Annotated in this window: 205 protein-coding genes, 22 tRNA genes, 2 rRNA genes, 5 pseudogenes and 3 riboswitches (2 of these 237 cut by a window edge); of the genes and pseudogenes, 60 read left to right on the plus strand and 174 right to left on the minus strand. The window is 45.2% G+C overall.

What is annotated here, in order from left to right; all coding sequences use genetic code 11:
• From BV455_RS05015 to BV455_RS05045, 7 genes are all read right to left on the minus strand, one after another.
• Nucleotides 1-1,366: the start of a nitrate reductase subunit alpha gene (locus tag BV455_RS05015; protein ID WP_218687798.1), read on the minus strand. The gene continues 2,318 nt to the left of window position 1, outside the view; only the first 1,366 of its 3,684 coding nucleotides appear in the window; the start codon lies at nt 1,364-1,366; its stop codon lies off the left edge, out of view.
• Between the two features lie 33 nt (nt 1,367-1,399).
• Nucleotides 1,400-1,807, minus strand: coding sequence for a hemerythrin domain-containing protein (locus tag BV455_RS05020; protein WP_218687799.1), 408 nt, complete (start codon nt 1,805-1,807; stop codon nt 1,400-1,402).
• Between the two features lie 231 nt (nt 1,808-2,038).
• Entirely contained in the window at nt 2,039-3,100 is a 1,062-nt protein-coding gene (locus BV455_RS05025; protein WP_218687800.1) for a multicopper oxidase domain-containing protein, read from the minus strand.
• A 296-nt stretch (nt 3,101-3,396) separates the two neighbouring features.
• Entirely contained in the window at nt 3,397-4,572 is a 1,176-nt protein-coding gene (locus tag BV455_RS05030; RefSeq protein WP_218687801.1) for an MFS transporter, read from the minus strand.
• Between the two features lie 248 nt (nt 4,573-4,820).
• Complete coding sequence (locus BV455_RS05035) at nt 4,821-5,939, minus strand: TIGR04053 family radical SAM/SPASM domain-containing protein (RefSeq protein ID WP_017436355.1); 1,119 nt, start codon at nt 5,937-5,939, stop codon at nt 4,821-4,823.
• Nucleotides 5,940-6,010: 71 nt separating this feature from the next.
• Nucleotides 6,011-6,598, minus strand: coding sequence for a molybdenum cofactor guanylyltransferase (locus BV455_RS05040; protein ID WP_017436356.1), 588 nt, complete (start codon nt 6,596-6,598; stop codon nt 6,011-6,013).
• Between the two features lie 101 nt (nt 6,599-6,699).
• Nucleotides 6,700-6,933 (minus strand): DUF2249 domain-containing protein, encoded by a 234-nt coding sequence (locus BV455_RS05045; protein ID WP_013401470.1) that lies wholly within the window; start codon nt 6,931-6,933, stop codon nt 6,700-6,702.
• 122 nt (nt 6,934-7,055) lie between these two features.
• Between BV455_RS05045 and BV455_RS05050 the strand changes: the two genes are divergently transcribed.
• Nucleotides 7,056-7,208 (plus strand): hypothetical protein, encoded by a 153-nt coding sequence (locus BV455_RS05050; RefSeq protein WP_155835555.1) that lies wholly within the window; start codon nt 7,056-7,058, stop codon nt 7,206-7,208.
• A gap of 76 nt (nt 7,209-7,284) precedes the next feature.
• Here BV455_RS05050 and BV455_RS05055 read toward each other — a convergent pair whose 3' ends face one another.
• A complete protein-coding gene (locus tag BV455_RS05055) occupies nt 7,285-9,648 on the minus strand; it encodes a nitric-oxide reductase large subunit (protein ID WP_218687802.1) in 2,364 nt (787 codons plus the stop codon).
• A 234-nt stretch (nt 9,649-9,882) separates the two neighbouring features.
• On the opposite strand from BV455_RS05055, the gene BV455_RS05060 reads away from it, so the two are divergent.
• The 5 genes from BV455_RS05060 to BV455_RS05080 all read left to right on the plus strand — a co-directional run bounded on the left by BV455_RS05060 (nt 9,883) and on the right by BV455_RS05080 (nt 12,652).
• Nucleotides 9,883-10,575 (plus strand): Crp/Fnr family transcriptional regulator, encoded by a 693-nt coding sequence (locus tag BV455_RS05060; RefSeq protein WP_017436359.1) that lies wholly within the window; start codon nt 9,883-9,885, stop codon nt 10,573-10,575.
• 65 nt (nt 10,576-10,640) lie between these two features.
• Nucleotides 10,641-10,874, plus strand: a complete 234-nt coding sequence (locus tag BV455_RS05065) for a DUF2249 domain-containing protein (protein WP_033313901.1) — start codon at nt 10,641-10,643, stop codon at nt 10,872-10,874.
• Between the two features lie 5 nt (nt 10,875-10,879).
• Nucleotides 10,880-11,089: a DUF2249 domain-containing protein gene (locus tag BV455_RS05070; RefSeq protein ID WP_017436361.1), complete on the plus strand. Its 210-nt coding sequence runs from the start codon at nt 10,880-10,882 to the stop codon at nt 11,087-11,089.
• A 5-nt stretch (nt 11,090-11,094) separates the two neighbouring features.
• A complete protein-coding gene (locus BV455_RS05075) occupies nt 11,095-12,336 on the plus strand; it encodes a hypothetical protein (RefSeq protein WP_042408750.1) in 1,242 nt (413 codons plus the stop codon).
• A gap of 16 nt (nt 12,337-12,352) precedes the next feature.
• Nucleotides 12,353-12,652, plus strand: a complete 300-nt coding sequence (locus tag BV455_RS05080; RefSeq protein WP_017436363.1) for a metal-sulfur cluster assembly factor — start codon at nt 12,353-12,355, stop codon at nt 12,650-12,652.
• 106 nt (nt 12,653-12,758) lie between these two features.
• Here the strand turns inward: BV455_RS05080 and yjfP are convergent, their stop codons facing one another.
• Entirely contained in the window at nt 12,759-13,526 is a 768-nt protein-coding gene (gene yjfP / locus BV455_RS05085; RefSeq protein WP_218687803.1) for an esterase, read from the minus strand.
• A gap of 162 nt (nt 13,527-13,688) precedes the next feature.
• On the opposite strand from yjfP, the gene BV455_RS05090 reads away from it, so the two are divergent.
• The 5 genes from BV455_RS05090 (at nt 13,689) to BV455_RS05110 (ending at nt 16,376) form a co-directional block, all read left to right on the plus strand.
• Entirely contained in the window at nt 13,689-14,495 is an 807-nt protein-coding gene (locus BV455_RS05090) for a Cof-type HAD-IIB family hydrolase (RefSeq protein WP_042408742.1), read from the plus strand.
• Nucleotides 14,496-14,583: 88 nt separating this feature from the next.
• On the plus strand, nt 14,584-14,736 hold the full coding sequence (locus BV455_RS05095; RefSeq protein ID WP_017436366.1) for a hypothetical protein: 153 nt from the start codon (nt 14,584-14,586) through the stop codon (nt 14,734-14,736).
• 2 nt (nt 14,737-14,738) lie between these two features.
• The gene (locus tag BV455_RS05100) at nt 14,739-14,939 is read left to right on the plus strand and encodes a DUF3813 domain-containing protein (protein ID WP_017436367.1); all 201 of its coding nucleotides are present in this window, start codon (nt 14,739-14,741) and stop codon (nt 14,937-14,939) included.
• A 112-nt stretch (nt 14,940-15,051) separates the two neighbouring features.
• Nucleotides 15,052-15,915, plus strand: coding sequence for a DegV family protein (locus BV455_RS05105; RefSeq protein WP_218687804.1), 864 nt, complete (start codon nt 15,052-15,054; stop codon nt 15,913-15,915).
• Between the two features lie 329 nt (nt 15,916-16,244).
• Nucleotides 16,245-16,376 (plus strand): DUF3941 domain-containing protein, encoded by a 132-nt coding sequence (locus BV455_RS05110; RefSeq protein WP_017436369.1) that lies wholly within the window; start codon nt 16,245-16,247, stop codon nt 16,374-16,376.
• Between the two features lie 38 nt (nt 16,377-16,414).
• Here the strand turns inward: BV455_RS05110 and BV455_RS05115 are convergent, their stop codons facing one another.
• From BV455_RS05115 to BV455_RS05125, 3 genes are all read right to left on the minus strand, one after another.
• Nucleotides 16,415-18,067 (minus strand): methyl-accepting chemotaxis protein, encoded by a 1,653-nt coding sequence (locus BV455_RS05115; RefSeq protein WP_218687805.1) that lies wholly within the window; start codon nt 18,065-18,067, stop codon nt 16,415-16,417.
• A gap of 19 nt (nt 18,068-18,086) precedes the next feature.
• Nucleotides 18,087-19,073, minus strand: a complete 987-nt coding sequence (locus tag BV455_RS05120) for a BMP family lipoprotein (RefSeq protein WP_218687806.1) — start codon at nt 19,071-19,073, stop codon at nt 18,087-18,089.
• Between the two features lie 108 nt (nt 19,074-19,181).
• On the minus strand, nt 19,182-20,039 hold the full coding sequence (locus BV455_RS05125; protein WP_201028863.1) for a CvfB family protein: 858 nt from the start codon (nt 20,037-20,039) through the stop codon (nt 19,182-19,184).
• A 197-nt stretch (nt 20,040-20,236) separates the two neighbouring features.
• Between BV455_RS05125 and BV455_RS05130 the strand changes: the two genes are divergently transcribed.
• From BV455_RS05130 to BV455_RS05145, 4 genes are all read left to right on the plus strand, one after another.
• On the plus strand, nt 20,237-20,728 hold the full coding sequence (locus BV455_RS05130; RefSeq protein ID WP_042408734.1) for a YajQ family cyclic di-GMP-binding protein: 492 nt from the start codon (nt 20,237-20,239) through the stop codon (nt 20,726-20,728).
• A 269-nt stretch (nt 20,729-20,997) separates the two neighbouring features.
• Nucleotides 20,998-21,101, plus strand: a riboswitch (SAM riboswitch).
• A gap of 76 nt (nt 21,102-21,177) precedes the next feature.
• A complete protein-coding gene (locus BV455_RS05135) occupies nt 21,178-23,031 on the plus strand; it encodes a bifunctional homocysteine S-methyltransferase/methylenetetrahydrofolate reductase (RefSeq protein WP_218687807.1) in 1,854 nt (617 codons plus the stop codon).
• On the plus strand, nt 23,024-26,434 hold the full coding sequence (metH, locus tag BV455_RS05140; RefSeq protein ID WP_218687808.1) for a methionine synthase: 3,411 nt from the start codon (nt 23,024-23,026) through the stop codon (nt 26,432-26,434). Before BV455_RS05135 ends, metH begins: the two co-directional genes overlap by 8 nt.
• 131 nt (nt 26,435-26,565) lie before the next feature.
• Nucleotides 26,566-27,429, plus strand: a complete 864-nt coding sequence (locus BV455_RS05145; RefSeq protein ID WP_218687809.1) for an SDR family oxidoreductase — start codon at nt 26,566-26,568, stop codon at nt 27,427-27,429.
• 337 nt (nt 27,430-27,766) lie between these two features.
• On the opposite strand, the pseudogene BV455_RS05150 reads toward BV455_RS05145, so the two are convergent.
• The 9 genes and pseudogenes from BV455_RS05150 to BV455_RS05190 all read right to left on the minus strand — a co-directional run.
• A pseudogene (locus BV455_RS05150) lies at nt 27,767-27,904 on the minus strand (LacI family transcriptional regulator); the annotation flags it as partial.
• Between the two features lie 66 nt (nt 27,905-27,970).
• Entirely contained in the window at nt 27,971-30,283 is a 2,313-nt protein-coding gene (locus BV455_RS05155) for a glycoside hydrolase family 31 protein (protein ID WP_218687810.1), read from the minus strand.
• Nucleotides 30,284-30,388: 105 nt separating this feature from the next.
• Nucleotides 30,389-31,258: a sugar ABC transporter permease gene (locus BV455_RS05160; RefSeq protein WP_218687811.1), complete on the minus strand. Its 870-nt coding sequence runs from the start codon at nt 31,256-31,258 to the stop codon at nt 30,389-30,391.
• Nucleotides 31,259-31,260: 2 nt separating this feature from the next.
• Nucleotides 31,261-32,604, minus strand: a complete 1,344-nt coding sequence (locus BV455_RS05165) for a sugar ABC transporter permease (RefSeq protein WP_218687812.1) — start codon at nt 32,602-32,604, stop codon at nt 31,261-31,263.
• An 86-nt stretch (nt 32,605-32,690) separates the two neighbouring features.
• Nucleotides 32,691-33,989, minus strand: a complete 1,299-nt coding sequence (locus BV455_RS05170; RefSeq protein WP_042408694.1) for a sugar ABC transporter substrate-binding protein — start codon at nt 33,987-33,989, stop codon at nt 32,691-32,693.
• A gap of 346 nt (nt 33,990-34,335) precedes the next feature.
• Nucleotides 34,336-36,639: an alpha-amylase family glycosyl hydrolase gene (locus tag BV455_RS05175; RefSeq protein WP_218687813.1), complete on the minus strand. Its 2,304-nt coding sequence runs from the start codon at nt 36,637-36,639 to the stop codon at nt 34,336-34,338.
• A gap of 936 nt (nt 36,640-37,575) precedes the next feature.
• The gene (locus tag BV455_RS05180; protein WP_218687814.1) at nt 37,576-38,601 is read right to left on the minus strand and encodes a LacI family DNA-binding transcriptional regulator; all 1,026 of its coding nucleotides are present in this window, start codon (nt 38,599-38,601) and stop codon (nt 37,576-37,578) included.
• A gap of 93 nt (nt 38,602-38,694) precedes the next feature.
• Complete coding sequence (locus tag BV455_RS05185) at nt 38,695-40,227, minus strand: alpha-amylase family glycosyl hydrolase (RefSeq protein WP_218687815.1); 1,533 nt, start codon at nt 40,225-40,227, stop codon at nt 38,695-38,697.
• Between the two features lie 76 nt (nt 40,228-40,303).
• Nucleotides 40,304-40,396, minus strand: a pseudogene (locus BV455_RS05190) (sugar ABC transporter permease); the annotation flags it as partial.
• A gap of 175 nt (nt 40,397-40,571) precedes the next feature.
• On the opposite strand from BV455_RS05190, the gene BV455_RS05195 reads away from it, so the two are divergent.
• On the plus strand, nt 40,572-42,338 hold the full coding sequence (locus BV455_RS05195) for an alpha-glycosidase (protein ID WP_042408683.1): 1,767 nt from the start codon (nt 40,572-40,574) through the stop codon (nt 42,336-42,338).
• Between the two features lie 28 nt (nt 42,339-42,366).
• Here the strand turns inward: BV455_RS05195 and asnB are convergent, their stop codons facing one another.
• Nucleotides 42,367-44,214 carry an asparagine synthase (glutamine-hydrolyzing) gene (gene asnB / locus BV455_RS05200; RefSeq protein WP_042408679.1) on the minus strand — a complete coding sequence of 616 codons (1,848 nt, stop codon included), beginning with the start codon at nt 44,212-44,214 and terminating at the stop codon, nt 42,367-42,369.
• A gap of 297 nt (nt 44,215-44,511) precedes the next feature.
• On the opposite strand from asnB, the gene BV455_RS05205 reads away from it, so the two are divergent.
• Nucleotides 44,512-45,060 carry a DUF2777 domain-containing protein gene (locus BV455_RS05205; RefSeq protein ID WP_218687816.1) on the plus strand — a complete coding sequence of 183 codons (549 nt, stop codon included), beginning with the start codon at nt 44,512-44,514 and terminating at the stop codon, nt 45,058-45,060.
• A gap of 188 nt (nt 45,061-45,248) precedes the next feature.
• On the opposite strand, the gene BV455_RS05210 is transcribed toward BV455_RS05205, so the two are convergent.
• Nucleotides 45,249-45,602 carry a YisL family protein gene (locus BV455_RS05210; protein ID WP_042408672.1) on the minus strand — a complete coding sequence of 118 codons (354 nt, stop codon included), beginning with the start codon at nt 45,600-45,602 and terminating at the stop codon, nt 45,249-45,251.
• A gap of 246 nt (nt 45,603-45,848) precedes the next feature.
• Between BV455_RS05210 and BV455_RS05215 the strand changes: the two genes are divergently transcribed.
• A complete protein-coding gene (locus tag BV455_RS05215) occupies nt 45,849-47,045 on the plus strand; it encodes an ornithine--oxo-acid transaminase (RefSeq protein ID WP_061579031.1) in 1,197 nt (398 codons plus the stop codon).
• A 40-nt stretch (nt 47,046-47,085) separates the two neighbouring features.
• Here BV455_RS05215 and BV455_RS05220 read toward each other — a convergent pair whose 3' ends face one another.
• Nucleotides 47,086-47,991 (minus strand): fumarylacetoacetate hydrolase family protein, encoded by a 906-nt coding sequence (locus tag BV455_RS05220; RefSeq protein ID WP_061579030.1) that lies wholly within the window; start codon nt 47,989-47,991, stop codon nt 47,086-47,088.
• A 308-nt stretch (nt 47,992-48,299) separates the two neighbouring features.
• Here BV455_RS05220 and BV455_RS05225 point away from each other — a divergent pair, with 308 nt between their 5' ends.
• The gene (locus tag BV455_RS05225; protein WP_042408765.1) at nt 48,300-48,473 is read left to right on the plus strand and encodes an aspartyl-phosphate phosphatase Spo0E family protein; all 174 of its coding nucleotides are present in this window, start codon (nt 48,300-48,302) and stop codon (nt 48,471-48,473) included.
• Nucleotides 48,474-48,498: 25 nt separating this feature from the next.
• Here BV455_RS05225 and BV455_RS05230 read toward each other — a convergent pair whose 3' ends face one another.
• The 3 genes from BV455_RS05230 to BV455_RS05240 form a co-directional block, all read right to left on the minus strand.
• Nucleotides 48,499-49,665 (minus strand): DUF418 domain-containing protein, encoded by a 1,167-nt coding sequence (locus tag BV455_RS05230; protein WP_218687817.1) that lies wholly within the window; start codon nt 49,663-49,665, stop codon nt 48,499-48,501.
• Nucleotides 49,666-49,730: 65 nt separating this feature from the next.
• A complete protein-coding gene (locus BV455_RS05235) occupies nt 49,731-51,323 on the minus strand; it encodes a long-chain-fatty-acid--CoA ligase (protein WP_218687818.1) in 1,593 nt (530 codons plus the stop codon).
• A gap of 95 nt (nt 51,324-51,418) precedes the next feature.
• Nucleotides 51,419-51,643, minus strand: a complete 225-nt coding sequence (locus BV455_RS05240) for a spore germination protein (RefSeq protein WP_017436504.1) — start codon at nt 51,641-51,643, stop codon at nt 51,419-51,421.
• A 173-nt stretch (nt 51,644-51,816) separates the two neighbouring features.
• Between BV455_RS05240 and BV455_RS05245 the strand changes: the two genes are divergently transcribed.
• The 7 genes from BV455_RS05245 to BV455_RS05275 all read left to right on the plus strand — a co-directional run bounded on the left by BV455_RS05245 (nt 51,817) and on the right by BV455_RS05275 (nt 54,084).
• Nucleotides 51,817-52,041 (plus strand): spore germination protein, encoded by a 225-nt coding sequence (locus BV455_RS05245; protein ID WP_017436503.1) that lies wholly within the window; start codon nt 51,817-51,819, stop codon nt 52,039-52,041.
• A gap of 67 nt (nt 52,042-52,108) precedes the next feature.
• Nucleotides 52,109-52,330, plus strand: coding sequence for a spore germination protein (locus BV455_RS05250; protein WP_017436502.1), 222 nt, complete (start codon nt 52,109-52,111; stop codon nt 52,328-52,330).
• A gap of 14 nt (nt 52,331-52,344) precedes the next feature.
• Nucleotides 52,345-52,569: a spore germination protein GerPB gene (locus BV455_RS05255; RefSeq protein WP_061579028.1), complete on the plus strand. Its 225-nt coding sequence runs from the start codon at nt 52,345-52,347 to the stop codon at nt 52,567-52,569.
• Nucleotides 52,570-52,653: 84 nt separating this feature from the next.
• Nucleotides 52,654-53,253: a spore germination protein GerPC gene (gerPC, locus tag BV455_RS05260; RefSeq protein WP_026078583.1), complete on the plus strand. Its 600-nt coding sequence runs from the start codon at nt 52,654-52,656 to the stop codon at nt 53,251-53,253.
• Complete coding sequence (locus BV455_RS05265; RefSeq protein WP_017436499.1) at nt 53,253-53,438, plus strand: hypothetical protein; 186 nt, start codon at nt 53,253-53,255, stop codon at nt 53,436-53,438. Before gerPC ends, BV455_RS05265 begins: the two co-directional genes overlap by 1 nt.
• On the plus strand, nt 53,438-53,863 hold the full coding sequence (locus BV455_RS05270; RefSeq protein ID WP_026078582.1) for a spore germination protein GerPE: 426 nt from the start codon (nt 53,438-53,440) through the stop codon (nt 53,861-53,863). The genes BV455_RS05265 and BV455_RS05270 overlap by 1 nt, the downstream gene beginning before the upstream one ends.
• A complete protein-coding gene (locus tag BV455_RS05275) occupies nt 53,863-54,084 on the plus strand; it encodes a spore germination protein (RefSeq protein WP_017436497.1) in 222 nt (73 codons plus the stop codon). The genes BV455_RS05270 and BV455_RS05275 overlap by 1 nt, the downstream gene beginning before the upstream one ends.
• A 50-nt stretch (nt 54,085-54,134) precedes the next feature.
• Here BV455_RS05275 and BV455_RS05280 read toward each other — a convergent pair whose 3' ends face one another.
• From BV455_RS05280 to BV455_RS05325, 10 genes are all read right to left on the minus strand, one after another.
• Nucleotides 54,135-57,482 carry an AAA family ATPase gene (locus BV455_RS05280; RefSeq protein ID WP_218687819.1) on the minus strand — a complete coding sequence of 1,116 codons (3,348 nt, stop codon included), beginning with the start codon at nt 57,480-57,482 and terminating at the stop codon, nt 54,135-54,137.
• The gene (locus BV455_RS05285) at nt 57,479-58,660 is read right to left on the minus strand and encodes an exonuclease SbcCD subunit D (protein ID WP_061579026.1); all 1,182 of its coding nucleotides are present in this window, start codon (nt 58,658-58,660) and stop codon (nt 57,479-57,481) included. Before BV455_RS05285 ends, BV455_RS05280 begins: the two co-directional genes overlap by 4 nt.
• 26 nt (nt 58,661-58,686) lie before the next feature.
• Complete coding sequence (gene addA / locus BV455_RS05290) at nt 58,687-62,421, minus strand: helicase-exonuclease AddAB subunit AddA (protein WP_218687820.1); 3,735 nt, start codon at nt 62,419-62,421, stop codon at nt 58,687-58,689.
• Nucleotide 62,422: 1 nt separating this feature from the next.
• A complete protein-coding gene (addB, locus tag BV455_RS05295) occupies nt 62,423-65,923 on the minus strand; it encodes a helicase-exonuclease AddAB subunit AddB (protein WP_280638365.1) in 3,501 nt (1,166 codons plus the stop codon).
• 296 nt (nt 65,924-66,219) lie between these two features.
• A complete protein-coding gene (gene lepB, locus BV455_RS05300; RefSeq protein WP_409993674.1) occupies nt 66,220-66,783 on the minus strand; it encodes a signal peptidase I in 564 nt (187 codons plus the stop codon).
• Nucleotides 66,780-67,403 (minus strand): TVP38/TMEM64 family protein, encoded by a 624-nt coding sequence (locus BV455_RS05305; RefSeq protein WP_061579022.1) that lies wholly within the window; start codon nt 67,401-67,403, stop codon nt 66,780-66,782. Before BV455_RS05305 ends, lepB begins: the two co-directional genes overlap by 4 nt.
• 185 nt (nt 67,404-67,588) lie before the next feature.
• Nucleotides 67,589-68,131: a competence protein ComK gene (locus BV455_RS05310; protein WP_017436490.1), complete on the minus strand. Its 543-nt coding sequence runs from the start codon at nt 68,129-68,131 to the stop codon at nt 67,589-67,591.
• A 148-nt stretch (nt 68,132-68,279) separates the two neighbouring features.
• Complete coding sequence (locus tag BV455_RS05315) at nt 68,280-68,486, minus strand: hypothetical protein (RefSeq protein WP_218687822.1); 207 nt, start codon at nt 68,484-68,486, stop codon at nt 68,280-68,282.
• A gap of 118 nt (nt 68,487-68,604) precedes the next feature.
• On the minus strand, nt 68,605-69,891 hold the full coding sequence (aceA, locus tag BV455_RS05320; protein ID WP_042408640.1) for an isocitrate lyase: 1,287 nt from the start codon (nt 69,889-69,891) through the stop codon (nt 68,605-68,607).
• Nucleotides 69,892-70,033: 142 nt separating this feature from the next.
• Complete coding sequence (locus BV455_RS05325) at nt 70,034-71,302, minus strand: M48 family metallopeptidase (RefSeq protein WP_042408638.1); 1,269 nt, start codon at nt 71,300-71,302, stop codon at nt 70,034-70,036.
• A 138-nt stretch (nt 71,303-71,440) separates the two neighbouring features.
• Between BV455_RS05325 and BV455_RS05330 the strand changes: the two genes are divergently transcribed.
• Entirely contained in the window at nt 71,441-72,031 is a 591-nt protein-coding gene (locus BV455_RS05330) for an SCO family protein (protein ID WP_017436486.1), read from the plus strand.
• A 149-nt stretch (nt 72,032-72,180) separates the two neighbouring features.
• Here the strand turns inward: BV455_RS05330 and BV455_RS05335 are convergent, their stop codons facing one another.
• Nucleotides 72,181-72,486 carry an AzlD domain-containing protein gene (locus BV455_RS05335; protein WP_017436485.1) on the minus strand — a complete coding sequence of 102 codons (306 nt, stop codon included), beginning with the start codon at nt 72,484-72,486 and terminating at the stop codon, nt 72,181-72,183.
• On the minus strand, nt 72,479-73,198 hold the full coding sequence (locus BV455_RS05340; RefSeq protein WP_017436484.1) for an AzlC family ABC transporter permease: 720 nt from the start codon (nt 73,196-73,198) through the stop codon (nt 72,479-72,481). Before BV455_RS05340 ends, BV455_RS05335 begins: the two co-directional genes overlap by 8 nt.
• 160 nt (nt 73,199-73,358) lie before the next feature.
• Between BV455_RS05340 and dat the strand changes: the two genes are divergently transcribed.
• Entirely contained in the window at nt 73,359-74,225 is an 867-nt protein-coding gene (gene dat / locus BV455_RS05345; protein WP_218687823.1) for a D-amino-acid transaminase, read from the plus strand.
• Nucleotides 74,226-74,255: 30 nt separating this feature from the next.
• On the opposite strand, the gene BV455_RS05350 is transcribed toward dat, so the two are convergent.
• The 5 genes from BV455_RS05350 to BV455_RS05370 form a co-directional block, all read right to left on the minus strand.
• The gene (locus BV455_RS05350; protein WP_218687824.1) at nt 74,256-75,050 is read right to left on the minus strand and encodes an ABC transporter ATP-binding protein; all 795 of its coding nucleotides are present in this window, start codon (nt 75,048-75,050) and stop codon (nt 74,256-74,258) included.
• On the minus strand, nt 75,016-76,020 hold the full coding sequence (locus BV455_RS05355; protein WP_017436481.1) for an ABC transporter permease: 1,005 nt from the start codon (nt 76,018-76,020) through the stop codon (nt 75,016-75,018). Before BV455_RS05355 ends, BV455_RS05350 begins: the two co-directional genes overlap by 35 nt.
• Nucleotides 76,021-76,077: 57 nt before the next feature.
• Nucleotides 76,078-77,073 (minus strand): ABC transporter substrate-binding protein, encoded by a 996-nt coding sequence (locus BV455_RS05360; protein WP_042408629.1) that lies wholly within the window; start codon nt 77,071-77,073, stop codon nt 76,078-76,080.
• A gap of 134 nt (nt 77,074-77,207) precedes the next feature.
• On the minus strand, nt 77,208-78,752 hold the full coding sequence (locus BV455_RS05365) for a fatty acid--CoA ligase family protein (RefSeq protein ID WP_218687825.1): 1,545 nt from the start codon (nt 78,750-78,752) through the stop codon (nt 77,208-77,210).
• Between the two features lie 160 nt (nt 78,753-78,912).
• On the minus strand, nt 78,913-79,656 hold the full coding sequence (locus BV455_RS05370) for an MBL fold metallo-hydrolase (protein ID WP_042408626.1): 744 nt from the start codon (nt 79,654-79,656) through the stop codon (nt 78,913-78,915).
• Nucleotides 79,657-79,806: 150 nt separating this feature from the next.
• Between BV455_RS05370 and yhfH the strand changes: the two genes are divergently transcribed.
• Nucleotides 79,807-79,944, plus strand: coding sequence for a protein YhfH (gene yhfH, locus BV455_RS05375; RefSeq protein WP_017436738.1), 138 nt, complete (start codon nt 79,807-79,809; stop codon nt 79,942-79,944).
• Between the two features lie 168 nt (nt 79,945-80,112).
• Here yhfH and BV455_RS05380 read toward each other — a convergent pair whose 3' ends face one another.
• The 9 genes from BV455_RS05380 to BV455_RS05420 form a co-directional block, all read right to left on the minus strand.
• Complete coding sequence (locus tag BV455_RS05380; protein WP_218687826.1) at nt 80,113-82,515, minus strand: YhgE/Pip domain-containing protein; 2,403 nt, start codon at nt 82,513-82,515, stop codon at nt 80,113-80,115.
• A gap of 70 nt (nt 82,516-82,585) precedes the next feature.
• A complete protein-coding gene (locus BV455_RS05385; RefSeq protein ID WP_017436740.1) occupies nt 82,586-83,158 on the minus strand; it encodes a TetR/AcrR family transcriptional regulator in 573 nt (190 codons plus the stop codon).
• Between the two features lie 98 nt (nt 83,159-83,256).
• Nucleotides 83,257-84,681, minus strand: a complete 1,425-nt coding sequence (hemY, locus tag BV455_RS05390) for a protoporphyrinogen oxidase (RefSeq protein WP_218687827.1) — start codon at nt 84,679-84,681, stop codon at nt 83,257-83,259.
• Between the two features lie 18 nt (nt 84,682-84,699).
• The gene (gene hemH / locus BV455_RS05395) at nt 84,700-85,632 is read right to left on the minus strand and encodes a ferrochelatase (RefSeq protein ID WP_218687828.1); all 933 of its coding nucleotides are present in this window, start codon (nt 85,630-85,632) and stop codon (nt 84,700-84,702) included.
• 14 nt (nt 85,633-85,646) lie between these two features.
• On the minus strand, nt 85,647-86,684 hold the full coding sequence (hemE, locus tag BV455_RS05400; RefSeq protein ID WP_026078598.1) for a uroporphyrinogen decarboxylase: 1,038 nt from the start codon (nt 86,682-86,684) through the stop codon (nt 85,647-85,649).
• 300 nt (nt 86,685-86,984) lie between these two features.
• Nucleotides 86,985-88,385 (minus strand): hypothetical protein, encoded by a 1,401-nt coding sequence (locus tag BV455_RS05405; protein ID WP_218687829.1) that lies wholly within the window; start codon nt 88,383-88,385, stop codon nt 86,985-86,987.
• A 231-nt stretch (nt 88,386-88,616) separates the two neighbouring features.
• Nucleotides 88,617-89,123 (minus strand): antibiotic biosynthesis monooxygenase family protein, encoded by a 507-nt coding sequence (locus BV455_RS05410; protein ID WP_218687830.1) that lies wholly within the window; start codon nt 89,121-89,123, stop codon nt 88,617-88,619.
• Nucleotides 89,120-90,334, minus strand: coding sequence for an ABC transporter permease (locus BV455_RS05415; protein WP_042408605.1), 1,215 nt, complete (start codon nt 90,332-90,334; stop codon nt 89,120-89,122). Before BV455_RS05415 ends, BV455_RS05410 begins: the two co-directional genes overlap by 4 nt.
• The gene (locus BV455_RS05420; protein WP_042408603.1) at nt 90,331-91,068 is read right to left on the minus strand and encodes an ABC transporter ATP-binding protein; all 738 of its coding nucleotides are present in this window, start codon (nt 91,066-91,068) and stop codon (nt 90,331-90,333) included. The genes BV455_RS05415 and BV455_RS05420 overlap by 4 nt, the downstream gene beginning before the upstream one ends.
• A gap of 522 nt (nt 91,069-91,590) precedes the next feature.
• Here BV455_RS05420 and BV455_RS05425 point away from each other — a divergent pair.
• On the plus strand, nt 91,591-92,013 hold the full coding sequence (locus tag BV455_RS05425; RefSeq protein WP_042408600.1) for an HIT family protein: 423 nt from the start codon (nt 91,591-91,593) through the stop codon (nt 92,011-92,013).
• Nucleotides 92,014-92,060: 47 nt separating this feature from the next.
• Here the strand turns inward: BV455_RS05425 and BV455_RS05430 are convergent, their stop codons facing one another.
• A complete protein-coding gene (locus BV455_RS05430) occupies nt 92,061-92,891 on the minus strand; it encodes a peptidylprolyl isomerase (protein ID WP_042408599.1) in 831 nt (276 codons plus the stop codon).
• 185 nt (nt 92,892-93,076) lie between these two features.
• Between BV455_RS05430 and BV455_RS05435 the strand changes: the two genes are divergently transcribed.
• The gene (locus BV455_RS05435; protein WP_099458908.1) at nt 93,077-93,163 is read left to right on the plus strand and encodes a YjcZ family sporulation protein; all 87 of its coding nucleotides are present in this window, start codon (nt 93,077-93,079) and stop codon (nt 93,161-93,163) included.
• 53 nt (nt 93,164-93,216) lie between these two features.
• Here BV455_RS05435 and BV455_RS20260 read toward each other — a convergent pair whose 3' ends face one another.
• A complete protein-coding gene (locus tag BV455_RS20260) occupies nt 93,217-93,396 on the minus strand; it encodes a hypothetical protein (protein WP_245005337.1) in 180 nt (59 codons plus the stop codon).
• A 192-nt stretch (nt 93,397-93,588) separates the two neighbouring features.
• On the opposite strand from BV455_RS20260, the gene BV455_RS05440 reads away from it, so the two are divergent.
• On the plus strand, nt 93,589-93,930 hold the full coding sequence (locus BV455_RS05440) for a YhaI family protein (RefSeq protein WP_017436752.1): 342 nt from the start codon (nt 93,589-93,591) through the stop codon (nt 93,928-93,930).
• Here the strand turns inward: BV455_RS05440 and BV455_RS05445 are convergent.
• The 7 genes from BV455_RS05445 to BV455_RS05475 all read right to left on the minus strand — a co-directional run bounded on the left by BV455_RS05445 (nt 93,923) and on the right by BV455_RS05475 (nt 100,439).
• Nucleotides 93,923-94,528, minus strand: a complete 606-nt coding sequence (locus BV455_RS05445; RefSeq protein WP_017436753.1) for an HTH-type transcriptional regulator Hpr — start codon at nt 94,526-94,528, stop codon at nt 93,923-93,925. The genes BV455_RS05440 and BV455_RS05445 overlap by 8 nt on opposite strands.
• Before the next feature lie 402 nt (nt 94,529-94,930).
• A complete protein-coding gene (locus tag BV455_RS05450) occupies nt 94,931-95,455 on the minus strand; it encodes a tryptophan transporter (RefSeq protein ID WP_218687831.1) in 525 nt (174 codons plus the stop codon).
• Between the two features lie 113 nt (nt 95,456-95,568).
• Complete coding sequence (gene serC / locus BV455_RS05455; protein ID WP_017436756.1) at nt 95,569-96,651, minus strand: 3-phosphoserine/phosphohydroxythreonine transaminase; 1,083 nt, start codon at nt 96,649-96,651, stop codon at nt 95,569-95,571.
• Between the two features lie 112 nt (nt 96,652-96,763).
• Entirely contained in the window at nt 96,764-96,952 is a 189-nt protein-coding gene (locus BV455_RS05460) for a sporulation YhaL family protein (RefSeq protein ID WP_017436757.1), read from the minus strand.
• 289 nt (nt 96,953-97,241) lie between these two features.
• Nucleotides 97,242-98,219 carry a 3'-5' exoribonuclease YhaM gene (yhaM, locus tag BV455_RS05465; protein ID WP_017436758.1) on the minus strand — a complete coding sequence of 326 codons (978 nt, stop codon included), beginning with the start codon at nt 98,217-98,219 and terminating at the stop codon, nt 97,242-97,244.
• Between the two features lie 89 nt (nt 98,220-98,308).
• The gene (locus tag BV455_RS05470; RefSeq protein WP_218687832.1) at nt 98,309-99,547 is read right to left on the minus strand and encodes an ABC transporter permease; all 1,239 of its coding nucleotides are present in this window, start codon (nt 99,545-99,547) and stop codon (nt 98,309-98,311) included.
• Nucleotides 99,540-100,439 (minus strand): ABC transporter ATP-binding protein, encoded by a 900-nt coding sequence (locus BV455_RS05475; RefSeq protein ID WP_218687833.1) that lies wholly within the window; start codon nt 100,437-100,439, stop codon nt 99,540-99,542. The genes BV455_RS05470 and BV455_RS05475 overlap by 8 nt, the downstream gene beginning before the upstream one ends.
• Before the next feature lie 142 nt (nt 100,440-100,581).
• Here BV455_RS05475 and BV455_RS05480 point away from each other — a divergent pair, with 142 nt between their 5' ends.
• Nucleotides 100,582-100,767: a YhzD family protein gene (locus BV455_RS05480; RefSeq protein WP_042408584.1), complete on the plus strand. Its 186-nt coding sequence runs from the start codon at nt 100,582-100,584 to the stop codon at nt 100,765-100,767.
• 370 nt (nt 100,768-101,137) lie between these two features.
• Entirely contained in the window at nt 101,138-102,706 is a 1,569-nt protein-coding gene (locus BV455_RS05485; protein WP_218687834.1) for an IS200/IS605 family accessory protein TnpB-related protein, read from the plus strand.
• 447 nt (nt 102,707-103,153) lie between these two features.
• Here BV455_RS05485 and BV455_RS05490 read toward each other — a convergent pair whose 3' ends face one another.
• The 4 genes from BV455_RS05490 to BV455_RS05505 all read right to left on the minus strand — a co-directional run bounded on the left by BV455_RS05490 (nt 103,154) and on the right by BV455_RS05505 (nt 107,598).
• Nucleotides 103,154-104,659 carry a coproporphyrinogen III oxidase gene (locus BV455_RS05490; protein ID WP_033313800.1) on the minus strand — a complete coding sequence of 502 codons (1,506 nt, stop codon included), beginning with the start codon at nt 104,657-104,659 and terminating at the stop codon, nt 103,154-103,156.
• Nucleotides 104,660-104,762: 103 nt separating this feature from the next.
• Entirely contained in the window at nt 104,763-105,629 is an 867-nt protein-coding gene (locus BV455_RS05495; protein ID WP_017435831.1) for a Cof-type HAD-IIB family hydrolase, read from the minus strand.
• 385 nt (nt 105,630-106,014) lie between these two features.
• Entirely contained in the window at nt 106,015-106,374 is a 360-nt protein-coding gene (locus tag BV455_RS05500; protein WP_218687835.1) for a YlbF/YmcA family competence regulator, read from the minus strand.
• 90 nt (nt 106,375-106,464) lie between these two features.
• The gene (locus BV455_RS05505) at nt 106,465-107,598 is read right to left on the minus strand and encodes a DUF445 domain-containing protein (RefSeq protein WP_218687836.1); all 1,134 of its coding nucleotides are present in this window, start codon (nt 107,596-107,598) and stop codon (nt 106,465-106,467) included.
• 127 nt (nt 107,599-107,725) lie between these two features.
• Between BV455_RS05505 and BV455_RS05510 the strand changes: the two genes are divergently transcribed.
• From BV455_RS05510 to BV455_RS05525, 4 genes are read left to right on the plus strand one after another with little or no spacing between them, the layout of a single operon-like run.
• Nucleotides 107,726-108,814, plus strand: coding sequence for a YheC/YheD family endospore coat-associated protein (locus BV455_RS05510; protein WP_218687837.1), 1,089 nt, complete (start codon nt 107,726-107,728; stop codon nt 108,812-108,814).
• 6 nt (nt 108,815-108,820) lie between these two features.
• The gene (locus BV455_RS05515; protein ID WP_081160627.1) at nt 108,821-109,888 is read left to right on the plus strand and encodes a YheC/YheD family endospore coat-associated protein; all 1,068 of its coding nucleotides are present in this window, start codon (nt 108,821-108,823) and stop codon (nt 109,886-109,888) included.
• Complete coding sequence (locus tag BV455_RS05520) at nt 109,885-111,234, plus strand: YheC/YheD family endospore coat-associated protein (protein ID WP_061580285.1); 1,350 nt, start codon at nt 109,885-109,887, stop codon at nt 111,232-111,234. The genes BV455_RS05515 and BV455_RS05520 overlap by 4 nt, the downstream gene beginning before the upstream one ends.
• Nucleotides 111,231-112,406 carry a YheC/YheD family endospore coat-associated protein gene (locus tag BV455_RS05525; protein WP_061580286.1) on the plus strand — a complete coding sequence of 392 codons (1,176 nt, stop codon included), beginning with the start codon at nt 111,231-111,233 and terminating at the stop codon, nt 112,404-112,406. The genes BV455_RS05520 and BV455_RS05525 overlap by 4 nt, the downstream gene beginning before the upstream one ends.
• Here the strand turns inward: BV455_RS05525 and BV455_RS05530 are convergent.
• Complete coding sequence (locus BV455_RS05530; protein WP_061580287.1) at nt 112,363-112,767, minus strand: hypothetical protein; 405 nt, start codon at nt 112,765-112,767, stop codon at nt 112,363-112,365. The two genes, BV455_RS05525 and BV455_RS05530, sit on opposite strands and share 44 nt — an antisense overlap.
• Before the next feature lie 104 nt (nt 112,768-112,871).
• Between BV455_RS05530 and BV455_RS05535 the strand changes: the two genes are divergently transcribed.
• The 3 genes from BV455_RS05535 to BV455_RS05545 all read left to right on the plus strand — a co-directional run bounded on the left by BV455_RS05535 (nt 112,872) and on the right by BV455_RS05545 (nt 115,476).
• Nucleotides 112,872-113,057, plus strand: a complete 186-nt coding sequence (locus tag BV455_RS05535; protein ID WP_026078511.1) for a hypothetical protein — start codon at nt 112,872-112,874, stop codon at nt 113,055-113,057.
• Between the two features lie 91 nt (nt 113,058-113,148).
• Nucleotides 113,149-114,051 (plus strand): helix-turn-helix domain-containing protein, encoded by a 903-nt coding sequence (locus tag BV455_RS05540; RefSeq protein WP_081160624.1) that lies wholly within the window; start codon nt 113,149-113,151, stop codon nt 114,049-114,051.
• A 312-nt stretch (nt 114,052-114,363) separates the two neighbouring features.
• Entirely contained in the window at nt 114,364-115,476 is a 1,113-nt protein-coding gene (locus BV455_RS05545; protein ID WP_017435821.1) for an ABC transporter ATP-binding protein, read from the plus strand.
• A 62-nt stretch (nt 115,477-115,538) separates the two neighbouring features.
• On the opposite strand, the gene BV455_RS05550 is transcribed toward BV455_RS05545, so the two are convergent.
• On the minus strand, nt 115,539-115,781 hold the full coding sequence (locus BV455_RS05550) for a hypothetical protein (RefSeq protein ID WP_042410705.1): 243 nt from the start codon (nt 115,779-115,781) through the stop codon (nt 115,539-115,541).
• Nucleotides 115,782-116,023: 242 nt separating this feature from the next.
• Between BV455_RS05550 and BV455_RS05555 the strand changes: the two genes are divergently transcribed.
• On the plus strand, nt 116,024-116,236 hold the full coding sequence (locus BV455_RS05555) for an alpha/beta-type small acid-soluble spore protein (RefSeq protein WP_017435819.1): 213 nt from the start codon (nt 116,024-116,026) through the stop codon (nt 116,234-116,236).
• Between the two features lie 58 nt (nt 116,237-116,294).
• Here BV455_RS05555 and BV455_RS05560 read toward each other — a convergent pair whose 3' ends face one another.
• The 13 genes from BV455_RS05560 to tenA form a co-directional block, all read right to left on the minus strand.
• Nucleotides 116,295-117,029, minus strand: coding sequence for an amino acid ABC transporter ATP-binding protein (locus tag BV455_RS05560; protein WP_061580290.1), 735 nt, complete (start codon nt 117,027-117,029; stop codon nt 116,295-116,297).
• A 19-nt stretch (nt 117,030-117,048) separates the two neighbouring features.
• The gene (locus BV455_RS05565; protein ID WP_026078510.1) at nt 117,049-117,750 is read right to left on the minus strand and encodes an amino acid ABC transporter permease; all 702 of its coding nucleotides are present in this window, start codon (nt 117,748-117,750) and stop codon (nt 117,049-117,051) included.
• On the minus strand, nt 117,737-118,549 hold the full coding sequence (locus BV455_RS05570) for an amino acid ABC transporter substrate-binding protein (RefSeq protein WP_017435816.1): 813 nt from the start codon (nt 118,547-118,549) through the stop codon (nt 117,737-117,739). The genes BV455_RS05565 and BV455_RS05570 overlap by 14 nt, the downstream gene beginning before the upstream one ends.
• A gap of 133 nt (nt 118,550-118,682) precedes the next feature.
• Nucleotides 118,683-119,948 carry a hemolysin family protein gene (locus tag BV455_RS05575; protein ID WP_026078509.1) on the minus strand — a complete coding sequence of 422 codons (1,266 nt, stop codon included), beginning with the start codon at nt 119,946-119,948 and terminating at the stop codon, nt 118,683-118,685.
• A 413-nt stretch (nt 119,949-120,361) separates the two neighbouring features.
• Nucleotides 120,362-121,387: a thiazole biosynthesis adenylyltransferase ThiF gene (locus tag BV455_RS05580; protein WP_042410700.1), complete on the minus strand. Its 1,026-nt coding sequence runs from the start codon at nt 121,385-121,387 to the stop codon at nt 120,362-120,364.
• Entirely contained in the window at nt 121,384-122,151 is a 768-nt protein-coding gene (locus tag BV455_RS05585) for a thiazole synthase (RefSeq protein WP_042410698.1), read from the minus strand. The genes BV455_RS05580 and BV455_RS05585 overlap by 4 nt, the downstream gene beginning before the upstream one ends.
• Nucleotide 122,152: 1 nt before the next feature.
• Complete coding sequence (gene thiS / locus BV455_RS05590) at nt 122,153-122,356, minus strand: sulfur carrier protein ThiS (protein WP_017435812.1); 204 nt, start codon at nt 122,354-122,356, stop codon at nt 122,153-122,155.
• A complete protein-coding gene (thiO, locus tag BV455_RS05595) occupies nt 122,353-123,486 on the minus strand; it encodes a glycine oxidase ThiO (RefSeq protein WP_042410732.1) in 1,134 nt (377 codons plus the stop codon). Before thiO ends, thiS begins: the two co-directional genes overlap by 4 nt.
• A 26-nt stretch (nt 123,487-123,512) precedes the next feature.
• Nucleotides 123,513-124,118 carry a thiazole tautomerase TenI gene (gene tenI / locus BV455_RS05600; protein WP_042410697.1) on the minus strand — a complete coding sequence of 202 codons (606 nt, stop codon included), beginning with the start codon at nt 124,116-124,118 and terminating at the stop codon, nt 123,513-123,515.
• Nucleotides 124,119-124,134: 16 nt separating this feature from the next.
• Nucleotides 124,135-124,917, minus strand: coding sequence for an energy-coupling factor transporter transmembrane component T family protein (locus BV455_RS05605; protein ID WP_218687838.1), 783 nt, complete (start codon nt 124,915-124,917; stop codon nt 124,135-124,137).
• 12 nt (nt 124,918-124,929) lie between these two features.
• Nucleotides 124,930-126,381, minus strand: coding sequence for an ABC transporter ATP-binding protein (locus tag BV455_RS05610; RefSeq protein WP_218688016.1), 1,452 nt, complete (start codon nt 126,379-126,381; stop codon nt 124,930-124,932).
• A gap of 19 nt (nt 126,382-126,400) precedes the next feature.
• On the minus strand, nt 126,401-126,991 hold the full coding sequence (locus tag BV455_RS05615) for an ECF transporter S component (protein ID WP_017435807.1): 591 nt from the start codon (nt 126,989-126,991) through the stop codon (nt 126,401-126,403).
• Nucleotides 126,975-127,673, minus strand: coding sequence for a thiaminase II (tenA, locus tag BV455_RS05620; RefSeq protein ID WP_042410694.1), 699 nt, complete (start codon nt 127,671-127,673; stop codon nt 126,975-126,977). Before tenA ends, BV455_RS05615 begins: the two co-directional genes overlap by 17 nt.
• A 109-nt stretch (nt 127,674-127,782) precedes the next feature.
• Nucleotides 127,783-127,890: riboswitch (TPP riboswitch) on the minus strand.
• Nucleotides 127,891-128,097: 207 nt separating this feature from the next.
• On the opposite strand from tenA, the gene BV455_RS05625 reads away from it, so the two are divergent.
• A complete protein-coding gene (locus BV455_RS05625; RefSeq protein ID WP_061580294.1) occupies nt 128,098-129,282 on the plus strand; it encodes a class I SAM-dependent rRNA methyltransferase in 1,185 nt (394 codons plus the stop codon).
• A gap of 38 nt (nt 129,283-129,320) precedes the next feature.
• On the opposite strand, the gene BV455_RS05630 is transcribed toward BV455_RS05625, so the two are convergent.
• From BV455_RS05630 to BV455_RS05685, 11 genes and pseudogenes are all read right to left on the minus strand, one after another.
• A complete protein-coding gene (locus BV455_RS05630) occupies nt 129,321-130,508 on the minus strand; it encodes an MFS transporter (RefSeq protein ID WP_061580295.1) in 1,188 nt (395 codons plus the stop codon).
• Between the two features lie 263 nt (nt 130,509-130,771).
• Nucleotides 130,772-132,589, minus strand: a complete 1,818-nt coding sequence (locus tag BV455_RS05635) for an ABC transporter ATP-binding protein (RefSeq protein WP_218687839.1) — start codon at nt 132,587-132,589, stop codon at nt 130,772-130,774.
• A gap of 9 nt (nt 132,590-132,598) precedes the next feature.
• Nucleotides 132,599-134,353 (minus strand): ABC transporter ATP-binding protein, encoded by a 1,755-nt coding sequence (locus tag BV455_RS05640; RefSeq protein WP_218687840.1) that lies wholly within the window; start codon nt 134,351-134,353, stop codon nt 132,599-132,601.
• A 188-nt stretch (nt 134,354-134,541) separates the two neighbouring features.
• The gene (locus BV455_RS05645; RefSeq protein WP_052510047.1) at nt 134,542-135,426 is read right to left on the minus strand and encodes a helix-turn-helix transcriptional regulator; all 885 of its coding nucleotides are present in this window, start codon (nt 135,424-135,426) and stop codon (nt 134,542-134,544) included.
• A 66-nt stretch (nt 135,427-135,492) separates the two neighbouring features.
• The gene (locus BV455_RS05650; RefSeq protein WP_061580297.1) at nt 135,493-136,023 is read right to left on the minus strand and encodes a YfiT family bacillithiol transferase; all 531 of its coding nucleotides are present in this window, start codon (nt 136,021-136,023) and stop codon (nt 135,493-135,495) included.
• Nucleotides 136,024-136,193: 170 nt separating this feature from the next.
• Complete coding sequence (locus BV455_RS05655) at nt 136,194-137,858, minus strand: glycoside hydrolase family 13 protein (RefSeq protein ID WP_218687841.1); 1,665 nt, start codon at nt 137,856-137,858, stop codon at nt 136,194-136,196.
• Nucleotides 137,859-138,094: 236 nt separating this feature from the next.
• Nucleotides 138,095-139,222, minus strand: a pseudogene (gene tnpB / locus BV455_RS05660) (IS200/IS605 family element RNA-guided endonuclease TnpB).
• Nucleotides 139,223-139,410: 188 nt separating this feature from the next.
• Nucleotides 139,411-140,325 carry a 2-dehydropantoate 2-reductase gene (gene panE / locus BV455_RS05670; protein WP_061580299.1) on the minus strand — a complete coding sequence of 305 codons (915 nt, stop codon included), beginning with the start codon at nt 140,323-140,325 and terminating at the stop codon, nt 139,411-139,413.
• 222 nt (nt 140,326-140,547) lie between these two features.
• Complete coding sequence (locus tag BV455_RS05675; RefSeq protein ID WP_218687842.1) at nt 140,548-142,116, minus strand: IS200/IS605 family accessory protein TnpB-related protein; 1,569 nt, start codon at nt 142,114-142,116, stop codon at nt 140,548-140,550.
• A gap of 338 nt (nt 142,117-142,454) precedes the next feature.
• A complete protein-coding gene (locus tag BV455_RS05680; RefSeq protein WP_017435755.1) occupies nt 142,455-142,658 on the minus strand; it encodes a YbdD/YjiX family protein in 204 nt (67 codons plus the stop codon).
• A complete protein-coding gene (locus BV455_RS05685; RefSeq protein WP_017435754.1) occupies nt 142,651-144,729 on the minus strand; it encodes a carbon starvation CstA family protein in 2,079 nt (692 codons plus the stop codon). The genes BV455_RS05680 and BV455_RS05685 overlap by 8 nt, the downstream gene beginning before the upstream one ends.
• Before the next feature lie 309 nt (nt 144,730-145,038).
• On the opposite strand from BV455_RS05685, the gene BV455_RS05690 reads away from it, so the two are divergent.
• The 3 genes from BV455_RS05690 (at nt 145,039) to BV455_RS05700 (ending at nt 149,308) form a co-directional block, all read left to right on the plus strand.
• On the plus strand, nt 145,039-145,500 hold the full coding sequence (locus BV455_RS05690; RefSeq protein ID WP_017435753.1) for a DUF5683 domain-containing protein: 462 nt from the start codon (nt 145,039-145,041) through the stop codon (nt 145,498-145,500).
• Between the two features lie 144 nt (nt 145,501-145,644).
• A riboswitch (cobalamin riboswitch) is annotated at nt 145,645-145,842 on the plus strand.
• A gap of 128 nt (nt 145,843-145,970) precedes the next feature.
• On the plus strand, nt 145,971-148,256 hold the full coding sequence (locus BV455_RS05695) for a ribonucleoside-diphosphate reductase subunit alpha (RefSeq protein ID WP_061580302.1): 2,286 nt from the start codon (nt 145,971-145,973) through the stop codon (nt 148,254-148,256).
• 11 nt (nt 148,257-148,267) lie between these two features.
• The gene (locus BV455_RS05700) at nt 148,268-149,308 is read left to right on the plus strand and encodes a ribonucleotide-diphosphate reductase subunit beta (RefSeq protein WP_017435751.1); all 1,041 of its coding nucleotides are present in this window, start codon (nt 148,268-148,270) and stop codon (nt 149,306-149,308) included.
• 14 nt (nt 149,309-149,322) lie between these two features.
• Here the strand turns inward: BV455_RS05700 and BV455_RS05705 are convergent, their stop codons facing one another.
• On the minus strand, nt 149,323-149,997 hold the full coding sequence (locus BV455_RS05705) for a TerC family protein (protein ID WP_061580303.1): 675 nt from the start codon (nt 149,995-149,997) through the stop codon (nt 149,323-149,325).
• A 14-nt stretch (nt 149,998-150,011) separates the two neighbouring features.
• Complete coding sequence (locus tag BV455_RS05710; RefSeq protein ID WP_017435749.1) at nt 150,012-150,284, minus strand: YkvA family protein; 273 nt, start codon at nt 150,282-150,284, stop codon at nt 150,012-150,014.
• A gap of 462 nt (nt 150,285-150,746) precedes the next feature.
• Here BV455_RS05710 and BV455_RS05715 point away from each other — a divergent pair, with 462 nt between their 5' ends.
• The 3 genes and pseudogenes from BV455_RS05715 to BV455_RS05720 all read left to right on the plus strand — a co-directional run bounded on the left by BV455_RS05715 (nt 150,747) and on the right by BV455_RS05720 (nt 153,250).
• The gene (locus BV455_RS05715) at nt 150,747-151,637 is read left to right on the plus strand and encodes a DMT family transporter (RefSeq protein WP_061580304.1); all 891 of its coding nucleotides are present in this window, start codon (nt 150,747-150,749) and stop codon (nt 151,635-151,637) included.
• An 11-nt stretch (nt 151,638-151,648) separates the two neighbouring features.
• Nucleotides 151,649-151,762 (plus strand): annotated as a pseudogene (locus BV455_RS20760) (antibiotic biosynthesis monooxygenase); the annotation flags it as partial.
• A gap of 3 nt (nt 151,763-151,765) precedes the next feature.
• Nucleotides 151,766-153,250 carry a DUF4179 domain-containing protein gene (locus tag BV455_RS05720; RefSeq protein WP_321164462.1) on the plus strand — a complete coding sequence of 495 codons (1,485 nt, stop codon included), beginning with the start codon at nt 151,766-151,768 and terminating at the stop codon, nt 153,248-153,250.
• Nucleotides 153,251-153,278: 28 nt separating this feature from the next.
• Here BV455_RS05720 and sugE read toward each other — a convergent pair whose 3' ends face one another.
• The 3 genes from sugE to BV455_RS20270 all read right to left on the minus strand — a co-directional run bounded on the left by sugE (nt 153,279) and on the right by BV455_RS20270 (nt 155,457).
• Entirely contained in the window at nt 153,279-153,599 is a 321-nt protein-coding gene (gene sugE / locus BV455_RS05725) for a quaternary ammonium compound efflux SMR transporter SugE (protein ID WP_017435744.1), read from the minus strand.
• A 361-nt stretch (nt 153,600-153,960) separates the two neighbouring features.
• A complete protein-coding gene (locus tag BV455_RS20265) occupies nt 153,961-154,569 on the minus strand; it encodes an IS200/IS605 family accessory protein TnpB-related protein (RefSeq protein ID WP_223845320.1) in 609 nt (202 codons plus the stop codon).
• Between the two features lie 102 nt (nt 154,570-154,671).
• Nucleotides 154,672-155,457, minus strand: a complete 786-nt coding sequence (locus BV455_RS20270) for a transposase (protein ID WP_223845321.1) — start codon at nt 155,455-155,457, stop codon at nt 154,672-154,674.
• Nucleotides 155,458-155,859: 402 nt separating this feature from the next.
• Between BV455_RS20270 and BV455_RS05735 the strand changes: the two genes are divergently transcribed.
• Nucleotides 155,860-156,339 carry a DUF6141 family protein gene (locus BV455_RS05735; protein WP_061580305.1) on the plus strand — a complete coding sequence of 160 codons (480 nt, stop codon included), beginning with the start codon at nt 155,860-155,862 and terminating at the stop codon, nt 156,337-156,339.
• A 59-nt stretch (nt 156,340-156,398) separates the two neighbouring features.
• On the opposite strand, the gene BV455_RS05740 is transcribed toward BV455_RS05735, so the two are convergent.
• The 30 genes and pseudogenes from BV455_RS05740 to BV455_RS05875 form a co-directional block, all read right to left on the minus strand.
• Entirely contained in the window at nt 156,399-157,259 is an 861-nt protein-coding gene (locus BV455_RS05740) for a VOC family protein (protein WP_017436653.1), read from the minus strand.
• 17 nt (nt 157,260-157,276) lie between these two features.
• Nucleotides 157,277-157,441: a hypothetical protein gene (locus BV455_RS20765; RefSeq protein ID WP_321164461.1), complete on the minus strand. Its 165-nt coding sequence runs from the start codon at nt 157,439-157,441 to the stop codon at nt 157,277-157,279.
• A gap of 181 nt (nt 157,442-157,622) precedes the next feature.
• Nucleotides 157,623-158,063 carry an Rrf2 family transcriptional regulator gene (locus BV455_RS05750; RefSeq protein ID WP_042412101.1) on the minus strand — a complete coding sequence of 147 codons (441 nt, stop codon included), beginning with the start codon at nt 158,061-158,063 and terminating at the stop codon, nt 157,623-157,625.
• A 193-nt stretch (nt 158,064-158,256) separates the two neighbouring features.
• A complete protein-coding gene (locus tag BV455_RS05755) occupies nt 158,257-158,619 on the minus strand; it encodes a VOC family protein (RefSeq protein WP_061580306.1) in 363 nt (120 codons plus the stop codon).
• Nucleotides 158,620-158,712: 93 nt separating this feature from the next.
• Nucleotides 158,713-158,832: an AraC family transcriptional regulator gene (locus tag BV455_RS20900; protein WP_161939262.1), complete on the minus strand. Its 120-nt coding sequence runs from the start codon at nt 158,830-158,832 to the stop codon at nt 158,713-158,715.
• 22 nt (nt 158,833-158,854) lie between these two features.
• Entirely contained in the window at nt 158,855-159,331 is a 477-nt protein-coding gene (gene ybaK / locus BV455_RS05765; RefSeq protein ID WP_061580307.1) for a Cys-tRNA(Pro) deacylase, read from the minus strand.
• A 367-nt stretch (nt 159,332-159,698) separates the two neighbouring features.
• Nucleotides 159,699-160,652, minus strand: a complete 954-nt coding sequence (locus BV455_RS05770) for an LLM class oxidoreductase (RefSeq protein WP_061580308.1) — start codon at nt 160,650-160,652, stop codon at nt 159,699-159,701.
• A gap of 288 nt (nt 160,653-160,940) precedes the next feature.
• On the minus strand, nt 160,941-161,243 hold the full coding sequence (locus tag BV455_RS05775) for an ArsR/SmtB family transcription factor (RefSeq protein ID WP_017436646.1): 303 nt from the start codon (nt 161,241-161,243) through the stop codon (nt 160,941-160,943).
• A 296-nt stretch (nt 161,244-161,539) separates the two neighbouring features.
• The gene (locus BV455_RS05780) at nt 161,540-162,580 is read right to left on the minus strand and encodes a zinc-dependent alcohol dehydrogenase family protein (RefSeq protein WP_042412094.1); all 1,041 of its coding nucleotides are present in this window, start codon (nt 162,578-162,580) and stop codon (nt 161,540-161,542) included.
• Nucleotides 162,581-162,794: 214 nt separating this feature from the next.
• On the minus strand, nt 162,795-163,085 hold the full coding sequence (locus BV455_RS05785) for a hypothetical protein (protein ID WP_017436644.1): 291 nt from the start codon (nt 163,083-163,085) through the stop codon (nt 162,795-162,797).
• 111 nt (nt 163,086-163,196) lie between these two features.
• Entirely contained in the window at nt 163,197-163,979 is a 783-nt protein-coding gene (locus BV455_RS05790) for a sulfite exporter TauE/SafE family protein (RefSeq protein ID WP_218687843.1), read from the minus strand.
• Between the two features lie 63 nt (nt 163,980-164,042).
• The gene (locus BV455_RS05795; protein WP_218687844.1) at nt 164,043-164,270 is read right to left on the minus strand and encodes a sulfurtransferase TusA family protein; all 228 of its coding nucleotides are present in this window, start codon (nt 164,268-164,270) and stop codon (nt 164,043-164,045) included.
• 19 nt (nt 164,271-164,289) lie between these two features.
• A complete protein-coding gene (locus tag BV455_RS05800) occupies nt 164,290-165,426 on the minus strand; it encodes an MBL fold metallo-hydrolase (protein WP_218687845.1) in 1,137 nt (378 codons plus the stop codon).
• 47 nt (nt 165,427-165,473) lie between these two features.
• The gene (locus tag BV455_RS05805) at nt 165,474-166,043 is read right to left on the minus strand and encodes a sulfurtransferase TusA family protein (protein WP_061580311.1); all 570 of its coding nucleotides are present in this window, start codon (nt 166,041-166,043) and stop codon (nt 165,474-165,476) included.
• A 27-nt stretch (nt 166,044-166,070) separates the two neighbouring features.
• Entirely contained in the window at nt 166,071-166,367 is a 297-nt protein-coding gene (locus BV455_RS05810; RefSeq protein ID WP_061580312.1) for a rhodanese-like domain-containing protein, read from the minus strand.
• A gap of 25 nt (nt 166,368-166,392) precedes the next feature.
• Entirely contained in the window at nt 166,393-166,758 is a 366-nt protein-coding gene (locus BV455_RS05815) for a rhodanese-like domain-containing protein (RefSeq protein WP_218687846.1), read from the minus strand.
• A gap of 12 nt (nt 166,759-166,770) precedes the next feature.
• On the minus strand, nt 166,771-167,253 hold the full coding sequence (locus BV455_RS05820; protein WP_061580313.1) for a DsrE/DsrF/DrsH-like family protein: 483 nt from the start codon (nt 167,251-167,253) through the stop codon (nt 166,771-166,773).
• 56 nt (nt 167,254-167,309) lie between these two features.
• Nucleotides 167,310-167,537 carry a sulfurtransferase TusA family protein gene (locus tag BV455_RS05825; protein WP_061580314.1) on the minus strand — a complete coding sequence of 76 codons (228 nt, stop codon included), beginning with the start codon at nt 167,535-167,537 and terminating at the stop codon, nt 167,310-167,312.
• A 90-nt stretch (nt 167,538-167,627) separates the two neighbouring features.
• A complete protein-coding gene (locus BV455_RS05830; protein ID WP_012749266.1) occupies nt 167,628-167,888 on the minus strand; it encodes a metal-sensitive transcriptional regulator in 261 nt (86 codons plus the stop codon).
• Nucleotides 167,855-168,265 carry a rhodanese-like domain-containing protein gene (locus BV455_RS05835; protein WP_017436634.1) on the minus strand — a complete coding sequence of 137 codons (411 nt, stop codon included), beginning with the start codon at nt 168,263-168,265 and terminating at the stop codon, nt 167,855-167,857. The genes BV455_RS05830 and BV455_RS05835 overlap by 34 nt, the downstream gene beginning before the upstream one ends.
• Nucleotides 168,266-168,389: 124 nt before the next feature.
• Nucleotides 168,390-168,956, minus strand: coding sequence for a class I SAM-dependent methyltransferase (locus BV455_RS05840; RefSeq protein ID WP_061580315.1), 567 nt, complete (start codon nt 168,954-168,956; stop codon nt 168,390-168,392).
• A gap of 92 nt (nt 168,957-169,048) precedes the next feature.
• Nucleotides 169,049-169,171, minus strand: coding sequence for a hypothetical protein (locus tag BV455_RS20655; RefSeq protein WP_017436632.1), 123 nt, complete (start codon nt 169,169-169,171; stop codon nt 169,049-169,051).
• Between the two features lie 94 nt (nt 169,172-169,265).
• On the minus strand, nt 169,266-169,499 hold the full coding sequence (locus BV455_RS05845; RefSeq protein WP_017436631.1) for a glutaredoxin family protein: 234 nt from the start codon (nt 169,497-169,499) through the stop codon (nt 169,266-169,268).
• Between the two features lie 13 nt (nt 169,500-169,512).
• On the minus strand, nt 169,513-169,902 hold the full coding sequence (locus BV455_RS05850) for a DsrE/DsrF/DrsH-like family protein (protein WP_017436630.1): 390 nt from the start codon (nt 169,900-169,902) through the stop codon (nt 169,513-169,515).
• A gap of 155 nt (nt 169,903-170,057) precedes the next feature.
• Nucleotides 170,058-170,156 (minus strand): cytochrome bd oxidase small subunit CydS family protein, encoded by a 99-nt coding sequence (cydS, locus tag BV455_RS20905; protein ID WP_017436629.1) that lies wholly within the window; start codon nt 170,154-170,156, stop codon nt 170,058-170,060.
• A gap of 12 nt (nt 170,157-170,168) precedes the next feature.
• Nucleotides 170,169-171,182 carry a cytochrome d ubiquinol oxidase subunit II gene (locus BV455_RS05855; RefSeq protein ID WP_017436628.1) on the minus strand — a complete coding sequence of 338 codons (1,014 nt, stop codon included), beginning with the start codon at nt 171,180-171,182 and terminating at the stop codon, nt 170,169-170,171.
• A complete protein-coding gene (locus BV455_RS05860) occupies nt 171,179-172,528 on the minus strand; it encodes a cytochrome ubiquinol oxidase subunit I (RefSeq protein ID WP_218687847.1) in 1,350 nt (449 codons plus the stop codon). Before BV455_RS05860 ends, BV455_RS05855 begins: the two co-directional genes overlap by 4 nt.
• 315 nt (nt 172,529-172,843) lie before the next feature.
• Complete coding sequence (locus BV455_RS05865; protein WP_175243051.1) at nt 172,844-173,221, minus strand: YidH family protein; 378 nt, start codon at nt 173,219-173,221, stop codon at nt 172,844-172,846.
• An 82-nt stretch (nt 173,222-173,303) separates the two neighbouring features.
• Nucleotides 173,304-173,656 (minus strand): annotated as a pseudogene (locus BV455_RS05870) (DUF302 domain-containing protein).
• 162 nt (nt 173,657-173,818) lie between these two features.
• Nucleotides 173,819-175,240: a SpoVR family protein gene (locus BV455_RS05875; protein ID WP_017436624.1), complete on the minus strand. Its 1,422-nt coding sequence runs from the start codon at nt 175,238-175,240 to the stop codon at nt 173,819-173,821.
• A 408-nt stretch (nt 175,241-175,648) separates the two neighbouring features.
• Between BV455_RS05875 and BV455_RS05880 the strand changes: the two genes are divergently transcribed.
• Entirely contained in the window at nt 175,649-176,245 is a 597-nt protein-coding gene (locus tag BV455_RS05880) for a DedA family protein (protein WP_218687848.1), read from the plus strand.
• Nucleotides 176,246-176,272: 27 nt separating this feature from the next.
• On the opposite strand, the gene BV455_RS05885 is transcribed toward BV455_RS05880, so the two are convergent.
• The gene (locus BV455_RS05885) at nt 176,273-176,512 is read right to left on the minus strand and encodes a hypothetical protein (protein WP_017436622.1); all 240 of its coding nucleotides are present in this window, start codon (nt 176,510-176,512) and stop codon (nt 176,273-176,275) included.
• A 183-nt stretch (nt 176,513-176,695) separates the two neighbouring features.
• Between BV455_RS05885 and BV455_RS05890 the strand changes: the two genes are divergently transcribed.
• Entirely contained in the window at nt 176,696-176,953 is a 258-nt protein-coding gene (locus tag BV455_RS05890) for a YhdB family protein (protein WP_017436621.1), read from the plus strand.
• An 80-nt stretch (nt 176,954-177,033) separates the two neighbouring features.
• On the opposite strand, the gene BV455_RS05895 is transcribed toward BV455_RS05890, so the two are convergent.
• From BV455_RS05895 to BV455_RS05930, 8 genes are all read right to left on the minus strand, one after another.
• Nucleotides 177,034-178,257 carry an MFS transporter gene (locus BV455_RS05895; RefSeq protein WP_218687849.1) on the minus strand — a complete coding sequence of 408 codons (1,224 nt, stop codon included), beginning with the start codon at nt 178,255-178,257 and terminating at the stop codon, nt 177,034-177,036.
• Nucleotides 178,254-178,781 (minus strand): NADPH-dependent FMN reductase, encoded by a 528-nt coding sequence (locus BV455_RS05900; RefSeq protein ID WP_042410893.1) that lies wholly within the window; start codon nt 178,779-178,781, stop codon nt 178,254-178,256. The genes BV455_RS05895 and BV455_RS05900 overlap by 4 nt, the downstream gene beginning before the upstream one ends.
• 118 nt (nt 178,782-178,899) lie before the next feature.
• Nucleotides 178,900-179,538 carry a response regulator gene (locus tag BV455_RS05905; RefSeq protein WP_042410895.1) on the minus strand — a complete coding sequence of 213 codons (639 nt, stop codon included), beginning with the start codon at nt 179,536-179,538 and terminating at the stop codon, nt 178,900-178,902.
• Nucleotides 179,538-180,671 (minus strand): GAF domain-containing sensor histidine kinase, encoded by a 1,134-nt coding sequence (locus BV455_RS05910; RefSeq protein WP_218687850.1) that lies wholly within the window; start codon nt 180,669-180,671, stop codon nt 179,538-179,540. The genes BV455_RS05905 and BV455_RS05910 overlap by 1 nt, the downstream gene beginning before the upstream one ends.
• A gap of 69 nt (nt 180,672-180,740) precedes the next feature.
• Nucleotides 180,741-181,463 carry an SDR family oxidoreductase gene (locus tag BV455_RS05915; RefSeq protein ID WP_042410899.1) on the minus strand — a complete coding sequence of 241 codons (723 nt, stop codon included), beginning with the start codon at nt 181,461-181,463 and terminating at the stop codon, nt 180,741-180,743.
• A 39-nt stretch (nt 181,464-181,502) separates the two neighbouring features.
• Nucleotides 181,503-183,251, minus strand: coding sequence for a phospho-sugar mutase (locus BV455_RS05920; RefSeq protein WP_218687851.1), 1,749 nt, complete (start codon nt 183,249-183,251; stop codon nt 181,503-181,505).
• Nucleotides 183,252-183,363: 112 nt separating this feature from the next.
• Nucleotides 183,364-183,774, minus strand: coding sequence for a CBS domain-containing protein (locus BV455_RS05925; protein WP_051018352.1), 411 nt, complete (start codon nt 183,772-183,774; stop codon nt 183,364-183,366).
• 145 nt (nt 183,775-183,919) lie between these two features.
• Nucleotides 183,920-185,608, minus strand: a complete 1,689-nt coding sequence (locus tag BV455_RS05930; protein ID WP_061580321.1) for a glycoside hydrolase family 13 protein — start codon at nt 185,606-185,608, stop codon at nt 183,920-183,922.
• Nucleotides 185,609-185,764: 156 nt separating this feature from the next.
• On the opposite strand from BV455_RS05930, the gene BV455_RS05935 reads away from it, so the two are divergent.
• Together BV455_RS05935 and BV455_RS05940 are read left to right on the plus strand one after the other, a co-directional pair.
• Complete coding sequence (locus tag BV455_RS05935; RefSeq protein ID WP_017436612.1) at nt 185,765-186,202, plus strand: disulfide oxidoreductase; 438 nt, start codon at nt 185,765-185,767, stop codon at nt 186,200-186,202.
• The gene (locus tag BV455_RS05940; protein WP_017436611.1) at nt 186,199-186,675 is read left to right on the plus strand and encodes a thioredoxin family protein; all 477 of its coding nucleotides are present in this window, start codon (nt 186,199-186,201) and stop codon (nt 186,673-186,675) included. The genes BV455_RS05935 and BV455_RS05940 overlap by 4 nt, the downstream gene beginning before the upstream one ends.
• A 36-nt stretch (nt 186,676-186,711) precedes the next feature.
• Here the strand turns inward: BV455_RS05940 and BV455_RS05945 are convergent, their stop codons facing one another.
• Nucleotides 186,712-187,110 carry a YhcU family protein gene (locus BV455_RS05945; RefSeq protein WP_017436610.1) on the minus strand — a complete coding sequence of 133 codons (399 nt, stop codon included), beginning with the start codon at nt 187,108-187,110 and terminating at the stop codon, nt 186,712-186,714.
• A 136-nt stretch (nt 187,111-187,246) separates the two neighbouring features.
• Between BV455_RS05945 and BV455_RS05950 the strand changes: the two genes are divergently transcribed.
• A complete protein-coding gene (locus BV455_RS05950; protein ID WP_017436609.1) occupies nt 187,247-188,155 on the plus strand; it encodes an RluA family pseudouridine synthase in 909 nt (302 codons plus the stop codon).
• A 35-nt stretch (nt 188,156-188,190) separates the two neighbouring features.
• On the opposite strand, the gene BV455_RS05955 is transcribed toward BV455_RS05950, so the two are convergent.
• From BV455_RS05955 to BV455_RS05980, 6 genes are all read right to left on the minus strand, one after another.
• Nucleotides 188,191-189,537, minus strand: a complete 1,347-nt coding sequence (locus BV455_RS05955; RefSeq protein WP_017436608.1) for a hemolysin family protein — start codon at nt 189,535-189,537, stop codon at nt 188,191-188,193.
• Between the two features lie 66 nt (nt 189,538-189,603).
• Entirely contained in the window at nt 189,604-190,290 is a 687-nt protein-coding gene (locus BV455_RS05960; protein WP_026078591.1) for a zinc metallopeptidase, read from the minus strand.
• Nucleotides 190,291-190,530: 240 nt separating this feature from the next.
• Nucleotides 190,531-191,358, minus strand: a complete 828-nt coding sequence (locus BV455_RS05965) for an aldo/keto reductase (RefSeq protein ID WP_042410905.1) — start codon at nt 191,356-191,358, stop codon at nt 190,531-190,533.
• Nucleotides 191,359-191,459: 101 nt separating this feature from the next.
• A complete protein-coding gene (wrbA, locus tag BV455_RS05970) occupies nt 191,460-192,074 on the minus strand; it encodes an NAD(P)H:quinone oxidoreductase (RefSeq protein WP_017436605.1) in 615 nt (204 codons plus the stop codon).
• A 303-nt stretch (nt 192,075-192,377) separates the two neighbouring features.
• Complete coding sequence (locus BV455_RS05975; RefSeq protein WP_042410907.1) at nt 192,378-193,643, minus strand: dicarboxylate/amino acid:cation symporter; 1,266 nt, start codon at nt 193,641-193,643, stop codon at nt 192,378-192,380.
• A gap of 152 nt (nt 193,644-193,795) precedes the next feature.
• Nucleotides 193,796-194,836 carry a TRAP transporter substrate-binding protein gene (locus BV455_RS05980; RefSeq protein ID WP_017436602.1) on the minus strand — a complete coding sequence of 347 codons (1,041 nt, stop codon included), beginning with the start codon at nt 194,834-194,836 and terminating at the stop codon, nt 193,796-193,798.
• A 114-nt stretch (nt 194,837-194,950) separates the two neighbouring features.
• Between BV455_RS05980 and BV455_RS05985 the strand changes: the two genes are divergently transcribed.
• A complete protein-coding gene (locus tag BV455_RS05985; RefSeq protein WP_218688017.1) occupies nt 194,951-196,528 on the plus strand; it encodes an ATP-binding protein in 1,578 nt (525 codons plus the stop codon).
• A gap of 12 nt (nt 196,529-196,540) precedes the next feature.
• A complete protein-coding gene (locus BV455_RS05990; protein WP_042410909.1) occupies nt 196,541-197,221 on the plus strand; it encodes a response regulator in 681 nt (226 codons plus the stop codon).
• 20 nt (nt 197,222-197,241) lie between these two features.
• On the opposite strand, the gene BV455_RS05995 is transcribed toward BV455_RS05990, so the two are convergent.
• Nucleotides 197,242-198,219, minus strand: a complete 978-nt coding sequence (locus BV455_RS05995) for a LacI family DNA-binding transcriptional regulator (RefSeq protein WP_061580325.1) — start codon at nt 198,217-198,219, stop codon at nt 197,242-197,244.
• An 88-nt stretch (nt 198,220-198,307) separates the two neighbouring features.
• Here BV455_RS05995 and BV455_RS06000 point away from each other — a divergent pair, with 88 nt between their 5' ends.
• Nucleotides 198,308-198,475, plus strand: coding sequence for a hypothetical protein (locus BV455_RS06000; protein WP_169735614.1), 168 nt, complete (start codon nt 198,308-198,310; stop codon nt 198,473-198,475).
• 178 nt (nt 198,476-198,653) lie between these two features.
• The gene (locus BV455_RS06005; protein WP_042410913.1) at nt 198,654-199,400 is read left to right on the plus strand and encodes a hypothetical protein; all 747 of its coding nucleotides are present in this window, start codon (nt 198,654-198,656) and stop codon (nt 199,398-199,400) included.
• 115 nt (nt 199,401-199,515) lie between these two features.
• Here BV455_RS06005 and yhbH read toward each other — a convergent pair whose 3' ends face one another.
• The 5 genes from yhbH to queG form a co-directional block, all read right to left on the minus strand.
• The gene (gene yhbH / locus BV455_RS06010; protein ID WP_042410914.1) at nt 199,516-200,673 is read right to left on the minus strand and encodes a sporulation protein YhbH; all 1,158 of its coding nucleotides are present in this window, start codon (nt 200,671-200,673) and stop codon (nt 199,516-199,518) included.
• Nucleotides 200,674-200,915: 242 nt separating this feature from the next.
• Nucleotides 200,916-202,811, minus strand: coding sequence for a PrkA family serine protein kinase (locus BV455_RS06015; protein WP_017436595.1), 1,896 nt, complete (start codon nt 202,809-202,811; stop codon nt 200,916-200,918).
• A gap of 317 nt (nt 202,812-203,128) precedes the next feature.
• Entirely contained in the window at nt 203,129-203,602 is a 474-nt protein-coding gene (gene trmL, locus BV455_RS06020; protein ID WP_081160310.1) for a tRNA (uridine(34)/cytosine(34)/5-carboxymethylaminomethyluridine(34)-2'-O)-methyltransferase TrmL, read from the minus strand.
• A 25-nt stretch (nt 203,603-203,627) separates the two neighbouring features.
• Nucleotides 203,628-204,494, minus strand: a complete 867-nt coding sequence (locus BV455_RS06025; protein WP_218687852.1) for an amidase domain-containing protein — start codon at nt 204,492-204,494, stop codon at nt 203,628-203,630.
• A gap of 57 nt (nt 204,495-204,551) precedes the next feature.
• Nucleotides 204,552-205,694, minus strand: coding sequence for a tRNA epoxyqueuosine(34) reductase QueG (gene queG, locus BV455_RS06030; RefSeq protein ID WP_017436591.1), 1,143 nt, complete (start codon nt 205,692-205,694; stop codon nt 204,552-204,554).
• A 71-nt stretch (nt 205,695-205,765) separates the two neighbouring features.
• On the opposite strand from queG, the gene BV455_RS06035 reads away from it, so the two are divergent.
• On the plus strand, nt 205,766-206,431 hold the full coding sequence (locus tag BV455_RS06035) for a B3/B4 domain-containing protein (protein WP_042410917.1): 666 nt from the start codon (nt 205,766-205,768) through the stop codon (nt 206,429-206,431).
• Between the two features lie 275 nt (nt 206,432-206,706).
• Here BV455_RS06035 and BV455_RS06040 read toward each other — a convergent pair.
• The 25 genes from BV455_RS06040 to BV455_RS06155 form a co-directional block, all read right to left on the minus strand.
• A tRNA-Glu gene (locus BV455_RS06040) sits at nt 206,707-206,778 on the minus strand.
• Nucleotides 206,779-206,786: 8 nt separating this feature from the next.
• A tRNA-Ser gene (locus BV455_RS06045) sits at nt 206,787-206,879 on the minus strand.
• Between the two features lie 3 nt (nt 206,880-206,882).
• Nucleotides 206,883-206,957 (minus strand) — tRNA-Asn (locus BV455_RS06050).
• A 189-nt stretch (nt 206,958-207,146) separates the two neighbouring features.
• Nucleotides 207,147-207,223, minus strand: a tRNA-Ile gene (locus BV455_RS06055).
• A gap of 4 nt (nt 207,224-207,227) precedes the next feature.
• Nucleotides 207,228-207,298 (minus strand) — tRNA-Gly (locus BV455_RS06060).
• Between the two features lie 6 nt (nt 207,299-207,304).
• Nucleotides 207,305-207,380: transfer RNA gene (locus BV455_RS06065), tRNA-His, on the minus strand.
• Nucleotides 207,381-207,392: 12 nt separating this feature from the next.
• Nucleotides 207,393-207,468 (minus strand) — tRNA-Thr (locus BV455_RS06070).
• Nucleotides 207,469-207,659: 191 nt separating this feature from the next.
• Nucleotides 207,660-207,735 (minus strand) — tRNA-Asp (locus BV455_RS06075).
• Nucleotides 207,736-207,743: 8 nt separating this feature from the next.
• Nucleotides 207,744-207,817: transfer RNA gene (locus tag BV455_RS06080), tRNA-Met, on the minus strand.
• A gap of 30 nt (nt 207,818-207,847) precedes the next feature.
• Nucleotides 207,848-207,940, minus strand: a tRNA-Ser gene (locus tag BV455_RS06085).
• A gap of 15 nt (nt 207,941-207,955) precedes the next feature.
• A tRNA-Ile gene (locus BV455_RS06090) sits at nt 207,956-208,032 on the minus strand.
• A 7-nt stretch (nt 208,033-208,039) separates the two neighbouring features.
• A tRNA-Met gene (locus tag BV455_RS06095) sits at nt 208,040-208,113 on the minus strand.
• 26 nt (nt 208,114-208,139) lie between these two features.
• A tRNA-Ala gene (locus BV455_RS06100) sits at nt 208,140-208,215 on the minus strand.
• Nucleotides 208,216-208,227: 12 nt separating this feature from the next.
• Nucleotides 208,228-208,301 (minus strand) — tRNA-Pro (locus BV455_RS06105).
• A 3-nt stretch (nt 208,302-208,304) separates the two neighbouring features.
• Nucleotides 208,305-208,381, minus strand: a tRNA-Arg gene (locus BV455_RS06110).
• A gap of 3 nt (nt 208,382-208,384) precedes the next feature.
• Nucleotides 208,385-208,470, minus strand: a tRNA-Leu gene (locus BV455_RS06115).
• Nucleotides 208,471-208,476: 6 nt separating this feature from the next.
• Nucleotides 208,477-208,551, minus strand: a tRNA-Gly gene (locus BV455_RS06120).
• A gap of 13 nt (nt 208,552-208,564) precedes the next feature.
• A tRNA-Leu gene (locus BV455_RS06125) sits at nt 208,565-208,646 on the minus strand.
• Nucleotides 208,647-208,650: 4 nt separating this feature from the next.
• Nucleotides 208,651-208,726, minus strand: a tRNA-Lys gene (locus tag BV455_RS06130).
• A gap of 156 nt (nt 208,727-208,882) precedes the next feature.
• A tRNA-Thr gene (locus tag BV455_RS06135) sits at nt 208,883-208,955 on the minus strand.
• Between the two features lie 154 nt (nt 208,956-209,109).
• Nucleotides 209,110-209,185: transfer RNA gene (locus BV455_RS06140), tRNA-Phe, on the minus strand.
• 254 nt (nt 209,186-209,439) lie between these two features.
• Nucleotides 209,440-209,515 (minus strand) — tRNA-Val (locus BV455_RS06145).
• A gap of 11 nt (nt 209,516-209,526) precedes the next feature.
• Nucleotides 209,527-209,643 (minus strand): 5S ribosomal RNA (gene rrf, locus BV455_RS06150).
• Between the two features lie 43 nt (nt 209,644-209,686).
• Nucleotides 209,687-209,818 (minus strand): hypothetical protein, encoded by a 132-nt coding sequence (locus BV455_RS20660; protein WP_280638366.1) that lies wholly within the window; start codon nt 209,816-209,818, stop codon nt 209,687-209,689.
• 59 nt (nt 209,819-209,877) lie between these two features.
• A 23S ribosomal RNA gene (locus BV455_RS06155) occupies nt 209,878-212,475 on the minus strand; it runs 331 nt beyond the window's last position.

Genomic DNA, 212,475 nt, shown 5'->3' on the forward strand with positions numbered 1-212,475 from the left:
TTTTCTTGATTGCTTTTACAGGAACGCCGCGTTCCAGCACCATCTTTTTCTCTACTTCAAAATGCGGAATCTTAATCGTAACAATATCATCTTCTTTTCCTAAAAACGTTAATGCCGGGGCGATGCCGATACGTTTATTGTCCGTGTCGTTTAGCTGCAAATTCCAATTCCCGTTATTTTCCCACCGATGTCCAATCGTTCCGTTTGGCACGGCGAAAGTCTTTGACTTTTCATCCCATACGACCGTTTTCCATTCCGCGTAACGCAGCGGCATGCCGATATCGCTTGCCCGTAAAAAGCGGTCTGCCGCATAATGATCTCCATGTTTTTTAAGCGTGACTAAAAACGGCAAATCCGTATATCTTTTTACATAATTTATAAAGTAATCCGTTTGCCGATCGACATAAAATTCTTTTAAAATAACGTGCGTCATGGCCATCGCCAGCGCCCCGTCCATTCCAGGCTGAATAGGAAGCCAGTTGTCGGCAAATTTGACAAACTCCGCATAATCTGGGCTCACAGCGACAACTTTCGTTCCCCGGTAGCGCGCCTCTACATAAAAATGGGCATCCGGAGTACGCGTCTGCGGCAAGTTCGATCCCCACACAAGCATATAGCTAGAGTTAAACCAATCGGAGCTCTCAGGAACATCCGTCTGTTCTCCCCATATTTGCGGGGAAGCAGGCGGAAGGTCGGCATACCAATCATAAAAACTAAGCATCGCCCCGCCGATTAAATTCAAAAATCTCGCACCGGCTGCATAACTCACCATCGACATCGCTGGGATAGGAGAAAAGCCGAAAATGCGGTCCGGGCCGTGCTTTTGAATGGTGTAAATCAGCGAAGCGGCGATCATCGTGTTGACTTCATCCCAATTTGCGCGGATAAATCCTCCTTTCCCGCGTGCGCTTTTATACCGTTTTGCCTTCTCGCGATCTTCCACGATCGATTTCCATGCAGAAACAGGGTCGCCTTCTTGCTTTAACGCTTCCCTCCATAGCTTTAAAAGCGGTCCGCGCACATAAGGATAGCGAACTCTTAGCGGGCTATATGTATACCAAGAAAAACTTGCTCCTCTTGGACAGCCTCGCGGTTCATATTCCGGCATATCCGGACCTGTTGTCGGATAGTCTGTTTGTTGTGTTTCCCAAGCAATAATGCCGTCTTTCACATGCACCCTCCAGCTGCAGGAACCGGTGCAATTCACTCCATGGGTTGTACGAACTACTTTGTCATGCTGCCAACGACGGCGGTACACTTTTTCCGAATCGCGTCCATACGGCGATACCTCGGCATGACCAGCGGTTTTTTCGGATTTGCCAAAATACTTTAGCTTTCTTAACAGCGGTGAAGGTTTCTTATTCATGTCAGCATGAAGCTCCTTCCTTTGCTTTATTAGCTAAAATAAAAATTTTTCTTCGTCGTCACTATGCATACGGTTAATATGCAAAAGCGCATGAAATCGGGTGAGTACCTCTTTGTCGATTCGTTGCGCTAATAATTGTTTCACTTCTTCAATCAAATATCTCATCAAGTCATGGTCACGCTTTAACATCGCCACTTTTTCAAACAAATTATGGTCTTCCTCTACTTTTTCTTGATAAAATCCTTCTTCCTCTGCTTGCGCATGGGCAATGATTCTCTTTTCCCAATGTTCCACAAGCGCGTCGGCAACCTCGCCAAGATGCTCCTCTCGTCCATCGTTATATAGCTTCTCAAGCAACTCAGTCAGATGTTTTGCCTCGATAAATGCGCCGTTATGAATGGAACGGTGCGCCTCTAATTTCTTTAAGGAAGGGCCACTCATTTAATCACCTCTTTTTTCCTAATACAGTACCATTTATTCTTATTCATATATTTTTTCTATAATTTTCTAGTATTATGCAAAAAAAACAAAAAAGGAGAGTGATTTCTCTCCTTTGTCCATCTAAAACTATGCCTATGATGCACATCACTTACGTTTTTTATAATAATTATTTATAGAAAAGAGGAAATTTTGGTGGACGGCATATCATTTCTTTGTCTGACAGTACAATGATTAATGTCCATTTGTTTCTGCGCCGTCATCTTCACCTGTTTCCGTTACTTTTAATATCGCTACCGCTCCTTTTTGCGCTTGGTTGAACTGGTGAGAGACGATCGAGTAGCTGCCTGGACGTGTAACGGTAAACTCGACGACTGCGCCGCCGCTCGCCGGAAGCATCACTGTCTGCAAGCCTTTTAGATGGTTGTTTGGATTGCCGTCGATATAGACATCATCCAAAACGGTTCCAACGACGTGGAACGAGCTGACTTCGTTCGGTCCAACATTTTCGATATAAATTCTGACTTTTTCGCCAGCTTTGGCAACGAGCGGCTTCTCTTTTAGCGTAAACGTATCTCCGTTCGTATTTCGATCGCCTGCTTTTAACGCTTTTGTCGAAAAAACAACATAGCTTGGTACCCCGTTTTGGAAATCATCCATGTCATTATACTTGTACCACTCGTTTTGGATTAAGACAAATTCGCGGTCCACTTCTTTATCGGTCGGATAGCCGTTTTTCGGTTTGACGATAATCATGCCGTGCATGCCATTGGCGATGTGGGCGAGCACCGGCTTCGTGCCGCAATGGTACATAAATACGCCCGGGTTATTCGCTGGGTACGTAAACGTTCCCGATTTATTCGGCATGACGTCGACAAAATCTTTCGACGGCGAAGCGTGGACAGCGTGGAAATCCATGCTATGGGGCATCGCTGGGTCCATATTTTTTAACGTAAAATGGAGCGTATCTCCTTCATTGACGACAATGAGTGGTCCAGGTGCTTGACCGTTGAACGTCCATGCTTTATAGTCTTTCCCTTTATCAATTTCGATGTCAGTTACTTGTGCAGTCATCTCGATTTTGACATCATGCGGACCGATGCGTTCCATTTTCAACGGAACCGGTTTTTGGTTAAGACCTTCGTGAGCAGCAATGACATCCGAACTTGCGTGATGTCTTTCTATCTTCACCGTTTCCTTGGCAGTTTCTTTCTCTCCTGGCCTAGCATTTCCACAGGCGGCTAAAAGAGAAATAGCCGCGGCTATCGACATAAGCGTATAAAACTTACGCCCCATTTTTTCTCCCCCCGTATTTATTGATTTATTACACTTTTAGAGTACCGAGTGCATTCGTTCTCCCTAGTGATTTGTATCACGAATCATCACCAATGTTTGAATTGTTTGTGAAATAGTGAGCAATATTACTTATATTTACGGTAACAATTATTTCCGTAGAGAAAATGATAAATGGAGTCACAGCCTGGTTTCGTTCCGTAACATCGGAAAAACATTTCACAATGCTGAATTAGGAAGGAAATGCTTCTCAAAAACAAAAAGCGGACCGCTGCAAACGATCCGCTGTTTCATCACTGTTACGATATATATGGATTTGCCGGTTCGCCCACTTTTTTGCCAAAAACCGTACGGTTAAGCAGGAAACAAATAAGGGCAAATAAGCTAAGAAGAATAAATCCAAGCACATAAGAGCCTGTGATGTCTTTCACAATCCCCATTAAAATCGGTGGGAAAAAGCCGCCAAGCCCGCCCCATGCGCCAACGATACCGGTGACGGCACCTGTTTCCGCCGGGAACAACTGCGGGACAAGCTTAAAGACAGCGCCGTTCCCTAATCCAGCCATAATTGCGATAAACAAACATGCCGCTGTCATCACGATGATATTTTCCATTCCAAATGCAATGGCAAGCGCTCCAATCGTAATTCCGGCATAGACGAAATTCAATACCCGTTCGGCGCCGATTTTATCGCCAAGGTTTCCGCCAATTGGTCTTGCGAGTGTCGCAATAACAGTGAAACCAGCAGCGCGAAGCCCGGCATCCACCGGAGTTAAACCATATAAATCAATGAGCAGCGATGGCAAATAAATGCCGAATGCGACGAATGCACCAAATGTAACGAAATAAAAGAGAGATAACGTCCACGTATGTTTATACTTCAACACCGATAACGAATCAAGCATCGTTTTTTGCTGCTTAGGCTTTGGCATATCCGGAGTAAAGAACCAAACAAGAAGGAGCATGATGACAACTGGGATAATCATTCCCCAAAACGCCCATTTCACTCCAAACGCTGCCGCGATCGAAGGAACCGAAAAGCTTGCCACCGCTGTTCCAATATTGCCCATCGCGTTAATGCCGAGCGCTGTTCCTTGCTTTTCTGACGGTGTTAAGCGCGATACGAACGTAACAGAAATGGCAAACGACGTCCCTGCCATTCCGATGAAGAACGCCCAAAACATTAACATGGCAAACGAATTAGCAAAACCCGCTCCAATTAGCGGAATAATCAAAAATAATAGCAGCAGCGAAAACAATCGTCTACCGCCAATCCGATCCGTCCAAATTCCAAGCGGAATGCGCATGATAGAACCAAGCAGCACCGGGATCGCCACTAAAATGCTTTTTTGTGTCGATGTTAGTCCGTACATTTCTTGGAATGTATTCGCCAACGGAGAAAATACAGCCCATACGGCAAACGCAAACGTCATCGCCAACGTTGTGATCGGTAAAAGTGCTTTTTGCTTATTCATTACGAAAATCCTCCTTTTTGATCACAGCCATATAATTAAATTTATCTGCTTTTGTGTCCATCATACGGAAATGAAAAAAGAATGTTTGTGAATTTCATCACATTTTTTGGTAGTGTCACATAATTGTAAAAAGTGGATTTCCATCTTTATCATTTCCTGTTTATTTATAAACATGCCTAGAAAACCATTTCTGTGAACGCGTAAATAAAAAACTGGCTCCCATAAAAGAGAGCCAGTGAACATGGTGATTAAGATAAACGCTTGCCTTTTTGCCGCAATGCTTTTGGAATGTATACGCAATACGGTTCACTTTCTAAGTAATCGCCGGTAACAGCATACGCCCGCGAGCGCGAGCCGCCGCAAACGTAGCGGAATTCGCATACGCCGCATTTTCCTTTATATTTATCAGGGCTGCGCAAGTCTTGGAAAATCGGCGAATTCCGGTAAATTTCCGCGAGCGGCGTTTCCCGGACGTTTCCGGCTTTTACCGGAAGCAGTCCGCTCGGATAGACATCACCAATATGAGAAATAAAAACAAATCCGTTGCCGTCGTTGACTCCTTTTGGCGCACGGCCAAGACCGTCGACTTGACCGGTCAGCCCTTTGGCCAGCACGTCTTCATAGCGGATTCCGTCGCTGGCTATTTGATTTTCCCGCATTTTCGCTTGCAAAACAACACGGCGGTAATGCTGTCCTGCCGTTGTTTTTATGTCAAACGGGACGCGCTTGCTCGTTTCATAAAGCCAGCGAAACACTTTTTCATGCTCTACCGGGGAAATCATGTCCGATTCTTTTCCCCGCCCGGTCGGTACAAGGAAAAAGACGCTCCAAAGCACACATTTTAGTTTTTCAACCAACTCTGCCATTTCATCAAGGGCATGAACATTGTAACGGGAAATAACGGTGTTAATTTGCACCGGGATATCAAGCTCATGCAAATATTCAATCGCTTTGATCGTTAAATCAAAGGAACCAGGCGTTCCGCGGAAATGGTCATGAATTTCCGCGTTTGGCCCGTCCAAACTAAACGCCCAACGGGAAAGCCCAACTTCCTTCGCTTTTCGAATTGCTTCTTTTGTCACGTTCGGTGTCGCGCTCGGCGTCATTGAAACATGAAGGCCTTTGTCAATCGCATATTTCGCAAGATCATATACATCCGGACGCATGAGCGGATCCCCGCCGGTAAACACGAGAAGCGGCTGATCCATCTCATATATATCATCAATTAACTTTTTCCCTTCTTCAAATGTCAATTCGCGCGGATCGCGATGGTATTGCGCCTCGGCCCGGCAATGAAGACATTTTAATTGACATGCCCTTGTTAATTCCCAAATCACAATAAACGGATTTTCGTTAAAGTCCCTCACTATGTTCCCCTCCTTGCTTTCATTGTACTGCATAGGGGGAAACACTCATGTGACATATATCACAAAGCGATTTATGTCACAATATCGTCAAACTCATTCGGTTTATTTACATTGCGAAATACGATCTCATTTTCCCAAAAATCTTGCTCCGTCACATAGCGAACATGACAACGATGAAGCAACGACTTCATTCTGTTATCCTTTGCTTGCAGCAGCTTTTCGATTTGCTCGAATGTCCGTCGATGATACATGCCAACTAACGGCTGAATTCGGCCGAAATGCGCGCATATAATCGCATCAAACTTCTCGTTCGCATATTTAGCAAGTTTTTCCGCAACTTCCGGCCGCATATACGGCATATCGCACGGAAGCACAAATATCCATTCCGCTTCGCTTTTTTTCATAACCGTATAGATTCCCGCCAGCGGCCCTTGCCCACGATACCGTTCATCGTCCATGATCACTTTTTCCACTGTCTTTTGCCGAAAACAGTCTACTAGTGAAGGATGACTAACAATATAAATATCCTCTGCCACTGTGCGTAATGTTTCTACAGCAATTTCAAAAAAATATTTTCCTTTAAACTTGGCAAACGCTTTCGGGCTGCCAAAACGCCGCGACTGACCCCCTGCAAGAACAACCCCTGTCATTCCTTTCACCGTCTGTCCCCTTTCTCCAACTCTTTGTTTCACTGTATCATGAAGGCAGCGAAAAGAAAAGATTCCCGTAATTTTTCGGGAATCTTTTCTAAAAATCTGATTTATTTTTTGCCGATGGCAACTCGCCAAATTTCCGGTCCTTCTTCTAAGTACTCCCAAGTAAATTGATCTGGACGTTCCATCATAAACTGATAATGCAGCGGACGCGGATCATGATCGTTTGTTAATTCCATCACTTCACCTGGCTTCAGGCTATCGAATAAACGAAAGATCGCAGGATGTCTTTCGCGCGGTTCATAATCAGGCGCATGAATTTTTGCAGCAAATTGACTCATAATTGTTGCCTCCTTTATAGTATAATGAATTATATACACATCATAATCGCTTTTGTCGTTTGTCGTAGTGATGAACATCACAACTTACGAATGATAATTTTCAATCGTTTATGAAAGGAGAAATGATGTTGGAAGAGCTTGTTGGCTTTTGTTCGCAGTGCGGCAAACCGATACATTGTTTGCATGGGTTTTTAAACGGCATCATTAGCGATGAAAAAGAAACGTTGTATTGTTTTCAATGTTACGAAGAAAAAGAAGAAGCGAAGAAGAGTTAACAACGAACAAGATAGAAAGCGCTATCATACGAAGATAAAAAGAATCACAGCGATTTGTGCTGTGATTCTTTTTTATTTATTCTTCTTTGGTTAAATCGACCACCGGAAGCGCTTCTTCCTCACCGTGTGTCGGTTTGCGCAAATGGAATAGCGATTTGACGCTGAACACCATCATCACAATGACACCAATTAAGAAAATCGTATCTGGAACGGCACGGATCGTAAGCAAGGTTTGTACAAGATCCTGTTGTAAAAACGCTGGAGAACGCGATGCCCAATAGCCATGTTCAAACGCTTCTTTTATTTGCAGAATACCAATTGGCAATAGCGTCACTGCAATCATCCCTGCAAGCCCGATATTGAGCATCCAGCATGCGAATTTTAACCATTTATCGTTCCATGCTTCCGGCTTGACGATATTGCGCAGCGAATACAGCAACACCGCAATGGCGAACATGCCGTATACTCCCATCATCGCCCCATGGCCGTGAGTCGGCGTTAAAAATTGTCCGTGTTCGAAATAACTTACGGCTGGCAAATTGATGAGGAATCCAAGAACACCGGCGCCGACTAGGTTCCAAATCGCTGTAGAAATCAAAAACCAGAACGTCGACTTATAAGGGAAGTTGACGCCGCCGTCGCGCATCATTTTGTATTGCTCATATGCTTCTAAAATAAGCAATGTAAGCGGAATGACTTCGAGCGCCGAGAAGACGGCACCAAGCGCAATCCATATTTCCGCCGAACCGTTGTAATAATAGTGGTGGCCAATTCCAATGACCCCGCTGCCAAGCAAGATCGTAAATTGGAAATATAACGCTCTTACTGTAGAGCTTTTTGTGACAAGTTTCATTTGCACCAACAAAAAGCCGATTACAACAACCGCAAACACTTCAAAAATTCCTTCCACCCACAAGTGGATAATCCACCAGCGCCAGTAATCGGCCATCGTAAAGTTTGTGTCCGGTTTCATAAAGAACGCAAAGATGTAAAAGAACGGCACCGCAATCGCCGAGTAGAACAATAAGTGAATTAATCCGCCTTTATCGCTCTCCCGTTTTAAGCCGCTCTTAATGCCGCGAAAGACGATAAACAGCCAAATGAGCATGCCCACTACCAAGATGATTTGCCAAATGCGGCCAAGCTCAATGTACTCCCATCCTTGATGGCCAAGCAAGAACCAGCTGTTTCCTAAATATCCGTTCACACCGAGCCATTGGCCGATCATGCTGCCGCCGACAAGAACAACGAGGGCCCAGAACAAAATATCAACGAGAATCCCTTGTTTTTTCGGTTCATGTCCGCCGACAAGCGGCGCGATAAAAATCCCCATGCCCAGCCATGATGTCGCAATCCAGAAAATCGCTAACTGTAAATGGTAGCCTTTCGCAATGTTAAACGGCAATAAATCATGAATCCATTTGATGCCGAAAAAGCTGTCTGGCTCTACATAATAATGGGCAAGCAACGCACCAAACATCGATTGAACGAAAAACAGCACAGCAACAATCGCAAAGTATTTTCCTGATTTCACTTGCGAAGAAGTCAAAGGCTGCTTACGCAAATCGATAACCGGGAATTGCCCTTCTTTATATGCTTCCTGCATGCTTAATTGATAGCGGTAGAAGAAGAACAAAATAATCCCGACGAATAAAATTAAGATGGTCACGCTTGCTCCGCTCCACCACATGGCGGAAAACGACATCGTATTCCCTGCATCTTCATAATATGGCCAGTTGTTTGTATACGTAATGTGGTCCCCAATTCTTGGAGTGCTTGATAACCAAGCTGTCCAGAAGAAGAAGTCGGCGATTTGCTGAATTTGGTCGCTGTCCGCTACCCAGGCGCGATGTGCTTTTGGCATGTCTGATTCTTTAATTAACCCTTTTTTCAATCCCCAGCCGTCACCGTTGGTGAATACATCGCGATAATAATCGCGGACTTTTTCCAGTCCATACACTTGCGCATCGGTTAGCACAAGCACATCAGTAACAGGGTTGTAGCGGTTTTTCCGCATTTCTTTAATTACTTTATCACGAATGATCGTTTTTTCATCTTTGGATAGTTGCGAGAATGGTTTATTATAAAGTTCTTTTGCTTTATACTCTTGCATCCCTTCCGTGTAAATCTTCAACGCCTCTGCCGTATAATCCGGACCCATGTAAGATCCGTGCCCAAGTACGGTACCGTAATCCATCAAGCCATACTTTTGAAATACTGCCTGTCCGCCGATAATCGTTTCTTTTGTCATCAACACTTTGCCGCTTTCGCTCCGCACTTCTTTCGGCCGCGGCGCCATTTCTTTAAAAATCCAATATCCGCCGACAAGCAGGACGGTAAAACTGATTAAAATCGTAAAAATTAATATTGATTTAAGGAAACTATTTTGTGTCCGCCGTTCGGGACGTAAAGACGGACGGACTGATGGGTTCACTTCCATCTATCCTCAACCTCCTATCTTTGATTCATCCTCATTGTAACGCTGCAAAAATAAAAAAAATGTGAGTCATGACAAACGCATACTATGATTTATGTCACAGCTTGCATATGAAGAAACTCATAAAATGGTAGTATAGAAATAACGGAAAGCCTTACAGTTTCTTTATCCTTGTCAAAAGGAACTCCACTTGGTGAAAGACACATTTTCGCAAAATTTATGTAAGGAGATGGAATAATGACAAATGATTGGATGAAAGAGAGACTAAAAAATGTTCCGCTTTTTCGCGAGTTATCCGATCATGAACTGGAATCACTCGTATCGATTTCCCATGTACGCGTCTATAAACCGCGGACATTTGTTTTTATGCAAGGAGATCCGTTAGAACGCGTCTATTTCATCCATTCCGGAACGGTAAAAATTTATAAAACCGATATGAGCGGAAAAGAACAAATTGTTTCGATTTTGCAGACAGGTGAAATGTTTCCGCATACCGGTTTTTTCTTAAAAGGTACGTATCCTGCGCACGCGGAAGTCATTGACGAAGCGACGTTAATTGCGATTCCAATCGCGGACTTCGAACAAACGTTAATTTGCTATCCAGAGTTATGCATTAAATTATTTCGCGTCATGGGCGAAAAAATCGTTGACTTGCAAAATCGTTTAGAAGAACAAATTCTCCATAACACGTATGAACAAATTATTATGCTTCTGCTGCGCTTAACGAAAACAAATGCAGTGCGTCAAGGAAAGCTTTACCGTTTGACTGCGCATGTGACGAACCGAGAGCTCGCCAATATGATCGGCACCTCGCGGGAAACAGTAAGCCGAACGCTCAGTCAATTAAAACGAAAAGGATTGATCGATATTAATGAAGATGGATTTTACCTTATTGATAAAGAAGGATTAGAAAAAGAAATCTTTTTCTAACCAATGTGACGCAAATCACAACATATGAAAATGAAAATTACTATCATAGCAGTAAAGGAGGGATGATGGTGGGAACGATCGTAGAGTTGGATGTCCGTGAGGATTTACAAAAGAAAATCGAACCGTTTGAAAAAATTATGAATGCCGTTAAGCCGCTGCAGCCCGGAGACATCTTTATTTTGCATGCGCCATTTAAACCGATCCCGCTGTTTCCGATTATGAAGGCAAAAGGCTTTACGTATGAAACGGAACAGATCGAGAAAAAACATTGGAAGGTTACGTTCGTCAAACAGGGGTGAGAATGATGATTCTTGATAATCGCGGACTAGAGCCGCCGCAGCCGATGATGCGGACATTAACCGCGCTTTCGAAACTCCAGCCTGGAGAAACATTGACGATTATTAACGACCGCCGCCCGATGTTTTTATACGAACAGCTTGACGAACTTGGCTATAAATATGAAACAGTAGAGCGGCAAGACGGCAGCTTTCAAATTACGATTACAAAAGGATGACAGCAATGATCCCAACCAATACGGCATATGAAACGAATATTCGTCTTCCCCTTTTGTTCATCGTGTTTGGTGTCGTTGCCTTTGTTGCGGCACAGGCGATATTGCTTGCCGCCGGACCCGCGGCAGCAAGCGGCGTGTTTCGCCTGCCGAGCATCTGGGCGGCAGCTCATTTGGCAGTGCTCGGCTTTGCCTTAATGATCGCGATGGGAGCAATGTACCAGCTCGTCCCAGTCGCGTTTTTGACGCCGATTTGGAGCGAGCAGCTAGGATTTGTGCAGTTTTTTATCACAGCAGCCGGAATCATCGCATTTTCCATGAGCTTGGCATTTTATGCCCATGTGGCATTGTTCCCGGGGGTACTGCTTGTACTCGGCATTATTCTTTTCCTTTTCCAAATGGGGATGACGCTGCGGAAACAGGCGAAAAAAAATATCATGACATTGTTCGTCGGTTCCGCGCTTTTGTTTTTACTATTGACCATCCTGTTTGGACTGACGCTTGCCCTTCATTTTTGGAGCGGCAACGAAGCGGCCGATCACCTTTTCATCCTGAAAACACACATTTTATTTGGGATGTGTGGCTGGTTTTCCCTGCTGATTATGGGATTTTCGTATAAAATGGTGCCAATGTTCTCTCTCGCGCACGGATTTTCGATGAAGCTGGCGCGATATGTATATGTCTTCTATGTAACGGGACTGATCGTCACCTTCATCAGCTTTTTCCAGGATGGGCGCGGCCCATTTGCCGCTGGTGCCGGCCTTTTATTGACCGGATTTGCCTTATTTGCTTACCATATATGGACGATCCTGCAGAAACGGGTAAAGAAAAAACTGGACCGGCCGTTTCAATTCGCTTTACTGGCGATCGGCATTGCCTTAATCTTGCACACGGCGGCATTCCTCTTGCCGCTTTCCGGCAACGATCACGGCATGGCGATCGTCATTTACGCTTATGTGTTCGGATGGATTATGTTCAGCATTATCGGCTATCTATATAAAATCGTCCCGTTTTTATGGTGGACACACCGCTACAGCAAAAAAATCGGACAAGAAAATGTGCCGACGCTGAAGCAAATGATCAATGAAAAATGGACGATCGTCCAATGCATATTATTTACCGTTAGTCTCGTCGGAGTGGTCATAGCGCTAACGGTTTCCAGTCTGCCGCTCTTTTACGCTGCCCAAAGCGCCATGACATTATTTTCTCTTTTCTTTGCGAGTACAATGATTTCTGTTTTATGGAAATGATAAGGGGGCTATGGCGATGGATATTCGCGAATTAGTACTTGAGCAACTGCGAACGGTGATTGACCCTGAATTAGGGATCAATATCGTTGATTTAGGATTAATTTATGATTTGCAAATTAACGATGGCAACATATATATTTTAATGACGCTTACGACACCAGGATGTCCGCTTCACGACTCGATCGTCGGCGGTGTGAAGCGGGCACTGGAACATATCGACGGAATCCGCGATGTACAAGTGCAAATTACATGGAACCCGCCTTGGACACCGGAACGAATGAGTGAAGAAGCGCTGCGGCAATTAGGATATTTTTGATCAAAATGAAGGCCGTTCCTCTTCCGCTTTTCTCCTTCCCAAAACGTGCAATGAGGCTGATGCAAAAGGCTCGCTAAACAAGCCTTTGCACAACAGCCTCACTTTTTTATACATGCTTTGTAAACCATTTTACCGTTTCCAAAAACGCTTCCCTCGTCACTTTATGCCCGGCTATATCGTCAGAAATAAATTTTAAGTTTTCTTCTTTCCCTTGATAAAGAGGTTTTATCTGCTCATAAAACTCATATGTATAAGAATAAGGCACAACTTGGTCGCACTTTCCGTGCCAAATAAGAAGCGGGCGGCCCGCTAATTTTTCCGGCTGTTTGGAAAGGTCATATTTCATTAACCGCGCCTTTTCCCGTTCCAGTTGTTCATCGGAAAGCGGTATCGTCACTCCCATTTTTTTGCCTGCTTCCATTAAGGCGTCAAAAAAGGCTTCATACATTGGACTTCCCATCAACGAAACGGCCGCTTTAATCCATGGATACACGGCAAGCGCCCCAAATGTGACAATTCCGCCCATCGAGGTACCGGCAAGCCCGACTCGGTCCGGCTGAATGAGCTTGCGAAGTTCCAATTCTTCTTTAATTTGTCTAATTTCCGCAATCGTACGCGTCACAATCTTCCAAAACGCCAATTGCCGCTGAATCTCGGTCAATGCTTGTTCTCTTTCGCCATGATGCAGCGCATCCGGCAAAATCACGCGGTACCCGGCCTCGGCAAGCAAATATCCAAAATGCAAATTATGTTCTTTTGCGCTTGTAAATCCATGAATAAACAAAATGAACGGCAATCGTTCTTCTCTCTTTTCTTTTTTTACGACATGCAATACAGGCACTTGGGCAATGTTTTCTTTTTCAATAATGACCATAATCGGCAAAACTCCTTTTTTCTTTTTCTCATCATGTATAGTAACATGTAGACAAAAATTTTGGAAAAGAGTTACACTATAATGTAACAAAAACTAAAATTACCGCAGCAATCTCATTAATCATATGTCCATTCACTAAAAAATGAAAGTAAAGGAGCCATTATGGAACGATATTTAATTGCCTTAGATTTAGACGGTACATTGCTAAAAGATGACAAAACGATTTCCCCATTTACAAAGGAAATGATTTTGCGCGCCAAAGAAGAAGGGCACCTTGTCGTGATCGCCACGGGAAGACCGTACCGCGCCAGCAAAATGTATTACGAAGAGCTTGGGCTGGCAACACCGATCGTCAACTTTAACGGTGCATTCGTGCACCATCCCCGCAACCATTCGTGGGGAATCCGCCATTTTCCGCTCCCGCTCCCAACGGTGAAAGACATTATCGAAGCCAGCGAAACGTACGCGATTAAAAATATTTTAGCCGAAGTGATGGATGACGTATACTTTCATGAACATGATGAAGTGCTGCTTGACATTGTCCGGCTTGGCAACCCAACCATCGAAATCGGCGACTTGCGCTATGCATTAAAAGATGATCCAACGAGCATCCTTATTCATACGGACAAACAACATATCGAACAAATTCAATCATATTTATCGGACGTGCATGCGAACGTATTGCACCATAGACGTTGGAATGAGCCGTGGCATATCATTGAAATTATCCGCAATGGCGTCCATAAAGCGTTTGGTCTGAAACAAATCGCTGATTATTTTCACATTCCAAAGGAGCGGGTCATTGCGTTTGGCGACGAAGATAACGATTTAGAGATGATCGAATGGGCAGGCCATGGCATCGCGATGGGCAACGCCATTGAGCCGTTGAAACAAATCGCTGACGATGTAACGGCCACCAATGAAGAAGACGGCATCGGCGTGTACTTAAAATCGATGTTAAAGCTGTAACGAATTGCCTTACTACAATCCCCCCTATCCGGTTACACTATCAATGACGCAACGCTGCGTCTTTACTTTTCCAAAGGGGGAATACGTCTTGGGCAAACGAAACAAATCGAAACGCTTCATCCAGCAAAGCGTGGATGCGGTAGAAAAGCATGATGAACGGATCCCTTATCATATGACGTACGCCGAAGCGGAAGAGCGCAAGGCGCAAAAAGCGTTCGAAACATCGCTTGGAGGCGAATAGCGATGGCGAACCGATTGTTTCAAGAAGCGCGCAAAGCGGTAATGCAGGCGAAACAAGCGGCAAGCGGCCAGGCCGATATAGACCTAGACCGTGCGATTGCTATCGCCAAAAACGCCTTATCGTCGGCCTACGCGCATTCCAATACGGCGGAAAAAGCGCAGTTGCGTCAATTTCAAGAAGAACTCGATCAACTCACTCCATAACGGTTGCGGTGCTCGTCCGCAACCTTTTTCGTGAAAGAAAAATTGTCTTTTTTCCTCATCATCGCTACACTAAAAATATGTTGTTATCTTAACTTTGCAAGAGGTGGATACAGTGTTCATTCAAATTATTACAGACAGTGGCTGTGATCTTCCATATTCTTATTTGCAGGAGCGCGGCATCGCGTTTTTGCCGCTTCTTGTCCATTTCAATGGCGAAGAATATGAAGACTTTATCACCATCGAACCAAAACAAGTATATGACGCGATGCGAAACGGCCAAATCGTGAAAACCGCGCAAGCGAATCCGCTGAAAATGAAAGAGTTGTTTACGCAATATGCGAAAGAAAACCGCCCTTGCCTATATATCGCGTTTTCCTCGCAATTGTCGGGTACATATCAAACCGCGATGGCGATTCGCAATGAATTGCTCGAGGAATATCCTGAATTTCAGCTAACGATTATCGATTCGAAATGCGCGTCGCTCGGACAAGGACTGGCGGTGATAAAAGCGGCGGAGCTTGCCGAAAAAGGCATGCCTTACAATTTGCTATGTGAAACGATTGCCTCCTATTGCCATCATATGGAACATATTTTTACGGTTGATAATCTTGAGTACCTGGCGCGCGGCGGGCGCATCAGCAAAGCATCGGCAATGGTCGGAGGCCTTTTGAACATTAAGCCGCTTCTCCATGTCGAAGACGGCAAACTGATTCCGCTTGAGAAATTACGCGGCCGCAAAAAAGTGTTAAAGCGCATGGTCGAAATCATGGGCGAACGCGGCGATGATCTGCAAAAACAAATGATCGGCATCAGCCATGGCGATGATGAAGAAGCCGCCTTGGAATTAAAGCAGCTTATTGAAAAAACATATGGCTGCACGCGCTTTTTCATTACCGAAATCGGCGGTGCGATCGGCGCCCACGCCGGTCCGGGCACATTGGCGCTCTTTTTCCTAAACAAGTATATCGAAGTTTGACCAATCCCCATGCCTAAAGGCATGGGGATTCTTGGGTAATCCCTTCTACCGAAGGGAAATTGAGAAGTTAGTCAAAGAGTATTTACAAAAAACGGCGGACTTGTGGGAGGGTTCATCCCCTCCCTCGTCCGACGCTCACTCTCATCTCCTTCGCTGAAAGCTAGGAGTTTTCCCGCTCGCATTCTATAAATGCTGTTTATCTTTTCCAGGAAAACAATGACTGATCTGGCAACATTGATTCATCCAAACTCCTTCTATCGAAGCATAAAATCGCTTCGTTTCGAAAACACTATTAGTGTACATCTTATATAAAAGGAGTGCACACCGCTATGTCCCGTACGAGCGACAACGATAAAAAAGCGCGCGACAACAACGCGAAACGCCATGAAAAAAACATGCTTCGCGAAAAAAACCGCCAGGCGGGGAAATTTGCGTACTCGAAGGAGACGGATCATCTGTAAAAAACGGGCTGTCCTTTTATGCTGGACAGCCTTTATTTTCATTCCATCCGAAACTTTGCCATCACCTCATGCAGCTCATCAGTCAATTGTCTTAGTTTCGTCACCTTCTCTACCATTTTTTCAAATGCCGTCAGCTGTTCGGCCATCGATGCGGCGATTTCTTCGCTGCCGGCCGCCGATTGTTCGACGACAGCACTGATGCTTTCCACATTTTGCAATACTTTTTCTTCCAATTGTTTTGACATGCTGACACTATCGACAAGCGCTTGAATATCGGCGGAAATACCGGCGACTTTGCCCTCGATTTCAGCAAATGCCCTCGTTGTCGTTTCAATCGTTTGCGATTGCTGCTCGGCGATTTTCACTCCTTGGGCGACAGCTGCGGAAACCGAGGAAATGCCCTGCTTAATCAGCGAAACTGTTTCAAAAATTTGCTTTGTCGCCTGTGCGGATTGCTCGGCAAGCTTACGCACTTCATCAGCGACAACGGCAAATCCTTTTCCCGCTTCTCCCGCTCTTGCGGCTTCGATGGCCGCGTTTAACGCCAGCAAATTCGTTTGTTCCGCAATATCGGATACCGCCTTTGCCATTTGTTCAATGTTGACGGCATAGCTCGTAAATTCATTCGTCGCTTTTTCAATCAACAATGTCGCTTCATTGCTTTCACAGATGAAGTGCATTTGTTGTTCCATCGCTTTTTGGCCATGTTGAATCGCTTCGACCGCTGCCTCGCTGTAATGCGCTGTCTGCTTGGTTCGCTCCGCTGTTTTGGCAAACGTGTCATCCATTTTTTCAATCTGCTGTACCGCTTGCTGCAATTCTTCAGAGATGCTTTGCGCTCCGGCGGACAGCTCATTGGTGGATAGCGCAACTTGCTGGTTAATCTCTGTAAGCATTTGGTTGTCTGCTTCAATTTCTTTGGCAAATGTTTCGACTTTTTGACTAACCACCTCTACCGAGCGAAGCAGCCGCTTCAGCTCCTCGACCATTGTATGAAATGCTACATTTAATGCGCCTAGCTCATCGTTTTGTTTATAGTCAATGCGCTCGACAAGCAAATTGCCCCCTGCAATTTCGGCCGCGTTGTTGGCAAGACGCTTGAGCGGATTCGTAATCGAGCGCGTCAGGCGCAAGCTTATCGCTCCCGACAGCACGATGAGGGCAATGCTGCCGATGACCGCCGTCCAAATGACAAAATGAATTTGCCCCTGCAAATCGCGCTGAAGCTCTTTGTAATAATCGTTTGCATATAATTGCAGCGTGTAAACGTCATTGACCGCCCCTTCGATTCGCATTGCCTGCCGTCTCGCTTCCGATGCATCGCGATGCTCAAGAGCGGCAATCGACTTGGTGTGTACATCGGCAAATTTTTGTTTCGCTTTCGCTAATAGAGAGCGGAATTCCTTTTGTTTCAACGATTTTTCCAATTTGCCAATCAGCTTTTCTGTCGCTTCGATTTGCGTCAAAACTTCTTGTTTATTTCCTTCTGTCATACTATAAGCGGCATTGTTTAAGCTTTGCTTTGCCGATTTCATGCTTGCCTCGAGCTTTTCTACCGTCAGCAAAACCGGAACGATATCTTTATTCGTTGCCTGAATCGACAACATATTGGCGATAATGAACCCCATCAATATGATCGATGCAATAAGCGAAAGAAACGAATGAAGCCATAATTTTCTGCGAATTGTCATTCTAATCCCCTTTTCTGTGCTACTTGGTTGTCACTTTGCCGTCCACAATGTTTTGTTTCCACTGTTCAAGCAGCTGTTGTTTTTGCTCATCCCATGGCACAACGCGAATCGGCGCGAGCCCGACTCCATTTTCCGCCAACCCCAGCTGAACGGTACCGGTTGGCAATTCCCCTTTTTCCACGTATTGTTTTAACACGCGAAACAAAGCGACATCGACATTTTTGACCATCGACGTCACCACTGCTTTTTCCGCGTAAAAATATTGGTCGCTGTCTACACCAATGGCATACACACCGCGCGCCTCCGCTTCCCGAAGCGCGCCGACTCCGGTAAACCCAGCCGCCGTATACACGACGTCGCACTGTTTGGCAAACATATCTTTGGCGATATTAGCGCCGAGCTTGTCATTGCCAAAATCGCCGGCATAGACAATTTGAACAGAAGCGGATGGCTTTACGGCGTTAACCCCCTTTTCGAATCCCGTTGCAAATTTATGAATCAACGGCACATCCGCCCCGCCGATAAACCCGAGGCGGTTTGTTTTCGTCGTCAGCGCCGCCACCACTCCGGCAAGAAAGCTTCCTTCATCTTCTTTAAACGCAATAGATGTCACGTTTGGCAAATCAGAAACAGCGTCAACTAAAATAAAACGCTGTTTCGGATGTTGTTTCGCCACTTTTTCCAATTCTTCTTGCACCATGAAGCCAAGGCCGATGATGATATCATTGCCATCTGCAACAAGCTCTTTTAACCCTTGTTCATACGTTTTCGTATCTTTCAATTCACGGTAATCAAAAATAATGCCTAGTTCATCTCGTGCTTTCATTAATCCGCGAAACGCGGAGTCGCTAAACGATTGATCCCCAAGTCCGACGTCCGACAGCATAATCCCGACTTTGATCCTGTCTTTCTTTGCCACTGTCTCTTCCGGCGAACAGCCGGACATCATCACAAACATAGCCAATAACGCGATAACAAGATGCCATATACGTCTTTGTTGTTTCATGTATTCGTCCCCTTCTTTTCATAGTGTCCATTATTGTTTATCGGCATGGTTCGACATTTATTAAGTTTTTGGAACGAAAAAAGCAAAGCCGGACTGGCTCTGCCCCCTTTATTCCTTCTTATACGTCCAACCATTTTCTTGATATACTTTTCCTTCCTTCATTAAGCGGCCTAAAGCACGTTTAAAGGCGGCCTTGCTCATATGAAAGCGCGCTTGAATATCAGTGGGATCGCTTTTGTCATGATATGGCATCGCCCCTCCACGGCTTTCTAAATAGGCATAAATGGCCGCCGCGTCTTCGTCGATGCTTTCATGCTTGCGCGGCAACAGTGATACGTTCACCGTCCCGTCCTCTTTGACGGCGATAATCCGTCCTTCCACTGCTTCCCCAAGCCTCGGTGCGTTTCGCCACTGGGATTCATGAACAAAACCGAGATAGCCGACATCGGAGATAAGAAACGCTCCTACTTTAATCACGCGGTAGACACGCCCGCGAATATTCTGGTTAAATGCTGATTCCGGCGCGCTCACAGCGATTTGTTTCATCGTTTCCTCATCAGCAAGCCTAGCAAGAAGGCGGCCGCGTTTATCCGTTTTTAACGAACAATATAATTGATCCCCTCGCTTTGGCCATAACGAGCGAAGCGGCGGCAAATCATCGATGGACACGAGCAAATCTTTAGAAATGCCAATATCGACAAAAACGCCCAATCTTGGAACGACGTCCACCACTTCAACCCAGTCGTAGCGGTTGTTCGTGATTTTCGGCATTTTCATAGTGGCGCATAGCCGCCCGTCGTGGTCATGATATAAAAATACGGTTGCCTCATCGTCCACCGCAAGCGTTGTATTCGCTTCGCTTTTGTGCAGCAGCACTTCCTCCATGCCGTTCGTTAAAACGTAGCCAAACGGCATTTCCCGTTTTACCGTTAATGTCATGATTTCTCCAGGAATGAATCGTTTCATTGCAGCCTCTTCCTTTGTCTATATTTTCACTCTTATTATTCCCCACTCCAATTGACAGTTCCGCGCAAAACGTCGTTTTTCCCTGCATCACAAGAACGCTGCTATCCGTGTTTGGTCCCCCACTCCTTTTCTTGTTGTGTCCCTTGCCACATTTTACTATAATGAAAATTAAATAACGAAAGTGCTGGAGGTTGTGTATGTCGAAAGAAAGTTCCTTTGATATTGTATCCAAAATCGACTTATCCGAAGTCACCAATGCGATCAACATCGCACTGAAAGAAATTAAAAACCGCTATGACTTTAAAGGCAGCAAAAGCGACATTTCCTTAGAAAAAGACGAACTCGTTCTCATTTCCGACGATGAATTTAAATTGGAACAGCTTAAAGACGTGCTGATCGGCAAGCTCATTAGACGAGGCGTGCCGACGAAAAACATTCAATACGGCAAAATTGAGCCGGCATCAGGCGGTACGGTGCGCCAGCGCGCCAAACTCGTACAAGGCATCGACAAGGAAAACGCGAAAAAAATCAACACGATCATTAAAAACACCGGCCTAAAAGTGAAAAGCCAAGTACAGGATGATCAAATCCGCGTCAGCGGCAAAAGCAAAGACGATTTGCAAAAGGTCATCGCCGCAATTCGCGAAGCTGATCTGCCAATTGATGTGCAATTTGTCAACTATCGATAAAAAAGATGTTACGGCACTAAGTGCCCGTAACATTTTTTTATGCTCTTCCCCACTATTTCCACATTTATAAATTCCAATCATTCACGTTCACTATAGTGAATGACACTGTTTTCATTAAATATCAAGCACTAATGCTTTTTCCATGTAAGGATGGGATATTTTCTTGAAAACGATTTCATTATATTGAATATTTTCAGAAAATGCTTTACATTATATATTAATATCAAAACTATATCGTTGAAACGTTTGGCTACAACTTCATAGCGAATTTCTTATCAAGAGAGGGGGAGGGACTGGCCCAGTGAACCCTCAGCAACCTGGCGGAAGCCAAGGTGCTAAATCCAGACAGGCGAAAGCGCCTGGAAGATAAGAAGAGACGATACATAAAAAGTCTTCTTCTTATAGAAGGCTTTTTTCTTTTACCATTTTCATAGAACGGGGGAATGAGCGTGGGACTTTTGCAAGACTTAAAAGAACGCATCCTCATCGCCGATGGCGCGATGGGAACGCTATTATACTCGCACGGCGTCGACCGATGTTTTGAAGAACTAAATTTATCGAAGCCGGAAGAGATCATTCATATTCATGAAGCATATATCGCCGCAGGCGCCGAGGTCATTCAAACGAATACATATGGCGCCAACTACGTCAAACTCGCCCGCTATGGACTCGAAGACGAGGTGCCGGCGATTAACCGCGCGGCGGTAAGGCTCGCCAAACAGGCGGCGGCGGGAAATAAAGCCTACGTGCTTGGAACGATCGGCGGGTTGCGCAGTATCAATAAAAGCGCCGTTTCCATCGAAGAGGTAAAGCGGACGTTTCGCGAGCAATTGTTTGTGCTGTTAAATGAGGATGTCGACGGCTTGTTGCTCGAAACGTATTACGATTTAGAAGAATTAGAGACAGTGCTTGCGATCGCGCGCAAAGAAACGGATAAGCCGATTATCGCGCACGTCTCCCTCCATGAAGTCGGCGTCTTGCAAGATGGCACTCCGCTTGCCGAAGCATTGGCGCGCCTGGAACAGTTGGGAGCCGATGTCGTCGGTCTAAACTGCCGTCTCGGCCCGTACCATATGATCCGCTCGCTGGAGGAAGTGCCGCTGCCAAACAGAGCGTTTCTTTCCGCGTATCCGAACGCAAGCCTGCCGGATTATCGCGACGGACGGCTTGTCTATGAAACAAACACGGATTATTTTAAAGAAACAGCGCTTGCCTTCCGTGAGCAAGGCGTGCGCCTGATTGGCGGGTGCTGCGGCACGACGCCGAAACATATCGAAGCGATGGCAAACGCCTTAACCGATCGGACGCCGGTGCAAACGAAAACAGTCAAACAGCGCCATATTTCCGTTTCCATATCATCAAACGAGCCAAACGCGGCGCCGCCGCTGCAAGACATCGTCCGCGAGCGCCGTTCGGTGATCGTCGAGCTCGATCCGCCAAAAAAATTAGGGATCGCCAAATTTTTAGAAGGCGCCAAAGCGCTGAAAGAGGCAAACATTGATGCCCTGACACTGGCTGACAACTCGCTGGCTACCCCACGAATCAGCAACATGGCGCTCGGCTCCATCGTCAAACAACAGCTCGGCATCCGTCCGCTTATTCATATCACCTGCCGCGACCGCAATTTGATCGGGCTGCAGTCGCATCTGATGGGCTTGCATACGCTCGGCATCACCGATGTGCTCGCCATTACCGGCGATCCATCGAAAATCGGCGATTTTCCTGGGGCGACATCGGTCTACGACTTATCGTCTTTCGACTTGATTCGGCTCATTCGCCAATTTAACGAAGGACTGTCGTATTCGGGAAAACCGCTCGGACAAAAAACGAATTTTTCGATCGCCGCGGCCTTTAATCCGAACGTCCGCCATTTGGATAAGGCCGTAGAGCGCCTGGAGAAAAAAATTCAATGCGGCGCCCACTATTTTATTACCCAGCCGCTTTATTCCGAACGGCAAATCGAGGAAGTGTACGAAGCGACGAAACATCTCGAAACGCCGATTTACATCGGCATTATGCCGCTTGTGAGCGCGCGCAACGCCGATTTCCTTCACCATGAAGTGCCGGGCATTACGCTGTCGGAAGAAATCCGCTCGCGCATGGCGGCATGCGCCAACAACCCAGTGCAAGCGGCGCGCGAAGGGATCGCGATTGCCAAATCGCTCATTGACGCCGCTTTTGACTTATTTAACGGCATCTACCTCATTACGCCGTTTTTACGCTATGAAATGACAGCCGAACTCGTCCGCTATATTCACGAAAAAGAAAAAGCCGCACAAGAAAGGAAGGTACTCCATGGCTAACGCAACACTCGAACAACAGCTTGCCAAAAAGATTCTCGTCATTGACGGCGCAATGGGAACGATGATTCAAAGCGCAAAGCTCTCGGCCGACGATTTCGGCGGCGAGCAATACGAAGGATGCAACGAATATTTGACGCTCACTGCCCCGCATGTGATCAAACACATTCATGATGCGTATTTGCAGGCGGGCGCGGATATTATTGAAACGAACACGTTTGGCGCGACAAGCATCGTGTTAGAGGAATATCAGCTCGGCCATTTAGCGCTCGAATTAAACATCGAAGCGGCCAAGCTTGCGCGCAAAGCCGCCGACGCCTACTCGACTTCCGATTGGCCGCGCTTTGTCGCCGGTTCAATGGGACCGACGACAAAAACGCTGTCCGTCACGGGCGGCGTGACGTTTGACCAATTAGTCGCCGCCTACGAAGAACAAGCGCGCGGGTTATTGCTTGGCGGCGTCGACTTGCTGCTTTTGGAAACGTGCCAGGACACCTTAAACGTTAAAGCCGGCTTTATCGGCATTTCCAAGGCGTTTGAAGCGGTCGGCAAACGGGTGCCGATCATGATTTCCGGCACGATTGAACCGATGGGCACGACGCTGGCCGGGCAGACGATCGAGTCGTTTTTCATCTCCGTTCAGCATATGAAACCGTTTGCCGTCGGTTTAAACTGCGCGACCGGCCCGGAGTTTATGACCGACCATTTGCGCACGCTCGCTTCCCTCGCCAATACGGCGGTCAGCTGCTACCCAAACGCCGGTCTTCCCGATGAGGAAGGACATTACCATGAGACGCCGGAAATGCTGGCGAAAAAAGTTCAGCGTTTCGCCGAAAAAGGCTGGATCAACATCGTCGGCGGCTGCTGCGGAACGACGCCGGAACATATCCGCGCCATCGCCGAAGCGGTCCGCGATATTCCGCCGCGGCCGATTCCGAAGTCTTTTGCCATTCATGCCGTCTCCGGCATCGATCCGCTTATTTACGATGAAACGATGCGGCCATTGTTTGTCGGCGAGCGGACGAACGTGATCGGTTCTCGCAAATTTAAACGACTCATCGCTGAAGGAAAATACGAAGAAGCGGCGGAAATCGCCCGCGCGCAAGTGAAAAACGGCGCCCACGTCATCGACATCTGCCTGGCCGACCCGGACCGCAATGAACAAGAGGATATGGAAAAATTTATTCAGCAAGTTGTCAAAAAAGTCAAAGTACCGCTTGTCATCGATTCAACCGATGAACAGGTCATTGAGCGCGCCCTCACCTATTCGCAAGGAAAAGCGATCATTAACTCGATCAATCTGGAAGATGGCGAAGAACGGTTTGCCAAAGTCGTACCCCTTATTCACAAATACGGCGCCGCCGTTGTTGTCGGCACGATTGACGAACAAGGAATGGCGGTGAAGGCCGAGCGGAAGCTGGAAATCGCTTTGCGCTCGTATGACCTGCTTGTCAACAAATACGGGGTATCCCCGCATGACATTATTTTCGACCCGCTTGTGTTCCCGGTCGGCACCGGCGATGAACAATACATCGGCTCCGCTAAAGAAACGATCGAAGGCATCCGCCTTATTAAAGAGCGGCTGCCCCACTGTTTAACGATGCTCGGCATCAGCAACGTCTCGTTCGGGCTTCCGCCGGTCGGACGGGAAATTTTAAACTCCGTCTTTTTATATCATTGCACGCAGGCCGGTCTTGATTACGCGATCGTCAACACGGAAAAATTGCAACGCTTCGCCTCGATTCCGGAAGAAGAAGTGCGGTTAGCGGAAGAATTGCTGTTTAACACAAACGATGAAACATTAAATACGTTTATCCAATTTTACCGCGACAAAACAAAAGAGCCGAAAAAAGCGAAAATAGAACTTAGCTTAGAAGAGCGGCTCGCGGGCTATGTCGTCGAAGGCACGAAAGAAGGGCTGTTTGCCGATTTAAAACAGGCTCTGCAAGTTTATCCTGACCCGCTTGCCATTATTAACGGCCCGCTGATGGCCGGGATGGACGAAGTCGGCCGGCTCTTTAACAACAACCAGCTCATTGTCGCCGAAGTATTGCAAAGCGCGGAAGTGATGAAAGCGGCGGTCGCCTTTTTAGAGCCATACATGGAGAAAAAAGAAGACAGCGCAAAAGGAAAGGTCATTCTCGCCACTGTGAAAGGCGATGTGCACGACATCGGCAAAAACTTGGTCGACATTATTTTAAGCAACAACGGCTTTCATGTCATTGACTTAGGCATTAAAGTGGCGCCGCAGCAGCTCATCGAAGCTGTTCAGGCGGAAAAGCCGGATATCATCGGCTTATCCGGCCTGCTTGTCAAATCGGCGCAGCAAATGGTCGTCACCGCGCAAGATTTGCGGCAGGCGGGCATTTCGACGCCGATTTTAGTCGGCGGCGCCGCGCTGACGCGTAAATTTACAGAAAACAAAATCGCTCCGGAATACGATGGAATTGTCCTATACGCCAAAGACGCCATGGAAGGGCTGGCGCTGGCAAACCAATTGCAGCAAAACGAAATCGAATATACAAAAACGGAAAAACGGGAAGTAGCACGGGAACAAGCCGCACCTGCCGTCATGACAGCGAAATCCAATGTTTCTACGGACGTGCCGGTATTTGTCCCAACCGATTTGGAGCGCCACATATTAAAAGAGATTCCGCTGTCCCATATTATTCCGTATGTCAACTGGCAAATGGTGCTCGGACACCATCTCGGATTAAAAGGAAAAGTGAAGCGGCTTTTGGAAGAAAAAGATGAAAAGGCTCTGATGCTAAAAGGAGTCGTGGATGAACTGCTTGAAGAAGCCAAGCAGCACGGCTGGATTACGCCAGCGGCGGTATATCAATTTTTCCCGGCGCAAAGTGATGGAAACCGCATTTACATTTATTCTCCAGAAGACAAGAAGACGGTGATCGAAACGTTTGAATTTCCAAGACAGCCGCGGGCCCCGTATCTTTGCCTCGCTGATTATTTAAAATCAATAGACAGCGGGCAAATCGACTACGTCGGCTTTTTTGCCGTCACCGCTGGCAAAGGCATCCGCGAACTGGCACAGCAGTGGAAAGAAAGCGGCGAGTTTTTAAAAAGCCATGCGATTCAGGCATTGGCGCTCGAAATCGCGGAAGGATTTGCGGAACGCATTCACCAAATTATGCGCGACCGCTGGGGCTTTCCAGATGACCCGGATTTTACGATGGAAGAGCGCTTTGCCGCCAAATACCAGGGGCAGCGCTACTCGTTCGGCTACCCGGCCTGTCCAAACTTAGAGGATCAAGAAAAACTGTTCCGCCTTCTGCATCCAGAAGAAATCGGCATTCATTTAACAGACGGATATATGATGGAGCCGGAAGCATCCGTCTCCGCGATCGTCTTCGCCCATCCGGAAGCGCGCTATTTCAACGTGTTGTAAAAAAGCTGGCCAAAATCGGCCAGCTTTTTTATGCAATATGGTCAGCAATGATTATTTGCCAACATTACATTATTTCCCTTTCCTTATTCCATACTAACGATGACAAATGATAACATAGGGAGGAATGGAAAATGGTCACGAAACAACAGGCAACGCTGCCGCCGCAGCACCAAAACCGACAGCCCGGACTGCAAACGGAGATGAACCCGCAGCCGGTCTCGATCAGCGAAACGTATAAAGGAAGCGGGAAGCTGCAGAACAAAGTCGCTATCATTAGCGGCGGCGACAGCGGCATCGGCCGGGCGGTCGCGATTCATTTCGCCAAAGAAGGCGCCGATGTCGCGATTATTTATTTAAACGAACATAAAGATGCCGAAGAGACAAAACGGCTTGTCGAGCAGGAAGGAAAAACATGCTTGCTGATCGCTGGCGATGTCGGCGATGAAAACTTTTGCAAGCAAGCGGTCAAACAAACGATCGACCAATTTGGCAAACTTGACATCGTCGTCAACAACGCCGCCGAGCAGCATCCGCAAAACAGCTTGCTCCATATCACTGCGCAACAGCTAGAAAAAACGTTCCGCACGAACGTCTTCGGCTATTTTTATTTGACAAAAGCAGCGCTTCCATACTTGCAAAAAGGCAGCGCCATTATTAATACGGCGTCGATTACCGCTTATGAAGGCAACGAGCAATTGATTGACTATTCGGCCACAAAAGGCGCGATCGTCGCCTTTACGCGTTCGCTGGCAAAATCACTCGCCGGGCAAGGCATCCGCGTCAACGGCGTCGCGCCGGGACCGATTTGGACGCCGCTTATTCCATCGACATTCACAAGCGACCAAGTCGCCACCTTCGGCTCCAACACCCCACTGAAACGGCCGGGCCAGCCGAGCGAAGTCGCCCCGAGCTATGTCTTTTTGGCAAGCGAGGAGTCATCCTATATTACGGGGCAAATGATACATGTAAATGGCGGGAAGATTGTCAATGGGTAGAAAGCAGCGGAAACGGAATATTCTTCATCGCCATGTAAATTTTATGTAATATTTTCTGACATGTTTGTTGAGCGGTCTGTATATAGCAGCTATGATAAAAATACATGCTGCTTCTGATCCAAGTTCCTCAAGCCTTTTGCACGTATAGCAAAAGGCACCCTCTCTTCCTTGACTTGCAACAATTTGTTGCAAGTTTTTTTGTGTATGGCAATGGCTCCAATAGCGGCAACCTTAGTTATGCGATTAATGAGTAATCTGTCTACGGCCATGTATTTCTAGATAGGAAAAACAAAGCTGACTCCAAACGATCGATTGTTGCGATCGTTTGGGCCAGCTTTTATTTCTTTCGATAATAACCACACGAAAACCGTTTGACAATGCGGTGCGGGATAATAATGCGCTTGACCGGTTCGTTTGGGTTGTCAATCTTTTCGATTAGACTTTTCGTCGCTTCATAGCCGAGCTGGAAAATTCTTAACATAATGTCAACAATACAGGAGAAATTGATGACATTTGGAATTTCATATTTATCGAAAGTTCCTTACTTATTTATCACTATCTCTACATTAATCTCGCATTTTACGGGCTGATCCTCCAAAGTAAACGCCAAACAACCTTCTTCTTGCTTGATAGAATGTACAGATTTCCCGTTCATTCTTACCTCGGAAGCGGTGACACCTGGTATCAGAATGTGGTAGGTCCGTTGTTCAACCGACTCAGGATAGGAACCAGTTCCTGCTCCAATATTTACAATTATCTTGCCGTCCAAGTTCTTCTGACTGAACGACATAGTGCGGTATTCTCCCCGTTTATAAGCTGTTGTCTTTCCATCATCTTCATATAGCAGGAACTCACCATTCCGACCGGGATAGACGATAATGGTCATCTTATCCCATGATCGTTCCTCTGCATGTTGCATTACAGGCAATGTAGGGATGATCGACCCCGCTTTGGCATAGATAGGAATACGATCCAGAGGCGCATCAGCTTCGATCGTTCTCCCCCCCTCAACCGACTGCCACGTCCAAACATCATACCAAAGACCTTCTGGCAGGTAAACCTTGCGGGATGTTGCTCCTTCTTCCAAAACGGGAGCCACCAGCAAATTGGATCCAATGAAGAATTGATCACAGATCTCGGTACAATTGAGATCCTCCGGCACCTCCATAACCATTGGACGCATGTAAGGTATCCCGGTGCGATAGGTTTCAAATGCACAGGAATAGATGTAAGGCAGAAAGCGGTAACGCCACTCGATGAAATTCTTTACGATTTTTTCCGTTTCTTCACCAAAAGCCCAAGGCTCACGATTTTGATGAGCACCATGGGGGCGCATGATAGGGGTAAAGGCTCCAAATTGTATCCAGCGCACATAGAGTTCAGGTGACGGTTCATTCCCTTTAAATCCACCGATGTCGCTGTTCCAGAGTGGGAGGCCGACAAGGCTCATGCTTAAAGCTACAGACAGTTGCTTCTTCAAGTCGGTCCAAGTGCTCTCCACATCGCCGGACCAGACCCCCACGCCATAACGCTGACTGCCTGCCCATCCCGAGCGACTCATGATAAACAGTCGGCGCTCTGGACAGTTTTGTTCATGCGCCAAGGCCAATGATTTATGCATTTCCAAGGCAAAAATGTTATGGACCTTTTGAGCAGGGCCGTCATGATGGACCATATCCGGGGAGTGAACCTCCGGCTCGTTCAAGTCGGTCCACCAACCCTCTATACCCATCTCAATCAATTCCTTGTGTTGGTCGGCCCACCACTGTTTGGCAAACGGATCTGTGAAATCAACCAACGCCGATTCTCCTGCCCAAAATGGGAATAGATAGGTTTCTCCATTTTGCTTTTTGGCAAATACTTTAATCCTGTCTCCTTCTGGGAACAAACGGCTTTCTTTTGTCACATAAGGCTCTTCAATTACGATGGGATGAAACCCTTTGCCGCGCAATCCCGCAATCATCTTTTCCGGCTGCGGGAAGGCGATACGGTCAAAGCACATATCCCCCATCTTCTTAAACCAGTAGAGATCTAGAATGATTGAATCGCACGGAATCCGTTTTTGACGGAAAGTTTCTGCCAATTCCTCCACTTCCTGACGACTCTTGTATCCAAATTTAGACTGCAAATAACCAAAAGTCCAGAGTGGAGGAATCTCCGGGCGACCCGTCAATTCCACATACTGACTGACCAAATCTTTCAGCTCTTGCCCCAAGAATAGATAATAGGTGATCGTCCCACCCTCGGCTTCATAGAACCAGATATCTTCCTTCTCCACACCGAAATCAAAACGGGCGACCCAAGGATTATCAACGAAGAGACCGTACCCCTCTGAACTGTAGATAACTGGTATCATCAATCGTGAAGGCGAAGGCAGATGTTTGTTCCAGATCGGTCGGATTGTACCACGGTGATTGAGGCGAACATCATCCTGATTGAGATCTGATTCCCCCAACCCGTAGATGCGTTCGTCACCGGAAAATTGAAAGGAAATGCGGCTCTTCCAACCGTCAAACTGATACGCCGCAGTATCAGCGCTTCTCGTTACCTCCCGGCCTGTTTCATTAAAAAAGCGAATTCCGAAGGGCACTTTGGAAATTACCGCTCTCCCCTTCGGGATGGAAACAGTAATCTCATTTTCTCTCTCTTCCGTCTGAAGCGGAAGAAACTCTTTTAGCAGAACCGAATAGGAAGGTTCCGGAACCTCTTCGCTCCAATCGGTCACTTTCAGGAACTGGACCTGGACGGTTCCTTCCTGTGGGGAGCGAATCAGAACCTTGGCTTGAAATGCATAGTACAGTTCAACTGCTGTTTCCGTAATGGTAACTTCTCTTAAATCGGTTAATGTATGCATGATGACGACTCCTTTTTTAAACTAAAATCACATCCTCATAAGCATCCAGCTGGATCAGATATTATTCTTTTACTCAATGCTCTGCACCTCATCTCCGTACTTCGATTACCCCTTGTTTGCACCTGCGCTTAAGCCTGCAATAATGTATTTTTGCAGTAACAAGAACAGAATAGTGGTCGGGATCGCTACAATAATGGCCCCTGCCGCAAAAGTTGTAAATTCAGTATTTCCGCGACCGGTAACCATCTCAAACAACCCAATTGCTAGAGTTTTATTTTCGTTGGAGCGTAGAACCAATCGGGCGAAAATAAAATCCATCCATGGCCCGATAAAATTGTTAATCGCAATAAAGGTTAAAATAGGCACTGACAGAGGCATCATCACTTTGAAAAAGATGGTGGTGTGGGATGCACCGTCGATTTTAGCTGCTTCCTCCAAGCTTCTTGGCAATCCATCAAAATATCCTTTGACCAGCCATGCTCCAAATGGTATAGAACCGCCTGCATATACAAGAATCAATCCCCACAAATTGTCCAATAGGCCAATCTGGAGAAGAAGAATATATATAGCAATCATTCCCATAAAGCTAGGAAACATCTGCAGAATCAGCATCGCCATCAAACCTTGGCGGCGGCCAGGAAATCGAAAACGTGAGAAAGCATAAGCCGATGACACGATTAAAAACGTGGACAAGATCATATTCATCGTTGCAACGAATAAAGTATTTTTAAACCATTTGACATAATCAGTTTCATACCATAGATGTGTGTAATGCTTCATTGTAATTTTCTCAGGCATAAGAGTTGAACTATACAATGTGTCTCCTGGATTTAACGCCCCAATGAAAATCCAGACGATTGGATACAAAACCAAAATAGCTGAAATGATCAGAAAAGCATAGATTAGAACGGTAACCACAGCTTCCTTGAACTTTGCACCGGACAATTTTTTTGTACGTAATGGTTTTGCACTCATCTTTACATCATTTCCTCTTCTTTAAATGCTTTTGTTTGTCGGAAGTTCCAAATTGAAAATACTGCTACTACAATAAAAATCAGAATGGAAAGTACGGAAGCCATATAAAATTGGCTATGGTTCAAAGTCAGCTTATAGATCCAAGATATTAACAAATCAGTTGAACCTGCATAAGTATATTTGCCATCGGCAGGTCCCCCTTGGGTAAAGAGGTAGATGACGTTAAAGTTATTGATGTTTCCAGCAAAGCTCATGATTAAAAGTGGAGAAGTATAGTACATTAATAAAGGAAAAGTAATTGAGCGAAATTTTTGAAATGTGCTTGCTCCGTCTACTTCTGCCGCTTCGTATAATTCCTTGTCAATATTCGTCAACACACCTGCAATTAATGCCATCCAGAACGGGAATCCCAACCAAATATTTATGGTCACTAGAGCTACTTTTGCCCAAAATGGATCGGACAGCCAAGGAATAGGATCAATTCCTAAAGTGGATAAATACTGGTTCAAAGGACCGAATTGACCGTTGAAAATATTTCGAAAAACAAGGATAGAAATAAATTGGGGAACAGCCCAGGGCAATATGAATATTGTTCTCCACATTCGTTTCAGGCGAACTTTATTATGATTAATAATTAAAGCAAAGAACATCCCCACAAAAAACGTGGTGAAAGTAGCTAGAATAGCCCATATGATGTTCCAAGTCGCTATCCCATAAAATGTCTTGCTCCATGCTTGTAATCTAAATAAATCAATAAAATTCTGGAACCCCACCCAATCCACTAGGTTTTTTGGAGGCAAATGATTGGGGGAGGAAAAGTTAGTAAATGCAATCAGAATACCAAAAGTCAATGGTAGAACGGAAAGAAAGAGAGTAAAGATTGCAGCAGGAGTCAAAAGAATGTAAGCATATCCATACTCCCATGATTTTTTCAATGATTCTATAAAACTGTTTACTTTTTCTCCGGTCTCGTGAAGTTTGCCTGTTTTATAGGCATCATGAATATTATAGATATAAAATAACAGGAAAATAACAAGGACTATAACAATTATCAATCCCTCTATCATCAAGAAGATGGAATGATCTCCTTCTATGACTACCCTTCCCCTTCTTCGAACCTGAGCTTGCTCACCTAAGGTGATCAAGCCCCATAAACCGTTCACAATCGGGTTTGTCAAAAAAACAATTACATATATTTCTACCAGAGCATATAAAATTCCTTTGATGTACTGCCGATTATAAATTTGTCCCAGACCCATAAAAAGGAAGGATAATACCGCGGCTGTACTTGCTTTCTTGGTTTGGCGGCGTTCTGGTTCTGCAACTAAATTGGGTGTTGGAGACATGCAAAGACCCCCTTTCCGTTTTTTTCACAATTAAGAATCAATGCCCTCCGAAACAGAGAGCATTGATTCAATTTTCTATCTCGTTGCTACTGACCCTGAGTGGCAATTCCCGCTTTAATCTGGTCAACCGCCGCATCCAGAGCTTCTTTTGGATCTTTTCCATCATTCCAAATCGTAGTGAGAGCAGATGCCATAGGTTCCCAGACCATTGGCATTTGTGGAATGTTTGGCATTGGCACTGCATATTTTGCTTGCTCCAAGAATGCCGATGCAATTTCATCATTTTTTATAGTTTCATTGTCTAGAAGAGATTGAACCGGTGGCAATTGCCCAGTCATTTCAAAACGTTTTAGTAGCATTTCTTCGCTCGTTGCAAATTTGGCGAATAAGGAGGCTGCGTTCGGATACTTTGTATAAGCATTTACATAAAATGCGCGAATACCGGAAAAACTTGTAGGTGTTTGACCGTTCTCCAATTTAGGCAACGGTATGACACCGAAGTTCACGCCAGCATCGCGATGGCCCGCTACAGCCCAAGGCCCATCAATATTGAAAGCTAGTTTTCCTTCGTTAAATAAAGATTGTTTCACATCATAAGTAATATCTTCCACCTTCAAAGGCAAGATTTCTTTATGAATACGTTGCATTAACTTTCCTGCTTTTACAGCTCCTTCGTTATTCAAACCAATGTCTTTCGGATTGGTATTGTTATCACCGAATACATAACCACCGTATCCGCCGATAAATGAGTATACAAAATACAAGTTCGCTACTTCCATCATGAATCCATATTTATTGTTTCTAATATCAGTCAATTCTTTAGCTTGTGTAATCAGTTCATCCATGGTTTTAGGTAATTTCTTTACCAGATCTTTGTTGTAGAATAAAGCATATGTTTCAATAGACGTAGGATAGCCGTAAAGAGTTCCATCAACTGTCGTCCCCTCAATAGCAGATTTCATAAACTTATCTTGATACTCTTCTGGGAAAAAGTTTTCTAAAACCAATCCTGCTGATACCATAGATCCTAGATGATCGTGTGGAGCAGCAAACACATCTGCCGCAAGTCCAGCCGGACCATCCGTTTTGAGCTTTTCAGGCGCATCAGTATGTCCTACTTCTTCAAAAGTTACCGGCACCCCATACTTTTTGGTAAATTCTTCAGCCACATATTTGGTCCATTCACCAATTGCTCCGCCAGATTCCCAGACCTTCAGTTTAGCACCTTTTTCTGGTTTAATTTCTTTACTGTCTCCTTCATTTGTACTTGCCGGTTCATTCTTCCCGACACTTTTGTGGGATGATGTTGGTCCGCAGGCCGCCAGCAAACTGAATACCAGCACCATCACTGCCAAAATTGAGATACCCCTTCTCTTTTTCTTCATTTTCCCTCTCCTTCCATATGGCTAAATCATTCATACCATTAAAACCCATAAACAAATACTTTTGTGCAATCGTTTGCATATATATTTAAAAAAATAATACGTATATGTAAGGGGTTTCAATGGTATTTTACCTTAATTATAAAAGCCTAGAAACAAAAAAGCAATAATTTTTTGTATAATCAATAAAGTGCAAACGTTTGATAAATTCAAAAAAATTAAATTCTAATCTACAAATCAATATTACATAACAGTTTTTGTAGCTATGCTGATTGCTAATTAAATTTTATGTCACAAAAAAAGGAGCCGACAACTATGCCAGATCCAATATATTACCTTAATTCAGCTTTTAGTTATCCCAAAAATATAAAGGGGTGTCAATAGTACCGGTCGAACTGTTCGGTGCGGTAAATACTCTGTTGCTCCTGCTTTCCCAAATGACATTTCCATTGTTATCTTTTTTGATAAACTTGAATTCAAAAGTAGCTCCCTTGGGCACACTCACTGGCAAGAACCATTCTGGATAGTTCGGATTTAACATCGCCTCAGACGATTGGTTCGGATCCCAGCTTCCCAACTCTGGAATGTTTCCGACAACATAAATGTTTCCCCCCCAATTCGTTGTGGCATTCACATGAAAAATTACTTGCACCTGATCGCCGGATAGGACCTCATATCGGAAAGGATTACTGGTTACAGATCCTTTTGTAACTGTAATATTTTGAATTCCAGGATTAGTGTTTGGAACTATAGCCTCAATCATTTGATCGCTGTTTGACACCACAGTAGCAACAGTAGAACCGAATTTGACTGTTACGCTTCCTCCTAATCCAGTACCGTAAATATAAACGGTATTACCGGGACGTCCCATGGTGGAAATAACGTCGCCAATCCTTGGAGTTGAAGTCCCCAATGATGGGTTATACGACCAGACATTGACCTCTCCTCCAGACAAGGTAAAGCTAGAAATTTTGTTCTGACCGTTGACATTATTTACGCTTATTGAACTCCCATATAACAGTCCGCCCAGTACATCACTATAGGTTCCTACTGGAAGAGTCGTATCTAATTCCGGAATGGTAAACGTTTGATCCGGTTGTCGGTTTACCGCTACAATTACTTGTTTATCATAGAACTGTCTTTTAAAGACCAGTATATCATTTGTGCTGTATAAAATTTCTGTGGTTCCATAGGCAATAGCTTCATTATTTTTTCTTAAGTTTGAAAGCTTTTGAATGACTTTATATGCAGTGGTATTTTCATCGAAGTTAGTAGAAGTCTGCATAAACATCCGACCCGCAATGTCACTTGAGTCTAACGGCATCAGGTATTGCTCTGTTCCGTAATAAATGTTAGGAATCCCACGTGATGTCATCAAGACAGCGAGAGCTGCATGATAAGGTTTATCGTTTGGTTGAATATAGCGAAATCTTGTTACATCATGATTATCCAAGAAAGTAACTGTTTGGTTTTCATAAATGTAATCATTACTTGTCTTGATCATCATATCACCAAAGGAACTCATCGTTTCAGAAAAGTTCCCAAATGCGTTTGTGGCCGTACGGAAATATTCAAAATCCAAGTTGTTGACTCCTGTTCGTTCAGGAAATGTCCGGTACTCATCATACTTGGGATCCGGTCTTCCAATGAAAAATTCACCAAAATGGGTAACCGGGCCACCTGCATCTGAATCAATTGCATCTTTAAATCCCTTCACAAATGCAGGATTCATATGCAAAGTGGCATCATGTCGAAAACCATCGATCCCTTTTGATTTCCAAAATTTAGCTGCTTTCTCCAAATGTTCAACCACTAGTGCATTTTCCTGAGAATAATCAGCCAAAGAGCCTAGATCTTTGTAACGGTAGTCAAAACGAGAAGTATCGTTGCCCCGGTCGCCCAGACCATGGAAAAAACCATTCACGTCGTTATGTGGATCCGCCAGAAGATTCTCAACTTTTCCATCACCGTTGTAATCCGCAGGCTCTCCATTAGCATCAAATACGTAATTGCCATTCGCATCCTTGTCAGGTTCATATAATTTACCATCTTCAGGCGCAAAATTCAATGTCGGGTTTTGCCAACGACTTGAATGATTGGATACAAAATCTATCACTAGTTTAATTCCATTTTGATGCAAAGCATCGCGTAGTCTAATAAAATCTTTCATAGTACCAAAATGTTTGTTGGTTGCAAAATAATTTCTTGCATGGTAACCGTGGAAACTGGTCCAACGATTAATACTTCCATCTGATTGATAATCTTCTATCACAGTGTCCCTATTTTCATAAGGAGCGGAAATCCAAACGGCAGTTATCCCCATATTTTTTAAATAAGGAATTTTATCTATGATTCCTTGGAAATCACCGCCTTGATATAACTTTAAATCTTTCCCGTTCCCCTGGTTATTGCCGTCCGGATCATCAAACAAGGTAGGATCAAAACCAAGAGGCTTGTTATTTGATGGGTCGCCATCAAAAAAACGGTCCGTCACGATCTGATATATTGTGTCTTTCGGGGTAACTGGTCCTAAAGTTCCTGTAGATGTAGTCGCCTCAGTCCTGGAAAACGAAAAACCAAATGAAGAATAGAGCAATAGAGCAAGAAGAAAAACGAGATATGATTGTTTAATGAATTTTGGAACCTTCCACATGCCATTTCTTCCTTTCTTTTAAAATAATATGACGTAAAAAACTACCTTCTTACTGATATACTTTTTCCTATGACATTTCTATGGGTAACACCACCTCCTATTCATTGAGCATCTCATTTTGATCTATTTAAGAAGTCAATAAACTAGCCGTCACTCGTTAATTTATCATAATATTCTGACTAAAAATTATAAAGGCAGGAATCATGCATTGACTCGATGACAATCCATCAAAGCCAATCACTTAGATATCACTAATAATCGATATACCCATGATCTCTACATTCAAACAAGCAGATACGGCTGAAAATCCATTTAAATTTTCGGTTGCCATTTGGACTCTCTTGCAAAGAAGGCGGGATTTCAATCACGAGATTCCGTCATAAGGAACCCGTGTTCACATCAAAGACTTTTGTCAACCTGGCTAATGTTGATGATTCATTTCAAATGGTGTTCATGTACCAAGGGAAAAGGGAGTTCTTATCAACACCTATGAGGAGCGCATGCGAATCATTGTTTATGGCACCAGACTCTATAGTGGGAACCAATTACCAATAAAAAGGATTGTTTTGCAGATTGACCTTTAAAATATAAGAATCAAAACGATTTTTTCATTTTTCGATTTTGTACGTAACCAACTAAATTTCTCCAATGACTTAAAACCTTATCTATTTTATTGGTCCATCTTTTCTGTATTCCAATAAAGAGGGAGCGATAAGCTTCTTAAGTTATAGAGATACACGTGATGAAGTACGTCCAATCGCTATATCTTGTGAGTGAAGAAACGATCGACAATTTACTTTATCTAGTAAGTATCGAAATCGATTTTTTTGCTAAGGGCAGCCACCCGCTAACCCCGTTCAAGATTTTTACCTTATAGGTAACTCCCGTTTTGAGCATATTATCCCCCTAACCGCCTTTTCGCGGCTAGGGGAAACTTTATTTCCTGCCATCGTTGCACGAAAAACGCTCAACAATGCGATGCGGAATAATAATGCGCTTGACCGGTTCGTTTGGGTTGTCAATCTTTTCGATTAGACTTTTCGTTGCTTCATAGCCGAGCTGGAAAATGTGGATGTCGACCGATGTCAGCGGCGGACTTGACATTTCCGCCAGCAGCGTGTTGTTGAAGCTGACGATCGAAATGTCATCGGGAACGCGCAGGTTCATTTCATCCAACGTCTTCAGCACGCCTAAGGCCATTAAGTCGTCGGCGACGACAAGCGCGGTCGGCGGGTCTGCGAGCGAAAGCAGCTCTTTCATCGCCTCTTGGCCGCCTTCCTGCAGAAATTCTTCATGCATGATATAGTCTTCACGATAAGGAAGGCCAGCTTCTTTCAACGCCGCCTCATACCCGCTCAGACGGTCAACGGTGACCAAATATTGCTTATTGCCGCCGACAAAAGCGATTCGTTCATGGCCGCGCGCAATCAAATACTCGGTCGCCTCTTTGCCCGCCAGGTAATTGTCATTATCGACATGAGTGATCTGTTCCGCCTTTTGATGCGGCTTCCCAATCACGACAAATGGGAATTTGTTTTTTTGCAAATATTTCATCAGTTTATCATCGATGCGCGAGTATAATAAAATCACCCCGTCTACGCGGCGGCCTTGCAGCATGTCGACGACCCCTTCATAAATTTCCACTTCTTTTTCGCCCGTGGACATTTGCAGCGCGTATTTTTTTTCATGCGCCGCCTTGCTGATGCCGCGGATGACTTCTGGAAAGAACGGGTTTTGCAGCGCCTGTTCCGCCGCGCTCGGCATGACGATGCCGATGACTTGCGTCGCTTGGTTTGCCAAGCTGCGCGCAATAAAATTTGGGTGATATCCAAGTTCTTTCATCGCCTCGCGCACTTTCCGCTTCGTTTTCTCGCTGATGCGCGGACTGTCGGCGATAACACGGGAAACCGTGGAGGGAGCCACGTTTGCGCGTTTCGCGACATCTTTGATCGTGACAGTCATCTTCACTCCCCCATTCACTTTTTATCCATAGTATAATTTTTATCACGTTACGTTGCACATAGTCATTCATTTTTACTGTTTTGGAACGCCAGCTTACGTCGCCTGTTTCGACCGCCTTTTAACAAGGTACAAAAATAGGATAAATAATACGTAAACAGCGACAATCGCCATGATAAAAGGAATATTGATCCCTGTTTTATCGGCAAGCGCGTAAATTTCCGCCGTTTCGCGATTGATAATAATATCATAGCCATCGCGGTCGCTCCGCACTAAATCGCCGGCAAGCAGCCCGCGCAGCTCTTTTCCCGGCGTCAGTTGGTCATTCGTGATATGCACCTTTTGTGTTTTTCCTGTATTATTAATGGCGATCACCGTTGTTTCGTCTTTGTAATGGCGCTTAAATACGGCCATGCCGTCTTTTTCATACAGCAACGTAAAATCACCGCGCCGCAAGGAAGGAAGTTTTTGCCGCAATTCGCCAAGTTTTTTAATGTAATCAATGATTTCCCGGTCGGCGCGAAAATCCATTAAACGGCGGTTATCCGGGTCTTCTCCCCCATTCATCGCGATTTCCGTTCCGTAATACATAATCGGAATGCCAGGAGCGGAGAACAAATATGACATAGCAAGCTTGATTCGTGAAATCGGATTTTGCCGATTGTCAATCGCCAGCTTCGTAAACCGGACCGTATCATGGTTGTCCAAAAACGTGCCAAGCAAGTACGGACGGTCATAAAACGTTTTGTTATATTCCCATACGTCGTAAAGCGAACGCAACGATTGATCGCGCTTCGTCAGTGTTTTCGTTACCGCGTTATAAAGCGGGTAATCGATAAATCCGTCAATGCCATATTTGCCGTAATCAGCGATATAGCGCGGGTCCTCGCTCCATACTTCACCAATAAGGAAGAAATCTTTTTTTACGGACTTCACTTCTTTGGAAAATTCCTGCCAAAATGACTTTGGCACATGGCGAACCGTATCTAAGCGGTAGCCGTCGATGTCAGTTTGTTTAATCCACCATTTCGCCGCATCAATCAAATAGCGCTTCACTTCCGGATTTTCCTGCGCCAAATCCGGGAGGCCGTACACCCAGCCGTTTTCTACTTGCTTTTGGTTATTCCAATCGAAAATTTCTTTTTTCTCATGGAACCAATCCTTTTTTGCCGGGTCATTCAGCCATGGATGATGATACCCCGTATGATTGGCGACAAAGTCTAAAATGACCTTCATCCCGCGTTTATGCGCTTCCTTGACTAATGTTTTTAAATCTTCCATCGTGCCAAAGTGCGGATCGACTTTGTAAAAATCTTGAATCCAATAGCCATGGTACCCGCCCGGTTCGTTTTTGAAAATCGGCGTGAGCCAAATCGCCGTAAACCCCATCTCTTTAATGTAGTCCAGTTTGGCAGTCACTCCTTTTAAATCACCGCCGAAATAGCCTTTCGGGTCATTGACGTTGACATTGTAATCATTGCTTGGGTCCATGTTGTTAAAGCGGTCAACCATGATGAAATAAATTGCTTCATCCTGCCAGGTTCGTTCTTCTTTTTCAGCGGCTTGTACCGGAAACGCATAAAAAAGAAGACACGGAAGTATAAACAGAGCGAATACTCGATTCCCCATTTCCGTTTCCCCCCTTTAATCGTAATATCGTTTGTTTTTTCGGAAAGGGGCAATACCATTTTTATCATAACGGTTATTACCCTTTTGTTCCACCCGCTGTTAAGCCGGAAATGAAATAGCGCTGCAAACATAAAAGCACGATCGTGATCGGCGTAGCAATTAAAATCGCATCGTACTCTTATAGGAAAACGGTTGCATTATTTATCCCCATTATATCGCCTATTTTTTATTTTACAAGTTTTTTTCAGTAAAATTTGACTTTTTTATTCAATTACTCTACTCTTTAAATAAAAAAGTTATCAAAGTGCAAACGATTGCGTTTATTTAAAGGGAGTGTTAAGAACATGTTTAAAGAAGCGATTTATCATCGTCCCAAAGATAACTTTGCTTACGCATACGACGAAAAAACATTACATATTCGCCTGCGCACGAAAAAGGATGATGTGGAAGCCGTTCATCTTCTTTACGCCGATCCATATGAATGGAAAGATGGCGTCTGGCAGCTAAATCGTGCACCTATGGTAAAAAGCGGATTTGACGATTTATTTGACTATTGGTTTATCGAAGTAATTCCCCCATATCGCCGCCTTCGCTACGGATTTGAGTTAACGTCCGGAAATGAAAAAATAGTATATACAGAAAAAGGGTTTTATCATGAGGCACCGACAGACGATACGGCTTATTATTTTTGCTTTCCGTTTTTAAATAAAATAGATGTATTTCATGCACCGGAATGGGTGAAAGACACCGTTTGGTATCAGATTTTCCCTGAACGCTTCGCTAATGGAAATCCAGCTATTGATCCAGAAGGAACACTGCCATGGGCAAGTGAAGACCCGACACCAACGAGCTTTTTCGGCGGCGATTTAGAAGGGATTATCCAGCATCTCGACTATCTTGTCGACCTTGGCGTTAATGGCATTTATTTAACGCCTATTTTCCACGCACCTTCTAACCATAAATATGACACAACCAATTATTTCGAAATTGATCCTCACTTTGGCGATAAACAAACATTCAAAAAACTAGTTGATCTTTGTCATGAAAAAGGGATACGTGTCATGTTAGACGCGGTGTTTAATCATTGCGGCTACTATTTTGCACCGTTTCAAGATGTGCTGAAAAACGGGGAAGCATCTAAATATAAAGATTGGTTCCATATTCATGAATTCCCACTCCAGACAACACCGAGGCCAAACTATGACGCGTTTGCATTTGTCGCACAAATGCCAAAGCTAAATACGGAAAACCCCGAAGTGAAAAAATATTTGTTAGACGTAGCGGCCTATTGGATTCAGGAATTTGACATCGACGGTTGGCGGCTCGATGTAGCCAATGAAATAGACCATCAATTTTGGCGCGAATTCCGTCAGGTAGTAAAGTCTATGAAACCGGACGTTTATATTCTCGGAGAAATTTGGCATGATGCGATGCCATGGCTGCGCGGCGATCAGTTTGATGCCGTCATGAACTACCCATTTACCAATGGAGCAATCCGCTTTTTTGCGAAAAATGAAATTGGCGCCAAACAATTTGCGAATATCATTACTAATGTTCTTCACTCGTACCCGGAAAACGTCAACGAAGTGGCGTTTCATTTGCTTGGCAGCCATGATACACCGAGAATTTTAACAGTGTGCGACAATGATGTTCGGAAGGTCAAACTGTTGTTTTTATTTCAGCTCTCTTTTACCGGTTCGCCATGCATATACTATGGCGATGAAATTGGCATGACCGGCGGGCAAGATCCAGGATGTCGGAAATGTATGGTTTGGGAGGAAGAAAAACAAAATAGGGATATATTGGAGCATGTAAAAAAACTGATTGCGCTTCGCAAAGCCCATCCCGCTTTCAGGCGGGGAAAAATTACATTTATGGATGCAAGCGATGAATCAAACCATTTAATATATACGAAAACCTATCTAGATGAAACGATTTTAGTCATGATCAACAATAGCAGTAAGGAGATTGACATCACCGTTCCTTTGTCCTTAAAAGGAAAATGGCTTGTCAATTTATGGACAAATGAACAGTTTGCTGCAGAAGCCGAAACATTGCGTGCTGCTATTCCTCCATATAGCTTTCTCCTTTATCAAATAAAAAACTGGTAAAAAGAGCTGCGACAAGCGCAGCTCTTCTCTATTCCTTTATCGTAATGCCATAGTGTTGGAACCATACGTGCACTTGGCCAAGGTACGCCAACAGCTGCGGTCCTGTCATTAGCTGCCCAAACCAAGGCACATGGAACGATTTCCCTTCTGTTTCCACTAACTCTTCCAATTTTTTAGTATCGAAAAATTCATAAAGCACCGACGAGCGATCGTTCAACAGCTCTTTTAGCCAATTTTTCACTAGTTTCGTATAAAGCGGATGATGTGTTTTCGGATACGGGCTTTTTTTGCGATAGAGTACTTCTTCCGGCAAAATCTCCTCGAGCGCCTTGCGCAAAATGCCTTTTTCACGGTTGCCATACATTTTCATTTCCCATGGAATGTTCCACACATATTCGACTAGACGATGATCGGCAAACGGCACGCGGACTTCAAGACTGGCGCCCATGCTCATGCGGTCTTTCCGGTCAAGGAGGGTCGTCATAAACCAAATCATGTTTAAGTAAAATAGCTCGCGCCGCTTTGCTTCCTCAGCGCTTTCCCCTTCGAGCCTTGGGACCTCAGCAATCGTTTCGTAAAAGCGCGTTTGTACATATTCGTCCAGCCGCAATTTCTTTCTCCAGTCTTTCTTTAACAAATCGATGCGTGCTTCTGTCGAACGCATCCATGGAAATCCGTTCCTCGCCAAATCGTCTGGACGATGAAACCATGGGTAGCCGCCAAAAATTTCATCGGCACACTCTCCAGATAAACTAACGACAAAATCTTTGCGGATTTGTTTGCAAAACCATAGTAAAGAAGAGTCCACATCGGCCATGCCTGGAACGTCCCGGACAATCACTGCCTCCCGTAAGTGGTCAAACAAGTCTTCCTGACTAATGACACAGCGGTGATGGACGGTTTGAAACGTTTCCGATATCAGGTCAATAAAAGGAGCGTCCGCATTGGGCTGAAAATCATTCGCTTTAAAATATTGGTCATTGCCTTCGTAATCAATGGAATACGTATGCAGCTGCCCTTTTCCTTCTTCGGCAAACACCGTCGCCGCAATGGCGGTAATGGAACTCGAGTCGATCCCACCGGATAAAAAGGTGCAGACAGGCACATCGGAAACAAGCTGGCGCGTTACCGCATCGGTAAGGAGGAAACGCAGTTTTTCCACCGTTTCCGCCAACGAATCTCGATGGACATCGCTTTGCACATTCCAATAGCGCCATACTCTTACCCCTTCACGGGAAAACGTTAACGCGTGCGCCGGACGCAATTCTTTAATCCCGCAAAACACCCCGTGTCCTGGCGTCCGTGACGGCCCCAATCCGAACACTTCCGCCAACCCTTCATAATCGACTTCCGCCTTTACATTCGGGTGTGCCAAGATAGCCTTGATTTCCGAACCAAACAAGAAACCGTCATCGTCGTGACGATAAAAAAGCGGCTTGACACCAAGGCGATCCCGCGCCAAAAATAATTGCTCCCGCTGTTCATCCCAAATCGCAAAGGCAAAAATTCCGTTAAACAGCTCGACGCAGCGTTCTTTCCATTCGATATAGGCGTTTAATAATACCTCTGTATCCGAATGCCCTTGGAATGTATATCCTTTTTTTAATAGCTCTTTACGAATATCCTCCGTATTGTACAATTCCCCGTTATAAACAACGGTATAGCTGTAGCCGTTTTTTTGTCTTGTCATCGGCTGTTTTCCGCCTTTCGGGTCCACGACGACAAGCCGCTTATGTCCAAACGCAGCGTGTTGGTCAAACCATGTATTTGTGTCATCAGGTCCGCGTTTTGCCAGTGTCTCGGTCATATTTAAGATAATCTCTTTTTCTATTCGCAAATCACGCTGAAAATCCACCCAACCAGTGATGCCGCACATACGAACCAACCCTTTCTTTTAAATACAAAAAAGTTATTTGCTGGACATCCTATACTCCGGACTATTTCCCTTTCCTTTTCCATCAACAAGGCTCACTATATTTTATTACATCCTCTTGTTCGAACGTTCACGACCAACACTTGCCCTTTCCTGTTAGCAACATGCTCCTTCTCTGTATTGGCATGATTCCATTTTATGCAATCCCTCGCATTTCGATGAATTGTCCGATGGCAACAACAGCACGAATAAATGGAAGATAATCTGGAAAAACAAGAAATATAAGGAGGAGGAGAAAACTTGAATATCGAACAGCGCCTACAATGCATCACTGAACAACAGCGGGCCTATATACAAGGAACCGTTGAATTTGTAAACGACGAATGGGTTTTTTTTGATGAGGAAGAGGAAGAAGCATCATTGTTAGAGGAAATGACTGAAGGGAAAATAGAATTGTTCCGTTACGGCCAATGGCTGCACGGCTATTTGCGTAAAAACGGAACCGTCGATACAGGCATCGGCATATTGCCGCTTCAGACCGGTGACCGCGTCCGTTTTCACAAACGCTTTTCCTATGCTTATCAAGAGTGGCTGGCAGCGCTTCCGGACCATACATTTTTTCAGTTCGTGCAATGGCTAAATAATCTTGGCTTTTCGTTATATGATTGTTTATACTGCTACAATGGATTGTTGTTTGCAAAATATACAGGCGTGAATTTCATTATTTACGACAACACCCAACTAATCAGCAATGTTCAGCACTACTACGAACGAGGGAATACATATAAAGATCACTTTGAAATCACGTTTAATAACGGGGAGCGGTTTATTTGCACCCAGTTTGGATAAACGGGGGAAAGAGGAATTTCTTCCCCCGCTTTTTATTTTTTTCGCGCCGCCATATACCCTGCTAACTCCTCTGCCGCCAGCGGCGGATATAGCACATACCCTTGGGCGTAGCGGCAATATTTCTGCTAACCATACCACATTTTATATATACGAAAAAGCGGCAACCCCATCCGGAATTGCCTCCTGTTTTAAAAGAGATCGATTCCTAGTGGCAACATCAAGCCTAAAAATAGAACAAGGGCGAGCGCGACAACCCACTGCACCCATGCAACGGCTGTACTTTTTCCTTTTTTCATCGCCATTAAAACCATTTCCATCGCTCCGATTACCCATAAACCAGCAAGCGTCTTAATCACATATAATATGGACAACGAAGCAAGGCTATGTAATAAAAGCACACCCGTTATGATCGTAATGATATAAAACAATCGCAGCACCATTTGTACCATTTTCGCTTTCGCAGATCCAGACCGCTGCAACGACACAGCGATCAAAAACAATATGATCGCAATCAACCAGCTTGTAATATGCGCGTGTGTCATATGATCCCTCCATTTCCATATATTCATCTTCATCATAGCATGGAAAAATAAAAAAAAACAAACTCAACAGTTGTTTTTCACGCAAAGAAATTTTATCGGACTCGTGCCGTTTTATCCTGATATTTCCAACAATAGATCCTATGCATATCAATCAAGCCACCACAATTTTCTGACAAAGGGATTTCTTTTTTGCTATAATAAGAAATAGCGCGAAATCCAATTTCATTATTATTAGGAGGAACGCTCATGAGCAAAACAACCGAAATCATTCGTTTAACCGAGCAATACGGCGCCAACAACTATCACCCGCTTCCAGTCGTCCTCAGCAAAGGGGAAGGGGTATGGGTAGAAGATCCGGAAGGCAATCGCTACATGGATATGTTAAGCGCTTACTCAGCCGTCAACCAAGGGCATCGTCATCCGAAAATCATTCAGGCATTAAAAGAACAGGCAAACCGCATCACCTTAACTTCGCGCGCCTTCCATAACGACCAGCTTGGTCCCTGGTATGAAAAAGTAGCAAAGCTGACCGGCAAAGATATGGTGCTGCCGATGAATACCGGCGCAGAAGCGGTGGAAACGGCGTTTAAAGCAGCACGGCGCTGGGCGTACGACGTAAAAGGGGTAGAAAAAGATCAAGCGGAAATCATCGTTTGTGAAAACAATTTTCACGGCCGGACAATGACTGCAGTATCGATGTCTTCGAGCGAAGAATATAAGCGCGGATTCGGCCCGATGCTTCCAGGCATTACAATCATTCCATACGGCGATGTGGAAGCATTAAAGAAAGCGATTACACCGAATACGGCAGCTTTTATTTTTGAGCCGATTCAAGGCGAAGCAGGAATTAATATCCCGCCGGAAGGCTACTTAAAAGAGGCATATGAAGTATGTAAACAACATAACGTTCTTTATATCGCCGATGAAATTCAATCCGGTCTCGGCCGTTCCGGAAAAATGTTCGCCTGCGATTGGGAAAACGTCGTTCCCGATATGTACATTCTCGGCAAGGCATTAGGTGGCGGTGTATTCCCAATTTCTTGTGTTGCAGCCAACCGTGACATACTCGGTGTCTTCAATCCTGGCTCACACGGCTCCACCTTTGGCGGAAACCCGCTTGCATGCGCGGTATCGATAGCAGCACTCGATGTCATTATCGAAGAAAAGCTGCCGGAACGTTCCTTGGAATTAGGTAACTACTTTATTGAAAAACTGCGGGAAATTCAACATCCGGACATTAAAGAAGTGCGCGGCAGAGGATTGTTTATTGGCGTAGAACTCCATACTTCCGCCCGCCCATATTGTGAAAAACTAAAAGAAGAGGGATTGTTGTGTAAAGAAACGCACGATACGGTTATCCGCTTCGCTCCTCCGCTTGTCATTACAAAAGAAGAATTGGATTGGGCGATCGAGCGGGTGAAAAAAGTATTTACTGAATCGTAAAAAAGAAGAACGGGGCGAGCACGGAAAACGCCCCGTTTTTCTATTCCCCAACGGTATTTCGCAACGTTCCAATTCCTTCGACAGTAATTTCTACGACATCGCCGGCTTGCAAAAAGCGCGGCGGCTTCATTCCTTTGCCGACCCCTGCCGGTGTTCCGGTTGCGATAATATCCCCTGGTTCTAGCGTAATGCCGCGGGAGATGGTTTCAATGATCGTCTCGATATTAAAAATGAATTGCTCCGTATTTGCTTTTTGACGAACTTCTCCGTTTACTCTCGTCTCAATTTGCAACTTATTTGGATTTTCAATGAGCGACCGATGCACAATCCACGGTCCCATTGGACAGAATGTATCTAAACTTTTTCCAAGAAAATATTGTTCATGGCGTTCTTGCAAATCGCGCGCCGTTACGTCATTAATGATCGTATAGCCGAACACGTAATCGAGCGCCTCTTCTTTGCGGATCGCTCGTCCCTGTTTGCCGATGACAACGGCAAGCTCTCCTTCATAATCGACTTCATCGGTTACCCCGGCATGCCGCAAGATCGTTTCTTCATGCCCAATAACCGTAGTCGGAACTTTGGAGAAAACAATAAGATGTTCTGGAATATGGGACTTTCCACCCAGTTCCATCGCATGATCGGCATAGTTTTTGCCGATACAAAAAATATTTTTCGCCGGACGCGGAATCGGGGCAAGCAGGCGCACGTCAGCTAAATCATAGACGTATTGCGCGCCTCGGTTTTCTTTTGCCCAGGCAACAATTTCTTCGGTCCGCCGTAGAAACGAATCCCCTTGCTTAATGCACTCGAGCAGCGATGAAGGGATCGTCGCGCGCTGGTCCATCGCCTGTTCAGCAAGACGCAAGTGAATGATTTTTCCTCCATCTTGTTCGGCGACGCCGACAAACGTCTCGCCATGATGCTCCGCTGTCACAAACTTCATTGCCCACTCTCTCCTTTCATATTGAAAATTTATGCATACTCGTTTATATTCGCGTTTTTACATAAAAGTCCTACTATTTGTTGAATTTTGTCTAAATTAGAAAATTTATCGCTTATTTTAGCGAATGCCTTTCTTTTTTCGTCGCTATATGTATAATAATGTTTAGTTCTTTTCTTCATCGATAGTCATGACTTTGGAATCATACCAAAAGTATGATGGCATTGCGTGGACAGGGTTTATTCTCAAGGGCTTCTATAATGAAAGAAAGAGAATTCCTTCAGAATAAAAAAGGATTGATGGTGAATACAATGGTTCTTGTTTTAATTGAAGAAAAACGGCAACAGATGATCGAATTAGCATTGACGTACGGATTTACTGCAAAAGAAACGATTCAATGCAGTCAGGAACTAGATGAACTGATCAATCGCTATTTACAGCAAACGGTGCTAACCGAATCTCCTTTCCTGTCCGTCCCTCAGTAATACAACTCCATTGCGAGGGGCTTTTTTATTTATACAGAGGCGGTTTTTTTCCATACGTCACCCAGCGCCATACCCACTCGGCCGGGCCATAGTGGAAATGCATAAGCCACTTGCGGCTGATCACTAACTGCGCGCTATAGAGAAAAAGCGCAAGCAGCGCGCCGGCAAACACGCCCATTTTGCCATACCAGCCAAATCCATAATGATAAAACAGCAACGTGCAGAAGAGCGATTGCAACAAATAATTGGTCAGCGACATTTTCCCAATATATTGAAAAACCATTAGTTTTTGTTTCCATTGCTTTTTTTGAAACAATAAAACAATAGCCGTTCCGTAAAAACACGCTAATGACGTTCCGCCGAATATATTTTGGATATACATTGTAAAACCATTGTTTACGGTAAAGTATGGAAATGTTTTTAAAAATAGCCCTGCTATCAGCGAGAGAAGCGCTACATGACGAAGCACCGCCGTATGGCGTTCCGCCTCCTCGATCCATCGTTTTTGCGCGACATATCCACCAATCAGGCAAAGCGGCAGCACGGTCACCACCGTAAACAGCAGCCCTCCTGAACCGTTGACATACATCCAATCATTCCACCGCTGCCAGAAAATATCGGATAGCGATCCGTTTTGATAATGATCGATTGCTTCTGCTGCCAGCTGAACATCTTGATCTTCACTGCTTCCTTCCTTTCCGGAAAAGACCGTCATTCCAAGCAACAGCAGCATCAACAGATGGGGAGTAAAAAAGCAAATCAGCGCCCCGATAAGCCATACGCGCGGCCGGACTTTGAAAAACAAAAGCAATATTGCTCCGGCAAGGGCATATGGAATTAAAATATCGCCAAACCAAATGCCAAAAGCGTGGACCACCCCAATCGCCAATAAAGCAATGAGCCGCCGCACCAAAATGAATTCAAACGGGAGATGTCTTTGCTGCAGCCGATGGCGAAATAAAACCATGCTAAAACCAAATAAAAAGGCGAACAACGGGTAAAAGCTTGCTTCGCAAACAACGTCAATGGCCGCCATCGTTCCGCGGTCAAGCCAGCTTCCTTCCTTTACGCTTCCGTCGTACATGGCTGGCGAGGAGAAGTGGGGCATGTTTGCCAGCAAAATTCCTAATAGAGCAAAACCGCGCAGCACGTCAATCACTATAATTCGCTGTGCATTGGATTGTTGGCTCATTTTTTCTCCTTTCTTTCTGCATGCTTTAATAGAAAAAGGCGCCGCATAATGCGGGCCCCCATTTTTTAGTTCACATAACGGCCTGTTTTCCCAACGGAATCCCAATATTGTTTGCGCAACTGCACTTTTTGAATTTTCCCGGACGCCGTTTTTGGCAATTCTTCCACAAAAGTAACGCCGGTAATCGCTTTAAAATGGGCGAGCTTTTCGCGTGAAAACGCGATTAATTCCTGCTCTGTCACTTCATGCCCCGGACGCACGACCACAAATGCATGCGGCGTTTCTCCCCATTTTTCGTGCGGCACCGCGATCACCGCTGCTTCCAGAACCGCTGGATGTTCGTACAGCACCCCTTCTACTTCAATCGAAGAAATATTTTCCCCGCCGCTAATAATAATATCCTTTTTCCGGTCGACAATATCAATATTTCCATATTCATCTACTGTTGCCATATCACCAGTATATAACCAGCCATTGCGAATGGTCTCCATCGTTGCCTCTGGATTTTTCCAATACCCTTTCATGACATTGTTACTTCTTATAATGACTTCACCGATCGTTTTTCCATCATGAGGCACTTCATCACCGTATTCATCTACCACCTTTACTTCACAACCGATCATCGGATACCCCGCTTTTGCTTTTATACGATATTGTTCTTCCAGCGGCAAATGGCGCAAATGCGGGCGGATCGTTGAGATCGTGTTAAGCGGAGAAGACTCCGTCATGCCGTATACTTGAATAAACTCCCAGCCAAGCTCTTGTTCGACGCGCGTGACAAACGCTGGCGGCGGCGCCGAACCGGCAATCACGACACGGACTGGATGGTCAATCGCCGGCTTATGTTCATCATAGTACTGCAAAAGCATATTTAATACCGTCGGCGCCATATGCATGACGCTAACCTGATACGTTTGAATATAATCAAAAATCACTTTTGGATCGACTTTACGCAAGCCGATTTGCGTCGCTCCGTTTGCCGTATAATAAAACGGCGCCCCCCAGCCGTTGACGTGAAACATCGGCAATACGTGCAAATGCGTATCTTGATCGGAAACACGGAGATGATGCATCGCAATCAACGCATGAAGGTAATTGTTGCGGTGCGTCAGCATGACTCCTTTTGGATTTCCCGTCGTTCCGCTTGTATATAAAAGGCTGCATACATCGTTCTCATCGATATCCGGACGTCCAACGGGCACAGCTGGATATTGCCCGAGCCATTCGTCGTAATCGATTTCATTTGTTTCTTTATTTTTTTGATGAACGATAATCGTCTTTACGGTTTGCAGCTGATCTTTAATCGGCGCAATTAAGTGGTACAAGTCTTGATCGACAAACAACACTTTGCTTTCGCTATGATTTAAAATAAACAAATAATCGGCGGGCTTGAGGCGCGTATTCAACGGCACTATAATCGCACCGAGCTGAAAGACGCCGTAAAATCCTTCTAGCATTTCGAGCGTGTTTGGCGCTAAATATGCCACGCGATCCCCTTTTTCTACCCCTAACTGTTTTAGACCGTGAGAAAGTTGATTTACGCGCTCGCCTAGCTGTCTGTATGTAACTGTTCGTCCGGAACAAATCATGGCCGTTTTGTCTCCATACAGGGAAACAGCCCGATCTAAAAACTGTGTCAACACTAATGGCACATTCATTCTCCCATCTCCTAACTATGTTTTAGAAAATTCATAATTATAGTATATATAACTTTTCGCAAAAGAAAAAGATGGTCTTTGTCCATCACGACCACCTAATTATTGCCTTTCACCCCTGAGTCTACCGCATCAGGGTCTAATAGATTTACAACACTGCAAAACGTATTCGTCTGCAGAAAATCGCCTGAATTTCCTCCTCCTGCCCCTGAATTTGATTTTGTTGTGCTTTTCGGAGCGATTTGCAGCACATCTCCCATATTGACCGTGCCATTTCCGCTCACGTTCGTCACTTTAATTCCGCCAATAATCATTGCCGGCATCACTCATTCTCCTTCTCATTTTTTCTTAAAATACAGGGAAGTAAAAGCGAGGGTAGTTCAATGATTAGCATATGATCAAAAAATAGATTCGCTTGGACACCCATCCTATCTTGAACCGTTTTCCTTCCCCATTCATACACTGACAGTAAGCAATGAGAAAAAGGGGGAGCCCTATGCCTTCGTTTGTTAGCGGTCCAATTAAAATTACGCATGTGAGCGGAGATGGCACCGTAAATTTTGGAGATGTATTGCAAATTGCCCCGAAAAGCACGCTAAAATCTAACACTGGCTCCGGCGGAAGCAATAATGGCGATTTTTTACAAACCAACACGTTTGTCAGTTTTACAAACACAGGAGATCCTGACGTCTCCGACTCTAACAATGTGGCAAACAATTAGAACGCTCACCTTTTTGCTGCTGCGCCCATACACTAAATGTAAGACATAAAAGAAAGGTGCATGCCTTATGCCAGCATTTGTCGGAGTTGTCAAATTAAATAGCATTTCAAGCAGCGGCGTGTTTCATATTGGAGACGTGTTTGCGATTTCGCCCCAAAGCGTTGCCAAAACCTTTGCCGGCGCCGGTTCGTTTAACACGGGGGATGGTCTGCATATTTACAACTATTATAGCAATACAAATACCAATGACGCGGATGTCGCCGATGAAAATGTGGTAGCCAACGCTTAAAGGAGGAGAAGAAATTGAATTTTTACATTAATCAAAGTATATGTATTTACCAATTGAAAATTGGCTCTGTCACGAACTCATCCGTACTGCAAATCGGCAGCGCAGGCAGTATCCAAGCGCTTTCTACGCAAATGAACACAGGAGGATACACAGAACCCGCTCCAGAGGCGATCACTACCGCTCCGCTCGTAGGAGAAGTAGTCGGTCCTCTCGTCCCGCTTCATTCAGCAGGCCGTTAGAAAATCATGAAAATGGTGATGACAACAACTGGCCGTCCATATATTGAAATAAGAAGGGACTTTGGAGAGGATGAGTTCACGATTATGCTCCTATATGATTATTTGGTAAAGCTACGGCGCTATTTGTCATGGCAAACAAAAAAAATACAGACGTTAGAACAGCGGCTTCTCCTCCTAGAAAATCAGCTAAAAGAACTGGAACAGCAACCTCGCACCACTATTGAACGAATCGAATATAAATTTGATCAACTAAAAGTGGAAACATTGGAAGGAACGTTAAATATCGGCATTACTCCTAACGGGGTTGGCAACGTTATCGAAGATTTTGCCGTTCAACCAGAAAAAACGGTTGTTCCGAAGCCGGAACCCGTCTTATTCCGTAACATTCAAGAAAAAGTTCATGCTTATTTAGGAAAGGAAGCAAAGGAAACGATAAAAAGATTCGAAAAACAGTACGCACATCGTCTTGATGACACGTATCGACATTTTATTTTGCAAGACATTGCCCGGCAAGTAGACGAACGAATTCGTTTTTATTTGCATCAAAAAATGAATAACGGGTACGTTCCTAAATCAGACAATGATGAGACCGTCGTAAACGAAATTTTTCAAAAAGTAAAGATGGATATTGAGCAATCGATTGACCTTTTTCTAAAACATTTGCCAAAGCAAGGAGGAGAATGATGAATTATACTGTGATCAACCGTGATGTTCATGTTGGAGATATTCATTTAATAGCTGTAACAAGCTCCGCCGTTTTTTTAATCGGCGATGCGGATGTCATTAATCTCGCGTCCGCTTTTGACACTCCTCCAGAATCATTAATCATCGGGCCGTTCGTTCCGCTCATCCCAGGAGGAGGGCGATGATGAAACGAACATCGATCGTCCAATTATTTCATGGGGAAACGGTCCTTTTTAGTTCCGTTTTACAGATTGGAGATTCACAAAAAATTAATTCCCGTGCTCGTGTTTTAGCTGTCCAGCGACAATATGAGCTGTTTTTTGGAAACGAAGGGGAAAACATCTTTCCAGTTTTTACAAAACCGATTCCAAAAATTCAATCGGACTGCCGCAACATTTCGCTGCAAACACTCCATCAATCTCCCGTTATCTCCGTCCGTTCCATTCGTGTAATAGCGGTTTCCACTGCCGGTGTGGTGCATATCGGTTCAACATCTACCGTTGATGCGGAAGCAAGAATTAAACATATCCGCCAGCTTGCGCCGAATTCTTCAGAACCTTCTATGGGAAATACACAAACAACCCCACCAATGGTAAAGGATGAGAAATAATGCCTTCTGTCGTCGGACCAATTAAAATTAATAATGTCAGCAGCGGAGCGGTTGTCCAAATGGGGGATTGCCTGTATATCGCTCCAAAAGTCGCAACAAAAACGCAAGCTGGTTCGGGAGGATTTAATACCGGAGATTTTGTCATTACCAATAATGGCATCAGTTTGACCAACTCGTTTGACCCTGACACGTTTGACAGCAATGTCGCCGCCAATAACTAGCAAAGCCGCCGTTTCAAAAAGAAACAGGCGGCTTTGCATGTATACGGTAGTTACATTACTTCTAATCTCACTCGCGTTCCGCGTCCCCCCGGCTCTGCCGGCTCGACAATCAGCCGTTTCGGCAACCGGGAGCGAATTTCCTGCACATGGCTAATGACTCCAACGGACAGCCTCTGTGTATGAAGTTTCTCGAGCGCGGAAATCACGGTGTCAAGAAGCTCAGCATCAAGCGTGCCAAACCCTTCATCCAAAAAGAAAAACCGCAGCGGATATTCTCCGCGTAACTGAATTTGCGCCGATAACGCCAAAGCAAGCGATAATGATGTTAAAAACGTTTCCCCTCCTGATAGAGTGGTCACCGGCCGCTTGACGCCGCCGTTGGCGTCATCGCGGATCAAGAACCCTCCTTGTGAATCGATTTCAAGCGAATAGCGCTGTCTAGTTAACGAGTGCAGCCGTTCCGACGCCATTCTCGTGACTTGAATGAGCTGTTCTTCTGCCATAAACTCCACAAAGCTGTTTCCCTTTAAAATGGATTGCAAATGTTTATAACGATCGAGCAGGGCAGTTAGTTGCTCCTGCTTTTTCTCCAACTCGATAAACCGCTGATGTTTTTTAGTTAACTCTTCTACTTTCGTTTGTGCGGCGCCTAATTGCTGGATCGCCTCATCTACCTGCTGCTTGATCTCTCTGTATACCGCCTGCAGCTCTTCCCATTGCTCCTTATCGATCGTTTCCCCTTGCATCGCTTCCGCCAGCTGTTCAAGACGATGCTGTACTTGCTGCTTTTTCCGCCAATAGTCATCGATTTGTTGCTTCCACCCGAAATATACTTCCTCTGCAACCTTTGCTTCTATTGCTTCTTTTTCATCAGCAAATATCGTTTTTTGCAGTTCTTGAAGCCAGCGTGATTTCGCCTCTTCATACCGTGCTTTTCCTTCCTCTAGCGACTGCCCAGCCGCTTTTTCCTCAGCTTCTAGCGTTTGATATTGTTTCTGCATGTGCAGCCATGTTTGATAGGTTTGTTCTTCTTCTGCTTGCAGCTTTTGCAGTTGTTCTTCTACTTGACGAAGCTGCGGTTCGATTCTTTCTGTCCCTGCCTTTTCTATTAATTGTTGCCGATATTCTTCCACTAACTTTTGTTTCGTTTGGCATAAAGAAGCGAGACGCACTTTTTCTGTTTCCAGCCTCCGCTCTTCTTCTGCCAGCCGTTCTTTTTCCCGCCATTTATTTTCAAGATATGAAACGCTGTCGTCAATCCGTTTTTGCAAATGGCGAACCATCTCTTCCTGCTTGCGCATTTGTTGGCGCAGTTCATCGATCTCTGTCAGGGAAAAATCAGGATATTTTTCCCGCCAGTCTGTCTCTAGTTGATTATATTCGTCCACACGGCGCTGCCATTCGTTCTGCAGCTGTTGTATATCTTTTTCCAGCAGTTGGATTTCCTGCTCCGTTGCCTGCTGCGCCGATTCCGCATTGCGCCATTGCTGTAATGCTTGATGGACAGCTTCCTTTAACTGCAGACAGTCCTGTTGCAGCGCCTTCGCTTCCACGGTAATATTGACGTCCTCTTCCACCTTCCATTGGCTAACATCCAAACGCGCAAAGGTCCATTCATTGCCGACAAACTGCGCGAGCTGCTCCAGCTGAGCTTTGAGAGAAAGCAGCTGTTGCATATCGAGCTGTCCTTGTTTGATATGCTTCTCGATTATTAAGATCATCTGAGCATCGGCCGGGTCAACGTGTACATGGGGATGAGGGTGTTCGCGCGAACCGCAGACAGGGCATGGTTCTCCGTGGCGGAGCTGTTTGGCCAAAATGGCGGCCAGTTCTGCCGTTTTCGCCTCTTCTGCTTTTTTCCGCTCTTTCTCGAGCTGTTGTTCGTACCGGTATAGGAGCTTCTCCAACTGCCATTGCCGCTCGCAAACCGAATGATATGTTTTTTCAATGCGCTGAAATAAAATATGTAATTTCTCTTTTGCTGTTTCTGCATACCGCTTTCTTTTTTCCCATTCTCTGTTTGCCTGCTCCCGTGTCTGCTCCTTTTGCGCCAGCAGTTGCTGCGCATGGCGGAGTGCGTCTGCCGCTCTTTCGATTTGCAGTTTTTCATCATGCGCCTGCTCGATCCGCTCTTTTTGTTCTAGTGAACGAACATGCTTTTGCAGCTCTTCTTTCAGCATTTGCTGTTTCGCTAAGCCGCGCTCATACCATCTTTCTGCTTCCCCGCGCTGCTCCGCCGCTTTTTGTTTCTCTAATTCGATTGAATGTTTTTGTTTTTTAAGCTCGTGAACTTCCGCTTCCAGCGCGCGGATTTGCATTGCCAATTGTTTTGCCTGCGCCAGCTGCTCTTTTTTAGCCAACAGGCGCGGCTCCTGGGAAGCCTTTTCTTCGCGAATTTGTTCATAACGGCGCATCGCTTGTCCGTAAAGCACCTTTGCCTGTGCAAGCTTATGCTGCAACTCCTTTTGTTTGGCGAAAGCAGCTTCCATAAAACGAAGCGCTTTTTCATACTGTTCCCAGTACGGCCATATCCGCTCGGCCTGCTCCGCCCGTTCTTTTTTTGTTTCCAATAGACGAATATGTCGTTCTTTCTCGGCAAAACGCGCCAGCTCCGCTTCAAGCTCTTCTTTTTCCTTTTGCCACGTCCATAACTGTCTGGCCCGTTCTACCGTTCTCTCCATATCATGCAACTCTTTTTTCCGCTTTTGCAATAATCCCTGCAAGGTGTTGAATTGCTGTTTTGCCTGTTCCAATGCTTCTTTGGAAGCATCGCCCAAACCGGCTTTTTCAGCAGCCACCTCGTTCCACTCGTTCGAAACACTGGCCAATTTTTCTTTTAACTTTTTATTTAGCTGGTCGCCATACGGTTCCAAATGGAAAAGACGCTGCAACATTTGCCGCCGTTCAGCGCCTTTTAGTGATAAAAACTCGGCAAATTTCCCCTGCGGCAGCACGACGGCGCGCGTAAAATCTTTCATCGTCAACCCGAGCAGCTGCTCGATCTCCTTATTGACTTCCGTCAATTTATCAGCAAGCACCACCGGCTCCTCGCCGTGCTCGATCAAGCGGCAGACGGAGCTTTTTATCCGCCATTCGTCCCCTCTTTTAAAGCTGCGCTCTACCGTATATCGCTTTGCACAAGACGCATTTTCCAATTCGAAGGTAAAAGAAACAAACAGCTCGTTTTCCGCGTGGTTCATGATCCCCTGTGTGTGGTTTGGCGCCCGTTCGACACTGCCGAACAAGGCGAGCGTCATCGCATCTAAAATCGTCGATTTGCCGCTTCCCGTCGGGCCGAAAATACCGAAAACGCCGCCTTCGCATAAAGATTGAAAATCGATCGTCTGCTTCTCGCGGAAGCTATGCAGCCCCGCGATCGTCAACGAAACTGGCTTCATTCTTCCGTCTCCCCCTCTTCTTCCCCGTCCGCCACCAGCTCTAAAAAGAGGCGGACAAGCTCGTCATCCGGTTTATGCCCGCCCGTTTGGCGTTCATAAAAGCGGCGGAACATTTCCTCTAATGACAATTGCTCTTGTTTTACACCGGTGTCATGCTCTTCTTTATCTGGGAAAACTGGACGAATATGTACAAAACCGGGATGCAGCTTGCGCAGACGGTAAATTTCTTCCATTGTCAGCGGCTCGGAAAGGTGGATCTCTAAATCAATCCAACTCGACGCGTCTTTTCCTTCCTCACACCAGCGGTACACTTGCATAAGCCCGTCCGTCGCCTTCCATCTCACAAGCGGCTTGCCGGAAGAGAGAGGAATTTCCGAAACGGCCGCTTTTGCTCCCGGCTTTACATCGACGATCGTCACCGATTTAGCATATCCCGATTCGGAAAAGCTATAGGCAAGCGGGGATCCCGAGTAGCGGGCCGCCGTTTCTGCGCGTTTGACATCCTGCGGCCGGTGCAAATGGCCGAGCGCAACATACTGCGCTTGTTTTGGCAGGCTTGTCGCAGCTACTGTATAAGCGCCTCCGACCTCGATCGGCCGCTCCGAATCCGAGGTGCTTCCTCCCGCCACATAAAGGTGGCTCATGGCGATATTAACCGTCTTTTCCGTAAAAGAAGCGGCCATGACGGCAAATAACTGGCGGATTCGCTCATCATACCGATCGCGTAGTGCCGCCTCGGAATGTTCTTTTGACAGCAGTTGCGCCAAGCGCGATTCGGACGGATAGGCAAGCGGGGCAAGTAGCATCGTTTCGTTGCACGCCGGCACATCAATACGATAGACGGACGTATCCGGCCAACCGAGCAAAAAGATGTTGTAATCATCGAGTAAAGCGCGCGCCGCGCTAATGCGCTCCGGGTGATCGTGGTTGCCGGCGATCACCGCGATCGGCCGTTTTCCTTTGTCGGAAAGGCGAGCAAGGCTTTCGTAAAACAACTGTTCCGCCGCTGCCGGAGGATTTACCGAATCAAACACATCGCCTGCCATTAATATGACATCAATGTTTTCTTGCTCAACGATGTCCGCTAGTTCATCTAAAAACTGCTCCTGCTCCGGCAGCCGGCTTCTTCCTTCCAGCGTTCTCCCCAAATGCCAGTCCGCGGTATGCAAAATGCGCATCACTGCCCTCCCCCTTTTACCATTTTTTAAACGGAAAGAAGATGCGATCCATCAAATAAATATAAATAGCATTCATCAACACGGGTGCGCCAAATTTGTTCGACAGCGCGACGGTATAAACGCATTTGTGTTTCATATCGGGATATAATCACCTGCTTCGCTTCACTCCATCCGCCGTCAAACCGATTGGTGACCGTATCCGTTTTAAAATCGATTAAGACAAGCCCTTTTTCGTCGGCAAACAGGCAGTCAATCACCCCTTGCACCAACACTTGTCTTTCTTCACCAATGCCTTCGCCGTATACTTCTTTGGCCGAAAGCGCGAAGCTAAACGGAACTTCGCGGTACACTTCGGCAGCGGCACACAAGCGCTGACCAATGTCTGTTGCGAAAAACGCGACAACGCTGGAAACATCGATCGCTTCCGCCTGTTCATGGGTCAGCAGCTCCCGTTGCACGAGCTTTGCGATTTGCTCGCGAACAGACGATTCAGTAACCGGTGCGGTTATGTCTACATGCTGCATAATGATATGCATTGCCGTCCCTTTTTCCGCCGGTGTCAATTTTTTCTCCTGCATAAACAGCGGACGTTCAAAAATCGGCGCGAAAGTGTGCTGAAGCAGCAGCCGGTCCGCGTTTTCCCCGAAAATGTCACGCTGCCGCTTTAACTCCGATACCGTTTGCTTGGCACGCACCATCGTTTCTTTTTCATACGCGTACCGCCACGAAAGAAGGCGCTCTATTTCCTCTTTCCGTTCCCCTATGTTCGGGACCGGATCTCCCTTTTTTAGCGCAGACATTATTTGTTCATTTGCCTGGTCCGCTTCCGCATTTTCATCGTTTAACTGACTCGCCGGAATGACTTCCATATGCCAGGTGGACGGGTGGGAAGCGATTTTTTCGCACACACCGGGCACATCCGCCAGCCGCTTTCCATCGCGATGGCGGATAAGCGCTCTTCCGATCCAATCTAAATAACAGCGGGCGGAAGCGCGGACATCATCAGGCAAGAGCCATCCTTCTTCCGTTGCGGCGCTTTTCCATTTGGCTATTTCTTTTTCCGCATCTTTTACGGCAGCGACTAAATACAATTTTTCTTTCGCTCTTGTTAACGCCACATATAAAATCCGCATTTCTTCCGCCAAAAAGTCAAGCCGTTTTTTCTCCCGGATCGCCATTTGCGGCAATGTCGGATAACTGATGCGAAGCTTCGGATCCACAAAGCGCGAAGCAAAGCCGAGTTCTTTATCAAGCAAATATGGGCCGTGTAAATCGCGCATATGAAACGGGCGGGCTAATCCGGCTACAAACACGATCGGAAATTCGAGCCCTTTGCTGCCGTGGATCGTCATCATCCGCACAACATCTTCTTGCTCGCCAAGGGTGCGTGCCGCGCCCAAATCATCCCCCCGTTCTTGCAGGCGCTCGATAAACCGCAAAAAACGGAACAATCCGCGGAACGACGTTGTCTCATATTGGCGGGCTCGGTCATAAAGAGCGCGCAAATTCGCCTGCCGCTGTTTTCCTCCAGGCAGGGCGCCGACAAAATCGTAAAACTGCGTATCCCGATACAGCTGCCAAATCACATCGGCCAGTGAACGCTGCCGCGCCATCGACCGCCATTGTTGTAATTGTTCGACAAACGAACGCAATTTTTCCTGCAGCCTTTCTTCTTCTGTACTCTCTGCCGGTTTCTGTAAAAAGGCCATCATTGCCTCATAAAATGTCCCTTTTTTATCGCTAATGCGAATCAGCGCTAACTCATTTTCGTTTAAGCCGACGATCGGCGAACGCAACACGGCGGCAAGCGGTATATCTTGATACGGATTGTCGACCACTTTTAACAGAGACAGCATAATCGATATTTCCGTCGCCTGAAAATAGCCGGAAGATAAGTCCGCATACACCGGAATGCCATGCGCGCGAAATTCTTCAATGATCTGCGGCGCGTTTGTCATCGACCGCAGCAAAATGACAATATCCCGATACATCGCGCGGCGCATTTGTTTTATGTTGCGGTCATACACATAAAACGGCTTGGAAACGATTTCCTTTATTTTTTTCGCCATCACGCGCGCTTCAAGTTCCGACAGCGCCAAGTCGCCGGCATTCCATTCTTCCGTTTCTTCCCCATCCTTGCTGCTTCGGTCTACGATGATGAATTCCGGAACAGCCTGCTCGTAATCAGGATAGTCAGTGGCTCCATATTTTAATTGTGCCGCTTCATCATAATCCATCTCGCCGACGTTCTCGTCCATGATTTGCTGAAAGATAAAGTTGGTCCCATGCAGCACTTCGGAGCGGCTGCGAAAGTTGCACGCTAAATCAATTTTCATTCCTGATTGGCTTCCGTCTGGTGTGAACCGTTTATATTTGCTTAAAAACAACAGCGGTTCTGCCAAACGGAAACGGTAAATCGACTGTTTGACGTCGCCGACCATAAATAAATTTCCCGTGTGTTCATTTCCTTTTTTCACCAGCTGCAAGATGGCCTCCTGCACCATATTCGTATCTTGATACTCATCAACAAGCACTTCGGCAAACTGTGCACGGTAATCTAAAGCCGCATCGGAAGGAAGCCACTGTCCATCTGGGGAGTCTGGATGGCGTAAAATTTGCAAACAATAATGCTCCAAATCGGAAAAATCGACAATCCCCTTTTCCCGCTTATATGCCTGAAACATTTCCGCAAAGCGCTTGACCAAGCGCACAATCGTTTCGACAACCGGCTTCATCTCGCGCATATGCCGAAGCCATGTGGCTGGACGAAGGGAAAAGACGTTATCGCGCAGCAATTCCAGCTTCTTTTTCGCCTGTTCGCGCAATGATTTCGCTTCTTCGATCAATTGCGGGTCGTACTCATTGCCGCGGCACGAATTCAACCGCGATAGCGACAAAGCCTGCAGCGCTTCATACAGCTCGTCCCATGACTGCTCTAACAACGTTTCTAAATGATGAATAAACTGCAAATCACTGCGATAATTTTCCGCGTACGGCAGCGGTCCTCCCGGCAAGTTCGTCAAATGAAGCGCCCTTGTAATGAACCGTTTTGCCGCAGACAGCTCCATCGTTACGTATTTTTTCAAATAAGAATAATATGGAAGCTCTGCCACCGATGCATTTTCCTCGATGTCATACATGGCGGCCAACTGATCGAGCCATTGCTGCGGTTCTGGATGCGAGCGGGAAAATTCATAGATTGCTAAAATCATCTTCTGCAGTTCGGCATCGCTCCGGTCCCCTGTATAGCGGTCTACCACATCGAAAAACAGCTCATTATCGGTCTTGCCGTACTCCTCCTCGAGCAGCTCTTCCATCACTTCCTCTTTCAGCAATTCGATTTCTGTATCATCGGCGATGCGAAATACAGGATCCAAGTCAATGAAATAATAATATTTGCGAATCACATCCAAACAGAAAGAGTGGATCGTCGAAATCGAAGCGCGGTTTAATAAGCTGAGCTGCCGCCGCAAATGGAGCGAGTTTGGCTGCTTCTCCAGCTCACGTTCAAGCGCTTCAGCAATTCTTGCTTTCATTTCTGCCGCCGCCGCGTTCGTAAATGTAACAACAAGCAGCCGGTCTACATCGATAGGATCTTCTTCCGCCGTTATTTTTTGGATAATCCGTTCGACAAGCACAGCGGTCTTTCCGGATCCCGCCGCTGCCGCGACAAGAATGTCCTGTCCGCCGGCGGCAATCGCTTTCCACTGTTCATTGGTCCAACGGCTTTCTGCCGGCTTCGGGCGAAACGTGACGTTCATTTCAGTCCTTCCCTTCCGATAATTTTTTCATGATCGCCTGATTGTCCTGCGGCGTTAACAGCCGGTAACGATTGCCTAGGAATGATTCGTCAAACTGGCAAACTGGCTTAAACGGGCAGAATTCGCAAGGAGTTTGTTCCTTTAGCTTGTACGGAGCGATATCAACGGCCCCGTCCACAATTTGTATGCCAATCATTTGGAACAGCTGGCGAATATGCTGGCGCAGATAGGCGAAATCTGTTTCGCTGACAACAGAAGATTTCGAATGAATCGCACCTTTTTTTGTAATTTGTGCGGGAACGACGAGCGACCATTTGCCTTCTTCGATGTGCATATCCATCAAGCGGATGGCCTCCGCGTCTTCTAGCAGCAGACCTCGCATTTTAAACTGCTCGAGCAGCTTTTTCTCGATTTCTTTTTCATCTTGCAGGAATTGATTGCTTTTTATCATCGGATTGTGCACATGGAAATAAAGGATGCCGGCAGGGAAAGCTTCTTGGCCGACCAGCTGTTCGGCATACGTCAGCACAATATCCAAGTACGTAAGCATCTGCAAGGCGAGACCATAGTATACTTCCGTTAAATCTAGCGTTTTGGCGCTAGATTTATAGTCAATTACGCGCAATAAAACCCCTCTTGAACTCTCCGCTTTATCGACGCGGTCAATTCGTCCGACCAGTTCCATCACGGTGCCATCGGGAAGACGGAACGATAGTGGCGGAAGCACGCCGTTAGGGCCGAACTCCAGCTCCAAACCGACCGGCACAAAGCCGCTTGCCCGTGCGTGCTCGCTTAGCACATGCGCCGTTCTGGCGATGACGTTTTGCAGTTTCCGCTTCATATAGTAGTAGCGATTCGAGCTGAATAATACCTTTTGCTGAATGAGTGGTGCGACCTGCTCCACCGCTTCGATGGACAGCCGCTCGCATTGCTGTTTGGATAAATGGCGCCAATCGGTGTTTGCTTCGCGCAGGCGGTCGGATATCATTTTCAGCGCAGAATGGAACAGCTGGCCGATGTCCGGAGCTTCAAGCCGGAAGACGGTTCGCTCCTTTAGGCGTAAACCGTGGGAAGCAAAATGGGAAAACGGGCATTTTTGAAATTGTTCCATGCGCGATACGCTAGCTTGGATTTTTTTCCCATACAGCCGCTTGCTGATTTCTTTTTTCAACGGCGCTGTTTCATTTGTATAAAATAGCCCGGAGATTGCTTTTTGCACCTGTTTTCTCCAATTTGAGTCTCTGATGAAAAAGTTGTATACATCCCACCATAGCGGGGCAATGGAATAATTGCGCTTCCATGCCTGAAGCTGTGCGACGAGATAAGTTTGCGTCGCGCGTGGTGCGGTCACAAACGATGCTTGTTCCGCAGGCGCTGCATCGAGCGGATCGTTTCCGCATACACGCTTTTGCAAATACGGAAATAAATCAGCCAGATGCTTGATGACGATCGAAGGCGGCAGTGCTTTTCCTTCTTCATTGGCAAGCGGATAAGTGACATATAGGCGTTCGCTTGGACACGTTAATGCCAAATAGATGAAAAAAGGTTCATAAAATAATTGCTCTCTCCCGCCCGGAGCTACTCGCGCGCCCAGCTCGTGCAATAGCTGCCGCTCCGCCTCGGCGATCAACCCGTCTTCTTTTGCTTTGGCCGGAATCACCCCGTCATTGACTCCGATCACAAATGCACATTTGATATCGATGAGGCGCGAGCGATCCAGCTGCGCGATAATCACTTGATCCATTGCCGGCGGGACAAGCGCAAATTCAAGACGGTCGAGACCCGTTTCAATAATGTTCGCAAACTCCGTAACAGGGAGCGTTTCATCCCCTAGCATTTCCACGTACTGGTTGAGCAAATCGATCACCGCGTTCCATACTTGTTCATGATGTCTTGCTTCGACGAGTTTTCCCTGCTCTTGTGCCTCTTTGCTCATGTTCTCCAGCTTTTTAGGAATTTGCAATTCTTCTAAAAATAGATAAACCGCTTCGCAAAGGCCTCGTCCGTCTTTTGCCCGCCGCATGCGGCGCTCGAGCCGTAGAAGCGGAGATGCCACCATCTCGCGCCATTGATTCAGCTTTTCTTCATATTGCTTCTCTTCGTCCGTCTGCGGAATCGCCAACCCTTCTAATGCCTGATAGCGACGGTATGTCCAACGTTCGCCGTTCGTCCATTTGTCCCCTTTCACGCCGTACGCGAGCACGTAATTTTCCAGCTTGTCCATCGCTTCGCGCAGCGCGGCTACATCTTCGCCAACCGGAAACAGCAAATCGGTCTTAATCGCGCGGAACACTGCTTCATAACGCCACCGCGACGCCACAACTTCCATGCTTGCCCGTAACAATTCAATGAGCGGATGATGGCGCATCGGCTCTTTTTCGTCCATAAAATATGGAATATGAAAATCGGAAAAAATCGTTTTAATGAAATCGCGATATGCTTCCGTATTGCGGACGATGACGGCGATATCACGATAGCAGTAGCCTTTGTCGCGGACAAGGTGAACGATTTCCCGCGCGATCGCCTCGACTTCTGCCCGGCGGTTTGACGCTTCATACACGCAAATCGCATCGTTCTTTTCCGAATAGACAACGGCGGGGCGATCATGATAATGCGCTTCAAGATGGGCGAGTTCTGTTTCTTGGTGGCGTCTATTTCCTTCTAGCACTACCGGATCTTCGATCGAAATCCCATTTAACAGCGCTATTTCGCGAATGTCATGGTATGTTTTTGCCGTTAAATAAAAGAGATGCAATTCGTTTGGCAGCCGTTCGTCATAAGGCGCATCCACCGTCAATGAAACAGTGACGCGACGGCAATGAATCAACAGCTGCTCAAGCACCATATACTCCTGCGGAGTAAATTGATGAAAGCCGTCCACATAAATCTCGGCGTCGCGCAAGTAGCGCGATTGCGGAATTTTTTCCGCAAGCAGCCGCAAATAGTCTTCCGAATCGATATAGTGATTGGCTAAACTTTTTTCCAGTTCCTCATAAATCATCGATATATCATTTAACTTATCTGCCAGCACTTTTTCAGCGGGCTTTTTTCGATGTTCCTCCAACTCTTGTGCGTGTTGGCGGAGCTGCTGTGGGGTAAGGCAATACCGTTTACACTCCGTAATCATGTCGTAAAGCTGTTGAATAAAACCGGTTTTATCAACCGCACGCCCAAATAATTGCAGTTGCTGCTTGCGATGTTCCACAATTTTGCGGATCATCATCTGCATGCCAACATCGTTAATATGATATCGGTTCATTCCACCCGTTTCCTGCAAGACCCGCCACGCCAGCCGTGTAAAACTAAATACTTGTGCGCGGATCATTCCGCCAATTCCAGGTGTATGTATCAACGCATATTCGGATTGAAACGTCATTTGTTCCGGGACAAGATAAATAATCGGTTTTCCTTTCGGCTCTTTTTGTAATTTGCGGCGAATTTCATTTAAGCACGTTGCCGTTTTTCCGCTTCCTGATCTTCCTAGCAGAAATCGAAGCGACATGGATATCACCTTCATTTTCCATTATTTCCTTCATTTTAGCACATATGTTCGTGTTTTGGAAGAAAAAAGTGCGCTTCCCTTTCCATTCCTACGTAACCAGTGTAAAAGGAAAGCACTGCTATCGCAACACGTTTTATTTTCCATTCGGTGAAAGAAGAAAAGGCATCCACGCGCAATTTGCATCGCTGAATACCTTTTCTAGTTCTTTTGAAAATGATATTGCAAACGGCACGCATGACGAGACAACCTGCCAAACATCCCATTCATTGACGATTTTTATGTTCCCCGCTTTTTCATTAAAACTGGACTGCGAACTGCCGCACAGGCCAGTAGCGCAAATCTACTTTCCCTACTACCTGACTGATTTTCACGAATCCAAAATGGCGGCTGTCCCAGCTGCTTAGCCGGTTATCACCAAGGACAAAAATGTATCCTTCCGGCACCCTTTTTTTCCCTGTCAGTTCCTCTAACGTAAAATCTCCTGTCAGCTTTCCGTCAATCAATTTTTGCTTATATGGCTGCAAATAGGGTTCATTGACTTTTCTTCCATTAATGTACAGCACATCGTTTTTATAGGCGATTTGATCGCCTGGAAGCCCGATGACGCGTTTGACGTAATCTTCTTTTTTATTGGCATGAAAAACAATGACATCAAACCGCTGAATATGCCCGATATGATAACTTAGCTTGTTGACGATGAGCAAATTTCCTTCCTGTAATGTCGGCATCATCGATTTTCCTTCCACCATATAATTGGTGAAGCAAAAAAGCCGAATGAAAATCACCGCAAGCACCCCAGCAAAAAGAGCCAGCCTGCGCCACCATCTTTCGTTTTTCTTCATTTTCCCATCACCTGTCATTCTGCGCCTCCCTCATTGCTCTGTTTCTCAGTAAGCGAAAATCTCGCTTCCACCCTTTTTCCCGTGTACCATAACAATATAATGACAACTGCAATCGCGATCGTGCGCAACGGTTGCTTCACAAGCGCCGCAATGTCATAACCGATAAAACTAATGGTAAAAATCATAACCATTTTCCCTAATAATACCGCTAAAACAAACTGCTGCCGGCTGATCCGTGACAATCCCGCGACAATGTTTACCACCGCTGATGGGGTGAAGGGAAAACAATATAACAAAAACACGGGGCCAAAACCATGTCTTTCAATCCAATACATAAACTGTCTAACTTTCCGGTGGCGGCTGACAAAACGAAAAAAGCGTTTCTGTCCGATTTTTCGCGTCAGCCAAAAAACGAGAATTGAACCGAGGCAGGCACCAATCCAAGAAATCAAAAATCCCTTCCATAAGCCAAATGCAGCCGCATTAGCCATCACAAATATAAACATTGGCAAGATGGGAAAAAATGATTCCAACAATGTTGCCACAATTCCTGGAAGCACTCCAAAAGAGCGGTATTGTTCCAGAACCAATAGTACGTTTTCGAGAGTAAACCATTGTTTTATTGTTTCGATGTCCATGTATACTCCCCATTCAAATTCCTTATGTTTATATATTTATTTTACACACTTCTACGGGGAATTTGAACTAATCTTTACAATGCTAATGATTGAAATATTTTCATTATTAGAGATGCGGCACGTTCATGGCTTTCTGTTTCAAGTGCGGGAAAAGTCGATTGATGTAATTATCGTTTAGCGAGGATTCATTGCTGCTGCCAGTCTTTCGATCGATTCATGCGAAAGACATATTGCAATTTGCGCTCCCTTGCTTCCATCCGCTCCGAGAGCTTCGTTCTAAGCTGTGCTGTTCGGTACAGTTGATTGACAAAAGAATGATAGGAAACATCCAGTAAAATACTTTTTTCATTTGTGAAATAAACGATTGTCTGATCATTTTTGGTAGGCTCATATTTATATACGTGAATGTGTGACAGCCATACACAGCGGGAATCACTTGGGGAAATTGTCGGGAAAACGTAAATTTCGTTGAGCGGCTCAATGGCGATTGGAGCTTTATGGGTAATGCCGATAACTGCTCTCGTTCCCTCTTTTCGGCCGCGAAAACTAGCTCCATAATAGTCGCAGCTTCGTTTAATAATATCGATCGGTCTCATTTTCACGATACACTCTCCGTCTTCCTCAATCACTTTCGCATAGGAATCGCCGTGAAAGTGATGGGGCAAGACCGCCATCGTGTAGCGACTGATAATAAATTTATCGAGGACGACAAATTCATTTACCTTCATTCTATTTTCTCTCCTCTCTTATTGCGACATTGTATCTAATTCTATCATACCATTGATAGTTATATTTTTCTATATTTTCAAAAAAACATTAAATCATTTTTTACTATAAATCACACAGAAAACCCATAACAAAAGTCATGGGTTTTGTTCAAGAATTATGAAATATTTGATGAACTTCTTTTGCCGCTAAGTATTCATTCGCCTGTTCGAGCGCCGTATGCTCGCCGACCGAATCTCCCGCATATGCTTCCTCGTTCATAAACGCCTGCTGAAAATGGAAATCTGTGCTCATGCGGAACTCCGAATGCAACGCCGGTTCGAACGGCATTTCTCTTTTCTCCTGTCCTTTTTCCATATGATCGCCTCCTATGCTTAGGATGCGTTATTTTTTCCAAATGATACAATCCTAAAAGGAAAAAGGGCACGCTTATGTGAAGCATGCCCTTCTTTATATAAAACTCCCCCATTTCCCCTTATGCCGTCGTAAATTGCTCTTCTTCCGTCGAACCTTTTAGCGCAATCGTCGATGATTGACCGCCAGAAATCACTTGCGCCACTTCGTCGAAGTAGCCGGTACCGACTTCGCGCTGATGTTTTGTAGCTGTGTAACCATATTTTTCTGCAGCAAATTCCGCCTGTTGCAATTCTGCATATGCTGCCATGCCGCGCTCTTTGTATCCGCGCGCCAATTCGAACATGCTGTAGTTTAGCGTATGGAAACCAGCGAGTGTAACGAATTGGAATTTGTAACCCATTTTTGCGAGTTCTTTTTGGAAGTTGGCAATCGTTTCATCATCCAATTTTTTCTTCCAGTTAAATGATGGAGAGCAGTTGTAAGCAAGCAATTTGCCTGGGAATTTTTCATGAATCGCTTCTGCAAAGCGGCGCGCTTCTTCCAAGTTTGGCTCGCTTGTTTCGCACCAGATTAAATCTGCATACGGCGCATACGCTAAGCCTCGGGCGATCGCTTGGTCAAGCCCTGCTCTTGTGCGGTAAAAGCCTTCTGTCGTCCGCTCGCCAGTAATAAATTCTTGGTCGTACGGGTCAATATCACTCGTAATTAAATTCGCCGCATTTGCATCCGTACGAGCGATTAACACGGTCGGTACACCCATGACATCTGCTGCAAGACGCGCCGCAATTAAATTACGTACCGCTGTTTGCGTTGGAAGTAGCACTTTTCCGCCTAAGTGACCGCATTTTTTCTCCGAAGAAAGCTGATCTTCAAAGTGGACGCCGGCTGCTCCCGCCTCAATCATCGCCTTCATTAATTCAAACACGTTCAGCTGGCCGCCGAATCCAGCCTCAGCGTCGGCGACAATCGGCACGAAATAATCGATATCGCCGCTTCCTTCCAAATATTGAATTTGATCTGCGCGCTGCAGCGCTTGATTAATCCGCTTCACCACATGTGGTACGCTATTTGCCGGATATAAGCTTTGGTCCGGATACATTTGTCCGGCAAGGTTTGCATCTGCCGCCACCTGCCAACCGCTCAAGTAAATCGCTTTTAGCCCTGCTTTAACTTGCTGAACAGCTTGGTTTCCAGTTAACGCTCCTAACGCGTTAATATAATCTTCGCTATTCAACAATTTCCATAGTTTTTCTGCTCCGCGCCGGGCCAATGTATATTCGATGTCAATCGAACCGCGCAATTTAATGACATCTTCGGCGCTGTACGGGCGGACAATTCCTTTCCAGCGCTCTTCATTTTTCCAGCTTTCTTCTAATTGTTTGACACGTTCTGTAAAACTCGCCATTTTCCTTCCCCCATCTCTATATTGTTATAATACATTATTGATTTGTACGTAGTTATTATATAACAGAAAAACAAAAAAGAAAACAGTTTTTTTAAAATTTTTGAAAAAAATACGCAGAAAGGAATTCCTTTCTGCTTTGTCATCATTCTTCCTGCAAAGGGGGCGCATACTCTTTTAAAAAGACGATCCGTTCTAACATCGTTGGGTGCGTATAACGGAATATTTTTACAACAAGCGGTGGATTGACTTCGCTTAACCCTGCTTTTGTCAGCTTTTGAAACGAAGAAATCGCCGCCTCTTTATTCCCCGTCAGCTCGATCGCATATCGATCCGCCGCGTGCTCTTCATAGCGCGACACCGTATTCACAAGCGGACTGGCGGCAAAGTTAAGCAATGAAACTAGAAGCAACAGCAACGGAAAAGAAGCGATATCACTCAACCGGCGAATTCCGATACACCTTCCCCATCGGGCGAGACTCCATCCTATCAGCTTGCCGACGAGCCACAGTCCAAAAAACGCTAAAACAATATAACCGGCAAGCCCCCAGTAAATATGTTTCATCACGTAATGCCCCATTTCATGGGCCATAACAAACAGCACTTCATCTTCATTTAGCCGCTGCAATGTCGTGTCCCACAGCACGATGCGCGCGTGGGAACCAATTCCGGTGACATAGGCGTTTAATGCATTTGTTTTCTCTGACATATTTACCTCAAATACATGCTCGGCAGGAATATTTGCTTTGCTTGCCAGCGCTAAAATTTTTGTTTCCAGCTTTTTATCTTTCAGTGGATAAAACTCGTTATATAACGGATCAATGATAACTGGCTGAATGAACATAAAAAAAATCATAAACGGCACACACAGCATCCACGCATACAGCCACCAGCGCCGCTCAAAACGGCGGATCAGCCAATACAATACCGTCGCAGTCAAGACAAGCAGTACGGTATGGATGAAAAAATCGGTCATCCTGTCGCGAAACCAGCTGGCCAGCGATTGAGTGCTGACGCCATAGGTGCGGGAAAGGTGATAGACGGCAAATTGAATGGGAAGCAAAAGCGCTGTGGTGATCAAAGACAGCCAAAACGCATAAAGCGCCGATTGTATAGGAACCCATTTCGCCGCCCGCTTTACCCATGTTCGCAGCGCCTGAGCGACGCCAAACGCCAATAGGCCAAAATAAATTAGCCATTCGTACGGAATAGAAAGAAAAAACAACAAATCTTTCCACCGCGAATATTCCCCGCTTAACTCTAGCTCTTTCGGCGTTAGAAATGTGGCGGGATCCGCGCTTGTCCCTTTCCACTGCGGCGGGATTGATATATCGGCGACACCGAGCAAATACCATGCCATGCCGATCCCGTACAGCACATAAATGGCGAGCGTCCAATAGAGTAATTTTTTCATGCTATGCCCTCCCTTAACAACATTAGTATTTCTATTGTAATCACTTCTTCTTTCATTAAGAACGTCAAAGAAGTGTCATAAATATCTTTCGTATCTGTTATCATTATCTTGTATGATAAGCATAGGAGAGTGATCATCGTGAAAAAATTGTATTTATCGTTGATCAGCTTGTTTATTATTTGCGTCGGTGCCGGCATCTTTTATTTCACTGTATACAAACAGGCAAAGATGAGGCTGCCTGATGATGTAGTGATGGAAACAGCTTGGGGAAATGAGTATCATTTCAACGAGATGAAGCCAAAGATCCGCTTGCTGGAATTTATGTATACCAACTGTCCGGATATTTGCCCAAATACAACCTTTCAAATGACGAAATTGCGTTCAAAACTGGAACAAGCGCATGTTTTTGGCAAAAAGGTCGAGTTTATCACAATTACCATCGACCCGAAGCGCGATACTCCTGAAAAACTGCGGACGTACGCAAAAGCCTTCGGCGTGGACAACGCCCAGCAAGGCTGGATGTTTTTGCGCGGAAGCGAAGCCGATACGAAAAAAGTGGCCGATGCTTTCGACTTTCAATATCGCGATCCCGGCAACGGTATGCTGATTCATACGACACTCACTTATTTGCTAGACGAAAATGGACGCGTCATCGAACAGTTTGGCATGGGCAAAAAGCGGTTTCACGTAGAGGAAGTGTATGAGGCGATTATGGACGAGCTTCAATAACGGCAAAAACAGAACGGTGCCCGCTGTCTCCTTCCTTAAATCTTTTGTTTTTTTCATCTATAAACAGAAAAAAGGCAGGCTGGCCTATTCCGGATTCGAACAGGTGCCTGCCGTTTTTTTATTCTGAAATGTATGATTCTGCCCCATTATTACCAAATCAGTGCATACACGCTTAATACGGCGACAGATATGAGAACAACGATAATGACGTTTGCCCCGAGCCAAGCGGCGACTAGTGCACTCACAAATCCGAGAACACCAAACCAAATATCGTCCTGAATGAAAAAAATGCCGGGTACAATGAGAGCTCCTAACGCCGCATACGGAACATTTTTCAATACGCCTTGCCAAAACGGCGGCAGCTTGACGTGTTGAAACACGACAAGCGGAAGCATGCGCGGAATGTATGTCACAAGCCCCATCCCAATAATCATCCAAACGATCGTGCTATTCATTTTGTGCTTCCTCACTTTCTTTCACGAAGCATTGCCCGATCATTGCCGCCACTAATGTCGCAATGACAACCGACCACCCTTTGGAAACATGTAAAAAAAGCGTGCATATGGAATTAATCACCGCCGCCATCCCCGCAAGCAAAATCGTTTTCCGCTGCTTTTTCAACGCCGGAACAAGCAAGCCAATAAACATTGCATATAACGCCACCGACATGCTTTCTTGCAAGCTTTGCGGCAAGCTTGCCCCAACAACATATCCGATCGCCGAATTAATAACCCAGCTTCCGTACGCCGTCAAACCGAGGCCGAACATGTATGGGGAGTTGACCGTTCCTTCTTTCATTGCCGCTACGGAGAACGTTTCATCCGTAATTCCGAACGCATAGAGCGCTTTTTTCCAAAGCACGTCCGGTTCCGCTTTTTCGTTTAGCGAAGCGGACATAAGAAAATGACGAATGTTTAAAATAAACGTCGTCAGTACAATTTCAAACGCTCCCGTACCGATGGTAAGCAAATTTAACGCGATATATTGTGAAGCACCTGCGTACACGATCGCGCTCATCATAATCGTTTCTGCAAGCGTCAGCCCCGTTGTTTTCGCAAGCAAGCCAAACGTAAGCGCAATCGGCATATAGCCAATGGCAATGGTTACTCCTGCTTGCACTCCTTGGCGAAACTGCGATGATTTGCCCGCTGCTAATGTTGTTTCCACGATGAATCCCCCCGTTTCTGTCTAGCTTTATGTAATATTATCTAAAAATTGTTTATTTTTCGCAATGACCAATTCATCGTGCTTCGACCGGAATATTTTTATTCGTGATATACTGAAAATAAATAAAATTTTATACCGATGAAAAAAGGAGCTGAAACCGATGACCTTAAAACCATATGTACTAACCGAAAAACAATTTCTCCCCTACCACGAAGTAACCTATCCAATGGAAGAGCGGGGATTGCAGTTTGGTGATGGTATTTACGAAGTCACACGCATCTATCAAGGAATGTACTTTTTGCTCGAGGAGCATATCGACCGCCTATATCGTTCCGCCGCGTCGATTCGCCTTTCTGTTCCTTTTGACAAAGATGTGCTGATGGAAAAACTCGAACAGCTGCGGGAAATAAACGACGTCAAAGAAGATGCGATTCTCTATCTTCAGGTGACAAGGGGGAGCTTCCCGCGCAACCACGCGTTTCCGACCGAGAATCGTTCGAATTTGTACGCCTATATTCGGGAAATGCCAAGAAAAATCAATGAAATCGAACAAGGCGTGCGGGCGATTTTGACAAAAGATGTCCGCTGGGAATATTGCTACATCAAAAGTTTAAACTTGCTGCCAAACGTGCTTGCCAAACAGGAAGCCGTGGAGCGAAAAGCGTTTGAAGCCATCTTTCACCGCGACGGCATCATTACCGAAGGCAGCTCTTCGAACATTTTTCTAGTCAAAGATGGAAACATATACACCCATCCGGCGACAGAGCGCATTTTAAACGGCATTGTCCGCATGAAAGTAAAGCAATTTTGCAGCGCGCTTGGCATTCCGTTTGTAGAAAAAGCGTTTTCTATTAACGATATCGCTGAAGCAGAAGAAATGTTTCTCACCAGCACCACGTCATCTATTATTCCGATTATTCAAGTGGAAGATCAAATAATTGGTGATGGCAAGCCGGGAGAGCTGACGAGAAAGCTGCAGGCCGCCTATGAAAAAGCGGCGGGGCTTGCCGTTAAAAGCGGAAAATAATAAAGCGGGGGCAATTCCCCGCTTTATCTATTATCCTAGCACGGCGCGGTCGCTGGCGAATTGGCTGCCGCGGATGCGCTGAAACTCCTGCAGCAGCCGCTCAACCGTCAATGCTTGTTTTTCCTTGCCGCTTGCTTCGAAAATAATTTGTCCGCGGTCCATCATAATGAGACGATTGCCGAGGCGGAGTGCCTGCTCCATATTATGCGTTACCATCAGCGTCGTCAGCTGATATTTTTCAACAATTTCTTTCGTCAGCTCGGTAACGAGCGCGGCGCGCGCCGGGTCCAGCGCGGCAGTATGCTCATCCAAAAGCAGCAAATCCGGCTTCGTAAACGTCGCCATTAACAGCGACAGCGCCTGCCGCTCCCCGCCGGACAGCATCCCGACTTTGGCATTCAACCGATTTTCCAGCCCCAAGTGGAGTGTCTTTAATGTCTCGCGGAAAAAGTTACGCTTTTGTTTTGTGACGCCGAATTTTAACGTGCGCCGCTTCGTGCGATTGTAAGCAAGCGCCAAGTTTTCCTCGATGGTCATATGCGGCGCTGTGCCGGCAAGCGGGTCTTGAAATACGCGGCCGATATAGCGGGCGCGTTCATGCTCCTTCATGGCTGTGACATCTTTGCCATTGATCCGCACCACACCCGTATCAGGAAACAGTCGTCCGGAAATAATGTTCATCATCGTTGATTTTCCGGCGCCGTTGCTGCCGATAATCGTAACGAAATCTCCGGGGGCAAGCGTTAAATTAATCGTTTGCAGCGCTACTTTCTCATCTACAGTTCCCTCATTAAATACTTTCGTAATCTGTTTGAGCTCCAGCAACGTGCTCCCCCCTCGCTTGTTCTTCCATTTTCCGCTTTTTCCGCCGTTTTTCTTTGTGCATAGCAGCAATGTTTGGAACGATCAAAGCAATCATGACAATAACAGCAGTGATGAGCTTCACATCTCCCGTTTCCAAAAACTGCACCCGCAGTGCAAGCGCCAAAATGATGCGGTAGACGATCGCGCCGCCGATGACCGCCAATGTAGCGCGCACAATCGAGCGCGTGCCAAACAGCGCTTCCCCAATAATGACCGAGGCTAGTCCGATGACGATCATCCCGATTCCCATGCCGACGTCGCTAAATCCGCCATATTGGGCGACAAGCGCCCCGGAAAAGGCGACGAGCGCGTTCGATAACCCGAGACCAAAAATGATGAGCCAATCGGTATTGGCTGAAAAGCTCGATACCATCGGCTGATTGTCTCCGGTCGCGCGCAGCGCCAGCCCGATTTCCGTTTTCAATAACAGGTCAAGCAGCAGCTTGACGACGACAGCAAGCAGCGCCATCGTGATGAATATCGCCCATGTTCGCGGCTGAAATCCCGAAAAAGCAATGACGCTGTTCAACACATTGTCTATCCCTGTTTTTTTCCACGCCTCCGTGATGATCGTCATGACCGTTTCCTGCTGTAAAAGCGGTACGTTCGAGCGTCCCATAATGCGCAGATTAATAGAATAAAGAGCAATCATCATTAATATGCCCGATAATAATGGATTAATTTTTCCCTTTGTATGCAACAACCCGGTAACCGCCCCGGCGATAAATCCCGCGCCCAATGCGGCGGCGGAAGCAAAAAATGGATTCGTTCCGTTAATAATGAGTACAGCAGCGACAGCCGCTCCTGTGACAAAGCTGCCATCCACCGTTAAATCAGGAAAATCTAAAATTCGAAATGATAAATAGACGCCAAGCGCCATAATCGCATAGATGAATCCTGCTTCCATAGCACTAAAAATCGCTGTTAACATGCATATCCCCACCTTTTTGAAACATATCCCTCCTTGATGCCAAGGAGGGATATGTGTTTATTCCGTATATTCGGCAATCGAATCCCATTCCGGGTTCAGTTCGATGCCCATGTCTTTCGCCGCCTTTTTGTTAATCAACAGCTTTAATTTTTTTGGATATTGTACTGGCAAATCAGCCGGTTTTTTGCCGTCTTTTAAAATCTTTACGGCCATTTCCCCAGCTTGATAGCCAATGTCGTAATAATCAAACCCGTAAGCGGCAAAGCCGCCGCGCTTCACCGAATCCAATTCGCCAACAAACAATGGAATATCGTGATCGCTCGCCACTTGAATGATCGACTCGAGCGCAGAGACAACCGTATTATCGGTAATGATATAAATACAGTCTACTTTTCCGACAAGCGATTCGGCTGCCTGTTTTACTTCCGCAGACGTCGATACAGAAACGGGAACAATTTGCAAATCCGTGCCTTTGATCGCTTTTTTGACGACATCAACTTGAGCGACGGAGTTTTGCTCCCCAGCGTTATAAACCATGCCAATGCGATTGCCGTTTATATACTTATCGATGAATTGCACCGTTTTTGGAATCGCATCCGGATGCGTATCGGTCGTCCCCGTTACATTGCCGCCCGGCTTTTCCATCGATTGCACGAGCTGTGCTCCGATTGGATCGGTAACCGAAGTGAACACGATCGGAATATCTTTCGTTGCATTGAGTGCGGCTTGGGCACTTGGCGTTGAATTGGCAAAAATTAAATCCACGCCATCCGATACGAAGTTATTCGCAATCGTCTGATTGTTATTCATGTCTCCCTGCGCGATTTGCACATCATAGGAAACGGACAACCCTTTGTCTTTCAGCGCTTGTTTAAAACCTTTGAAAGCCGCATCCAGCGAAGGATGCTCAACGATTTGCGTCACGCCGATATGGTACGTTTTCTTTTCTGCTCTCCCTTTGTTTTCACTCGTTTCTTTTGCTCCGCAGCCACTCAGAAGCAAAAAGCTTGCCGAGCATAACATCGCCAAACGCTGAATCCTTTTTTTCATCATCCCATCCCCTTGTCGCTTTATTGCTTTTTAGCTTTTATACTTTTTGGCTTTTATGCATTAAATTATATAAATTTATGATTCTATTTTCAATAATATTATTTAAAAAAAAAGAAAGTACTGAAAACTCGGTAATTTCACGAATGGGATGAAATTAACCGTTCTTTTAGAACGCGTCGCAAAATTTTTCCAGTCGCATTTTTCGGAAGCTCGTCTAAAAACTCGATTGAACTAGGAACTTTATATTTGGCAAGATGCTGATGGCAATACTCGATCAATGCCGTTTCCGTTAATTGCGGGTTTTTCGAAACGACAAACCCTTTTACCGCTTCGCCGTAATCGGGATCCGGCACGCCAACGACCGCTGCTTCGACCACATCCGGATGGCTGTACAGCACTTCTTCTACTTCCCGGGGATAAACGTTATAGCCACCGACAATAATCATTTCTTTTTTGCGATCAACAATATAAAAATATCCTTCCTCATCCATTCTCGCTAAATCCCCGGTGTGGAGCCAGCCGTCGCGGAGCGCATTGGCAGTTTCTTCCGGCATTTTATAGTAGCCTTTCATCACGTTTGGACCACGGACAACCAGTTCGCCGACTTCCCCTACCGGCACTTCCTCGCCAAATTCGTTGACCACTTTGCTTTCCACGTTCATAATGCTTGTCCCAATCGAACCTGGTTTGCGCGGACGATCGAGCGGATTAAAGCATGCAACCGGCGATGCTTCCGATAGGCCGTAGCCTTCCGAGACAATGACTTTGAATTTTTGCTCGAAATTTTTTAACAGCGCGACCGGCATCGATGAGCCGCCGGAAATGCAGAGGCGCAATGTGCGGAAATCTTCCGCGCTTCCTCCCTGATATTGATATAGAAAATTATACATTGTCGGCACGCCGACAAAAATGGTCGCTTGTTGTTCGCGGGCAATTTGAAAAATTTTCGCCGGACTAAATTTTGGAACGATGAGGACGGTTCCGCCGTTCATCAGCGGCGCATTCAAGGCCACCGTCAAACAAAATACATGGAACATCGGCAAAGTCGCAATCACGCGGTCGTTTTCATTAATTTTTAAGTAATTGGCAATATCCTGGGCATTGCTATATAAATTTTTATGCGTCAGCATCGCTCCTTTTGGCTTTCCGGTCGTTCCCGACGTGTACAAAATCACGGCGACATCGTCATCTTGCAGCTCCGGACCTTGAAAATGCACATCGCCGGATTGCAGGATGTCTGTAAACGATTTCATTTGTTCCGGCAACGAAATCCCTTTTTCCTTTCCTTGTGGCGTCCTGCAAATGATCACATGTTTGAGAAGCGGCAGGCGTTCTTGCGCTTGGGCGAACAGCGGAACGAGCAAGTCGAGCGCGATGACCGCTTTAACATCCCCATTCAGTAAAATATATCCGATTTCATCCGGCGTATAAATCGGATTGATCGGAATGACCGTCGCCCCCAACCGCAACGCTCCGTAAAAACTGATGACGAACTGCGGCGAATTTCCAAGCAGCAGCGCAATATGGTCGCCTTGGCGGATCCCCATGTTATATAATCCGCTGGCGAATTTAGAAATGGCGGCATTCAGTTCCCCGTATGTACTGCGTTCCCCTTCAAATACATACGCTGGTTTGTCAGACAGCTTCTGTGCTACTTCTGCCAATCGTGACGATAAATTCATAAATCGCCCTCCCCCAAAATAATGAATGAATTATCATTCATTTTATAATTAAAAAAATTCTAACTAGACTAATTATAAAAAAAATAAAAAGGGAGAGCAAGAAAAAGCTTGCTCTCCTGCAAAAGCTCCAAATGGCATCGTTAAACCGAGAATAGAATTGTCAACTCAATTCGTGTTCCCACACAAGACCTGTTTTCGCCAGCTGTATTTTTCCAGAAAATTGCTGTCTGGCTTCTTCGACAAGCTGCGCATGATCGCCAAAATGCGGCAAATGAGTGAGCCACAGTTCCGCTACACCGGCATCGCAGGCAATGGAGGCCGCCTCCTCGCTTGTCATATGGCCAGCGGGTGCGGCGTTTTGTCCGGCGTAAAAGTTGCATTCGCAAATAAGCAAATCAGCATTTTTTGCAAACGGCGCAAATTCCGGCAAATAGCTGGAGTCCGCTGTATACACGACCGTTTCTTCTCCTGCTGTAATCCGCATCGCATAACAAGTCACCGGGTGCACGGTTTTCATAAACGTGATATGAAACGGTCCCACTTGAAGCGGCTCTTCCGGATGATAAGCGATTCCTTTCGTTATCCCTTCGTGTGTTAAACGGGCAAATTCTCCTTGATCATATGGATGGCCGTAAATCGGCAGCACAGGCAAATCCATGCCGAGATTTTTCTTAATGAGGCGCCCATATTGCAACGGGCCGATATCGGCAACATGATCATGATGATAGTGAGAGACGACGACGGCATCCAGTTTTTCTACCGGCACGTAATTTTGCAGTTTGGACAAGACGCCGCTTCCACAGTCAACGAGCAACCGAAAATCGTCGTGTTCAAACAAATAACCGGATGTTGCTTCATTGGCTGCCGGAAATCCTCCCCAATAGCCGATGACGGTAACTTTCATACCTCTCCTCCTTTATGTATTCCTTTTTTCCCATCATACACCAATTTCATTCGTTTTGCATCTTTGTTGAAATTTGTTTTAAAACAGTTATTGACAAAGTGTTTTCTGTTATAATACAATACAAGTAACAAAACAACGGAGGCGATCAAAATGTTGGTGAAAGTGTTAGAATTTTTCAAAAATCTACCACCAAAAAAATGCGTGCAATGCGGTAAAGAAATTGAAGAGCAACATGAGTGCTATGGAAACACATGCCCTGATTGTCTTAATGTCACTTGCCATCAATAAATAATGAAAGCTGTCATCAACCCTTTCGTCACGGATGCCAATAAACTGTACTTCCAACATATCGATCCCCAACTGCAGGAAGATTATTCTTTCTGCCAGCTGCTTGAAAAGATGCTTCTAACCAAAGAGGCATCTTTATTTTTTTTTGCAAAAAAGGCTCCTAAAGCATTAAGCTTCAGGAGCTTCCGTTCTGTTCTGTGACAAGGCATAAAACTGGCGTTGATGCTGAACGGTAAAGTATACCATCGTTCCGATGACAGAAATGGCGATAAATAAAGCCAAAATCGCTGCATTGCGCCACATAAAGGCGAAATCGCCAGTAGAGATGACCGCTTTAAATCCGAGTATGGAGTACGTCATCGGCAGCCAATCGTTAAAATGCTGCAGCGTTTTCGGAATGAGTTCAAGCGGGAACGTGCCTGCGCTTGTTGTCAGTTGCAAAATCAGGATCACAACCGCAATCAATCGTCCCGGATCACCAAGCAATGTCACAAGGAGTTGGACTATAGAAATAAACGTAATGCTTGTGATGATCGTAAATAGAATAAATTTGGCAACGCTTTGTACATGGATACCGAGCGCACCAAGCAATACCGCATCCGCTAACAGCGACTGAAGGATGCCGATGACGACTAAAATGCCGAACTTGCTGAAAAACCAGCTGATTCCCGATTTTGGCACAGCGGCCGGTTCGCGCAACGGAAATACGATCGATAAAAAAAGCGCGCCGACATACAATCCTAAAGATAGGAAATATGGCGTAATGCCTGTTCCATAGTTTGGCACATGATGGATTTTTTCCTTTTCTTTTTTCACCGGATCGGCAAACATGTTATATACATCATCATTAGCTTTTACACTGTTCGCTTTTTTCGCACCGTCTTTTAACTTGTCAGCCAATTCCTTCGAACCATGGTCCAACTTGTTCATGCCGTTCACCAGTTGGTCGGAACCGTTGGACAGTTTATCGATTCCTGCCGACAAGGCTGAAGCGCCGTTGTCGAGTTCAGTCATGCCGCTTGCCAGCTGTCCCGAGCCAGCGGCAAGCTGATTCGTGCCATCTGTCAATTTCCCGGACCCCTTCGCAAGCTGATGCAGGCCGGACGACAATTCGCTGCTTCCAGCGGCAAGCTGATCTACCCCTGTTTTTCCTTCCGCTAATTTTTCACCAAACGTCGTCAATCCTTGCACTACTTTTGCCTGTCCGGCCACAAGCGCATCGGCGCCGCTTGCCAATTGCTGCTGGCCGGCCAAAAGTTTTCCTACTCCCGCATTCAACGCCAGCTGTCCCTGATGAAGCCCAGCGGCCCCATCGGCAAGCCGGTCCGCGCCAGTTTTTAATGCAATGGCGCTATTGGTAAGTTCATTTATTCCACCGGCAACTTGCTTGCTACCTTCCACAAGCGGCAGCAAATTCTGTTTCACCGTTTGCAATAACGCTTTTTCTTTCGGGTCTGTCGTTTTGGAGATCAACCCATCTAGTTGTGCCACTGCTTCTTCTAGCCCTTGGCTTACTTGCGCTGCTCCTGCTTTTGTTTGATCCGCTCCTTGCTTCCATTGTTCCATGGACGATGCAAGCTGGGCGGCTCCTTCATGTAATTTCTGTGACCCATCCGTTAATTGCGGCATTTTTTCTTTCATTTGTTTCATTCCATTCAGCGATTGATGTAAACCGCCGGATAACTGTTGCGCTCCCGTTTCGACTTGTTTCGCTCCCGCCAGCAATCGCGAATGGCCGTCTTGCATTTTCGCAAATCCGCCTTGCAATTGCTGAAGCCCGGCGTTAAGCCGATCGGCGCCGGCGCTCGCCGATTGCAGCCCGTTTTCAAACGTCAGCGAATTTTCTGCAAGCAGTTTTAAGTTTTTATATAGTTCTGCAGCGCCGTTTTTCGCTGTATGCGCACCTTCCTTTAATTTACTGCTCCCGTCTTTGGCAGAGTGAAGACCGGTTTGCAGCGCTGCTCCCCCGTCTTTTGCCTGCTTCACGCCATCATGCAGCTGATTGGCGCCACCGCTCGCTTGCTCGATCCCTTTCGCCATTGCTTTCATGCTGTCCAACATTGTTTCCGCATATGTTTTCGTAACGTTTTTAGCGACTTCTTCTTTAATTTTTTCTATCGCTGAATCGCCAATTTGCGCTGCTAAAAAGTTAAATCCTTCGTTTGGCATATAAATAAGCTTCATCGGTTTCGGCTGTTTGTCTTGCAATGTCGTTGCATTTTCGGAGAAGTTTTCCGGTATGATGACTGCCATGTAATATTTTTGGTCGTTCAAGCCTTTTTTTGCTTCTTTCTCGGACACAAACCGCCAGCCGAATTTTTTATTTGCTTTTAAATTGTTCACTAACTCGTCTCCAAGTTTTAGTGTTTTACCATTGAATTCTGCACCCTTGTCATTGTTGACAACGGCCACTGGCAATCGGTCCAAATGACCGTATGGATCCCAAAATGCCCATAGAAACATGCCGCTGTATAAGAGCGGGATGAACAAAATGGCGATGATAGGAATGAGCATTTTTCGATTGCGGACGATAGCCTGTACTTCTTGCCATAATAACGAAATGCCCCTCATTGTTCTCCTCCTTTGTACAAATGACCATTTTGTTCATTTAGTCATTTTTGATAAAAAAGAGAAGGATTATCTAATTGGACAATCCTTTCAGAAAATAAAGTTCAAATAATTCCGCGATTTTTTCCTTTGACAGCGGCTCATGATCTTTTTCCCAGTCGACAATCAGGGCGATATACGCTTTTAACATTAAAAACGCGGTAATTTCTGAATCGCATTGACGGATTTCACCCTTGCGGATCGCCATATCGATTTTTTCACGAATAAAGTCAATAATCGCCCGGTCTAGTTTTTTCAACACTTCTTGGACTGCGGACGTCCCAATGCTCCGCACTTCTTGCAGCAGCTTGGCTGTTAATTGGTGCTGCTGGCGAAACTCCAAAATGCGGTATAAAGCGCGGTGGACGTTTTCCGAAAAAGGAAGATGAGGATCCATCGCCTGCTTCGCCGATTCTTTTATTTCAACAATCAACGAAGAAATAATTTCATCCAACAAATCTTCCTTGTTTTTAAAAAACGTGTAAATCGTTCCTTTCCCAACATTGGCGAGCTTGGCGATCTGTTCCATCGTTGTCGCCTTGTAGCCAAACTGGGAAAACGATTGTGCCGCCGCTTCGATAATTTGCCGTTTTCGATCGATTGTCATCTTCCTCATCCTTCGGAAATTGACTAAATGGACGATTTGGTCATTTCGTATTAATTCTAGCATATGAGCCGTAAAAAAGAAAGAGGTTAACGCTATTTTTAGTTAACCTCGGCAAATTTTTTCTTATCGATGCGCAAATAATCCAGCACGTCTTGAACGGCTTTTTCTCCTTGATTGATGCAGTCCGGCAACCCTAATCCTTCGTAGGAGCTTCCCGCTAAAAACACGCCAGGAAGTTCTGCAGCCATCTGTTCTTTTATTTTCGCCAGCCGTTCTTTATGGCCGACCGTATACTGCGGCATCGCATGTTTCCAGCGGGAAATGACAAAAAACTCCGGATGCCCGCTAATGCGCATAACTTTATTTAAATCATCCATCACAACGCGTATAATTTCATCATCGGATTGCTCGACGATTTCCTCATCGCCCGGACGGCCGACATAACAGCGCAGCAACGCTTTCCCTGGCGGTGCGGTATGCGGCCATTTTTTATGCGTCCACGTGCAGGCGGTAATCGTATAATCGTTGCGGCGGGAAACGACAAAGCCTGTTCCATCAATATCTTGTTTAATGACGTTTTCCGAAAAGGCGAGCGCGACGGTCGCCACCGATGTGGATGGCACCGACCGGAATGGCGCAAAAAAGGAGTAATCGGCAAATATTTCTGGCACAAATGAATGCGGTATTGCAACGATGACGCTGTCCGCTTTCCATTCCTCGCCAGTGCTTAAACGCAGCCGGTATTCCGCTCCGTCCCGCTTCACCTGTTCTACCCGCACTCCTTTTGCCACACTGCCTGTTTCCAACCGTTTCTCTACTTCGTCCACCAATGATTGCAATCCGGTTTTTAACGTTTGAAACGCACCTTTCCGCTCTTTTTGCACTTTTGGGGTAGTTCGTTTCGCACCGAGCACCAGGCTGCCATGCTGCTGCTCTACTTGAAAGAACTGCGGAAATGTCGACATTAAGCTCATTTGGTCAATATCACCGGCATAAATGCCGGACAGCAGCGGCTCGATTAAATTATCCACGACTTCATCGCCAAGACGACGGCGGAAAAATTGGCCTAACGATAAATCTCCTTCCGCTTTCGTTGGCGGCAAAATAAAATCGAAGGCGGCACGCAGTTTCCCTAGCGGCGAGAACAGTCTCGTCGTAATAAATGGACCGATCCGGGTTGGAATTCCCATGACGGAACCGCCCGGTATCGGATATAATTTGCCGTTTGCTAAAATGTATGATTTTCCCGTCGCATTATGGACGATTTCGTCTTCTAGACCGACCTCATGTACAAGTCGGGAAACGCTTGTTTTTCGCGCCAAAAAGGAATCGGGGCCACGCTCAATAACAAACCCATCACGGATCACCGTTTGCACTTTTCCGCCTAAGCGATGCGTCGCCTCAATCAGTTTGCATTCTATCGGAAGCTGCTGCTCTTTCACCGCTTTTTGCAAATAATAAGCAGCAGCAATGCCTGTAATGCCCCCTCCGATAATCACTACCGTACGTTTTTCGTCACTCACTGTCCATCGCCTTCTTTATCAAAATTTGATCCGTTTTAATACAACAGTCGCTAACGCGTCGATAAATTTCGGATTCGCATTTGGCATTTCCGGCCGATAGTATTTCGCGCCGATTTCCTCTGTCACCTGCTTACATTCGATATCATTATCATACAGCACTTCTAAATGATCGGCGACAAAACCGACCGGAGCATAGACAAACGAGGTGTACCCTTTTTCTTTATGCAGCTGTCTCGTCAAATCTTGCACATCCGGCCCCAGCCAAGGTTCCGGTGTATTGCCGGCGCTTTGCCAGCCGACTGCATAGTGCTTCACACCTGCTTTTTCGGCGATCTGTCTCGCTGTTTCTTCCAGCTGTTTTGGATACGGATCGCCGGCGGCGATAATTTTTTCCGGAAGGCTGTGCGCCGATACAATGAGCACCGCTTTTTCCCGTTCTTCTTCCGGCATCGAGGCAAACACTTTTTTTACGTTTTCCGCCCAATAGTCAATAAATTTCGGCTCATCATACCAGCTGTCAATCGGATAAATGACCGGTCCTCCTAACTTTTCCGCCTCCGCTTTTGCCCTCTCGTTGTACGATTGAATGCTGAAGGTGGAAAAATGCGGAGCAAGGACGATGCTTACCGCTTCCTTGATTCCGTCTTCGTACATCTTTCTTACTGCATCCTCTACAAACGGTTCGATATGCTTTAATCCTAAGTACATGCGGAACTCCACATCGTCTTGCATTTCATTGAGCCGACGTTCCAGCTGTTTTGCTTGTTCGAGCGTAATTTTGGCCAACGGCGAAATGCCGCCAATCGCTTTATAGCGCTGCTTTAAATCTTCAAGCAGCTCATCGGAAGGTTTTCTCCCATGGCGAATGTGCGTATAGTACCGCTCAATATCCTCTTCTTTGTACGGAGTTCCGTATGCCATTACTAATAATCCCATTTGTTTTCTTGCCATACTTTCTCACCTCTTTATTTCCCAGCTGTATAGTCGTGAATAAACTCCGTTAGCCGCTTTAGCGTTTCCGGCTGAATATCCGGGAAAATGCCATGGCCTAAATTAAAAATATATCCTGGCCGCTCCATGCCTTCGTCTAGAATTTGCTTCACCCGCTTTTCAATGACTTCCCAAGGGGCAAGCAGCACAGCCGGATCTAAATTGCCTTGCAGCGCTTTTGTCACTCCTTTTTGACGCGCTTCACGAATCGACAGACGCCAATCGAGCCCAATCACATCGAGCGGCAGATCATTCCATTCGAGCGCTAAATGGCTGGCGCCCACGCCAAACATAATGAGCGGCACGTTTTCTTTACGCAGCGCAGCAAAAATCCGCGCCATCGCTGGCTTAATAAAAGTGCGGTAATCCTCGACATTAACCGCTCCGACCCACGAGTCAAAAATTTGAATCGCACTCGCCCCAGCATGAATTTGCGCCTTTATATAGCGAATCGTCATATCGGCCAGCTTGTCCATGAGCGCGAACCAAGCTTTTGGCTCCGCATACATAAACGCCTTTGTTTTATAATAATTTTTCGACGGTCCTCCCTCGATCATGTAGCTTGCTAGCGTAAACGGCGCGCCCGCAAAACCGATCAGCGGCACGCTTAACTGCTCTGTCGTCAGCAGTTTAATCGTTTCCAATACATACGGCACATCTTCTTCCGGATGGATTTCCCCAAGCTTTTCTACATCGGCGAGCGAACGAATCGGATTAGCAATGACCGGCCCGATCCCTCCTTTAATTTCCACCTCCACGCCAATCGCCGGCAGCGGAGACATAATATCTTTATATAAAATGGCCGCATCCACACCATATTGTTCGACCGGAAGCCTTGTTACATAAGCGCAAAGCTCCGGCTGATGCGTAATTTCAAACAATGAATATTTTTCCTTCAGCGCCCGGTATTCCGGCTGTGAGCGTCCCGCCTGCCTCATGTACCAAACAGGAACATACTCCGTTTTTTCGCCGCGGCAGGCGCGCAAAAATGTATCTTTCATTGGTTTTGCCATTTTCATCCGCCTTTCTTCACTTCCACGATCGATCCTTACCGTTTTCATTACAAACTGGTTAAAAAACTTAATTAACAGCAAAACTACAATTACAACTATACAAGTTTCTTTTCCTAATGTATAGCTAACAAGGGAAACTGTCAAAAAATTGACCATTTATCTACACTGTTCTTTTACCGAAATATATTGCCTGCTCCAAGCTTTTGGCTATGCGCTCCTCCACGTATTATCAAATTTTCTCTTTATTAATTATAACAAAAAAGCTGCCCCCCTCCTACGGGGACAGCTTTTGCATTTGTGTCAAATAAGAAACATCGCCACGATCGTCGTAACAACAAGCCCGACGGCGACCGGTATCAAATTGCGCCGCGCCAGCTCAAATGGATCGACGCCGCAAATGGCAGCAGCCGGAATCAGCGCCCAAGGAACTAAAGTGCCGCCGCCAACCCAAATCGCAGCAATTTGGCCAAGCGCGGTTAATGTTGCGGCGCCGCCGCCAATGGCGGTCGCAAATAAATGAGCGACAGATCCTGCCAAGGAAATGCCGGAAAACCCTGAACCATCTAAACCGGTTATCGCACCGACAATCGTTAATGTCACCGCGCCGATTTCATTGTTCAGCGGCACAACATGGGCAAGCGCGACGCCTAAATCATTGACAATTCCTTGCGACATCTTTGGCAAATATTCCCCAATAATTTTAACAAATCCCGCGTCACCAAGATAAAAAAATGCGGCGATTGGAATCACGGGTCCGAATACTTTAAAGCCAAACTGGAACCCTTCGATAAAGTAATTGGTAATCTCTTCAAAACTTTCTTGGCGGTGGGCGAAAATAGAAATGAGAATTAAAATAAAAATCGCTGTCCCGCCAATGAGAGCGGTCGCTTCTCCGCCTTGCAAGCGCAGATAAAACATCGCAACAACATCAAGGACAAATAAAACTGGAATGATGATCGCCAACATTTTTTTCACTTGCCCGGATAACAGTTGTCTTGTTTTTTCTAAAGCAGAATCGGCCGTGACGGCAATTTCATGTTCCTCATTGGCGAAAAGTCCCTTTTTCATATCGCGGCGCAGCAAGATAAAGGCGGTAATCGTCGTGGCAACTCCCATGACAAATACGAGCGGGATACTGGCAGAAATAACATCAGCAACCGGCAGACCCGCCGCATCGGCGGTCAGCTTTGGCGCTCCTTGAATGACAAAGTCCCCTGATAAAGCGATGCCATGGCCAAATAGATTCATGGCCATCGCTGCTCCTAATGCCGGCAACCCGACGCGAATGGCGACAGGCAGCAGCACCGCCCCCATCAGCGCCACCGCGGGAGATGGCCAGAAAAACCAGGAAATGACCATCATCAATATTCCGATCGTCCAATACGCCCACCCCGGGGTGCGAATAAATCGGGTAAACGGCGAAATCATTACATCATTGATTCCTGTTGACGTCAGCACTTTGCTCATAGCCACAATGATCGAAATAACTAAAATCGTCGGCAGCAGCTCCGTAATCGCGTAAATAAAGCTGTTAAACACTCCGCTGATCGCCGCGCTCAGCGAATGGGTTGCTGTCACCGCCAATAAAAAGATTCCGATGATGCAGACAAGCGATGTATCTTTTCGGGCTATCATGAACCCAATAATAAGCACGATAAACGCCAAGTAAATCCAATGCAGCACTGTCAACTCGACACCCATGGACATTCCCCTTTCTGCTGTATTCCCCAACTTGGTAAATGGGACATTTACCTAACTTGGTGTACTACAGCATATGAAAAGGGACGAAAGGTGTGAAACATGTGAGGTATTCTGCCGTAAAAAAAGAAAAAGGAGAGAAAATTAGCACGAATGGAAACAAACAGCTAAACTGAACGTATATAAACAAATAGAAAAAAGTGCCCCCAAGCAAAATGCGAGGGCACCAATCCATTATGATCCTTCTTTTGCCACTACGTATGTCGTTATATAAGACGGACGCGGAAATAGCCGCAAACCCGCCGGCTTGGTTTCTTTTCCTTGCTGATGCGCCTTGGCAAACGCTTGCGAGTGCTGCCAACGTTCAAAATGTTCTTTTCCATCCCACAGCGTCATGATAATATACGTATCATTGGAGAGCGGTCGAAGCACGCGTATGGCGGCAAAGCCCGGTTCTTGTTCAATCAGCCTTGCCCGCTGTTGAAAACGGTACTCAAAAAGCGGGCGGCCTTCATCGGTCACCGGAATGTTATTGCATACAACAAACGCACCAACCAACGGACCCACGGCATCGATCACTTCATACGCGCGCGGTTCCTGAAACACGGTTTCCCCCGCCGTTTCATGAAGCAACATCGCATCCTCTTCTCCCTCAAGCAGCAGCATCGTTTCACCTGGATGGCTATTTTTCAGCTGTTGCAAATAGCCTTTCGTTCCCGTCGTGATATACATTTTGTTCATCGTTTTCCCTCCCGATGATGGCGTTTCGCAAAATAATGAAATATGAGCCAATAACTGAACATATTTCCCGCTATCCATGATGCAATCCAAAGCGGGCGGATGGCCATCCAAGTTAAAAACAAATGGAATGCGCCGTTTTGCACCATCAATAGCAAAAAGAGAAGTCGGCACACCGCTTGAACTCGCAGCGACTTCGCAAGCGGGTACAGCCGCATCCATAAGATGGCCCGATGATGATCAAGCAAGGCGAATAATTGAAAGCCAGTTATGTAAAGGAAAAAGAACGCCGCCGCCATTTTTCCGTATTCGTTTGGAATAATGTAAAGCAATAGGCAGCCAATGATGGTTAAGCGGATATACAGACCCAAATATCCACCGGTACGGATCCATGTTCTCACATACAAATAAAGAAACGTATTTTGTTGCCCATATGGAATCATCTTGACGATAAAATCCAGCCAGCGCCGCCGTTTCGCTTCTTCTTTCCATTGCGGAACATCGGTAAACCAATTGGCGATACGGTAAAATGTGCGCACCGCTTTTGCTTCCTGCGCGATAATTCGCTCCCATTTCCAGCCTCTTCGCTTTGTTGCCTGTTGCAAATAAACGGTAACGCTAATGGCGAGCACCGTTAGAGCGATCAAAAACAAAACAGGAGAGCTGACAAGCAAAAAGTAAAGAAAAAGGACATTTATGCCAAAACGGACTGTCATGCTGAGGTAATGAAAGGACGGTTCAATAAAATAATTTCCTTTCCAGCTGATCCATAAATTCCATCCTTTTAAAATAAGCAATACGAGAAAAAACAGCCATAAAGAAACGGGGGAAAAGCGAAGATGGAGCGGCGCTGCCACCAATAAAAGCAAAAGCAGGCCATATCCCTGCAAAACAAAATTCATGACAAAAGCCCGCTGTATATAGGGACGAAGCTTTATTTCCGCCGGCAGCAAAAACACGATATCCGCTTCCCGAAATAACGTACGTATCGAACCAAAAGTCAAGGCAAAGGAAAAGACGACTGCCGCCACCATGGCGTAAGGAAATGTCGGCGGCAGTGTTTGCACCCAACGATGGTAGGCAAGCGCTCCTCCGCCTAGAGCGATCAACAATACGAACAATAAATGGTCATTCAGCATATAGCGCAAATACCGCCGCATGTTTCGCATTTCCTGTCCAAGCCGGTCTCTCCACAACTGCTTTCCGTCCATCATACGCTTTCTTCCTTTGTTAATTCAATATATAACTCATCCAACGTTCCCGCTTTCGAACCAAATTGATCACGCATTTCCTCGAGCGTCCCTTTTGCTTTGATTTTTCCATTATGCAAAATGACAAATGAGTCGCAATATCTTTCCGCCGTTGCTAAAATGTGTGTTGACATCAAAATGCCTGCTCCTTTCTCCTTCATTCGCTGCATTTGCTCGAGCAATGCATGAATGGCGAGCGGATCTAGGCCAAGAAACGGCTCATCAATAATGTAAAGGGGCGGCTCCACCAAAAACGCGCACATGATCATCACTTTTTGTTTCATCCCTTTGGAAAAATGGGCGGGAAACCATTTCAGCTTTTTTTCCATACGAAACTCTTTCAACAGCGCAGGCAGACGCCGTTCATATTCCGCCTTGTCGAGCCCGTAAGCCATGGCGGTCAGGCGCAAATGTTCTTCAAGCGTCAATTCCTCATATAAAACCGGTGTTTCCGGAATATAGGTAAATTGAGAGCGGTATGTTTCCGGATGTTCGGAAAACGTTTGGCCGTTAATCGTAATCATCCCTTTTCGCGGTTCCATCAGTCCGATAATGTGCTTAATCGTCGTGCTTTTCCCCGCGCCGTTTAAGCCGATTAAGCCGACGATCTCACCGCGGTCGACGGTAAACGACACGTCTTCGAGCACGTTTTGCTTTGTATATCCTCCATATAAATGCTGCACTTCTAAAAGCGCCATCGTCCGCTTCCTTTCCATCCTGAATTGTCCGTTCCGCTTTCATTGTACCAAAGCGGTTCGTGTTTTTCCAAAAATTATCTATCCTCTCTTTCGCATATATTGTCCCGCCCTGGGCACGATAGATAGCGAAGAGGGGATGAGGAAAAAACCAAAAAGGATTTGGTGAATCATCCACTTTGAAATGAGGTGTTCGCGAAAGACACATTTGTCCAAGTAACACCGTTGTAAAAAGTGAAGCTGCGCAAAACTCCTTTAATAATAAATGGGGTGTTTGCGAAAGACAGGACCATCTTGCCATTGCTGTGAAGCAACGAACCTCTATGCAACCAACAAGGGGATGGTCATCTTGAACAAAGGAAAGCTCACCCTTTAACCAATTTCTTGCAAATGGGGTGTTCATCAAACGCCATTTTGATTAATGCAAATCCTCGCCCCTTTTCACAGTCGGGATGTAATCTTGCGATTACATCCCGCTTTTTTTATGGTAAAATGGAAGAAAAAACAGGAAAGGTGGCTTTTCCAGTGAGCGATTGCATTTTCTGCAAAATTGTAAACGGTGACATCCCTGCGGCAAAAGTATATGAAGATGAACATGTGCTGGCGTTTCTCGATATCAGCCAAGTAACAAAAGGTCATACGCTTGTTATTCCAAAAGTACATAAAGAAAATATTTTTGAACTCACTCCAGACGTAGCAAGCCACGTTTTTACCGTCGTTCCGAAAATCGCCAATGCGATTAAGAAACAATTCGCCCCGATTGGCCTCAATTTGCTGAACAACAATGGGGAACAAGCAGGGCAGACAGTCTTTCACTACCATGTCCATCTCATCCCGCGCTACGGCAAAGGCGACGGTTTTGGCGCTGTATGGAAATCCCATGCCAGCGACTATACGTTTGACGATTTGCAAATGATTGCGTCAACCATTCAAAAAGGATTGTCCTAAACAAAAGGAAGCGGTCTACCTCCCGCTTCCTTCGTTGTTTTTGGCCGTTATTTTAACACATCTTGCAAATCTTTATCTTCAATCTCCACTTTTGCATCTTTTACCAGCTTTTCTACTTTTGATTGTACTTTCGTCGGATCCAATTTTCTTTGCTTTACTTCAAATTCAATGTCATCTTTCATTTCGTTAAACGGCTTTTTCTTCTCTTTGGCGGTTACTTTAATAATGTGATAGCCGTAGTCTGTTTTCACCGGATCGCTCACTTGCCCTACTTTTAGCTTATAAGCCGCATCTTCAAATTCTTTCACCATTTTCCCTGGCCCAAACCATCCTAAATCGCCGCCATTTGCGGCCGAACCAGGATCTTGCGAATATTGTTTCGCCAGCTTCGCAAAGTCCTCCCCTTTATCGAGCTTTGCTTTAATTTCTTTTGCCGTTTTTTCGTCTTTCACTAAAATATGGCTGGCGCGAATTTTCGGTTTATAGCTATTATAATATTCCTTTAATTCTTTCTCCGTCACTTTAATATCTTCCATTGCCGCTTTTTGCCGCAGCAAATCCAGTTTTACCATCTCTCGAATCGCTTTTTCACCATTTTGCTGGACGGCTAAATCGTATTGCGTTCCGTATGCTTCTTTTAAGTTTTCGATTTGTTTGTCGATTTCTTTGTCCGTGACTTTGTATTTTTTGCTTAACACTTTTTCATCGATAAGATCGCGAATCACTTCTTTGCCAACGCGAGCCTTCATCTCATTGTAAAATTCTTCTTTCGTAATATTGCCATCCTTCGTTTTTACAATCACTTCCGAGCCACCGTTATTGCACGCCGATAGGGCAAAAACGGAGGCGGCAGCTGCCGCAACCATCCATTTTCTCATTTGTTTCACAACCCCTACACCATTTTTTTTACAAAAAAAATTACAACAATAACTATAACATATTTTCAGGAAAGAAAAAAACCTTTTTCCTTTTAGTCATCCGCCCATACATGTGTGTTTGTCTGTCATATGATGATGGTGAAGCATCCAGGCGGAACCGCTCCTTTTTGAAAGGAGGTGTTATGATGAGCGCACCTTATGCAGGAGGCTTTGCGTTAATTGTTGTGTTGTTTATTTTATTGATTATCGTTGGATGCGCATGTTTATTCTAATGCCGAGCAACATCCACAAAAAAGCTGGCAGCGACGCAGGCTGTCAGCTTTTTTTATGTAAATAGCACCTCAAAATAAGAAGAAATTAGTAAAATAGTAATAAGGACATTAATCGTTCGAAAGATACTCGGCTGTTTTTCCTCCGGGATCTGCCTTTGCGTACAAAGATTTGATGTTAGTTGGTTAATAAGAAACAAAATAATTACGGCAAGGGGTATAAAGTAAAGCGCCAAACCATGTCCCCTCCTTATTCATAGCAAACATATTCATGTTTTTTACTTTACAACGTTTCATACTATAAATCAATATGCTTTTCTACGGTAAAATCCTTCTGACATAAAAAACTTTTTGATTGGTTGATTTTCGTAAATTCGGTAAAATATACGTAACAACTTGCCATTATGTGAAACAAAAGGGGTACATATATGGGAACGCTGGAGGAACGGATCGCCAAACTGGAATTTCATCGCTCATTGTTAATGGAAATGGTCGATGAAACAAAAAAACCGTTTTATTATCTTGTTATCAAAGCCAATTTAACAAAAGAAGAAGTAGATGAGGTGCTTGCCCTTTGCGAACAGTTAAGCAAGGAATATGAAAAACAAAAAGCGGAAGGGCTGATGGTGTTCACCCCGCTTCTTGTTCAATTTGCCGGGATGCTCCATCCAAGCCTTCCGCTTGAGCAGACTGTGGACGCTCTTCTTGAGCAGCAAATGTTCGTTCCGCTAATGACCGAATTTAAAAAATTAATGAAAACAATTAGTTAGATTGGCCTGTCAGCTCTTTTTCTTTCTCTTCCGCTTTTGCATTTCGTTTTACCAGCTTTCCGTCCTGCTCAATAAAGTCTTTTTTAATATTTTCAAATGCTCTTTCAAAAATTTCCATAAAATCATCGCCGTAAATGTTGCGAATAATACACATCATTTCTAAAATTTCTGGAAACTTTCCATACAGTTCGCGCAGCGGCAAGGCTCCATTAAACACGGCATTTTTCGTCGGGTCATACGTTTCCATTAACTTTAGCAACACTTCTTCCCCTTTTTTCGTCAGCTCAATATACGTATTGCGCTTGTCGTCCTGCTTTTTTGAAAAGGAAAGCAAGCCTCTCTCTTCTAACTTTTTCGAAAAATTAAACGCTGTGGAAACATGCATGACGCCAAATTTAGCGATTTCTGAAATCGATGCCCCTTTAAAATGATAGGCGATCCATAAAATATGATGCTCATTAATGTTTAAATCAAACGGTTTAATCCATTGCTGCCAGTCCTTTTCGATCGATTTCCAAAGCGCCTTGCTTAACTGTGCAATCCGTTGGCTAAATAGCATCGCCTCTTTTATGGAATAATGTTGCTCTGTCGCTTTCATCGTTCCACCCACTCTTCCCTCACCGTATTTTTTACTTTCCATTATATCAGTAAAATAAAAAGTAATAAAGATAAAAATGTTTATTTTTTTACTTTTATGATAATTTATGCATGTTCATAGTCACAAAAGCTTGAGCATATAGTGAATATAGGAGGAGAATGCAATGATATATGTGCAGTCATTTTTTTTTATCATGAGCTTCCTATTTTTCTGCCTTTTCATAAATACTCTTCTTTCATTAGCAAAAACAAAAATGTACCCGCCGAAAAATCTCCTAAAACAGCGCGCCTTCATTTATATTGGAATAGCGTTTTTTTTCTTTATCACCGCTTGGCTTCTCCGATACGTATAAGGTGTGATAGCAAAAAACCCGACCAAGATGATGATCGGGTTTTTTACCATTTACACGTGCGCTGTTATGTTCATCCGTTTGAGAATCGACGACGCAATTGGGTAGATAATCACCATCACAATCGTATTAATCACGGCCGCCGGCAGAACAACGGCGAGGAATAAAGCGGAAAACGTGGCGCCACCCGGCAACCCGACCAATAGCAGCGCGGCCGTCAGAAAAACAGTGCCGGAAACCACCGTTCCCATCGCCGTCAGCACCGCCGCGGAAACAACGGTTTGACTATATTTTTTCACCGCTAAGGCAATGACGAACACGACAAAGGCGGTAATAATCTTATCGACGATATTTGGAATTTGTCCCCCTGGAAAATTGGTGGTCAACGCAGAAATAATTCCAGTCACGATTCCGACAAGCCCCACCGCTTTCACATCCGGGAACAATAAAATCGCCAAAAACATCATCGTTAACATCATATCCGGCTTCATTCCGAAGAAAATTCCCGGAATGACGGCATGCAATACTGCCCCGATTCCCACTAACAGCGCCAAAGAAACTAATATTCTTGTATTCATGCTCATCTCTCCTCATCTCTTCTTTTCTAGGCTCCTCTTTCTCGTGCCTTTTGCACATATGAGAATTTTCTATTATTATATCACTTTGCAGTGTAAAAGTTAAGTGGAAATTTTCAGGCAAAACGGCGGCGGAAATCATCCATAAATGCTGCCAATGCCTCGCACGCTTCCAACGGAACGGCGTTGTAAATCGAAGCGCGGCAGCCGCCGACCGAGCGGTGTCCCGCCAGTCCAACAAACCCTTTTTCTTTCGCTTCCTCCAAAAACTTCTTCGTCAATTCTTCATTCGGCAATGTAAACGTCACATTCATGAGCGAGCGGCTTTCCTTCTCGGCATGCGGCGCGTAAAAGCCATTGCTGGCATCTATCGCCGCATATACAATGGCCGCTTTTTCTTGATTGCGCGCTTCAATCGCTTTCACGCCTCCCTCTGCTTCGACCCATTCGAGCACGAGCGAAAGCATGTAAATCGCAAACGTCGGCGGTGTATTGTACAATGAATTGCTTTGGCTGTAAGTGCGGTAATCAAGCATCGTCGGCAAGTTGTCTGGAATGCGCTCTAATAAGTCATTGCGGATAATGACGACCGTTACGCCGGACGGACCAAGATTTTTTTGCGCTCCGGCATAAATTAAAGCAAACTGTCCGACGTTGATCTCGCGGCTTAAAATATCACTCGACATATCGGCGACAAGGTCGACCGGCACATTTGGAAATTCACGCCACTGCGTGCCGAAAATCGTATTGTTCGAGGTAATATGTAAATACGCCGCATCTTCGGAAAGCTGAATGTCTTCAAACTTCGGAATATACGTGTAATTCGCTTCTTTGCTCGAAGCGGCGATATGCGTTGGTCCGACTTTTTTCGCTTCTTTGAGCGCCTTTTCCGACCATGATCCAGTCAATACGTAATTGCCGATTTTCCCTTTGGACAGGAAATTCATCGGCACCATCGAAAACTGCAGGCTCGCTCCACCTTGCAAAAACAAGACGTCATGGGTATCCGGAATGTTCATCAGCCGTTTCAGCCGCTCTTTCGCGCTATTGTGCACCGCATCATATTCTTTGCTGCGGTGGCTCAGCTCCATCACCGACATTCCCGTATTTTGGAAGTTAAGAAGCTCGGACTGCGCCCGCTCTAACACCGGAAGCGGCAGTGCGGAAGGTCCGGCGTTGAAATTATAGGCTCGCTTCATGTCTTATCCCCCGCTTTATCTCTTTAGTGTGTAATAGTTATTATTATATTATCCTAGCACGAAATTGAAAAAAATAAAGGGAATTTTGAAAAAAAATAAAAGTCCTTGCTTATTACAAGGACTTCGCCTGCTGGCGCCGCTCCCGCTCCTTGCGGATGCGCTCCATATAAATTTCTCCTTCTTTTTCGATAAACGCTTGATCGATTTCGCGCTCTTGCGCTGCCGTTCTTACCGTCATATAGCCGCTAAAAATGATGCCGGCCACAACTAAATAAATCCACCATGGCAAGCTGCTAAGCATATATCCCCCTCCTTGCCTGCTTTAAAGCGTTCCATCGTTCCGTGTTTTGCTTGTCTTACTAAACTATACGCAAGGAAAAAGCGGGATATGCATAAAGAAAGAGACGGAGTTTTCCGCCTCTTTCCCTTTGGGACAACGCAGTGGCTATTTATCTTTTTGCTTTTCTCTATTTTTCTTTGCCTGCTGTTCTTTCCGCAACTGCTTCAATTCCTCTTTTTACCTTCATATTCTGCCTCTTTCATCAATTCGATAATCGGCTCCATCATAAGCAATCCTTCTTTGTTCGGGACTACTTATCATTACCCTTTTTTTCCTCGTTTGAAACAGAAGAAAAGACCGGTTTATAAAACGAACGGTTATCAAGAGCAAAAATGCGTTCCGTAAACTCGCCAGGCTTCACTTTTTCCAGAGCGCGGTCAATCATGTTCATTTTCGCATCCAAATTGTCGATGTAATGCAAAATTTCCGCTTCCTTTACCATCGGCGGCTTCGGGCTGCCCCATTCCGCTTTTCCGTGATGGGAAAGCACCATATGCTGCAGCACGACAACTTCTTCGCCGCGAATGTCAAGATGCTCAGCCGCTTTGCTAATTTCGCTTACCATAATCGAAATATGGCCAAGCAAATTGCCTTCCAGTGTATACGACGCCGACACCGGTCCGGACAGCTCGATCACTTTGCCGAGATCGTGCAAAATCACGCCGGCATACAACAAATCTTTATTCAGCGACGGATATAAATTCGCAAGCGCTTTGGCCAATTCGAGCATCGAAACAACGTGGTATGCCAAGCCGGAAATAAATTCATGATGGTTTTTCGTCGCCGCGGGATAGTCAAAAAATTTCTGTTCATATTTTTTTAATAAATAGCGCGTAATCCGCTGGATATTTGGATTTTGCATCGCAAATATGTATTCTGTAATTTTTTCCATCATGTCTTCCCGTTTCATTGGTGCCGTTTCGAGAAAATCGGAAACGCGGACGGCATCTCCTTCATGGGCAGGACGAATGGAGCGAATTCTTAGCTGCATTTTGCCGCGGTAATTATGAATGTCGCCAAATACTTTGACAATGCTTTCCGGCACGTAGACGCTTTCCGCTTCCGGCGATACATCCCATAGTTTTGCTTCAATATCTCCTGTTTTGTCTTGCAAAATCAGCGTTAAAAACGGTTTCCCGTTACTGGCGATTCCTTTTGTCACCGATTTAATGAGCAAATACACATCGACTTGCTCGCCGACTTCATAATGAACGATTCCTTTCGCCAACCTTTCCTCCTCCGTTTCCATGTTCGTGTATAGTTAGTATACCACAATTGCGCAAACGCCAGAAAGAAGACCTTGCTTCCCGCAAGGCCTTACTTTTTCGTCAATTGCACCGCTTTTTTCACATCTTTCAGCGAACCAACTTTTCCGTACATGAGCACCCCGCCGCGGTACACTTTCGATCCGAAAAAGGCAAGCAGCCCGATCGTCGCAACGAGCAGAACGAGGCTGAGCGCCACTTCCCAAAACGGAACAGGAAGCAGCCCGACCCGCAAAAACATAATCATCGGCGTGAAAAACGGAATAAATGATGCCCCCGTAATAAAGGACGACTCTGGCGCGTTTAAGCCAAACATCGCGATCATAAACGCAGCAACGACAATAATCATGACCGGAGTAATCATTGGCTGGACGTCCTCGACGCGGCTGACGAGCGAACCGAGCACGGCAAATAATGTCGCATATAAGAAATAGCCTAAAAGGAAGAAAATAATCGCATACACAAATGTCGAGACAGAAAGATGGTCAAAGCCGAGGAAATTCCACAATTCTTGCCCGCTGCTTTTCAGCGCTGTGAAGCCAATTGCAAATAAAATCGCAAACTGTGTTAAACTAAGAAGCGCAACCCCCAGGATTTTTCCGAACAGCTGCTGGAGCGGAGGAACGCTTGACACCAAAATTTCCATGACGCGCGACGATTTTTCCGTCGCCACCTCTGTGGAAATCATGCCGCCGTACATAAGAACAAACATGTACATCGCAAACAGCAGCACGTAAACGAGAACGCGCGCCTGATTCAGCTCTTCTTCCGTTTTCGCGTTTTTTTCCAATGCCACTTTTTCAAACGGCACCGGCTCATACAATTGCGCGATTTGCTCTTGCTTCAGACCGATTTTTTTGGTCGCAATCGCTGTTTTCAGCTGCTGGAGCGCTTGTTCAAGCTCGCTTGGCGTATCGCTGTCGGCAATCGTGTTTGCATAATACGCCGCTTTCGGCAGCTGTTTATCGTCAGCCGAAAGGATAAGGAGCGCATCCCACTTGCCATTTCGGACGGCCGCCTTTGCCTTTTCTTCCGGGCCGGTCACCTTCTTTAACTGGAGATCATCGTGTTTTCCTTGTTTCAGTTGTGCTGCAAGCGGTTCGTAAAACGCTCCCGTGGTATCGATGACCGCCACCGTTGTTTTTTCATCCTTCGTAAAAAATTCAATAATATGCTGGATGTTTGCGATCGCAAAGACAAAGAGACTCGTAATAATCGTTGTGATGATAAACGATTTCGCTTTCAGCTTTGTCATATACGTATGCCCAAGCACAATCCAAAACTTATTCATACACCGCACCTACTTTTTCAATGAAAATATCGTTTAACGAAGGTTCTTCTAGCGCAAACTTGCGAATAAATCCTTTGTTTGCAATATGGGAAAGAATTTTTTGCGACACGTCTTCGTTTTCGATTTGCAAATGCACGCCTTCCGCTGTCCGCTTCATTTTGACGACTCCCGGAAACTCCGCCAGCTCATCAAGCGGCATATCGGCATGAATAATAATGTTCTTTTTGCCAAAGGACCGTTTTACTTCTTTCAGCGACCCGTATACGACCGGCCGCCCGCGATGCATAATGCAAAGATGTTCGCACAATTCTTCGACATGCTCCATGCGATGGCTCGAAAAGACAATCGTCGTTCCATTGTTTTTTAAATCGATGACCGCTTCCTTTAACAGCTCGACATTGACGGGATCAAGTCCGCTGAACGGCTCATCCAAGATTAATAGCTTCGGTTTATGCAACACGGCAGCGATAAATTGAATTTTTTGCTGATTACCCTTCGACAGCTCCTCAACCCGCTTTTCCGCGTACTCCGGCACGTTAAACCGCTCGAGCCACGCCTCCATTTCTTTCACAATCATCGCCTTATCCAAGCCGCGTAGCCTGCCTAAATAAATAAGCTGCTCCTTTACTTTCAACTTCGGATACAACCCTCGTTCTTCCGGCAAATAGCCGATGAGATGGCTTTTCGAGTAGTCGATTTTTTCTCCATTCCACGTAATTGTTCCTTCTGTCGGTTCCAACAAACCTAAAATCATGCGAAACGTTGTCGTCTTCCCCGCCCCGTTCGCACCAAGAAATCCAAATAAGTTTCCTTCTGGAATCGTTAATGTGACATCATTAACCGCGGTTACCGCGCCAAATCGCTTTGTCACATGCTCTAACTGCAATGCCATTCGCACTCCCCCAGTTTTAGATAAAAATTCCATCATTCTATTACACGTTTATCATAGCGAAAAGTTTCGCTATGTAGAAGGAATTTTTCAAAAAATAACAAAATAATAATATGAATCATCATTCAGCAGAGGGGGAACTGTCATGCCAACATATACGTTGACAGCTTTCGACAAAAGCGGAGAAAAACTGTTGGACGAAACGTTCGAAGCGGCGAACGATGAAGAAGCGAAAAAAATCGGCGAACAAAAATTGCGCGAACATCACTGCCACGATAAAACGCACCGTTGCGTAACATCAAGCGGAAAGCTGATTTTGTTCCACCGCTAACATGAATAAAGCCCGGTTGCCCAAGGCAATCGGGTTTTGAACAGAAAAGGGCGGGGAAAACAGTGAAAGATATGCATGAAACGCAACGGGCGGAACAGCTTCACCATGATGAGTGGGAAAGTCTTTGCACCTACCGAAGACTTGCAAAGTATTGAATTATAAGCAGCTTGTTAAACATCTATAAAAATGTATAAAATCATGTAAATATCTTCTGTTATTGGACGTAAAGAGGTGAATGTTCTCCATCTTTTCCATCGTCTCCTGGCTTAGGATAAAAAATCATCTTTCCCTTCCTCATATAAAAAGGAAAAAGAAGAAGAGTTGTCGAATATATGTTCTTAAGGATCCAAACAAGGGGGAAGGCAAGGGGATGAAAACGGTTCGGGTGATGAAAATCGTTTCCGATGATGAAACACAACTTCACTCGTTAGACGAGTTGATGCGCGTCTTTGGTTCCGCGAAGCGATACGCGTTCAACCGTTTGCTGGAGGGATGGAACGCAAAAGACATCATCAAGCACCTTCCACACCAATTTCGGCTCAACAAAAGGTTTGCCGAAGATGCGGTCCTGCTTGTTCAATCGCTGATTTCCTCTCAACGTGAGCTGCTTCCAATGCGCCTAGAGGATGTGCAGGTGAAAATCGAAAAAACTGAAAAGAAAATCGATGAGTATCAACATGGAAGAAAAACACCGAAAAAAGTCGATCTTCCAACATGTCTAGGTGGATTGCACCAACGGTTAGAAAAGCTCAAAGCGAAAGAAGCCGAGCTAAAGCACCATCTCGACCAAGGAACGATTCCACGTGTGATTTTTGGCGGGAAACAGAACTTTTATAAGCGCTTGAAAGGAAAAATCACGAACGAAGAATGGAAAGATGTGCGCTCGAATCAGTTGTATGCCAGAGGCGATAAAAGCAAAAAAGGAAATTTAAATATTCGCCTAGTGTATGACGATCACACTGATGAATGTTATGTGGAAATTGCGAATCCACTTGGACAACAAGAAGGGAAGCACGCTCCCCGTTTACGATTCCCTGTGTCCGTTCCTGAAAAATATGAAGAGGAAATCATCGATCTCGTCATGGGAGAACAAGTCGGAGTGAATGCAAAAGGCAAGCCGATCATGGAATATCAACCATACACTGTCGAAATCAAACGCAAAAACGGGGAATATTATGTCCATCTCGTCTATGAAGAAGAGGTATATGGCAGGGAACTTACCTACGATGAACCGATTCAAGCGGAACGAATCGCTGGTATTGACATCAACATTGACCGTATTGCCGTAAGCATCGTTTCGAAACAGGGAAACTTTCTTCAATCAAAGGTGTTTTACTGCCATGAACTCGAATATGTGCGGGCGAATAAACGAAACAACATCGTTGGTGAAACCGTACGAGACGTGTATGACTGGCTGATGCAAGAAAATGTCGGTGTCGTCGTCATCGAAAACATTCAACTAAGACAGCGGCACGACACGGACAAACGATTCAATCGCTTCACCCATCATTTTAAAAAGAAAAAACTGACTGACACCATCATTCGTCGGGGGATGCGGCTTGGGTTTCGCATCAAAAAAGTGAATCCGGCGTATACCAGCGTCATCGGACGTTTCAAGTATAGGAAAAAGTATGGGTTATCCGTTCATGAAAGTGCCGCTTTGGTGATTGGCAGACGGGGATTAGGGTATCGTGAACGGTTGCCAAAAGAACTCATGGACACCATAAAAGCGAAAGTGAAACGCCATTTGATTGCTTCGTTAAGGTCGATGGAAGAATCCTACAAGCAATCGAAAAGCGGTAAGAAACAAAGCCAATATATCGCGATGATGCTACGCAAAATCGAGAATTTCAAACAAGAGCATGAATGGTCATTATGGAATATCTTGCACAAATGTTGTTGGCTGAACCAGTATCAAATCCAACTGAAGGAGGTGTAGACCTGGTTGCTAAAATCGTTGTCGTGTGCTGACCGATGGAAGGAATGGTGCACGACAGGCGCCGTCGCTAACAGCGAGCCACGGAGTGTCTTTCACAGCAGGTGAATGACAAGGGAATTCCCTTCCTGATGGAACTCGGTGAGAATCCGAGCGGCAAGCGGTGTTTCCTGGTTCCATCGCGATGTGTCGATTTTTATAAATTTTAGTAACCAGGCGTATGGAGCCGGAAGAGCTTTCGGCTCGATTCACATCCTAAAAGAATTGGATGGATTGGGTATATGATTGCCTGCTTTGTTTTTATAATGGTGGCTATTGTTATCCTAAATTTCTTCAACGAATGATCTCTCCATCTCAGTTTACGTCTATATATTCAGTGAAACCCTTTCTTTAAACCTTAAACTACAAAAGACAGGCTCCAGACATTTGTCTGAAGCCCGTCCATTCCGCCTAGCCAAACAACTCTTCCATCATTTTCAGTTTTTCTTCCGTATAGTGGACAAAGTGCTCGTTGTACACTTTCGGTTCTTTCGGATTGGCAAAGCGGGTAATTTTCCGTGTTTTCGGATCGACAAACTTGCTTGAGGCGCCACAGCCAAGCCCGATAATCGATTGTTGTTCTTCCATAATCATAATGTTGTAGATGCTTTCTTTTCCCGGCAAGGCGTATCCGACATTTTCAAGGTTGCCGAGAATGTTTTTTTGCCGGTACAAATAATACGGAACGTAGCCGTGCCGCTTCGTCCACTCTTGGGCGGCTTTCATCATTTCGCTGATTTCATCGCGGTCGGCGACTTTATATTTCGCTTTGTTTTTCGTCATTTCCGATGCCCGTTTAAACGAGAGCGTGTGCACCGTTAACGACTCCGGCATGAGTTTTTCCGTTTCCGCTAATGTGTAAGAAAACTCTTTCAGCCCTTCTCCCGGAAGGCCGATGATTAAATCCATGTTAATGTTGTTCATGCCCATCTCGCGGGCGAGGTGGAATTTTTCAATCGTTTCGTCGACCGTATGATGGCGGCCGATCGCTTTTAACGTTTCTTGAATGTACGACTGCGGGTTAATGCTGATGCGGTCAATGTTCCATTTTTTCAGAACGTTCAGCTTCTCCGGCGTAATCGTGTCCGGGCGCCCCGCTTCGACCGTGATTTCGCGGACGCGCTCGACGTTTGGGAACGACTCATACATTTCCTCATACAGCTGATCCATTTCTTCGGCGGTAATGCTCGTTGGCGTGCCGCCACCGTAATAAATCGTCGTAATATTGATGCCGCGCTCTTTTAAAAAGCGGCCGATTGCGCGCATTTCGTAATGCAGACCGGCTAAAAAGGCATCGACGGAACCTTGGCGTCCATTAATGGCGTACGCTGGAAACGTGCAATAAGCGCATTTCGTCGGGCAAAACGGGATGCCGATATAAATGCTGACCTCTTGAGCAAGGTCGTACAAATCCGGCACGACCGTGAGCTGGCGGTCGACAATGTCCTGCATCAGCTGAATTTTTTCTTCTGTTACTAAATAATCTTCGCGAAGCTGGCGGTGCGCTTCGTCTTTAGAAAGCCCGGAACGCAACATTTTATGCAATAATTTGACGGGGCGGATCCCCGTCAGCACGCCCCATTGCTGGATGAGGCCGGTATATTGCTGCAGCAGCGTCAAGTAGACATGAAATACGGCGTACTTCACTTGCTTAAACCGTTCTTTTTCCTCTTGAAAATTTGATATGTCCCGTGCATGATCCGCTTCATATCTATTGCCGGTGGATGATTCGGTTAATATTCCATGAACATGGATAGACTCCTGGCCATTAACGGAAAATGCAACCGTTATATCCGCATCTGGAGCAGGCGCGAATGCCAATTCATATTCTTCATAAAACAACCCTGTAATGACTTCCAGCGGTCGTTGAAATCGTCCGGTATCGTGCAATCCTTGAATTTCAATGCGCAATGAAATCACCTTTCCCTATCAGGCTTACTTAAGTGTACAGAAAGTGTTTTTTGCCCGTCAAGTGAAACAGCGCAAAAAAGCTGGGATCAATCTATCCCAGCTTTTCCATTTATCGTTTCATTTTCAGCTTCCGCAAAAACTCTGGGCGCTGCTGCTTGCGGAAATGTTCTTTGATCATGTAAGCGACGCCGAGCTGTTCGTTCGAACGCGTCACCCAGTCTGCGACTTTTTTCACTTCCGCTGGAGCGTTGCCCATCGCGACGCCTAAACCAGCCGCTTCGATCGCCGGAATGTCATCGATGCCATCACCAATGACAACCATTTCTTTTAAAGAAATGCCTAAATAATGCCCAAGCCGACGCAATCCCGCGAGTTTAGACACTCCTTGCGGGACAATTTCCATTTTCCCGTTTGGATGCATAATCATGTCAATAGTTGAAAACGCTTTGGCCAGCACGGCGGCGGCTTCGTCCCGCTCCGCGTCGCTGGCAAAATACACATCGATTTTCGGAACAGCCAGCGGTTCATCCATGAGCACATCGCCAAGCGAATCGACAAACTGTGTCGGGTAAAAAAATGGATCGCCAGATGATAATACCGTTTTGACAACTAAATTTTTTTTCACTTTTTTCCGATTGCCGAGTGAATACCGTTCGTGCATCAAACGAATATTGCAGTTAAAGTTTTCTAGTACCTGCACGATATTAAACGTCCGTTCTTCCGGAATAAGCTCTTCAAACAGTTTTTCGTTCAATGATTTGCCGATGATGGCACCTTGGAACGTAATGAGTTCGCTCTCTAATTTTAACGCCCTTGCGACTTTTCGTGCTGCGAGCAAATTGCGGCTTGTCAAAAGCGTGATATACACTCCTTTTTTCTTGACATATTCGACCGCTTCCTTTGTTTCGCGCTGCAGCCGGCCGTTGTTTTTTAAAATGGTTCCGTCAATATTAAGAGCAAGCAATTTGTAAGCCACTGCTGTCTCCCCCTTTTGTGAAAAAAGTCGATCTTGCTCGCTTTTCTTGTTGTGTTTGCCGCCTCCGCTTTTCTTCTTTGTCTAGCTTCGGCGGATAGCTCTCTTGCGCGAAATAACCTTCGCCCTTGAAGTGCAAGCACTTCCGCAGGCGAAGAACATTTCGCTTCGAGAGCTGTTCGCGCCGCCTCCGCTTTTCTTCTTTGTCTAGCTTCGGCGGCTAGCCTTCTTCTGCCAAATAACCTTCTCCCTCGGGGTGACAAGCACCCCTGCGGTCGAAGAACATTTGGCTTCGAAGGCTAATCGTGCCGCCTCCGCTTTTCTTCCTATCACTTCATAGCTATGATAAAACGGACAAAAAAAGAACACTCAATATGAGTGTTCGTCATTATTCCGTTTCCATGAAAGAACGGTACAGCTCTTCGAGCGGTTTCATCGCGATGCGCTGGATGTCAGCCAAGAGCATGCTCATCCGCTGTTCGAGCGCCATCAACTGCGCGAGTTTTTCGTTTTGCTGGGCGAGGATCATCGCTTTTTGCGCATGTTCGACTTCTTCCGGAAAAATTTCCGCCCCAGTCAGTTGTTTTTCATGCATCCGCATTTGCGCATCTCGGAAATTGGTAAATAGGCGGTACGCCATTTCATCTTGGCGCACCGCTTCGTACGCCTGCTTTAACTGCTGAAAATCGTGGCATGCGCGGATCGCTTTCTCAAGCTGCTCGGCAAGATCATATAGCTGATTGGACATAAAAAAGCCTCCTATAAAAAGTAACGTATCTCTATCATAACGTATGCGCCGGGAAAAAGCGATATGACTAATAAAAAACAAGGGGAAATCTTACATCCATAAGCCGATGATGCCTTGAGCCGCACCGATGATTCCTCCTAGCAGCGCGCCTAAATACGTAATCATTTTTAATTCGCGACTCGCGATCGATAAAATGATTGCTTCAAGGCGTTCAATGGAAAACGATTCAACTTCGGAACGGACGATGTCCGCCAGCTGCAGGCGGGTGATAATCGTTTCCACTTGACCGCTGATCCATTGGCTGCCCGCTTCCACCGCTTGCGGAATCCATTCGTTCATCATCCGCTCCTGATACGGAGCAACCATATCGGCGACCGGCTGTTCGAGAATATCGTTTCGTTCGACCGCATCAAGCGCAAAACGATGAAGCATTTCACAAATCCGCTCTTTTCCAATCAATTCTTCTACTGCGATAAGCGGATAGCTTGTCAGCTTATTCCATTCCGTCCATAAAAGACGAGCCAGCAGCTCTCTTGTCCCAGAATGGCGCAAAAATTTTATGATTTCCGGCTGCACTTTGTCCACAAGGTTGACGTTGCCAAGAAACATTTGCAGCATATTTCCAAGCATCCCGCGACCGCTAAAAAATTCGTCAATCATTTTCGCAATTCGCCCTTTTCCTTCCTCGCTTTCGAAATAGTCGAGCGCCCGGTCGGCAATGTAGTTGGCGAGATCGCCGATGCGCTCTTCCATTTTTAATTGCACTTCGTCAGGAAATACATCACGGATCGCTTTTTCGCGCATCGTTGCCATCCACTGCTCATACGCCTTGTCCACCCACTGCGTCGCCTTTATGCAAAGCAGCTCTTTGGCATTTTCGATTCCCGCGCGCTGCAGAAGCTCCGCGACCGTATTTCGGCGGGAAAGCCATTCTTCCGCGTGCCGCCGTGCCCAGTCAATCATGCTGTCCATCAAGTCACGGGCCACTAATTTGCGGCGGATTCCTTCCGGCGTCAATAAATGTTCAACGACCGTTTTGCCAAGCTGTTCAGCCAGCTCCCTCCGCCGTTTTGGAATCAGTCCTGGAGTAAACGGAAGCCGTTTTCCAAACCAATAAATCGGCTCATATGGCCGAAATAGCATTTGAATGGCAAGAAAATTTGTCACTCCGCCAATCAGCGCCCCGACCGCAATCATAAATAGCAAGTAAAAAATAGTCTCCATGTTTTTCCCCTTTCACGCCTATAAGATAATCACCAAAATTAAGCGAACATCATACGATACGATATAAACATTTGCCTAATTTTTCATTATAGGGCTTGCACGACGGAAGCGCAAATGAGGGAGAACGATGAATCAGCAGCCAACGGTCGCCGTGTTGACGGAAATTTTCCATAAGGATTCGTGCGTTCATTTCGGATCGATTCATGATTTTTGCGAGGAATTAGCGAACTATAGCATGCAGCGCCAGCTTATTTTCTACGTCACGTCTTTGTCGATGTATTTAAAGAATGAAAAGAGCGGCTACCGCTGGATCGATGGGGAATGGAGAGAAACGGAAGTCCCCCCTGCGAACGTGATCTATAACCGCCTCCACTCACGGAAGGCTGAACATTCTTATTTATTTGAGCAGCTGATCGAACAACTGAAAAACGAGCACGTTCTGATGTTTAACCATCGTTTTTTGCATAAATGGGAAGTGCATCAATATTTATCCAGACATTCGTACTTGCATCCTTATTTGCCGAAAACGGAATTATTCAGGAATAAACAAACGCTTGATAGCGTTGTTGAACGATTTCCCGTCGTATTTATTAAACCGATTCACGGCAGTCAAGGGCGGCATATTTTTCGCATTGAAAACAAGGAAACCGTCTTTCTCCTTGACTACTCGACGTCAATGAAAGATGCGGTGCAACAGTATGCTTCCACTTCGGAGCTGTTTGCCGCCTTAAAAGAACGGCTAAAGTCGGCGGCGATTATTCAGCAAGGAATCGATATGCAAACGATCGACGGGCGGCCGATCGATTTCCGCCTCTTGTGCCACCGCGTCCATGACAGCGAATGGCGTGTGACATCGGCCGTCGCACGTATGGCGAATCAAGAACAGTTTGTTGCCAACCTTGCCCGCGGCGGAGAAATCGTCCCGATCGACAACGTGCTGCAACAGTGGTATGAACGAAGGAAAGCGTTTCAGCAAAAAATGCTGTTAAAAGACATTGCCATCGAAGTATCAACCATTTTAGCCAGTGAAGCGGAAGGATTGTATGGGGAATTCGGCATTGATCTAGCGATAGATCGGGAACATAAACCATGGATTATTGAAGTGAACACAAAGCCATCGAAACAGACCGACATGTCGATATCGAAACAATTTATTCGTCCATCGGCGAAAGCCATTATCGACTATTGTCTGTCACTGATCGACGAAAAGGAGTGATTCGCCTTGATTTCTCTTGGATTTATCACGATTGAGGAACAACAGGAAATGGAATACTGTACAGAAATCGCGAAACGTGCCGGCCGTTACGGCATTGCTGTCTACCGCTTTACCCCGCTTGATATCGATCCGCTAACGGAAAAAGTTCATGGCCGCGCTTTTGATGAAAAAAGGCAAGCATGGACGAAAAGCACGTTTGATATTCCATCGTTTTTATACGACCGCTGTTTTTACCGTTCCGATATCCGTTCGAAAAAATGCAAACCAATCATGCAATGGCTGAAACGCCGGCCGGACCTTGTCTTTTTAGGATACGGATTTCCAGGTAAATGGGACGTATATGAGAAAATGATCGAGCATCCGCTGCTGTCCCCGTATGTGCCGAAAACCGCCCGTTTGCAGTCGTCCGCCGACATTTTGCGCATGATTCGCCGCGAGCAAGCGGTCATTTGCAAACCGGAGCACGGAGCGGGCGGCCGCGGCATTTATGTCATCCAAAAAGCAGAAAGGAAGCTTCATATTCGCGATGCATCTGGGCAGACCACCGCTTTGGTCGGACAAAAAAGCGAACTGGAGCAATGGATCTCTACATTATTGCAACAACATTCCTACTTGATCCAGCCGTTTTTGCCGTTGCAGACAAAAGAAAACGAACCGTTTGACGTCCGCTTCCTGTTCCAAAAAGATGGAACCGGCAAATGGATAGAGCGATGCCGCGCCGTGCGGGTCGGGCACCCGGGAATGTTTATCGCCAACGTCCGCGCCGGTGCCGACGTTCGTGATTTTTCCGGGTGGATCCGTTCCTTTCCTTCTTCACAGCGCATTTTGATTATCGATGGCATCGAAACCATTATTCGCGCCCTCCCGTCCTACATGGATGAACAATTCGGCCCTCTCTTCGAATTAGGGATTGATATTGGTATTACAAAAGAAGGCGGTGTATGGATCATCGATGTCAATTCCAAGCCAGGAAGAAAGATCGTGGCCGCGCTTCATCCTGACAAAAAGGACGACGTATACGAAGCGCCGCTGCAATATTGTTTGTTTCTCGCCAACGAGGTGAATATCTTATGACCTATTCATTAATGATTCAGGAAAAAGAAGAAAATACGATCTATCTTCCATCAACCGTTTCTCTCTCCGGGCAGACGATGGCGGCATTTGGAAGCGTCTCTACCCCTTGCCGTTTTGTTTCCTCTCCTCTTTTAGACCAACAGATTATCGTGACAAAAGACGTAGCACGACGCTTGTACATTCCGTTTGCCGCGGACGTCCATCTCGTTCTCGATAACGATACCGTTCATCTCGGTCCGCTCGTTGGCATTTTTACCGCCGGATTTACGAAATCACCGCTTCGTCCTGTCGGGAAGCGCAGCTTCTTCTTTGCGAAATTGCTCTCCCAGGAGAAGAAAGTCGGCGGATTTGCTTTTCTATTTGGTGCCCATCATATCCACTGGGAAACCGGAACGGTAACCGGCTATTTTTATACAGAAAGCGGTTGGGTGCAGCGGGAAGTGCCACTGCCAACCGTTATTTACAACCGCCTGCCAAACCGCCGCATTGAAAACAGCGAAACATTCCAAACGATTAAAGAAACGCTAAAAAACCAATATGGCATTCCTTGGTTTAATGAAAACTTTTTCAATAAATGGGAAGTATACTGCCTGTTAAAGGAGCATCCGCACTCCCGGCCCTATCTTCCCGATACTTCGCTTCATCCTACCGCAGAAACTGTTCAACGTTTTTTAGACCATTATGGCGAAGCATATTTAAAACCGGCCAACGGCAGCCTTGGTTTTGGCATTTACCATCTTGTAAAGAAAAATGGCCGATACGAATGCCGATTTCGCGACGAACATGGATACAACCGGATGCGCATCTTTCCGACATTATCTTCGCTATGGCAACACCTATTTTCGCATCAAAAATTGGACCATTATATTATCCAGCAAGGGATTCAGCTCATTGAAGTCAACGGCAGAAAGGTCGATTTTCGCATCCATACGAATAAAAATGAACAAGGCGTTTGGCAAGTGAGTGCGGTCGCGGCAAAAATCGCCGGAAAGCGAAGCGTAACCACCCACATGAACAACGGCGGCATTGTTAAAACAATGGAAGAAATTTTTCCTGACGCCTCCGTCCGTCAGCGCATTCTCAAGCGGCTTCATGACGCTGCTCTCACGCTAAGCCGCGGCCTGGAAGAGCAGATGGGCATCGCGATCGGCGAAATTGGCTTTGACATCGGCCTTGATCAAAAGCAGCATATTTGGATGTTTGAGGCCAATTCCAAACCGGGAAGATCGATTTTTAAACATCCAAAGCTAAAGCAGGATGATGAACGGACCGCGATGCTTTCCCTTGCTTATGCCGTCTATTTAAGCAAAAAAATCATTGCCGAACCAGAGGCGTTATTGCAATGACCATTATTTATTACAATCAAGATAGAGGCGCATGGTTTCATCAAGATCGCAGCCGCGCCTACTCGTTTGGTTGCAATGGGCTACTGCCGTTTTCTGACGATACGCCATCGTTTTCCCTTCCTGTAAAAGAGAAAAACGGAAAAATCGGGCCGCTCGTCGGCATCATGGTTAGTGAATCATCTATTCCGGCCCTGCTCAACAGGAAAAAGCGCTATATCGAACTCATCGCCCATTGCCTGCAAGAAGCCGGGGGGATCGGCGTCGTTTGTCCGGTCAGCGCGATCGGTGAGCATGCCATTCGCGGATATGTATTCGTTCCAGCGCTGGATCGATGGGTGCCCGTTACCGCCCCGCTTCCTGATGTTTTTTATAACCGAATCAAAAGCCGGCGGGAAGAAAAATCAACGGTATTCCAACAGACCGTTGCTCGTTTTGAAAACCTCCGCATCCCTTTTTTTAACCGCACTTTTTTTACAAAATGGGAAATATATGAGACGCTCGTGAAAAATGAACGGCTGCGGGCCCATTTGCCGCATACGGTGCCAGTGCAGCACATCGACGATATACGAAACATGTTGAAAACGTACGGAAGCGTCTATATGAAGCCAAACGACGGGGCAAAAGGAAAAGGGATTTTCCGCCTTACCGTTTCTCTGTTACCGAATACAATCCTTTACGAGCACATCAACGGCAAAAAAACGCTCGCCTCCCTTGACGAACTGGCCCCGCTTTTGGCGGCGACACGCTACATTGCCCAGCAAGCAATCGACGCCGATACATGGAATGGACAACGCTATGATTTGCGCGTTCTCGTTCATTATAAACATGGCCGCTACATCATCAGCGGCATCGGCGTCCGGTTGGCACAAACGCAGCAGCTGACGACCCACGTCTTAAACGGCGGAACCATTTTGCCATATTCCGAAGTAAGGGAGCGCGTCGATGAAAAAGAGCTGCACAGCCTCCTTGACGCCTGCGGAAAAGAAATAAGCGACCGTTTTGGCTTTGTCGGCGAGTTTTCCGCCGATATCGGCGTCGGCAAAGACGGCACATTGTACGTATATGAGCTCAACGCCAAGCCGATGATTTTTGACGAACCGGATATTCAGCAGAACGGTGCAAAACAACTTATTTCTCTATTTGCGGAGCTAGCTGGGTTTGCACCATCGTAAAAAATAAGCGGCTGTATTGCATCGCTTGCTGCAAAACTTGATCCGCCGCCTTTTGCGCGGCTCCTGACAAACCTTTTCTTGCCTTTCGACATAACATTGCTTTTTTCAATTCCTGCAAGCAAAGCCTGTGCAGCAGTTCAGAAGAAAAAGCATGCACCGCCTCTTCCCTGTCGCTTTCTGCATATGTCCCGGCAAGCAAATAATGAATGTATTGCCAAAGTTGATATTGACGCTTGGCATCTTCTAAATATCGTATGAATTGCTGCTGCCACGTTTCCTCCTCCACTGTTTCCATGAGCCGTTCTGCCAGCTGGGCGGATGTGGAGGTAATGTGCAACAGTTGTTTCACCATGCGTATCATTGCCTTTCCCTCCTTGCTTGTCCTACTGTTTGCCATATATATGACGAGCGCGGATATTCTATGCCTTTTTCATACAAACTAAAAAACAAGGAGGGAACATCATGATGGAACGAAACGAACGGTCGCTCCAAGATTCTCAATATGAGGGCCGCGACGAATACTATATGGACATCGATCGAATGATTAATGAAGGTATGGCGGGCGGCTATGTCCACGGCCGTGAAGACGCCGTCAATATCGAAGAGGCGCGCGACTTAGTCAAAGAAGAACCGCCTCATGAAACAACATAATCATGCAAAAAACCGATTTTCCTTGCGACAAGGAAAATCGGTTTTTTGTATTATAATGAAATTAACATGAAGAAAGAAAGGAAACGTACCGATGCTTGAACGGCTAAAATCTTATTACAAAGATGCAATCGTCATTAACGAACAGGTCGCTGACGCCGCTAGATATGAATGGTTTTATACAAAAGAGGGAGATAAAATCGGCATCGATAAACACCGCCTATCCAAACAGGAGAAACAGTTATTGTCGATCTTTCTCACCCCGATTCTTGACGCGGATCGTACGATGAGCGAAGAAGAGCAGGCATGGCAGCGATGGATCATGCACGAAGATGCAACGATGCTGCAGCATCTCTTCTCCCTGCCTCCATATTGCCGTTTTATTCACTTTATAACAAAAAGATCGGTTGCAAATAAAGACGACTTTTACGATGCCGTGAGCGGATTGTTCCCTGACCCGATTACAATCGTTTGGGAGCATGAACATCGCGGCGTCATTATTGAGAAAAAGCAAAAGCAAGCGGCAGAACCTTTGCCATTTGCTGATATTATCGATACGCTGGCAACCGATTTTTACGCTACCATTCATTTATTTATCGGACAAATCCATCCGTACGATGATCAGCTTTACGAGTCATTCCGCTATGAAAAACGTTGCTTCGAGTTAGCCCAGACATATATGCCGAAACAGACGGTCTATCAAATGGAAGATGTGATTCCGCTTTTGCTGATTCATGGCCATCCCGAACTGGAAACGGTCAAAAAGGCCTTTCCTTTTCTCAAAACATTGGACGATGAATGGCTGCGGATCATGCAAACATTTCTGCAATGCAATCTTAACGTTTCCATGGCAGCGAAAAAATTATATATGCACCGCAACAGCCTGCAATACCGCATTGATAAATTTATTGAAAAAACAGGAATCGATATTAAACATTTTAAAGGGGCGGTAGCCGTTTATTTGGCAATATTGTTGCAGCAATATACGGATCAATAAACGCTGCTGAGTCCAATGGAAGCCAAGCACGTTTAAAATGTAACGGAATGCCTCCCTTTTTATTTTTTTACTAAGAAAAAAAAGCAAACGTTGTTCGGCCGCTTAACAACCAAAAAAGTGGATGCTCTATTTTTTCTTACTAGAAGCAGAATCTTCAGGTGAAACTGATATCGTTTTCCTATCGTCTTTGCCGTTTGGCATCTTGCCAAAAATGACGGCTCTTTTTTGTGCAAATTGTCCATTTACGAATCTTCCTATTTTTCTGTATGCTTGAAGCAGTTGAAACCGATTTCATGATGGAGGTGCGTGACAATGGCAGAACTTCGTTTAGAGCACATTTATAAAATTTACGATAACAACGTCACAGCGGTAAAAGATTTCAACTTGCATATTCAAGACAAAGAATTCATCGTTTTTGTCGGTCCGTCCGGCTGCGGAAAATCGACAACATTGCGGATGATTGCCGGTCTTGAGGAAATTTCAAAAGGCGACTTGTATATCGACGGCAAGCGGATGAACGATGTTCCGCCAAAAGACCGCGATATTGCGATGGTATTTCAAAACTATGCGCTTTATCCGCATATGAGCGTCTATGATAACATGGCATTCGGCTTGAAATTACGCAAATTCCCGAAAGCGGAAATCGAACGACGCGTCCGTGAAGCAGCGCGCATTCTTGGACTGGAACAATATCTGGACCGCAAGCCAAAAGCTCTTTCCGGTGGTCAGCGTCAACGCGTCGCGCTAGGCCGCGCCATCGTCCGTGACGCCAAAGTATTTTTAATGGACGAGCCGCTTTCCAACTTGGATGCCAAACTGCGCGTACAAATGCGTTCCGAAATTGCAAAATTGCATCAACGTTTGGAAACGACAACGATTTACGTCACCCACGACCAAACGGAAGCAATGACGATGGCAACACGGCTAGTAGTGATGAAAGACGGGGTTATTCAACAAGTCGGCACGCCAAGAGAAGTATATGAAAAACCGGAAAATATTTTCGTCGGCGGCTTTATCGGCTCCCCAGCGATGAACTTTATTAAAGGAACGCTGCAGGACGGCAAGTTTGTTGTCGGCAATATTAGACTCGATGTTCCGGAAGGAAAAATGAAAGCGCTTCGCGATCAAGGCTACGTCGGCAAGGAAGTCATCTTAGGCATTCGTCCGGAGGATATCCATGATGAACCACTCTTCCTTGAATCATCGCCAAATACGAAAATTACCGCCCACGTTGAGGTAGCCGAGCTGCTTGGTGCAGAATCGATGATTTATTCCAATATTAATGGACAAGAATTTGTCGCGCGCATCGACGCCCGCACGGAAATCAAGCCAGGCCACCAATTAGACCTTGCCTTAGATATGAACAAAGCGCACTTTTTCGATATCGAAACGGAAAAACGAATCCGTCCTGCTAATGAAAAATAACGATATGGTTCCCCCTTATTTTCAGATAAACGTTATACAGGCTCTAGCGATGATGCTAGAGCCTATTCTTTAATAAACCGCACTTCTTCCTGCCTGCAGTATGGACAGTAAAACAGATGCACACATTCATGGTTGGCTAATGTGTGCGGATAGCCATCCACTAATTTCATCATATTGATATCCATATAAGGACTATAGTCATCAAAATAATCGGTTACCTTTCCTTGATCCTGCATCGGCTGTTGACAATGGTTGCAATATACCGTCACCTTACGTAATCCGTTGCATAGCGGGCAAATGTTCATGCTGTTTCCTCCTAAACACAATCCCTTATTTTACATATTCCCTGATTTCGGCAACGGTAAAACGTTAAAAATTTCCATAAAAAATCGGTGAATAATGAACACAAAACGTCTCAAACTATTAGTGCAAGCAACCAATAACCCGTTGGGTTCAGCCAAGCTTGGCAGCATGCTTTATAGCATGCGTTGCTGGTGCAATTCCAGCTAACCCAGCCAACAAAACTCAAACAAGGAGATGATGACACATGGCACGTAACAACAATTCTAACCAATTGTTAGTTGCTGGTGCGCAACAAGCAATCGACCAAATGAAGTATGAAATCGCTCAAGAATTTGGTGTAAATCTTGGTCCTGACACCACTTCTCGCGCTAACGGTTCTGTTGGCGGCGAAATTACAAAACGTCTTGTCGCCATGGCCCAACAACAACTTGGCGGTCAATTCGGCGCTCGCCAATAACAACTTCATATACATGGCTAAAGCCCCAGGCGCCTTGCCTGGGGCTTCATTTGTCTTGTTACTCGATGAGTTGTAAAAATTGTTTTGTGCGTTCATGTTTTGGTGAAACGAGCAGCTGTTCTGGAGCTCCTCTTTCTACGATGATTCCTCCATCCATAAAAACCACTTCATCGGCTGCTTCTTTCGCAAACCTCATTTCATGAGTGACGACGATCATTGTCATCCCTTCATTTGCTAAACTTTTCATGACTTTCAGTACTTCACCGACAAGCTCTGGATCCAATGCTGATGTCGGTTCATCAAACAGCATGACTTCCGGTTCCATAGCAAGCGCCCGCGCAATCCCGACACGCTGCTGCTGCCCTCCAGACAGCTGAAATGGATAATGGTGCGCTTTATCTTCAAGTCCCACTTTAGCTAATAATTCCATCGCTTTTTCCCGCGCATGTTCTTTCTTTTCCCGTTTAACCGTAACAGGTCCTTCCATGACATTTTCAAGCGCAGTCATATGTGGAAACAAATTATAGCTTTGGAACACCATTCCTGTTAACCGACGAAATTCATGAATCTCACGCTTCGTCACAGGCTTCGAAAAATCAAGCTGCCTATTTGCTATCGAAATTTTCCCTTTCGTCGGCGTTTCAAGCACATTTAAACAACGCAAAAACGTCGTCTTTCCCGACCCCGATGGACCGATAATAACCACTACTTTTCCTTTTTCCACTGTGATATCGATCCCTTTTAATACTTCTATGTCACCAAATTGCTTATATAAACCTTGAACAGAAATCATCATGATATCTCCTTATCGGTTATCTTGCAATATAACGATTTAAGCGCTCTTCGATTCGGTTTTGCACGATTGATAATAGAAAGCAAATCACCCAATAAATAACTGCCGCTTCTGTGTATAATAATAAAAATTCATAGTTCGTCGAGGCGATTTCTTGTGCTTTCCGAAACATCTCCGAAACAAGAATAAGCGATGCAAGCGACGTGTCTTTGACTAAGCTAATGAATGTATTGGACAGCGGTGGAATCGAAACCCGCGCTGCCTGTGGGAATATTACCCGGCGCAGTGCCTGCCACGACGTCATTCCTAACGAATATGCCGCTTCCCATTGACCTTTCGGAATGGATAAAATTGCAGCACGGATAATCTCTGAAGCATATGCACCGACGTTTAAGGAAAAGCCAATAACGGCGGCAGGAAATGAAGGGATTGTAATGCCGATGTTCGGCAGTCCGTAAAAGATAATAAACAACTGAACAAGAAGTGGTGTCCCGCGGATGGCGGATACATATATTCTAGCGATCATTTCTAATACTTTCATTCCAGAGATACGCGCCAAAGCTGTAGCAATTGCTAATACCAGTCCAATGGAAAACGTAATAATCGTCAGCGGAATCGTATAATACAAAGCTCCCTTCACCAACGGGAGAAGGGAACTTTGTGCAATGGATACCAATCTGCTTACTCTTTCAGGGTCTACCATCACATTACTTAGATACATCTTCACCAAACCATTTCTTAGAAATTTTTGCGTATGTGCCGTCTTTTTTCATATCTTCTAGCGCTTTATTCACAGCTTCTACCAATGTATCGCTGCCTTTGCGGAACATAAACCCGCTTTGAGATGCATCACTGTGCTTCGCCACAATTTTAATTGGCGCGTCCGGTTTTTGTCTTAAATAATCAAGAACCGATAAGTTATCATTAATCGTAACGTCCGCCCTTTTCGAGCTTAACAATTCGATCGCTTGATTAAATCCCTCTACGCCGACAATTTGCGCGCCGTAAGACCGTGCTAAATCGGCAAAATTGCTTGTCATCGATTGTGCCGCTTTTAGCCCTTTTATGTCTTCAAATTTAGATACTTTCTTGTTGTCTTTATGAACGACTAACACCGCCATAGAAGTAATATACGGATCAGAAAAATCATATTTCTGTTGTCGGTCCGGGCGGATTCCGACTTCATTGGCAATCATATCAAACCGTTTCGCATCCAATCCTGCAAACATCGCATCCCACTGTGTTTCCATAAATACTGGTTTAACCCCAAGACGCTTCGCTACTTCTCTTGCCAAATCCACATCGAATCCGGTTAGCTTTCCGCTTTTATCGTGAAAAGTAAACGGCGGGTAGGTGCCCTCTGTTCCAATTCGCAACTCTCCGGATTTTTTCACCTGCGCTAATAAATCGTTTGCTTGCTTATTCGGCTTCTCTTGCGATTGTTGATTGCCGCATGCGGCCAATAACAAAATAGAAGCCGCCATCAAAAAGAACAAACTTCGTAATAAAATTTTTTTCATATATTCCAAACCTCCATCATTCCGATTGGTTTTTAACAACCTATGTTATAATAAAAAAGCCATAGGCAAGTTGTCAAATGGAAAAGAAATGATTTATTCCTCTTCTAGTCAAAAAAAAAGAGCTTTACGCTCCTTATATATTTTCCGCCAACGGTTTGTTTAGCGAAACAAGCACTTTGCGAATTCGACGGTTTTCCACTTGCCGCACCGTAAACGTAAGCGGTCCGTAATGCAGTGTTTCACCAACATTTGGCACGCGTTCAAACATTTCAAATATCCAGCCGCCTAACGTGTGCGACGCGCTTTCCGGCGTATCAATTTTCATCATTTCGCAAAATTCATCAAGCGGCAATTCGGCGTTAAACTCATAGCTGTTCTCATCGATTTGCCGGATACTTTTTACCGCTTCATCATGTTCGTCCCATATTTCGCCAACAATTTGTTCAATAATATCTTCGAGTGTAATTAACCCGGCGGTACCGCCGAACTCATCGACAACAATGGCCATATGCACCTTGCTTTTTTGAAACTCCGGCAGCAAATCGGAAATTTTCATCGATTCCACGACAAACAGCGGCTTGCGTAATAACTTGCGAATGTTGACCTCTTTTTGCTGCACCAGTTCACTAAAAAAGTCGCTTTCCGACAAAATGCCGATAACATTATCAATATCTCCCTCATATACCGGGATGCGGGAGTATTTTTCCTCTAAAAACACATCGCGGATCTCCTCGATCGGCTGGTTTACTTCGACAGCAACCATATCAGACCGTGGCGTAAAAATTTCTTCTACTAAAATTTCATCAAAATCGAGCGAACGATGAATAAGCTCTTTTTCTTTATTGTCAATAATTCCTTCTTCCTCGCTTAAATCAATCATTACTTTAATTTCTTCCTCCGTCACCACGGGAACAACCGCTCCGCTAGTAAACCATTTTGCGACATGTTCCCTTACTGCATGAAACAGCGTCGTGACGGGAGAAAGCAACTTCATCAATACGTAAATAATGCCTGCATAACGAATCGATAACGATTCCGCATGCACTTTCGCAATCGATTTTGGCAAAATTTCACCGAAGACCACGAGAAGCACAGTCATCACGATAATTGCAGCAACTAGACCCGCGCGCTCCCCAAGCATGGTTGTCGCCATATCCACTAAAAAAGCGACCGCCACAATGCCGGTGATTCGATTGGCTACAAGCACAGTCAATAAGACGTGGTCTAAATGCTCCATAATATAATTTACTCGTTTACTGCCACGGTGATTTTCTTCTACATAATTTTTCAGACGAATTTTATTGGCGGACGACAATGCAGTTTCTGCCGAAGAAAAGAAAGCGTTTAACATCATGCAAAGGAAAAACCACCCTAACAACCCTAGAGGCAACTCTCCCAAAGAATCTTCACACTCCTAAAATAAAACAGTTATTATTATCCATTTATATGATTATCATATCAAATTTTTCACCAAATGCCTATCGTCTAAACATATAAGAAATAAAAACTGCAGAGTAACCCCTGCAGTTTTTACGACTCAATCAAGCATGAGCCGATAAAATATACCAGTACCAGCAAAGAAGCAATATTCAAGGTGACGGATAGCTCTTCCATTTTGTCCCCTCCTCATTATTCATCCCCATTATCATCGTAACATAGCACTTTTTCTATGTGGCAGACACTTTATACAACTTTTTGACAATTTTATTACTTAAGTGAGCCTCCCCGCCTAACTGCTTCGAGAATTTTGGTTCAATGTTTTGGCCAATCGCCAAGAGCAAGGCAAAAAGTGGCTTCCCAAAAAAGGGGCCCCTAGCCCAAATAGCGGTAATAAATCGATTTCGCCTCTTGAATATCTTTTGTCCCATGAATCAACGCACGCCCGTCGGAAAAGACGACAAGCCGCTCGTTTCCAAGCGATACGGAAACAAGATATGGATTGACATGCACAGCCAATCCTTGTTTCGCAAACAAGTCGGCCAGCTCTTGCAAATCATAATTTCGTTTGACAGCGGGGCGGATTTGCACCGAATTGCGCCCGCATAGCACCGCTGTTTTTGTTTGCTGCTCATAGGAAAGGAACGGATAGGACGGCTTGGAGCCGCAAGTCGGGCAATCTTCCTTTTTCACCGAATCAATGCGTATCGCCGTATGCTGATTTTTCCATAAATCAAACGACACGAGCTTGTTGCGCAACGCCGCCCAGTCTTCGACTAAAATTTTCAACGCTTCCGTCACTTGATAGCTGACGACCATTTGTACCGCCGGACTGATAATTCCCGCCGTGTCGCACGTCAGGCCGCCCGTCGGCACCGTGTCAAGCAGGCAGTGAAAACATGGCGTTTTGCCGGGAATAAACGCGTAGCTAATGCCATAGCTGCCGACACAGGCACCGTAAATCCAGGGGATGCGATATTTATAGGCGGCGTCGTTGATAAGCATGCGCGTATCAAAGTTATCGGTCGCGTCCATTAAAAGATCAGGCGTTCTTGTAGTAATCAGCTCTTCAAGCTCTTGCGCCGTCACATCGCCGACAATTGCGTCGATTTCGACATCGGAGTTTACTTCCTGAAGCCGCCGCTTAGCAGCAACCGCTTTCGGCAGGCGCTCTTTTGCATCAGCTTCGCTGTATAACTGCTGACGCTGAAGGTTGCTCCATTCAACATAGTCGCGATCGACAATCGTCACTTTACCGACGCCGGCGCGCACCAGCGCCTCGGCACTGCCTGTTCCTAACGCACCGGCGCCAATGATAAGCACATGTTTTTGTCTAATTTTCTTTTGTCCTTCTTCGCCAATTGGCGCAAACAACTCTTGACGAGAATAGCGTTCGTTCAAACAACACTCATTCCTTCCGTTGGACTGCTTGCGGTAGCGTACCGTTTTTTCGGAATTCTGCCCGCCTCATAGCCGAGCCGTCCCGCTTCCACCGCTAATTTCATCGCTTTAGCCATTTTGACTGGATCAGCTGCACCGGAAACAGCCGTATTTAACAACACGCCGTCCGCCCCTAACTCCATCGCCAATGCCGCATCAGCCGGGCTGCCAATTCCGGCATCTACAATCACCGGCACTGTCGCCTGCTCGATAATGAAACTTAAGTTGAGCGGATTGACAATGCCCTGCCCGGAACCGATCGGCGCAGCACCCGGCATTACCGCATGGCAGCCGAGCTCTTGCAGCCGTTTGGCCAGCACAACATCATCGGAAGTATACGGAAGAACGATAAAACCTTCTTCGAGCAACATTTCCGTTGCTTTTAGCGTTTCTACCGGATCTGGCAGCAGCGTTTTCTCGCAGCCGATCACTTCTACTTTAATCATATCACATAATCCCGACGCTTTGGCGAGCCGCGCGATTCGCACCGCTTCTTCCGCCGTTTTCGCTCCCGCGGTGTTTGGCAGCAGTTTGTATTTTGCTAAATCTAAGTTTTCCAAAAAGTTAGGCTGGTTTGGTTCAAAAATGTTCATGCGCCGGACCGCAAACGTCAAAATTTCCGCTCCCGACGCTTCGACCGCTTGTTTCTGTACTTCCAAACTTGGATATTTTCCTGTTCCGAGCAATAATCTCGACTGAAATTCATATGGCCCGATTTTTAACATCTCAACCGCCTCCTACAAAATGAACAATTTCAATTTGATCGCCGTCGCATAAGGTTGTCGTGTCATATTGGCTTTTTTCAATAATGGTTAAATTTACTTCGACAACGGCCAGCTTGTTTTGTAATTGAAAATGCGCAAGCAAATCGCTGACCGTTTTCACCTGCTCGGGAACATGAATCGATTCGCCGTTAATAATAAGCTTCATTCCTTTCCCACCTTTGTCTGATGTCGTGTGAGGGAAAACGGAGCAAGATCGACATCTGTTTCTTTTCCTTCCACTAAATCCGCCAACAATACGCCCGTAATCGGGCTTAACAAAATACCGTTACGGTAATGGCCGGTCGCCACCCAAACGCGCGGGTAATGAGGATGTTCCCCTATGTACGGCAGACCATCGCCCGTTTGCGGCCGGATGCCGCTCCATGCCTTTTCCCATTCTGCCTTTTCCAACTCCGGAAGAAGGCGACATGCGCGTTCGAGCAGACTCCTCATTCCTTGAACCGATACTTTTCGGTCAAACGTATGCGGCGTCGAAGTCGCCCCAATAAGCAGCCGGTTTCCGCGTTTCGGCACGATATAGCAGCCGCTTTTGGCAAATACAGTCGTTTGAAGGAGCGGCGTTTCTGTTTTCACAGAGATGCACTCGCCTTTGACCGGATACATCGAAAGAGAAAGACCTGTTTGTGCAAGAAGCAGAGAAGACCATGCCCCTGAAGCGATGACGACAACGTCCGCGGCAAACGTTCCGCGATTCGTCTCGATTACGTACGAATCGCCTAGCTTTCTTAAATGCATCGCCTCGGTGTACTCATGCCACTTTGCTCCATAGGCCATCGAAGCGTTCGCCAATGCAAGCGCAAAATCGGGAGCGCTTACTTGGCCGTCTTTCGGAATATACATCGCTGCCGCAAGATCGCAGGAAACATGCGGTTCGATTTTCCTCGTCTCATCCGCCGAGAGCCAACGCGGCGGGTAATCCGTCTGCCGCCAAAATTCGTAATGGCGGCGAAGTGCGACAGCTTCTTCTTCGGTCACCGCCACTTTCAGCATCCCTTTTTCGACGAGTCCGATATCGATGCCAGTCAGTTCTTTTAATTCTTCGGCGAGCTCCGGAACGAACGCCCGGCTTTTCAATGCAAGCGGAATCAGAGGACTTTCTTCGAAAAATTCCGACTGCGCCCCAAGCATTCCCGCCGCTGCGCTGGATGCCTGACTTGCTATCCGTTCTTTTTCGAGTACGCCGACACGAAATTGTCGTTTTGCCAGTTGAAATGCAATCGATGCGCCGATAATTCCGCCGCCAACCACCAACACATCGTAATCATGACGTTCCATCAACATCCCTCTCCCCTGTTCATTTACTATGTTTGTTTGACTATATGAGCGAGCTTTTTTGCTTCCGCGACAGGATCTCTCGCCAAAAACACCGCCGACATCACGGCGATCCCATCGGCACCCGCCTGCAGCACTTGCGCTGCATTCCCCGCGTGAATGCCGCCGATTGCAATGACCGGAATATGAACGCCACCTGCAACAATCCGCAATGATTCAACTCCGCGCGGCCGCATCCCCGGCTTGCTTGCGGTCGGAAAAATATGTCCATAGATACAAAAATCTGCGCCGCTTTTCTCTGCTTCCTTCGCCTCGTCAAGCGAATGGACCGAACAGCCGACAGCCAGCGCCGGAAAATGAGGCTTTACTTGGCATACCGATAAGCTGTGGTACGCCAGCTGCACCCCTTTTACGCCAAACACCGCCGCCACATCGACGCGGTCATTGACAATGATTTTCTGCGGCGGCACCCCGCTTTCGATGAGAGCGGCAACGAACGCGGAAACCTCGCGTGCCGTTTTCCTTTTTTCCCGCACATGAATCGCGTCGATATACGGATGGATGCGGGCACAAATAGACGCAAACTGTTCGGCAGACTGTTTTCCCGTAGAAATGAGATGAAGCTGTTTTGTCATTGTGGTCCCTTGCTTTCTAGCGCACATCGGTAACCGGAATATAGGGGTAATGCACGCCGGTGTAATAAGCCGCCGCCGCTACAAAGGCGAATAGAGCGACAAGCGCGATATCGTGTTTGTTAAAGCCGATTTCATAGTAAAACGTCCGCTCTGTGCTGCTGGAAAAGCGCTTTGCTTCCATCGCCACCGCGATGCGCTGGGCACGGCGGATGCTTTGCGACAGGAGCGGAATCGCATAGCGCTTCATTTTTTCTAGCCATCCGTGGCTTGCCGTTCCCCGCACTTTTAACGCATTATGCACGGTCTGAAACTCCTCGAGCATAATCGGAAGCAAGCGCACAGCCGCCAAAAAGCTGTAAGCGTATTTCGGTTTTAACTTTAGCTGCTGCATCAAAGAATAAAACAAACGGACCGGCCTCGTCGTTAAGGAAAACAAAAGCCCAAGGAGCGCGAAGGAAAGGGCGCGGAAGCCAATATGCAGCCCGCGCAAAAAGCTTTCCTTCGTCACATGGATCAGCCCCCAGCGAAACCATGTTGTCTCCCCCTCGCCAAACATCATCATCGACGAAGCGGTCGAAACAAAGATAAGAAGAAATGGCAAAAACAATAGCAGCAAAAACTTCCACGGGTAGCCGGTAGAGAACATAAACAGCAAAAGCAGCGCAAGCGAAAAATTGATTAATACATTTGGATTATGAATAAACAATACAGCCAAAAACAGAAACAGAAGCACGATCAGTTTTAAACTTGGGTTTGTTTGGTGCAGCCATGTTTCCCGATAGCGAATATTCCATTTCATCGTCTGTTCCCCCTACACAAACAGAGCGGCTGCTGTTGACCGCTGCCCGGAAATCGATTCATCCTTGACGAGCCGCCCGTCTTCGATCACCCATCTTCTGGTGGCAAAATGCTTCACAATATTTTCGTCATGGGTGACCATAATGATGGTTGTCCCTTGTCTGCGATACGACTCTAGCAGTTCAAGAAGCGCAAACGTATTTTTCGCATCCTGTCCAAACGTCGGCTCATCAAGAAGAAAAATTTGCTGTCCGCTTACAATCGAAGCGGCGACGCTTAGACGGCGCTTTTGCCCCATGGAAAGCTGATATGGATGCTGATCTTGCTGCTCATAAAGATGGAACTGCCGGAGCAGCCCTTCCACTGTTTCCGTAATCTCTTCTTCTTTCCGTTTTTCCAAGCGAAGCGAATAAGCAAGCTCTTCGCGTACAGAATTGGTGACAAACTGAAATTCCGGATTTTGAAAGACAAAGGCAAGCAAACGGTGCAGCTGTTTCAGCTGCTTGCTGTCTTTGCCGTATAGCTCATACGTTCCATCAGTGCGGATCAGCTTCATGAGCGCATGCAAGAGCGTGCTTTTTCCGGCGCCATTTTTGCCCGTGACAGCAATCCACTCCCCTGCATGTACGGTCGCTTCTTCAACGCGGATTTTCACCTCATTGGAGCGATAGCCTTGAAATTGGCGGAGATATATCCTTTTCTCCCCGCCGCTTTCCGTTTTTTGGCGCTGCCGCTTTGCCATATACTCCTCCCATACGCCCGGATACCAAATACCTTGAGAAGCGATGATGTCTTTATAGTTGGCAAACACCGTTTGTGCCTTGTCATCGGCGATAATTTCCCCGTCATTGTTAAATAAAATGATGCGGTCCACAAAATCGAGCACATAATCGATTTTATGTTCAACAATAATGACCGTTTTCTCTTTAGCGATTCGTTTCACCGTCTGCCAAATCTCTTTTGTTCCTTCCTCATCGATCATCGCCGTCGGCTCATCCAAAAACAGTACATCCGGCTCCAATGCCAACACAGACGCCAGCGCCAGCCGCTGTTTCATTCCTCCCGACAGCGTGTGAATATCGGTATGCGGCTCAATAAACAGCCCGACTTTTTCTAACAGCGTTTTGATTCGCTGATGCATCTCGCTTCTCGGCACACCGATGTTTTCAAGGGCAAAAGCAATTTCCTCATCGGCAAACGGCATACAAAACTGCGTGTCAGGATCTTGAAACACATATCCCCAGTTCGTCGGAAGCCGCAGACGTTCCGCTTTCATCGGCACATCGATCGAATGCGGAATCAATCCCGACAACACTTGCAATAACGTCGATTTGCCGCATCCGGATGGACCGAGCAGCAATACTTTTTCCCCTTCGTAAAACGTGAGCGATAAATCTTTAAACAGGAGCGTATCTTTGCCCGGAAATTTTAAGCGGAGCCGCTCTACAGCAGCGATTGGTTTCATCGCTTCACCGCCACCTTTTTCAGCGATCGAGCGCGTCATAATCTTCTTTCGAAGCCGGGCGCAACATTTGCGTTACCCCTGTTTTCTCTAAGGCTTTTACTAGCGAAACAGCGAAAAAGCCGGAAATGACCACCGCGCCGACAAAGCGGGCAATCAAGAATAATGCCAAATTCCAAGGCGCCAGCGCTTCAATGTATCCTTTGTAAAAATCCATCACCAGCGAGCCGATGGTCGCTCCAATCGCGCCAAGCGACACAACCAACACGTCAAATCTCTTATAACGAAATGCCGCAAACACCACTTCCGCCAACAGCCCTTGAATCACTCCGTAAATAAGTACTTCAAGCCCCCACTCGGATCCCATGATCAATTCACCGGAAGAAGCAGCAATTTCCGCCAACAGCGCAACACCTGGCTTGCGAATGAGCAAATACGCCACTGACGCGGCAATAAACCACATGCCGTAAATCAATTGATCAAGATGAAAGCCAAACACTTTCACAAAGTCGTACACTGGTCCCCAAATTTTATAAATGATGCCGAATATCACTGCAATAACAATCGTTGTCAAAATATCAGCGAGTTTCAATCCTTTAGTTGTTGTGGACATACGCTTGAATCTCCTTTCTTGCCGATGGCCATGTTTCTAAATGATAAGCCATTTCCCAAAATTCGTACTCATACTCACTGCTGATAAGAAAATGCTGCTCCATCCGCTTGCGGTCCGCTTCCGTGACCGCTTCGGCGATCGCGTCCAACCGGGCGATCTGCTCTTCTACTAAACTGCGGAACCAATCGGAGCTATACGTGCCAATCCATTTTTGATAAATCGGCTCATCTGGCTTGCAATCTTTTAATCTTTCGCCAATTTCATAATAGAGCCAGTAGCATGGCAAAATTGCGGCAATGACATCGCCCAAATGCCCTTCATACGCCGCTCTGTACATATGGGACGTGTAGGCGTATGCCGTCGGCGCCGGAATAAAAGCCGCTTTTTCTTCGTCGGTAATGCCAAGCAGTTCAGCAAATGTTTCATGCAAGGACAATTCCGCCTCGCATGTGCTCTGAGCATGATGCGCCAGCCTTGCGGTTGTCGCTAGATCTGGAGACTTCGCCGCTCCAATCGCTTGCACTCTCGCAAAATGGCGTAAATAATAGGCATCCTGCATCACATAATAGCGAAAACGCCTTAGATCAAGCGTCCCTTCTCCCAGTTCTTTTACAAACGGATGATGAAAGCTTGCCTGCCAGATCGGGTCAGCTTTTTTCCTCACTTTTTTTGCAAATGACATCCTCTTCTCCCCCTCTTTTCATAAAAATAAACGCCACTTCCTTTACAAAGGCGTAAAGAAAGTGGCGTTGCATACGAGCCGTCAAAACTACAACAAAATATCGATCCACGACTGCGCTGCTCCACTTCCCTACGCTGGTATTACCCAGATCAGGTTCTAAGGGTCTCAAAGGCACACTTTGATCTCAGCCTTTCTAAAGGCCCCCCTAGTGGATTGCGTCCGTTATGAAATTTTCTCGTTTGAGTTTATCATATCACTCGGTAAATGGTTGTCAACCCTTTTTTCTATTCCACATCATTTCCGTATTCGGTATCTCAAAAAATCATCCTGCCAAATGTCGACAGACGCTGCCTTCATTGCGTCTTTGCCTGCAATTCGGTATCATAAAAACGCAAACGACTACTATCATATTGGAGTGGGTAATGTGGCGAAAGTATTTTTAAAGCGAAACCGGAAAAAACGGCTCGAGCAAGGGCATCCATGGATTTTTCAAAGTGAAGTCGATCATATTGAAGGCGATTTTGCACCGGGAGATTTCGTCGATGTATACAACCATCAGCACTACTTTTTAGCCAAAGGCTATATTAACCCAAAATCGCAAATGATTGTCCGCATATTGACGCAAAATCCCGAAGATGAGTTAAATGAGCAATTTTTCGTTGAGCGAATCCGTCAAGCATGGGCGTACCGCGAACGGATGATTCCCGGCGTCCGCTCATGCCGCGCCATTTACGGGGAAGCCGACTTTTTGCCGGGGCTGATCGTAGATAAATACGAAGACGTGCTTGTCGCGCAAATTCTTTCCCTCGGCATGGAAAAACGGAAAGACTGGATTTTGCGCGGCTTACTGGAAGTGTTTCAGCCGCGGGCGATTTATTTGCGCAATGACGTGTACGTCCGCGAACTCGAAGGATTAGAGCAGGAAAAAGGCTTTTGGTACGGCGAAGCAGAAACGGAAGTGCTCATTGAAGAAAACGGCGTCAAATATATCGTCGATATTGAAAACGGGCAAAAGACCGGGTTTTTCTTCGACCAGCGGCAAAACCGCGCGGCAATTAAACCGCTCATTGACAGCAGCACAACGGTGCTTGACTGCTTTACCCATACGGGTTCATTTATGCTGAACGCCTGCTTATACGGAGCAAAGCACGTCACCGCGGTCGATATTTCCGAACACGCGATTGAAACAGCGAAACGCAATGCGGCCTTAAACGGCTTTACGAACGTCGAATTTGTCGTCGCCAACGCTTTTGACTATTTGCGCGAAGCGGTTCGCGACGGAAAACAATGGGATGTCGTCATCATCGACCCGCCGGCGTTCGCCAAATCCGCGCATGCCGTTCCGAAAGCGCTGCGCGGCTACAAAGACATTAACTTAAACGGCTTAAAGCTTGTCAAAGACGGCGGCTTTTTCGTTACATCGAGCTGCTCGTACCATGTCCGCCCGCATATGTTCGAAGAGATGGTCGCCGAAGCGGCATTTGACGCAAAGAAAATTTTGCGGCGAGTATATTGGAACGGCGCCGGCTACGACCATCCGAAGCTGCTTGCCGCCGATGAAGGCGATTATTTAAAATTTGCGATTTATGAAGTGCGTTCGCGCCGATAATCCATCAGAACAAAAAACGCTTAGGTGGTTCAACATCCCTAAGCGTTTGCTTTTTTATGTTTTTGCAAAATATAGAGATAAAAGCTGATAGAGATGAACACAGACAAAGCCGCGGCAAGATAAATGCTGGAGTAGCCGAACCAATGGCTGATTTGCCCGAAGACCATCGCGCCGACCCCGACTCCTAAATCGAAAAAGGCAAAAAAGGTGGCGTTTGCCATTCCTTTACGGTCTCTCGCCGCCCGTTCGACAGACCATGCCTGCAACGCCGGCTGCACTGTTCCGAATCCAAGTCCGTAAAGAATTGCTGCCGTAAATAGCATCATGCTGTTCGGCAGCCATGCCAACAATAACATCGCCAGCAAAATAAGCGCGGCACCCGGAATAAATACGACCTGATGTCCTTTTTTGTCATACAATTGGCCGGCAAACGTTCTTGTTACCATTAAGGCAAGCGCATAAAGCAGAAAATACCATTGAATTCCTGAAATTCCTTTTTCTGTAGTATATAGTGGTAGAAACGAAGCAATTCCGCCAAATGTCACGGTCAGAAAAAAAAGCAGGATCGAAGGCTCTAACGCACTTTTTTCGTAAATGTCCCATTTGCGCTGTGCCTGCTTTCGCGGCGGTTCGACTTTTTTATATGTAATATTCGCAGCGAACAATAAGGAAGCCAATCCTAATGCGGCGCAAATCAAGAAAAGGGGGGTAAACGACAACACGCTGGCAAGCAATAATCCAAGCGACGGTCCAAATGCCAGCGCTAAGTTTCCTGACAGCCCGTAATATCCCATTCCTTCGCCTCTGCGGCTAGCAGGGATGATGTCCGTAGCAATCGTGCCTGAGGCAGTAGTTGAAAACCCCCAGCCGATCCCTTGAATAACCCTCATCATAAACAACAATAAAATGCTCGTAATAAAGCTGTACGATCCTACCGAAAGAACAAAGATCGCAAGCCCTAACAAAAAGACAAAACGCCGCCCCTTTGTTTCTAATGCATGACCGGCAAACGGCCGCATAATTAATGCCGAAAAGGTGAAAATCCCGACCACTAAGCCGATCAGCTGGTCATTGCCGCCAAGATGCTCAACAAACAGCGGAATTGTCGGCAATGTCATTTGAAAGCCAAGAAAAACAAAAAAGTTGGCTAAACAAATGAGGACAAAATCTTTTGTCCATATTCTTTCTTTTGTCACTGCCCATGCTTTGCTCTGTTGTATGTTCACAAAACATCCTCCCTCTAAATGGTATTTTATTTCGTACCCCTTAATATTTTGTAGTATAACATATAGCTAAAAAAATGGCGGCGAAAAAGCTTAATCACTTCTTTCTGCTACCTTTTATATTTTCTATTAACCGGCAAACAGCCTGCATGGATAAATAAAACAAAATTGGACCGCAGCCGCCAAAAATTTGTCATTGAAGCCCACCTCTCTCTATATCCAAGGGAAAAGAGACTAACCGAAATGTGGTCAGTCTCTTTACATCGTTACACTTCCAGCATTTTATGCTGCGCTTTAATCAGCTCGTAATAGGTGCCGTGCTTTCGCATCAGCTCCTCGTGCGTTCCCTGTTCGATGATTTCGCCGTGGTCAAGCACGATGATGTTATCGGCATCGCGGATCGTCGAAAGGCGGTGGGCGATAATAATCGCCGTTCTTCCTTTCAGCAGCTTTTTCAATGCTTGCTGGATAACAAGCTCCGTTTCCGTATCGATGCTTGCCGTTGCTTCATCTAAAATTAAAATTTTCGGGTCGGCAAGCAAGGTGCGCGCAAACGAAAGGAGCTGGCGCTGTCCGACCGATAAAATATTTCCGCGCTCTTCCACTTCCGTTTCATATCCGTTCGGCAGCTTCATAATAAAATCATGCGCCCCGACTGCTTTTGCCGCGGCGATGACATCCTCGTCGCTCGCGCCCGGATTGCCGAAGCGGATATTTTCCATAATCGTTCCGGAGAAAATAAACGTATCCTGCAGCACGATGCTTACCTGCGAGCGCAGGCTGGCCAGCGAAATTTGCCGAATCGGATGGCCGTCAATTTTGATGACGCCGCCGGTCGCATCGTAAAAGCGGCTGATTAAATTGGCAATCGTCGTTTTCCCCGACCCGGTATGGCCGACAAGCGCGACCGTTTCCCCCGGATGAATCGTGAGCGAAATCCCCTTTAACGCTTTCCGTTTGTCATCATAGGAAAACTCGACGTTTTCAAAATCGATGCGCCCGTGGATATGCTCGATGACAATCGGATTTTCCGCCTCGCCGACCAGCGGCCGTTCATCCAAAAACTCAAAAATCCGTTCTGATGACGCCATTCCCATTAAAATTTGATTGTACACTTGCCCAAGCCGCGAAATCGGCTCCCAAAACATGCCTAAATAGAAAGAAAAAGAAACAAACTCGCCAATCGTGCATTCGTCATGTTGAATCAAAGCCGCTCCATACCATATTAAAATCGCCGTTCCTAGCGCTGTCGTCATTTCGACAAACGGACTGAACATCGCGTTTTTCTTGACCGCTTCTTTCCAAGTAGCAAAGTTTTCTTCGTTTACCCCGTGAAAGTACTCGCTGTTCTCCTGCTCTTGCGTGAACGACTGGGTCACGCGGATGCCTTGCAGGCTTTCATTCAAATGCGAGTTTAATTTTGACTGTTTGATGCGCACCCGTTGCCAGGAAGCGCGGATTCGCTTCCGCAGGCTCGTTGAAATGAAAAACATGATCGGCAAAATCACCATAATCGCGATCGTCAGCTTCACATTGAGCGAAAGCAAAATAGTAATGATCCCGACAAGCAGCAAGACATCCGTCAGCAAATTCACCACGCCGTTGGTAAACAAGTCTTGCAGCGATGTCGTGTCATTCATGATGCGCACCAAAATCGACCCTGCGGAACGCTGTTCAAAAAAGCGGTGCGACAACATTTGCACATGCGTAAACAAATGTTTGCGCAAATCGTAAATGACGTTTTGCCCAAGCATGTTCATCCAGCGGATGCGCAAAAAATTTGCCACATATAAAAGAAGGTATAAGCCGGCAATCAAAAGAACGAGCATCGTTAACAGTTTCGTATTTTTTTGGATGATCGCTTTGTCAAACATGTACACGCCGATTAAAATCGGCAGCAGGAGCCGCACGACGGTAGCCACCATCACCGTCGTAAACGAAAGCGGCAGCAAATTCGTCACGTACGGCTTTAAATAGCCTAAAAGCCGCCACATTTGCCGCCAGTTAAACGGTTTATCAATCGCCACGTCTTGCGGGTAATGAAATCGCTCCATCACCAGCCGTTTTTTCTCTGCTATGTTCATCTTTTTCACCTACCTTGCCGTTTCCTGAAGAACTGTCGCCTGATCTCGATATTGAATATCATAAATGCGTTTATATAATCCGTTTTGCCGCAGCAGCTCCTCATGGGTGCCGCGTTCGACAATTCTGCCTTGATCCAGCACGAAAATTTCATCAGCATGTTTCAACGAAGAAATGCGGTGGGCGATAATAAACGTCGTTTTTCCTTTCATCACTTCGCGCAGCGCCGATTGGATGCGAAATTCCGTTTCCATATCGACCGCGCTTGTCGCGTCGTCTAAAATAAGAATGCTTGGATTTTTGCAAATCGCCCTGGCAATCGCAATGCGCTGCTTTTGCCCGCCGGAAAGCCCTAAGCCGCGTTCGCCAAGAATCGTGTCGTATCCCTCTGGAAGTTCCATAATAAAATCATGCGCCCCGGCCCGCTTCGCCGCTTCGATAATCTCTTCCATCGTCGCATCCGGCCGTCCGTAAGCGATATTGGCTTTAATCGTCGACGAGAATAAAAACGTTTCCTGCATGACGACGCCGACGTGGGAGCGCAGCGTTTTTAACGGATAATGCTCAATCGGGAGCCCATCAATCAAAATTTCCCCTTTGTTTCGTTCATAAAAGCGCGAAATCAAATGGGTAATGCTCGATTTTCCCGAACCGGTTGCACCGATGAGCCCGATCGTTTTCCCAGGATGTGCGTAGAAGGAGATATTTTCCAACGCCAAAGCGGCCTTGTTTCGATAATGCAAGGTGACGTTGCGGAATTCGACTTCTCCGCGAATCGTTGTTAGCGAAGCGTCTGCCTTGTCATCACGAATCGTTTCTTCCGCTTCTAAAATCTCCAACAGCCGTTCCCCAGATGCTTTTGCCTGCGAAAACATATTTATCGTAAAGCCAAGCTGCATAATCGGCCCTAAAATGTACCACGTCAAGCTGTAAAAAGCAACCAGCTCGCCCGGCTGCAGCTGGTGATGCGTCACAAGGTAGCCGCCGTACGCGAGCAGCAGCACAACGCAAATGTTGCCGATCGCCTCCATAAGCGGAAAATATTTGGCCCACAGCGCCGATGTCACAAGCTGGCTCGTTCGCAAATTCCCGTTCTTTTCATTAAAACGCTCGATTTCCGTCGCTTCTTTCGAAAGCGCCTTTACAGTATGAATCCCGCTGATGTTTTCCTGCACTTTTGTATTCAGTTTCCCAAACGACTGGCGAATGCCACGAAAGGCGGGATGCACGCGTTTGTCAAACTGGTAAACGACGACGGCCAAAAACGGCAGCGCGGCGACAGTCACAAATGTTAGTGTTGGAGAATAATATAGCATGACACAGAAGCTCGCGCCGACCATAATGAGAAACCGCAATAATTCGGAAAAACCGAACGCCAAAAAGAAACGAAATCCTTCGACATCCGACGTCAGACGGGACATCAAATCGCCGGTTTTCGCGTTATCATAATAGCCAAACGGCAGGCGCTGCAATTTTTCATAGAGCGCATCCCGCAGCGCGCGGACTGATTGAATGCCAAACATGTCGGCCAAATAATGCTGGATAAACGTCGACCATGCCTTCAGCGCCATGATCGCGATAAATCCAAGCGCCATCCACGGCACCAAATCGTATTGCCCGCCGAGAATGACGGTGTCAATCGTCTGTTGCAAAATCATCGGGTATACGACCGTAATCCCCGTCACAACAAGCAAGAAAATCATCGACCAAATAAAATCTTTTTTATACGGAAGATAAAACTGCTTTAATTTTCGAAAAACAGACATGCTTTCCCCTCTTTCTCGCCCAATCTCCCATCCTATAATCCATAAAATCCGTCGCTGCACATCTATTTACACTTTTCCAACCCCCATTTAGAAAGAAAATGGAAAACATGCGCTAATAAAACTTCATTTTCCTCATTTTACTGTCCCACTATGTAAATAAATAGATGTAATCATAACAACAATTTGTATTATCGTAACATTGCATCTTTTGTAAAACGAAGCCCGTATTGCTTGCGAAATTCATTCGGACTCATTCCTTCATACCTTTTAAAGATTCGGCTGAAATACGCTGACTGGGAAAAGCCGCAGCACTCGGCAATTTGTTCAATGCTTAAATCGCTGGAAACAAGAAGAAGGCGCGCTTGTTCTACTCTTACTTTCTGCAAGTATTCCATTGGCGTGCAATCCAATACGGCGCGCATGCAGCGGGCGATGTGATTCGGATGAAAGCGAAGCGCCTCACCGAGATCGCGGTAGTTTATTTTACGGTAATAGTTTTTTCGCAAAAATTCCGCTGCCCGTTCAGCCACCACGGCCGCTTGCGACGGAGTATCCGCCGCCGTATGCATGCACAATTCTTGAAGCAGTTGTTGGAACCAAAGATGGCGCTGCCATTCGCCAAAAAAGGAAGTATCACTCAAGGAATGGACAAGCTGCCGGCATATTCGCTCGACCGCTTCCATATTGCGGGCGGCTCCGTATTTCGGCAAGCGAATGGCAAACGGCTGCTCGGAAAACAAATTTCTCTGTTTCACCCGCTCGCATTTTTCCGAAGGCGGTTTCTCGACATGTTTCCAACGGTTTGCTGCCAAAAAATGAAACCAATAAAAATGTGTTTCCGTTTGGCAGACGGCAGTCGGATAGTGATGGCCATTCGGATAGAGAATAAGAAACTGCCCGCCTGCCACTTCATACTTTTCCCCCTGCTCGCCAAGAAATAGGCATCCTTCTGTGACAATAAGCAAGTCAAATACGCCGATATCGCGCCGGTCAGGGTGGTACTGGCCAGTTTGATAGGTCATCTCCCCACCCGCCAGAAAAGACGGCAGCGGCGGGGCAATTATTTCGAGCACGTATATTCCCCCTTTCTTGTTAAACTGCATCATTAGGATAAAAAAAGCTGCCTAATTGGCAGCTTTTCATTTCCATCCTTTCCGCTCGCGCAAGGCGGTGATTTGCGCCGTATGGTGCTTCCCGTGCCACGCGTACAGCGCCGTTAATACGTATAAAAATGCGGTTTCTTTTGTTCCTTCATGATAAAACGTCCGCTGGAAATCTTCTTCATCGAGCGCTTCAAGCAGGCTTGCCCACCGCTCATGAAGGCCTTCGAGCAATTTTAACGACGGTTCGATCGGCAGCGAGCGGGCTTCAATTGTTTTTGCCCACTCGCTCTCCTCAAACGGCTTAATCGCCGGCGTATCTTCCGTTAAAATCCATTTCGTGCGCAAAAACGCATTCATGCTTGCGTCGGCGATATGGTGCACTACTTGAATTACCGTCCATCCGCCATCGCGGTACGGCGTATTCAGCTGTTCTTCACTCAAGCCGCGCACCGCTTCCCTCAATGCGCTAGGCGCTAGGCGAATATCGGCAATCCAACGCCCGACATCTTCTTTTCGAAATGCTTCCGGTGCTTTAAACTTTCCTATTGGATAGCGAATGTCATCCATGATTGGTCTCCTCCTTTTTTATTCATATTCCGCACCAATACAAAAAATCCTTCCTTTTGAAATGGAAACGTGTGTACCAGTCTTGATTAATCAACAACAATAAATCTGCTATTTTTTATCCCCTTCGTGTAGACGCTTACTTTTGCTCAATCACCCATAACTTCTATCTACTATTTCAATAAATACACGCGCGCCTCATAAGGCATTAGCTTAAAGCGCGTTGCGTTTTTATGTGGTTTGACGTCATAGTTTTGCAATACCAAGTTTTCGGAGCTCAAGCGGATGCCGTCATAACGGTACAGCGCTGCCCAGTCGCTCAGGTTCACAATAATGACTGCTTTTTCGCCGCCGAGCGTTCTTGTGTACGCGTAAATCGTCGGATGTTTTTCTAAAAGCAAGTCATATGTTCCGTAAACGAACACTTCGTTCGTCTTGCGAAGCTGAATCATTTTTTTGTAAAACCAAAGCACGGAGTTCGGGTCGCGCAATTGTGCCTCAACGTTAATAGTCTTATAGTTTTCGTTCACTTTCATCCATGGCGTTCCCGTCGTAAACCCAGCATTTGGCGCGTCGGACCATTGCATTGGCGTGCGCGAATTGTCGCGCCCCGTCTTCCAAATCACTTTCATAATTTCTTCATGGGAGCGGCCCTTTTTCCGTTCGATTTGATACATTCTTTTAATGGCGACATCATTGTAGTCTTCAATATTCGAAAATTGGACGTTCGTCATGCCGATTTCCTGGCCTTGGTAAATAAAAGGTGTTCCCTGCATCAAAAAGTAGAGTGCACCGAGCGCCTTGGCGCTTTCGACCAAGTATTCCTTGTCATTTCCCCATGTCGAAACCGAACGGGGCTGATCATGGTTTTCCAAAAACAGCGCGTTCCAACCGCGGTTTTCCAGCCCCTTTTGCCATTTCGTCAGCGTGCGCTTTAACTGGCGTACATCAACGCCGCCATCCGTTCCTTTTTGCCATAATCCTAAATGTTCAAACTGAAAAATCATATTGAAAATACCGTCTTCTTCGCCGACCCATTGTTCAGCATCGTCGACAGTCACGCCGTTCGCTTCCCCGACCGTCATAATATCGTATTGCGCAAACGTTTGCATTTTCAGCTCTTTTAAATAATCCATAATCCCCTCTTGGTTCATATGGCCGGCAAAAGACGGAACATAATCCAATCCTTTTGGATTCGGCAAATCCGGCAGTCCCGGCTTTTTCTTAATGTGGGAAATCGCGTCGACGCGGAAGCCGTCAATGCCTTTATCGAGCCACCAATTAATCATTTGATAAAGCGCTTTGCGCACTTCTTCATTTTCCCAGTTCAAATCTGGCTGCTTTACATCAAAGATATGCAAATAATATTGGTCGGTTTTCGCATCGTACTCCCAGGCGGAGCCGCCAAAAATACTTGCCCAGTTGTTCGGCTCCCGTCCGTTTTTTCCATCGCGCCAAATATACCAATCCCGCTTCGGGTTGTCCCTTGATGAACGCGATTCGATAAACCATGGATGTTCATCGCTTGTATGGTTAATGACTAAATCTAAAATCACCTTCATGCCGCGCCGGTGAATTTCCTTCAGCAACATATCGAAATCTTCCATCGTTCCGAACTCTTCCATAATCGCATGGTAATCGCTGATATCATATCCGTTATCGGCGTTTGGCGACTTATAGATCGGACATATCCATATAATATCAATTCCAAGGTCTTGTAAATAATCAAGCTTTTCGATAATTCCGCGAAGATCGCCGATTCCGTCGCCGTTTGCATCCATGAAGCTTCTTGGATAAATTTGATACGCCACTCCTTCTTTCCACCAAGCTTTCTTCAAGGCTGTATCCTCCTCTTTTTGTGCATACGTTTTCACTATTAACTGTACACTACATGATGGTGATATACAATCTTTTTTGCAAAAAGAAGGCAGCCTTCTTTTCGACACATATCGGAAGGCTGCGCTTTTTCCCTTTCTTACTCTGTTTTGGAGCGATTCGCCTCTTGACCACTCCCCATGCCTAAAGGCAGGGGATTCTTGGGTAATCCCTTCTACCGAAGAGAAATGGATCAAGCTCAACCCGCCGGCCCGGCGGTGAATAGTCTTATCCCTTCTTGTAAGATGTTTATAGCTGCGTTTACGTCCCGGTCATGGTGCGCTCCGCAACTCGGACATGTCCACACGCGCAAGTTTAGGTTTTTGACTTCTTTGTTTTGATAGCCACAACCAGAGCAACGTTGTGAAGATGGAAATTGTTTGTCCATTTTTACGATGGTTCTGCCATACCATTTCGCCTTATATTCCAACATATCTACAAACTCAGACCAAGACGCATCTGTGATGGATTTTGCCAGATGATGATTCTTAACCATGTTTTTTACTTGCAAATCCTCCAAACAGATTACTTGGTTTTCGTCAATCAGTTTGGTGGACAACTTATGTAGAAAGTCACGTCTTGCATTGACGATTTTTTCATGAATTCGAGCCACTTTTAAGCGTGCTTTGTTCCAGTTAGAACCGCCTTTTTGGCGACGAGATAGGATTCGTTGCCACCTAGCTAGCTTCTTTTCGTACTTTCTGAAGTATTTTGGTGCATTGATTTTTTCTCCAGTAGAGAGAATGGCGAAATCTTTTAAACCAAGATCCACGCCGACTGCTTTTTTGGAAGTTGGCAATGGCTCGATTTCGGTTTCACAAACGATAGATACAAAATATTTGCCTGTTGGATTGCGGCGGATCGTAGCAGAAAGGATTTTTCCTTCGACTTCTCTTGATTTCGCAAACGTTACCCATCCTAACTTTGGCAGTTTGATCTTATTTCCAACTACTTCAACCGTTGGTTTTCCTTTCTTCGGGCAATTGCGTTTTACTACATCCAGGGACACCGTCCCAACGGTTGCTACAAAGTAAGAGTTTGTCCATAGGGATGGTAAGCGTGATTTTAAATGCGGGAACTCTTGACGCAGTATTCGGGACGCATATCCTTTTAAATGCTTAATCACTCTGTGAATATCAAACTGTGGATCGCATTGGATCAATAGATGTACATGATCCGGCATAATTTCCATTTCCGCAATTTCTGCTTGTAGTTCTAGTGCCTTTGATTGGAACAGTTCTTTTCATCGTTCACTTACTGGAGGAACAAGTACTTTCTTACGATACTTCGGACAGAATACGACATGATACTTGCAGTCATACACAATGTTTCAGTTATTTTCCACTTTTCTCATACTTCTCACCTAATGAAATTCGAAATTCTAATACAAAACGTTAGATACAATCAAAATATATCTAACAAAGCAGATGGGAAAAAACGTCGGACTTGCGAGAGGGTTAACCCCCTCCCTCGTCCGACGCTCGCTCTCATCTCCATAGCTGAAGCTAGGGGTTTTCACGCTCGCTTTTTATAAATTTCCAGATTATGGTAAACAACTTTTAACAGCGGCGTTTCGATTTCGTATTGTTTGGCCAATGAAAGCAAGTAGCCTTGCAAATGGTCGGCTTCAATCAGCTGCCCTTTTTCCATATCGCGCTGCATCGATGATTTCATTGCCGCTTCGATTTTATTTAACTGGGCCAATTGCTGATCGACCATTTCTTCCGTCAATGGAGCGCCATGCGCCTGCATGACAGCCGCAATCTCTCTCAGCAAACCATCCACAATTTCTTGTCCGTATTCTCCCGACCGAATCGGGCCGATCGGCGCGCGAAACAGCGTCGTCACTCCCGACATCGTTGCAATAAATAAATATTTATTCCACATATCTATTACAATGTGCTCGCTTAAACGGAAACGGGCGTTGCAGCCGGAAAATAATTGTTCCAGCGCAAGAACGCGTTCCGTCCGCTCCCCGGACCATTCGCCAAAGCGGACATCGTGGGAAGCGCTCGTTTGTACGATTTCCCCATTTTCATTCAACGTTGCTTCAATAAAGCAAAGCCCGCCGAGCACATTGTCTTTGCCAAATTCCTTCCAAAGCATGTCCATATGCGCCATGCCGTTTAACAGCGGCAAAATCATCGTTGCTTCGCCTACATACGGTTTCGCGTCGCGGATTGCTTCCGGCAGATGATATGCTTTGTTGGAAAAAATGACGACATCAAACGGCTCGGCCTGCTCGCCTGTCACAAGCAGCTTTGGAGACAGCACCGCATCGCCGTGAACGCTATGAATCACCAGCCCCCTCTCCTGCAGCTGTTTTTTCCTCCGCTCGCGGACAAGAAATGTCACATCGACTCCTTTTTCCAGCAATCTTCCGCCAAAATAACCGCCGACTGCGCCGGCGCCGACGACAAGAACACGCATCTATGTATTCCTGGTTACTAAAATCTATAAAAATCGACTCCTCGCGATGGAACCAGCAAAACTGCTTGCCGCTCGGATTCTCACCGAGTTCCATCAGGAAGGGAATCCCCTTGTCATTCACCTGCTGTGAAAAACACCCCGTGGTTCGCTGTTAGCGACGGCACCTGTCGTGCACCATTCCTTCCATCGGTCAGTACACGACAACGATTTTAGCAACCAGGTCTACACCTCCTTCAGTTGAATTTGGTCCTGGTTCAGCCAACAACATTTGTGCAATACATTCCATAATGACCATTCATGTTCCTCTTTGAAGTTCTCGATCTTTTTTAACATCCTACCTAGATATTGTCGTTGTTTCGTTCCGCTTTTTGATTGCTTGTAGGATTCTTCCATTGACCCTAACACGGCAACCAAATGGCGTTTCACTTTCGTTTTTATGATGTGAATGAGTTCTTTTGGCAATCGTTCACGATACCCTAATCCACGTCTGCCAATCACCAAAGCGGCACTTTCATGAACGGATAACCTATACTTTTTCCTATACTTGAAACGTCCGATGACGCTGGTATATGCCGGATTCACTTTTTTGATGCGAAACCCAAGCCGCATCCCCCGACGAATGATGGTATCAGTCAGTTTTTTCTTTTTGAAGTTGTGGGTGAAACGGTTAAATCTTTTGTCCGTATCATGTTGTTGTCTTAGTTGGATGTTTTCGATGACCACTGCCCCAACATTCTCTTGAAGCAGCCAGTCATACACATCTCGTACGGTTTCTCCAACGATGTTGTTTCGTTTATTCGCCCGCACATATTCGAGTTCATGGCAGTAAAACACCTTTGATTGAAGAAAGTTTCCCTGTTTCGAAACGATGCTCACGGCGATGCGGTCAATATTGATATCCATCCCAGCGATTCGTTCCGCTTGAATTGGTTCATCGTAGGTAAGTTCCCTGCCATATACCTCTTCTTCATAGATGAGATGAATGTAATATTCCCCGTTCTTACGTTTGATTTCGACGGTGTACGGTTGATAGTTAATGATCGGCTTTCCTTTTGCATTCACTCCGACTTGTTCTCCCATGACGAGGTTGATGATTTCCTCTTCATATTTTTCAGGAACAGACACAGGGAATCGTAAACGGGGAGCGGTTTTGCTTTCCTGTTGTCCAAGCGGATTCGCGATTTCCACATAACATTCATAGGTGTTGTCGTCATACAGGAGGCGAATATTTAAATTTCCTTTTTTGCTTTTATCGCCTCTGGCGTATAACTGATTCGAGCGCACATCTTTCCATTCTTCGTTCGTGATTTTTCCTTTTAGACGCTTATAAAAATTTTGTTTCCCGCCAAAAATCACACGTGGAATCGTTCTTTGGTCGAGATGGCGCTTTAGCTCGGCTTCTTTCGCTTTGAGCTTTTCTAACCGTTGGTGCAATCCACCTAGACATGTTGGAAGATCGACTTTTTTCGGTGTTTTTCTTCCGTGTTGATACTCATCGATTTTCTTTTCGGTTTTTTCGATTTTCACCCGCACATCCTCCAAGCGCGTTGGAAGCAGCTCACGTTGGGAAGAAATTAGCGCTTGAGCAAGCAGGACCGCGTCTTCGGCATACCGTTTGTTGAGCCGAAATTGGTGCGGAAGGTGCTTGATGATTTCTTTTGCGTTCCTTCCTTCCAGCAAACGGTTGAACGCGTATCGCTTCGCGGAACCAAAGACGCGCATCAACTCGTCTAATGAGTGAAGTTGTGTTTCATCATCGGAAACGATTTTCATCACCCGAACCGTTTTCATCCCCTTGCCTTCCCCCTATGTTTAGATCCTTTAGAACATATATTCGTCAATTCTTCTTCATCTCCTTTTTACATGAGGAAGGGGGAGATGATTTTTTATCATCAGACAGGAGACGATGAAAAAGATGGAGAACATCCACCTCTCCACGTCCAAGAACAGGAGATATTTACATGATTTCATACATTTTTATAGATGTTTAACAAACTGCTTATACCTCCTTGCAAAAATAATAAAAATTAAGAAACAGCCACGATGTTCATTTCCGCACGACTGCCGAACATAACGTTACAAATGGAAAAAGGGGAACGTGCTCTTCCCCTTTTTCCCTTCTTATCAGCTTAGCAGCAGCGCGAAACTTTGCCACCCTTCCCGTTATAGCGCGCTTCCTGCACTTCGCAGAAAAACTCTTTTCTTGATTTGATCGGTTCTCCCGGATGGTGTGTTTTCATATGCTCGACATATTTTTCATAATTTGGAACGCCGACAAGCAAATCAAGAAATTGTTTGCGATAGGACAGAATGGTATGAAGCCACTTACGCATAATGTTTAACCTCATTTCCTCCCTCTCTTGGAATATAAGGTGCTTCTTTCAACGGCACGTGTTTGTTTTGCAATACTTTGATCCACATATTTACTGCCGAAATCAACATGGCAATCACAACAAGCATGAAAATCGCGCAAAGCGTTGCATCAATGTAGTCGTTCATAATGATTTGCCGCATTTGTGCTTCATTGGCCGCAGGAGCCAAGATTTCTCCTGCGTTTAATTTATCTTTAAACATATTCGCATGGGCGAGAAAGCCGATTTTCGCATCGCTATGGAACAGCTTTTGATATCCTGCGGTGAGCGTGACAACTAAAAGCCAAGTAGTCGGGATCAGCGTCACCCAAACGTACGCTTTTTTGCCCATTTTGAACAGCACGGTCGTGCCTAATAGCAACGCAATCCCTGCCAGCATTTGGTTGGCAATGCCGAATAGCGGCCACAACGTATTAATGCCGCCAAGCGGATCGACCACACCTTGGTATAGGAAATATCCCCAAGCAAGAACGCACAGCGTCGTCGCGATAATATTGGAAACTAGCGAATCGGTTTTGCCAAGCGGTTTGTAGAAAGTGCCCATAATATCCTGAATCATAAAGCGGCCAACGCGTGTACCCGCGTCGATCGTCGTTAAAATAAAGAGCGCTTCAAACAAAATCGCGAAATGGTACCAGAACGCCATTAACGTTTTGCCGCCGATTACCTTCGAGAGAATAACCGCCATTCCAATCGCCAGTGTCGGCGCACCGCCAGTCCGCGATAAAATCGTCTGCTCGCCGACATTTTTCGCAAGCTCTGACAGCATGTCAGGCGTCACGGTAAATCCCCATGATGACACGACTTTCGCTGCTTGCACTACATCTTGGCCAATGACAGCAGCCGGGCTGTTGATGGCAAAATACGCTCCCGGAGTCAGCACGCAGGCTGCCACCATCGCCATGACAGCAACGAATGATTCCATCAACATCGCGCCATAGCCGATTGGGCGGGCATGGCTCTCGATTTCAATCATTTTTGGCGTCGTACCGGACGAAACAAGGGCATGGAATCCCGACACGGCACCGCAGGCGATCGTAATAAACAGGAACGGGAATAAATCTCCGGCGAACACAGGGCCAGTGCCATCGACAAATTTCGTTACCGCCGGCATTTGCAAATCTGGCGCCACAACCAAAATGCCCAAAGCAAGACCGACAATCGTGCCGATTTTCAAGAACGTGCTTAAATAGTCACGCGGCGCAAGCAATAGCCATACCGGCAATGCTGATGCAACAAATCCGTAAATGATCATTAAAATCGCGATCGTTTCGCCTTTTAATGTAAAAATTTTCGCGAGCGTCGGATGTTCCGCTACATACTGTCCGGCAACTAACGAAAAAAGAAGCAGAACAAATCCGATTAAAGAAGCTTCCGCCACGCGTCCCGGACGAATAAAGCGCATGTAGATTCCCATCAAAATCGCAATCGGAATCGTCGCAGCGATGGTGAACATGCCCCACGGGCTTCCTACAAGCGCTTTCACAACCACCAATGCCAAAACAGCCAATAAAATAATCATGATTCCCAAAATACCAAGAGCGGCAATGAAACCTGTCACAGGACCGATTTCTTCTTTCACCATTTCGCCAAGCGATTTGCCATTGCGGCGCATCGAAGCGAATAAAATAACAAAGTCTTGCACGGCTCCGCCTAACACAACACCGATCACAATCCAGAGCGTTCCCGGCAAATATCCCATTTGCGCCGCCAAAATCGGTCCAACAAGCGGGCCGGCGCCGGCGATCGCCGCAAAGTGATGGCCGAACAACACCCATTTGTTTGTCGGCACATAATCTTTTCCGTCGTTAAACACCTCGGCAGGCGTTTTGCGATTGTCATCAAGCCCAAATACTTTGCGGGCGATAAACTTGCTGTAAAAACGGTAGGCCACCGCATACGTACATACAGCAGCAACAATCAGCCAAATCGCATTAACCGTTTCGCCACGGCTTAACGCGAGGATCGCAAATCCTGCTGCTCCAAGTACAGAAATAAGACCCCAAAGCAAAACGGATTTAAGCCCCTTCACATTTTTTCCCCCTTTGTTATTCAACAAAATTCATTACATTAATATTATATTAATTATTCTGAAAAATTTAAAGAAAATATTTTTGGATTATGTTAACCAATAATATGATGGACAAGCATTTTATTCCATAAAACTATTTATTTACAAAAAAGAAACATTCCATTTAATTATTGTAAAAAAGCATAAAATATTGCTTCTTGTTAAATAATGTAATTGCAGTAAATATCAAGGAGGTGCAATTCCCTTTTCATCGCAATAACAGGCAATGCAATCTTGAAGCAACTTATTTTTAGTAAAGGGTTAGAAAACGTGAAGGCAATAGAACAGTTATTGTGGAGCATTGCACTACCTGGATTTGGGCAAATTTTAAATAGAAAATATTTTAAAGGTGCTTTATTTATCTTCCTGGAGTTTGTTATTAATACTCAATCACGGTTTAACGAGGCCATTCGGTTAAGTTTTTTAGGAAATACTCATGAGGCCAGCCACATCATTGACTTTGAGTGGCTCATGTTTTATCCATGTTTATATTTTTACGCGATGTGGGACGCGTTCAAAGATGCTGGCGGAGGAAAAACTCCTTATTCGTTCCTGCCGTTTGTATTTTCCGCCTATTTCGTTACCGTCGGTCTGATGTATTCCTCGCACGTTACATTTTTGGGCATATTTTTCGGTCCTATTTGGCTGCCGATGCTGTTTGCCATTCCTGGGATATGTATCGGACGGCTGCTTCAAATTTTATTGCTAAAATTCCATACTCCACGCCAATGAGAAATGCTTGGACAACGAAACAGCATTTCTCATTTTTCCTTTTTGTCGTAAAATCATAGTTGAATTTTCCAGCGTTTTATTATATGCTTATACCAACAACAAAATACTATATATTGTGTTTTTTGTTGATCAAACAACTATATATAGTAAAACCACAAGCAATGGTGTCCGTTCGGACTTAATAGGGAATCTGGTGAGAATCCAGAACTGCCCCCGCAACTGTATGTGCGGACGAAATGGAGCATCCACTGTATGCGAAAGCTCGCTTGGGCGCGCATATGGGAAGGATCCAAAGTAGGAAGAAGCACGAGTCAGGAGACCTGCCTTGCTTGGTTGCGTTTCATGTTCTCCGGGGAGCGGGAAGATGAAACGATGGTGGAAAAGGGATTCCCCTGCCCTTTTTATGCTGTCGTTTCATCCACTCGTTGACCCGAGTGGATTTTTTTATGGACGATAAGGAGGAGAAAACGATGGCGTTGCAAACAAGCAATACGATGATTACGAAAGAAAATGGACAAGCGGAGCCATTTTCCCGCGAGAAACTCATTTCCTTTATCCGCCGCATGACAAGCGATTTTCCACACTTACGGACAGACGACTATACCGAACGCATCATCCGCTTGATCGAACATAAAAAGGTCATGTCTGTCGAGCAGCTCTTTCATTATCTCATACTAGAAGGACTTTCCTATATTAGCGAAACGGAACCGGAATGGACATTTGTCTGCACCCGCATTTATTTAGAACAATTATACAAAGAAGCAGCAAAGCAGCGCGGATACGATGAAACGCAACGCTACGGCAGCCTTTATGATTTAATTGCTACACTTGTCGCAAAGGGAGTGTATCATCGTTTCCTTTTGGAAGATTATACAAAAGAAGAAATCACGGAACTCGCCAAACTTATCGATCCGGAAAAAGACAAGCTGTTTACCTATATCGGCTTGCGCACACTTGCCGATCGCTACCTTGCCCGCGACTACGAACGCAACTTATATGAGCTTCCGCAAGAGCGGTTTCTTATCATCGCAATGACGCTAATGGCCAAAGAGCCAAAACAGCGCCGTCTTGCCCTTATCCAAGAAGCGTACTGGGCGTTAAGCAACTTGTACATGACCGTTGCCACACCGACTTTGGCAAACGCCGGCAAACGCTGTGGACAACTGTCAAGCTGCTTTGTCGATACTGTCGATGACAGCCTGCAAAGCATTTACGACAGCAATACCGATATCGCCAACCTTTCGAAATCGGGCGGGGGAATCGGCGTCTATCTTGGCAAAATCAGAAGCCGCGGCAGCGACATCAAGGGCTTTAAAGGCGTTTCCTCCGGCGTGATTCCATGGATGAAGCAGCTCAATAACACCGCCGTCAGCGTCGATCAATTAGGGCAGCGCAAAGGCGCGATTTCCGTTTACTTAGACGTGTGGCATAAAGATATTTTCGCCTTTTTGGACGCGAAATTAAATAACGGCGACGAACGGATGAGAACGCACGATTTATTTACGGGCGTCTGCATTCCTGATTTGTTTATGGAGCAAGTGGAAAAGCGCGGCGATTGGTATTTGTTTGACCCGCATGAAGTGCGGAAAGTGATGGGATTTAGCCTGGAGGACTTTTATGATGAAGAAAAAGGGCGCGGCAGCTTCCGCGAAAAATACTGGCAATGTGTTCAAGAAGCGCGACTTTCTAAAGAAAAAGTACCGGCGATTGAAATCATGAAAAGCATTATGCGCAGCCAACTAGAGTCAGGGACACCGTTTATGTTTTACCGTGATGAAGTGAACCGGAAAAACCCGAACGCGCATCTCGGCATGATTTACTGCAGCAACCTTTGCACGGAAATCGCGCAAAACCAAAGCCCAACCGTCGTAGAAAAGCAATATACAAAGGACGGAAAGGTTATCATTGAAAAAATCCCGGGCGATTTTGTCGTCTGCAATTTGTCGTCCATCAATCTTGCCCGCGCCGTCACTGACGATGTGCTCGAGCGGCTCATTCCAATTCAAATGCGCATGCTTGACAACGTCATTGACTTAAACAACATTCCTGTCCTGCAAGCGCAGCTTACCAATCAAAAATACCGCGCCGTCGGGCTTGGCACGTTCGGCTGGCACCATTTGCTTGCGTTAAAAGGCGTTCGCTGGGAATCGGATGAAGCAGTTGAATATGCGGACAAGCTGTACGAAAAAATTGCTTACTTAGCCATCAAAGCGAGCATGGAGCTTGCGAAAGAAAAAGGAAGCTATCCGGCGTTTCCAGGGTCTGAATGGCAGACGGGCGCCTATTTTGACAAACGAGGCTACCGTCGCCACGATAACGTCGACTGGGACACGCTGAAAAAACAAGTCGCCAAACACGGCATGCGCAACGGTTACGTCCTGGCGGTTGCGCCAAACGCCTCGACGTCGATTATCGCCGGCAGCACCGCAAGCATTGATCCGATCTTTTCAAAAGTGTACGCCGAAGAAAAGAAAGATTACAAAATCCCGGTCACTGCACCTGATTTAAATGAAAAAACAACATGGTACTATAAATCGGCGTACCATATCGATCAGCATTGGAGTATCAAGCAGAACGCAGCTCGCCAACGCCATATCGACCAGGCGATTTCGTTCAACTTTTACGTCATGAACACGATTAAAGCAAAAGAACTGTTAGACCTTCATCTCACCGCCTGGAAGTCAGGACTAAAAACAACCTATTACGTCCGTTCTACTTCCAGTACGATCACTGAATGCGAATCATGCGCAAGTTAAGGGGACAAAACATGGCACATGCATTAACGAAAAGAGTCATCATGGACCCGGAAGCGCCCAACCGCTCGACACGCATCATTAACGGCAAATGCTCAAACGTCCTGAACTGGGACGATGTCGCCTACCCGTGGGCGTACGCCAAATATAAACGGATGCTGGCCAACTTTTGGACGCCATTTGAAATCAATATGTCGCAAGATGTCAAGCAATTTCCATTGCTAACAGAGCGCGAGCAAGACGCGTTTTTGAAAATTATCGGCCTGCTCGCCCTGCTTGACAGCATCCAAACCGATTACGCCGGCAGGGTCGCCGATTATATTACCGATTCGAGCATTAACGCGCTCATGATCATGCTTGCCCAGCAGGAAGTCATTCATAACCATTCGTATTCTTACGTGCTTTCAAGCCTTGTGCCGAAACAAAAACAGGACGAAGTGTTTGAATTTTGGCGGAATGAGCCGATTTTGCGCAAGCGAAACGATTTTGTCACGAACGGCTACAAAGCGTTTGCCGAAAATCCGAACGTCGAAAACTTATTAAAATCGATTGTCTATGACGTGATTTTAGAAGGATTGTTTTTCTACTCCGGGTTTGCTTTCTTTTACAATTTGGCGCGCAATCAAAAAATGGTCGCGACAAGCACGATGATTAATTATATCAATCGGGACGAACATATCCATGTCGATCTGTTCGCGAAAATTTTTAAAGAAGTACTGAACGAATACCAAGAATACAATACTCCTCAGCTCGCTGAATTCGTGCGGGAAACGTTCGTTAAAGCGGCCGAACTGGAAATCGAATGGGCCAATTACATTATCGGCAACGATATCGATGGCATTGATATGTACGATTTAAGCGCCTACATTAAATTTTATGCCAACGTCCGCGCCCATCAGCTTGGCTTTGACCGTCCGTTTGACGGCTATCGAACCAATCCATTGCGCTGGATTAAAGCGTATGAAGAAGTCGACCTTGGCAAATCCGATTTCTTTGAACAAAAATCACGGCAATATACAAAAGTGAATATCGATAACGGATTTGATGAGTTATAAGCAAAAGCCGCCAATCACCCGTTGGCGGCTTTTGTTTCTAATTTGTTTTCACTTTTCTTCTTTTTCAACGTGCCAGCGGCAATAACCCCAGCGATGACAAGAATTTCAAATCCGTATTTGACAATCGGATTGGCAAAGTACTGATCTAAAAACGGCTCATCTACAATCATTTTCGCCGCAGTCCAAGCCAATACCCCTGCCCCGATTGTAATAATGACCGGAAAACGCTCGATCCATTTTAAAATGATCGTGCTTCCCCATACCATAATCGGTACGGAAATCATCAATCCAAGTATGACTAATAAGAAGCTGTCATGTGCTGCTCCAGCCACTGCCAGCACGTTATCCAATCCCATTAACGCATCGGCGATAATAATCGTGCGGATCGCTTCCCATAAGCTGCCTCCCGCTTCGACATCATGTCCTTTTTCCTCAACAAGCAGCTTATAGGCGATCCAAACAAGCAAGATACCGCCAATTAACAGCAATCCAGGAACTTTTAATAGCCATACGACAAATAAAGTCGCAAGCGCGCGGATCACCACCGCACCTACTGTCCCCCAAATAACCGCCTTTTTTTGCTGGTGCTTTGGCAAATTACGCGCCGCCAAGCCAATGACGATCGCATTGTCGCCCGCCAATACAAGATCAATAATAACAATCGATAAAAGCGCTGTTAAAAATTCCACTTACCATTCCTCCTTTACACGCCGTATTTATTTTTTAAATGGGAAGGAGCCATTTTGATGATTTGCTGAAGGATAAATAATAACACCGTTATATCATCGATAATGCCAAACAAGCCAAGCCAGTCGGGAATGAGATCAAACGGAAACGCGACATAAGCGAGCAGCAAGAAAACAGAGAACGCTTTTTTCCGCATCGGCACTTCGCGGGATCGGAAAAATTCAAGCAAAAATGGGGCGAAGCGGCGGATTTTCACAATGAAACGAAGCCGTTTCCACCATTTTCTCATATGATCCCTCCTACTATAACTTTTCTCCACCTTTGTATTGTATCCAAATCCTCATTAGAATGGCCTTACGCGCCGAAAATATGGCATTGCTATCGGCTTCCATCCTCCCTTCTTTTTCATTAAAAATAAAAGACCTTTACCGATTTGGTAAAGGCCTTTTATAAAAACAGACCTTTACCAATATTGGTAAAGGTCTCGCTAACAACGTTGCCGTTGCCAACAAAGCCGAGGGTGTTGCCCTGAACTGACGACTTTGTTGTTAAAGCTACTCCCCTTTAACAAAGAAAACATGTATTTACCTTCAATTTAATGATATTCAATCCTTATCTATATTGTCAACCAAAAACTGCTCTCTTATAAATAAATATCATGAGTAATGATCACCATTGTCAATCCATATTTTCTGTGCCAATATAAAAAATATGATATAATTCAGAAAAAATTCATTGGGGAGAGACAAATATGAATACCAAAGAAATTGCTGCTCTTTTTCTGCTTGCGGCTTTATGGGGAGCCTCTTTTTTATTTATGCGCATCTCTGCCCCTGCCATCGGACCTGTGCTTACGATCGAGCTGCGCGTACTTATTGCCGGCATCTTGCTGTTATTGTATGTATGGATGTTCAAAAAAAGCGTAGAGCTGAAAGCTTATTGGAAGGAATATCTCATCGTCGGAGCGCTGAATGCGGCAATTCCGTTTACGCTCATTGCCGCTGCCACGCTGCATTTACCCGCTTCCGTAGCGGCCATCTTGAATTCGACCACTCCGTTGTTTACCGCGCTTGTTTCGCGATGGTTTCTTCATGAGCCGCTTTATGCAAAAAAGTGGATCGGCATCGCCCTCGGCACTGTCGGCGTGTTTGCGCTAGTCGGCTGGAGCCCCGTTCCACTGTCAACGCAGACCGTTTTTTCTGCGTTGCTGTCGATTTTGGCCGCGTTCTCATACGGATGCGGCGGTGTATATGCTAAAAAGGCATTTACGGGAGTTTCTTCCTTATCGTTGTCGATTGGGCAGCAACTAGGCGCCGCTGCTGTGCTCATTCCGTTGGCAGCCTTCGCTATTCCAACGAAACCAGTATCGCCGCTCGTCATATATTCGGTATTGGGACTGGCCGTTTTTTGCACGGCGATCGCTTACTTATTTTATTTTTACTTACTAGCAAACGTTGGGCCAACCAAAACGTTAAGCGTTACCTTTCTTGTACCTGTTTTCGGCGTCGTCTGGGGAATGATTTTCCTTCACGAAAAAATCACGATTGGCATGCTCGGCGGATTAGCCATTATTTTAACAAGCATTTTCCTCTTGTCAGATGTCAAAATCAACGTGAAGCGGCAAGAGTACATAAAAGGATAAGGGGGAAAACGATGGAAAAGCCATATTACGCGGTAATTTTTACCTCGGAGCGAACCGAAGGAGATCACGGATATGATGCGATGGTGAAGCAAATGGTAGAACTGGCCTCCCAACAGCCTGGCTTTCATATCCCCGTTCCGGAAAGCATTTTTGTTTTTGCCAAAGAACTTCCTTACCAAACGGAAAAGCAACAACATCCAAAACTCACACGTCAGACGAAATGGCGAAAATGGCTAGCGGTTGCTGCCGCTTCCGTCGTCATCGGGATTTCAACGGGAGCTTATATTTCTCCGACATTCGCCGCCTACATGAAATCCTTTTTCATCCGCCCTGAACTGGATAAAGGCTTGCAAACCGCCGCAAAAGAAGGATTCTCGCAACAAACAAAAGCCGCTGTCACCGATCACGGTATTACGTTTAGAATCAAAGAAGTAATGGCGGATACGAATCGTCTTATCTTTACGTATAGCCTTAAAGACAAAAACGGGAAATTGATTGACCCAACTATTCTTTTTGAAAAAAATCAATTGGGACCAGAACGAACAATGTATTTTGTGAAGGGCCTAGACGCATTTTACATTACAAACGAGAAAGGGGAGATCGTATCCACCAATACGACATATAAAACAAAAACGGGGAGAATGGTTTCCCAATCTATTGATCGAGTATTCCCTCACGGTCATTACGCCGATATTATGTTCGAGTTAAACGATAAAGCCCGCGAGGCAAAGCAGCTTTTTATTCATATCGATATCCATCAAATCGGTACGGTCGAAGGAGAATGGAAACTTAAAATTCCAGTTAATATGAACAAAAGCATGATGGCTACAAAAACCATCCCGATCGATAAAACGTATGTAACAAAAGACGGATTGCAAGTCACCATAAAAAATCTCGTCCATTCTCCTACATTAACAAGCATTGAGTTAGAAACGTCTTGGACAGAGAAAGGAAAAGAACGGCTAAAAAGCCACCCAGAATACTGGCTTGGTGACCAAATGTTTTATCAGCCGCTATTTGATATTGTCGATAGCAATGGAAATATTGTCGCAACAACTTTACCAAGATGGAACATCGAAACGTCCAAAAGTACGGTATTTGTTTATAAAGAAGAACTTCCTTCCCGACATCCAGATGTCGTCCGCTGGCGCTATTCGTTCCTCCCGTTTTCACCAAAAGGAACATATACATTTGTATTTCGCGGGATCGAAAGAACGGAATTTCCAAATCAATCGATGACGTTCTCTGTGGACGAGTTGAAAAAACAACCTGTTTCCCTTCGCTATAAAGGAAATACGCTTACGCTTCATCAGTTAAGATTGGATAAGAAAAAACAAGCAGGCATATTAGAGGTAGAAGAAAACACTTATTTACTTATGGATTTCAAAGTAAGCGACGAAAAACAGCGCGTTTACACAATAAACAAAAAAGACTTTTCAGAGACACCGATCATTCGCTATGACGAAAACACCATGATGTACAACATAAAAAGAAATACGATGCTAGAAGGAATGAATAAAACGCCGAAACAATTGACAGTAACGTTAACAACGGTAATTGTATCTTATCTAAATGAGAATTGGCATGTTTCACTTCCTGCCAGCAATGAATGATAAAAAAGCAGGGCGCCCCCCTGCTTTTTTACTGCCCCGACGTGAACTTCAACCCGATGATCCCGACAAGAATAAACAATAAAAAGACCATTCTCGGCGCATTGACCGGCTCGTTTAAAAACAACATGCCGATAATGACCGCCCCCATCGCCCCGATTCCCGTCCATACGGCATAGGCGGTTCCGATTGGCAGCGTTTTTGTCGCCATCGACAAAAAATAAAAGCTGGCAAGCGCACCGAAAACCGTAATGATGGACGGCACAAGCCGTGTAAATCCCATCGTATATTTTAACGCGACCGCCCATACCACTTCGAAAATGCCAGCAATGACTAAGTATACCCAGGCCATGTTCGTCACTCCTTTGTTGCAAAATAAAAAAGCCGCGAAGAAATATCGAAACGATATCCTCCCGGGCTTTTGTCCCTGGTTACTAAAATCTATAAAAATCCACTCATCGCGATGGAACCAGGAAACACCGCTTGCCGCTCGGATTCTCACCGAGTTCCATCAGGAAGGGAATCCCCTTGTCATTCACCTGCTGTGAAAGACACCCCGTGGCTCGCTGTCAGCGACGGCGCCTGTCGTGCACCATTCCTTCCATCGGTCAGTACACGACAACGATTTTAGCAACCAGGGTTACACCTCCTTCAGTTGAATTTGATACTGGTTCAGCCAGCAGAATTTGTGCAATATGGTCCATAATGACCATTCATGCTCTTGTTTGAAATTCTCGATTTTGCGTAACATCATCGCGATATATTGACGTTGTTTCGTTCCGCTTTTTGATTGCTTGTAGGATTCTTCCATCGACCCTAACACCGCAATCAAATGGCGCTTCACTTTCGTTTTTAATGATGTGAATGAGTTCTTTTGGCAATCGTTCCTGATACCCTAATCCCCGTCTGCCAATCACCAAAGCGGCGTTTTCATGGACGGATAACCCATACTTTTTCCTATATTTGAAACGTCCGATGACACTGGTATACGCCGGATTCACCTTTTTGACGCGAAACCCAAGCCGCATCCCCCGGCGAATAATGATGTCAGTCAGCTTTTTCTTTTTAAAATGATGGGTGAAGCGATGGAATCGTTTGTCCGTATCGTGCCGCTGTCTTAGTTGAATGTTTTCGATGACCACTGCCCCAACATTCTCTTGAAGCAGCCAGTCATATACATCTCGTATGGTTTCTCCAACGATGTTGTTTCGTTGATTTCCTTTCACATATTCGAGTTCATGACAGTAAAACACCTTCGACTTAATGAAGTTTCCTTGTTTTGAAACGATGCTTACGGCGATGCGGTCCATATTGATATCCATCCCAGCGATTCGTTCCGCTTGAATTGGTTCATCGTAGGCAAGTTCCCTGCCATATACCTCTTCTTCATAGACGAGATGGACATAATATTCCCCGTTTTTGCGTTAGATTTCGACGGTATACGGTTGATATTGAATGACCGGCTTTCCTTTTGCATTCACTCCGACTAGTTCTCCCATGACAAGATCGATGATTTCCTCTTCATATTTTTCAGGAACAGACACAGGCAGCCTCAAGCGGGGAGCGTGTTTTCCTTTTGGTTGTCCAAGTGGATTCGCAATTTCTACATAACATTCATACGTGTGATCGTCATACACGAGACGAATGTTTAAATTTCCTTTTTTGCTTTTATCGCCTCTGGCATACAACTGATTGGAGCGCAAGTCTTTCCATTCTTCGTTCGTGATGTTTCCTTTCAAGCGCTTGTAAAAGTTCTGTTTTCCGCCAAAAATCACACGTGGAATCGTCCCATGATCGAGATGGTGCTTTAGCTCGGCTTCTTTGAATTTCAGTTTTTCTAATCGTCGGTGTAATCCGTCTAAACACGTTGGAAGATCGACTTTTTTCGGTGTTTTTCTTCCATGTTGGTATTCATCGATTTTCTTTTCGGTTTTTTCGATTTTCGCCTGCACATCCTCTAAGCGCATGGGAAGCAACTCACGTTGAGAAGAAATCAACGATTGAGCAAGCAAGACCGCATCTTCGGCAAACCGTTTGTTGAGCTGAAATTGGCGCGGAAGGTGCTGGATGATGTCTTTGGCGTTCCTTCCCTCCAGTAAACGATTGAATGCGTATCGCTTCGCGGAACCAAAGACGCGCATCAACTCATCTAATGAACGAAGTTGTGATTCATCATGAGAAACGATTTTCATCCCCCGAACCGTTTTCATCCCCTTGCCTTCCCCCTTGTTTGGATCCTTAAGAACATATATTCGCTAAATCTTCTTCATTTCCTTTTTCCATGAGGAAGGGGGAGATGATTTTTTATCATCAGACAGGAGACGATGGAAAAGATGGAGAACATCCACCTCTCCACACCGAATAACAGGAGATATTTAATTTATAGATGTTTAACAAACTGCTTATACCTCCGTGTACGCGGCCAATGCCGCGCGTTTTCTCTCGGTCGCAGACTAGCCGTCATTCGACCACGGAACCCTAGAAAACTTTTTATCCTATTGCTCGTGATTATTGTAACATTTCCGATTGCCGCCAGCAAATAAAAGGGGTTATTTATGTTCTTGAAGAATATGATAATTAAAGGAAGGGACAAGAAAGGAGGAGCAATAGTCATGCGTGAAGTGCAGCATCCGCCTTGGTATGTGAACACGCTTGTCCTTATTGCCGCCGCTGTTATGTGGTACGGATTTATCCAGCAAATCGTAGTTGGCATCCCATTTGGCGCGAAGCCGGCAAGCGATACGGGAATGTGGGGCATGTTTCTGTTGTTCGGCATTTGTTTTCCGCTCTTCTTTTTGTCGCTGAAACTAGTCACAAAAACGGAAAAAGAAGGGCTTGTCATTCGTTTTTTCCCATTTCGCTCCCGTGTTATTCCATATCAACAAATTAAAAACGTTCAAGTCCAGCCTTATCATCCTATGTCTTACGGCGGCTGGGGAATTCGCTGGAGCTTGAAAAAAGGCCGTGCTTACACGATGAAAGGAAAGAAGGGAATATGGATCGAGCTGACGGACGGAGACGGTTTGTACCTTGGCTCGCAAAAGCCGGAAGAACTTGTGAAATATATACAAAGAGAGTGTTTGCACCGCTAACAGGTGCACACTCTCTTTTGTATTTCATCCAATCTGCTTCATAGAAAAAGCGCATAAAACTATTGCTGAATGATCAGCTCGACTTCGTTGCCAAACGGATCGCTCGTCAATATGCTATTTTCGTTTCGTCGCACCGATGCACCGATATGTTGCAGCCGTTTTGCTACCTTCTGCCGTTCTGTTTCATCTGGAAGCACAATGGAAAATACACGCAGTCCCACGGCGTTCACTGGCGGTTTTGGCGCCCCGACTCCGGCCCATGTGTTCAGTCCGATATGGTGATGATAGCCGCCCGCGGATACGAACAAAGCGTGCATTCCCATGCGGATCGTCGGTTCAAAGCCTAGCCCTTGCACATAAAAATCATAAGCTTCATCTATGTGGGCGACGTGGAGGTGGATATGGCCAATCCGTGTTTGCTTTGGAAGCCCCGACCACGCTTCCGTGCCTGCTTGCGCAAGCAAATCTTCTATATCCAGCTGCTCCGTTACCGCTTTATATTCTCCATTTGGCGTCTTCTCCCACTTTTCCATCGGCCGATCGGCGTATATTTCAATGCCGTTTCCGTCCGGATCAGCTAAATAGACCGCCTCGCTGAACAAGTGATCGGATGCTCCCTGCAGCGGATAACCGGTCTGTAATAAATGGAGCAGCGACTGGGCGAGGCTCTTTCTGTCGGGAACTAAAATCGCGAAATGATAAAGTCCCGTTGTCCGTGGCGGCTTCGGCACCGCATCCGCTTTTTCCTCGAGCACCGCTAACGGGGTAACCCCATCCACGGTTAATACCGCTTCGTTTTGATTTTGCTTTAATAGACGAAAGCCAATGATTTCTGTATAGAAAGGAACCGACCGTTCCAAATTAGATACGATAAGATGCACATGTCCGATCGTTGTTTTTGGATGAATAATATCGCTCATCATAATAACCTCCATCTTTAGTAGCCAACGGTAAACCGCATTCGACTGAAGCGCGGATTTTCGGCTTCATCGAGGATTGCTACCGCAAAATCTTCCGCCGAAATCCGGCTTTCGCCGTTTACATCGACTACAAGTTTTATTTTCGTTAAAAATATCGCCGACAACGGCATGCAATCGTTCATGTTCTGTATTCAAACGCGACGGATCACGGACAATCGCTGTTACCTCATGTCCTCTTGCAAAGCTTCCGCTAAAATGCGCTGACCAATCATTCCAGCGGCGCCAAACGAATCAATTTTCATCATTGTTTAATGTGAAGGAAATACTGTTGTAACAACCATGGTTACAACTAGTTTAAAAAAATTAAGGACGATTCGCTTCGATTTTTTGCGCTAATGCCGTCACAATATCGTGCAGGCGTATTTCCCGCAAAACGTTTTCCATTGCCTCTTGCGCACGAAGCAATATTACTTCCAGAACCGCTTGAATATTCGCCCCTACCGGACATTTCGGATTTGGATGTTCATGAATTTGAAACAACTCTCCCCCTTCTACTACTTCGGCCGCCCGATAAATGTCAAGCAGGGTAATCTCTTGCGTATCCTTCGTAAGAAACGCTCCCCCCGTCCCCGGGCGGACTTGAACAAATCCTGCTTTTTTTAGCTGCCCGATTACGCGTCGGACAACGACCGGATTCGTATTAACGCTTCCGGCAATCCATTCCGATGTACAGTGCGCGTTTTTTTCCAATGCTAATAAAGCTAAAATGTGGACTGCAACAGTAAAACGGCTGCTAATTTTCATCATGCTCCTCCTCTTGTAACCATTGTAGTTACAACATGACATAAAGTCAATATTAGAAAATGAACCTTTCCTCCTAAATAAGGTTTTTGGTTCAACCAATGAAAATAACACAGCCTAGTAGTTCTCAGCTGCCATAATAAAAATACTCCCATGATTATGGCAGTATAGCAAAAAAACAATATAAAACAATTCTCTAGCCTTTTAGAATGAATTCATTTCCATCGTTATCCTTGAATTGTACAAATGTGCCCCATTGCATTTTTTGCGGTTCTCCTAAAAATTCCACACCTTTCGCTTTCATCGTTTCATATGTACCTAGCACATCATCGCACTCAAACACAATAGACGGCTTTCTTTCATTCCAATCTTTCATCATTGATTTTGGATAAATGACCAATGCTGTTTGTGCCCCTTTTGGAGCTACTTCCAGCCAAAAAGCATTCGGCCCCATTGGATGCTCAGCGACCACTTCAAACCCTGCTTTTTCTGTCCAAAACTCTTTCGCTTTTTGCTGATCTTCTACATAAACAGCAACAGTCGCAATTCGTTTGATCATTAAGTTTCCTCCCTTTATAAATATGCTTCAGCTTGTCCATTTCGAATATATCATATTTTTGGCTTACTCATCTTGTAAAAAACGACATCATTTTCATATGATTCCCCTCATAGCAAGCATGCTATTTTTGAACTTAATCGGTGTTATTCCGAGATACTTTCGAAAGCCTTTTGACAAATGCGAGTAATCGTAGTAACCATAATGAAATGCCAAATCCAGAACTACTTGTTTATCTTTATTTTACCACTTCTTGAAATGTCGCTTCGGTTACGTTTTGTAAATCTCTCACGCTAAGTTCAATTAGCACGCCGATTTTGCCGCCGCTGACGATGATCTGCTCGAGTTGAGAAGCACTCGAATCGATAAAAGTCGGATAAGATTTGACCATACCTATCGGCGAACACCCTCCACGAATATAGCCCGTCAACTTTTGGATCTCTTTCATCGGCGCCAATGCGACATTTTTCTCTCCCGTTATTTTTGCAGCTTTTTTCAAGTCCAGTTCCGATTCTACGGGGATGACAAACACATAAATATTTCCGCTGTTTCCCTGTGTTACTAATGTTTTATATACCAATTGAGGGTCTTTTCCAATTTTTTGGGCAACAGATATGCCGTTAATTCTTCCATCCTGACTGTCGTAGGTCATTACATTGTAAGGAATCACTTTTTGATCAAGAACACGCATGGCGTTGGTTTTTTCTTTCGCCAATTTTCTTCCCTCCAGTTCGTTTCAACAGTAAAATGCCGGATGATGTTTGCCGTTGCCTTTATGTCCTGTACCATCTTCATCTTTCTTCATGATCGAACTACTGCAATCCCTGAATGCTTGCTGCTATTCTCCCGTGTAATTTTTGAGTTGCCATAAAATTCTTAAGAGACGTTATTCACCCAAATCCAGACCTGTGCAATAATGAACAATAGCCACCACAGAAAACCATCCAAGGACCGGCGATTCCGATCTCAAAGTTGATTGGAGCGAAATCGCCCGAACTCTTCATAACGAACCAAGCGTGCGTTGACGATTCAATACGTTCGTGCGCCGAATCCTTCTTCTCCAACATGTTTCATTCACTAAATCACTTTTTCCCGGTTAATGCCGGAAAGTGCGGAACAACTTCTTCCCCTAATTCTTCAATCACTTCTTCAACAGGGCGATGGCCATATTTTAAGTTGATAATCACGTGATTGACACCAATACTTTTAAGACTTTCAAGGAATTCAATGAGTATATTGCGCCCGGCTCGGAACCCTAGATGAATAGGGATTGGCGGATGATTTGGGTCCTCCGTCAAATCTACATATAAGGATTGAGTGAACGGTTTAAACTGATCGGTATGAGAACGCCAATTTTTAATCAGTTCCGCTTGGAATCTCAAGTTTCGAGGATAATACATCCAACCATCACCGTTTTCGGCAATCCATTCTATGGACTGAGAGCTGTGACCGGTTACCAGCACCGGAATGTCCGACAAGCGCGGTTTTGGCAGAAGGTCCCCGCTCGACATATGAACTCGTGGCGTTTGGATTACCGGAAAATTCTCCTTCCACGCTTTTTTCATTACCAACACGGCTTCTTGAAACAGGGCACTGCGCTGTTCAGAATCAACGGAAAACGCTGGAAATTCTATCGGGCGATCCCCGGTCGCCACCCCGAGAATCAAACGTTCACCAGATAGTCTGTCAACCGAAGCCGCTGCTTTGGCAACATGCAAAGGATGACGCAAGGTAAGAATAACACTTGCAGTTCCCAAAGCAATCTTTTCTGTATGGGCGGCTATATATCCTAAATAGACCCAAGGATCATAAATTTGACCCACATCACCAAAATAAGGATCATGTAACGGAACATCCCTGACAAACAACGCAGCAAAATTGAGTTCTTCTGCTCTTTTTGCCAGTTTCATTTGCTTTTCCATGTCCATTTCTGGAATGCTGCCTTCGTATGATTCTATAGGAAAGAACAACCCGAGAGTGAGATGGTTTTCCTTAAACATGCGTGAATATCCTTTGTGGTTTTCAAACCGGTTCATTATCGCTCCCCCACATCTGCATTCTTTTTGACAGTTCTGCCTATCTTTGAAATGATGCTCTTGTATGATTCCATTAGGAAAAAACAACCTGAGAGTCAGACGGTATGCATGAATGTTATGTTTACCAAAATGGTTCATCATTATTCCTGTTTAATCTGTTTTTATAAATATCTAGAATTATCGATATAGTACGCAAAAATAAAAGTGAAATCTATATTTATAAATATCCAAAACTATAGAGATATAATACAATAAATAAAAAGGATTCAAGGCTAAAATCGATTTGGTCTATAAATCTCTAGATAACAATTCGATCAATTTTTTGATGTTCTCCTCATTTCTTTTATAATAAGTCCATTGCCCGACTCGCTTTGCTTTTATCAGTCCAGCATTTTGCAGCATAGATAGGTAAAGGGACACTGTAGATTGTGACAATCCAACTTTTTTATGGATGTCGCTCACGCAAACTCCATCTTCGTGTATATCGCCATGTTGCGGTTTTGGAAAGTGGATTTCAGGATTTTTCAGCCACTGTACGATCTGCAGCCTCGTTTCATTGGACAAGGCTTTAAACACTTCTAAAAGTTCCATTGCTACCTCCAAGTTCGCCCATTAATCGTATTCTTATATTACATAACTGTGCTTGATTAAATCAACCAACATCCATTCAAACCGATTCCTTAGTTAGAATAAGAATGCGCAACCAAACCAGCCCATCAAGGAAGTTCATTTATGAACAGATTAACATATCGCCAAGAAATCTACAACATCTACCCCTGGTGATAACAGGCGCTAAGTCGAGCAATTAGAAAAAAAACCCGTATCATTGTATAATATGATACAGGTTCTAATGATCAAGAATTGATTTTTTGGAATATAAAGAAAACCTAGTCGTTGGAAATAATTACCTTTAATGCCCTTTCTTTCGCCGCATTTCCAAATATTTCATAAGCTTTCATAATATCGGAAAAGGCAAAGCGATGTGTAATTAATTGTTCCGGTTTCAATTTTTTCGACTGCACCGTTTTTAATAACATCGGTGTAGAAGTCGTATTGACAAGACCGGTTGTCAATGTAATGTTGCGTATCCATAATTGTTCAATACGAAAGTCGACGCTTTTTCCATGAACACCGATATTGGCTATATGGCCGCCTGGTTTTATAATGTCTTGGCAAATGTCAAATGTTACAGGAATTCCGACGGCTTCCATCGCGACATCTACACCTTTTCCGTCGGTTAATTCCATAATTTTTTCCACTGCCTTACCGTCAGCGCTATTCACCACTTGAGTGGCACCAAATTTTTTCGCAACTTCTAAGCGGTTATCGTCTAAATCCACCATAATGATCTCTGCAGGTGAATAAAATTGAGCTGTTAATAGCGCTGCCATACCTACAGGACCAGCTCCGATAATGGCAACTGTTTGTCCGGGCTGAACTTTACCGTTTAACACGCCAATTTCAAATCCTGTCGGAAGAATGTCACTAAGCATGACAAGCGCCTCTTCATCTACACCTTCCGGAATTGGATAGAGGCTATTGTCTGCGTATGGAATTCGTACATACTCGGCTTGCGTTCCATCAATTAAGTGTCCTAAGATCCATCCTCCATCTTCACAGTGAGCATACAACCCTTTTTTGCAATTTTCGCATTTTCCGCAGGAGGTAATACAAGAAATCAGCACTCTATCGCCTTTTTTAAAATTTTTTACGGCTGATCCAACTTCTTCAATAATCCCTACACCTTCATGGCCTAAAATCCGGCCTTCTTTTACGGTCGGGACATCTCCTTTAAGAATATGCAAATCCGTTCCGCAAATTGTTGTTTTTGTAATTTTAACAATTACATCTGTCTCTTTTTCGATTTGCGGTTTTGGCTTGTCCATTACTTCTTTTTTTCCTGGTCCTAGATATGTAAGGGCTTTCAAATTTGGCTCCTCCTTAAAAATTTTGAATCTTCCCAACTCCTACCTTACAGTAAAAAAACTTGTGTCAAGTTTTCGTCAAAATCGTGTCAAGATTGTGTCGAAGATTTTTTCTGTCTAGGCTTTCCTCTTTGTGTATCTCCTCCCTAAACGAAAGGAAACACACTTTTTTCGGCCAATATTTTGCTCATGGATAGGCAAGGAAATCCTCGCCTATTCACACTGGGTCATTGTCCACGTTACTGTAAGATTCAATCGCTTGATCGAGCGCCCGATACGCTTCGGCAAAAGCGTTCGTCGCCGACTCATCACCCGCATTGACAAGCTGTGCTTGCGCGTTTTTCGCGTGGGTGACAGCCCGAATGACATCTTCAATCATTTGTTGTTTGTCACCTGCCGTCGCCTTTAACTGCTCAAGTTCACGGAGAGATTGATCCAAATCATAGGCGCCCGGTTGGTCAAACGATTGTTCCAGCTTTTCTTTGACACGTTGCAATACTTCTTTCATCCATGCCCACCTTCCTGATTATTTTATCATCAGCTAGTGTGGGCAGTTTGAAGCAAACTATGCATGGAAATGGAGCGGACAAAGTAAACGGTTGATACTTGCATAAACCAATTATAAAATATCAACCCAAATTTTTACGGCCGTCGCCAAAATTAAAACCGCTAAAATAACTTGCAATATTTTTGTGTTCATTTTTTGCCCCATTTTTGCTCCTAAAGGAGAGGCGATTAAGCTGGCAACAACCATGATGATGGAAGGAATCAGTTCCACTTGACCCGTTGTGATTTTTCCAAACGCCGAACCAATGGATGAAATAAACGTAATCGCCAGCGAAGAGGCAATCGTCATTCGTGTTGGAATCTTTAACACAACAAGCATAATCGGCACTAGCAAAAACGCTCCCGCTGCGCCAACGATCCCTGAACCAATCCCAATGACAAGCGCTAATGCAGCGGCCAGCCATTTGTTAAAAGTCACTTGATCGCTTGGAATATCGTCAATGCCTCTTTTCGGAACAAACATCATGACAGCAGCCAATGCGGCGAGAATACCATACACGACATTAATCGTTCCTTCGCTCATCATTTTCGAACCGAACCCGCCAAGAAAACTGCCGATTAAAATACTAATCCCCATATAAAGAATTAACGTTTTATTTAAATAACCGCTTTTTCGATATGCCCAAACACCGCTAATCGTCGCAAATAACACTTCGACCGCACTAATTCCTGACACTTCACGGGCGCTAAACGAAGCAAGCCCAAATAGCGGCGGAAGATAAAGCAGCATCGGATATTTAATAATGGCCCCTCCAATGCCAACCATGCCAGAAATAAACGAACCGATAAAGCCAATGAGGAAAATCACGATGATGAAATTCAACGTCACTTCCATCAATACATTACCCCTTTTGACTTTTCGAAAACTAAGGGGTACTTTATACGTACCCCCGAACGATTATTTTCTTTTAACCAAAAATTTCCATACACCATTTTCTTCTTTATAATCGACTAGCTCATGACCGCTCACGTTTATCCAAGCAGTTAGATCATTTTTTGCTCCTTGATCCGTCGTTTCGATTTCAAGTATTTGACCCGGTGGCAATTCATCGATAGCCTTTTTTGCCTTCACAACGATCATGGCACAAGATAATCCTTTTGTATCGACGACCTTATTCCCATTCATTTTCTCAACTCCCTTCAAATTAACGGGTATGATGCAGCGCGCAACGGTTTGGACCGATTTCGAGTTCTTGCTGTTGTTCCATGTCGACCGCTTTCAGCCCGCGGTTAATCGCTACGATGTCTTCAAAGTTTGGCGGTGTCTCTGTGTTTGCGTTTTGAACAACAATATCGATAAATTCTTGTTTTTGCTTATGCTGCATCATTTCGTTGCGGGCGCGAATATTGCCTAATGTGTCGCCGATATATCCCGCTTTGTTCATTTCTTCATCCAAATTAGCGTAATGGGCAGGCAGAACGATTACATCATCCGCAATCGCAGCCACTTTTTCGTATACCGTGTCATACAAATCCGCGGCCCATTCCGCCGCTTTTCCGCCTAAATCCGGGCGTCCGAGTCCGCCGACAAAAATCGTATCTCCAGAGAAAAGCAGTTGATTGTTTACGAAGAAGGAAACACTTCCCGGCGTATGTCCTGGCGTTTTCACCGCCAATACTTCTAATTGTACTTGCGCAAAATCAATGCGGTCATGTTTTTCCAGCGGTTCGAAATCAAACACCGCTCCTTCGCTTTTCATCAAGTAATATGTCGCTCCCGTACGTTCCGCTAAGGCTTTTCCGCCGGAAATATGGTCTGCGTGTAAGTGGGAATCCACGATATGCGTAATCGCTACTCCTTCTTCTTGGGCAACTTGTTCATATACATCAATAAACCGCGATGGGTCAACGACAAGCGCTTCTTTTCCGGAAATCACCATGTAAGAGAGGCATCCTTTTCCGACACGAATGAATTGATATACTTTCATCTTGTCATCTTCATATACTTTTGCTTTGTGAAGATGTTCGCTCCACACTTTCATGCCTCCGGCGAGCGTATAAATGTTGTCAAATCCTGCTTCTGCTAATTGTTCTGCTACAAACGCCGCTGAACCGCCTTTGGCGCAAATGACGACAACATCTTTCTCTTTTGGAAGGCGGTCGATAACCGAATCTACACCATCAATCAACTCAAAGTATGGAACATTAATATATTCAAAGTTCTCCCCTTCAATTTTCCAATCATGAAAATCGCTTTTATTGCGTACGTCGAAAATAACGAGATGTTCTTTATTTAATACTTTTTCTGTCAATGTTTGCACCGTCATTTCTTTTACCGCCATTTTTATACCCCCTATAGTATATTTTGCTTTTTAAAAAAACCGCTCAATCATAATTGAGCTGTATCGAGCGGTCCTTCCCATTTCGACATGCCTGGAACGACATTCCATACATTAGCAAATCCTTTTTCGGTTAATTTTTGCGCCGCTAAATTGCTGCGCGTTCCAGTACGGCAAACAACATAAATCGTTTTATCCTTCGGCAGCTCATTGATGCGGTCTTCTAATTCTCCAAGCGGAATCGAAACCGCTCCTGGGATATGCCCGAACGCATACTCCGCTGGCTCGCGGACATCTACAATGACCACAGAATCATCATTTATTTTTTCCGCCAGCTGCTCGTTGGAAATCACATGAGGATATGTTGCTTCGCCTTTTGTCTCATGGTCACTTGCTTTACGAATATAATGTTTTAACACGTTTCCTTCCTCGATCGTTCCCAAATATTGATGGCCGGTACTTTCCGCCCATGCTTTGATATCAGCTCTCGAACCTTTATCGGTTGCCTGTACTTCGAGCACTTGTCCTGGTTGTAACTCACTGATCGCTTTTTTTGTTTTTACAATCGGCATTGGGCAAGATAACCCCTTTGCGTCAACTGTCATGTTTACTCGAATCATGCTGCATTCCTCCTTTTGCCGTTTTATTTATTCTACAGGTCCTTCCCATTCCAACATGCCGCCAGTCATATTGATCACATGATATCCATGGCTTTCCAACAGCTGTGCTGCACGTCCGCTTCTTCCTCCTGAACGGCAAACAAGGATATATTCCTTGTTTTTATCTAGCTCATGCATGCGAAATTCAAGCAATCCTAACGGAATATTGATCGCACCAGGGATTTTCCCGGCCGCCACTTCATCCGCTTCACGAACATCGATAATGTTCAGCTGTTTTCCTTCTTGAAGAAGTTTTTCTACTTCTTTTGTCGTTAATTGTTTCATCAACGCTCCCCTCCTTTTTTATGTTTTATGTCCAGGCGTTCATTCCGCCTTTTACGTTTGTTACGTATTGGAATCCAAGTTTCTTCAATAGTCTGCTGGCTTTTGTGCTTCGCATTCCGCTTTGGCAAATGACAATCACTTCTTTTTCTTTGGATAATTCATTCGCGCGTTTTGGCAATTCATGAAGCGGAATATTTTTAAATCCGCGAATATGGTTTGCGCGAAACTCCGCGGGAGTACGTACATCCACATACTGCACATCTTTTTTTCCTAACTCTTTCTTTAGCTCTGCTGTCGTAATCATCCGTACTCCTCGCGGTGGAGTGACACGGCTTGCAATAAACCAAGCGAGCAATAGGAATAAAACGATATTCATTACTGTTTGTGTCATTCGTAATCACCTTTAAATGAATAAGTTTATGTTCCCTTCTGACGCATCCGCCAAATACGTTGCCACTCCGGCAAACTCAATGCCATCGATCAATTCTTCTGGTTTCAGCCCTAATAAATCAACGGTCATTTGACACGCGACTAATTTAACCCCTTGCTCTTTTGCCATTTCGATTAATTGTGGCAGCGGCATCGCGTTATGCTTTTTTATAACGTGTTTGATTAATTTTGGTCCGATGCCGCCAAAGTTCATGCGTGAAAGCCCCATGCGATCCGCTCCACGCGGCATCATTTTGGCAAACATTTTTTCCCAAAACCCTTTTTTCACCGAAATATGCCCGTCTTTTCGTAATGCGTTTAATCCCCAAAACGTATGGAAAATCGTGACGTCATGGTCATAAGCGGCGGCACCGTTCGCAATGATGTAAGCCGCCATCGCTTTATCATAGTCGCCGCTAAATAAAATAATTGTTGTTTTTTTCTTTTGTTGCGGCATTAAGTTCCCTCCTTCTATATACATATACTTATATAGGTATATGAACAACTAAAAAATTACCCTTTTTGAATCCAAAACGTAAATACGCCATTTTCTTCTTTCATATCAATAACCGTATGGCCGCTTGCTTTCGCCCATGCCGGCAAGTCGCTTTTCGATCCTTTGTCGGTCGTTTGAATTTCGAGCACTTGTCCTGATGTTAATTCATCCATCGCTTTTTTCGCTTTTACAACCGGCATTGGACAAGCTAATCCCTTCGCATCTAATACTTTATTTACATTCATGATGGATAACCTCCTTGTTATTTTACTATTACCCCTATAGGTATATTAGTATGGATAAAAGAATGTGTCAACCCTTTTTGAAGAGTTGACTTATCTGCTTTTTACTAATAGCTCTACTGCCTCTTTGACTAAATGTTCCGTTTTTTCCCCTTTTTCCATGCTTTCGCGGAGACAATTTTCTAAATTGGTGCTTACAATGACCGCAATGGCGCGATCGATCGCATTGCGTGCCGCCGATAACTGCGCGACAACGCTTTTGCAGTCTTTTCCTTGTTCCATCATGCTAAGAACACCTTTCACTTGTCCTTCAATCCGTCTTAAGCGGTTTTTGATTTCTTTATTGTATTCCATTTTTCATTTCCCCTTTCTCGACAAGGACAATGGATGATTGAATAGCTTTGTACGTCAAAACCGTGACGGCGCAAAAAACGTATGCCTAAATTTTTTTCGATTTCATCGTTTGCAATAACATGAATCGATTTACTCGGAATATTAGAAAAATGCCGTTTTAAATAAGCATACGGAATATGAAGCGAATTAGCAATAGGCGGTTCTGTCGCTTCATTATAATCACGAATATCTAAAACAATCATATCCTTGATTCGTTCATCGGCTATATCTATACATGGAACATTGTTTACCGGATAATAACGGCGATACAATGCCATAAATAATAAACCGAAAATAATCAGGCTAATGATATACAAACGGCGATCACCTCGATCCATTACTGTTATCCCCGCTTATTATATACCCTAATAGGTATATTAGCAACTGTTTTATTTTAACAATATATGGATGAATGATGTATCGTTCATCATCCCGACATGTATTGAGACAACCGCTGTTGCCTCAATACGTTAGCAATATGCCGTATACGGTTGGATGAAAGGAGAAAAATTCCACATTCTGGTGTTTTGTTTTCATATATTCCAACAATTGTTGAGAAGGAATTCTCTCATGAAGCGGCGGCCCCATTTCGCTTTCCGCCGCTTCCCATTCAATGATCAGAAATTTTCCGTTCGGTTTCATTACCCGTTCGATCTCAGCAAGCACTGCGTCATGATCATCTATTTCATGAAACACAAACGACATGAGTCCTTTGTCCACTGATTGTGCAGGCAAAGATGTATTAGATACATCTCCAAGTATATATTCGATATTATCCACTTGTTCTTTTTCTGCGTGTTTCTTTAAAAATTCCAACATTTCTCGTTGTACATCCACCGCATATACTTTTTCTTTCGTCTTTTTCGCCATTGGCACGGTAAAATACCCATTGCCGGCTCCTAAATCAGCAATGACATCTTGTGTTCCGATTTGCAATATCTCTATCACCTTTTCTGGATCAATGATTTCTTTTCGCTTCGGATCTAATAATTTTTCCGCCTTTTCTGGATGAAAACGATGCCCTGCCATTCATAAATCCTCCTGTATTCTTTTTTTAATGGTTATTATAATCAAAAAGCTTCGGAATCCATAATCCGAAGCTTTTTCTTGCTGATGCATTTTTAGCAAACCGCACAACGGTTTGGATCGCTTTCCATTCCCCGTTGTTCTTTATCTGGTTGAAATTTTTCTATATTCGTTTGACGCACTTTCAATCGTATATGCTTCTTTCCTTCCGTTTCCAATCATCGAATTCCTCTTTGTTGCGTACATCCAAAATGAATCGTTTCACACCGCTTGGAAACGGGTTCTTTTACAGGAATTACGTCCCGTGCCTCATTAGCGCTGCAACAATTGCATGATGGCGTCCGGGTCAAAGCCAATTACCCATTGGCCATCAATTTCGATTTGCGGAACTCCGATTTGCCCCGTTGTTTCAACAAGTTTCCGCGCCGCGGCAGGATCCCGCTGCACGTTTACTTCTTCAAACGGAACGCCTTGTTCACGTAAAAAGTTTTTCACCATTACACAATACGGACATGTCGTTGTTGTATATACCGTAACTCGTTTCATTTTCATCCCTCCACTAGAACGTCAACGTAATGTCGGCGTCTTTCGCAAAGTTTAAAAATGTGGCCGCTCCAGCGACTTCAATTCCATCGACAAATTGATCTTTGTCAAGACCCATGACGTCCATCGTCATTTGGCATGCAACCAGTTTCACACCTAATTCTTGCGCCATTTTTACAAGCTCTTCGATTGACGGAACATTCGCTTTTTGAAATCCTTCTTGAAAATGCTCTTTTCCTTCTGGAAGCGGTAAGTTTTTATGTGCTTCTTTATGAATGAGATTCAACCCTTCAAATGTGAAGAAAATGCCTACTTCTGCCTCTGATGCCGCTGCCGCTGTGGCAATATTGAATACTTTGTATGCGTCAAATAAACTACCGTTAGCTGCGATAATCGCTACTTTCATCAAGAATTCCTCCTCGTTTTTTCTCAATCATAGTTTTTACAAAATAAAATATTTTATTTACATATACATGTATGGGTATATAACCTAGTCCTTATATTAATCGATTTTTCCATAAATGTCAACTAACAAATATAAAAAATGTCGAGCAGGAAGTCCTACTCGACCTGTTTGTCTTTCAATCCGGCCCAAAACGCAGCAACCACAGACAACGCCACAATAAGAATTGGTGCATACATAATAAGAAATGTTTGCATGTTATGCTCCCCCTATAATTGTCCTTTTACATATTTTTTGTTGAATAAAAACAATCGCATTAACAAATACAGCGATGGAATTAATAACAAGAAACCGGCGATAAACGCGATAATAAGCGCGATCGCCATCGCTTGATTCGTAAACCCGTCGTAAATCGTTAAGTATGGGTACAACAGATACGGATAGTGAGAAATGCCGTATGCGTAAAACGCGAACGCATATTGCAGCAGCAAGCTAATAAACGCCCAGCCGAAATGTCTCTTTTTCCAAAGCAAATAAACGGTCAATACAAAAAACAGACATGATATGGCAAACATCCAAGCAATGTTGAACATGTTGCTATAATGCTCCGGATTATGATGCCGCAGCTGATAAATGATGAGGAGCGCCGATAAAATCGTTGGCCCGCTCCAACTTAGCGCATATTTCCGCAGCAATTCGCGCGCCTGCATATCCCCCGCTTCATTGGCGTAATATGTTAGAAATGTAGCGGAAATATAGAGAACGCTCGTAATGCTTAACAACACAATACTCCAAGTAAGCGGGCTGACAAACAGCTCTTTATATAATAAAGTAAGTTTTTCCCCGCTTTTCTCCACAAATCCTCCTTCCGAAATCGTCAGCACAATCGACAGTGACGCCGGAATAAACAGCCCTGTTAGCCCGTAGGCAAGCAAATACCAATTTCTTTCCGTCCCGCCATACGTATGAAACGCATAATACGACCCGCGGATCGCCAAAAGCACAATGGCAATGCTGGCAGGAACGAGCAAAATCGAGCCGTAATAATAGGCAGTTTTCGGGAAAAAGCCGACGATGCCGACGAAGAAAAAGACGAGAAACACGTTCGTCACTTCCCATACCGGGGAAAGATAGCGCTGGATAATTTTATGCAAAATATGCTTTTTCTTGGCAAAATCGCTGTATGCGCTGAAAAATCCAGCACCAAAGTCAATCGAGGCGACTATAACGTATCCGAACAAAAACAGCCATAAAACAGAAATGCCAACAATCTCCAACGTCATTCCGCCATCACCTCCTGCTGGCCTGAACGTTCCGCCAACTCCCGTTCGACTGGGTTTTTGCGGAACATGTTAATCAGCACCGCCGCACTCGCGATTCCTAAAATAAGATACAAGATCGAAAATAAAATGAGCATCGTATCGACATGCGCTGACGATGTCGCCGCTTCCGCCGTTTTCATATAACCGCGCAAAATCCACGGCTGCCGGCCGACTTCGGCAAGATACCATCCCACTTCAATCGCCAGCATCGAAAGTGGACCGGAGGCTACCAACAGACCGAAAAACCATTTTTTCACGACAAACTTCCACTTAAATATTTTTCCAAGCCAATAAACCGCCGCTACAACGGTAAGAAACACGCCAAGCGTCACCATTAAATCAAATAAATAGTGAATGTAAAGCGGGGGCGTTTCCTCCTTCGGAAATTCGTTTAATCCTTTTACTTCCGCGGCGGGATGATTATGCGCCAAAATGCTTAATGCGTTTGGAATAATAAGCGCATTTTTTATATTGTTGTTTTCATCAAGCGTCCCGAACAAGACAAGCGGCGCATGGGTGCTCGTTTCAAAGTGCCATTCCGCCGCCGCTAATTTTTCCGGCTGGTACTCGGCTAAAAACTTGCCGGATAAATCGCCGACAAGTGCACTTGCAAGTGAAAAAATCAAAGCTGTTTTCATCGTTAAATGTAGTGCTTTTTTGTGATAAATATGGCGGTTGCCTCGCATTAAATGCCAAGCGGCGATGGACGCCAAGACAAAAGCACAAGTCATATAGGCTGTCGCCAAGACGTGCGCCACTTTCGTCGGCGTCGCTGGATTAAACATTGCCACAAGCGGCTCGATATTTGTGATGACTCCGTTTTTCAATTCAAAACCTTGCGGAGTATTCATAAACGCGTTTACCATCGTAATAAACATTGCTGATGCCGAAGAACCAATGGCAACCGGAATAAGCAGCAACAAATGTTTTTTCTGATTTTCAAATCGATCCCACGTATATAAATAAATGCCAAGGAAAATCGCTTCAAGAAAGAAGGCAAACGTCTCCATAAACAGCGGCAGACTGATAACTTGACCTGCAAGTTGCATAAAGTTCGGCCATAATAACGACAGCTGCAATCCGATCGCCGTTCCCGTCACAACGCCGACGGCTACCGTAACGACGAAGCCGCGCGTCCATCTCCGCGCCAGCAAAATGTAATGTTCATCGTTTTTGCGGATGCCTACCCATTGAGCAATCGCAATCATTAACGGGACGCCGACACCGATCGTTGCATAAATAATATGGAACGTCAGCGTCAGTTCCGTAAGTACTCGGCTAAACAGAACTGGATCATATTTCCACATCGCAATATCCTCCCTTTATGAAAACAATCTGCCAACCATCGACAGAAGCATAATCACTGCAACAAAAAAACTAACCATCACAAGCCATTTTTCTTGGCGTTTCCACACATTTTTTCCTCCTTTGATTCCTCTTGCTCTTATTTATTTTGTCAACAATTTAACAAGATACTGAAATTGTGATGTTTTTCACAAATTTGTCATGATTAACAGAGTTATAAAGGTAAAAATGTTTTATACCATACAATTTTTTATCCATTATGCTTATCGATCCCAAAAATAAAATGGTTACCATCGACAATGATGATAACCATTTTCTTATGCTTTATACAAAGAAACAAAAAAATAATAACCAAACAACAGTGTGACAAATAACACTAAAAGTGCTAAAAACCAAATAAGAAAACGAGCGGTACGAAATGTTTGTTCATTAATTTGCCTTGCTTTTTGGAAATAGCTAATAGTGGCAAAAACAACCGTACACACTCCCGTTACGACAGACAACGTTCCAATCATTTGCACTGCCATGTTGGATAAAGAATGATGGGACGATTTGATATGCAAGTTAATGATGAGAAATCCAATTCCTGTTATAGCGATAGCCGTTCGAATCCACGCTAAAAACGTACGCTCATTGGCGAGATGCTGTTGAATATATTTGGAGTCCTCCGTTGGTGCTTGCGCTTTCTCCTTCATTTCCCACACACCTTTCTTCCATAAACATTGTTGACAAATAAAAACCCCCTATAGTATACTAACCTTTCCGTCAAGCTGTCTACTATAAGAGGATGGGAGTCAATGATAATCGACATTCGTTGAGGCAAGCTATTAGCCTTTTTTCGATATCTTCGGCTAAACTTTTTAATGATTTATCATTTGCCATGTTCATGAACAAGGTAGGTTTTGGCATGCCAATTTTTGGTGTCCTATTCTCTTTATAAACGACTATTTTACATGGCAAAAAGTATCCAACTAATCTATTTTCTGAAAGAACACGTGCGGCTTCTTTTGGATTACATACTTCCAAAATAACGAATGGATGAGAAAAATCGAATCTTTTTTTTGTAATTTTTCCGTTTGCTAAAATTTCCATAACACGCCAAATCCCTCTTTGCCTAAACTTTCCTCCATGCTTTGATCGCTTCATCCGTTCCGATTCGCAGTTTGATTGTCTAATGGAACCATTTCCTTTTTTCCGTTCCTAGCCACTGTTACTGTTTTTTATGGTATACAAGCGAACGCAACTGTAAACAAATAAAAAAAGCTGCCTTCAGAGCAGCTTTATGTCACGGATCATATATATTTCCGATGCACCATTTTCCCGTCATACGTAAACAAAATCGGCTTCTCTTCCACCACCGTTTCCATATGAACAGGACGCCCCCATAGCTGATAAATATACGGAAGCACTTTTTCTAAATATTTGATGTCTAATTCAATTCCTTCATACCAATGCTTTAAATATAGTTCGCCATTGCGCATGTAATCCCCGTCATTGACCGTAATGTACGGAAACCCGCCATTGACCCGCATGCTCACGAGCTGATCGCGAACGTGCTCCCAGCTTTTATCAACAATTTTATACTCTTTTCCTTGCTTTTGGAATAAATACATATCTTCGCGCATTACTAACTCTTTCGTTAAATAATTGCGCAAAAACGAAATATCGGATTCCAATTCGCGCACTTCGAAAATTTTTTCGCGGCCCGATCCCGGCTTCACCCCACGTTTTTTCATTTCCTCCGTCGGGTTGTTCCAACGCTCTTCAATGTCTTCAAAAATTTTCAATCCTAAATAGTACGGATTAATTCCTGTGCGCGACGGCTGTACAACATTCGCGTTTAATTTCGCAAATTCAATCGCCTCGTCGCTTGTTAAGTCCATTTCCCGCAAAATGCGCTGATGCCAATACGTTGCCCAGCCTTCATTCATGATTTTCGTCTCAAGTTGCGGCCAGAAATAGAGCATCTCTTCGCGCATCATCGTTAAAATATCGCGCTGCCAGTCTTCCAGTTCACGGCTATACTCCTCAATAAACAACAATACGTCTTTTTCCGGCTGCGGCGGAAACTTCCTGCGCTTTTTGCGCGGAGGCGGAGCTGGGCGATCTTTTTCATCAAGACTCCATAAATCGTCATATGGCGTCGCTCTTTTTGGCGGTTCTTCCTCTTCATATACTTCCGTATCTTCCCACGTCCACGATAGTTTTGGACGAAGCAGTGACGGGTCGATATGCTCTTGAATCGCCAATACCGCATCTAAAAACTTTTCTACTTCCAATTTTCCATATTGGTGTTCGTAATGTTTAATTCTCTCGGCGGTGGCTGCCATGCTTTCGACCATATCGCGCTTTGTATTGCTAAAGCGCACGTTATTTTTAAAAAAGTCGCTATGCGCCAGCACATGAGCGACAATTAGTTTGTTTTGGATTAACGTATTCGTATCTAACAAAAACGCATAACACGGGTCAGAATTAATCACCAACTCATAAATTTTGCTTAACCCCAAATCGTAATGCAGCTTCATTTTATAAAACTGCTTGCCAAAGCTCCAGTGGGAAAACCTTGTGGGCATGCCATACGCACCAAACGTATAAATAATATCCGCTGGGCAAATTTCATAACGCATCGGATAAAAATCCAACCCAAATCCTTCGGCAATTTCCGTAATCTCAGCAATCGCCCGTTCCAACTCCTTTAACTCATCTTGTCGCATGCACATCTCCTCCCCTTTTCCTCTTATCACAATGTATGAGAAAACAGGAGTTTTGATACGTATAAGTCCATTTCATATTTCTATATCTTGCTTCATGGGAAATCCATATTGCCGGTAAATCTGATTTAGATGGAACATACTCCTGGAGACTATGACAAGGTAGTAAAAGGAAAACAATACAGGGTATATTGCGGTATTTTAGCTGCAGCATGCAAAATGAAAGAGCTAGGCATTATTATTGATACTCGAACAAAACATATATCATTCATTTTCCTTGGATGGTCAAAAATGCAATTTCCCTTCAACACATGCATTGTTTTATAATGAACATTAGCGAATAATGAAGCCCTTTCATTTTCTTCTTATTCGCTTTGCTCGCGACTAAATTCATTAAAGCGTGGTGGTACAGTGGAGCATTATTTGCATTATTTTATCAACCATTTTGGCTATATTGGCATCATGATTGTACTTATGTTAGGTATTGTCGGCATGCCCATTCCCGACGAACTTCTGCTCACCTATGTCGGTTACCGCATTTCTGTCGGTTCTCTGTCCTATCCTATTGCTTTTATGTGCAGCTTTTTTGGCGCTACTATCGGTATTTCCATTAGCTATTGCTTAGGAGTCGCATTAGGTTTGCCATTTTTGCGGAAATTTGGCCCAAAAATACATATTACGGAAAAACGAATGGAGCAAACAAAAACATTATTTGCCAAACTAGGACCTTTCGTGCTGTTTATTTGCTACTTTATCCCTGGCATCCGCCATGTTGCCGCCTTTTTAGCTGGCGCGAACGCATATGACTGGAAAAAATTTATGGTGTATGCTTATAGCGGAGCATTTGTATGGATTTTTACCTTTCTTGCCATTGGCAATTATTTGGGGGAAAACTGGATCAAAATTAAACAATATATGGATTCGTACCGCTCTTTTTTCGCCCTTTTCTTTATTTTTCTCGTTGTCCTGCTGACGTTGTACTGGTACTACCAGCAAAAAAAGAAATAAAACACCGGCGTTTAGCAGCCGGTGTTTTTACATACTTTTTTTCGTATTTCTATATGTTTCCGTTAAAATCCCCATAAACGTTCCAAAGCCGAACATAAACATCGAAGCGCCAATAATTCCTAAACTTACAATAGTAAGGAAAAAGTCTTTGTTGTAACCGCTTGCAACAAAACTTAACAAAAACAAGGAAAATCCGACAATCAATCCCACAGCAGCGATCATTTTACACATTTGCGTAATCTCTTTCCCCTCATGCCGTTCTTTCATTTTCACCATCCCCTTACTTTGAGGATACTGTTTTTGTCATAAAATTGCAACATTTATTTTTACTTTTCCCCGCTTATTTCAGTTATAATTTATTTTTTACCTACCTGCGTAACATTGACAGTGTAAAAAAAGTTCGAGCATCATACACTAACAATAACTCCTTCGCTAAAGGAGGCATGCTTATTGAACACGATTGATTATGATAAAGCGTTGTATTACACGCACCGTTCCGAATGGGATAACTTGCTTATTTTAATGGTGCGCACGCAAGATGACTTGCTTTCGAAAAAAATCGAGAAGTTTCTTCACGCTTACAACTTCGAACATGATTACTCCGTGATTCAGGAGCGATTGACGTCTTTGCTCCGCTACATCGACCATGCTCTTGAAGTAAGCGAACCAAAAACAGAAGCAGAGCAGTACGCATGCTTCTATTCGTAAATAAAAAACGGGGAATTGGTCCGGTCCAATTCCCCATTACATATCATATCGGCCTCCCGCCAATGTATAAAAAATCCCTTTTATCCCATGGATGTTAGATGAACTTGTTCTTTTTTCACTGATTCCCCTGTCCTTAGCACCAATACCCCGGAAATGATAAGCAATCCGCTTAATACAGCATATGGAATCAGGACATGCTGTAATGACACAAGACCAGTAAATACGCTTAACAAAGCGGAACGAATAAGAAAACCGAGCGCTCGAAATAAACCATCCACCCTTCCGATTTTCTCATTAGGAATTCGTTCCATCATTAGTGAACTACGAGCCACCCTTGTACCCGCATTACCAAACGCCGTAAGGCTTACAAGCACATAAAATATCCACATGTTTTTTACAAATAGAAACATGGTCATCGCCATCGCATATATAAAGACGGTGATGGTGATGCTTACTTCGGTTCCGACTTTCCTTAGCCACAACGGCACTACCGCCCCTGCGAGTGCGGCCCCGATTCCGTATACCATGCTTTGGATTCCGTATACCGAACTATCTTCCTTTAAGACATCGACAATATAAATCGGGTGAAGATAATTGGTCATCATCACACCAATGAAGGGCATGAGCGAAGCGAGCAAAAACCAAAATAGCAGCGGCCGAGCTTTCATATAATGGTATCCTTCGGTCATTTTCGTCCAAAATGAATATGTTTTTCCATTTCTGAAAGAACGTTGATATGGGATAAGGAAAAAGCAAATAATCGCTACTGCATACGTGCACGCATCTAGCCATAAAATCCAGTAAAGCGGCACTTTCGCAAGAAGCAGGCTTGCCGCTCCGCCGGAAATGACGGTGGCCAATTGCCCTTGAATCTCCATAATCCCATTCAACATTTTATATTGATCAGGGTGAAATACTTCCTGGCTAAATGCAAATAGCGTCGGATAAAAGAGAAAATAATATAGAGAGCCGCTGGCAAATAAAAACACTAAATGCCATACATGATACTTCATTTCTGCCATTCCGTACAGGGCAAACATAGCGGCGATCACCAATCCTATCGCCTCACCGAACATCAACATGACTTTGCGGGAAATTTGATCAATCCACATTCCGACATACGGTGTCAATAAAAACATAATGATCGTCATCGCTGTGGACATGTAGCCAAACCACGTTGCTCCATCAGGTTTTTGCACGAGCATCCAAGGAACCGCCGTCATCGTGATTCCTGTTCCAACGGAAGAGAACAGATTAGCAACGAGCAACAAATATAACTGGCGGTCGCGATACAGGCTGCTCATAGCTTCTCCCTCCACCACTTGGCTGCGTTGATATAACGCTGCAGTTCGGAAAAGATAGCATCCACCTGTAAAGCCGCCGACTTCGTTAAATGATCACCAGCAAAACCAGGAGGATCTAAAACCAGCTGCTTAGGAATGGCATTCGCATGCAGGCTGCGCATCACCGTCCGCATATTGTTTAACGCATTGATACCACCTTTTCCTCCCCCTGCTACCGCAATAAGAGCAACTGGCTTGTGTTCAAATTGGTCGCTGTTTAAAAAATCAAGAGCGTTTTTTAACGCTCCACTCATGGCGCCGTGATACTCAGGCGAGCAAAGTATAATGCCAGCTGCTTTTTGCATTTGCTGACGCAGATGAAGGACACTGGGCAATTCTTCTTGGCTTGCCTCCCCGTTATATAGCGGGATCACTTCTTTGCTCAAATCAATAAGCTGAGCCCTGTATTGCCTTGCAATATGTCTGGCGACGATTCCCGTTCTCCCCGATTTGCGTGGGCTCCCGTTTACGACCACGATATGCATATCATTTCTCTCCTTTGCTCCTTTGTGTTTCTAATTATAATGTAATCAAAGAAAAGGTTTCTTTCGTCGGCAAATCGGGGGAGCGTTGCGTCCGAAAATAGCAGGAGCCGCGATACAACTAAAGTCTGAGATGTTTTACGGCATAGAGTGCCGCTTGCGTACGATCCGCAAGATTTAACTTCGCAAGTATATTGGATACATGCGTTTTGACCGTTTTTTCCGTAATCATCAATGCTGCGGCAATCTCTTTATTGCTTTTTCCTTTCGCGATTTCAGCAAGCACTTCTTTTTCCCGCTTCGTCAACGTTTCAATAAGTTGCTCCTCACGACCTCCACCTTTTGATAAGTGAGTCATTAAATGAGCAGTGATTTTCGGATGAAGCTGATTTTCACCTCGGTACACAGATATAATCGCTTGTACTAACTGATCTGGTTCCACATCCTTCAATTGATACCCCGACGCGCCGGCACGAATGGCGGGAATAACATGGTCAACATCGGAAAAGCTAGTTAAAATGAGAATTTTCACGTGCGGAAATATTTCCTTTATTTTTTTCGTGGCTTCCACCCCATCCATAACCGGCATGACCAAATCCATTAGCACGACATCTGGCTGCAGCTCTTTTACCTGTTTCACCGCTTCTTCGCCATTGGCTGCTTCACCGACTACATTGATTTCCTTTTGCGTGTTGAGGAAAAAAACTAATCCTCGCCGAACAACATGATGGTCATCCACAATAAGCACTTTGATCCCCATTATCCTCTCCCCTTTTTCAACGGAATGATGACATCAATCGTCGTTCCTTCTCCGACAGAACTTTCGATATGAATTTCGCCATTTAATGATGCGACCCTTTCTTTCATGCTATTTAAGCCGAGAGAAAAAGTCTGGCCATCAGCCTTGGAAAATCCGCATCCCTCATCATGGACCTTCATATGGATATGGTGCTTTTGGACGTGGATGGCAATATCCACCTCGGACACTCCCGCATGTTTTTTGCAGTTATTCAATGCTTCTTGCCCCACGCGCCATAAACACTCTTCGACTTCGTTAGGTAAATCCATTAGTCCGTTAATCTCCACGTTTACTTTTAATCCGAGCATATCTCCATAATGCTGAAAAGCATTGGCTAGTCCATGTTCCAAACCGTACGGACGAAGCTGCCAAATAAGCGCCCGCATTTCCTGAAGGGCTTCCTGCGCTAATTGTTGAATGTATGCGAACATATCTTTTATCGTTTCATCTTCCGTCATTTCCTTTGCGCCGCGTGCCGTCAACTGCAGCGAAAATAATAATTGGCTCACTGAATCGTGCAAATCTCTCGCTAAGCGGTTACGTTCTGCAATTAACGCGAGTTTTTGTTCATTTTCAGCAAGCTTGATTCGCTTTATTGCTGTCCCGATTTGATAAGCAACCGCTTCTAATAATGCCAGTTCCTTATTGGAAAAGCTCGTTTTATGCGGAGCGGCTACATTGAGCACCCCAAATTTTTCGCCCCCTGCACGAAGGGGAATGCTCGCATGGTGGGTGACGCCATTGACATCTCCCCATTTCTCTTCGATTGCCTTTCCAAGCCGTTTGCATTCAATAACGTTCGCAGCCCGTTGCAGCCGCCCATCTCTGTACCGTTCCAAACACCAACAATCCCCTTCGCACATCAGCTTTTTGTTCTCTCTTGCCAGGGCTGAAGGCAATTGATAGTCGGCAACAAGAGAGTATCCTTCTTTAGAATCAACGAAAAAAATCCAGCCGCATTGCAATTTCATCACTTGTATTAATTCCTTTAATACGGTCTGCAGCATTTCCTTTACATCATTGCACTGATTCAACGTTTCCGCAATAGATTTTAGCGTCAGCAATTCTTGAATATCCTGCTTCTCTCTGTCCATCGAATTTCCTCCTCGCCCAAATTGTATAGAAAAAGACAACGCCGACATCGGCATTGTCTTTTTTTCGTCTTATGCAATAGGATATTGTTGAATTAGCGGATGAAGGATAATCTCATCAATAAGCATATGTTTTGGAGCGCTTGCCATATACACGATTGCTTGGGCGACATCTTCGGCTTTTAGCCAATCGCGTTTTTCTGGAACGCCTTGGATGGAATTAGCAAAGTACGTATCAACCATTCCTGGGTTAATCGTACCAACGCGAATGCCGTACTTTCTTACTTCCTGCGCAAGCGAACCGGAAAATCCTTGAACAGCGTATTTGGTCGCGGTGTATGCCGCACCGTTCGGAATCGTGTAACGGCCGACATCGGAAGAAACGGTAATAATCGTTCCTGATTTTCTTTCTTTCATATGCGGAAGCACGGCTTTTACCCCGATAAACACGCCTTGAACATTGATGGCAAAGATGCGCTCCCATTCTTCCACGGTCGTCTCTTCCACTTCCTTAAAAAATCCGATTCCTGCGTTGTTGACGAGAATATCGATTTGCCCAAATGCTTCTAATACTTCTGTAACCATCTTTTGCATTTGTTGTTCATTGGCAACGTCCACTTGGAACGCCTTCACATAAGAAAATCCTTTCTCTTTTAGCTCTTTTTCCGTTTCATAAACCCCTTCAGAACTTCCCGCCAGCGCCAATTTTGCTCCTTGCTCCGCTAATTGAAACGCAACGGCTTTTCCGATTCCGCGAGAAGCTCCTGTGACAATCGCTACTTGGTTTGTTAACATGTAGAATTATCCTTTCTGTATGTGTCTGTTCGTTTATGATTAAGATAGCGAAGCAGTGCGAAGAAGGTCATAAACTCGTTTCATCACTTCGTTAGAAAGGCGATTTAATTTTTCTTCACTATCAGCTAATGACTTTCCTTTCACGCCAAAATACACTTTAATTTTTGGCTCCGTTCCCGAAGGACGCAAGCAAAACCATGAATCGTCCTCCAATACATACTTTAATACGTTGGAAGTTGGAAGCGTAATCACTGTTTTTTCGCCCGTCAATGTATGGATCCGTTCTTTCGTTTTATAATCCTCGATCACGGTTACTCTTTTTCCGTCTACTTCTGTCGGAGGTTCATTGCGGAATGATGTTAAAATCGCTTGAATGGTTTCTGCTCCTTCTTTTCCTTTTAACGTTAATGACTGCTGTCCTTCGCGATAATAGCCGTATCGGTCAAACAAGTGTATTAATCCTTCATATAAAGACATACCCTGTTTTTTATAAAATGCGCATACTTCCGCGGCCAATACGGCTGCTTGCACCGCATCTTTGTCGCGGACAAAATCGCCGATTAAATAGCCGTAGCTTTCCTCATAACCAAATTGGAACGTATATTGCCCCGTTTGCTCATATTCTTTGATTTTTTCGCCGATAAATTTAAATCCGGTTAATGTATCCACCGTCTCTAGGCCAAACGATTGCGCAATCGCGCGTCCGAATTCCGAGGTGACAATCGTTTTTAGCACCACGCCGTTTTCCGGCAATATTTCTTTTTCTTTTCTTTGCGATAGTAAATAGTGCAACAGCAAAGCGCCCGTTTGGTTTCCGGTAAGCACTACATATTCGCCTTGATCATTTTTGACGGCAACTCCCAACCGGTCGGCGTCAGGATCTGTCGCAATTAACAAGTCAGCATTAACTTTTTTGCCGAGCTCTATTGCTAAGGCAAATGCTGCGTGTTCTTCCGGATTTGGCGAGGCTACGGTAGAGAAATTCGGATCAGGCTGTTCTTGCTCTTTGACGACAAACACATTACGGTATCCAAGTTCCTTTAAGGCACGACGGACCGGTTTGTTGGATGTGCCGTGAAGCGGTGTAAAAACAATGTTAATATCGACTTCTTCCGCCAGCTTCGGTTGAAGAGAGATTGTTTTTACAGCGTCAATATAAGCATTGTCCACTTCTTCGCCGATGATTTGAATGAGCCCTTTTTCTTTTAAAATCGCTTCGTCCTCAACGTGGATATCAAGTTCATTTGCCACTTCATTGACGTATCGAATTACCGCATCTGCCGTATCCGGAGGAAGTTGTCCCCCGTCTTCGCCGTACACTTTATATCCATTATATTCCGGTGGATTATGGCTGGCGGTAATGACAATGCCGGAAAATGCGTGCAAATAGCGAACAGCAAACGAAAGCTCCGGCGTCGGCCGCAGTTCATCAAATACATACGTTTGAATGCCATGAGTGGCCAACGTTTTCGCCGCTTCCATTGCAAAATCCCGAGACTTATGCCGCGAATCATAGGCAATGACCACACCGCGTTTTTTCGCTTCTTCGCCAAAGGACTCTATGTATCGCGCCAACCCTTCCGATGCTTTCCTTACGGTATATTTGTTCATCCGATTTGTTCCGGGACCGATTTCTCCGCGCATGCCACCGGTGCCAAATTCTAAATTTTTATAAAAACCATCCTCAAGCCACTTTAGATCGTCTTGGCGGTCTTGTAATAAGCGCTTTAATTCTCCGTCTAGCTGCTCGTATGCCATCCATTGCTCATATTTGCTTTTCCAATCCACCCGACATCCCTCCGATATTAATACGTTCATTTTTATGTATTCGTTATCATCATACAATATACTTCCAAAAAGAAAAAGGATGTCTCGAAAAAAGAGACATCCTTCCTTTTCTTTATCCTTGTGGCTGCGATGGCTCTGAAATGTTTGTCAATGCCTGCTCCGCCGCATCATTAGCAGCGCTGTTCGTCGCAATGTCACCTAAAGCGACAATACCTTGAAGCTGATTGTTTTCCACAATCGGCAAACGGCGGACCTGATGCTGCGCCATCACGTTTGCTGCCTCTTGCACGCTCATATCCGGTGTCCCGGTAATCACGCGATTGGTCATTACTTCCGATACAGGAGTGGAAGCTGGGTCTTTTCCTTGCGCCGACGTACGCAACGTAATGTCACGGTCGGTAATCATCCCTTTTACTTGCCCGTTTTCCACTACTGGAAGCGCACCAATATTTTTTTGGCTCATGATTTGCGCAGCTTCTTGCACCGTTTGGTTTGGAGAAACAGTTGCCACGTTTTTCGTCATAATGTGTTGAACTTTGTTTCCGCTATTATTGTTGTTCAATGTGATCCTCCCCTTTCACCGATTATTGTGGCCGACTTTTGGGAGGATATAGGTAGAAAATAATGTTTGCATCGCTTTGTATTGGCATCGAAAAAAAGAAATGTTTTTATGACAAACGGAGTTTATACACGCGCGCTTCCCATGGGCGCAAATGAATTTTTTTCAGCCCTTCTGTTTCGTCTACATCGTAATTGCTGATGAGCAGTTCTTTTGTTTTGTAGGTAATATCATCCGGAAGCCGGAAAACAGGATTTTTCCCAGAAAAATTCGTAATCACAATCAGTTTTTCATTTCCCAGTGTACGTGTATATGCGTAAATATACAGGTCATCTTCTAAAATTAAGTCATATGTTCCATAGACAATAATGTCATGTTGCTTGCGAAGTTGAATTAACTTTTTATAATAGTGAAATACTGAGTTTGGATCAGCAAGGGCCGCCTTCACATTAATTTCCTTATAATTTGGATTCACGCGAATCCATGGCGTTCCCGTCGTAAATCCTGCATGTCCGCTGTCATCCCACTGCATCGGCGTGCGCGCGTTATCGCGTCCTTTATAATAAATTTTTTCCATTACTTTTTGCGGATCTTCGCCGTATTCTTCCACATGCTCTTTATACATGTTTAACGTTTCAATATCCCGATAGTCTTTAATCGACGGGAAGCGCACATTTGTCATTCCGATCTCTTCTCCTTGGTAAATATACGGGGTTCCTTGCATCATATGGAGAAACGTAGCCAGCATTTTTGCGGATTCCACCCGATATTTGCCGTCATCGCCAAAACGCGAAACAGCGCGCGGCTGATCGTGATTGTTTAAGTAAAGGCTGTTCCATCCTCTTCCTTCTAGTTCTTTTTGCCATTTTGTCATCGTTTTTTTCAAATCGGCCAACGACCATGGACGAATATCCCATTTTCCCCCAGGTCCTGAATCTAAACCAACATGCTCGAATTGAAACACCATGTTTAATTCATGGCGGGATGGATCAGTATATAAAATGCCTTCTTTCGGGGTCACCCCTGGCGTTTCTCCCACCGTCATAATATCGTACTTTGACAACACTTCCCGATTCATCTCCTGCAAAAATTCATGAACGCGCGGACCGTTCATATAATATCGGCTTCCCGAAGCGTATTTTTTCCCTTTTTGCGGTTCGCCGTCCGGTAATCCTGGCACTTTGGAAATCATGTTAATGACATCCATTCGGAAGCCATCGACGCCTTTGTCGAGCCAAAACTTCATCATCTCATACACTTCGCGGCGCACTTTCGGATTTTCCCAGTTTAAATCAGGCTGTTTTTTGGAAAAAAGGTGCAAATAATATTCTCCTGTCGTGTCATCATACTCCCAGGCGGAACCGCCAAAACACGACTCCCAATTATTCGGTTCCTTTCCATTTTTCCCAGGCCGCCAAATATAATAATCGCGATACGGATTGTCTTTTGACTTTCTTGCTTCGATAAACCACGGGTGCTCATCTGAGGTATGATTGACGACTAAATCCATCACTAGCTTAATCCCTCGTTTGTGCATTTCCTCAAGCATTTCTTCCCAATCTTCCATCATGCCAAATTCGTCCATAATGTCCCGATAATCGCTTATATCGTAACCGTTATCATCATTTGGCGATTTATATACCGGAGATAGCCATACCACATCCACACCAAGTTCTTTTAAATAATCAAGTTTATCGATAATGCCGCGGATATCGCCAATGCCATCCCCGTTGGAATCGTAAAAACTGCGCGGATAGATTTGATATACGACCGCTTCTTTCCACCATGCACGTTCCAATTCTCTCACTCCTATATCAGTTTGCGAAAACGATTGCACATTCATATTGTACTACAAAATAAACGGAGCAGCGATTCATTTTAAATTTTACATTCCCTCTTCTGTTCAATATAATGAAACTGATAAGTAAACATGGAGCAATAAGGAGTCCTGGAAATGAAGGATAACAAAAACTTGGAAAATATTCTAGTTAGCGCATGGGTTATTTCATTGATCGCCACATTAGGCAGCCTTTACTTTTCGGAAATTTTAAAATTTATTCCTTGCGATCTTTGCTGGTTTCAGCGCATTTTTATGTATCCTCAGGTGGTTTTATTAGGCATCGCTGTGATTCGCAAAGAATACGGAATCGCTCGCTATAGCCTGGCGCTGTCGGTCATTGGCGGGACGATTTCCCTGTACCACTATCTTTTGCAAAAAGTTCCGTTTTTCCAAAGTCATTCCATTTCCTGTGGCCGTATTCCTTGTACGGGACAATACATCAATTGGCTCGGCTTCATTACGATTCCGTTTTTAGCGCTCGTCGCCTTTGTTCTGATTAGCGTGTTAAGTATTATCATTATTCGCCAGGAGAAAGAGGGGAAACGAATTTGAAAAAGCTGCTTATTTTTGGAGGCATCATTGTTGTTTTATTTGCCGCAATCGCTTTTCTCACTACATACGAGCAAAAAGAAGCGGTAAAAAACAACTCTTATCATAAAAAAGAACTTGATCCGGCGACCGTCGACCAGCTCGACGACCCGAATTATCAAAACCTCATTTTGCCGAGTGAATTAGAGAAAAAATTAAAAAATAAAGAAACCGTCACCGTCTATTTTTACAGTCCTACTTGCCCCCACTGTCAAAAAACAACGCCCATCGTCGTCCCTTTGGCAAAACAAATGGGGATTGACTTAAAAATGTTTAATTTGCTGGAATTCGAAGAGGGATGGGATAAGTATCATATTGACGGAACACCAACGATTGTTCACTATGAAAACGGAAAAGAAGTAAAACGAATTGACGGCTATCATGAAAAAGCAGTTTTCCAAGACTGGTTTTCTTCCCTTCCCCATCACAAAAAATAAAGGAACTTGGCCAGCAAACGGCAAGCTCCTTTTCCATTACATTAACCATTTGCTCGATGAAGGAAAATACGCACTGCACGGATAGCGTCTTTTGTTCGCAAACTGCTCAATCATAAACGGAAATGTAATGCCATACCGCCTAAGAATGTCGATATTTCGTTCAAATAAGTAACGGTACCGCTCATAATCGCCGTTTTCCCCTATATATTCAATGATCGTAATCAATGATTGCAGAGCTGAAATGATTTGAAACGCTTCCTTCATCGTTCCATTATATGTAACATGTTCTCCATCAAGCAAAAGAATTCGCAATTTTTCAAACTCTTCAATCTGTTCGTCGGCAAAATAATATGGAAAAATGTTTGTGTAAAAATAACGAACTAAATAATTCATATATTCTTCCTGTTCCTCTGTTACGGCGTAAACGACTTTCAATGTTCATACCACCTTTTCTCACCATAACACTTGCGTTCTATACACATAAAACGATACTATGAGTGTATCATATAGAATGCATCCATAGAGATAGAAAGTGTTTCCACCGCTATTGAAAATTTGGAGTGAAGTCATGATGTGGTCGAAAAAAGGTGACTGGCTGGAATGTGTCATTCCGTCTTTTTGGCAGGGACTCACCATTGAAATGCTGCTAAAAGAAGTCTGGTATGCATCGAAAAAATTTGCCCACCAGCTACGCATGGAAAAAGGAATCAAGCTCAACGGAAAAGAAGTATCATGGCAAACGCCATTACAAGAAAAGGACCGCCTTCAGCTGCACCTTTATAATCCTGAACCTTCCACCATTCTTCCTGAGTATCGGGAACTTTCTGTTTTATGGGAAGATGAGCATCTGCTCATTATTAATAAAGACGCCGGCATCGACATCCATCCCTCCGAACCTTCGCAAACCGGGACATTAGCGAATGCTGTGGCCTTTCATTTACAATCGCAAGGAATTTTAACAAAAATCCGGCACATTCATCGGCTTGACCGCGATACATCAGGAACGATTTTGTTTGCCAAACATATGCTTGCCGGAACAACGCTTGATCGCATGTTGGCAAAACGAGAAATTAAACGGACATACGTAGCGCTCGTCCATGGGATCATAAAAAAGCGAATCGGCACGATATCCGCGCCGATCGGGCGCGACCGCCATCACCCGACAAGACGGCGCGTCTCTAAAACAGGGGCAAAAGCGGTAACGCACTACCGCGTCTTACATACGTTTCCTAATGAACAAACATCGCTCGTAGAGCTTTCCCTGGATACCGGACGCACCCATCAAATTCGCGTCCATATGAGTTACATTGGTCATCCGCTGGTCGGAGATGTGTTGTACGGCGGAAGGGAGACATTCCATCGCCAAGCTCTGCATGCGGTGAAATTATCGTTTTTCCATCCTTTTATCAATGAACCGGTTTCCTGCCTCGCCCCTGCTGATGACTTTCCCGTTGATCTCACACCGTTTTATCATCATTAGCAAAAAAGGCAGACGTCCTGCACCCGACGTCTGCCTTACAAATGCAATTCCTCTTTTTCATTCAATTCCTCATCTGCCGCCTGCTCTTCTTTCTTCTGTTTCACCACTTCTACCGTCTTCACATGGTGTCCATCCATTTCCTTTACGGTAAACAAATAATCATCAATTTCCACGCTGTCGCCTGCTTTAATATCATAATGCTTCGTTAAAATCCAGCCGCCGATCGTATCGACATCATCATCATCAATCGAAAGACCAAACAAATCATTTACCTCGCTGATCAGCACTTTTCCATCAATAATCGTATGCGTTTCATCTATCTTTTGAATCAATGGAATTTCATCCACATCAAATTCGTCTTGAATTTCGCCGACGATTTCTTCTAAAATATCCTCGACCGTGACAAGCCCTGATGTACCACCGTATTCATCGACTAAAATCGCCATATGGATGCGCTCTTTCTGCATTTTGACCAGTAAATCATGAATAGCAATCGATTCGATCACTTGAATAATGGGGCGGATATAGTCTTTCATCTGTTTTTCTTCTGACGGATTTGTCACCAAGTCCGTAAACACTTCTTTAACGTTAATCAGCCCTAACACATGGTCTTTATCGCCATCAATAACCGGGTAGCGCGTATATTTTTCTTCCTTGATGATTTCCAAATTCTCTTTTACGCTTTTGTTGATATCCAAGGCGACTATTTCCTTGCGCGGCACCATAATTTCTTTCGCCACGCGATCGTCAAAGCGAAAAATATTATTGACATAGCGGTACTCCGACTGGTTAATTTCGCCACTTTTATAACTTTCCGATAAAATCAGGCGCAGCTCTTCTTGAGAATGAGCGAGGTCGTGCTCTGATGCGGGTTGCAGCCCAAACAGTTTCGTGACGAAGCGGGATGCGGAGTTTAACGTCCAAATAATTGGATACATCACCTTATAAAAGAAAATGAGCGGCTGCGCCGTGAATAACGCAAGCGACTCCGCTTTATGAATAGCGAACGTTTTCGGAGCCAACTCTCCAAGTACTACTTCAAGAAAAGTAATCAACGAAAATGCGATCACAAAAGATAACACTTGCGCAATCGAATCCGACAAATGGAGACGTTCAAACAGCGGCGTTAATATATGCTCTACAGTTGGTTCACCAAGCCAACCAAGAGCTAATGAAGTAATGGTAATACCTAATTGAGTAGCAGATAAATAACCGTCAAGGTTGGAAATAACCTTTTTGGCAGCAATCGCTCGTTTATTTCCTTCACTCACTAGCTGATCAATGCGCGAGCTGCGAACTTTGACAATCGCAAATTCTGAAGCTACAAAAAAAGCGGTACATGCAATAAGCACTGCCACTAAAAATAAACTGGCTATGTCCAACTGGTTTCCGGGCGCGGGTCATGCGCCCGGATCACACCTCCTACAGATAAGTTTAAGTTTATGCCGTTATTCTTCATTATTATTTTGTGTAAAAATTAACACGTATTTTAACAATTCTAATACGGAAATGAGCGTCGCTGCTACATATGTCAATGCAGCCGCTCCTAACACTTTGTTGACGCCGCGCTTTTCATCCGGATAAATAAGCCCTTCCGCCAGCATAAATTTTTTCGCCCGCGAGCTGGCGTTAAACTCTACCGGCAGCGTAATGACTTGAAAAGCAACGGCAAAGGAGAAGAAAATAATCCCTAAACCAATCAGCGAAAGTTGGTGAAGCAAAAATCCGATCAGCAATAAAAACGGCGCCACTCCTGATGTGAAGTTTACGATTGGAAACATGCGATGACGGAGCACTAGCGCGCCGTATGCTTGCTGATGCTGCACCGCATGTCCGACTTCGTGTGCGGCTACCGATATGGCAGCAATCGACCGGCCATAATATACCGGTTCCGACAAGCGGACCACACGCGAGATCGGATCATAGTGATCCGTTAATCTTCCTGGAATCACTTCGACCGGTACATCATAAAGACCGTTGCGATCTAAAATCATCCGCGCCACTTCCGCGCCTGATAAGCCGGAAGAAGCAGGAACTTGCGACCAAGTATTGAAGTTGCTTGACACTTTCAATTGCGCCCATAGCGCAATGCCAAAGGCGATGATAATAAGAAAATCCATCGGATGGAATAGCAGCATGACAGCTCCCTCCGTTATTTCTGCGCCATATTAAGAAATGTGTATACTAATATTTATTGTACTTTATGGTTATTTCATACGTCAAATCATACAATTTGTCATTACGTGGACGACCATCCTTTTGCCGAAAGAAAGCAATGGTCTTCGTTGGATACAAAAAAGCGAAATCACAAATGCAAACTTTATTTTGGCAAAAAGGGGCCCTTCCCGACGGAAAGGCCCCTTTATTTTATGCCATCAAAAGTTGAAATTATCTGGATCTGGCCCAATTCGTTTATTTAAATTAAGCGCATCAATTTTTGCCATTTCTTCCGGCGTTAGTTCAAAATCAAAAATATCGGCGTTTTCTTTAATACGCGCCGGGGTTACGGATTTTGGAATCGTGACGACTTCGTTTTGCAAATCCCAGCGCAGCACGACTTGAGCAGGCGTTTTTCCGTACTTTTTGCCAATTTCAACAATCGTCGGCTCCTGTAAAATTTCCCCTCTCATCAGCGGCGACCATGCTTCAAGCTGAATGTCATGCTGCTTGCAAAATGCATGGAGCTCTTTTTGCGTCAACCGCGGATGATATTCCACTTGGTTGACCATCGGTTTAATTTCGCAATCGGCCATTAAGTCTTCTAAATGATGGATTTGGAAGTTGCTGACGCCGATCGCCCGCACAAGACCGTCTTTATACAGCTTTTCCAACGCCTTATACGTTTCTTTATACTTCCCTTTGACCGGCCAGTGTACTAAATATAAGTCAACATAGTCAAGACCTAACTTTTTCAGGCTTGTTTCGAACGCTTTCAACGTTGTTTCGTATCCTTGATCAGAGTTCCACACTTTTGTTGTAATAAATATTTCTTCACGCGGAATTCCTGATTCACGAACCGCTTTTCCTACCCCTTCTTCGTTTTGATAAAACGCTGCTGTATCTACATGGCGGTAGCCGATTTCCAACGCAGTACGCACCGCGTTGATTACTTCCTCTCCCTCTTTTACTTTATAGACTCCAAGTCCAAGCCACGGCATTTGCACCCCATTATGTAATGTCACCCGATCTTGTAAATGTTTCATATTTTCTCTCCTTTTCTAAAATTTTTCCACTTTTATTATGTTGGCGCAAAGAGAAAAAAGCAAAGCATATGCATAAAAAAGATGAGGAAAAGCCTCATCTTTTATTGTTGCATTCCGTTTTTCACCCATTGTGCGACTTGAACGGTACGGCGCGCTTGGTGTTTCACGGCTGCCTCTGCATTTTCCACTATTTTTCCATTTTGATCCACCGTTACACTCGTTCCGTACGGATTTCCTCCTGCGGCAAAAATAGATGGATCCGTATATCCAGGCGCTACGACAATGGCACCCCAATGGTACATGGTTGTATATAGTTGCAAAATGGTTTGTTCTTGACCGCCATGTGCGTTTCCTGCAGATGCCATGGCGCTAACCACTTTATTAGCAAGCTTTCCTTGCGCCCATAATCCGCCAGTTGTATCTAAAAATTGCTTTAATTGGGAAGGTATATTGCCAAAGCGAGTCGGCACGCTGAAAATAATGGCATCCGCCCATTCTAAATCCGCTAACGTAGCGGTCGGAACGTCCTTCGTTGCCTCTGCATGCGCTTTCCATGCCGGATTCGATTCAATTGCTTCTTTTGGCGCAAGTTCAGGAACTTTGACTACTTTTACTTCCGCCCCTGCTTCTTTTGCTGCTTCTTCCGCCCATCTTGCTAATTGGTAGTTCGTACCTGTAGAGCTGTAATAAATGATCGCCAATTTTACATTTGCCATGATTCTTCTCTCCTTTGCACAAATTTTTCCATGTTCATTTTGACAGTATTCCCAGAACTCCCCAAATGGTAATTTGTCCGATTTTTTTCTTTCATTCATTACTTCCTTTAAGGCTGCCAAAATATTTAATTCTTAAATCTCGAATTCAAGATTTATTATATAAAACATTGGCTTTCATTGTCAACAAAAAAATGCTTTCCTGCCATTTGGCGGGAAAAACCCCCCGCCTTCTATTCCCCGCTATGACATGGCAGCGGAGAAAATAATACGCCGGCAGAAAAGCATCTTCCCTACTCGTCTATTTTAGTTCGCAATACTGATATTCGTTTTTTCTACATTTTGCTCTGCAGAAGGATGAAATTCATTTTCCATTTTGGAAACAACAACCGTTGCTACTGCATTACCAATGATGTTCGTAATGGCGCGCGCCTCCGACATAAAACGGTCAACGCCAAGCAACAAAGCGATGCCTTCTACTGGAATCATTGGGAAGGCGGCCAGCGTGGCAGCCAGTGTAATAAATCCTGAACCCGTTACTCCCGCTGCTCCTTTGGAAGTGAGCATTAAAATGCCGAGTAACGTAAGCTCTTGCCAAATGCTTAAATCAATGCCGTAGGCTTGCGCAATAAACATAGCTGCCATCGAAAGGTAAATAGACGTTCCATCCAAGTTAAATGAATATCCCGTCGGCACAACAAGCCCGACAACCGATTTGGAGCATCCATATTTTTCAAGGCGTTCCATCAACTTTGGCAGCGCCGATTCTGAAGAAGAAGTGCCAAGCACAAGCAAAATTTCTTCTTTGATATAAGCAATAAATTTAAAAATATTAAATCCATAAAACTTAGCGATCGCACCTAACACACCAAAAATAAACAATGCCATCGTAATATATACAGAAGCCATTAATTTTCCTAGCGACAATAATGAACCGATTCCAAACGTGCCAATCGTATACGCCATCGCACCAAACGCAGCAATTGGCGATACTTTCATGACCATATTCACAACACCGAAGAAAATGTCCGCCAAACGTTCAAATAATGTAATAACCGGCTTTGCTTTTTCTCCTAACCCTGCCGCAGCAAGTCCAAATAACACGGCAAAGAATAAAATCGGCAGCAATTCGCCTTTCGCAAGCGCCCCAACAACATTATCTGGAATAATGCTAAGTAAAAACTCAATGACACCGTGATTTACTTCTTCTGCCTGTTTCGTATATTGCGACACATCGCCGCCTTTTACGGCATCAGTATTAAACCCTACCCCTGGTTTGACCAAATTAACGACAATAATTCCGATTGCTAAGGCAAATGTAGTAACAATTTCAAAGTAAATAAGCGCTTTTCCTCCGATGCGGCCAACTTTTTTCAAATCCCCCATGTTTCCGATTCCAATCACAACCGTGAAAAAAATAATCGGTGCAATCACCATTTTGATTAACTTAATAAATGCATCGGCAAGCACTTTCAATTTCGAGCCAAATTCAGGAAATAAAAAACCAACGATAATTCCTAATATAATTCCAATAATTACTTGCACGGTTAAGCTTTTAAACTTGCTCCGCATTTCTCCCCTCTCCTTTCGTCGTCCTGATAACGCTTTCAATCACCATGTTACCGCAATGTTCAGAAAATAAAAATATTATGTTAATAATGGTCTTTTTGTTCTTTTTGGTCTTGCAAAGAAAAAACGGCCTTATTTTAAGGCCGCTTTCTGTTTTATCTTTGTTTGATTTCGCGCAGCAGTTTGTCGCCAAACTCTTTTGCAAACTGGTCATACAAAGGCGCAAATTTCTGTTCCCATCGCTTTTTTTCTTCTTCAGATAGTTCATAAATATGAATATTTTCGTTTTGCTTTATTTCTTCTAATTCCTGTTCATTTTGATTTTTCGATTGCTGTAAATTCCACATGGTTGTTTCCTGAATCGCTTCCGTTATTTTTTGCTGGATATCTCTCGGCAAACTCTCCCAAAACGATTTGTTCATCATCACCGCATAGCCAAGATATCCGTGGTTGCTGATCGTTATATATGGCTGAAATTTGTAAAAGCCTTTCGAGTAAATATTAGAAATCGTATTTTCCTGTCCATCAAATTCATGCTTTTCTAAGGAACGATATACATGATCAAACGAAACGACAATCGGTTCGCCGCCCAGCAAGCGAAATTGCTCTTCAATCACTTCGCTTGGCATAATACGAAAGCGCAATCCGCGAAAATCATCAGGGCGGACCAGCAAACGAGTTGTGCTCGTCATTTGTTTAAAACCGTTGCTCCACAAAGCCAATCCCTTAATTCCTTTTGAATCTAACATCGCTAAAAGCTGTTTGCCTACACTTCCTGTAAACGTCCGCTCCACATCGTGGTAGTCTTGAAATAGATAGGGCAAATCTAATACTTGCCATTCAGGAATTAATTCCGTCACTTTGGAAAACGTCGGCGCAATCATTTGCACGTCACCACGCAATAGTGCATCCATTTCCTCGCCATCGGAATATAAAGAACCGTTCGAAAATACTTCTACTTTTACACGGCCATTTGTTTTTTTTTCGACAAGATCGGCAAACTTTTGCGCCGCCAATCCTTTTGGCGTATTTTCCGCTACTACATGGCTAAAATAGATAACAATTTGCTTTTTTAGCCCTTGTTGCTCATCATCATATACCATATTTTCATTGCGAAAATGCTGTTTTAGTAAAAACGCTGCACATCCTAAACAAATAAGCAAAACAAGAGATAACACCCACCATTGCTTTTTCATGTTCCACACCATTTATGAATAAGTTTTTTAATCAAATTTTATCATATTGTCGAAAAATGCTAAAATAATCAACAAAATTATATTATTTTCCATGAAGACGAGGTATTCGTTGTGATGCATCGGCTATCCATTCGCTGGAAAATCACCATCTTAATTTTTTTTATCGTTAGCTTCTCCTTATTGTTAAGCGGAATGTTTGTCATCGGCGACTTTTTTCACACAAAAGAAGAGGAATTGCGGCAGCGGGCATTGTTGACGGCACGGACGGTATCCGAGCTTCCTGAAATCAAATCACATATTGTCGGAACCCAAAAAGAACGATCTTCCATCAACATCATTGTCGAACGTGTTCGCATTATTCATAACGCCGACTATGTTGTTGTTCTTGACATGAATAAAATTCGCCTTTCCCATCCGGTCCCATCCATGATTGGGAGTGTTTCCCGCGGCGCCGATGAAGGTCCGGCCTTTGCGGAACATACTTACACGTCGAAAGCGCGCGGCGAAATTGGCACTGTCATTCGCGCATTCGTTCCAATTATGAACCAAGACCACCAACAAATCGGCGTCGTTATCGCGGCATATCGATTGCCAACTTTTTTCGAAGTGATCGATGCTTTAAAAGAAGAAATTTTGATTGCCATAAGTCTTTCTATACTCATCGGCGGAATCGGGGCTTGGCTGCTTGCTTCCCATATTAAACGGCAAATGTTTCAGCTTGAGCCTCATGAAATTGCCAAACTGCTTGTCGAACGTACCGAAGCCTTTAACGCGATGCACGAAGGGGTCATTGCGATTGACAGTGATGAAAAAATCACTATTTTTAATAACCGGGCAAAACAGATGCTCGGCGTTAAAGGGGATGTGATCGGCAAACCGATTCGTTCTGTTATTCCTGACACGCACCTGCCGGAAATATTAGAAATTAACCAGCCTATTTATAATAAAGAATTGCAGATAGGAAACTTGACGATTTGGAGCAATCGCATTCCGATTAAAGTCAATGGCAAAATCGTCGGTGCCATCGCTATTTTCCAAGATCGCACAGAGATAAAGAAGCTGGCCGAAGAGCTGACAGGTGTTAAAGCTTTCGTCAGCGCTTTGCGTGTGCAAAATCATGAATATATGAATAAACTTCATACGATCGCCGGATTAATTCAATTAGGACACCAAGAAAAAGCGCTTGAATACGTCTTTCAAGTGACGGAAGAACAAGAAGGGTTAACCCGTTTTTTAAGCAAACATATTAAAGACGAAAGCATTTCCGGTCTGCTTCTGAGTAAAGTCCGTCGCGGCAAAGAGCTGGGCATTCATGTGATTATCGACCGTCATAGTCGTCTGCATGCTTTTCCGCCTGCATTGGACCATCATGATTTCGTCGTCATTCTTGGAAATTTGATTGAAAACGCTTTTGACTCCTTTCAAGGCATTACGGATCGGGAAAAAGAAATATATGTAAGCATCGAGCAAAATGAGGAAATTTGTTCTCTCTCGGTGGAAGACAACGGCCAAGGCATTGATCCGGAGCATCTCGACCGCATTTTCGAGGAGGGGTTCTCCACCAAAGGCAAAAATGGACGAGGCATCGGTTTGTACTTAGTCAAGCACATTGTGGAAAAAGGAAAAGGGCATATGGATGTAAAGTCGGAAAAAGGAAAAGGAACAATATTTACGATTACTTTTGACATGTAAGGAGGAAGAAGATTGTACCGCGTACTGCTCATTGAAGACGATCCGATGGTACAGGAGGTGAACCGCCAGTTCATCGAACAAGTAGAAGGATTTACAGTAATCGGCGTTGCCGGAAACGGGATCGAAGGAATACAACTGATCCGCGAACTTCATCCCGATTTAGCCATTATCGATATTTATATGCCCGAGCAGGACGGCTTGGAAACATTAAAAGAAATTCGCTCAAAAGGGTATGAAGTCGATGTCATCGCCATCACCGCAGCAAGCGACATCGATACCGTACGCCGTGTACTGCAAAACGGCGCGTTTGATTACATTATGAAACCCTTTAAATTTGAACGCCTTAAACAGGCTCTCGAAAATTACCATGCATTTCGCCAAACGTTAGCCGAAAAAGAAACGCTAACACAAAAAGAACTAGATGCTCTTTTGCAAACGCCGGAACAGCAAACATTGTCGCATGACGGGCTACCAAAAGGATTAAACGAAGTGACATTGCAAAAAATCGTACATTATCTCCGGAAACAGGCAAGCCCCGTTTCTGCCGAAGAAGTTGCCGAAGGGGTCGGCATCGCCCGGGTAACTGCCCGCCGCTATTTAGAATACTTAGAAAAGAAAGGGGAAGTCACTCTCGACGTTCAATACGGCGGAATCGGGCGCCCGGTAAACCGGTACATGATGAAACACATATAAGAAAAACAGCTGCCATGTTCTTATACCGATGAGCGTTCCATGAAACGAACAGGCAGTTTTTCCTTTTTCTTCACGATATTCCCCGTTTCGATGTAATGATAGATAAGACGAAAGGCCTTCGTTCCCATCAGCGCAAGCGGCAGCTCCATCGTCGTAATTTGCAGCGGTTCTGAAATCGGGTGATTATCGAAACTGACAATCGCAAGATCGTCAGGGATCTTCACCCCTTCTTTTCTCCCCCACAACACGATGCCCGCCGCCACTTGATCGCTCGATACAAGCAGCGCGCTCGGCTTTTCGGACAGATCCATCCATTGATGGATCACCCGCTTTCCGTCTTCGACGTATAAACAATGGTCAAAAATCCACTCTTTTCGCGGTTCAACACCAATTTGCCGCAGCGTGTCATAATAGGCCGTTTCCCGCGCTTTGCTATTTGTCCCTGTCGTTCTTCCGATGCAATAACCAATGTGCCGATGCCCTTTCCGAATTAAATAGCGCAACGCCTTAGCAAACGCTTCATAATGGTCAATATAGACAGATAAAAAATCTTTATCTCCAACATCCTCGCATAACACGATTGGCCCATTTTCCTTGTACGCCTCGATTACGTCCCAGCCCGCCACATGCGAACAAATAATAAGTCCGTCGACTTGTTTCATTCGTATCATTTCCAATGCTTCTAATTCCTTTTCCACATCGTAATTCGTTTGAAATAGCAAAAGGTGGTACCGGTGACGAAGCGCCTCTTTTGATATCCCTTCCAATATGGCGCCGAAATATGGGTGATTCACGTAGGGAAGCATGACCCCGATAATCGACGTTTTTCCTTTTGCTAAATGAACTGCATTAATGTTTTTCGTGTAATTTAATTTTTCTACCGCTTCCCATACTGCATTTCTTTTCTCTTCTCGCACGTAAGGATAGCCGTTTAGCACCCTTGACACCGTTGCCACGGAGACCCCTGCTTCTTTGGCGATTTCACGGATATTTGCCATCGTATCACCTTTTTTCAAAAAACTATTGCATTGAAACGCGTTTCATACATTATTGTATCCTCAAACAACATAAAGGAGGAATAAATCGATGATAAGCGGAATATTGTTGATTTTGTTTCTATGTGCGGTTGAATGGATTGGAGCTTATATAGCTTTAGAAGCCAATCCCCAAGCAAAGCGGGAAGATTATCATAAAAACGACCGTTCATGCAACGGTAGAACTTCGCAAAAAACGATTGACAGACGTATGAAATAAAAGAAGTGATGTTGGGAGATCATGACTTTTCAAAAATTATTTCTTGCCACAAACATGTTCTCCCTTTACGCTGCTAATCGTCCAGTAACTATTGTAACAAAAACATTTATCATCGAAACATTTCTCCTTCATGTTTCAACTGATATAATAAAGTGTATAAACTTAAGGAGGAATGGTGATGCAATTAGCTTGGAAGCCATTGATAACTGCCATCATGGTCATCGCTCTGGTTTCAGGGTGCGGAACGAAAGAAACAAACGGAGGAAAACAACCGAATTCTTCTAATAACGACACAAACCAAACGGAAACGACGCAATCGGATCATACAGGGCAATCAGAGGCATCGCAACCTTCGAGCGGCGTCTCAGAAAACGGCACCACTAGCGCAGAAGAAAACAACCAACAAGAAACGCGTCCTTCCGAAATTCAATTACCTTATATGGCCGATGGAAAAGAAGTGAAAGAAACTGCTTCTTTAAAAACAAGCGACAACCAAGGTTTTTCCTTATATGTACTAAAAGGCTGGAATCTTGATGCCGAAGAGCCTCATTCCGATGTGTTGCTGCACGATAACAGCTTCGTCAGAATCCGCCTCCTTCATGTGGAAGGAAACGGAACAGATTATGGGAAACTAGCTGAAGAACACGCACAAGCAGTGTCTTCCGACGCTGTTCGCCAGGACAGCACAAATCTTCCAGAATCATTGAAAGGAGCCGCTTGGTATACCGCACACTCGGAAAACATGACGGTTCATGTCATCGGTACAAGCAGCCCTGTTCCTATGCTGGTGATAATTCAAACGCCAAAAGATAAGGAAGAGCTTGCTCCTATTTTAGCAATGATTGAAACGATACGAAAAACGGATTCGGCAAAGCTGGACAAAGAAGCGGCAGACCCGAATGAATCTGTCAGCTCCTCCAATTAGAATACTTTCTTCATCATCTATCCATTTGAAGAAGAAAATTGGTCCTGTTTCTGCACGCAAACGGGACCTTTTCTTATGTCAGCAAACAAAAAAAAACCCTATTTGAAACAAAGGGTTATACGTATGCCTTATTTTCTTCTTTCCGAAAAAATGTTTTCATCGCATGAAACACATCAGACTTTTGTTTTAAAATGTAATAACGGAACTTTTCATCTTTAATATTTTTGTAAGCGGACATCAGTGTAGAATGGCGATTGTATTGATTGACTTCTCCATATCCAAACATGTTCGACACTTTCATTAGTTCTTGAACAAGCTTCACGCAGCGAGCATTGTCCGATGTCAAGTTATCGCCGTCAGAGAAGTGGAACGGATAAATATTATAGCGCGATGGTGAATATTGCGTTTCAATCAGCTCCAACGCTTTTCGATAGGCAGAGGAACAAATCGTGCCGCCGCTTTCCCCTTTGGTGAAAAATTCATCTTCGGAAACTACTTTTGCCTCCGTATGATGAGCAATAAAGGCGATTTCCACCGTTTCATATTTTGTACGTAAAAAACGTGTCATCCAAAAGAAGAAGCTGCGAGCCATATATTTTTCCCATAATCCCATAGAACCGCTCGTATCCATCATGGCCAGTACCACGGCTTTTGACTCTGGCTTGACTACTTCATTCCACGTTCTAAATCTTAAATCTTCGCGATAAATCGGATAAAAACTTGGATTTCCATTCATCGCATTTCTCTTAAATGCGGCGAGCATCGTTCGTTTTTTGTCAATATTCCCCGTTAAACCAGTACGGCGAATATCATTAAATTCGATATGTTGCACAACATTTTGGTCTGCTTCTTTTCTTTGCAAATTCGGCAGCTCCAATTGGCTGAATAGTGCTTCTTCCAATTCCATCAACGATACTTCTGCTTCATAATAGTCTTGGCCAGGCAAGTCACCGGCTCCTTGCCCTTTTCCAGGTCCCTGTCCCTCCCCAGCTCCTTCTCTTGCCACCACATCGCCAACTTGGCTGTCTCCATCCCCTTGGCCGACATGTTTATTTTTCTCATAGTTATAACGAATTTTATATTCATCTAAAGAACGGATCGGAATTTTAATCACATCGCGTCCGTTTGACATAATAATGCTTTCTTCGGTAATTAAATCCGGCAAATTATTTTTAATCGCTTCCTTTACTTTTTCCTGGTGACGTTTTTGGTCGTCATGTCCTTTCCGATGGAGGGACCAGTCTTCTTTCGATATAACAAAGTTTCCTTTCATTTTTCCCCTCCTCATCTAAAATAATTTTCACACTTTTTTCTTTTCAGCATATACTTATGTTGGCGTCAAAAAACATATTTATATAAATGACAGTTTGTTTACTCTATCCTATGCAAAAAATCAAAATAATTGACAAATTATTACGAGAGTTACAAACTCAATTTTAAGTGGACAAGCCTGATTTCTTCTGCGTTTGTGCCCAAATGAGGAGTAAAAAAGCATGCCTAACGGCTTTAGGCATGCTAGCGGTTTAATAGGCTGCCGACATAGCGGAGCAGTTCATTGGCAGACGTGGAATTATAACCGTATTCGTCAATCAAGCGTGCCACAACCTCATTAATTTTCTTTAACTGCTGCTCATCCGGAGTTTTGGTGGAAGTGGTGATTTTTACAATGTCTTTTAAATCAGCAAATAATTTCTTCTGAATCGCCTCCCGCAGCCGCTCATGTGAATTGTAATCAAATTTTTGTCCTTTCCGTGCATAGGCGGAAATACGAATCAAAATTTCTTCTCGGAATGCCTTTTTTGCATTTTCCGAAATGCCGATTTGCTCTTCAATGGAACGCATCAGCTTTTCATCTGGATTCATTTCCTCGCCTGTCAGTGGGTCGCGCAGCTTCGTTTTATTGCAATATGCCTCTACGTTATCCAAGTAATTGTCCATCAATGTTTTCGCTGATTCTTCATACGAATAGACGAATGCTTTTTGCACTTCTTGCTTCGCGATTTCGTCATATTCCTTTCGCGCAAGGGAAATAAAGTTCAAATACCGCTCTTTATCTTCTTTGGAAATAGATGGATGCTGATCAAGCCCTTCTTTTAACGAACGCAGTACATCGAGCGCATTAATCGATGGAACTTCCTTGCGAATAATGCACGCGGAAATCCGGTTAATAACGTAGCGTGGGTCGATGCCGCTCATTCCTTCATCCGGGTGTTCCTTTTTCAACTCCTCGACATCGACCTCATTAAAGCCTTCGATCATTTCCCCGTCATACAGGCGCATTTTCTTGATAAGATCCACATCTGGCCGTTTCGATTCTTTTAATCTTGTCAAAATCGTAAACATAGCGGCAATTCGCAGCGTATGCGGGGCAATATGCACATCGGCGACATCGCTTTCGCGAATCATTTTTTCATAAATGCGTTCTTCTTCCGAAACGCGCAAGTTATACGGAATCGGCATGACAATAATCCGCGAATGAAGCGCTTCATTCTTTTTATTGGCGATAAACGAGCGGTATTCCGTTTCGTTCGTATGGGCGACAATTAATTCGTCAGCGCTTATTAACGCAAACCGTCCTGCTTTGAAATTGCCTTCCTGCGTTAAAGAAAGCAAGTGCCAGAGAAACTTTTCATCACATTTTAGCATTTCTTGGAATTCCATAATTCCGCGATTCGCTTTATTTAGCTCTCCGTCAAATCGGTAAGCCCTTGGATCTGATTCTGAACCGTATTCAGCAATGGTGGAAAAATCGATGCTTCCTGTAAGATCCGCAATATCCTGCGATTTCGGATCCGACGGGCTGAACGTCCCAATGCCGACGCGTTTATTTTCCGAGAAGAAAATTCTCTCCACCATTACATCTTCAATGCGCCCGCCATATTCTTTTTCCAATCGCATCATGTTCAGCGGCGAAAGTTCTCCTTCAATGCGGATGCCATATTCCTTATAAAAATCGTCACGTAAATGATGGGGAATTAAATGAAGCGGATCCTCATGCATCGGGCAGCCTTTAATCGCATACACGGCGCCCCGTTCTGTCTTCGAATATTCTTCTAGCCCCCGTTTTAGCAATGTAACAAGCGTTGATTTTCCGCCGCCAACAGGTCCCATTAACAACAAAATCCGTTTGCGTACATCGAGACGTTTTGCCGCTGGGTGGAAATATTCTTCCACCAGGCGTTCAAGCGCTTCTTCTAATCCAAACAAGTGATCACTAAAAAACTTATACCGTTTTCTTCCGTTTACCTCCTCTACTCCTGCATCTTTAATCATATTATAAACACGTGAATGTGCGGACTGAGCAACCCACGGTTTTTCTTTCAAAATCTCTAAATACTCCGCAAACGTTCCTTCCCATCTTAACCGTTCTTCTTCTTCACGATATTGTGCAATTTTCTTTAAAATATCCATAAAGGACCTCCTTATCCTTGATGTCTAACAGCAAGATTATTACAATGTATGCAAGGATGTCCTGTATCATTCGTTGCAAAAAAAATTTTGTCTCATTGTTCCAACCGCTCCTCCATTCACAAGGCTTGTCATATTCGCTATAATGAAGGAGACAGAGCCATCATTTCGTAAAGGAGGAATCGCGATGCGTACATTGCTTGTATTAGGCGTGATCATCGCTTTTTTAAGCGCGATCTTTACAGCTGGTTATGAAGATAAACCGGGCGTGAAAAATTAATGCCAAAAAAACGACCTCCTTTTCAGAAGGTCGTTTTTTATTAAGATAAACCATTAAATTTTTGCTGTCGCAGCGCTTCATACACCAAAATCGCCGCCGTATTCGATAAATTTAAGGAGCGGACTTTGTCGTTCATTGGGATGCGCAGGCAACGATCCATATTTGCCTCGAGCAAATCTTTCGGCAATCCCGTTGTTTCCCGGCCAAACACAAAAAAAAGGTCTTTTTCGGTATCGCTAAAATCAAAGGAATCATAATATTTTTTGCCAAACTTCGTGATAAAGTAAAACTCTCCGTACGGGTACTGCTCAAATAACTCGTCTAGCGAGTCATAATAAGAAATATTGACATACGGCCAGTAGTCCAGCCCCGCGCGCTTTAACATTTTATCATCTGTAGAAAAGCCAAGTGGACGAATTAAATGGAGCGCCGTATCGGTCGCCGCGCAAGTGCGGGCGATGTTTCCTGTATTTGCTGGAATTTCTGGTTGGTACAATACGACATGTAATGGCATAATTGCTTCACCCCAAACGATAGCATTATTTTCGGTCGATAATATGAAAAAACTTATAACGGATATTCGGCGTGTACGCACTAGAATCTTCGTACGACCAGTAACGCATGCGGCTGTTGGTAGTATGCGCGTTTACGAGCGGCATCCCATCTTTATCCTTTGCCACGACGATCGTCGAATGGTCAAAACGGCCGTTCCCTTGAAAATCATAACAAATAACATCCCCAGCCATCAATTGTTCTGGCGATGATACTTCCACAGTCTGCAATCCAACGCGCGATCCGCTTAAATACCAGCGGAACGAATGTGCCACCGCCCAGCTATAGCTCCAACTGTTGTTTTTGCACCACCATCCTTTAGCGCGGTTCGGATATCCGGTCATCGGCGCTCCGCCGGCATATAAACATTGTGATACAAAATTAGTGCAATCGACATCAAACTTCGGAAACGCCGGATTATAGCTGTTCCACCATATTTCCGCATAACGCACCGCCTTTGCCCGATTATATTCATAGGAAATTCGCTCATCGACTGGCATCTCGCGTTCTAAACGCGGGGAATCCATTTCCCCATCCGTTTTGCCTACCTTTTCATCTTTTACTAACTCTCCATCCAAAAAATACGCCTGTCTTTCCTCTATTTGCTCCTCGACGTACATCTCACGGCCATGCTTGATCAAAAACTGATAATGAGCGCAATAAGAAAGCCTTGCTTCGTTTTCCATTACATGCTTGCCTACAACTTGGCAATGGATCGTGCAACGAACTATTTCCGCCCCGCGTTTTTCGCACAGCCGTCTTTTTCTCTCTACCGCTTCCTCCATCATATCGTCCCTGGTAGAAACAAATAGTTGCGCCTGCGTTTTCAGCAAATGTTGCAGTTGCTTTTTCACGTCGCTCCCCACTTTCTTTTTTGTTACTACCTTATGTGGCAAAGAGCGAAACTTTCCCTATTCTTTCGATGCTTGCAACAATTGCAGGCCTTTTTCTATTTCAGCAAGAACTTCCGGGTCTTTTTCTGTTTGGCTCGCTTTTTGTAAATCCGTAATTACACTTGTATCACCGATTTTTCCGAGCGCCCATGCCGCTGTACCGCGAATGACTGGACGGCTGTCTTCTTTTAATAACTTTAACAAATGAGGGATCGCTGTTTTATCCTTATAGTGTGCCAAAGCTAAAATGGCGTTGCGCTGAATCGGTTTTTTCCCGCGCCACGATCCCGCCACCGGGCCGAATTTCTCTTTAAATTCGCGGTTGCTGATATGCAAAAGCGGAATCAGTTTTGGCTTTGCCACTTCCGGATCTGGTTCCATCTCTGGGTGTAAGTGAAAATCTTTCCCCTTATTTTCTGGACAAACCATTTGGCACGTATCACAGCCATATAAGCGGTTCCCGATTTTATCGCGAAACTCATCGGCTAAAAAGCCTTTCGTTTGTGTCAACAATGAGATACATCGCTGCGCATTTAACTGTCCACCTTGCACAAGCGCTCCTGTTGGGCAGGCATCAATACACTTCGTGCACGTACCACAGCGGCTCTCAATCGGTTCATCGGGAGGAAATGGAATATTGGTAATCATCTCTCCTAAATAAACAAAAGAGCCAAACTCAGGAGTAATAATGGAGCAGTTTTTACCACTCCAGCCGATTCCTGCGCGCTCGGCAACAGCACGGTCCGCCAGCTCCCCAGTATCTACCATCGATTTGACACGGGCTTGCGGCACTTTTTCCAAAATAAACGCTTCTAATTTCTCCAGGCGCTCGCGCAAAATATCGTGATAGTCCTTGCCCCATGACGCTCGGCAGAAAATCCCTCTTCGTTCCGTTTTCGTACCGCGGGGAGCGTTTCTCATTTTCGACGGGTATGCTAAAGCAATCGCAATGATCGATTTTGCTTCCGGCAAAAGCAGGGAAGGGGTTGTTCTCTTTTCAATATCCGGTTCTTCAAACCCCGATTGATATCCTAACTCCTGCTGCCGACGTAATCGCTCCTTTAGCTCCACAAACGGATCCGCGCTGGCAAAGCCAATTTTATCAATTCCGATTGTTTTGCTATATTCAATAATTTCCTGTTTAAGTGCCATCACATCCATCGCAATCCCTCTTTTCCTCAAATTTCGCAATATATGTTACAATGAAAGAAAAAATCCGAGGTGAGAAATACATGGAAGCGATTGTTGCCGACGCTCTTAAACAAATGATCCCTTCATTTAAATTAGGAATTATCCTTTATCATCATATCGTTGTCGACGATTCTCCGCAAATGCTAAAAGGAAGACTCCAATTATTTCAAGAATCGATTTACTTTGACCTTCAGGAAACTGCCATTGCCGATATTCCTGAACTGGCAGAATGGCGCAAAATCTTTAAAACCATAGGAACAGATCCAAGCAGATACCGCCCTTCCTCTGAGAGTTTGTACCGGCGGATTCAGAAGAAAAGTTTTATCTCAACGATTCATTCCGCAGCTGACGTCAATAATTTCTTTTCACTGTATTATAAAATTCCAATCGGTATTTATGATCTCGATAAACTGGAGGAACCGATTACGATTGATATCGGAACCGAACAAGACGAATATATGGCAATCAACGGGCGTACCGTTAATTTTGCCCAAAAGCTTGTGTCGAAAGATATGCATGGACCTTTCGGCAGTCCAATTGTCGATTCCAAGCGAACTGCTGTCACCAAAGAAACCAAAAACGCCATACAAATTGTCTATTTACTGCCTTCCATGCAACGAGAACAGTGTGAAAAAATATTGGAATCAATGAAAAACATGTTTTTCCAAATTCATGGAGGAGAGGCAGCGTTTCAATTATTAACATAAAAAATAAAAACGCAATGCCTCGTTCTTCCTAGAAACGAAACACTGCGTTGTCCCCATAACCGTTATTGACAATGAAGCGAGTAATGATAATAAATCCCATTGCGTACAGCTTATGCTTTTTTTCTTGCCAAATGGAACTAACAGTATTAATTATAGCAGACAATATATGATATTGCAACGATAAAACGCAAAATTCGACAAATTTCGTTTTTCTCTGTTATCAATATTTTTTGTGCATAAAAGAAGAAAAGCACCAGTTATTCCGGTGCTCTTGATGACCCGTACGGGATTCGAACCCGTGTTACCGCCGTGAAAGGGCGGTGTCTTAACCACTTGACCAACGGGCCATATTCAATGGCGGAGAAGGCGGGATTTGAACCCGCGCGCCGCAAAACTGCGACCTAACGGTTTAGCAAACCGTCCCCTTCAGCCACTTGGGTACTTCTCCGTATGGCTCCGCAAGTAGGATTCGAACCTACGACCTACCGGTTAACAGCCGGTTGCTCTACCGCTGAGCTATTGCGGAACAATAAAACCTAATAAAAAGCCGTCTTTCGGTATGCTTACTGCCTCTTCCTCTACCAGCCGTCTCAGGAAGCTAGATGCGTTGAAGCAATTTGAAATGGATTTATTGATGTATTCCTCGTCGAGAAACAATTGCAAGATAAAGTCAGTCTAATTATAGTTTAACTCATGATAAGATAAAATGCAATAATGGTGGGCCTAAGTGGACTTGAACCACCGACCTCACGCTTATCAGGCGTGCGCTCTAACCAGCTGAGCTATAGGCCCAAGAAGCGGGTGATGGGAATCGAACCCACGACATCAGCTTGGAAGGCTGAGGTTTTACCACTAAACTACACCCGCATAGCATGGGGCGACTAGTGGGAATCGAACCCACGCATGCCAGAGCCACAATCTGGTGCGTTAACCACTTCGCCATAGTCGCCACAATCTAGTCTGGTGCCGGCTGCAGGACTTGAACCCGCAACCTACTGATTACAAGTCAGTTGCTCTACCAATTGAGCTAAGCCGGCACGAGAAGTATGACATACATGATTAGTTTTTGTGTCCCTTCCTCTTCTAGCCCATTCAATGATGTTGGATGCGTCGGGACAACTCGAAGCAAATTCACAGAAGCTTAGGCTCGTCTCTACCAATTGAGCTAAACCACCGACATAGGGAATTTGTCTATACTTCAATTATTTCGTTGCTTAATTTTTAGGAATGGCGGTCCCGACGGGACTCGAACCCGCGATCTCCTGCGTGACAGGCAGGCATGTTAACCACTACACTACGGGACCTATACAGATTGCGGGGGCAGGATTTGAACCTGCGACCTTCGGGTTATGAGCCCGACGAGCTACCGGACTGCTCCACCCCGCGACGATAAAAAGGAATAATTGACAAACTCTATGGCGGAGGAGGAGGGATTCGAACCCCCGCGCGCCTTGCGGCGCCTCTCGGTTTTCAAGACCGACCCCTTCAGCCAGACTTGGGTACTCCTCCAGCAAATTGAAAATATGGTGGACCTTGTAGGACTCGAACCTACGACCGGACGGTTATGAGCCGTCTGCTCTAACCAGCTGAGCTAAAGGTCCATTACAATGGCGGCGGAGGGGATCGAACCCCCGACCTCACGGGTATGAACCGTACGCTCTAGCCAGCTGAGCTACGCCGCCATGAATTACAAATCATTTAAACCAGATGGTGGAGCCTATCGGGATCGAACCGATGACCTCCTGCGTGCAAAGCAGGCGCTCTCCCAGCTGAGCTAAGGCCCCATATGACCAAAATCGGGAAGACAGGATTCGAACCTGCGACCCCATGGTCCCAAACCATGTGCTCTACCAAGCTGAGCTACTTCCCGCTATGGCGCGCTCGAGAGGATTCGAACCCCTAACCTTCTGATCCGTAGTCAGATGCTCTATCCAATTGAGCTACGAGCGCACGTGCCGAGGGCCGGACTCGAACCGGCACGGTAGTTACCTACCCCAGGATTTTAAGTCCTGTGCGTCTGCCAATTCCGCCACCCCGGCGAATGGTGGAGCGGAAGACGGGGTTCGAACCCGCGACCCCCACCTTGGCAAGGTGGTGTTCTACCACTGAACTACTTCCGCGTACACTTATGCATGCGGGTGGAGGGACTTGAACCCCCACGCCGTGAGGCGCCAGATCCTAAGTCTGGTGCGTCTGCCAATTCCGCCACACCCGCAAGGTGGTGAGCCATGGAGGACTCGAACCTCCGACCCTCTGATTAAAAGTCAGATGCTCTACCTACTGAGCTAATGGCTCGTGCGATGAATCAAAACACTCCGTATTTTCGTTGTCCCTTCCTCTTCTAGCTTATTCAATGATGTTAGATGCGTCGAGGCAACTTTGGAGCGAATTCATGGATGTTTAGCTCGTCGCTTCCCTGCTGAGTTAATGGGTCGCGCATTGTTGTAGCAGTGCCGGCTGCAGGACTTGAACCCGCAACCTACTGATTACAAGTCAGTTGCTCTACCAATTGAGCTAAGCCGGCATAAGCAGTTGACATATACTCTTAGTTTTTTGTATCCCTTCCCCTGCCAGTTTATTCATAGAAGTGGATGCGTCGGGACAACTCGAAGCAAATTCACAGAAGCTTAGGCTCGTCTCTACCAATTGAGATAAGCCGGCACATGAGAAGAAGTAGGTGGTGGCTCGGGACGGAATCGAACCGCCGACACAAGGATTTTCAGTCCTTTGCTCTACCGACTGAGCTACCGAGCCCTAATTTTACAATTTCAACATATAAATAGGAATTCTTCTGCCTCTTCCTCTACCAGCAACTTCGGAGATGCTGGATGCGTCGAGGCAACTCGGAGCGAATCCATCGATGCTTATGCTTGTCTCTACCGACTGAGCTACCGAGCCGAATCAGTTATATAAACAAATTTATGTAAACCTTGCTGTATTTCCTATGGCAGATGATTCATGGATATTCAATATGTCGAGGCATCGCTTGATGTTTCTATATACAACCGTGGTGGAGGATGACGGGATCGAACCGCCGACCCCTTGCTTGTAAGGCAAGTGCTCTCCCAGCTGAGCTAATCCTCCCTTATAAACTTGCCTAGCGACGACCTACTCTTGCAGGGGCGCTGGCCCCAACTACCATCGGCGCTGGAGAGCTTAACTTCCGTGTTCGGGATGGGAACGGGTGTTTCCTCTCCGCTATAGTCACTAGGCAAGTAATGGACAAGTTTTATTATAATGGAACTATACTCATTGTCAAGAGGTTTTCATTCCTTCAAAACTAGATAACCGTCTGCTTGGAAGAAGCCAAGCGCCTCCGCTTTTCGCGCTGTCTAGCTCCGGCTCGCCGCCGCTCGGGGTCAAATAACCTTTGCCTTCGGGATGCAAGCATCCCTCCAGGCGAAGAACATTTGCCCTTCGCGGCGAACCGCTCGCCTCCGCTTTTCGTGGTTAAGTCCTCGATCGATTAGTATCCGTCAGCTCCACGTGTCGCCACGCTTCCACCTCGGACCTATCGACCTCGTCATCTTCGAGGGATCTTACTCGCTTGACGCGATGGGAAATCTCATCTTGAGGGGGGCTTCACGCTTAGATGCTTTCAGCGCTTATCCCTTCCGCACATAGCTACCCAGCGGTGCCCCTGGCGGGACAACTGGTACACCAGCGGTGCGTCCATCCCGGTCCTCTCGTACTAAGGACAGCTCCTCTCAAATTTCCTGCGCCCGCGACGGATAGGGACCGAACTGTCTCACGACGTTCTGAACCCAGCTCGCGTACCGCTTTAATGGGCGAACAGCCCAACCCTTGGGACCGACTACAGCCCCAGGATGCGATGAGCCGACATCGAGGTGCCAAACCTCCCCGTCGATGTGGACTCTTGGGGAGATCAGCCTGTTATCCCCGGGGTAGCTTTTATCCGTTGAGCGATGACCCTTCCATACGGAACCACCGGATCACTAAGCCCGACTTTCGTCCCTGCTCGACCTGTCCGTCTCGCAGTCAAGCTCCCTTGTGCCTTTGCACTCTCCGAATGATTTCCAACCATTCTGAGGGAACCTTTGGGCGCCTCCGTTACCTTTTGGGAGGCGACCGCCCCAGTCAAACTGCCCACCTGACACTGTCTCCCACCCCGATAAGGGGTGCGGGTTAGAATTTCAATACCGCCAGGGTGGTATCCCACCGGCGCCTCCACCGAAGCTGGCGCTCCGGCTTCCCAGGCTCCCACCTATCCTGTACAAGCGATACCAAAATTCCATATCAGGCTGCAGTAAAGCTCCACGGGGTCTTTCCGTCCTGTCGCGGGTAACCTGCATCTTCACAGGTAGTATGATTTCACCGGGTCTCTCGTTGAGACAGTGCCCAAGTCGTTACACCTTTCGTGCGGGTCGGAACTTACCCGACAAGGAATTTCGCTACCTTAGGACCGTTATAGTTACGGCCGCCGTTTACTGGGGCTTCGGTTCGCACCTTCGCTTTCGCTAAGCGCTCCCCTTAACCTTCCAGCACCGGGCAGGTGTCAGCCCCTATACTTCGCCTTTCGGCTTCGCAGAGACCTGTGTTTTTGATAAACAGTCGCTTGGGCCTTTTCACTGCGGCTCCCTCGGGCTCATCACCCAAGAGAGCACCCCTTCTCCCGAAGTTACGGGGTCATTTTGCCGAGTTCCTTAACGAGAGTTCTCCCGCGCACCTTAGGATTCTCTCCTCGCCTACCTGTGTCGGTTTGCGGTACGGGCACCTCTCACCTCGCTAGAGGCTTTTCTTGGCAGTGTAGGATCGGGGACTTCGGGACCGATGGTCCCTTCGCCATCACGGCTCAGCCTTTGCGCCAGACGGATTTGCCTATCTGGCAGCCTAACCGCTTGGACAGGCTATTCCAGCAGCCTGCTCGCCCTACCTTCCTGCGTCCCCCCATCGCTCAAACGGTGAGGAGGTGGTACAGGAATCTCTACCTGTTGCCCATCACCTACGCCTTTCGGCCTCGGCTTAGGTCCCGACTAACCCTGAGCGGACGAACCTTCCTCAGGAACCCTTAGGCTTTCGGTGCAGAGGATTCTCACCTCTGTTTTCGCTACTCACACCGGCATTCTCACTTCTAAGCGCTCCACGAGTCCTTCCGGTCTCGCTTCGGTGCACTTAGAACGCTCCCCTACCGATGACCAACGGTCATCCCACAGCTTCGGTGGCACGTTTAGCCCCGGTACATTTTCGGCGCAGAGTCACTCGACCAGTGAGCTATTACGCACTCTTTAAATGATGGCTGCTTCTAAGCCAACATCCTGGTTGTCTGGGCAACTCCACATCCTTTTCCACTTAACGTGCACTTTGGGACCTTAGCTGGTGATCTGGGCTGTTTCCCTCTCGACCACGGATCTTATCACTCGTAGTCTGACTCCCAAGGATAAGTCGTTGGCATTCGGAGTTTGACTGAGTTCGGTAACCCGATGAGGGCCCTAGCTCAATCAGTGCTCTACCTCCAAGACTCTTCCCTTGAGGCTAGCCCTAAAGCTATTTCGGGGAGAACCAGCTATCTCCAGGTTCGATTGGCATTTCACCCCTACCCACACCTCATCCCCGCACTTTTCAACGTGCGTGGGTTCGGGCCTCCAGTAGGTGTTACCCTACCTTCACCCTGGACATGGGTAGATCACCTGGTTTCGGGTCTACGACGACGTACTATACGCCCTATTCAGACTCGCTTTCGCTGCGGCTCCGTCTTTTCGACTTAACCTCGCACGCCATCGTAACTCGCCGGTTCATTCTACAAAAGGCACGCCATCACCCATTAACGGGCTCTGACTACTTGTAGGCACACGGTTTCAGGTTCTCTTTCACTCCCCTTCCGGGGTGCTTTTCACCTTTCCCTCACGGTACTGGTTCACTATCGGTCACTAGGGAGTATTTAGCCTTGGGAGATGGTCCTCCCTGCTTCCGACGGGATTCCCCGTGTCCCGCCGTACTCAGGAGCCACTCGGGAGGGAACGAAGTTTCGACTACAGGGCTGTCACCTTCTCTGGCGGGCCTTTCCAGACCGCTTCGTCTACCCC

It is taken from the genome of Parageobacillus caldoxylosilyticus (assembly GCF_019272935.1).
Classification (GTDB): Bacteria; Bacillota; Bacilli; order Bacillales; family Anoxybacillaceae; genus Saccharococcus; species Saccharococcus caldoxylosilyticus.

Excerpts from the sequence above, each read along its gene's own strand:
- BV455_RS05020 (WP_218687799.1), bottom strand. The coding sequence starts at position 1,807 with ATGAGTGGCCCTTCCTTAAAGAAATTAGAGGCGCACCGTTCCATTCAT.
- BV455_RS05025 (WP_218687800.1), bottom strand. The coding sequence starts at position 3,100 with ATGGGGCGTAAGTTTTATACGCTTATGTCGATAGCCGCGGCTATTTCT.
- BV455_RS05030 (WP_218687801.1), bottom strand. The coding sequence starts at position 4,572 with ATGAATAAGCAAAAAGCACTTTTACCGATCACAACGTTGGCGATGACG.
- BV455_RS05045 (WP_013401470.1), bottom strand. The coding sequence starts at position 6,933 with ATGAGTCAATTTGCTGCAAAAATTCATGCGCCTGATTATGAACCGCGC.
- BV455_RS05050 (WP_155835555.1), top strand. The coding sequence starts at position 7,056 with ATGATGTTGGAAGAGCTTGTTGGCTTTTGTTCGCAGTGCGGCAAACCG.
- BV455_RS05055 (WP_218687802.1), bottom strand. The coding sequence starts at position 9,648 with ATGGAAGTGAACCCATCAGTCCGTCCGTCTTTACGTCCCGAACGGCGG.
- BV455_RS05060 (WP_017436359.1), top strand. The coding sequence starts at position 9,883 with ATGACAAATGATTGGATGAAAGAGAGACTAAAAAATGTTCCGCTTTTT.
- BV455_RS05065 (WP_033313901.1), top strand. The coding sequence starts at position 10,641 with ATGGTGGGAACGATCGTAGAGTTGGATGTCCGTGAGGATTTACAAAAG.
- BV455_RS05070 (WP_017436361.1), top strand. The coding sequence starts at position 10,880 with ATGATTCTTGATAATCGCGGACTAGAGCCGCCGCAGCCGATGATGCGG.
- BV455_RS05075 (WP_042408750.1), top strand. The coding sequence starts at position 11,095 with ATGATCCCAACCAATACGGCATATGAAACGAATATTCGTCTTCCCCTT.
- BV455_RS05080 (WP_017436363.1), top strand. The coding sequence starts at position 12,353 with ATGGATATTCGCGAATTAGTACTTGAGCAACTGCGAACGGTGATTGAC.
- yjfP (WP_218687803.1), bottom strand. The coding sequence starts at position 13,526 with ATGGTCATTATTGAAAAAGAAAACATTGCCCAAGTGCCTGTATTGCAT.
- BV455_RS05090 (WP_042408742.1), top strand. The coding sequence starts at position 13,689 with ATGGAACGATATTTAATTGCCTTAGATTTAGACGGTACATTGCTAAAA.
- BV455_RS05100 (WP_017436367.1), top strand. The coding sequence starts at position 14,739 with ATGGCGAACCGATTGTTTCAAGAAGCGCGCAAAGCGGTAATGCAGGCG.
- BV455_RS05110 (WP_017436369.1), top strand. The coding sequence starts at position 16,245 with ATGTCCCGTACGAGCGACAACGATAAAAAAGCGCGCGACAACAACGCG.
- BV455_RS05115 (WP_218687805.1), bottom strand. The coding sequence starts at position 18,067 with ATGACAATTCGCAGAAAATTATGGCTTCATTCGTTTCTTTCGCTTATT.
- BV455_RS05120 (WP_218687806.1), bottom strand. The coding sequence starts at position 19,073 with ATGAAACAACAAAGACGTATATGGCATCTTGTTATCGCGTTATTGGCT.
- BV455_RS05125 (WP_201028863.1), bottom strand. The coding sequence starts at position 20,039 with ATGAAACGATTCATTCCTGGAGAAATCATGACATTAACGGTAAAACGG.
- BV455_RS05130 (WP_042408734.1), top strand. The coding sequence starts at position 20,237 with ATGTCGAAAGAAAGTTCCTTTGATATTGTATCCAAAATCGACTTATCC.
- metH (WP_218687808.1), top strand. The coding sequence starts at position 23,024 with ATGGCTAACGCAACACTCGAACAACAGCTTGCCAAAAAGATTCTCGTC.
- BV455_RS05145 (WP_218687809.1), top strand. The coding sequence starts at position 26,566 with ATGGTCACGAAACAACAGGCAACGCTGCCGCCGCAGCACCAAAACCGA.
- BV455_RS05155 (WP_218687810.1), bottom strand. The coding sequence starts at position 30,283 with ATGCATACATTAACCGATTTAAGAGAAGTTACCATTACGGAAACAGCA.
- BV455_RS05160 (WP_218687811.1), bottom strand. The coding sequence starts at position 31,258 with ATGAGTGCAAAACCATTACGTACAAAAAAATTGTCCGGTGCAAAGTTC.
- BV455_RS05165 (WP_218687812.1), bottom strand. The coding sequence starts at position 32,604 with ATGTCTCCAACACCCAATTTAGTTGCAGAACCAGAACGCCGCCAAACC.
- BV455_RS05170 (WP_042408694.1), bottom strand. The coding sequence starts at position 33,989 with ATGAAGAAAAAGAGAAGGGGTATCTCAATTTTGGCAGTGATGGTGCTG.
- BV455_RS05175 (WP_218687813.1), bottom strand. The coding sequence starts at position 36,639 with ATGTGGAAGGTTCCAAAATTCATTAAACAATCATATCTCGTTTTTCTT.
- BV455_RS05180 (WP_218687814.1), bottom strand. The coding sequence starts at position 38,601 with ATGACTGTCACGATCAAAGATGTCGCGAAACGCGCAAACGTGGCTCCC.
- BV455_RS05185 (WP_218687815.1), bottom strand. The coding sequence starts at position 40,227 with ATGGGGAATCGAGTATTCGCTCTGTTTATACTTCCGTGTCTTCTTTTT.
- BV455_RS05195 (WP_042408683.1), top strand. The coding sequence starts at position 40,572 with ATGTTTAAAGAAGCGATTTATCATCGTCCCAAAGATAACTTTGCTTAC.
- asnB (WP_042408679.1), bottom strand. The coding sequence starts at position 44,214 with ATGTGCGGCATCACTGGTTGGGTGGATTTTCAGCGTGATTTGCGAATA.
- BV455_RS05210 (WP_042408672.1), bottom strand. The coding sequence starts at position 45,602 with ATGACACACGCGCATATTACAAGCTGGTTGATTGCGATCATATTGTTT.
- BV455_RS05215 (WP_061579031.1), top strand. The coding sequence starts at position 45,849 with ATGAGCAAAACAACCGAAATCATTCGTTTAACCGAGCAATACGGCGCC.
- BV455_RS05220 (WP_061579030.1), bottom strand. The coding sequence starts at position 47,991 with ATGAAGTTTGTGACAGCGGAGCATCATGGCGAGACGTTTGTCGGCGTC.
- BV455_RS05225 (WP_042408765.1), top strand. The coding sequence starts at position 48,300 with ATGGTTCTTGTTTTAATTGAAGAAAAACGGCAACAGATGATCGAATTA.
- BV455_RS05230 (WP_218687817.1), bottom strand. The coding sequence starts at position 49,665 with ATGAGCCAACAATCCAATGCACAGCGAATTATAGTGATTGACGTGCTG.
- BV455_RS05235 (WP_218687818.1), bottom strand. The coding sequence starts at position 51,323 with ATGAATGTGCCATTAGTGTTGACACAGTTTTTAGATCGGGCTGTTTCC.
- BV455_RS05240 (WP_017436504.1), bottom strand. The coding sequence starts at position 51,643 with ATGCCGGCAATGATTATTGGCGGAATTAAAGTGACGAACGTGAGCGGA.
- BV455_RS05245 (WP_017436503.1), top strand. The coding sequence starts at position 51,817 with ATGCCTTCGTTTGTTAGCGGTCCAATTAAAATTACGCATGTGAGCGGA.
- BV455_RS05250 (WP_017436502.1), top strand. The coding sequence starts at position 52,109 with ATGCCAGCATTTGTCGGAGTTGTCAAATTAAATAGCATTTCAAGCAGC.
- gerPC (WP_026078583.1), top strand. The coding sequence starts at position 52,654 with ATGCTCCTATATGATTATTTGGTAAAGCTACGGCGCTATTTGTCATGG.
- BV455_RS05265 (WP_017436499.1), top strand. The coding sequence starts at position 53,253 with ATGAATTATACTGTGATCAACCGTGATGTTCATGTTGGAGATATTCAT.
- BV455_RS05270 (WP_026078582.1), top strand. The coding sequence starts at position 53,438 with ATGAAACGAACATCGATCGTCCAATTATTTCATGGGGAAACGGTCCTT.
- BV455_RS05275 (WP_017436497.1), top strand. The coding sequence starts at position 53,863 with ATGCCTTCTGTCGTCGGACCAATTAAAATTAATAATGTCAGCAGCGGA.
- BV455_RS05280 (WP_218687819.1), bottom strand. The coding sequence starts at position 57,482 with ATGAAGCCAGTTTCGTTGACGATCGCGGGGCTGCATAGCTTCCGCGAG.
- BV455_RS05285 (WP_061579026.1), bottom strand. The coding sequence starts at position 58,660 with ATGCGCATTTTGCATACCGCGGACTGGCATTTGGGGAGAACGCTGGAA.
- addA (WP_218687820.1), bottom strand. The coding sequence starts at position 62,421 with ATGAACGTCACGTTTCGCCCGAAGCCGGCAGAAAGCCGTTGGACCAAT.
- addB (WP_280638365.1), bottom strand. The coding sequence starts at position 65,923 with ATGTCGCTTCGATTTCTGCTAGGAAGATCAGGAAGCGGAAAAACGGCA.
- lepB (WP_409993674.1), bottom strand. The coding sequence starts at position 66,783 with ATGACAGGTGATGGGAAAATGAAGAAAAACGAAAGATGGTGGCGCAGG.
- BV455_RS05305 (WP_061579022.1), bottom strand. The coding sequence starts at position 67,403 with ATGGACATCGAAACAATAAAACAATGGTTTACTCTCGAAAACGTACTA.
- BV455_RS05310 (WP_017436490.1), bottom strand. The coding sequence starts at position 68,131 with ATGAAGGTAAATGAATTTGTCGTCCTCGATAAATTTATTATCAGTCGC.
- BV455_RS05315 (WP_218687822.1), bottom strand. The coding sequence starts at position 68,486 with ATGGAAAAAGGACAGGAGAAAAGAGAAATGCCGTTCGAACCGGCGTTG.
- aceA (WP_042408640.1), bottom strand. The coding sequence starts at position 69,891 with ATGGCGAGTTTTACAGAACGTGTCAAACAATTAGAAGAAAGCTGGAAA.
- BV455_RS05325 (WP_042408638.1), bottom strand. The coding sequence starts at position 71,302 with ATGAAAAAATTACTCTATTGGACGCTCGCCATTTATGTGCTGTACGGG.
- BV455_RS05335 (WP_017436485.1), bottom strand. The coding sequence starts at position 72,486 with ATGAATAGCACGATCGTTTGGATGATTATTGGGATGGGGCTTGTGACA.
- dat (WP_218687823.1), top strand. The coding sequence starts at position 73,359 with ATGACCTTAAAACCATATGTACTAACCGAAAAACAATTTCTCCCCTAC.
- BV455_RS05355 (WP_017436481.1), bottom strand. The coding sequence starts at position 76,020 with ATGTTAACAGCGATTTTTAGTGCTATGGAAGCAGGATTCATCTATGCG.
- BV455_RS05360 (WP_042408629.1), bottom strand. The coding sequence starts at position 77,073 with ATGATGAAAAAAAGGATTCAGCGTTTGGCGATGTTATGCTCGGCAAGC.
- BV455_RS05365 (WP_218687825.1), bottom strand. The coding sequence starts at position 78,752 with ATGAATTTATCGTCACGATTGGCAGAAGTAGCACAGAAGCTGTCTGAC.
- BV455_RS05370 (WP_042408626.1), bottom strand. The coding sequence starts at position 79,656 with ATGAAAGTTACCGTCATCGGCTATTGGGGAGGATTTCCGGCAGCCAAT.
- yhfH (WP_017436738.1), top strand. The coding sequence starts at position 79,807 with ATGTTGGTGAAAGTGTTAGAATTTTTCAAAAATCTACCACCAAAAAAA.
- BV455_RS05380 (WP_218687826.1), bottom strand. The coding sequence starts at position 82,515 with ATGAGGGGCATTTCGTTATTATGGCAAGAAGTACAGGCTATCGTCCGC.
- BV455_RS05385 (WP_017436740.1), bottom strand. The coding sequence starts at position 83,158 with ATGACAATCGATCGAAAACGGCAAATTATCGAAGCGGCGGCACAATCG.
- hemH (WP_218687828.1), bottom strand. The coding sequence starts at position 85,632 with ATGGCAAGAAAACAAATGGGATTATTAGTAATGGCATACGGAACTCCG.
- hemE (WP_026078598.1), bottom strand. The coding sequence starts at position 86,684 with ATGGCAAAACCAATGAAAGATACATTTTTGCGCGCCTGCCGCGGCGAA.
- BV455_RS05405 (WP_218687829.1), bottom strand. The coding sequence starts at position 88,385 with ATGGGTGTCGAGTTGACAGTGCTGCATTGGATTTACTTGGCGTTTATC.
- BV455_RS05410 (WP_218687830.1), bottom strand. The coding sequence starts at position 89,123 with ATGAACAAAATGTATATCACGACGGGAACGAAAGGCTATTTGCAACAG.
- BV455_RS05415 (WP_042408605.1), bottom strand. The coding sequence starts at position 90,334 with ATGATGGACGGAAAGCAGTTGTGGAGAGACCGGCTTGGACAGGAAATG.
- BV455_RS05420 (WP_042408603.1), bottom strand. The coding sequence starts at position 91,068 with ATGGCGCTTTTAGAAGTGCAGCATTTATATGGAGGATATACAAAGCAA.
- BV455_RS05430 (WP_042408599.1), bottom strand. The coding sequence starts at position 92,891 with ATGAGAAAATGGATGGTTGCGGCAGCTGCCGCCTCCGTTTTTGCCCTA.
- BV455_RS05435 (WP_099458908.1), top strand. The coding sequence starts at position 93,077 with ATGAGCGCACCTTATGCAGGAGGCTTTGCGTTAATTGTTGTGTTGTTT.
- BV455_RS05440 (WP_017436752.1), top strand. The coding sequence starts at position 93,589 with ATGGGAACGCTGGAGGAACGGATCGCCAAACTGGAATTTCATCGCTCA.
- BV455_RS05445 (WP_017436753.1), bottom strand. The coding sequence starts at position 94,528 with ATGAAAGCGACAGAGCAACATTATTCCATAAAAGAGGCGATGCTATTT.
- BV455_RS05450 (WP_218687831.1), bottom strand. The coding sequence starts at position 95,455 with ATGAATACAAGAATATTAGTTTCTTTGGCGCTGTTAGTGGGAATCGGG.
- serC (WP_017436756.1), bottom strand. The coding sequence starts at position 96,651 with ATGAAGCGAGCCTATAATTTCAACGCCGGACCTTCCGCACTGCCGCTT.
- BV455_RS05460 (WP_017436757.1), bottom strand. The coding sequence starts at position 96,952 with ATGCTTAGCAGCTTGCCATGGTGGATTTATTTAGTTGTGGCCGGCATC.
- BV455_RS05470 (WP_218687832.1), bottom strand. The coding sequence starts at position 99,547 with ATGAATAAGTTTTGGATTGTGCTTGGGCATACGTATATGACAAAGCTG.
- BV455_RS05475 (WP_218687833.1), bottom strand. The coding sequence starts at position 100,439 with ATGGCATTGCAGTTAGAGCATGTGACAAAGCGATTTGGCGCGGTAACC.
- BV455_RS05480 (WP_042408584.1), top strand. The coding sequence starts at position 100,582 with ATGCCAACATATACGTTGACAGCTTTCGACAAAAGCGGAGAAAAACTG.
- BV455_RS05485 (WP_218687834.1), top strand. The coding sequence starts at position 101,138 with ATGAAAACGGTTCGGGTGATGAAAATCGTTTCCGATGATGAAACACAA.
- BV455_RS05500 (WP_218687835.1), bottom strand. The coding sequence starts at position 106,374 with ATGTCCAATCAGCTATATGATCTTGCCGAGCAGCTTGAGAAAGCGATC.
- BV455_RS05505 (WP_218687836.1), bottom strand. The coding sequence starts at position 107,598 with ATGGAGACTATTTTTTACTTGCTATTTATGATTGCGGTCGGGGCGCTG.
- BV455_RS05510 (WP_218687837.1), top strand. The coding sequence starts at position 107,726 with ATGAATCAGCAGCCAACGGTCGCCGTGTTGACGGAAATTTTCCATAAG.
- BV455_RS05520 (WP_061580285.1), top strand. The coding sequence starts at position 109,885 with ATGACCTATTCATTAATGATTCAGGAAAAAGAAGAAAATACGATCTAT.
- BV455_RS05525 (WP_061580286.1), top strand. The coding sequence starts at position 111,231 with ATGACCATTATTTATTACAATCAAGATAGAGGCGCATGGTTTCATCAA.
- BV455_RS05530 (WP_061580287.1), bottom strand. The coding sequence starts at position 112,767 with ATGATACGCATGGTGAAACAACTGTTGCACATTACCTCCACATCCGCC.
- BV455_RS05535 (WP_026078511.1), top strand. The coding sequence starts at position 112,872 with ATGGAACGAAACGAACGGTCGCTCCAAGATTCTCAATATGAGGGCCGC.
- BV455_RS05540 (WP_081160624.1), top strand. The coding sequence starts at position 113,149 with ATGCTTGAACGGCTAAAATCTTATTACAAAGATGCAATCGTCATTAAC.
- BV455_RS05545 (WP_017435821.1), top strand. The coding sequence starts at position 114,364 with ATGGCAGAACTTCGTTTAGAGCACATTTATAAAATTTACGATAACAAC.
- BV455_RS05550 (WP_042410705.1), bottom strand. The coding sequence starts at position 115,781 with ATGAACATTTGCCCGCTATGCAACGGATTACGTAAGGTGACGGTATAT.
- BV455_RS05555 (WP_017435819.1), top strand. The coding sequence starts at position 116,024 with ATGGCACGTAACAACAATTCTAACCAATTGTTAGTTGCTGGTGCGCAA.
- BV455_RS05560 (WP_061580290.1), bottom strand. The coding sequence starts at position 117,029 with ATGATTTCTGTTCAAGGTTTATATAAGCAATTTGGTGACATAGAAGTA.
- BV455_RS05565 (WP_026078510.1), bottom strand. The coding sequence starts at position 117,750 with ATGTATCTAAGTAATGTGATGGTAGACCCTGAAAGAGTAAGCAGATTG.
- BV455_RS05570 (WP_017435816.1), bottom strand. The coding sequence starts at position 118,549 with ATGAAAAAAATTTTATTACGAAGTTTGTTCTTTTTGATGGCGGCTTCT.
- BV455_RS05585 (WP_042410698.1), bottom strand. The coding sequence starts at position 122,151 with ATGTTAAAAATCGGGCCATATGAATTTCAGTCGAGATTATTGCTCGGA.
- thiS (WP_017435812.1), bottom strand. The coding sequence starts at position 122,356 with ATGAAGCTTATTATTAACGGCGAATCGATTCATGTTCCCGAGCAGGTG.
- thiO (WP_042410732.1), bottom strand. The coding sequence starts at position 123,486 with ATGGAACGTCATGATTACGATGTGTTGGTGGTTGGCGGCGGAATTATC.
- tenI (WP_042410697.1), bottom strand. The coding sequence starts at position 124,118 with ATGACAAAACAGCTTCATCTCATTTCTACGGGAAAACAGTCTGCCGAA.
- BV455_RS05605 (WP_218687838.1), bottom strand. The coding sequence starts at position 124,917 with ATGAAATGGAATATTCGCTATCGGGAAACATGGCTGCACCAAACAAAC.
- BV455_RS05610 (WP_218688016.1), bottom strand. The coding sequence starts at position 126,381 with ATGAAACCAATCGCTGCTGTAGAGCGGCTCCGCTTAAAATTTCCGGGC.
- BV455_RS05615 (WP_017435807.1), bottom strand. The coding sequence starts at position 126,991 with ATGTCCACAACAACTAAAGGATTGAAACTCGCTGATATTTTGACAACG.
- tenA (WP_042410694.1), bottom strand. The coding sequence starts at position 127,673 with ATGTCATTTGCAAAAAAAGTGAGGAAAAAAGCTGACCCGATCTGGCAG.
- BV455_RS05635 (WP_218687839.1), bottom strand. The coding sequence starts at position 132,589 with ATGAACATAGCAGAGAAAAAACGGCTGGTGATGGAGCGATTTCATTAC.
- BV455_RS05640 (WP_218687840.1), bottom strand. The coding sequence starts at position 134,353 with ATGTCTGTTTTTCGAAAATTAAAGCAGTTTTATCTTCCGTATAAAAAA.
- BV455_RS05650 (WP_061580297.1), bottom strand. The coding sequence starts at position 136,023 with ATGGATGACATTCGCTATCCAATAGGAAAGTTTAAAGCACCGGAAGCA.
- panE (WP_061580299.1), bottom strand. The coding sequence starts at position 140,325 with ATGCGTGTTCTTGTCGTCGGCGCCGGCGCAGTCGGCGGTTATTTTGGC.
- BV455_RS05675 (WP_218687842.1), bottom strand. The coding sequence starts at position 142,116 with ATGAAAACGGTTCGGGTGATGAAAATCGTTTCCGATGATGAAACACAA.
- BV455_RS05680 (WP_017435755.1), bottom strand. The coding sequence starts at position 142,658 with ATGCGTAAGTGGCTTCATACCATTCTGTCCTATCGCAAACAATTTCTT.
- BV455_RS05695 (WP_061580302.1), top strand. The coding sequence starts at position 145,971 with ATGGCGTTGCAAACAAGCAATACGATGATTACGAAAGAAAATGGACAA.
- BV455_RS05700 (WP_017435751.1), top strand. The coding sequence starts at position 148,268 with ATGGCACATGCATTAACGAAAAGAGTCATCATGGACCCGGAAGCGCCC.
- BV455_RS05710 (WP_017435749.1), bottom strand. The coding sequence starts at position 150,284 with ATGAGAAAATGGTGGAAACGGCTTCGTTTCATTGTGAAAATCCGCCGC.
- BV455_RS05715 (WP_061580304.1), top strand. The coding sequence starts at position 150,747 with ATGAATACCAAAGAAATTGCTGCTCTTTTTCTGCTTGCGGCTTTATGG.
- sugE (WP_017435744.1), bottom strand. The coding sequence starts at position 153,599 with ATGGCCTGGGTATACTTAGTCATTGCTGGCATTTTCGAAGTGGTATGG.
- BV455_RS20265 (WP_223845320.1), bottom strand. The coding sequence starts at position 154,569 with ATGGATATCAATATGGACCGCATCGCCGTAAGCATCGTTTCAAAACAA.
- BV455_RS20270 (WP_223845321.1), bottom strand. The coding sequence starts at position 155,457 with ATGAAAACGGTTCGGGGGATGAAAATCGTTTCTCATGATGAATCACAA.
- BV455_RS05735 (WP_061580305.1), top strand. The coding sequence starts at position 155,860 with ATGCGTGAAGTGCAGCATCCGCCTTGGTATGTGAACACGCTTGTCCTT.
- BV455_RS05740 (WP_017436653.1), bottom strand. The coding sequence starts at position 157,259 with ATGAGCGATATTATTCATCCAAAAACAACGATCGGACATGTGCATCTT.
- BV455_RS20765 (WP_321164461.1), bottom strand. The coding sequence starts at position 157,441 with ATGAACGATTGCATGCCGTTGTCGGCGATATTTTTAACGAAAATAAAA.
- BV455_RS05750 (WP_042412101.1), bottom strand. The coding sequence starts at position 158,063 with ATGAAAATTAGCAGCCGTTTTACTGTTGCAGTCCACATTTTAGCTTTA.
- BV455_RS05755 (WP_061580306.1), bottom strand. The coding sequence starts at position 158,619 with ATGATCAAACGAATTGCGACTGTTGCTGTTTATGTAGAAGATCAGCAA.
- BV455_RS05770 (WP_061580308.1), bottom strand. The coding sequence starts at position 160,652 with ATGAACCGGTTTGAAAACCACAAAGGATATTCACGCATGTTTAAGGAA.
- BV455_RS05775 (WP_017436646.1), bottom strand. The coding sequence starts at position 161,243 with ATGGAACTTTTAGAAGTGTTTAAAGCCTTGTCCAATGAAACGAGGCTG.
- BV455_RS05785 (WP_017436644.1), bottom strand. The coding sequence starts at position 163,085 with ATGAAAGAAGTATTGCAACGTGTCAAAGAAAAGCTGGAACAATCGTTT.
- BV455_RS05790 (WP_218687843.1), bottom strand. The coding sequence starts at position 163,979 with ATGGAAGTGACGTTGAATTTCATCATCGTGATTTTCCTCATTGGCTTT.
- BV455_RS05795 (WP_218687844.1), bottom strand. The coding sequence starts at position 164,270 with ATGAATGGGAATAAGGTCGTCGATACAAAAGGATTATCTTGTGCCATG.
- BV455_RS05800 (WP_218687845.1), bottom strand. The coding sequence starts at position 165,426 with ATGGCGGTAAAAGAAATGACGGTGCAAACATTGACAGAAAAAGTATTA.
- BV455_RS05805 (WP_061580311.1), bottom strand. The coding sequence starts at position 166,043 with ATGATTCGAGTAAACATGACAGTTGACGCAAAGGGGTTATCTTGCCCA.
- BV455_RS05810 (WP_061580312.1), bottom strand. The coding sequence starts at position 166,367 with ATGAAACAATTAACGACAAAAGAAGTAGAAAAACTTCTTCAAGAAGGA.
- BV455_RS05815 (WP_218687846.1), bottom strand. The coding sequence starts at position 166,758 with ATGACACAAACAGTAATGAATATCGTTTTATTCCTATTGCTCGCTTGG.
- BV455_RS05820 (WP_061580313.1), bottom strand. The coding sequence starts at position 167,253 with ATGCCGCAACAAAAGAAAAAAACAACAATTATTTTATTTAGCGGCGAC.
- BV455_RS05825 (WP_061580314.1), bottom strand. The coding sequence starts at position 167,537 with ATGAATGTAAATAAAGTATTAGATGCGAAGGGATTAGCTTGTCCAATG.
- BV455_RS05830 (WP_012749266.1), bottom strand. The coding sequence starts at position 167,888 with ATGGAATACAATAAAGAAATCAAAAACCGCTTAAGACGGATTGAAGGA.
- BV455_RS05835 (WP_017436634.1), bottom strand. The coding sequence starts at position 168,265 with ATGGATCGAGGTGATCGCCGTTTGTATATCATTAGCCTGATTATTTTC.
- BV455_RS05840 (WP_061580315.1), bottom strand. The coding sequence starts at position 168,956 with ATGGCAGGGCATCGTTTTCATCCAGAAAAGGCGGAAAAATTATTAGAT.
- BV455_RS05845 (WP_017436631.1), bottom strand. The coding sequence starts at position 169,499 with ATGAAACGAGTTACGGTATATACAACAACGACATGTCCGTATTGTGTA.
- BV455_RS05850 (WP_017436630.1), bottom strand. The coding sequence starts at position 169,902 with ATGAAAGTAGCGATTATCGCAGCTAACGGTAGTTTATTTGACGCATAC.
- cydS (WP_017436629.1), bottom strand. The coding sequence starts at position 170,156 with ATGCAAACATTTCTTATTATGTATGCACCAATTCTTATTGTGGCGTTG.
- BV455_RS05855 (WP_017436628.1), bottom strand. The coding sequence starts at position 171,182 with ATGACGTTGGAGATTGTTGGCATTTCTGTTTTATGGCTGTTTTTGTTC.
- BV455_RS05860 (WP_218687847.1), bottom strand. The coding sequence starts at position 172,528 with ATGTGGAAATATGATCCAGTTCTGTTTAGCCGAGTACTTACGGAACTG.
- BV455_RS05865 (WP_175243051.1), bottom strand. The coding sequence starts at position 173,221 with ATGAAGGAGAAAGCGCAAGCACCAACGGAGGACTCCAAATATATTCAA.
- BV455_RS05875 (WP_017436624.1), bottom strand. The coding sequence starts at position 175,240 with ATGCGACAAGATGAGTTAAAGGAGTTGGAACGGGCGATTGCTGAGATT.
- BV455_RS05885 (WP_017436622.1), bottom strand. The coding sequence starts at position 176,512 with ATGAAAGAACGGCATGAGGGGAAAGAGATTACGCAAATGTGTAAAATG.
- BV455_RS05895 (WP_218687849.1), bottom strand. The coding sequence starts at position 178,257 with ATGAGCAGCCTGTATCGCGACCGCCAGTTATATTTGTTGCTCGTTGCT.
- BV455_RS05900 (WP_042410893.1), bottom strand. The coding sequence starts at position 178,781 with ATGCATATCGTGGTCGTAAACGGGAGCCCACGCAAATCGGGGAGAACG.
- BV455_RS05905 (WP_042410895.1), bottom strand. The coding sequence starts at position 179,538 with ATGGGGATCAAAGTGCTTATTGTGGATGACCATCATGTTGTTCGGCGA.
- BV455_RS05910 (WP_218687850.1), bottom strand. The coding sequence starts at position 180,671 with ATGGACAGAGAGAAGCAGGATATTCAAGAATTGCTGACGCTAAAATCT.
- BV455_RS05915 (WP_042410899.1), bottom strand. The coding sequence starts at position 181,463 with ATGTTAACAAACCAAGTAGCGATTGTCACAGGAGCTTCTCGCGGAATC.
- BV455_RS05925 (WP_051018352.1), bottom strand. The coding sequence starts at position 183,774 with ATGACGAAAAACGTGGCAACTGTTTCTCCAAACCAAACGGTGCAAGAA.
- BV455_RS05935 (WP_017436612.1), top strand. The coding sequence starts at position 185,765 with ATGAAGGATAACAAAAACTTGGAAAATATTCTAGTTAGCGCATGGGTT.
- BV455_RS05950 (WP_017436609.1), top strand. The coding sequence starts at position 187,247 with ATGTGGTCGAAAAAAGGTGACTGGCTGGAATGTGTCATTCCGTCTTTT.
- BV455_RS05965 (WP_042410905.1), bottom strand. The coding sequence starts at position 191,358 with ATGAAACATTTACAAGATCGGGTGACATTACATAATGGGGTGCAAATG.
- wrbA (WP_017436605.1), bottom strand. The coding sequence starts at position 192,074 with ATGGCAAATGTAAAATTGGCGATCATTTATTACAGCTCTACAGGTACG.
- BV455_RS05975 (WP_042410907.1), bottom strand. The coding sequence starts at position 193,643 with ATGCGGAGCAAGTTTAAAAGCTTAACCGTGCAAGTAATTATTGGAATT.
- BV455_RS05980 (WP_017436602.1), bottom strand. The coding sequence starts at position 194,836 with ATGAAAAAGCAATGGTGGGTGTTATCTCTTGTTTTGCTTATTTGTTTA.
- BV455_RS05985 (WP_218688017.1), top strand. The coding sequence starts at position 194,951 with ATGCATCGGCTATCCATTCGCTGGAAAATCACCATCTTAATTTTTTTT.
- BV455_RS05995 (WP_061580325.1), bottom strand. The coding sequence starts at position 198,219 with ATGGCAAATATCCGTGAAATCGCCAAAGAAGCAGGGGTCTCCGTGGCA.
- BV455_RS06000 (WP_169735614.1), top strand. The coding sequence starts at position 198,308 with ATGATAAGCGGAATATTGTTGATTTTGTTTCTATGTGCGGTTGAATGG.
- BV455_RS06005 (WP_042410913.1), top strand. The coding sequence starts at position 198,654 with ATGCAATTAGCTTGGAAGCCATTGATAACTGCCATCATGGTCATCGCT.
- yhbH (WP_042410914.1), bottom strand. The coding sequence starts at position 200,673 with ATGAAAGGAAACTTTGTTATATCGAAAGAAGACTGGTCCCTCCATCGG.
- BV455_RS06015 (WP_017436595.1), bottom strand. The coding sequence starts at position 202,811 with ATGGATATTTTAAAGAAAATTGCACAATATCGTGAAGAAGAAGAACGG.
- trmL (WP_081160310.1), bottom strand. The coding sequence starts at position 203,602 with ATGCCATTACATGTCGTATTGTACCAACCAGAAATTCCAGCAAATACA.
- queG (WP_017436591.1), bottom strand. The coding sequence starts at position 205,694 with ATGGATGTGATGGCACTTAAACAGGAAATTATTGAATATAGCAAAACA.
- BV455_RS06035 (WP_042410917.1), top strand. The coding sequence starts at position 205,766 with ATGGAAGCGATTGTTGCCGACGCTCTTAAACAAATGATCCCTTCATTT.